Annotated in this window: 202 protein-coding genes, 5 tRNA genes and 2 pseudogenes (2 of these 209 running past the window's edge); 137 read left to right on the forward strand and 72 right to left on the reverse strand. The window is 62.2% G+C overall.

All coding sequences use genetic code 11. The features are described from left to right. The 5 genes from FVW59_RS01825 to FVW59_RS01845 all read right to left on the reverse strand — a co-directional run. On the reverse strand, positions 1 to 36 hold the start of the coding sequence (locus tag FVW59_RS01825) for a magnesium transporter MgtE N-terminal domain-containing protein (protein ID WP_148062517.1). The gene continues 771 nt to the left of window position 1, outside the view; only the first 36 of its 807 coding nucleotides appear in the window; the start codon lies at positions 34 to 36; the stop codon falls past the left edge of the window. Continuing rightward, a complete protein-coding gene (locus FVW59_RS01830; RefSeq protein ID WP_148062518.1) occupies positions 26 to 826 on the reverse strand; it encodes a mechanosensitive ion channel family protein in 801 nt (266 codons plus the stop codon). The genes FVW59_RS01825 and FVW59_RS01830 overlap by 11 nt, the downstream gene beginning before the upstream one ends. A gap of 47 nt (positions 827 to 873) precedes the next feature. Then, positions 874 to 1,449: a mechanosensitive ion channel family protein gene (locus tag FVW59_RS01835; RefSeq protein WP_148062519.1), complete on the reverse strand. Its 576-nt coding sequence runs from the start codon at positions 1,447 to 1,449 to the stop codon at positions 874 to 876. Positions 1,450 to 1,518: 69 nt separating this feature from the next. Beyond that, complete coding sequence (locus tag FVW59_RS01840) at positions 1,519 to 2,400, reverse strand: carbon-nitrogen hydrolase (protein WP_148062520.1); 882 nt, start codon at positions 2,398 to 2,400, stop codon at positions 1,519 to 1,521. Next, the gene (locus tag FVW59_RS01845; protein ID WP_148062521.1) at positions 2,397 to 3,458 is read right to left on the reverse strand and encodes an agmatine deiminase family protein; all 1,062 of its coding nucleotides are present in this window, start codon (positions 3,456 to 3,458) and stop codon (positions 2,397 to 2,399) included. The genes FVW59_RS01840 and FVW59_RS01845 overlap by 4 nt, the downstream gene beginning before the upstream one ends. Before the next feature lie 412 nt (positions 3,459 to 3,870). On the opposite strand from FVW59_RS01845, the gene FVW59_RS01850 reads away from it, so the two are divergent. The 7 genes from FVW59_RS01850 (at position 3,871) to FVW59_RS01880 (ending at position 14,290) form a co-directional block, all read left to right on the forward strand. Beyond that, positions 3,871 to 6,600: a TonB-dependent receptor gene (locus FVW59_RS01850; RefSeq protein WP_148062522.1), complete on the forward strand. Its 2,730-nt coding sequence runs from the start codon at positions 3,871 to 3,873 to the stop codon at positions 6,598 to 6,600. Positions 6,601 to 6,603: 3 nt separating this feature from the next. Continuing rightward, positions 6,604 to 7,110 (forward strand): VOC family protein, encoded by a 507-nt coding sequence (locus FVW59_RS01855; protein WP_148062523.1) that lies wholly within the window; start codon positions 6,604 to 6,606, stop codon positions 7,108 to 7,110. Between the two features lie 2 nt (positions 7,111 to 7,112). Further along, a complete protein-coding gene (locus FVW59_RS01860) occupies positions 7,113 to 9,092 on the forward strand; it encodes a DUF1592 domain-containing protein (protein ID WP_148062524.1) in 1,980 nt (659 codons plus the stop codon). A 14-nt stretch (positions 9,093 to 9,106) separates the two neighbouring features. Beyond that, positions 9,107 to 10,462, forward strand: a complete 1,356-nt coding sequence (locus FVW59_RS01865; protein ID WP_148062525.1) for a DUF1552 domain-containing protein — start codon at positions 9,107 to 9,109, stop codon at positions 10,460 to 10,462. Between the two features lie 13 nt (positions 10,463 to 10,475). Further along, positions 10,476 to 11,732: a hypothetical protein gene (locus FVW59_RS01870; protein WP_148062526.1), complete on the forward strand. Its 1,257-nt coding sequence runs from the start codon at positions 10,476 to 10,478 to the stop codon at positions 11,730 to 11,732. A 55-nt stretch (positions 11,733 to 11,787) separates the two neighbouring features. Then, on the forward strand, positions 11,788 to 13,386 hold the full coding sequence (locus tag FVW59_RS01875; RefSeq protein WP_148062527.1) for a carboxylesterase/lipase family protein: 1,599 nt from the start codon (positions 11,788 to 11,790) through the stop codon (positions 13,384 to 13,386). Between the two features lie 262 nt (positions 13,387 to 13,648). Continuing rightward, positions 13,649 to 14,290, forward strand: a complete 642-nt coding sequence (locus FVW59_RS01880; RefSeq protein ID WP_148062528.1) for a hypothetical protein — start codon at positions 13,649 to 13,651, stop codon at positions 14,288 to 14,290. A gap of 73 nt (positions 14,291 to 14,363) precedes the next feature. On the opposite strand, the gene FVW59_RS01885 is transcribed toward FVW59_RS01880, so the two are convergent. Further along, positions 14,364 to 15,902: an MFS transporter gene (locus FVW59_RS01885; RefSeq protein ID WP_148062529.1), complete on the reverse strand. Its 1,539-nt coding sequence runs from the start codon at positions 15,900 to 15,902 to the stop codon at positions 14,364 to 14,366. A gap of 171 nt (positions 15,903 to 16,073) precedes the next feature. Here FVW59_RS01885 and FVW59_RS01890 point away from each other — a divergent pair, with 171 nt between their 5' ends. Together FVW59_RS01890 and FVW59_RS01895 are read left to right on the forward strand one after the other, a co-directional pair. Next, positions 16,074 to 16,784: a TetR/AcrR family transcriptional regulator gene (locus FVW59_RS01890; RefSeq protein ID WP_148062530.1), complete on the forward strand. Its 711-nt coding sequence runs from the start codon at positions 16,074 to 16,076 to the stop codon at positions 16,782 to 16,784. Positions 16,785 to 16,818: 34 nt separating this feature from the next. Then, positions 16,819 to 17,982: an amidohydrolase family protein gene (locus FVW59_RS01895; protein WP_148062531.1), complete on the forward strand. Its 1,164-nt coding sequence runs from the start codon at positions 16,819 to 16,821 to the stop codon at positions 17,980 to 17,982. Here FVW59_RS01895 and FVW59_RS01900 read toward each other — a convergent pair. After that, positions 17,925 to 18,593 carry an arylesterase gene (locus FVW59_RS01900; protein ID WP_148062532.1) on the reverse strand — a complete coding sequence of 223 codons (669 nt, stop codon included), beginning with the start codon at positions 18,591 to 18,593 and terminating at the stop codon, positions 17,925 to 17,927. The genes FVW59_RS01895 and FVW59_RS01900 overlap by 58 nt on opposite strands. Before the next feature lie 82 nt (positions 18,594 to 18,675). On the opposite strand from FVW59_RS01900, the gene FVW59_RS01905 reads away from it, so the two are divergent. After that, positions 18,676 to 19,353, forward strand: a complete 678-nt coding sequence (locus FVW59_RS01905) for a hypothetical protein (RefSeq protein WP_148062533.1) — start codon at positions 18,676 to 18,678, stop codon at positions 19,351 to 19,353. A 1-nt stretch (position 19,354) separates the two neighbouring features. Here the strand turns inward: FVW59_RS01905 and FVW59_RS01910 are convergent, their stop codons facing one another. Together FVW59_RS01910 and FVW59_RS01915 are read right to left on the reverse strand one after the other, a co-directional pair. Further along, positions 19,355 to 20,812: a pectin acetylesterase-family hydrolase gene (locus tag FVW59_RS01910; protein ID WP_148062534.1), complete on the reverse strand. Its 1,458-nt coding sequence runs from the start codon at positions 20,810 to 20,812 to the stop codon at positions 19,355 to 19,357. Between the two features lie 146 nt (positions 20,813 to 20,958). Beyond that, positions 20,959 to 21,390 carry a YqaA family protein gene (locus FVW59_RS01915; RefSeq protein WP_246139596.1) on the reverse strand — a complete coding sequence of 144 codons (432 nt, stop codon included), beginning with the start codon at positions 21,388 to 21,390 and terminating at the stop codon, positions 20,959 to 20,961. Positions 21,391 to 21,518: 128 nt separating this feature from the next. Here FVW59_RS01915 and FVW59_RS19880 point away from each other — a divergent pair. The 5 genes and pseudogenes from FVW59_RS19880 to FVW59_RS01935 form a co-directional block, all read left to right on the forward strand. Then, positions 21,519 to 21,764, forward strand: a pseudogene (locus FVW59_RS19880) (cytochrome b); the annotation flags it as partial. Further along, a complete protein-coding gene (locus tag FVW59_RS19885; protein ID WP_484217493.1) occupies positions 21,740 to 22,204 on the forward strand; it encodes a YceI family protein in 465 nt (154 codons plus the stop codon). The pseudogene FVW59_RS19880 and the gene FVW59_RS19885, both read left to right, overlap by 25 nt. 132 nt (positions 22,205 to 22,336) lie before the next feature. Then, positions 22,337 to 23,770, forward strand: a complete 1,434-nt coding sequence (locus FVW59_RS01925) for an aldehyde dehydrogenase family protein (protein WP_148062536.1) — start codon at positions 22,337 to 22,339, stop codon at positions 23,768 to 23,770. Positions 23,771 to 23,891: 121 nt separating this feature from the next. Beyond that, a complete protein-coding gene (locus FVW59_RS01930) occupies positions 23,892 to 24,341 on the forward strand; it encodes a 2,4'-dihydroxyacetophenone dioxygenase family protein (RefSeq protein WP_148062537.1) in 450 nt (149 codons plus the stop codon). Between the two features lie 2 nt (positions 24,342 to 24,343). Beyond that, on the forward strand, positions 24,344 to 25,546 hold the full coding sequence (locus FVW59_RS01935) for a cytochrome P450 (protein WP_148062538.1): 1,203 nt from the start codon (positions 24,344 to 24,346) through the stop codon (positions 25,544 to 25,546). A gap of 24 nt (positions 25,547 to 25,570) precedes the next feature. On the opposite strand, the gene cynS is transcribed toward FVW59_RS01935, so the two are convergent. The 4 genes from cynS to FVW59_RS01955 form a co-directional block, all read right to left on the reverse strand. Then, on the reverse strand, positions 25,571 to 26,020 hold the full coding sequence (cynS, locus tag FVW59_RS01940) for a cyanase (RefSeq protein WP_148062539.1): 450 nt from the start codon (positions 26,018 to 26,020) through the stop codon (positions 25,571 to 25,573). A 24-nt stretch (positions 26,021 to 26,044) separates the two neighbouring features. After that, on the reverse strand, positions 26,045 to 27,805 hold the full coding sequence (locus FVW59_RS01945; protein ID WP_148062540.1) for a bifunctional protein-serine/threonine kinase/phosphatase: 1,761 nt from the start codon (positions 27,803 to 27,805) through the stop codon (positions 26,045 to 26,047). A gap of 11 nt (positions 27,806 to 27,816) precedes the next feature. After that, the gene (locus tag FVW59_RS01950) at positions 27,817 to 28,656 is read right to left on the reverse strand and encodes a formate/nitrite transporter family protein (protein WP_148062541.1); all 840 of its coding nucleotides are present in this window, start codon (positions 28,654 to 28,656) and stop codon (positions 27,817 to 27,819) included. Between the two features lie 351 nt (positions 28,657 to 29,007). Beyond that, positions 29,008 to 29,478 carry a type III secretion system chaperone family protein gene (locus tag FVW59_RS01955; protein ID WP_148062542.1) on the reverse strand — a complete coding sequence of 157 codons (471 nt, stop codon included), beginning with the start codon at positions 29,476 to 29,478 and terminating at the stop codon, positions 29,008 to 29,010. A 116-nt stretch (positions 29,479 to 29,594) separates the two neighbouring features. Here FVW59_RS01955 and FVW59_RS01960 point away from each other — a divergent pair, with 116 nt between their 5' ends. The 5 genes from FVW59_RS01960 (at position 29,595) to FVW59_RS01980 (ending at position 35,759) form a co-directional block, all read left to right on the forward strand. Further along, positions 29,595 to 30,572 (forward strand): MarR family winged helix-turn-helix transcriptional regulator, encoded by a 978-nt coding sequence (locus FVW59_RS01960; protein WP_148062543.1) that lies wholly within the window; start codon positions 29,595 to 29,597, stop codon positions 30,570 to 30,572. 180 nt (positions 30,573 to 30,752) lie between these two features. Then, positions 30,753 to 33,140, forward strand: a complete 2,388-nt coding sequence (locus FVW59_RS01965) for a TonB-dependent receptor (protein WP_148062544.1) — start codon at positions 30,753 to 30,755, stop codon at positions 33,138 to 33,140. A 20-nt stretch (positions 33,141 to 33,160) separates the two neighbouring features. Continuing rightward, positions 33,161 to 34,417, forward strand: coding sequence for a hypothetical protein (locus FVW59_RS01970; protein ID WP_148062545.1), 1,257 nt, complete (start codon positions 33,161 to 33,163; stop codon positions 34,415 to 34,417). Then, positions 34,414 to 35,277 carry an oxidoreductase gene (locus FVW59_RS01975; RefSeq protein ID WP_148062546.1) on the forward strand — a complete coding sequence of 288 codons (864 nt, stop codon included), beginning with the start codon at positions 34,414 to 34,416 and terminating at the stop codon, positions 35,275 to 35,277. The genes FVW59_RS01970 and FVW59_RS01975 overlap by 4 nt, the downstream gene beginning before the upstream one ends. Before the next feature lie 20 nt (positions 35,278 to 35,297). Then, on the forward strand, positions 35,298 to 35,759 hold the full coding sequence (locus FVW59_RS01980; protein ID WP_148062547.1) for a nuclear transport factor 2 family protein: 462 nt from the start codon (positions 35,298 to 35,300) through the stop codon (positions 35,757 to 35,759). Positions 35,760 to 35,777: 18 nt separating this feature from the next. On the opposite strand, the gene FVW59_RS01985 is transcribed toward FVW59_RS01980, so the two are convergent. Beyond that, positions 35,778 to 36,275 carry a thermonuclease family protein gene (locus FVW59_RS01985; RefSeq protein WP_222711396.1) on the reverse strand — a complete coding sequence of 166 codons (498 nt, stop codon included), beginning with the start codon at positions 36,273 to 36,275 and terminating at the stop codon, positions 35,778 to 35,780. Positions 36,276 to 36,421: 146 nt separating this feature from the next. Between FVW59_RS01985 and FVW59_RS01990 the strand changes: the two genes are divergently transcribed. The 3 genes from FVW59_RS01990 (at position 36,422) to FVW59_RS02000 (ending at position 37,821) form a co-directional block, all read left to right on the forward strand. Beyond that, a tRNA-Gly gene (locus FVW59_RS01990) sits at positions 36,422 to 36,495 on the forward strand. Between the two features lie 138 nt (positions 36,496 to 36,633). Further along, positions 36,634 to 37,302: a tellurite resistance TerB family protein gene (locus tag FVW59_RS01995; protein ID WP_148062548.1), complete on the forward strand. Its 669-nt coding sequence runs from the start codon at positions 36,634 to 36,636 to the stop codon at positions 37,300 to 37,302. A gap of 87 nt (positions 37,303 to 37,389) precedes the next feature. Then, positions 37,390 to 37,821, forward strand: coding sequence for an SRPBCC family protein (locus FVW59_RS02000; RefSeq protein ID WP_148062549.1), 432 nt, complete (start codon positions 37,390 to 37,392; stop codon positions 37,819 to 37,821). Between the two features lie 46 nt (positions 37,822 to 37,867). Here the strand turns inward: FVW59_RS02000 and pepF are convergent, their stop codons facing one another. From pepF to FVW59_RS02015, 3 genes are read right to left on the reverse strand one after another with little or no spacing between them, the layout of a single operon-like run. Beyond that, a complete protein-coding gene (gene pepF, locus FVW59_RS02005; protein ID WP_187275711.1) occupies positions 37,868 to 39,745 on the reverse strand; it encodes an oligoendopeptidase F in 1,878 nt (625 codons plus the stop codon). A gap of 43 nt (positions 39,746 to 39,788) precedes the next feature. Further along, a complete protein-coding gene (locus FVW59_RS02010) occupies positions 39,789 to 40,649 on the reverse strand; it encodes an SDR family NAD(P)-dependent oxidoreductase (protein ID WP_148062551.1) in 861 nt (286 codons plus the stop codon). Positions 40,650 to 40,672: 23 nt separating this feature from the next. Beyond that, positions 40,673 to 41,002: a type 1 pili tip component gene (locus FVW59_RS02015; protein WP_148062552.1), complete on the reverse strand. Its 330-nt coding sequence runs from the start codon at positions 41,000 to 41,002 to the stop codon at positions 40,673 to 40,675. Positions 41,003 to 41,185: 183 nt separating this feature from the next. Here FVW59_RS02015 and FVW59_RS02020 point away from each other — a divergent pair, with 183 nt between their 5' ends. Next, on the forward strand, positions 41,186 to 42,130 hold the full coding sequence (locus FVW59_RS02020; protein ID WP_148062553.1) for a DUF3014 domain-containing protein: 945 nt from the start codon (positions 41,186 to 41,188) through the stop codon (positions 42,128 to 42,130). A 42-nt stretch (positions 42,131 to 42,172) separates the two neighbouring features. Here the strand turns inward: FVW59_RS02020 and FVW59_RS02025 are convergent, their stop codons facing one another. Further along, a complete protein-coding gene (locus FVW59_RS02025; protein WP_148062554.1) occupies positions 42,173 to 43,084 on the reverse strand; it encodes an NAD-dependent epimerase/dehydratase family protein in 912 nt (303 codons plus the stop codon). 220 nt (positions 43,085 to 43,304) lie between these two features. Between FVW59_RS02025 and FVW59_RS02030 the strand changes: the two genes are divergently transcribed. Beyond that, the gene (locus FVW59_RS02030) at positions 43,305 to 45,107 is read left to right on the forward strand and encodes a cation:proton antiporter (RefSeq protein ID WP_148062555.1); all 1,803 of its coding nucleotides are present in this window, start codon (positions 43,305 to 43,307) and stop codon (positions 45,105 to 45,107) included. Here the strand turns inward: FVW59_RS02030 and FVW59_RS02035 are convergent, their stop codons facing one another. Beyond that, positions 45,108 to 45,710: a YkgJ family cysteine cluster protein gene (locus FVW59_RS02035; RefSeq protein ID WP_148062556.1), complete on the reverse strand. Its 603-nt coding sequence runs from the start codon at positions 45,708 to 45,710 to the stop codon at positions 45,108 to 45,110. Positions 45,711 to 45,811: 101 nt separating this feature from the next. Between FVW59_RS02035 and FVW59_RS02040 the strand changes: the two genes are divergently transcribed. From FVW59_RS02040 to FVW59_RS02060, 5 genes are all read left to right on the forward strand, one after another. Beyond that, positions 45,812 to 46,795, forward strand: coding sequence for a hypothetical protein (locus tag FVW59_RS02040; protein WP_148062557.1), 984 nt, complete (start codon positions 45,812 to 45,814; stop codon positions 46,793 to 46,795). A gap of 207 nt (positions 46,796 to 47,002) precedes the next feature. Next, complete coding sequence (locus tag FVW59_RS02045; RefSeq protein WP_148062558.1) at positions 47,003 to 48,184, forward strand: acyl-CoA dehydrogenase family protein; 1,182 nt, start codon at positions 47,003 to 47,005, stop codon at positions 48,182 to 48,184. A 25-nt stretch (positions 48,185 to 48,209) separates the two neighbouring features. Continuing rightward, entirely contained in the window at positions 48,210 to 49,337 is a 1,128-nt protein-coding gene (locus FVW59_RS02050; RefSeq protein WP_148062559.1) for an acyl-CoA dehydrogenase family protein, read from the forward strand. A gap of 27 nt (positions 49,338 to 49,364) precedes the next feature. Then, positions 49,365 to 51,080, forward strand: a complete 1,716-nt coding sequence (locus tag FVW59_RS02055; RefSeq protein WP_148062560.1) for a class I adenylate-forming enzyme family protein — start codon at positions 49,365 to 49,367, stop codon at positions 51,078 to 51,080. Between the two features lie 56 nt (positions 51,081 to 51,136). Beyond that, complete coding sequence (locus tag FVW59_RS02060; protein ID WP_148062561.1) at positions 51,137 to 52,390, forward strand: acyl-CoA dehydrogenase family protein; 1,254 nt, start codon at positions 51,137 to 51,139, stop codon at positions 52,388 to 52,390. Between the two features lie 58 nt (positions 52,391 to 52,448). On the opposite strand, the gene FVW59_RS02065 is transcribed toward FVW59_RS02060, so the two are convergent. Then, positions 52,449 to 53,618 carry an aromatic ring-hydroxylating oxygenase subunit alpha gene (locus tag FVW59_RS02065; RefSeq protein WP_148062562.1) on the reverse strand — a complete coding sequence of 390 codons (1,170 nt, stop codon included), beginning with the start codon at positions 53,616 to 53,618 and terminating at the stop codon, positions 52,449 to 52,451. Positions 53,619 to 53,832: 214 nt separating this feature from the next. Between FVW59_RS02065 and FVW59_RS02070 the strand changes: the two genes are divergently transcribed. From FVW59_RS02070 to FVW59_RS02095, 6 genes are all read left to right on the forward strand, one after another. After that, the gene (locus FVW59_RS02070; RefSeq protein WP_148062563.1) at positions 53,833 to 54,297 is read left to right on the forward strand and encodes a MaoC family dehydratase; all 465 of its coding nucleotides are present in this window, start codon (positions 53,833 to 53,835) and stop codon (positions 54,295 to 54,297) included. A 131-nt stretch (positions 54,298 to 54,428) separates the two neighbouring features. Continuing rightward, the gene (locus tag FVW59_RS02075) at positions 54,429 to 55,349 is read left to right on the forward strand and encodes an SDR family NAD(P)-dependent oxidoreductase (RefSeq protein WP_148062564.1); all 921 of its coding nucleotides are present in this window, start codon (positions 54,429 to 54,431) and stop codon (positions 55,347 to 55,349) included. A gap of 12 nt (positions 55,350 to 55,361) precedes the next feature. Continuing rightward, complete coding sequence (locus tag FVW59_RS02080; RefSeq protein WP_148062565.1) at positions 55,362 to 56,540, forward strand: acetyl-CoA C-acyltransferase; 1,179 nt, start codon at positions 55,362 to 55,364, stop codon at positions 56,538 to 56,540. A 106-nt stretch (positions 56,541 to 56,646) separates the two neighbouring features. Then, positions 56,647 to 57,630 (forward strand): NADPH:quinone oxidoreductase family protein, encoded by a 984-nt coding sequence (locus tag FVW59_RS02085; RefSeq protein ID WP_148062566.1) that lies wholly within the window; start codon positions 56,647 to 56,649, stop codon positions 57,628 to 57,630. Between the two features lie 37 nt (positions 57,631 to 57,667). Further along, entirely contained in the window at positions 57,668 to 58,834 is a 1,167-nt protein-coding gene (locus FVW59_RS02090; RefSeq protein ID WP_148062567.1) for an iron-containing alcohol dehydrogenase, read from the forward strand. Then, positions 58,831 to 59,265: an acyl-CoA thioesterase gene (locus FVW59_RS02095; protein WP_148062568.1), complete on the forward strand. Its 435-nt coding sequence runs from the start codon at positions 58,831 to 58,833 to the stop codon at positions 59,263 to 59,265. The genes FVW59_RS02090 and FVW59_RS02095 overlap by 4 nt, the downstream gene beginning before the upstream one ends. On the opposite strand, the gene FVW59_RS02100 is transcribed toward FVW59_RS02095, so the two are convergent. Together FVW59_RS02100 and FVW59_RS02105 are read right to left on the reverse strand one after the other, a co-directional pair. Then, the gene (locus FVW59_RS02100; RefSeq protein ID WP_148062569.1) at positions 59,262 to 60,494 is read right to left on the reverse strand and encodes an MFS transporter; all 1,233 of its coding nucleotides are present in this window, start codon (positions 60,492 to 60,494) and stop codon (positions 59,262 to 59,264) included. The two genes, FVW59_RS02095 and FVW59_RS02100, sit on opposite strands and share 4 nt — an antisense overlap. Next, on the reverse strand, positions 60,475 to 61,299 hold the full coding sequence (locus FVW59_RS02105) for an SDR family NAD(P)-dependent oxidoreductase (RefSeq protein WP_148062570.1): 825 nt from the start codon (positions 61,297 to 61,299) through the stop codon (positions 60,475 to 60,477). Before FVW59_RS02105 ends, FVW59_RS02100 begins: the two co-directional genes overlap by 20 nt. 305 nt (positions 61,300 to 61,604) lie before the next feature. Between FVW59_RS02105 and carA the strand changes: the two genes are divergently transcribed. From carA to greA, 3 genes are read left to right on the forward strand one after another with little or no spacing between them, the layout of a single operon-like run. Then, a complete protein-coding gene (gene carA / locus FVW59_RS02110; protein ID WP_148062986.1) occupies positions 61,605 to 62,747 on the forward strand; it encodes a glutamine-hydrolyzing carbamoyl-phosphate synthase small subunit in 1,143 nt (380 codons plus the stop codon). 4 nt (positions 62,748 to 62,751) lie between these two features. After that, on the forward strand, positions 62,752 to 65,982 hold the full coding sequence (gene carB, locus FVW59_RS02115; protein WP_148062571.1) for a carbamoyl-phosphate synthase large subunit: 3,231 nt from the start codon (positions 62,752 to 62,754) through the stop codon (positions 65,980 to 65,982). Beyond that, on the forward strand, positions 65,979 to 66,455 hold the full coding sequence (gene greA, locus FVW59_RS02120) for a transcription elongation factor GreA (protein ID WP_148062572.1): 477 nt from the start codon (positions 65,979 to 65,981) through the stop codon (positions 66,453 to 66,455). The genes carB and greA overlap by 4 nt, the downstream gene beginning before the upstream one ends. A 125-nt stretch (positions 66,456 to 66,580) precedes the next feature. Here greA and FVW59_RS02125 read toward each other — a convergent pair whose 3' ends face one another. The 5 genes from FVW59_RS02125 to FVW59_RS02145 all read right to left on the reverse strand — a co-directional run bounded on the left by FVW59_RS02125 (position 66,581) and on the right by FVW59_RS02145 (position 72,901). Continuing rightward, a complete protein-coding gene (locus FVW59_RS02125; protein WP_148062573.1) occupies positions 66,581 to 69,001 on the reverse strand; it encodes a TonB-dependent receptor in 2,421 nt (806 codons plus the stop codon). An 87-nt stretch (positions 69,002 to 69,088) separates the two neighbouring features. Then, positions 69,089 to 69,922, reverse strand: a complete 834-nt coding sequence (locus tag FVW59_RS02130) for a Coq4 family protein (protein WP_148062574.1) — start codon at positions 69,920 to 69,922, stop codon at positions 69,089 to 69,091. Between the two features lie 137 nt (positions 69,923 to 70,059). Further along, entirely contained in the window at positions 70,060 to 71,202 is a 1,143-nt protein-coding gene (locus tag FVW59_RS02135) for a helix-turn-helix domain-containing protein (RefSeq protein ID WP_148062575.1), read from the reverse strand. Between the two features lie 21 nt (positions 71,203 to 71,223). Next, complete coding sequence (locus tag FVW59_RS02140) at positions 71,224 to 71,733, reverse strand: SRPBCC family protein (RefSeq protein WP_148062576.1); 510 nt, start codon at positions 71,731 to 71,733, stop codon at positions 71,224 to 71,226. A gap of 82 nt (positions 71,734 to 71,815) precedes the next feature. After that, positions 71,816 to 72,901, reverse strand: a complete 1,086-nt coding sequence (locus tag FVW59_RS02145; protein WP_187275712.1) for a GGDEF domain-containing protein — start codon at positions 72,899 to 72,901, stop codon at positions 71,816 to 71,818. Between the two features lie 220 nt (positions 72,902 to 73,121). Between FVW59_RS02145 and FVW59_RS02150 the strand changes: the two genes are divergently transcribed. Genes FVW59_RS02150 through FVW59_RS02160 form a run of 3 tightly spaced genes read left to right on the forward strand, consistent with a single transcriptional unit; the run spans position 73,122 to position 75,281 of the window. Continuing rightward, positions 73,122 to 74,822: an N-acyl-D-amino-acid deacylase family protein gene (locus FVW59_RS02150; protein ID WP_148062578.1), complete on the forward strand. Its 1,701-nt coding sequence runs from the start codon at positions 73,122 to 73,124 to the stop codon at positions 74,820 to 74,822. A 13-nt stretch (positions 74,823 to 74,835) separates the two neighbouring features. Then, complete coding sequence (locus FVW59_RS02155) at positions 74,836 to 75,045, forward strand: hypothetical protein (protein WP_148062579.1); 210 nt, start codon at positions 74,836 to 74,838, stop codon at positions 75,043 to 75,045. Further along, complete coding sequence (locus FVW59_RS02160) at positions 75,042 to 75,281, forward strand: hypothetical protein (RefSeq protein ID WP_148062580.1); 240 nt, start codon at positions 75,042 to 75,044, stop codon at positions 75,279 to 75,281. Before FVW59_RS02155 ends, FVW59_RS02160 begins: the two co-directional genes overlap by 4 nt. A gap of 16 nt (positions 75,282 to 75,297) precedes the next feature. Here FVW59_RS02160 and FVW59_RS02165 read toward each other — a convergent pair whose 3' ends face one another. Both FVW59_RS02165 and yhbY read right to left on the reverse strand, forming a co-directional pair. Beyond that, positions 75,298 to 75,642, reverse strand: a complete 345-nt coding sequence (locus FVW59_RS02165) for a hypothetical protein (protein WP_148062581.1) — start codon at positions 75,640 to 75,642, stop codon at positions 75,298 to 75,300. 86 nt (positions 75,643 to 75,728) lie between these two features. Then, on the reverse strand, positions 75,729 to 76,040 hold the full coding sequence (yhbY, locus tag FVW59_RS02170; RefSeq protein WP_148062582.1) for a ribosome assembly RNA-binding protein YhbY: 312 nt from the start codon (positions 76,038 to 76,040) through the stop codon (positions 75,729 to 75,731). 103 nt (positions 76,041 to 76,143) lie between these two features. Between yhbY and rlmE the strand changes: the two genes are divergently transcribed. The 26 genes from rlmE to brxL all read left to right on the forward strand — a co-directional run bounded on the left by rlmE (position 76,144) and on the right by brxL (position 110,220). After that, entirely contained in the window at positions 76,144 to 76,767 is a 624-nt protein-coding gene (rlmE, locus tag FVW59_RS02175) for a 23S rRNA (uridine(2552)-2'-O)-methyltransferase RlmE (protein ID WP_148062583.1), read from the forward strand. A gap of 271 nt (positions 76,768 to 77,038) precedes the next feature. Continuing rightward, positions 77,039 to 78,955 carry an ATP-dependent zinc metalloprotease FtsH gene (gene ftsH, locus FVW59_RS02180; protein WP_148062584.1) on the forward strand — a complete coding sequence of 639 codons (1,917 nt, stop codon included), beginning with the start codon at positions 77,039 to 77,041 and terminating at the stop codon, positions 78,953 to 78,955. A 15-nt stretch (positions 78,956 to 78,970) separates the two neighbouring features. Continuing rightward, positions 78,971 to 79,837: a dihydropteroate synthase gene (gene folP, locus FVW59_RS02185; protein ID WP_246139597.1), complete on the forward strand. Its 867-nt coding sequence runs from the start codon at positions 78,971 to 78,973 to the stop codon at positions 79,835 to 79,837. A 23-nt stretch (positions 79,838 to 79,860) separates the two neighbouring features. Beyond that, a complete protein-coding gene (gene glmM, locus FVW59_RS02190) occupies positions 79,861 to 81,207 on the forward strand; it encodes a phosphoglucosamine mutase (RefSeq protein WP_148062585.1) in 1,347 nt (448 codons plus the stop codon). A 65-nt stretch (positions 81,208 to 81,272) separates the two neighbouring features. After that, entirely contained in the window at positions 81,273 to 82,013 is a 741-nt protein-coding gene (gene tpiA, locus FVW59_RS02195; RefSeq protein WP_148062586.1) for a triose-phosphate isomerase, read from the forward strand. A gap of 44 nt (positions 82,014 to 82,057) precedes the next feature. After that, complete coding sequence (secG, locus tag FVW59_RS02200; protein ID WP_148062587.1) at positions 82,058 to 82,444, forward strand: preprotein translocase subunit SecG; 387 nt, start codon at positions 82,058 to 82,060, stop codon at positions 82,442 to 82,444. A 20-nt stretch (positions 82,445 to 82,464) separates the two neighbouring features. Next, a tRNA-Leu gene (locus FVW59_RS02205) sits at positions 82,465 to 82,550 on the forward strand. A gap of 163 nt (positions 82,551 to 82,713) precedes the next feature. Then, on the forward strand, positions 82,714 to 83,952 hold the full coding sequence (locus FVW59_RS02210) for a tyrosine-type recombinase/integrase (RefSeq protein WP_148062588.1): 1,239 nt from the start codon (positions 82,714 to 82,716) through the stop codon (positions 83,950 to 83,952). 99 nt (positions 83,953 to 84,051) lie between these two features. Next, positions 84,052 to 84,834, forward strand: coding sequence for a hypothetical protein (locus tag FVW59_RS02215; RefSeq protein ID WP_148062589.1), 783 nt, complete (start codon positions 84,052 to 84,054; stop codon positions 84,832 to 84,834). A 151-nt stretch (positions 84,835 to 84,985) separates the two neighbouring features. Beyond that, complete coding sequence (locus FVW59_RS19815; RefSeq protein WP_246139627.1) at positions 84,986 to 85,162, forward strand: helix-turn-helix transcriptional regulator; 177 nt, start codon at positions 84,986 to 84,988, stop codon at positions 85,160 to 85,162. Beyond that, the gene (locus FVW59_RS02225; protein WP_148062591.1) at positions 85,159 to 86,064 is read left to right on the forward strand and encodes a toprim domain-containing protein; all 906 of its coding nucleotides are present in this window, start codon (positions 85,159 to 85,161) and stop codon (positions 86,062 to 86,064) included. Before FVW59_RS19815 ends, FVW59_RS02225 begins: the two co-directional genes overlap by 4 nt. Next, positions 86,064 to 87,536, forward strand: coding sequence for a YfjI family protein (locus tag FVW59_RS02230; protein WP_148062592.1), 1,473 nt, complete (start codon positions 86,064 to 86,066; stop codon positions 87,534 to 87,536). The genes FVW59_RS02225 and FVW59_RS02230 overlap by 1 nt, the downstream gene beginning before the upstream one ends. Then, positions 87,533 to 88,069 carry a hypothetical protein gene (locus tag FVW59_RS02235; protein WP_148062593.1) on the forward strand — a complete coding sequence of 179 codons (537 nt, stop codon included), beginning with the start codon at positions 87,533 to 87,535 and terminating at the stop codon, positions 88,067 to 88,069. The genes FVW59_RS02230 and FVW59_RS02235 overlap by 4 nt, the downstream gene beginning before the upstream one ends. After that, positions 88,066 to 88,482 (forward strand): terminase small subunit, encoded by a 417-nt coding sequence (locus tag FVW59_RS02240; protein ID WP_148062594.1) that lies wholly within the window; start codon positions 88,066 to 88,068, stop codon positions 88,480 to 88,482. Before FVW59_RS02235 ends, FVW59_RS02240 begins: the two co-directional genes overlap by 4 nt. A 243-nt stretch (positions 88,483 to 88,725) precedes the next feature. After that, positions 88,726 to 88,938 (forward strand): helix-turn-helix domain-containing protein, encoded by a 213-nt coding sequence (locus FVW59_RS02245; protein ID WP_148062595.1) that lies wholly within the window; start codon positions 88,726 to 88,728, stop codon positions 88,936 to 88,938. Continuing rightward, complete coding sequence (locus FVW59_RS02250; protein ID WP_148062596.1) at positions 88,935 to 89,549, forward strand: DUF1819 family protein; 615 nt, start codon at positions 88,935 to 88,937, stop codon at positions 89,547 to 89,549. The genes FVW59_RS02245 and FVW59_RS02250 overlap by 4 nt, the downstream gene beginning before the upstream one ends. Beyond that, entirely contained in the window at positions 89,546 to 90,157 is a 612-nt protein-coding gene (locus tag FVW59_RS02255; RefSeq protein ID WP_246139598.1) for a DUF1788 domain-containing protein, read from the forward strand. Before FVW59_RS02250 ends, FVW59_RS02255 begins: the two co-directional genes overlap by 4 nt. Positions 90,158 to 90,183: 26 nt before the next feature. After that, positions 90,184 to 93,726: a BREX system P-loop protein BrxC gene (gene brxC, locus FVW59_RS02260; RefSeq protein WP_148062597.1), complete on the forward strand. Its 3,543-nt coding sequence runs from the start codon at positions 90,184 to 90,186 to the stop codon at positions 93,724 to 93,726. Then, positions 93,723 to 95,819, forward strand: coding sequence for a RecQ family ATP-dependent DNA helicase (locus FVW59_RS02265; RefSeq protein ID WP_148062598.1), 2,097 nt, complete (start codon positions 93,723 to 93,725; stop codon positions 95,817 to 95,819). Before brxC ends, FVW59_RS02265 begins: the two co-directional genes overlap by 4 nt. Positions 95,820 to 95,822: 3 nt before the next feature. Beyond that, positions 95,823 to 97,226 carry a DNA-processing protein DprA gene (locus FVW59_RS02270; protein ID WP_148062599.1) on the forward strand — a complete coding sequence of 468 codons (1,404 nt, stop codon included), beginning with the start codon at positions 95,823 to 95,825 and terminating at the stop codon, positions 97,224 to 97,226. 13 nt (positions 97,227 to 97,239) lie between these two features. Next, positions 97,240 to 100,794: a BREX-1 system adenine-specific DNA-methyltransferase PglX gene (pglX, locus tag FVW59_RS02275; protein WP_148062600.1), complete on the forward strand. Its 3,555-nt coding sequence runs from the start codon at positions 97,240 to 97,242 to the stop codon at positions 100,792 to 100,794. 58 nt (positions 100,795 to 100,852) lie between these two features. Beyond that, positions 100,853 to 103,876 (forward strand): RNA-directed DNA polymerase, encoded by a 3,024-nt coding sequence (locus FVW59_RS02280; RefSeq protein WP_148062601.1) that lies wholly within the window; start codon positions 100,853 to 100,855, stop codon positions 103,874 to 103,876. Between the two features lie 59 nt (positions 103,877 to 103,935). Next, positions 103,936 to 106,455 carry a BREX-1 system phosphatase PglZ type A gene (gene pglZ, locus FVW59_RS02285; protein ID WP_148062602.1) on the forward strand — a complete coding sequence of 840 codons (2,520 nt, stop codon included), beginning with the start codon at positions 103,936 to 103,938 and terminating at the stop codon, positions 106,453 to 106,455. A gap of 19 nt (positions 106,456 to 106,474) precedes the next feature. Next, a complete protein-coding gene (locus FVW59_RS02290) occupies positions 106,475 to 107,635 on the forward strand; it encodes an ankyrin repeat domain-containing protein (protein WP_148062603.1) in 1,161 nt (386 codons plus the stop codon). Further along, a complete protein-coding gene (locus tag FVW59_RS02295) occupies positions 107,635 to 108,141 on the forward strand; it encodes a hypothetical protein (protein WP_148062604.1) in 507 nt (168 codons plus the stop codon). Before FVW59_RS02290 ends, FVW59_RS02295 begins: the two co-directional genes overlap by 1 nt. Before the next feature lie 24 nt (positions 108,142 to 108,165). Continuing rightward, positions 108,166 to 110,220, forward strand: a complete 2,055-nt coding sequence (gene brxL, locus FVW59_RS02300; protein ID WP_148062605.1) for a BREX system Lon protease-like protein BrxL — start codon at positions 108,166 to 108,168, stop codon at positions 110,218 to 110,220. An 858-nt stretch (positions 110,221 to 111,078) separates the two neighbouring features. On the opposite strand, the gene FVW59_RS02305 is transcribed toward brxL, so the two are convergent. From FVW59_RS02305 to flgA, 6 genes are all read right to left on the reverse strand, one after another. Next, positions 111,079 to 111,750: a PEP-CTERM sorting domain-containing protein gene (locus FVW59_RS02305; RefSeq protein ID WP_148062606.1), complete on the reverse strand. Its 672-nt coding sequence runs from the start codon at positions 111,748 to 111,750 to the stop codon at positions 111,079 to 111,081. A 214-nt stretch (positions 111,751 to 111,964) separates the two neighbouring features. Continuing rightward, positions 111,965 to 115,036 (reverse strand): bifunctional diguanylate cyclase/phosphodiesterase, encoded by a 3,072-nt coding sequence (locus tag FVW59_RS02310; protein WP_148062607.1) that lies wholly within the window; start codon positions 115,034 to 115,036, stop codon positions 111,965 to 111,967. A gap of 67 nt (positions 115,037 to 115,103) precedes the next feature. Further along, positions 115,104 to 116,354, reverse strand: coding sequence for an EAL and HDOD domain-containing protein (locus tag FVW59_RS02315; RefSeq protein ID WP_187275714.1), 1,251 nt, complete (start codon positions 116,352 to 116,354; stop codon positions 115,104 to 115,106). 52 nt (positions 116,355 to 116,406) lie between these two features. Then, entirely contained in the window at positions 116,407 to 116,856 is a 450-nt protein-coding gene (locus FVW59_RS02320) for a flagella synthesis protein FlgN (protein ID WP_148062609.1), read from the reverse strand. Positions 116,857 to 116,871: 15 nt separating this feature from the next. Beyond that, on the reverse strand, positions 116,872 to 117,174 hold the full coding sequence (gene flgM / locus FVW59_RS02325) for a flagellar biosynthesis anti-sigma factor FlgM (RefSeq protein ID WP_222711398.1): 303 nt from the start codon (positions 117,172 to 117,174) through the stop codon (positions 116,872 to 116,874). A 67-nt stretch (positions 117,175 to 117,241) separates the two neighbouring features. After that, positions 117,242 to 117,916, reverse strand: coding sequence for a flagellar basal body P-ring formation chaperone FlgA (gene flgA, locus FVW59_RS02330; protein WP_148062610.1), 675 nt, complete (start codon positions 117,914 to 117,916; stop codon positions 117,242 to 117,244). A 208-nt stretch (positions 117,917 to 118,124) separates the two neighbouring features. Here flgA and flgB point away from each other — a divergent pair, with 208 nt between their 5' ends. The 11 genes from flgB (at position 118,125) to flgL (ending at position 127,485) form a co-directional block, all read left to right on the forward strand. Then, entirely contained in the window at positions 118,125 to 118,529 is a 405-nt protein-coding gene (gene flgB, locus FVW59_RS02335; RefSeq protein WP_148062611.1) for a flagellar basal body rod protein FlgB, read from the forward strand. Between the two features lie 8 nt (positions 118,530 to 118,537). Then, complete coding sequence (flgC, locus tag FVW59_RS02340) at positions 118,538 to 118,933, forward strand: flagellar basal body rod protein FlgC (RefSeq protein WP_281290169.1); 396 nt, start codon at positions 118,538 to 118,540, stop codon at positions 118,931 to 118,933. Beyond that, positions 118,933 to 119,598 carry a flagellar hook assembly protein FlgD gene (locus FVW59_RS02345; protein WP_148062613.1) on the forward strand — a complete coding sequence of 222 codons (666 nt, stop codon included), beginning with the start codon at positions 118,933 to 118,935 and terminating at the stop codon, positions 119,596 to 119,598. The genes flgC and FVW59_RS02345 overlap by 1 nt, the downstream gene beginning before the upstream one ends. An 83-nt stretch (positions 119,599 to 119,681) precedes the next feature. Beyond that, the gene (gene flgE, locus FVW59_RS02350) at positions 119,682 to 120,863 is read left to right on the forward strand and encodes a flagellar hook protein FlgE (RefSeq protein WP_148062614.1); all 1,182 of its coding nucleotides are present in this window, start codon (positions 119,682 to 119,684) and stop codon (positions 120,861 to 120,863) included. An 11-nt stretch (positions 120,864 to 120,874) separates the two neighbouring features. Then, complete coding sequence (locus FVW59_RS02355) at positions 120,875 to 121,633, forward strand: flagellar basal body rod protein FlgF (RefSeq protein WP_148062615.1); 759 nt, start codon at positions 120,875 to 120,877, stop codon at positions 121,631 to 121,633. A 32-nt stretch (positions 121,634 to 121,665) separates the two neighbouring features. Further along, a complete protein-coding gene (gene flgG / locus FVW59_RS02360; protein WP_148062616.1) occupies positions 121,666 to 122,448 on the forward strand; it encodes a flagellar basal-body rod protein FlgG in 783 nt (260 codons plus the stop codon). 14 nt (positions 122,449 to 122,462) lie between these two features. Then, positions 122,463 to 123,128 (forward strand): flagellar basal body L-ring protein FlgH, encoded by a 666-nt coding sequence (locus FVW59_RS02365; protein ID WP_148062617.1) that lies wholly within the window; start codon positions 122,463 to 122,465, stop codon positions 123,126 to 123,128. Positions 123,129 to 123,143: 15 nt separating this feature from the next. Beyond that, on the forward strand, positions 123,144 to 124,241 hold the full coding sequence (locus tag FVW59_RS02370; RefSeq protein ID WP_222711399.1) for a flagellar basal body P-ring protein FlgI: 1,098 nt from the start codon (positions 123,144 to 123,146) through the stop codon (positions 124,239 to 124,241). After that, positions 124,241 to 124,549, forward strand: a complete 309-nt coding sequence (locus FVW59_RS02375; protein ID WP_148062618.1) for a rod-binding protein — start codon at positions 124,241 to 124,243, stop codon at positions 124,547 to 124,549. Before FVW59_RS02370 ends, FVW59_RS02375 begins: the two co-directional genes overlap by 1 nt. 99 nt (positions 124,550 to 124,648) lie before the next feature. Next, entirely contained in the window at positions 124,649 to 126,268 is a 1,620-nt protein-coding gene (gene flgK, locus FVW59_RS02380) for a flagellar hook-associated protein FlgK (protein ID WP_148062619.1), read from the forward strand. A gap of 20 nt (positions 126,269 to 126,288) precedes the next feature. Next, positions 126,289 to 127,485: a flagellar hook-associated protein FlgL gene (gene flgL, locus FVW59_RS02385; protein ID WP_148062620.1), complete on the forward strand. Its 1,197-nt coding sequence runs from the start codon at positions 126,289 to 126,291 to the stop codon at positions 127,483 to 127,485. Positions 127,486 to 127,532: 47 nt separating this feature from the next. Here the strand turns inward: flgL and fliR are convergent, their stop codons facing one another. From fliR to fliF, 13 genes are all read right to left on the reverse strand, one after another. Then, positions 127,533 to 128,324 carry a flagellar biosynthetic protein FliR gene (gene fliR / locus FVW59_RS02390; protein WP_148062621.1) on the reverse strand — a complete coding sequence of 264 codons (792 nt, stop codon included), beginning with the start codon at positions 128,322 to 128,324 and terminating at the stop codon, positions 127,533 to 127,535. A 13-nt stretch (positions 128,325 to 128,337) separates the two neighbouring features. After that, positions 128,338 to 128,607 carry a flagellar biosynthesis protein FliQ gene (gene fliQ, locus FVW59_RS02395; protein ID WP_148062622.1) on the reverse strand — a complete coding sequence of 90 codons (270 nt, stop codon included), beginning with the start codon at positions 128,605 to 128,607 and terminating at the stop codon, positions 128,338 to 128,340. Beyond that, complete coding sequence (fliP, locus tag FVW59_RS02400) at positions 128,604 to 129,332, reverse strand: flagellar type III secretion system pore protein FliP (protein ID WP_148062991.1); 729 nt, start codon at positions 129,330 to 129,332, stop codon at positions 128,604 to 128,606. The genes fliQ and fliP overlap by 4 nt, the downstream gene beginning before the upstream one ends. Before the next feature lie 14 nt (positions 129,333 to 129,346). After that, positions 129,347 to 129,724, reverse strand: coding sequence for a flagellar biosynthetic protein FliO (fliO, locus tag FVW59_RS02405; protein ID WP_148062623.1), 378 nt, complete (start codon positions 129,722 to 129,724; stop codon positions 129,347 to 129,349). After that, positions 129,721 to 130,218 (reverse strand): flagellar motor switch protein FliN, encoded by a 498-nt coding sequence (fliN, locus tag FVW59_RS02410; protein ID WP_148062624.1) that lies wholly within the window; start codon positions 130,216 to 130,218, stop codon positions 129,721 to 129,723. The genes fliO and fliN overlap by 4 nt, the downstream gene beginning before the upstream one ends. Beyond that, positions 130,211 to 131,248: a flagellar motor switch protein FliM gene (gene fliM / locus FVW59_RS02415; RefSeq protein WP_148062625.1), complete on the reverse strand. Its 1,038-nt coding sequence runs from the start codon at positions 131,246 to 131,248 to the stop codon at positions 130,211 to 130,213. The genes fliN and fliM overlap by 8 nt, the downstream gene beginning before the upstream one ends. Before the next feature lie 23 nt (positions 131,249 to 131,271). After that, complete coding sequence (gene fliL, locus FVW59_RS02420; RefSeq protein WP_148062626.1) at positions 131,272 to 131,745, reverse strand: flagellar basal body-associated protein FliL; 474 nt, start codon at positions 131,743 to 131,745, stop codon at positions 131,272 to 131,274. A 131-nt stretch (positions 131,746 to 131,876) separates the two neighbouring features. After that, positions 131,877 to 133,226, reverse strand: coding sequence for a flagellar hook-length control protein FliK (locus FVW59_RS02425; protein ID WP_148062627.1), 1,350 nt, complete (start codon positions 133,224 to 133,226; stop codon positions 131,877 to 131,879). Positions 133,227 to 133,241: 15 nt separating this feature from the next. Next, positions 133,242 to 133,700: a flagellar export protein FliJ gene (gene fliJ / locus FVW59_RS02430; protein WP_148062628.1), complete on the reverse strand. Its 459-nt coding sequence runs from the start codon at positions 133,698 to 133,700 to the stop codon at positions 133,242 to 133,244. After that, positions 133,697 to 135,034 (reverse strand): flagellar protein export ATPase FliI, encoded by a 1,338-nt coding sequence (fliI, locus tag FVW59_RS02435; RefSeq protein WP_222711419.1) that lies wholly within the window; start codon positions 135,032 to 135,034, stop codon positions 133,697 to 133,699. The genes fliJ and fliI overlap by 4 nt, the downstream gene beginning before the upstream one ends. A gap of 47 nt (positions 135,035 to 135,081) precedes the next feature. Then, complete coding sequence (locus tag FVW59_RS02440; protein WP_148062630.1) at positions 135,082 to 135,819, reverse strand: flagellar assembly protein FliH; 738 nt, start codon at positions 135,817 to 135,819, stop codon at positions 135,082 to 135,084. After that, a complete protein-coding gene (gene fliG, locus FVW59_RS02445) occupies positions 135,812 to 136,819 on the reverse strand; it encodes a flagellar motor switch protein FliG (RefSeq protein WP_222711400.1) in 1,008 nt (335 codons plus the stop codon). Before fliG ends, FVW59_RS02440 begins: the two co-directional genes overlap by 8 nt. After that, positions 136,812 to 138,536: a flagellar basal-body MS-ring/collar protein FliF gene (gene fliF, locus FVW59_RS02450; RefSeq protein WP_148062631.1), complete on the reverse strand. Its 1,725-nt coding sequence runs from the start codon at positions 138,534 to 138,536 to the stop codon at positions 136,812 to 136,814. Before fliF ends, fliG begins: the two co-directional genes overlap by 8 nt. A 251-nt stretch (positions 138,537 to 138,787) precedes the next feature. On the opposite strand from fliF, the gene fliE reads away from it, so the two are divergent. After that, positions 138,788 to 139,117, forward strand: a complete 330-nt coding sequence (gene fliE / locus FVW59_RS02455) for a flagellar hook-basal body complex protein FliE (protein ID WP_148062632.1) — start codon at positions 138,788 to 138,790, stop codon at positions 139,115 to 139,117. A gap of 72 nt (positions 139,118 to 139,189) precedes the next feature. Here fliE and FVW59_RS02460 read toward each other — a convergent pair whose 3' ends face one another. Next, complete coding sequence (locus FVW59_RS02460) at positions 139,190 to 142,579, reverse strand: O-linked N-acetylglucosamine transferase family protein (RefSeq protein ID WP_148062633.1); 3,390 nt, start codon at positions 142,577 to 142,579, stop codon at positions 139,190 to 139,192. Between the two features lie 164 nt (positions 142,580 to 142,743). After that, a complete protein-coding gene (locus FVW59_RS02465; RefSeq protein WP_148062634.1) occupies positions 142,744 to 143,937 on the reverse strand; it encodes a FliC/FljB family flagellin in 1,194 nt (397 codons plus the stop codon). Between the two features lie 254 nt (positions 143,938 to 144,191). Here FVW59_RS02465 and FVW59_RS02470 point away from each other — a divergent pair, with 254 nt between their 5' ends. The 23 genes from FVW59_RS02470 to FVW59_RS02580 all read left to right on the forward strand — a co-directional run bounded on the left by FVW59_RS02470 (position 144,192) and on the right by FVW59_RS02580 (position 167,557). After that, positions 144,192 to 145,883 carry a PilZ domain-containing protein gene (locus FVW59_RS02470; RefSeq protein ID WP_148062635.1) on the forward strand — a complete coding sequence of 564 codons (1,692 nt, stop codon included), beginning with the start codon at positions 144,192 to 144,194 and terminating at the stop codon, positions 145,881 to 145,883. Positions 145,884 to 146,022: 139 nt separating this feature from the next. After that, on the forward strand, positions 146,023 to 147,369 hold the full coding sequence (gene fliD, locus FVW59_RS02475) for a flagellar filament capping protein FliD (protein WP_148062636.1): 1,347 nt from the start codon (positions 146,023 to 146,025) through the stop codon (positions 147,367 to 147,369). A 48-nt stretch (positions 147,370 to 147,417) separates the two neighbouring features. Continuing rightward, entirely contained in the window at positions 147,418 to 147,882 is a 465-nt protein-coding gene (fliS, locus tag FVW59_RS02480) for a flagellar export chaperone FliS (protein WP_148062637.1), read from the forward strand. A gap of 28 nt (positions 147,883 to 147,910) precedes the next feature. Then, positions 147,911 to 148,288, forward strand: a complete 378-nt coding sequence (locus FVW59_RS02485) for a flagellar protein FliT (RefSeq protein ID WP_187275715.1) — start codon at positions 147,911 to 147,913, stop codon at positions 148,286 to 148,288. Positions 148,289 to 148,303: 15 nt separating this feature from the next. Further along, positions 148,304 to 149,314, forward strand: a complete 1,011-nt coding sequence (gene fliK, locus FVW59_RS02490) for a flagellar hook-length control protein FliK (RefSeq protein WP_148062639.1) — start codon at positions 148,304 to 148,306, stop codon at positions 149,312 to 149,314. Continuing rightward, entirely contained in the window at positions 149,307 to 149,582 is a 276-nt protein-coding gene (locus tag FVW59_RS02495) for an EscU/YscU/HrcU family type III secretion system export apparatus switch protein (protein ID WP_148062640.1), read from the forward strand. Before fliK ends, FVW59_RS02495 begins: the two co-directional genes overlap by 8 nt. A 322-nt stretch (positions 149,583 to 149,904) precedes the next feature. Continuing rightward, positions 149,905 to 150,243 carry a flagellar transcriptional regulator FlhD gene (locus tag FVW59_RS02500; RefSeq protein ID WP_148062641.1) on the forward strand — a complete coding sequence of 113 codons (339 nt, stop codon included), beginning with the start codon at positions 149,905 to 149,907 and terminating at the stop codon, positions 150,241 to 150,243. A gap of 2 nt (positions 150,244 to 150,245) precedes the next feature. Continuing rightward, positions 150,246 to 150,773, forward strand: coding sequence for a flagellar transcriptional regulator FlhC (flhC, locus tag FVW59_RS02505; protein ID WP_148062642.1), 528 nt, complete (start codon positions 150,246 to 150,248; stop codon positions 150,771 to 150,773). 180 nt (positions 150,774 to 150,953) lie between these two features. After that, a complete protein-coding gene (motA, locus tag FVW59_RS02510; RefSeq protein ID WP_148062643.1) occupies positions 150,954 to 151,829 on the forward strand; it encodes a flagellar motor stator protein MotA in 876 nt (291 codons plus the stop codon). Next, complete coding sequence (motB, locus tag FVW59_RS02515; protein WP_148062644.1) at positions 151,826 to 152,695, forward strand: flagellar motor protein MotB; 870 nt, start codon at positions 151,826 to 151,828, stop codon at positions 152,693 to 152,695. Before motA ends, motB begins: the two co-directional genes overlap by 4 nt. A 2-nt stretch (positions 152,696 to 152,697) precedes the next feature. Further along, the gene (cheA, locus tag FVW59_RS02520) at positions 152,698 to 154,758 is read left to right on the forward strand and encodes a chemotaxis protein CheA (RefSeq protein ID WP_148062645.1); all 2,061 of its coding nucleotides are present in this window, start codon (positions 152,698 to 152,700) and stop codon (positions 154,756 to 154,758) included. Beyond that, on the forward strand, positions 154,755 to 155,252 hold the full coding sequence (locus FVW59_RS02525) for a chemotaxis protein CheW (protein WP_148062646.1): 498 nt from the start codon (positions 154,755 to 154,757) through the stop codon (positions 155,250 to 155,252). The genes cheA and FVW59_RS02525 overlap by 4 nt, the downstream gene beginning before the upstream one ends. 58 nt (positions 155,253 to 155,310) lie before the next feature. Further along, a complete protein-coding gene (locus FVW59_RS02530) occupies positions 155,311 to 156,156 on the forward strand; it encodes a CheR family methyltransferase (RefSeq protein ID WP_246139600.1) in 846 nt (281 codons plus the stop codon). Between the two features lie 118 nt (positions 156,157 to 156,274). Next, positions 156,275 to 157,336: a protein-glutamate methylesterase/protein-glutamine glutaminase gene (locus FVW59_RS02535; RefSeq protein ID WP_148062647.1), complete on the forward strand. Its 1,062-nt coding sequence runs from the start codon at positions 156,275 to 156,277 to the stop codon at positions 157,334 to 157,336. A gap of 49 nt (positions 157,337 to 157,385) precedes the next feature. After that, the gene (locus FVW59_RS19785; RefSeq protein WP_148062648.1) at positions 157,386 to 159,122 is read left to right on the forward strand and encodes a methyl-accepting chemotaxis protein; all 1,737 of its coding nucleotides are present in this window, start codon (positions 157,386 to 157,388) and stop codon (positions 159,120 to 159,122) included. A gap of 58 nt (positions 159,123 to 159,180) precedes the next feature. Further along, positions 159,181 to 159,567 carry a chemotaxis response regulator CheY gene (gene cheY, locus FVW59_RS02545; protein ID WP_281290170.1) on the forward strand — a complete coding sequence of 129 codons (387 nt, stop codon included), beginning with the start codon at positions 159,181 to 159,183 and terminating at the stop codon, positions 159,565 to 159,567. Positions 159,568 to 159,596: 29 nt separating this feature from the next. Beyond that, positions 159,597 to 160,283, forward strand: coding sequence for a protein phosphatase CheZ (gene cheZ, locus FVW59_RS02550; protein WP_222711402.1), 687 nt, complete (start codon positions 159,597 to 159,599; stop codon positions 160,281 to 160,283). A 163-nt stretch (positions 160,284 to 160,446) separates the two neighbouring features. After that, a complete protein-coding gene (flhB, locus tag FVW59_RS02555) occupies positions 160,447 to 161,604 on the forward strand; it encodes a flagellar biosynthesis protein FlhB (protein ID WP_148062650.1) in 1,158 nt (385 codons plus the stop codon). Then, on the forward strand, positions 161,601 to 163,682 hold the full coding sequence (gene flhA / locus FVW59_RS02560; protein ID WP_148062651.1) for a flagellar biosynthesis protein FlhA: 2,082 nt from the start codon (positions 161,601 to 161,603) through the stop codon (positions 163,680 to 163,682). Before flhB ends, flhA begins: the two co-directional genes overlap by 4 nt. Continuing rightward, entirely contained in the window at positions 163,679 to 165,790 is a 2,112-nt protein-coding gene (flhF, locus tag FVW59_RS02565; protein WP_148062652.1) for a flagellar biosynthesis GTPase FlhF, read from the forward strand. Before flhA ends, flhF begins: the two co-directional genes overlap by 4 nt. Further along, positions 165,787 to 166,242, forward strand: a complete 456-nt coding sequence (locus tag FVW59_RS02570) for a hypothetical protein (RefSeq protein ID WP_148062653.1) — start codon at positions 165,787 to 165,789, stop codon at positions 166,240 to 166,242. The genes flhF and FVW59_RS02570 overlap by 4 nt, the downstream gene beginning before the upstream one ends. 131 nt (positions 166,243 to 166,373) lie before the next feature. Beyond that, the gene (locus FVW59_RS02575) at positions 166,374 to 167,081 is read left to right on the forward strand and encodes an RNA polymerase sigma factor FliA (protein ID WP_148062654.1); all 708 of its coding nucleotides are present in this window, start codon (positions 166,374 to 166,376) and stop codon (positions 167,079 to 167,081) included. Positions 167,082 to 167,212: 131 nt separating this feature from the next. Further along, positions 167,213 to 167,557, forward strand: a complete 345-nt coding sequence (locus FVW59_RS02580; protein WP_148062655.1) for a hypothetical protein — start codon at positions 167,213 to 167,215, stop codon at positions 167,555 to 167,557. A gap of 8 nt (positions 167,558 to 167,565) precedes the next feature. On the opposite strand, the gene FVW59_RS02585 is transcribed toward FVW59_RS02580, so the two are convergent. Beyond that, positions 167,566 to 168,207, reverse strand: a complete 642-nt coding sequence (locus FVW59_RS02585; RefSeq protein WP_148062656.1) for a response regulator — start codon at positions 168,205 to 168,207, stop codon at positions 167,566 to 167,568. Beyond that, positions 168,204 to 169,331 carry a sensor histidine kinase gene (locus FVW59_RS02590; protein WP_148062657.1) on the reverse strand — a complete coding sequence of 376 codons (1,128 nt, stop codon included), beginning with the start codon at positions 169,329 to 169,331 and terminating at the stop codon, positions 168,204 to 168,206. Before FVW59_RS02590 ends, FVW59_RS02585 begins: the two co-directional genes overlap by 4 nt. 169 nt (positions 169,332 to 169,500) lie before the next feature. On the opposite strand from FVW59_RS02590, the gene FVW59_RS02595 reads away from it, so the two are divergent. The 13 genes from FVW59_RS02595 (at position 169,501) to FVW59_RS02655 (ending at position 183,380) form a co-directional block, all read left to right on the forward strand. Continuing rightward, positions 169,501 to 170,223 (forward strand): hypothetical protein, encoded by a 723-nt coding sequence (locus FVW59_RS02595; RefSeq protein ID WP_148062658.1) that lies wholly within the window; start codon positions 169,501 to 169,503, stop codon positions 170,221 to 170,223. Between the two features lie 80 nt (positions 170,224 to 170,303). After that, the gene (gene hppD / locus FVW59_RS02600; protein ID WP_148062659.1) at positions 170,304 to 171,401 is read left to right on the forward strand and encodes a 4-hydroxyphenylpyruvate dioxygenase; all 1,098 of its coding nucleotides are present in this window, start codon (positions 170,304 to 170,306) and stop codon (positions 171,399 to 171,401) included. A gap of 16 nt (positions 171,402 to 171,417) precedes the next feature. Next, positions 171,418 to 171,951 (forward strand): VOC family protein, encoded by a 534-nt coding sequence (locus tag FVW59_RS02605; RefSeq protein WP_148062660.1) that lies wholly within the window; start codon positions 171,418 to 171,420, stop codon positions 171,949 to 171,951. Positions 171,952 to 171,976: 25 nt separating this feature from the next. Further along, the gene (locus tag FVW59_RS02610) at positions 171,977 to 172,972 is read left to right on the forward strand and encodes a fumarylacetoacetate hydrolase family protein (protein WP_148062661.1); all 996 of its coding nucleotides are present in this window, start codon (positions 171,977 to 171,979) and stop codon (positions 172,970 to 172,972) included. A 136-nt stretch (positions 172,973 to 173,108) separates the two neighbouring features. After that, positions 173,109 to 173,185: transfer RNA gene (locus FVW59_RS02615), tRNA-Met, on the forward strand. Positions 173,186 to 173,296: 111 nt separating this feature from the next. Further along, positions 173,297 to 173,761, forward strand: coding sequence for a ribosome maturation factor RimP (gene rimP / locus FVW59_RS02620; RefSeq protein WP_148062662.1), 465 nt, complete (start codon positions 173,297 to 173,299; stop codon positions 173,759 to 173,761). Between the two features lie 20 nt (positions 173,762 to 173,781). After that, positions 173,782 to 175,275: a transcription termination factor NusA gene (nusA, locus tag FVW59_RS02625; protein ID WP_148062663.1), complete on the forward strand. Its 1,494-nt coding sequence runs from the start codon at positions 173,782 to 173,784 to the stop codon at positions 175,273 to 175,275. Between the two features lie 63 nt (positions 175,276 to 175,338). Continuing rightward, positions 175,339 to 178,095, forward strand: coding sequence for a translation initiation factor IF-2 (infB, locus tag FVW59_RS02630; protein WP_148062664.1), 2,757 nt, complete (start codon positions 175,339 to 175,341; stop codon positions 178,093 to 178,095). A gap of 22 nt (positions 178,096 to 178,117) precedes the next feature. After that, positions 178,118 to 178,528 carry a 30S ribosome-binding factor RbfA gene (rbfA, locus tag FVW59_RS02635; RefSeq protein ID WP_148062665.1) on the forward strand — a complete coding sequence of 137 codons (411 nt, stop codon included), beginning with the start codon at positions 178,118 to 178,120 and terminating at the stop codon, positions 178,526 to 178,528. Next, positions 178,528 to 179,457: a tRNA pseudouridine(55) synthase TruB gene (gene truB / locus FVW59_RS02640; RefSeq protein ID WP_148062666.1), complete on the forward strand. Its 930-nt coding sequence runs from the start codon at positions 178,528 to 178,530 to the stop codon at positions 179,455 to 179,457. The genes rbfA and truB overlap by 1 nt, the downstream gene beginning before the upstream one ends. 164 nt (positions 179,458 to 179,621) lie before the next feature. Continuing rightward, positions 179,622 to 179,891, forward strand: coding sequence for a 30S ribosomal protein S15 (gene rpsO, locus FVW59_RS02645; protein WP_116366285.1), 270 nt, complete (start codon positions 179,622 to 179,624; stop codon positions 179,889 to 179,891). A 60-nt stretch (positions 179,892 to 179,951) separates the two neighbouring features. Beyond that, the gene (gene pnp / locus FVW59_RS02650) at positions 179,952 to 182,081 is read left to right on the forward strand and encodes a polyribonucleotide nucleotidyltransferase (protein ID WP_148062667.1); all 2,130 of its coding nucleotides are present in this window, start codon (positions 179,952 to 179,954) and stop codon (positions 182,079 to 182,081) included. Positions 182,082 to 182,744: 663 nt separating this feature from the next. Next, the gene (locus FVW59_RS02655) at positions 182,745 to 183,380 is read left to right on the forward strand and encodes a TIGR04219 family outer membrane beta-barrel protein (RefSeq protein WP_187275716.1); all 636 of its coding nucleotides are present in this window, start codon (positions 182,745 to 182,747) and stop codon (positions 183,378 to 183,380) included. Between the two features lie 9 nt (positions 183,381 to 183,389). On the opposite strand, the gene FVW59_RS02660 is transcribed toward FVW59_RS02655, so the two are convergent. The 11 genes from FVW59_RS02660 to dksA form a co-directional block, all read right to left on the reverse strand. Further along, entirely contained in the window at positions 183,390 to 183,803 is a 414-nt protein-coding gene (locus FVW59_RS02660; RefSeq protein ID WP_148062669.1) for a PGPGW domain-containing protein, read from the reverse strand. Between the two features lie 68 nt (positions 183,804 to 183,871). Then, positions 183,872 to 184,756 (reverse strand): pantoate--beta-alanine ligase, encoded by an 885-nt coding sequence (gene panC / locus FVW59_RS02665; protein ID WP_148062670.1) that lies wholly within the window; start codon positions 184,754 to 184,756, stop codon positions 183,872 to 183,874. A gap of 260 nt (positions 184,757 to 185,016) precedes the next feature. Continuing rightward, positions 185,017 to 185,808, reverse strand: coding sequence for a 3-methyl-2-oxobutanoate hydroxymethyltransferase (gene panB / locus FVW59_RS02670; protein WP_148062671.1), 792 nt, complete (start codon positions 185,806 to 185,808; stop codon positions 185,017 to 185,019). Between the two features lie 7 nt (positions 185,809 to 185,815). Beyond that, positions 185,816 to 186,499: a deoxynucleoside kinase gene (locus FVW59_RS02675; RefSeq protein ID WP_148062672.1), complete on the reverse strand. Its 684-nt coding sequence runs from the start codon at positions 186,497 to 186,499 to the stop codon at positions 185,816 to 185,818. Between the two features lie 23 nt (positions 186,500 to 186,522). Then, on the reverse strand, positions 186,523 to 187,020 hold the full coding sequence (folK, locus tag FVW59_RS02680) for a 2-amino-4-hydroxy-6-hydroxymethyldihydropteridine diphosphokinase (protein WP_425468394.1): 498 nt from the start codon (positions 187,018 to 187,020) through the stop codon (positions 186,523 to 186,525). Further along, positions 187,020 to 188,306: a polynucleotide adenylyltransferase PcnB gene (gene pcnB, locus FVW59_RS02685; RefSeq protein WP_148062674.1), complete on the reverse strand. Its 1,287-nt coding sequence runs from the start codon at positions 188,304 to 188,306 to the stop codon at positions 187,020 to 187,022. Before pcnB ends, folK begins: the two co-directional genes overlap by 1 nt. Positions 188,307 to 188,871: 565 nt before the next feature. Then, positions 188,872 to 190,326 (reverse strand): sigma-54-dependent transcriptional regulator, encoded by a 1,455-nt coding sequence (locus tag FVW59_RS02690; RefSeq protein ID WP_148062675.1) that lies wholly within the window; start codon positions 190,324 to 190,326, stop codon positions 188,872 to 188,874. A gap of 194 nt (positions 190,327 to 190,520) precedes the next feature. Next, a complete protein-coding gene (locus FVW59_RS02695; RefSeq protein WP_148062676.1) occupies positions 190,521 to 193,505 on the reverse strand; it encodes an ATP-binding protein in 2,985 nt (994 codons plus the stop codon). After that, positions 193,495 to 193,671, reverse strand: coding sequence for a hypothetical protein (locus FVW59_RS19555; RefSeq protein ID WP_170150196.1), 177 nt, complete (start codon positions 193,669 to 193,671; stop codon positions 193,495 to 193,497). Before FVW59_RS19555 ends, FVW59_RS02695 begins: the two co-directional genes overlap by 11 nt. 64 nt (positions 193,672 to 193,735) lie before the next feature. Then, on the reverse strand, positions 193,736 to 194,614 hold the full coding sequence (gluQRS, locus tag FVW59_RS02700) for a tRNA glutamyl-Q(34) synthetase GluQRS (protein ID WP_148062677.1): 879 nt from the start codon (positions 194,612 to 194,614) through the stop codon (positions 193,736 to 193,738). Positions 194,615 to 194,684: 70 nt separating this feature from the next. Then, the gene (dksA, locus tag FVW59_RS02705) at positions 194,685 to 195,047 is read right to left on the reverse strand and encodes an RNA polymerase-binding protein DksA (RefSeq protein WP_342779679.1); all 363 of its coding nucleotides are present in this window, start codon (positions 195,045 to 195,047) and stop codon (positions 194,685 to 194,687) included. A gap of 308 nt (positions 195,048 to 195,355) precedes the next feature. Here dksA and FVW59_RS02710 point away from each other — a divergent pair, with 308 nt between their 5' ends. Beyond that, entirely contained in the window at positions 195,356 to 196,531 is a 1,176-nt protein-coding gene (locus FVW59_RS02710) for a pyridoxal phosphate-dependent aminotransferase (protein ID WP_148062679.1), read from the forward strand. Further along, the gene (gene sfsA / locus FVW59_RS02715) at positions 196,531 to 197,235 is read left to right on the forward strand and encodes a DNA/RNA nuclease SfsA (protein WP_148062680.1); all 705 of its coding nucleotides are present in this window, start codon (positions 196,531 to 196,533) and stop codon (positions 197,233 to 197,235) included. The genes FVW59_RS02710 and sfsA overlap by 1 nt, the downstream gene beginning before the upstream one ends. A 9-nt stretch (positions 197,236 to 197,244) precedes the next feature. Here sfsA and FVW59_RS02720 read toward each other — a convergent pair whose 3' ends face one another. Continuing rightward, complete coding sequence (locus FVW59_RS02720) at positions 197,245 to 197,559, reverse strand: Rieske (2Fe-2S) protein (RefSeq protein ID WP_148062681.1); 315 nt, start codon at positions 197,557 to 197,559, stop codon at positions 197,245 to 197,247. 73 nt (positions 197,560 to 197,632) lie between these two features. Between FVW59_RS02720 and FVW59_RS02725 the strand changes: the two genes are divergently transcribed. Then, entirely contained in the window at positions 197,633 to 198,352 is a 720-nt protein-coding gene (locus FVW59_RS02725) for a M15 family metallopeptidase (protein ID WP_148062682.1), read from the forward strand. 54 nt (positions 198,353 to 198,406) lie between these two features. On the opposite strand, the gene ppa is transcribed toward FVW59_RS02725, so the two are convergent. Then, positions 198,407 to 198,946: an inorganic diphosphatase gene (gene ppa, locus FVW59_RS02730; RefSeq protein ID WP_148062683.1), complete on the reverse strand. Its 540-nt coding sequence runs from the start codon at positions 198,944 to 198,946 to the stop codon at positions 198,407 to 198,409. Positions 198,947 to 199,010: 64 nt separating this feature from the next. Further along, positions 199,011 to 200,273: a 6-phosphofructokinase gene (locus FVW59_RS02735; protein WP_148062684.1), complete on the reverse strand. Its 1,263-nt coding sequence runs from the start codon at positions 200,271 to 200,273 to the stop codon at positions 199,011 to 199,013. A 237-nt stretch (positions 200,274 to 200,510) separates the two neighbouring features. On the opposite strand from FVW59_RS02735, the gene mpl reads away from it, so the two are divergent. Genes mpl through FVW59_RS02755 form a run of 4 tightly spaced genes read left to right on the forward strand, consistent with a single transcriptional unit; the run spans position 200,511 to position 205,379 of the window. Beyond that, a complete protein-coding gene (mpl, locus tag FVW59_RS02740) occupies positions 200,511 to 201,845 on the forward strand; it encodes a UDP-N-acetylmuramate:L-alanyl-gamma-D-glutamyl-meso-diaminopimelate ligase (protein ID WP_246139628.1) in 1,335 nt (444 codons plus the stop codon). Next, positions 201,842 to 204,499: an efflux RND transporter permease subunit gene (locus tag FVW59_RS02745; protein WP_148062686.1), complete on the forward strand. Its 2,658-nt coding sequence runs from the start codon at positions 201,842 to 201,844 to the stop codon at positions 204,497 to 204,499. The genes mpl and FVW59_RS02745 overlap by 4 nt, the downstream gene beginning before the upstream one ends. A 1-nt stretch (position 204,500) precedes the next feature. Further along, the gene (locus FVW59_RS02750) at positions 204,501 to 204,758 is read left to right on the forward strand and encodes a YkgJ family cysteine cluster protein (protein ID WP_148062687.1); all 258 of its coding nucleotides are present in this window, start codon (positions 204,501 to 204,503) and stop codon (positions 204,756 to 204,758) included. 6 nt (positions 204,759 to 204,764) lie between these two features. Continuing rightward, on the forward strand, positions 204,765 to 205,379 hold the full coding sequence (locus FVW59_RS02755) for an LON peptidase substrate-binding domain-containing protein (protein ID WP_148062688.1): 615 nt from the start codon (positions 204,765 to 204,767) through the stop codon (positions 205,377 to 205,379). Here FVW59_RS02755 and rnt read toward each other — a convergent pair. Together rnt and pyrC are read right to left on the reverse strand one after the other, a co-directional pair. Beyond that, on the reverse strand, positions 205,376 to 205,987 hold the full coding sequence (gene rnt / locus FVW59_RS02760) for a ribonuclease T (protein ID WP_148062689.1): 612 nt from the start codon (positions 205,985 to 205,987) through the stop codon (positions 205,376 to 205,378). The two genes, FVW59_RS02755 and rnt, sit on opposite strands and share 4 nt — an antisense overlap. Before the next feature lie 26 nt (positions 205,988 to 206,013). Beyond that, the gene (gene pyrC / locus FVW59_RS02765) at positions 206,014 to 207,054 is read right to left on the reverse strand and encodes a dihydroorotase (protein WP_246139601.1); all 1,041 of its coding nucleotides are present in this window, start codon (positions 207,052 to 207,054) and stop codon (positions 206,014 to 206,016) included. A 541-nt stretch (positions 207,055 to 207,595) separates the two neighbouring features. Here pyrC and FVW59_RS02770 point away from each other — a divergent pair. Then, positions 207,596 to 208,816, forward strand: a complete 1,221-nt coding sequence (locus FVW59_RS02770; protein WP_148062691.1) for an argininosuccinate synthase — start codon at positions 207,596 to 207,598, stop codon at positions 208,814 to 208,816. A gap of 69 nt (positions 208,817 to 208,885) precedes the next feature. Here the strand turns inward: FVW59_RS02770 and FVW59_RS02775 are convergent, their stop codons facing one another. Continuing rightward, complete coding sequence (locus tag FVW59_RS02775) at positions 208,886 to 209,347, reverse strand: VOC family protein (protein WP_148062692.1); 462 nt, start codon at positions 209,345 to 209,347, stop codon at positions 208,886 to 208,888. 291 nt (positions 209,348 to 209,638) lie between these two features. Here FVW59_RS02775 and FVW59_RS02780 point away from each other — a divergent pair, with 291 nt between their 5' ends. The 3 genes from FVW59_RS02780 to FVW59_RS02790 all read left to right on the forward strand — a co-directional run bounded on the left by FVW59_RS02780 (position 209,639) and on the right by FVW59_RS02790 (position 214,819). Next, positions 209,639 to 211,246, forward strand: coding sequence for a mechanosensitive ion channel family protein (locus FVW59_RS02780; protein WP_187275717.1), 1,608 nt, complete (start codon positions 209,639 to 209,641; stop codon positions 211,244 to 211,246). Between the two features lie 209 nt (positions 211,247 to 211,455). Further along, positions 211,456 to 213,651, forward strand: coding sequence for a TonB-dependent receptor plug domain-containing protein (locus FVW59_RS02785; protein WP_187275718.1), 2,196 nt, complete (start codon positions 211,456 to 211,458; stop codon positions 213,649 to 213,651). A gap of 163 nt (positions 213,652 to 213,814) precedes the next feature. After that, on the forward strand, positions 213,815 to 214,819 hold the full coding sequence (locus FVW59_RS02790) for a CE1 family esterase (protein ID WP_148062695.1): 1,005 nt from the start codon (positions 213,815 to 213,817) through the stop codon (positions 214,817 to 214,819). Positions 214,820 to 214,855: 36 nt separating this feature from the next. On the opposite strand, the gene FVW59_RS02795 is transcribed toward FVW59_RS02790, so the two are convergent. Further along, positions 214,856 to 216,154: a metal-dependent hydrolase family protein gene (locus tag FVW59_RS02795; RefSeq protein ID WP_148062696.1), complete on the reverse strand. Its 1,299-nt coding sequence runs from the start codon at positions 216,152 to 216,154 to the stop codon at positions 214,856 to 214,858. 155 nt (positions 216,155 to 216,309) lie between these two features. On the opposite strand from FVW59_RS02795, the gene aqpZ reads away from it, so the two are divergent. From aqpZ to dps, 3 genes are all read left to right on the forward strand, one after another. Further along, the gene (gene aqpZ, locus FVW59_RS02800) at positions 216,310 to 216,999 is read left to right on the forward strand and encodes an aquaporin Z (protein ID WP_222711403.1); all 690 of its coding nucleotides are present in this window, start codon (positions 216,310 to 216,312) and stop codon (positions 216,997 to 216,999) included. 275 nt (positions 217,000 to 217,274) lie between these two features. Then, complete coding sequence (locus tag FVW59_RS19560; protein ID WP_187275719.1) at positions 217,275 to 217,442, forward strand: hypothetical protein; 168 nt, start codon at positions 217,275 to 217,277, stop codon at positions 217,440 to 217,442. Positions 217,443 to 217,534: 92 nt separating this feature from the next. Then, positions 217,535 to 218,080: a DNA starvation/stationary phase protection protein Dps gene (gene dps, locus FVW59_RS02805; RefSeq protein WP_148062697.1), complete on the forward strand. Its 546-nt coding sequence runs from the start codon at positions 217,535 to 217,537 to the stop codon at positions 218,078 to 218,080. Between the two features lie 42 nt (positions 218,081 to 218,122). Here the strand turns inward: dps and FVW59_RS02810 are convergent, their stop codons facing one another. Both FVW59_RS02810 and FVW59_RS02815 read right to left on the reverse strand, forming a co-directional pair. Then, positions 218,123 to 219,586, reverse strand: a complete 1,464-nt coding sequence (locus tag FVW59_RS02810) for a DUF7477 domain-containing protein (RefSeq protein ID WP_148062698.1) — start codon at positions 219,584 to 219,586, stop codon at positions 218,123 to 218,125. Between the two features lie 46 nt (positions 219,587 to 219,632). Further along, positions 219,633 to 220,925 (reverse strand): DUF885 domain-containing protein, encoded by a 1,293-nt coding sequence (locus tag FVW59_RS02815; protein ID WP_148062699.1) that lies wholly within the window; start codon positions 220,923 to 220,925, stop codon positions 219,633 to 219,635. A 228-nt stretch (positions 220,926 to 221,153) separates the two neighbouring features. Between FVW59_RS02815 and FVW59_RS02820 the strand changes: the two genes are divergently transcribed. From FVW59_RS02820 to FVW59_RS02850, 7 genes and pseudogenes are all read left to right on the forward strand, one after another. Further along, positions 221,154 to 221,230, forward strand: a tRNA-Met gene (locus tag FVW59_RS02820). A gap of 880 nt (positions 221,231 to 222,110) precedes the next feature. Then, entirely contained in the window at positions 222,111 to 223,952 is a 1,842-nt protein-coding gene (locus FVW59_RS02825; protein WP_148062700.1) for a PAS domain S-box protein, read from the forward strand. Then, complete coding sequence (locus tag FVW59_RS19565) at positions 223,949 to 224,752, forward strand: response regulator (protein ID WP_187275720.1); 804 nt, start codon at positions 223,949 to 223,951, stop codon at positions 224,750 to 224,752. Before FVW59_RS02825 ends, FVW59_RS19565 begins: the two co-directional genes overlap by 4 nt. After that, positions 224,745 to 228,113, forward strand: a complete 3,369-nt coding sequence (locus FVW59_RS02835; RefSeq protein ID WP_148062701.1) for an EAL domain-containing protein — start codon at positions 224,745 to 224,747, stop codon at positions 228,111 to 228,113. The genes FVW59_RS19565 and FVW59_RS02835 overlap by 8 nt, the downstream gene beginning before the upstream one ends. A gap of 150 nt (positions 228,114 to 228,263) precedes the next feature. After that, a pseudogene (locus FVW59_RS19735) lies at positions 228,264 to 229,068 on the forward strand (transposase); the annotation flags it as partial. 311 nt (positions 229,069 to 229,379) lie between these two features. Beyond that, a tRNA-OTHER gene (locus FVW59_RS02845) sits at positions 229,380 to 229,448 on the forward strand. 482 nt (positions 229,449 to 229,930) lie between these two features. Further along, positions 229,931 to 230,686, forward strand: the 5' portion of a protein-coding gene (locus FVW59_RS02850) for an RHS repeat domain-containing protein (RefSeq protein ID WP_148062702.1). Its footprint extends 540 nt past the window's final position; only the first 756 of its 1,296 coding nucleotides appear in the window; it begins with the start codon at positions 229,931 to 229,933; its stop codon lies off the right edge, out of view.

The following is a 230,686-nucleotide window of genomic DNA, read 5'->3' on the forward strand; positions in this document are numbered from 1 at the left end:
CGTGGCGAAGGCCAGCACCAGCGGGTCAAGGCTCACGGTTCACTCCCGTCCCGGTCCCGGTGACCGCCTCTGATGCTTCGCGCAGCAGCAGGACCTCCCCCGCGGCAAACTGCGCGGTCGGGATTGTCAGGATGCCCTGCTCCGCTTCCAGTACCACCGCGGTACTCAGCATTTCGATGATGCGGCCCTGGCTGCCGTTGATGCGCACTTCGTCGCCGATGCGGTAGCGGTCCAGGGCGCGCCGGGCCAGCAGGTTTTCCACCAGCTGGCGGCTGCCGAGGGCAAAGGCCAGGGACAGGCCGCCGAAGAAAAACCCCAGCAGGATGACAATCACATTGGACAGGAAGCTGATGTCCACCGCGGTCTGGGCGAGGCCCGTGAGTACTGCCGCCAGCAGTACCAGCAACTGGGCGAAGCGCGGCACCAGGTGGTCCGAGGACAGCCCCATCAGGCCCGCCACGATGCTGCGCACGATCACCCCCAGCAGGTAGCCGGAGAGAATGATGAAGCCGCCGAGGATGAGTTGCGGGATGTACTGCAGCAGGCGGTCGAGCCAGTCGCGCACCAGCGAGATACTCAGTGCCTGCAGGGCCAGCAACAGGAAGATGACCAGTGTGCCGTAGTACACGCCGGCCCGCAGGGAGCGGCGCAGTACCCGTAGATCCACATCTTCCAGGCGGCCGCGGGCCCGGCGCCGCAGGTAGGCTTCGAGGCGGATCAGCCAGCGCTCGGTGAGGCGGGCCAGCAGGCCGGCCAGCACAAAGCCGGCGATGGCGATCAAAATCGCCAGGATTTCCGGGTTCTGGTTAAACAGCTCCGAGATCATGGTTGCACTCGTGTGCGCCGGCTCTTTTCACCGCGTTACTAAGCACTTTAGCCGGGGCGCGGGTCGAGTGCCACCGCGTCGGTTTTGGCTTCGGGGGCGGGCTCTGGCAGGCGCGCCGCTATTTTCTGCGGGAACTCGGTATTGCCGCGATCCAGTTTGATCACCGGCTTCTGCAGGATCAGGCTGTTGGGATAGGTGATGAGGTTGCCGTCCACGGTGCGGATCAGCACATGGAAGAGGCTGATTTCCTCTACTGTTCCGGAGAGATCGAAGTCGGAATCGGTCACTTTGATCTGGTCCCCCACCCGGTAGGGAAAGCCGAAGAAGATCACCATGCTGGCGGTGATATTGGCGAGGATGGACCACTGGGCAAACAGCGCCACGCCAATCACGGCAAACGCCGAGGACAGGAATAGCGACACCTGGCCGTAGCCGAGGCCGAGGATCAGGCAGAGCACGATCACAAAGGCCACAAACAGCAGAATGTTGGAGGTTTTCTCCAGGTACTTCACCCGGACTTCCGCCACCTCCTTGTGGCGCCCCAGGCGGCGGATGGTGGCGCTGACCGCGCGGGCGGCGAGCAGGTAGGTTGCCAGGCAGATCGCCACGGAAAGCCATTTCATGGGTACTTAATCCTTCCTTCGAGTCATTCCTGCGCAGGCAGTGGCCCGCCAGCGCGGAATCCATTTTTCCTAGCGCCGGTAGAGCTTCGTCAGGTCGCCGTAGTGATCCACCCGGCGGTCGCGCAGGTAGGGCCAGATACGGCGCACGGACTCGCTGCGCGCCAGGTCGATATCCACCAGGGCTACGGTCTCCTCGTGTTCCGAGGCCTGCCACAGGATCTCGCCCTGGGGGCCGGCGACAAAGCTGGAGCCCCAGAACCGGGCGCCGGCGCCGCCGGCCGGGTCCGGTTCGTGGCCGGTGCGGTTGACGCTGATCACCGGCAGGCCGTTGGCTACCGCGTGGGAGCGCTGGATAGTAATCCAGGCGTCGCGCTGGCGTTTTTGCTCGGCCTCGTCGTCGTTGGGGTCCCAGCCAATGGCCGTGGGGTAGATCAGCATCTGCGCCCCCGCCATGGCCATCAGGCGGGCGCCCTCCGGGAACCACTGGTCCCAGCACACCAGCACGCCGAGGCAGCCGACCGAGGTCTGGATGGGCTCGAAGCCGAGGTCCCCGGGGGTGAAGTAGAACTTCTCGTAGTAACCCGGGTCGTCGGGGATGTGCATCTTGCGGTACAGGCCCGCGATGCTGCCATCGCTCTCCAGTACCACCGCGGTGTTGTGGTACAGGCCCGGCGCCCGGCGCTCGAACAGGGAGCTGACAATGACCACGCCGAGTTCCTTCGCCACCGCGCCGAGCGCATCGGTAGAGGGGCCGGGAATGGTTTCCGCCAGGTCGAACAGGTCGGTGTCCTCCTGCTGGCAGAAGTAGCGGCTGCGATGCAGTTCCTGCAGTACGACCAGTTTGGCCCCCTCCGCTGCGGCGGCGCGAATGCCGTCGATGCTGCGCTGCAGGTTGGCGTCCGTATCGTCGCTGCAGGTCTGCTGGACGACGCCCACGACCAGTGTATTCATGCTTGCGGCCCTCCATCGGCGGCCTGTTCGTCCTGCAGCACCCCGGCGGGCAGCTGCATGGTTATGCAGTGAAGACTGCCATGCTGACGTATCAGGGTGCGGCAATCCAGCCCCTCCACCCGGTAGCCGGGAAAGGCCTCCGCAACCTGGGCCAGCGCAATGTCGTCGTTGGGGTCGGCGTAGGTCGGTACCAGCACCAGGCCGTTGCAGATCAGGAAGTTGGCGTAGGTCGCCGGCAGGCGATGGCCGTCTTCCGGGTCGTGCTGGGCGCCGGGCCAGGGCAGGGGCAGCAGGCGGTAGGGCGAGCCGGTGGCATCGGTCAGTGCCGCCAGCTCCCGCGCCATCGCCGCCAGGTCGGCAAAGTGCTCATCCTGCGGGTCGTCGCAGGCCTGGTAGAGGAGGGTGTTGTCCGGGCACAGGCGAGCCAGGGTGTCGATATGGCTGTCGGTGTCGTCGCCCGCCAGGGCACCGTGTTGCAGCCAGTTGATTTTGCGCACTCCCAGCAGCTCGCCCAGCGCCCGCTCGATGGCGCCGCGATCCAGGTCTGGGTTGCGGTTGCGGTTGAGGAGACATGCGGCGGTGGTCAGCAGGGTGCCGCGACCGTCGCTCTCGATGGCGCCGCCCTCCAGCACCATGTCCACTGCTTGCAGGGTCGCGTTGGGGAAGGCGCCCAGGCGCTTCAGCTCCGCGGTCAGGGCATTGTCTTGCGCGGCCTCGAACTTGCCGCCCCAGCCGTTGAAGCGGAAGTCCAGCAGGCGCAGGCCTTGCTCCGTGGAAATGGTGATGGGGCCGTGATCGCGGGCCCAGGTGTCGTTGCTGGTGGCGGCGTAGCACCGCACCCGCCCGGGCAGGCTGGCGTCAAATTGCTGTTGCAGCGCAGCGGCCCTGGCGGCCGGGGCGGCGATCAGCACCCTGGCGGCGGTGCTGATGCGCTGCACGAGTTCAGTGTAAAGGGTCTCTACCTCTGGCAAGAGGTAGAGCCAGTCGCTGTCGGCGTGGGGCCAGGTCAACTGGATGGCGTCCTGCGCTTCCCATTCTGCAGGCAGTCGTACCGTCATGGCTGTAAATCCGGTGGTGGCAAATGTGCGCGGAATGTAGCACAGGCGGGGGCCGGTGACCGCGCGAGGCAAGGCTCAATCTGCGGTAAAAATCCGTCAACGGTGGTGATCGTGGCGGCGGCGAGTGGACGGGAAAGCGGCTTGCTCCGGGTATGTTGACATGCAGGTTACACACTGAAACCAAAAAGAGTTGCAATATGTAACTTATTGAGATTACATACTGTAACTACCAGTTTGGTGGTCGCCAAGGGTTCTTCTCCGGCCTTCTCCATGCCGGGGTTGGGCGTTTACTCCAGATTAATTGGGTGTATTAACCCATTTTACTGGAAAGGTACCTTGGTGATCTGCGGGTTGGTGAGCTGCTCAGATACATTCGCAGTATTCGAATAATATTAATAATGGGAGCATTGTCATGACTCTTGCTAGCAAACGTACCCCCCTGGCGCTCGCGCTGCTCGCCAGTCCTCTGCTGGCCCTGTCCCCGGAGCAGGGCGTGGCCGAACAGATTCTGGAAGAGGTGATCGTCACCGCGCAGAAGCGCAGCGAGTCGATTCAGGATGTACCCATCGCGGTCTCCGCTTTCACGGCGCAGAGCCTGGAGGCGATGCAGGTGCGCACCAGTATCGACCTGCAGAATTACGTGCCCAACCTCAGCTACACCGGCAGCGGCGAGTTTTCCATCCGCGGTGTGGGCGGGGCGGTGATCGGTACTACCGGCGATGTCGGTGTGGGGATGCACCAGGACAATGTCCCGCTGATTATCAGCCGCGCCGCCCAGGGCGAAATCTACGACCTGGCGCGAGTGGAAGTCCTGCGCGGTCCGCAGGGCACCCTGTTCGGGCGCAATGCAACCGGCGGTGTGGTGAACTTCATTACCCAGAAGCCCCTGCTGGGCGAGTTCGACGGCTATGTGAAAGGTGAGCTGGCTTCCTACGACTCGAAGAAAATGCAGGGCGCCGTGAACATTCCCCTCGGCGATCTCTTCGCCGCGCGGCTGGCGGGTAGCTGGGTAGAGCGTGACGGCTACTCGAAGAACATTGCCACCGGCAACGACGTGGATGGCCGCGACCAGTGGTCAAGCCGCGTTGGTATCACCTTCTCACCCGGCGAGCGCTTCACTTCGACCCTGAGCTGGGAGCACTTCGAAGAGGATTCGACCCGCAACGGCGGCGCCCGCAGCATGTGCATCGCCGATCCGGGGCCGGACATGATTGGCTCCACCGCCATTACCAACGAAGCGGCCAGTCTCTACCTGTCCCGCGGCTGTGATGTCGGCAGCATCTATCAGGACAGTGCCTACGGCAACGCCAACAGCGTTGCCACCTTCGGCGGTCGCTACGCCTTCCTGCTGGGCCTGGTGCCCGGCGACGTGTTCGCCAACCAGCCGCAATCCACCGATCCGCGGGAGGCGTCCTACTTTATCGACCCCGAATATGTGGTGGAGAACGACGTTGTGACCTGGGACAGCAGCCTCGACCTGAACGAAGGCCTGCAACTCAACCTGCTGCTGGGCTGGTCCGAGGACACTGAATATACCCGCAATGGCGGCGACGAATCGGGTGTCGGCTTTTTCGATACGCCGCTGACCCCCGGCGGTGTGTACACCGACTTCCAGAGCGGGCCCGCGACCGGTATCCGCACCCTGAGTATCGATGATCGCTGGACCGAGCAGCGTTCTGTGGAGCTCCGCCTGCAGTCCGACTATGACGGCCCCCTGAACTTCAATCTCGGCGCCTTCTATTTCGATGTGGAACGCGAAAACGTCACCTTTGTCTCCACCAACTCCACGTCGCTGTTCGCCCAGGCCTCCGGCCTGCCGCTGTACTTCGACGAGAATCCGGACCCGGCTCAGTCGGGCTATGACGGCCATCAGTACCTGGCGGTCAAGGTGCCCTACGAACTGGAATCCCAGGCCCTGTTTGGCGAGCTCTACTGGCAGGCGGCGAACGACATCAAAATTACCCTGGGCCTGCGTTATACCGACGATACGAAGCGTTCCGACGACGTGCCGGCGCTGCTGTTCCAGCCGCTGGGGGCAGACGGTATCGGCACCGCCGGGCATCCGCCCAGCGGCCCGGGGTCGATCACCCGGCGCGAGGTGAGCTTCGACGAGTGGACTGGCCGCCTGGTGCTGGACTGGACGCCGGACCTGAGCTTTACCGAGCAGACACTGGTCTACGCTTCTTACTCGCGGGGCTACAAGGCGGGGGGATTCAATCCGCCCGACGAGCCCAATAACCCGGACAGTTTCGAGCCCTACTTGCCGGAGTACGTCAACGCCTACGAAATCGGCACCAAGAACATGTTCGCCGGCGGCCGCGCTCTGCTCAACGTGACGGCTTATTACTACGACTACAAGAATTACCAGATCGCCTTCCTCGAAGAGTTCTCCGCCCGCAATACCAATGTGAATGCGGAGTCCATGGGCCTGGAGATCGAGTCGCAGTATGCCTTCGACAATGGCTTCAGCGCCGATATGATCCTGGCCTGGCAGGATACTGAAATCAGCGACGGCCAGACCTACGATCCCTTTGACCGCACCCAGGGACGCGAAGACCTGACCTACATCGTCAGCCCGCAAAATGGCTGCGTGGTGCCCACCGCCTCGCTGGAGCCCCTGGTAGCGCTGATCAATGCCGGCGTGCTGCCGGCGGCCATCCTTGCCAACGCCTCCCCCGGAGACGGCAACGATATTTGCGAAGGCGGTTACACGGGCCCGGGCAACCCGCTGGCGGCGCTCGGCATCGACATTCCCGCAAGCCCGGGGGTGATCGCCGATATTGAGGGCAACGAACTGCCCAACTCTCCGAAGTTCTCCTATTCCATCGGGCTCAGCTATACCACTGACATTCTCGGCTGGAACACGGTATTCCGCGCGGACTACAGCTGGAAGGACGAAAGCTACGCCACGCATTTCAACGGCCCCAACTACGAAATCGAGAGCTGGGACAACGCCAACCTCAGTGTCACCGCGAGCAACGACCAGAACGGCCTGACCGTGCAGGCCTTCGTGCGGAACCTGATGGACAGCGACGACACCGTGATCGACTACGGCGTCAACGGCCAGGGTGTCGGCCAGAACCGGGTGGCGACCCTGCTCGACCCGCGTCTGTACGGACTCAGTGTGACCTGGGGGTTCTGAGGCATGGACGGGTTAAAGGCAATTGTTTCCGCGGTGCTGATGCAGGGTGCCCTGGCCCTGTGTCCTGTGGCGCAGGCGCAGGAGACGGTTGAGGCGCAGTCGCCTGGGCCGACCCTGGCAGCGCTGGCACTACCGGTTGAGAGCCTGGCGCAGGCCACGGAATTCTACACCTCGATATTTGGCCTGGTGGTGAAGCACTCCTTCGACAACACGTCCATGACGGAGAACATCCTTGGTACTGAAGGGGGTGAGGGCGCCGCGCTGGTGCTCGTGCAGTACAAGGATAAACAGGCGGACAAGAGTGAGTCGGTGCGCGTGGTCTTCCACGCTACCGATCCCGCGGCCCTGTTGGCAGCAGGGCAGGAGAAGGGTGCCACTGTCGTATTGCCGGCGCGCGACATTCCGGAACTGGGAGCCACCCTCGGCATCATGCGTGATCCCGAGGGCTACCTGGTGGAAGTGATCAAACGGGCCGGCACGCCGCCGGCGGCCCGGCAGCAAAGGAAGTAGCCGTGTTTTCCAGAACGATTCTTACCCTGGTCTGCCTGACAGTTGGCGGTTCCCTGTCGGGGCCGGCGGCACGGGCCGCTGACATTGCCAAGGGCGCCGAAATCTACCAGAGCGCCTGTAAAGGTTGCCACGAAGTATCCATCGGTCCGCCGCTGGCGGGTGTGGTCGGCCGCCCTGTGGCCAGTGAACCGGGCTTTGGTAGTTACAGCGATGCGCTCAAGGAGCGGCGCTCGCTGGTGTGGACGAAGGACGAACTCGATCACTTCCTGGCCGCGCCGCGGGAGTGGATCCCCGGCACCCTGATGATGCAGACGGTACCCGACGCGGAGGAGCGTGCGGCGCTGATCGCCTACCTCGAAACTCTGGGTAGCGGGAGCGATGTGGAAGAGGGCACGGCAGCGTTGAGCATCGACCAGCCGGTGATAGTCGCGGTGCGACGTCTCAATGAATCCCAGTATCGCAACAGCATCCGCGATATTTTCGGTGCCGATATCGAGATCAAAGCCCGCTTCGAGCCGGAGCGGCGGGAAGAGGGCCTGCAGGCCGTCGGCAATTCGGATCTGTCCATGACTTCCGCCGGCTTCGAGCAGTACTTTGGTCTGGCCCGCAGTATCGCCGCCCAGGTACTGGACCCCGCCCGCGACAATGCGCTGGCGGCCTGTTCCCAGGCTGGATCTATGGATGAGCAGCGCGAATGCACCGAGGCTTTTGTCGGGCACTATGGCGAGCGACTGTTCCGACGCCCACTCACGAGTGAAGAGCGGGCGGTGCGCGTTCACACCGCCCTTGAGAGTGCCGCGCGCGACGGCGATGTCAGGCAGGGTCTGCAGCTTGCGCTGACCAGCCTGCTGGCCGCCCCTGAATTCCTGTTCCGTATCGAAATGGCAGAGCCCGACCCGGGCAACCCCGGCGCCCTGCGACTGGATGGATACAGCCGCGCCGCACGCCTTTCCTTCCTGTTCTGGAACAGCGCGCCGGATGAAGAACTGCTGGCCGCAGCGGCGACCGGAAAGCTTTACCAGGCTGACGGACTGCAGGCGCAGGTGGCGCGCCTGGCGGATTCGCCGCACTACGAGGAGGGCGTGCGTGCCTTCTTCAGTGACCTGCTGCAACTCGACGGCTTCGACAACCTGGTCAAGGACCCGGCCATCTATCCCAAGTTCAGCCAGGTGGTGGCCGACAGCTCACGCGAGCAGATGCTGAAGACCCTGGTGGATCTGCTGCTGGTGCAGCAACGGGATTACCGCGACATCTTCACCAGCAATGAAACCTACATCAATCGCGCGCTGGCGGCGGTATACCGTGTTCCCTACCCGGCCGACACCGCGTGGGCGCCCTATACTTTCACGCCCGACTCGGAACGCGCCGGGCTGCTGAGCCAGGTGGGTTTTCTCTCCCTGTTTGCCCATCCGGGCACGTCGTCGCCGACTCGTCGCGGCATCAAGTTGCATGAAATCTTCATGTGCGAGCCGACGCCCGATCCGCCCGCCGATGTGGATTTCTCCAAGGTCAAGGACAGCAAGGCCGGCACTGTGCGCGGCCGTCTGCTGGATCACATGGAGAACACCGGTTGCGTGGCCTGCCACCGGCGCAGCGATCCCCCGGGGCTGGCGCTGGAGCATTTCGACGGCCTCGGCCAGTTGCGCAAATACGAGAACGGCCAGTTGATCGATGTCAGCGCCACCCTCAATGGTGTGGCCTTTGTGGGCGCCGGGGGGCTGGGGCAGTTGTTGCGCACAGACGAGCGCATACCCGCCTGCCTGGTGCGCAATGTCTACGCCTACAGCGCGGGGCAGCTGCCGGCACCCGAACAGGCTGAATTCATCCGGCGCAGCACGCGCGAATTCGCCGGCGACGGCTACCGCCTGCCGGGCCTGATGCAGCGCATGGCCGTGGCGCCGGCCTTCTTCAATGTACTGGTTCCCGAAGGGCTGGCGGCGACAGGCGCCAATGCGCGCGACGCCGGCGCCACCGGCCGATAAGAGGAGAAAGAACCATGAGCAAAAAATTTACCCGGCGCTCCCTGCTGCGCGGCACCCTCGGTGGTACCGCGGTATGCATGGGGTTGCCCCTTCTCGATGTATTTCTCAACAGCAATGCCAGTGCCTACGCCAGCGGCGCCAGGCTGCCGGTACGCTTTGGCACCTATTTCTGGGGGCTCGGGCTCACCGATACCCCCGCCGGCGGCACCCGCTGGGTGCCCGCGACCACCGGCCCGGGCTATGAAATCACGCCCGAGCTGAAAGCCATCGCCGCAGTAAAAGACAAGGTTTCGGTGTTCTCCGGCTTTCGTGCCATTCCCGAAGGCCGTGCAAACCTGGTGCACTGGAGCGGTCACGCCTCGATCCTGTCGGGCGTTGCGCCGACCGCTTCCGGCAGTTTCGACGAGGCGTCCTTCGACACCCGGGTGGCAGACGCCCTCGGCGGTGCGACGCGCTTCAAGAGCGTGGATATCGACGCTTCCATGTCGCGCACGCCGGTCAGTTATTCCACCCGCAGCGGCAAGACCTTCGCTTCGCCCGAGGTCAATCCGCTGGGGCTGTATACGCGCCTGTTTGGCGCGGGCTTCCAGGATCCGAACAGCGACAACTGGCAACCGGACCCCTCCATCATGCTGCGCCAGAGTGTGCTGTCGGCGGTGAAGGAACAGCGCCAGGCGCTGATGTCGACCGTCGGGCAGGCGGATCGCATCAAGCTGGATCAGTTCTTTTCGTCGGTGCGGGATATGGAAAACCAGCTTGCGGTCCAGCTGGAACGGCCGGAGAAACGCGAGGCCTGCAACCCGCCGGTTGAGCCGGGTGAACTGCCGCGCGGGGCCTCGGTTGACGTGGTCAACGAGAACACCCGCCTGATGGCGCGCCTGCTGGCGATGGGCATGGCCTGCGACCAGACCCGCGCCTTCAACTTCGTGCATACCTCCGGTGCCTCGGAGACCTACATGGCGGGCAACAGCAAGATTTACCACCAGATTACCCACGACGAACCCACCGATGCGAAGCTGGGCTACCAGCCGGAAACCAGCCGCCTGGCTGAACAGGTGATGGAGGGCTTTGGTGCCTTCCTGGAGGAGCTGGATGCGGTGCCTGAAGGTGACGGCACGCTGCTGGACAACACGCTGGTGATGGCTTTCAGCGACACCGGCTACGCCAAGATTCACTCCATCGACAACATTCCCATGTTCCTCGCCGGTGGCGCCGGCGGCCGGCACAGGGCAGGCCAGCATATCCATCAACCGGGCGAGCCGGTGACCCGCGTCTCCCTCACGGCGATGCAGCTGGTGGATACACCGGTGGGAGAGTTCGGCAGGGGCACCATGAAAACCGCGCGCCCGGTGTCGGAAGTGATGGCCTAGGGAGGCGGCAACCATGCAACGCAAACAAGCTGTTTTACAGGGCCTGCTGCTTGCCGGCCTGCTACTGCCGGCGCTGGCCCATGCCGGGTGGACGCGCTCCTGGGTGATTGAGTGGAACGAGCCCGCCATGTACTACGGCGCCGACAGCGGCGTGATTGACCCGGGCAGCGACTGCCCCGCCGGTACCAACCCGGAAATCGACTGGGTCGAGGTACTGGTGAGGGCCGGCTACAGCCGGGCGGAGGCCGAGTGGCTGCGCGACCCCGCCAATCCCACCCGCAGCCCCCGCAACGGCCAGAACCAGATGGCCTTTCGCGGCGAGGGTCGGGCCAACGTCTACACCCACCCGGAAACCTACCCCGATCCGGGGTTGACCGGTGTCAGCGGGGATATCGGCGAGGGCTTCGATCTCGACGGCGATCCCGGCAACGGCTTTGTCAGCCCCGAGGGCGAGCGCGGTATCGACAACGCCTTCTATCGCACCCTCGGGTGCTGGAAGACCTACCGCGGCCCGCACCGTCTGTCCGGCGGAGCGCTCACCTTCAACGACGCCATGCGTAACGGCGGCTGGACCATGGTGATTGTCGCCAGCGGCGAGGGCGACGATGAGCGCAACGACGACAATGTGCGTGTTGGTATCTATCTGAGCGAGGACAAGCTGGTCAAAGGCGGCAATGGTGAAATCGTGGCGGACTACACCTTCCGTATCCAGCCTCACCAGGTCTTCGAGGGGATTTTTGCAGCCCGCACGGAAGGCGGCGTCATTCACTCGACTGAGCCGTCGCCGCGGGTGGTATTGCGCGACCCCAGCTTTACCCGCGAACTGGAACTGCTGCAGGCGCGCCTGCGCCTGACCATGCAGGCGGACGGTTCCCTGCAGGGGCTGATTGGCGGCTACCGGCCATGGATGCCGGTCTATCAAGGCTGGGTGGATGCCCGTGGGCCGGTGATCGAATCCCTCACCTGGGTGGAACTGCCCGGGGTTTACTACGCGCTGCAGCGAGGCGCCGACTACAGCCCGCCGGGCAGTGACGGCGAACGCACACACATTTCCTACGCCCTGCGGGTGGATGCCGTACCGGCCTTTGTGATGGAGCCCGACGCATCGCGCGAAGTGGCCCAGGTGCGTTCCTACCGTGATGTGGCTGAAGAGGACAACTACAAGGCCCCCTTTGCCGGCTATGTCGTCAACGGCATCGTGCCGGATCGCAGTGGGAAATACTACGCGGGTCCGGATGCCGTCATCCTCCCGCCCCAGTCGGGAGAGTGAGACCTCTCGCACCATTCACAGCACCGGCAGGTGCCATGCCAAAACGAGGAAAACAATGAAGGCAGCGAAACTGAAAACCATTCTCGGGTCACTGGGTGTCGTCCTGGCCCTGCATTCACAGTCCGGATGGACTGCACAGGGGCCGGTGGCGACCATCGGTGCCGGCAAGGTCGAGGGTGTCGAACAGGGCGGCGTGCTCGCCTTCAAAGGCATTCGCTACGGCGCCGATACCGCCACTACCCGCTTTGCCGCCCCGCGTAAACCGGCGGCTTGGGATGGCATTGCCCCGGCCCGTGAGTACGGCGCCTCCTGCCCGCAAACGCCCATCGGCAGCGGCGGCGGCCTGTTTGCCTCCTGGCGGCCCACCCCGGTGCCACCCTTCAGCGAAGACTGCCTGTTTCTCAATGTCTGGACGCCAGCCCTGGCCGATGGCGCCAAGCGCCCGGTAATGGTCTGGTTCCACGGCGGTGGCTTTTCCCAGGGCGATGGTTCCTCCACCGCGTACGAAGGGACGCGTCTCGCCAGCCGCGGCGACGTGGTGGTGGTGACGGTCAACCATCGCCTGAACGTGTTCGGCTACCTGGCCCTGAATGATTACGGCGACAGCTACCGGGATTCTTCCGTGGCCGGCATCCTCGACCTGATCCAGTCCCTTGAATGGGTGCGCGACAATATCGAGCAATTCGGGGGCGACCCCGACAACGTGATGATCTTCGGGGAATCCGGCGGCGGCGCCAAAGTGTCTACCCTGATGGCCAGCGAAGCGGCGAAGGGACTGTTCCATCGCGCCGTGGTGCAATCGGGGGCCATGCTGCGCTTTCCCGAGCAGGATGCCGCCCGCGCCGCGGCGGACCAGGTGGTCGCCAATCTCGGCCTGGATGAGGACAGCATCGACGATATCCGCTCGCTGCCGGCGGAAGCCATTGTCAGCGCCTACAAGGACACCGGCGCGGCCACGGCGCCCACCTTTGACGGGCGTATCCTGACCCGCCACCCCTTCGAGCCCGACGCGGCGCCGAGTGGGCGCGATGTGCCGATGATGCTCGGTAGCAATCGCACCGAGAGCTCGATCTTTCTCGGTGCGACCAACCCCGCCCTGTTCGACCTGAGCTGGGAGGGACTGGAAAAAGCGCTGACGGCCACCTATCCGGACAAGGATGCGGCCGCGATTATCGCCGGCTATCGCGAACTGGAACCGGAGGCGGAGCCCGCGGATATCTACTTCGAGGCCACCACCGACGCCCGCTGGCTCGCCGGCCATGTGCGCCAGGCGGAGCAGAAGGTGAAGCAGGGCGGCGCGCCGGTCTACCTCTACCTGTTCAACTGGGACACCCCGGTGGACGGCGGCAAGTGGCGTTCACCCCATGCGCTGGAGATCGGCTTTGTGTTCGATAACGTGGCCAACTCCGAAGCCATGTCCGGTGTCGGGGAGGAGCAGCAGGCGGTGGCCGACATAATGGCCGACACCTGGATTGCCTTCGCCCGCAGCGGCAATCCGAACAACCCGCACCTACCGCAGTGGCAGCCCTACAACCTGGAAGAGCGGCCGGTCATGGTCTTCGACACCGAACCCCAAGTGGTTAATGACGCGCGCCGCGCCCAGCGCGACTTGTTGAATGACGGTGAAGGCTACGGCAACCGCTATCAGCGCTAGCACCTGCGGATAAGCTTCTATCACGGCAGGTGCATAGTGCCGTGGTTCTCGTCCTGGGGAGCTTTGCTCCCCTTTTTTGTCGTGGCTGGCGGATCAGGTGGCGTGCTTCGTCACAAAGCGCTGGTCCAGATGCTCAGAGTTCATTCACAGGTTAGTGTGGAGGAATGGTCGAGGCCCGCCATGCCCCTGCGGGAAGTCGGCCAGAACGCCAAATCTGTTCTAGAATCTTTTGATCGGCCACTCCTGCACAATGGACACTTTCATGAGCAAAAGTATCGCCTCAGTTTTCTTCGGTGTTTTCCTGGGTAGCTGTCTCTTCACGAGTATCGCAGCGTTCGCAGAGGACTTCGATGCAGAATACCAGGGTTTGATCGAGGATTTTCGCGGCTCTCTGAATGATTCGACCGCTCTACAGCAGCAGGTCGATAAAGCCGACGCCCTGCACGATCGTATTCAGCAGTATCGTCGGGACAAGCGTTCTGAGCTACCGAAGGCGGACCTGGACCAGCTGCGTGACCTTGCCCGCGAAGTGCGTTACTTCAAGTCGGTGACCAAGGTCGTGGGACAGCTTCGCAACTCGGCCGATGTTGATATCGAAGCGTTTGACACGGTCAACGCCCAACTGCAACTACAGCCGGTCGTGCTTCAGCAATTTGACTCCGGTTTGGAGATCGTACGAATCGATGTGGATGGATACGGCAGTCTGCTCATACGCAATTCGACGCCAATAACCTTTACAGTCACCTATAGTGCGCAAGGTGCCGAGCAGTCGGGTGGTGTCGGCAGCGCCAACTGCGAGAGCTATTCGGTCATGTCCGGGCTCTACAACTCGCGCGATCGCGCGATCGATAATCTTGTGTTCACTGTTGACGCGCACAAGGTCGGGGTAAAGGCCTGTGATTGAGTTGTAATCCCTCCAGAAAATAATCGAGGTTTTGAGTAGAGACTTGTGTTCTACCATTCATCGATCTTCTCCCTTAGCGGTCCCTGCTTGCCAGCGCCGCCTGCACTTCCTGTAGCCGTTCGCGGCTGACATCAATGCGGTTGGCCATCCACCAGGGCACCAGTAGCAGAAGGGTCATTACCGGTCCTACTGTAATGCCGATACCCAGCAGGGCGGCGTCGGAGGCCTCTCCCGGCGCCACCCCGGCATTCAGGCCGACGGCGTCCAGCAGGGGGCCGGCGACCATGTAGCCAAAGCCCATGACGAATTTCAGCGCAAAGGTAGTGGCGGCGAAGAACACGCCCTCCTGGCGGCGGCCGGTGGCCAGCTCGTGCTCGTCGGCGATGTCGGCCATGATCGAGTGCAGGGTGACGGTGCGCATGATGGTGAAGACGGTGGTGATCAGCGCGTTGAGGAACACCAGCGCAAACAGGGCAGTCGTGCCGTTTTCGGGTAGCAGGCCGAACAGCCGGCCGGGAATGAGCCACAGGGTATTCAGGGCCAGCCCGGCCACTGCCAGGCGCAGCAGGGATTGTTTCTGCCAGCGCTGCGACAGCAGGGCCATGCCGGGAAAGGCCACCGCCACCGCCAGCAGGGAGGACAGGGCCAGCAGGGATATCTGCGCGATGCTCAGTTCCCAGAAATAGGTGAAGGTGATCATCTGCAGGGCGCCGAGGATGCCGAGGGTGCCGCCCACTGCGATTTCGAAAATGAAAATGCGGCGGAAATTGGCGTTCTTCAGTGTCGCCAGGGTGTCGGCCAGCATGCCCCGCAGCCCCGGGCTCTCCGTGCTGCGGGCCGCCACTGCCTGCAGTCGCGGGATGAACTTCCAGGTGCCGGCGATGCACAGCAGGCAGGCCGTCAGGGACAACGCCAGACAGGCCCACCCGAAGGCGCGGTAGTTGGCCGCCACAAAGCGGCCGTCTGTATCGCCTTCCGGGACGAACAGTAGCGTCAGCCACACGGCGGGTACCGCTACGCCGGCGATCCAGCTCAGGTTGGTGCGGTAGTTGACGATGCTGGAGCGTTCTTCGTAGTTGGCGGAGATCTCGGCGCCCATGGCGTTCTGGGGGATGTAGAACACGGTGAGGGAGGTCCGCAGCAGAAGCACGGAAGCCAGTAGCCAGGCGAACAGCAGGCCCTGGTCGCCAGCGATGGCGGCGGGCGGGCTGAACAGCATGAGGAAGGACAGGGCCAGGGGCGCCGTGCCCAGCAGCATGACCGGGTGGCGCCGCCCCCAGCGGGTGCGCAGGCGGTCGGACCAAGCGCCCACCAGCGGGTCGGAAACGGCGTCCCAGATCACCGACAGGAAGATGGCCAGCCCGGTGAGCGAGCCGGAGAGGCCCAGTACCTGGGTGTAGAACAGCAGCACGAAGGTGCCGAAGGCGGCTTCCTTGGCGGCGTAGGGCACGCTGCCAATGCCATAGGCCAGTTTGTCGCCGAGCGAAATTGGCGCGGTTGCGGAACCCGCTTGCGCCGCCTCTTCGGCGGCGCTGGAAGTAGCCGGTGCTGCCCGTGCAAATCCGGAAGTTACAGACTGTCCTGCGGTAAAGCCTTCGGCGCTGTTCTGCATGCGAAACCTCAACACTTTGTTTTATACGGATAATTGAGTGGCGTCTGCTATTGTCTGCGGCAGTGCAACATTTATGGTTGCAAAGCGTAACTAGCGGGCTTAGAGTGTGCAAGCATTAGGTTACAAGATGTAACCATATGCCTGCCCCAGCACAGGCAATGGAGTCATGGCATGGTGGAACAGACGAAATCTGCAGCGGTGAATACATCCGACCGGATGTCCGCCGAGGAGCGGCGCGACGACCTGATCAATATCGCGCTCGACCTGCTGCGGGAGTCGGGGATGGAGGCGATCACCATCGGCGCTGTGGCCGAGCTGGCCGGGGTGACCCGCACGCTGGTCTACAAGCACTTCGCCAACCGTCAGGACGTGATCAACGCTGTCTACCAGCGGGAAGCGGCCAAGCTCCATGTCACCATCCGCGACCGGGTGGTGGAGGCGACCGGTTTCGAGGGGCGGCTGCGTGCCTTCGTCGACGCCATTATCGGGGCAGTGGATACCCACGGCTGGCTGTTCAGTCCGGCGGAGTCCCAGACCCACGAGGCCGGCTTTCGCACCGAGCAGGCCGGCCGCGACCGCCGCACGGTCAGGGAGTTCGCCAAACTGGCTGGCGCCGAATTCGGGCTGTCCCTGCGCGAGGCAACGTCCGCCATGGGCATCCTGTTGAGTGGGCTGACTTCGCTGCGCCTGCAGGCCCATGTGCTGACCTCAGAGGCGGATCGCGCCGCCCTGGCCGCCCTTTACGTCGATCTGGTGATGGCGGCGCTGAAGGGCCTGGCCAGCGGCGAGGGCCACTACAAAGGCGATACCGAGACTTCCCCCGGGGGTGCATCCGGCGATGCTGCTCCCGACCAACCCTCGCCCCCACCCGGCGCCCGCTAGGCGCTGCGCGGGCGATCTGTTTGAGGAGAGTTCAATGAGCTACGCACAGGGCCGACTGATTCACGACGCCGATTCCCATGTCATGGAAACCCACGACTGGCTGGACCCCTTTCTCGAAGGCGGCGGCACCGATGGCCTGAAAAATATCTACGACAAAGCGCCCGCCTTCATTCGCGACCAGATTGCCGAGGCGAGATCCCGCAAGGGTGATACAGCGGCGGCTGCCGCCGCCGCAGAGAAGTTGATTGACGGACCCAAGGGCTGGATTGCCTACGGCGCCTTCGACCCGGACGAGCGGGCGCAGGCCCTCGATCGTATCGGTTTCCAGAGCCAGTTGGTGTTTGGCACCTTCGCCCTGGGTATTTTCAGCCAGGTGAAGGATGAAGACCTGCTATACCAGGGCGCGCGCGCCCAGAACGACGCCATGGAGGCCTTCTGCAAGGCCGATGAGCGCCTGATCTACGTCGCCTATGTACCGCTCAACGATACCGACAAGGCGCTGGCAGAACTGGAGCGGGTACTGGCGCGCGGGGCGGGAGCCATCCAGGTGTCCTCCGGTCCCGCGGGTGAGCGCTCGCCCGGGCATGTCGAACTGGACCCGTTCTGGCGGCGCCTGGAGGAGGCCGGCGTGCCCTTTGTCCTGCACATTGGCCCCGGCACCATGACCCAGCCCAAGGCCCTTCAGAACAACGGCCGCGAACGCGCCCCCGACCTGCACGGTGGCGGCGAGAACCTGCGTTTCCCCGATTACGTCATGCTGTCCTACGGGCCGCAGATTTTCCTCACCGCAATGGTCTACGACGGCGTCTTCGAGCGCTTCCCCAACCTGCGTGGCGGGGTGATCGAATGCGGCGCAGGCTGGGTGCCGGAATTCCTGCGGGAGCTGGATATCGCCCACCGCAGCTTTGGTAAAACCGATCCCTACCTGCAGGCCATGCAGCTGTTGCCCTCGGAGCAGATTCGCCGGGCGGTCAAGTTCACGCCCTTCCCCAAGGAAGACCTGCGTCGCATGATCGAGGATGCCGGTCCCGAGCTCTTCGTGTTCTCCAGCGACTATCCCCACCCCGAGGGCACCTCGGACCCGATGGGTTATTTCGAGGAGACCATTGCCGACCTGGACGAGGACATCAAGGATCGCTTCTACCGGCGCAATTTCGAGGAGATGCTGCCCTGGCGCTTCGCCAGCAGCGCTGCGTAGAGTTGCTCCGCCAGTTGCCGGTAGCCGGCCGCGTTGGGGTGAATCGGATCGGCCCGCAGCGATTCGTTGGAGAGAATGCGCGCCAGCACATCCTCAACCAGGTATACCCGCTCTTCTTCTGCCAGTTCCCGGTAGATAGCGGCGTCGTCGAGCGCGCCGACACTGGCGCGTAGAACCGAGAAGCGCGGTACGGCCACCAGAACCAGTGGAATCGACCGGGTCTGCACCTGCCGGATCAGGGTGCGCAAATCCTCCTTCACCGCCGCTTCCGGTTGCCGGCGCAAAAAGTCATTGCCACCCAGTTCCAGAATCACCAGCGCCGGCTGATGCTGTTCCAGCGCCCCCGGCAGGCGTTTGCCTGCCGCCTGGGCGGTATCCCCCGGGATGCCGGCGTTGACCACCTTCCAGCCGCTAAGGCCGGCCAATTGCTCCGGGTATGACTCGCCTGGGGCGGCGCCGGTGCCGAAGGTGATGCTGTCACCGAAAGCCAGCACCGTGGCGCCAGGCGGAACGGGGTCGACGTCTGGTTCCGCACTGCAGGCGGCCAGCAGTACGCATAGCGCTGCGCCGACCGTCTGGAGTGCGGTAATGACAGGGCGGAAGTTTTGCATTGCGGATTCACCGGGGCTGTGAGTATCACGATGCTGGGCTAAGCTGCGGTGTAGATCAAGGGAGCCGTGGGTTGCTGAACCGATGAAAGTCATCCTGCCGTTATTGCTGCTTGCGCTGTTGCTCGCCGTGCTGGTGTGGACGCGCACGGCGAGTGAGTCGGAGTCGCAGGCTGCCGCGGCGGCGGCTGTGCCGTCGTCTGTGCAGCAGCACGGCACCGGCGGGCATGGGGCCGCAACGGCTGTGAGTGAGCAATCCACTGATGTCAGCACTGGCGGCGCTGGAGATATGCCCTCACCGCTCGATCTGGCCGATCCCCGTATCGCCAGCTATCTGTCGCGGGAGCAGGACAAGTCGGCACTGCAGGCCTATTTTGCCAACCCGGATGCCAGCGAGCTGTCCGCCGCGGCGGCCTGGCGGTTGATTGAGCAGGTGGAGGCCGACGGGCGGGTCATGGGCTTTGAGGCCCTGTATCTCAAGCTGGCCTGGCTGGAGCGCAACAGCGGCAGCGAAGCGGAATTCCAGCGGCGTTCGGCGGAATTGCTGGCGCAGTACCGCCAGCGTGCCGAGCAGGCGGCGCGCGACGACTCGCCCGAGCGGGACCCTGCCTTCGCAGATTACAAGCAGCGCGAGCGGCAGATCATGGATGAAGTGGCGGCCATGGATGACATTCCCAACGGCCTGACTCGCCAGGCCTACCTGCGCCAGCGCCTGCTGGAGGCGCGCATGGCGGCCTATGGCGAGTCAGCGTCTGACAACTGAACTACAACAGCCCCCCGACCAGGTCGTAGAACCAGTCGTGATTGTCCGCGTAGTCACTGCTGGAGAGTGACTCCACCGCCCGCAGCGGCGGGCCGCCACGGTAGTTCACCACGTTGTTCATGAAGTCATAGGTATCCAGCCCCAGCTCCTCGATTTCGCCATAGCGGAAGTCCAGCACGGATACGCAGTGGCTCTCGTTGAAGTCGCGGTAGAGGGGGAAGTAGTAACTCCAGTTGCCGGTGGCGTCGAGCAGCGGAACGAGGTTTTCAGCCGTGTCTTTTTGCCAGAGGGTGCGCAACTTGTTCAATTTGGAGTCGGGGTCGGGATCGTTGCCGATGTCGGCATAGAATCGCTCATAGGAGTAGGAACTGAAATTGCCGTCCGCCAGGAAGTGGGTGATGCCCAGGCGGTCACCGGGGAATTTACCGGACAGCCCGCCGTAAAGACTGGCCAGCCGGTTGCTGTCGAAGCCGGGCGTGATGGCGCCGAGCATGTTCAGCGGATGCTCGGCCGCGGGATTGCCGATAACACTGGTATCGGTCCAGGACGACAGCACTTCCTGGTGCAGGGGCACCGAGGGATAGCTCGCGGTATCGCCGGAGGTCAGCGGCGCATTGAACACCGGGCCGGAATCGTCGATCAGGTAGCCGTAGGTGGAGCCGAAGTGGCCCCGCAGCTTGGAGTAGTTCAGCAGGGCGCCGATGCTGCCGGCGCTGCAGCCGGCTACCGTGAGTTGCTTCGGCTCCTGCAGGTTGTTGCGCACCCAGGACACTACCGACTGCACATTGCGCAGGCCGTTGTGGTGCCACACCAGGGTCTCGTTGCTGTTGTCCGGGTTGACGTATTCCGCGGTGCGATCGCCAACATAGATGTCGCCGGTGCAGTAGGGCACGTAGACGATGTTCCACTCGCCGGTCTTGAACTGGTTATAGGGGTGGTGGGTGTAGATCAGCGGCGACGCTGCCGCGGTGCCGAGATTGGCGGCGTTCTGGAAGTCCAGCAGGTTGATGTTCTGGACATAGTTGTCGGGAATGCCGTTGGGATTGCGTGCACCGCGGATACCGGTTTGCCCGGAGCAACTCGCGTAGTCCCAGCAGGCGCCGCCGCCTTCGAAGTACATAATGGTATTGCTGGTGTCCGGCACCCGGTACACGAAGAACTTGTAGGGTGAGCCGTTGCCACACATGGCGCCGCTGCTGACCGGTACATCCACCTGTTGCCAGTTGTCGTAGTCGCCGGGGGAAAAGCCGTCACTGAAGCCGCTCGGGCGCTGCTGCAGGGGGTACATGCCCTGTGTTTCGGCAAAGCTGACCGGTTTGTTCGCCCGCGGCGGGCTGACCAGGTTACCGAGGGTTTTCCAGAAGCCGTAGTCCCCCGGCTCCGCCAGGCTGGTGGCCGCGGGCAGGGCCAGCCCGGCGCCGAGGGCGGCGGCGAGGATGAGAGAGGTGCGCGATGCCATGGTGTTTGCCTCCTGCTGTCGCTGTTATTGTTGACCGGCGCCTTCCTCGCACCGGTTCACGCCTTCAGGTTAGTCAGCGCAGGGCTGGCTTTTAGACTGTTTTGTTATTACATCACCGGTTGTTTATCCCATCCGGGCAAACAGGGTCAGATAAGGCTCAGCAGCCCCGCCAGCAGGGCGTAGCGCACGCTCTTGCCGATGAAGGTCAGGGCCAGGAACAGGTCGAAGCGCACTTTCATCATGCCGGCGATAAAGGTGAGGGCGTCGCCGCCGACGGGGAGCCAGGCGAACAGCAGGCTCCACACGCCGTAGCGCTGGAACCAGCGTTGCGAGGCCCCCAGGCGCTCGGCGCGGAAGGGAAACCAGCGTCGGTCCTGATAGGCCAGCAGGTAGCGACCCAGCGCCCAGTTCACCGCCGAACCGAGGGTATTGCCGATACTGGCCCACAGCCACAGGGCCCAGGCGTTGTAGCCCTCCCGCAACAGGCCGAGGAACAGCAACTCGGAATAGGCTGGCAGGATGGTGGCGGCGAGGAAGGCGGCGCCGAACAGGGTCAGGTAGGCGGTCATGTTGGCCATTCTCACACAGGTTCCGTGGCGGAGCAGCGGGTGCCGCGACACGGAATTGTTTTCAGCTTTGATTTCAGCAGTGGTAGAAGGTAGTGATAATGCCCATGAACCTACCTTCAACAGGACGCTGCAGGACAATGCTCGCCGATCAGGCCCACGGACGAACCACGCGTGCGGCAGCCGGGAGTGTCAAAGTACTGCTGTATTTCGGCCTGCTGGTGATTCTGGTCAGCGGCTACCTCATTACTACCGCCAAAGGGCAGGGCCCGATGCTGTTCAACCGGGTGGAGTTTCCGGTGCTATTGACACTGAGCCCGGAAGGGGGCGACCGCGCTGGCTGGCTGCATCGAGTGGCGTCCTGGGCCGTGGTGATCCTGGCTGCACTGCATGGCCTGGCGGCACTACCTTTGGCGGCAGCGTCAGCTACGATTCCGCCAATGTTGCCGCCAGCAAAGTCAATGTCACGATTGAAACCGGCTCGATCGACACCAATCATGCCGAGCGCGACAAGCACCTGCGCAGCGATGATTTTCTCGATACCGGTAATTTTGGCAAGGCTACCTTTGTCAGCAAGCAAATTACCAACATCGAAGACGATGGCACCTCCTTTGATGTAGTCGGTGACTTCACCCTTCGAGGTGTAACTCGCAGTGTCACCATCGAAGTGGAAAAGGTAGGTGAAGGTGAAGATCCCTGGGGTGGCTACCGGGTCGGCTTTGAAGGCGAAGCCGAGATTCGTCTGAAGGATTTCGGTATCGATTATGACCTTGGTCCTGCTTCCCAGGTTGTCGAGCTTGATCTGCATATCGAAGCCGTGCGCTGACGCGCTAAATCCAGGTCATTGCCTAACAGAAGGGTTCCATACCGTCGATGAAAAAAGTCACTCGCAATCCCTTTTGAATATCTAGAATCAAACAGTGCATTATTTTTTCATCTACCCTGCAGAGGTTCGAGCATGAGTGTGTTGCAATCCAGTTACCCCTATTACCTGGCCAACCGGGCCGAGGCACCCAATACTGACCTGGCGGTTACCGACAAATATTCCGGCGAAGTAGCGACCCGGGTAGCCCTGGCCGACTCCGCCGCCATTAACCGTGGTATCGCAGCGGCGGTGGATGCCGCAGAGCCCATGGCCCGCATGGCAGCCTATGAGCGTCAGGCGGTTCTGGATCACTGTGTGCAGCGCTTCCGCGAGAGGGCCGAGGAGCTGGCCGTGGCCCTGTGTATCGAGGCGGGTAAGCCGATCAAGGACGCCCGGGGGGAAGTTACGCGGCTGATCGATACTTTCCGCATTGCCGCCGAGGAATCCACCCGTATGAAAGGTGAGCTGCAGACCCTGGATATCTCTCCCCGGGCGCGCGGCTATCGCGGCATGTGGAAACGGGTGCCCATCGGTCCCTGTTCCTTTATCTCTCCCTTTAACTTTCCGCTGAACCTGGCGGCCCACAAGATCGCTCCGGCACTGGCGGTGGGTTGCCCCTTCGTGATGAAACCGGCGTCGCGCACTCCCCTGGGGGCGCTGATCATGGGCGAAGTGCTGGCGGAGACAGATTTGCCGATCGGGGCGTTCTCCATCCTGCCCTGTTCCCGTGATGGCGCCGACCTGTTCACCGTGGATGATCGTCTGAAGTTGCTGTCCTTCACCGGCTCCCCTGAGGTGGGCTGGGACCTGAAGGCCCGGTGCGGTCGCAAGAAGGTGGTACTGGAACTGGGCGGCAACGCAGCGGTGATCGTCGACCACGATGCGGACATCGACGATGCAGTGGAACGCATCATATTTGGAGCCTTCTACCAGTCAGGCCAGTCCTGCATCGGCGTACAGCGCATCATCATCCACCAGTCAATTTATGCTGAAGTGAAGGAAAAACTGGTGGCGAAAACGGCATCTCTGATCGCTGGTGACCCGCGCGATGAGAACACCTTCATCGGTCCGATGATCTCCGAGGGCGAAGCCTCGCGCCTGGATCGCTGGATCCAGGAGGCGGTAGCAGGTGGCGCCAGATTGTTGTGTGGCGGCAAGCGTGATGGAGCAATGCTCGAGGCTACCCTGCTGGAAGGGGTGGATCGCAGCGCTAGCGCCTATACGGAGGAGGCCTTTGGTCCGCTGGCAATCCTGTCGTCATTCGAATCCTTCGACGACGCCCTGGCAGAGGTCAACGATTCCAGGTTCGGCCTGCAGGCCGGTGTGTTCACCCGGGATTTCTACAAGATCCAGAAGGCCTGGGATGTGCTGGACGTGGGCGGCGTGGTGGTTGGCGATGTACCTTCCTACCGCGTGGACAATATGCCCTACGGCGGAGTGAAAGACTCCGGTCTTGGTCGCGAAGGGGTGCTTTTTGCCATGGAGGACATGACTGAAATCCGCAATCTGGTGATTCGCATGCGCTGATCTCCCCGTCGGCTCAACAATTTATGCTGTGCGCTTCGCCGACGGGGGCGGGGCGCGCTAGTCTAGGGATGCTCTGTACACCGTAAGCAATAATTACAATCAGCCAATCAGGAGCCCCCGTATGAATTCACCCGAAGCCGTGCACTTCGGCGCGGACGATCTGCCCTTCGTCGATATCGGAGATGGCAGCAAGCTCAAGGTATTGCAGGTCCGCACCGGTGAAGGCCTGTGGATTATCGAGAATATCTTCCAGGCGGGCTATGAAGTGGAAACCCACCGCCATACCGGGCCGGTATACGGCTACACCACGTCCGGCGCCTGGAAGTACAGGGAGTACGACTACGTGAATCGTGCCGGCTCCTTTCTCTACGAGCCGGCCGGATCAGAGCACACCCTGCAGTGCATCGAGGACAATACCCGGGTCTGGTTCCAGATGTACGGCTCCAACATCAATCTCGATGCCGGCGGCAATATCACCTCGGTGGTGGACGGTGCGCTGACCCTGGCGTTTTACTACGCCATGTGTGAAGAACAGGGCCTGCCGCGGCCCAATGTGCTGGTGACGGACTGACGATGGATATCGATATCTACAGCCCGGACAGCTACACCAGCGGCATTCCCCACGAGCAGTTCGCCTGGCTGCGCGCCAACGCGCCGGTCTACTGGCATGCACATCCGGACGGCGGCGGCTACTGGGTGCTGAGCCGCCACGCCGATGTCACCGCCGTGTCGCGTGATTTCAAGACTTTCTCTGCCCAGCGCGGCTTTGTCATGGTGGACGAGATGCCGCCGGATATTCTCACCATGACCCAGTCGCAACTGCTGGGCATGGACCCGCCCCAGCACGGGCCGATCCGGCGCGCGGTGATTTCGCGCTTCACCTCGCGCATGCTGGCAGCGCTGGAACCGCGGGTGCGGGAAATTGCGCGCGGTGTGATGGAGTCAGCCCGCTGCGGCGATCCTGTGAACTTTGTCGACGACCTCGCCGGCGATTTGCCGACCGCTGTGATCTGCTCTCTGCTGGATATCCCCGAGGATATGTGGCCGCAGATTCGCCGCTGGTCCGACCTGCAGACGTCCGGCACCGATCCCGATCTCGGGGGCACGCCGGAGGAAGTGACCCAGGCCTCCATCGACATGGGCACCTACGGCTTCCAGTTGGCCAGCGAGCGCAAGGGGCGTGGCGGCGATGACCTCATTACCCTGCTGATCGACCAGGAGGTAGACGGCCACACCGTGTCGGAGATGGAATTCGCTTCCCTCTTCGTGCAGTTGACGGTGGCGGGCAACGAGACGACGCGCAGCCTTATCAGTGCCGGCATGCATGAACTGCTGAAGCGCCCGGCCCTCTATCAGCAATTGCTGGCCGAACCGGCGGGCCTGCCGCAGGCGGTGGAGGAAATGTTGCGCTGGACTTGCCCGCTGCACTACTTCCGCCGTACCGCCACTTGCGATACCGAGGTGGGGGGCCAGAAGATCGCCGAGGGTGACCGGGTGGTGATGCTCTATAGCTCGGCCAATTTTGACGAAGAAGTGTTTGCCAGCCCCCTGGACTTTAATATCCGGCGCGATCCCAACCCGCACCTGGCCTTCGGTCACGGTATTCACCTCTGCCTCGGCGCCAATCTGGCGCGGATGGAGGCGCGGGTCTTCTTCGAGGAGTTCTTCCGCGCCTTCGGCGATGGTATCGAGGCGGTTGGCGAACCGGTGTTCATCCGCTCCAACAACATCCACGGTTTCAAGCAGATGCCGGTGGTGCTGACGCGGGCGGCCTGAGCCGCCCCGCTTTTCCAGCGGCGCTCAATAGGCCTTGTAGGGCAGGAACTTGCCAGAAAGCACCACATTGACCCGGTCACCGGCCGGGTTTTCCTCGCGTTGAATATCCATGTTGAAGTCGATGGCGCTCATGATGCCGTCGCCGAACTCCTCGTGAATCAGCTCCTTGATAGTGGTGCCGTAGACATTGACTACCTCGTACCAGCGATAGATCAGCGGATCGGTAGGCACGGCAGTCGGCAGGGAACCCTTGTAAGGCACAATCTGCAGCCAGGCGACTGCCTCGTCCGGCAAACCGAACAGTTCGCCCACGGTTTCCGCCTGCTCTTTGTTCAGGGTCATCTGCCCGAGGCAGGCGGCGGTGGTCCACTCCTTGGACTGGCCCACGGCCTTGGCCACCTGGGCCCAGCGGATGCCCCTGCTGACCTTGTTGGCGATGATGAGATGGGTAACGTCTTCACGGTTGCGGATCATGGTTTCACTCCGTTGATGGTGGGTTTACAGCAAGTGGTGGAGCAGGGCGAGGATCAGCAGTAGCTGGACTACTGCCACGCCCTGCCAGAAGGCCACGGGATTGCGCTCGAGTAGCGGCGGTTTGTCCCGGGCCAGGAAGTCCGCGCCGGGGTGGCGCAGTTCGTAGAGAAATTCCGACAGTTCCCCCTGGCGCTTCATGGGGTCCATCTGCACTGCCCGGCGCAGGGCGGCGTCGACCCAGGCAGGAACATCGTTGTCATCAGTCGCCAGGCTGCGGTAGCGCAGGCGACGTTGGGCCTGCAGGCTTCGCGCCCGTGCGACACCGGGGCCGTAGGGAAAGTCGCCGCTCAGCAAATAGTAGGTGAGGATGCCGAGGGAATAGAGGTCAGAGCGTGCGGAGCCCGTCTGGCCGAGGAAGTACTCCGGCGCACAGTACAGGGCGGTGCCGGGAATCTGCAGATCCTCCTCGCGGCCCAGTTCCGCCAGCCCGGCAACGTACACCGCGCCGAAGTCGATCAGCTTTACTGTGCCGTGGCAATCGATCACGACGTTTTCCGGGCGCAGGTCCCGGTGCAGCATCTCCCGGCGGTGGAAGGCCAGCAGACCTCGGGCAACCTGTTCGATAATGCCGCGCACGGTCTCCAGTGAGGGTCGGGGATTGTCGCGCAGCCACTGGGCCAGGGTCTGCCCGTCCAGGTATACAGTGGTGGTGTAGAGAAACTGGCGCTCGCGGTCGACCGGTGCCGCCTGCAGTACGTGCGGACTGCTGATGCGGCGGGCAATCCATTCTTCGAGCAGGAAGCGCTCCAGGTAGGCGGGGTTGTCGCTCTGTTCGGTAGCCGGTGTCTTGATCACCACCTGCTGGCCGCTACTGGCATCCTCCGCCAGCCAGGTGTGGCTGCGGGCGCTGTGGTGCAGGGCGCGCAGGATGTGGTAACCGTCGAAGTGCTGTCCGGCCTGCAGGGGCGGTGGCAGGGGCAGGGCCTCGGCCCGGGCCTGCAGATTGTCAGCGGCGCGTTGGGGCAGGTGATCGATTCGGGCAATCTGCAGGGTGAGGTTGTCCGCGCTGCCGGCGTCGAAGGCGGATTGCAGCAGGGTGCCGGCCACGCTGTCCAGGTCCTCCGTGGGGGACTGCAGGGCATCGAGTATCTGCTGCGGCTGCAGGAATTCGTAGACGCCGTCGGTGGCCAGCAAAAAGACATCGCCGGGGCGCAGGGGCAGGCTGCTGTAATCCACGGCCACCTTATCCTGCATGCCCAGGGCGCGGCTCAGGTAGCTCTCGTCGGCGGCAACCCACTGCCGGTGGTCGTGGGTGAGTTGCTCCAGTGCCCCGTCGCGCAAGCGGTAAATCCGCGAATCGCCGACGTGCAGTAGGTGGGCACTATGACCGCGCAGTACCAGGGCACTGAAGGTACACACATAGCCGCGGTCGCGCTCGTAGCGGTGGGGGCCGCGGCGGGTCTGGGCATAGAGCCAGGAGTTGGTGGCGGCGACCACCCGCGAGGCGGCGGTCTGTACCGTCCAGGCTTCGGAAGTGCAGTAGTAGTCTTCGAGGAAACTTTTGACGGCGGTTTCGCTGGCGATATGACTCACCGGTGAACTGCTGATGCCGTCCGCCAGTGCCAGGGCGATCCCTTTCAGCGTGCGCAGCGGCTCCGCTGGCACCAGGGCTCCGTGACAGTCCTGGTTGGCGGGTTTGCGGCCGCGGTCGCTGGCCTGGCCAATGCTGACCCCGGGTGCCGCAGTGGCCCCGGGGGCCAGGCCGGCCCGGGGCGGGTTTTGCATGGCGCTGGTGATCAGTTGGTCACCGGCTGGCCGATAGCACCGGGCTGTTCACGCTTGGGTGCGGTGCGCACGTGGGTGCTGTAGAGGGTCAGGCCGGTGAAGGCCAGGCCGCCCACCAGGTTGCCGAGCGCGGTGGGGATCTCGTTCCACATGAAGTAGTCGTAGATGGACAGGTCGCCGCCCATGATGATGGCGGACGGGAACAGGAACATGTTCACCACCGAGTGCTCGAAGGTCATGTAGAAGAACAGCATGATCGGCATCCACATGGCGATGACCTTGCCGCTGACATGGGTGGAGATCATGGCGCCGACCACGCCCATGGACACCATCCAGTTGCACAGCATGCCGCGGAAGAAAATGGTCATCCAGCCGGCGAAGCCGTGCTCGGAGTAGCCCACGGTGCGGGCGTGACCGATAGTGGCGATTTTTTCGCCCACCGCCCCGGGTTCGGTGGAGAAGCCGAAGGTGAAGACGAAGGCCATCATAAAGGCCACCGTGAGGGCGCCGGCGAAGTTGCCGGTAAACACCAGCCCCCAATTGCGCAACAGGCCGTTCATGGTCACCCCGGGCCGCTTGTCCAGTAACGCCAGCGGCACCAGCACAAACACCCCGGTGAGCAGGTCAAAGCCCATCAGGTAGAGCATACAGAAGCCGACCGGGAACAGTACGGCCCCCAGCAGCGGGCTGCCGGTCTGGGTGGTGATGGTGATGGCGAAGACCGCGGCCAGCGCCAGGATAGCGCCAGCCATGAAGGCGCGGATCAAGGTGTCGCGGGTGGACATGAAAACTTTTGCCTCACCGGCGTCGACCATCTTGGTCGCGAATTCCGAGGGAAGTAGATAGGCCATGAGTGGTGCCCCGTTGATGTGTGAATGTTGGGGCCAGTGGTGGCGGGCAGTTATCCAGGGATAAAAAAACGGCGCCCCTTCACCGCACTTCAGTGCAGTTGAAGGTAGACGCCGTTGTCCATGGAAAGCCGAATTGTGTGAGCCGCCGCCAACTGGCCTGTGTCGCTCGATCAGTGTTTAGCAATCTCTGTGCCAGTAGCGGCTGAGCGGCAAAAACAGGAGGAGGCCCCGGCCCGGGGGCGGCCAATCAGGGATTCCGGGGGCTGGCGGCAGTGCAATGGCTGGCGGGGTAATAGCCAGGTGCCGCACCGTTGTAAGGCTTTTGCACTGCCGTGGTGCGTTAGCGGGGGTTCAGTGCAGGGCCCGACTGGGGCCGCCGCGCTGCGGGTCGCCCTCGGGGAAGAGGTAGTCCAGGCGCAGGCACTCCTCCGCCAGCTGGCGGGTACCCTCCATCACCATCACCACGAAGGCGGCGAACTGGTCGCGGGTGATGCCGCTGTGGACCGGCAGGAAGCCGGCGATCACCAGCTGCGGCGTGGCGTCGTCGATGATGTCGAGAAACACCTTGAGGTAGGGGTAGTCCATGTTGATGCGGCCGAGGTCTGCCGCCAGTGGCAGCAGGGCCATGGGGCGCACTTCCAGTCCGGTGCTGAACACCAGGCCGTAATGCTCGAGGATGATCCGGCTGTCCACCACGCCATCCAGTGCCTGCAGCGCACGCACATGCAGGCCCTCGCATTCGCCGCAGAGATCGAAGGCGACTTTGGTTTCTTCCATCCAGCGCTCCAGCAGGGCGCGGTCGGGTTTGTACAGTGATGACATAGTGCGGGGGTGGCGCTGAAAATGAGCTGCGATTCTACGTCAGCGGACGGCGGGCTGCCAGCGTGCGGCCGGGCGCGGTAGACTGGCGCCGGTGAGAGAGGTCAGGGGAAGGCCGTTTGGCGGACAGGACGTTAACACAGCAGCGAGTGGACGCGGCGCGGGCGGGCAATCTGGGGCATCGCCTGGTGGCGCTGGCGGGGGATTTCTCCGACCGCATTCTGGCCCGCTATCGCGAGCAGGGCTACGCCAGCATCCGCCCGGTCCACGGCGCCCTGCTGCGCAACCTGGAACTGGAGGGCACCCGCCTGACTACCCTGGCGGCGCGGGCCGGCATGACCCACCGCGCCATGGCCAAGATCGTCGATGACGTCGCCGGCCTTGGCTTCGTCGCGCGGCGCCCCGACCCGGACGACCGCCGCGCCAGCTGCGTGCACTTTACCGCCCGCGGCATACACCTGCTGCGCGATTCCAGCGACATCATCGAGCACATCTACGCCTGCTATTCACAGTTGGTGGGGGCCGAACAGCTGGAGCAGCTGGAAAACCGTCTCTACCAGTTCCTGCAAAGCCTGGATATCGAAGTCATTCACAGCGGCCAGCAGGCCCTGCACCCGGTGCGTCCGGAAAACCTGCGCGACGCCAGCGGGGCCTACCTGTCCCACAATCTCGGGCGCTACCTGCAACTGGCCGGGCAGGACTACCACCGGCGCTGTGCCGAAGCCATGGCGCGGCGGGGGCACCCCGGTATTCGCTTCGATCACCTGGCCGTGCTAACGCACCTGCAGTTGCAGGGCATGAACCTGTCGGAACTGGCCGAGGGCGCGGGTATCTCCCTGCAGGCCATGGGCAAGCAGGTGCGGGCGGTACACCGCATGGGCTATATCAGCCTGCGGGAGGGGGAGGATCGCCGGGTACGGGAGGTGCACTACAGCCCGCGCGGGCTGGCCTTTCTCGACGATCTGCTGGCCGCCTTTGATGAGCTGGATACCTTCTACGCCAGCCAATTGGGGCCGCGGCGCCTGCAGTGGCTGCAGGCCAGCCTGTCCCGCCTGATCATCGCTCTGCAATTGCCGGTACCCGCGCGCTCCTTCTGAGTCAATCCCACCGCTGTGCCCCGGTGAAGGCTGGGGCCAATTTTCCAGCGCCGGCAGGTGATCCGGGTTTTGCCACAGAAACGCCGCTTGCAAAATACGATACCTGGTTTACTATGACCATTGCGGTACCCGGTTTACTAATGTCCGCCATTCCGGCGGCGCTCTGTGAGGAGGGTGGTGATGAATAATAATTACAGACGATCCATCGCGTTGCTGTCATCCCTGGCAGCCTGCCCGGCCCCGGCCCTGGCCCAGGTGGCCGATGAAAGGCGCAGCAATGTGCTGGAGGAAGTCATCGTAACGGCGCAAAAGCGCGAATCGAGCCTGCAGGAAACCCCCATTTCCATCTCCACCTTCGACCCGGCCAACCTGCAGCGACTGCGGGTGGCGGAAGCCGGTGACGTGGCCAAGTACACACCCAACCTGGACATGCGCAAACCGCCGGGCAGCTATGATAATTACGGCTACAGCCTGCGCGGCATGTCCTCGACCGACCCCTCCCTGCTCACTGAGCCGACGGTCGGGCTGTACGCCGACGGCGTCTACATCGCGCGCATTTCCGGTGCCGCCTTTGACACGGTGGAGCTGGAGCGTATCGAAGTGCTGCGCGGCCCACAGGGCACACTGTACGGTCGCAACGCCATCGGCGGCGCTATCAACCTGGTGACCCGCAAGCCGTCTGAGGATTTTGGCTTCAAGCAAAAGCTGTCGGCGGGCAACTACGACTACTTCCGCAGCGAGACAACGGTCGACACCGGCCAGTACGCCGGGCTGTCGGCCACCCTCAGCTATACCCACTGGAACCGCGAAGGCTGGCTGGACAACCTGATCGCCGACAACGAACTGGGAGAGGTTGATAAATCGAACTCCGCCCGGGTGGCGATTCGCTGGGAGCCAACGGATACCTTCACAGCGGATTTTGTTTACGATTACACGGACCGACTGAGCAACGGTTCGCTGCCGCAACTGGTGTGGGTGCGGCCCTATCAGACCAATCTCGGCGGCCCGATCTACGCCCAGGCGGCGGAGTTCGCTTCGCCGGATCGCCTCGACGGCCTGCCGATGGCGGTTTCCACCGAGCCAGATACCTGGTCGGAGATTGACGGTTACGCCCTTACCCTGGCCTGGAACGTGGGCGGCGTGACGCTGAAGTCGATCAGTGCCTACCGCGACTGGTACGCCGGCACCACCGGCAACGAGTACGGCGCCTTTCCATCGGACGGGGTGAACGTGCTGGACGGCATGGGAGGAGTGATTCCGGCCGGGCAGTATGTCTCCATGTTCAGCGCCACCCGTGAGGACGAGCAGGACCAGTTCACCCAGGAATTCCAGCTGCTGGGGGATGCCTTCGAGGATCGCCTGACCTACACACTGGGGCTCTACTACTTCGAGGAAGAGACCTACGAAGACAACCCCCAGACCTTCGTATTCCCCGCCATCATGGCCTACGGTGGCCTTGACCAGGTCACCCAGTCCTTCCTCTGTCGCGACCCTACCTTTGCCGACCCGGCAGCTTGCCTCGGCAAGGATACGGTGTTGTCGACGCCGATCTTCCAGTACGGCTCCGACAACGACTCCTGGGCGGTCTACGGCCAGTTCGGCTACGACCTCAGTGACAAGCTGGGCATGACCCTGGGGTTGCGTTACACACGGGATAACAAAACCGCTTTCCTGCGCAATTCCGGCATCCAGCGCAATGAGGGAATTGAACAGGTCGAAGCCAAAGACTCCTGGAGCAACTTCACACCGGCGCTGACCCTGGATTACGCATTCAGTGACGATCTCAACGGCTATACCACTGTGTCACAGGGCTTCCGTTCCGGCGGTTTCAATGCGCGTGCTTCCACCTCCAGCAGCTTCTCTACACCTTTTGATGAAGAGAACGTCACCAGTTTTGAGGTGGGCCTGAAGGCCGACCTGCTGGACCAGCGCCTGCGAGTCAACAGCGCCGTGTTCTACTACGACTACCAGGACAAGCAGGTCACCCAGTTTGAGGCCGGTTCCAACGGTGCCTCATCCATTATCGCCAACTCCGGCGAGCAGGATGCTGTTGGCGTGGAACTGGAGGTGGCGTTCATTCCGGCAGAAGGCTGGTTGCTGCAGGCCAGCTACGGCTTTGTCGATATCGATATCAAGGAGTTCGAAACCACGCCCTCGGACCCGGTCACCGGGCTGCCGGCGGGCAACCAGAACGTCGACATCTCCGACTTCGCCAAGAACATCCACACACCGGAGCACAACGGCAGTGTGATCCTGGAGTACGCGGCGCCGCCTTTCTCTTTTGGCCAGCTGGTGCTCCAGGTGGACGCTTCCTACAACAGTACCCGCTACTTCCACCCGGTGAACAATCTCTATGACACCGCGGGCCACCAGACCCTGGTCAATGGCAAGGTCAGCCTGAATGGTATCGGGCTCGGCCCCGGGGAACTGGAGGCGGTGGCCTGGGTACGCAACCTGACCGACGAGGAGTATCGCGAGTGGGGCATCGACTTCGGCGCCCTCGGCTTTGCGGTGGACTCCTTTATTGCGCCGCGGATGTACGGCGTGGACCTGGTCTACCAGTTCTGAACGCGCAGCAAGGAGAAAACATGCGCTGTAACAATCCCGTTGATACCGAGGAACAGCGTGAGCATGAAAAGCTCGCGCTCCACTACTTTTCCCATCCGGACATCGTGGCCGAAAAAGAAAAGGTGCGCGCCATGTGGCTGGAGCTGGCCCAACCCAGCGACGTCATGCGCGGCTGCTTTGACTGGGCCTTTGAGGAGGTGATGTTCGGGGCGGTGGTCTGGGCCCTGAACCAGGACCCTCTCTATCCGAAGGTGATCACTATCAGCCGTTTACCCCACCGCCTCGGCGAACAGCGGGTGCCTGGCAGCCGTTGGGGTATCGATAACCCGGATAGCATATACCGGGTGATTCCCATTAGCGGCGACGAGCGCTACGTCATTCATGGGCGGGTAGCCGAACAGCGGCTGGTGGAAAACTACTTCACCCTGTGGAGCCCCACCATGCAAACGGTCGGCCTGCTGGATGGCAAGGAACTGGTGCTGGACGACGATGGTTCTTTCACCATCCACGTGGATTCCGATCCCTGCGGTGATCGCGCCAATCACGTGCAGACCGGGCCGGATGCCCACGAGTTTTATATTCGCGATGTAATTTTCGACTGGGCCAATGACCGCGCCAACGAGCTGCGAATTGAACGGCTCGGCGCTGAACCCCCGCGCCCGCCGCGCAGTGAGGCGGAGAACATTGCCCTTATTAAGGATTACATGCACAAGTGGGCCACCAACACCACGCGCTGGAACGCCCAGGCCATGGATCGCCCGGCCAACGAGTTCAGCTTCACCATCGACCGCGACAGCGACGGTGCCCTGCGCAACCAGATCTACATCATGGGCAACTTTGTACTGCCGGATGCCGATACAGCGCTGGTGCTGGAAGTGCAGATGGGCGGTGCCGACTATTTCATCGCCCCCATCACCAATGTGTGGGGCACCACCAATGAAATTGTGGCGCGAAGTGGCTGCCTCAACCGGCACCAGGCCCTGCCCAACAGCGACGGCAGCTATACATTTGTCCTGTCCCTGCGGGACCCGGGGCTGCACAACTGGCTCGATCCCAGCGCTATGAGTGAAGGCATTCTGACCCTGCGCTGGGCGGAGTTTGCCGGTGGGCGTCCGGGCGAGGATTTCGGCGTGCGCTCGCGCCTGGTGCCGCTGAAGGAACTGGACCAGACCCTGCCGGCGGATACGCCGCGTGTGACACCGGCGGAGCGTGAAGAACAGCTGGCTGCGCGCGCGGCCAGCTACGCCTGGCGCCTTGCCCGGGAGAGCAGCCGATGACAGCGAAAGAAACGGTCTGGCTGATTACCGGTTGCTCCACCGGCTTTGGCCGGGAAATCGCCCTGGCGGCGTTGCAGGGCGGCGCGCGGGTAGCGGTAACGGCGCGGCGACAGGAGGCGATTGCCGATATCGGCCGTGACTGGCCCGATACAGCCCTCTGTCTGCCCCTGGATGTTACTAATGCCTCACAGCGCGAGTCGGCGGTGGCGCAGACCATCGCCCGTTTCGGTCACCTGGATGTGCTGGTCAACAATGCCGGTTACGGCTATGTGGCGGCGGTGGAAGAGGGCGAAGACGCCGCCGTGCGCGCCATGTTCGAGGCCAACTTCTTTGGCGCACTGCACATGGCACTGGCGGTGCTGCCCCACTTCCGTGAGCGCGGTCGCGGGCGAATTATCAACAATTCCTCCCAGGCCGGGTTGATGGCGAATCCCGGCACCGGCTACTACAGTGCCTCCAAGTACGCGCTGGAAGGGCTGATGGAGGCACTGGGCAAGGAAGTGGAACCACTGGGTATCCAGGTGGTGAGCGTGCAGCCCGGGGCCTTTCGCACCGACTGGTCCGGCCGTTCCATGCAGCGCAGCGCCCGTCGCATGCCGGCGTACGAGGAGCATGTGGGCAGCCGCCTCGACATGATTGCCGCCATCGACGGCAAGCAGCCCGGAGACCCGGTGCGGGCGGCCCAACTATTTGTACAGTTGGGGACAATGAACAATCCCCCTCCCACCCTGGTGCTGGGCGCAGGGCTGCTGGCGAGCTACCGTGACAAACTGGCGCAGGCCGCAGCGCGCCTGGAGGCCTGGGAACAGACCTCGGTGTCGGTGGACTTTCCGCCACAGGAGGGCGCTGGCCCGCCATAGAATAATTAACGGAGGTCACAGTGGACGCCTATCGCGAAATCGAAAACCTGATCTACACCTACGCCGAGCGCATCGATGCCGGCGACCTGGAGGGCGTGGCCGAGCTGTTCCGCAACGCCGCCATCGTGGCTCCGGCCCACGACAGCTGCCAGCGCGGCTACGATGAAGTGCTGGCCATGTATCGGGCTTCCTGTCGCGTCTATCCGGAGACGGGTACCCCGCGTACCCGCCACGTCACCACCAACGTGCTGATTGAAGTCAATGTCGACAGCGCCATTGCCCGCAGCACCTTTACCGTGTTTCAGGCCACTGAAAGCCTGCCGTTGCAGCCGATTATCTGCGGACGCTACGCCGACCAGTTCCGCTGCCGCGACGACGGGCGCTGGGAGTTCAGCGAGCGCTCCATGCAGGTGGATTTTGTCGGTGACTGCTCGGCGCACCTGCTCTACGACTACAGGAGCCCCGCAGACAAGGCGGGCTAAGGCGGGCTCTTCCCGCCGCTAGCGGCGGCGGATATTGTCCACCGGAATGCCCCACAGGCCGAGGCCGCGCGCGCGGGCGATCTTTTCCATGGTCAGGTATTCAAAGGAGGCATCCGGCAACGCGACCGCCCAGCCCTGCTGCAGAAGATAGGCTGCCAGGTCCTCGCCCTCCTCGAACGAACTGGCCCCCACGCGACACCAGCCATTGAAACTGCGGTCATTGTTGCGGGACAGCAGCTCACAGCGCACAAAGCCGTCGATCTTGAAACGCAGGGCGACCACCGCGCGGCTGCCGCACACCGGCGGGTTGCGCCAGGTCTGGCAGGTGGTGCCGGTATCCGGCACGTGGATGCCCGCGAGGTGGATAGTGCGGCCGTTGATGCGCAGGCTGGCATCGTCGTTGACCCGGGCGTAGCTGGAGACTTCCCGCGCCTGGGAAGTCGCCGGAGAAAGCAGGCCCGCCGCCAGGCAAACGGCGCCGACAGCCAGGACAAAAGAGCGTGTGCGAGCCACCATGGCAAAACCTCCCATTGATGCCACAAGCCTAGACCATGGCGGCTACCGCGGGTTAATTTCAGTGCGCGTCTTTTGTTTGCCGAAAGGCTGTGCTAGAAAGGCTGCCTGCGGCGCCGGCAATGAGCGGCCCGCGGTTTTCAGCATGTGCGGGTATCGTATAGTGGTATTACCCAAGCTTCCCAAGCTTGAGAGAGGGGTTCGATTCCCCTTACCCGCTCCATTTCAAATGTGGCCTTGTCATTCCCGTCTCAGCAACCGTCCGCGAATGGAAAGCGCGGCTTGCGGATAGCCCCAGCCCGATGAACCATTGACCGCCGGCGGCGTCAAAAACCCGAATGTTATCTGCCAGGAAGCAACCATGGATGTGAAAGGAATACTGAATCAATTGTTGGCGTCGGGTAGTGCTGCGGCGAATCCGGCGCAGGGTGGTAGTGCCGGGCAGGTCAGTGGCATGTCCGACATGACCAAAGGGGCATTGGGTGGTGCCGTGGGCGGCAGTCTGCTGACCATGCTGCTGGGCAGCAAGAAGGGGCGCAAGATGGGCACGAAAGTGGCCAAGGTCGGCGGCACCGCGGCCCTCGGTGTGCTGGCCTACAAGGTCTACAATGACTGGAAATCCTCCCAGCAGCCACAGGCCCAGGCAGCCTCATCCGGCAGTCCCTCGATGGTTGTTGCGCCGCCCGATACGCCACAGCATTCCATGACGGTTCTTCGCGCCATGCTGGCGGCTGCCAAAGCCGATGGTCACGTGGACGAGGGCGAGCAGGCGCGCATTTACAAAGCGGTGCAGTCGATGGGTGCCAGCCGGGAAGTGTCCGCTTTTGTGGATGCCGAGTTGTCGAAGCCGCTGGATCCCGCTGATGTCGCCCGCGGTATCGACTGCCCCGAAGAGGCCGCCGAGGTTTACCTGGCCTCGCTGCTGATGGTCGACGAGCAGAGTTTCATGGAGCGCGCCTATTTGCAGGAACTGGCGCGGGAGCTGAAACTCGCGCCGGAACTGGTGTCCCGCCTGGAGGCGCAGGTCTGACAGGGCGCTGGCGACAGGAATGCTTGAAGTCGTTGCCGCAGCGCCCATACGATACACATCCTGATAACAACAACTGGAGAGCCCCTCATGTATACCTTTTGTGTCGAGAAAACCCTGGATGCCCCGCTGGAGAAAGTCTGGCAAGTGGTGTCCGACTTCAGCAACCTGGACTGGTTCGCCGGCGCCGAGCGGGTGGAACAGGTGGGCGAGGGCGTGGGGCAGGTACGCCGGATCTTCATGCCGGGCAGTGAGCAGCCGGTGGAGGAAAAGCTGCTGGCCCTCGATCCCGAGCGCCACAGCCTTGAATACCAGGTGCTGGAAGGCGGGGTGAACATCATGCAGGACTACCGCGTGGTGGCCAGCCTGGAGCAGGCCGGCGATGGCACCACGGCGCGCTGGGACGCCAGTTTCAGTGGTGTCTCGGTGGAGAGTGTGGAGCCCGAAAGCATGAGCGCGATGATGCAGGATATGTACGGCGGCATGCTCGACGCGATAGCTGCCGAGGCGAAGCGCCGTTAGTTGCGGGCCGGGGCAGGGGCCTCCCCTGCCCAACCGCCACTGCCACCTACATCTGCGCCAGTGTTTCCTCCAGTTCCACCACCATCGTGTTGAAGACCTCCAGCGCCGCGTAGATCGGCTCCGGCGTTGTCATGTCGACGCCGGCCTTTTTCAGCAGCTCGATGGGGTAGTCGTTACTGCCGGCATGCAACATCGCCAGGAAGCGGTCCCGCGCCGGCTCACCCTCGGTGAGAATACCCTGGGCCAGGGCGTTGGCCGCCACGAAGGAGGTGGCGTACTGGTACACATAGAAGTTATCGGTACGCAGAAAGTGTGGAATACGGCTCCACTCGCTGGCGTTCAGCGGATCCACGGCCACCTTGTCGCCGTAGTAGGTCTTGAAGACATCGGCGTAGAGGGTGTTCAGGTTATCCTTGTTGAGCGCCTCGCCGGCTTCCACCATGGCGTGGGCCTGCATTTCAAAATCGGCGAAGGAGGCCTGGCGGAAGAAGCCGCTGCGGAACTGGTCCAGATAGTTCTGTAGCAGGTAGGCTTTTTCCCGCGGGGTCTCGGCATCGGCCAGCATCTTCTGGAACAGGATGGCTTCGTTGGTCATCGAGGCGATCTCGGCAATGAAGGTGCGATAGCTACCGTAGACGTAGGGCTGGGTGTTGCGGGTCATGTAGGAGTGCAGGGAGTGGCCGTACTCGTGGGCCAGTGTGGAGACGTCGTTCAGGGTGCCTGCGTAGTTCATCGACAGGTAGGGCTTGGAGTCGTACATGCCCCAGGAGTAGGCGCCGCCGCGTTTGCCGGCACTTTCGAAGGCGTCTACCCAGCCTTCTTCAAAACCCTTCCAGTACAGGGCGATGTAGTCCTCGCCCATCGGAGCCAGGGCGTCGGCGACGATGCGCTTGGCGTCCTCGTAATCGATGTTGTCGTAGGTGGATTCCACCATCGGCGCGTACAGATCCCATACCTGTAGTTGCTCGTAGCCCAGCGTCTTGCGGCGCAGTTCAAGGTAGCGCTGTAAGGGTTCGGCGCCCTCCCGGGCCACCTTGATCATGTTGTGGTAGACGGTCTCGGGGATGGCGTTGGTGTAGGTGGCGGCGTGCAGGGCGGAGTCAAAACCGCGAGCCTTCGCCTCGAACACCCTGCCTTTGACATGGCCCTCGTAGTTGGCCGCCAGCGTATTGCCGTGCTTTTCATATTCGGCGAACAAACCTTTCCAGGCGCGTTCCCGGTAGTCGCGGTCGCGGTTGCTGAGGGCGGCGTTATAGAGTCCTTTGGTCAGCGCTACCGTTTCACCCGCGTCGTTCTCGATCTCGCCAAAGGTGAGGTCGGCGTTGTCGAGAGCGCCAAATACGCTGTTGAACTTGCCCAGTGGGTCGGAGGCCATGGCCAGCAGCGATTCCTCCTTCTCCGACAGGGTGTAGGGCCGCATGCGCGACTGTTCGTCCAGGAAGTGGCGGTAAATCTCCAGGCCGGGTGTGCTGGTGATCATGGCCTCAAGCCTGTCTTCGGGAATCGCCACCAGTTCAGGCGTGAGGAAGGCGGTGGCTGTCTGTAGTTCGGCATTCAGGCCCTGGGCGCGGGAGAACCTTGCGCTGTCATCGCCCACCCGCATGTCCTCGAAGGACTTCAGCCCGGCGTAGACATAGATGCGGCCCAGCAGACGTGACAGGGCTTCATAATCCTTTATCGCGGACAGTAGCGCTGCGCCGCTGTCCCCCAGGTGGCCCTTGTGCTGCGCCATCTTGGGCAGCGCCTCCTGCAGGCGCTTGACGTCGCCTTCCCAGGCATCGCTGCTGCTGTACATGTCGCTGAGATCCCACTTGTACTGCGCGGGGATATCGGCGCGTTCCGGTGCCTGGGCGAACGCCGGCAGCGCTACCGCAGTGAGGGCCAGGGCCAGCAGGGGTTTTCTGAAAGTGGCTATCAGCGCCATTGGGTTCTCCATCGTCATTGGTTCAGTGCGGCAGGGTGCCTGTCTACTGGTTCAGGTGGGGGGTATTGCCCTTGAACAACTCCGCAGTCCAGCTCTCCAGCAGGCGGAAAGTGGCTGTCGGGTCCTGGCGTTTCATCTCCAGCAACTGCATCTCGGGTCCGGTCCCCACGTTGATTTCCTCGATCCCGCCGGCAAAGCCGTCGGCGATCACCCGGGCGCAGTCGTCTACCGGCATGCCGGCTTCGATGGCGGGATCTGCCACGCCGGTGGGCTTGCCGCTGCCGGTGAGGGCGTTGTGGGCAACAGGCGTGCGGATGGAGCCCGGCACAATAGTAGTCACGTTTAACCCCAGGTGGGCGGTTTCCACCCGCAGCGCATCGAAAAAGCCCATCACACCGTGCTTGGCCGCGCAGTAGGCCGTACGCATCGGGGAACCCACCTTGCCGGCCACGCTGGAAGTGACCGCCAGGGTGCCGCTACCCTGTTCTACCATCAGTGGCAGCACCTGCTTGGTAAGGGCAATCTGGCCGAGGAGGTCGACCTTGATGATCTTGTGGTAGACCGACATGTCGGTGTCCAGGCAGAGCGAGCGCTGGGACATGCCGGCGTTGTTGAGCAGCAGGTCAATGCGCCCAAAGTGATCGCGGACCCTGTCGACGGCGGCCGGCATGGCGGTTTCGTCTTCCAGGTCCAGCGGCAGCACCAGCACGTCTTCGGGGCCTGCGCCGGCGGCAATACAGTCCTTCCGTACCGTTTCAAGCTGCTCCACACCACGCGAGGAGAGCGCCAGCCTGGCCCCCCTGCGCGCCGCTTCGATGGCGAAGGCCGCGCCGATGCCGGAGGAAGCCCCGGTCACCCAGATGACGGCCTGGTCAAAGTTGAACTGTTTGCTGGTGTTGGACATGGAGTTTTCCTTGCAAAAGGGCTTCAGCCCTGGCTTTTCATCTTATCGGCATGCTGCCGGGTCAGTTCCAGGTAGCGGGGTGTCAGGCCGACGTCCTCGTAGATCGGGTCGCCCTCTTCATCGCGGGTGATGATCCTGCTGCCCTGTTCGTAGGGCAGGTGGGATACCACTTCGTCCAGTGCCGCGGACAGCAATTCGGTAATGATTTGCTCCCGGGTGCGGTGTGGGAACATTTCGGCAAGGGCTTCGATGCGCGCGGCGTCGCTGACCGGCAACTGCACACTGTAGCGCTCCTCGGCCAGTACTCCGGGCGCGTCATTGGTCCACTGTGCAACCAGTTCCCTGATGTCCATTGTTACCTCCTGTACCGTCACGGGTGCCCCTCTTCTGGAATCCTAGCACGGTTGCTGCGGACGGTGGGGCGCCCGGCATCGTCTATGCTGTGGTGTATGGAGACGGCCCTGCAATCTGCTACCGTGGGGGAACCCGCGGCGGGTACAGAGGGTCTGAACCCGAGGACACCCAGGAGGATGCCGATGAGCACACAGGAACCGGACGACAATAACTTCGAGGCTGATCAGGACGACGAGAGCAGCATGCGCGCGATGCCCGAGGACAAGCTCGGCGCCGGGGGTGCCACCCGCAGGCAAAGGAAGTCCGGCTTTCCGGTGAAGCCGGTACTGGTGGTGGTTGTGGTGATCGGCGCCCTGGCCTTTATGTTCTATCCCGGTGGTGAGCAGGAGTTGCCGGCACCAGCGCCGGAGTCGGTGCAAGCACCAATGCCGGCAACGCCGCCCCGGCCGGCGGCCGAAGACATTCCGGACAGGCCGGACACGCCCGTCGAAGTCGCCGAAGAAACACCCGGGGAGGTTGCGCCCGAGCCTGTCGAACCGCCCCTGCCGGAGCCCCAGGACAGCGATCCGCTGATGCGGGAAGAACTGCAGAGTGTCGGCGCCGCCGGCGAGTTGCAGGGCTTCAACGAGGGTGAACATTTACTGGAACGGATGGTAGCGTTGGTCGACGGAGGCAGCCGCGGGGTACTGTTGCGCAAGATTCTGCCGATGAGCGCACCCGATGAGCCCTTCCCGGTGGAGAAAGTCGATGGCCGGATCTACATGGACCAGGCGGGCTATGAACGCTATGACAGCTATGTGGATGCCGTGCTGGCACTGGATACAGCGACCATCGTGGACAGCTTCCACCGCCTGCGCCCGCTGTACGAGAAGGCCTATGCCCAGTTGGGTCTGCCCGGGGAGGACCTGGACAATGCCCTGATTGCCAGCCTGGACCGCATTATCGCCACTCCGGAAGTCGCCGGGCCCCTGGAGTTGAAGCGTGACTCGGTGATGTACAGCTACGCCGATCCGCAGCTCGAAGAGATGAGCCCGTTGCAAAAGCAATTGTTGCGCATGGGGCCGGACAATACCCGGCGCCTGAAGGAGAAAGCGCAGCAGATTCGCGCTGCACTGCTCAGCCCGTGAAGACGGGTGGCGCCGTCCGTGTGCACGGACGGCGCTGCTGCCTCAGCTGTAGGCCGCGACAATTTCCCTGATCTTGTCGCTGATCTGCCCGGTGTCGTAGTTGCCCAGGCGCTCGCGTATTTCCGCCGGCGTGTCGTAGCTGACCGTGGCGCCGGCGCCGGCAAACATGATGACGTTCGGTAGCAGGGGGTGGTCGATATCGTCCCGCACCTCCAACTCAACCGGGTTACCCGCCGCGGCGAACCACTGCTCCAGGTAGTCTTTCCAGCTCAGGTTTTCGTCACCGATCAGGTAGGCTTTGCCGCCTTCGCCATTCTCCAGTGCACCGGCCACGGCCTGCGCCACCGACTGTGAGGTGATGTGGTTGGTGCCGCCCTTGGGGGCGAATACCGGCATGTCCGGGATGTGGCCGGCGGCGTAGGCCACCAGTGCGCCGATGTGTGGCACCTCGGTGCCGGGAATGTGGCCGAGCACAAAGGGCAGGTCGAGGGTGCAGACCTGGAAACTGTCACTGTTCAGCGCGCGCACGGCCTTGTCGGTGTTGGCGCGGGAGGTGACATAGGGGCACTCGCCAATGCGATGAGCCGCCACGTGGGGGTAGAAGGTGCCGATGTACACCACCTTGCCGATACCGGCATCCCGCGCGGCTTCCAGCGCCCGTGGTACGGCGATATCGTTGGCTTCCCTGTAGACTTCTTCCGGTGTTTTCGAACCGTCCATGGGCACGTTGCGGATATCCGCAGCGGCGGAAAACACCAGTGCATCGAAACCCTGCAGGCGGCCGTCGCCGAGGTCGTCGTTGATGTAGTCGCCGGCCAGGAAGGGCAGGGCGGCCAGCGCGGGTGCCTGTGGCGGCTTGCGCGACATGATGGTGACGTCGTGGCCCAACCGGGCCAGGTGCAGGGCGGCGTCGCCGCCGATAAGGCCGGAGCCTCCTATAACCAATACTTTCACTGGGTTACTCCTGTATCGCCGCGGGTAAACAGCGCGGCGCGGTGAACAGATCATCTGGGCCTGTTAGCTTAACCAGCGACGCGTGGCGGAGGTAGGCCGCCGCGCCCCGTTTCAGTTCACCTCCTTGTACCTGCGCCTTTCTTGGACCTGCAGCGGTGTCAGTTGACACTGCTCTGCAGCTGCCACACCCTTCCTGCTCAACCCGCGAACGGATGCGCACATGCTCCCGCTTGAATTATCCCTGGCAATAGTTCTGATTATCGGCACCCTGTGCCAATGGCTGGCCTGGCGGGTGCGCCTGCCGGCCATCCTGTTCCTGCTGGTGGCGGGGCTGCTGTCCGGGCCGGTCAGTGGCTGGCTGGACCCGGATGCGGTATTCGGCGACCTGTTGATGCCGATGGTGTCGCTGTCGGTTGCCATCATCCTGTTCGAGGGCAGCCTGACCCTCAACATCAGCGAGATACGTGGCGTCGGCCGGGTGGTACAGCGCATGATCTCGATCGGCGCCCTGGTCACCTGGGTGATTGTGGCCGTGGCGACCCACTACCTGTTCGACTTCTCCTGGCAGATCAGCGCCCTGTTCGGCGCGGTGGTCATTGTCACTGGCCCGACAGTGATCGTACCCATGCTGCGCTCGGTGCGGCCCACCCGGAAAGTGGCGAATATCCTGCGCTGGGAGGGTATTGCCATCGACCCCATCGGCGCCCTGATGGCGGTGATGACCTACGAGTTCATTCTCGCCAGCAGCGAGGGCGAGGCGCTGGGGCATGTCTTCCTGCTGTTCTTCCAGACCGTGTTCGTGGGGCTGGGAGCAGGCCTGGCGAGTGGTTATGTCCTGGGCAAACTGCTGTCGCGGGACTGGTTGCCTGAATACCTCCACAACATGGCCTCCCTGGCGCTGGTGTTGCTGTCTTTCAGTGCCTCCAATGCCATCGCCCACGAATCCGGCCTGCTCACGGTGACGGTGATGGGCATGTGGCTGGCCAACCAGCGCAGTGTGGATATCCACCCGATCCTCAATTTCAAGGAACACCTGAGCCTGCTGTTGATCTCGGTGTTGTTTGTGGTGCTGGCGGCGCGCATCAATCTGGATCAATTGGCGGAGATCGGCTGGAACGCCGTCTGGCTGCTGCTGGCGCTGCAGTTCCTGGCGCGACCCGCCAAGGTGCTGGTGAGCACCCTGGGCCTGGACGTGAGCTGGCGCGAGCGCGGTTTGCTGGCCTGGATCGCCCCGCGCGGGATTGTGGCGGCGGCCATCTCCGCCCTGTTTGCCGACAACCTGGTGGCCATTGGCTACGAGGAAGCGGCACTGCTGGTGCCGCTGACCTTCACCATCATCATCGGTACAGTGGTACTGCAAAGCGCTACTTCACGCTTTATCGCACGCGCGCTCAAGGTGACCGAGCCTTCGCCGCGGGGCTTTCTCATCGTCGGCGCCAACGCCTTCTCCCGGGCGGTAGCGGAAGCGCTGAAAGAGCATGATTTTCGCTGCGTACTGGCGGACTCCAGCCGCGAGGATATCCGCACCGCGCGCATGGCGGGGCTGGAGACCTACTACGGCAACCCGGTGTCCGAGCACGCCGAAATTCACCTCGACCTGGCCGGTGTTGGCGGGCTGCTGGCGATGTCGCGCCAGCGCTATGTGAATGTTATCGCCGCGCTCCACTACCGCCAGGACTTTGGTCCGCGGCGCATCTACCGGCTGGCCTCGGACCTGTCCCGCCGGCAGTCCGAGAAGCACCAGGTGACCCAGGGTTACCGCGGCAGCCAGTTGTTCGGCGAGGAGGTGACCTACGGGGATGTGATCAGACTGGTCAACCGCGGCTGGGAAATCCGCAGTACCCGCCTGACCGAGGAGTTCAGCTGGGAACAGTACCGGGTCAAGCACGGCGAGAACTGCCTGCCGCTGTTTGTCATCGACGGCAAGGGCTGGGTTACCCCCTTTACCGCCGGTGAATCATTGGAGCCCACGGCCGGTTGCACGGTACTGTCCCTGCTGCCGGATGATATCCCCGACGCCTGATTACGCCACCTGGTCTGAGGGCACCTCATTGCTGTAGCAGGCCAGCAGCAATACCTTTTCCAGCGCGGCCCGGAGTGCCTCGTTGATGGGGAAGTCGCGCTGGCCGAGCGAATGGTCCAGCTGCCGGACTTTTTCCTTGCCCTCGGACATGCGTGGCGGTGGATCGTCGTCAAGATTGGTCAGCGCCAGTAGATGTGCGGCGGGCTGTTCCTCCTTGATGCTGCGGCAGACGGATAAGCGTGGTTGTCCAAACTTGCCGCTGACACCGGCGGCGCCGAACATGCGGCACAGCGAGGGACGCTGGCGGTAGATGCCACACTCGCCGCGGCTGCCATCCAGGGAGTGGCGGACAAAGTGAATGCAGGAAAACCCCGAGTAGTTGTCCAGGGATGTCAGGGTGTTCTCCGCCAGGCCCCGATCAAACAGGTCCAGGGCGAGCGGCAGCATTTCCAGCGGCGAGGCTTCGACCTCCGGGTTGTTGCAGCAGGCCCCGCATCCGGAGGTGCAGTTCAGCCCGGTCCGGCGCTGGTAGCCGGCAAAAGTACTTTCAAGTTCTTCAAATACAGCTTCAACAAGACGCGCAAGTTCCCGCAGCCTTTGCATACAGACTCCGCAAAATAAAAACGCCAGATATGGTGTGAAACAGAAAGCTACGCCGGAAGCCGGGGAGCCCCGGCCGGCGGCGAATCATAGGGGGGAGTGTGATGGGATGGCAAGGGGTTGGCGTTGTTTATATGGCGATGGAATTCTCTATCCCTTTCTATGGGGATTACCGCCTCGTCCGCGTCAATATCCTTTACAACTTGCGTGTCCGGCCCTCCATTGGCTTTTGTCTCGACGTTGATTTCATTCAGATTTCCGACTGCGGCACGCGCCTTGCACCATGTCGCCATCGTCCTCCAAAACGCATGCGAGACACTGGTATGAAAGGGCTTAACAGGAACGCACTGGCATTCATTCTGGCCGTTACCCTTGCGAGTATTGCCGGCCAGGCCCGGGCGGTTCTCATGTTGACCGACTCGGCGGTCTTCTCTGCTAACCCGTCTGGTGAGAACTGGAATGGGTGGATCTGGAATACCCAGGGCGGCGAGTCAGACGATCGCTGGAATCTCTACTATTCCAGCTCGCTAGACCCGCAAAACCCGGTCTTCCTGAACTCAAAGGACGGCGCAACCACCAACATTGCCATTGCGTTGACACCCGGGACGCATCTTTTTTCAGTCTACGGAGAATCGGTGATTCCGAACGTGGACCCGCTCCAGCATTTCGTATTGAGTCTGTATTTTGGTGGCAATCAAACCACAGCGGATATCTCCGGCTTGTACGGCTCGTCCTGCAACCCCGTCTGCCCGGCATCGCATCCCAATGGTCTCGACCTGTACGGTTCCTCCGGTTTGTCCACGCCCAATGCGCAGGAAGCAGGCACTCTCAGTTTCGTTTCAGGGGACTATGAGGTCACCCTGAGTGACTTCATCTGGATTCTGAGACCAGACATCGACCAAGTATGGCCATACTGGGACAACAGCCCAGACTATAGCAATGGCAGCAATACGCCTGACTTTTTCGGTCGTATCCAGCTGGATGTTCGTGCGCTTAACAATGCCTCTCCGGTACCACTTTCCAATACCCTGACCTTATTCGGCCTGGGCTTGCTCCTGCTTCGCCTGGTCAATCCTCGTCGCGCCTGATTTGGCGGGGCCCTGGCTGCTCCCAACTACCCGTCGCCAGACCAGATGGCGCAAGATCTCCTCGCTCAGAAGATACTTGAAAGCAATCAAAACATACTGTAGGTTCAAATCCGCATTTTGAACACTGCCGGACTCCTGTGTGCCTACCCTTGATAGGGGGGCAGGCAGGCCGGCACAGTGCCAAACATTCTGAGATGAGGTGCAGCCGTGAGCGAGCTGGAACAATTCCGCGCCGAGACCCGCGCCTGGCTGGAGGCCAACTGCCCCCAGTCCATGCGCACCCCTGCCCGGGGGTTTGAGGACATTTATAACGGTGGGCGCAAGCCCGAGATCGATCACCCGGACCAGAAGGTCTGGTGCGACCGCATGGCCGAGCGCGGCTGGACGGTGCCCACCTGGCCGAAGGAATACGGCGGTGGCGGCCTGAACAAGGAAGAGGCGAAAGTGCTGGCCCAGGAAATGGCGCGCATCAGTGCCCGCCGCCCGCTGGACAGCTTCGGCATCTCCATGCTCGGCCCGGCCCTGCTCCAGTTCGGTAGCGAAGAGCAGAAAAAGGAGCACCTGCCGCCCATCGCACGCGGCGAGATACGCTGGTGCCAGGGCTACTCCGAGCCGAATGCCGGCTCCGACCTCGCCAGCCTGGCGACGCGCGCCGAAGACCAGGGCGACCACTACCTGATCAACGGGCAGAAGGTCTGGACCTCTTACGCCGACAAGGCCGACTGGATCTTCTGCCTGGTACGCACCGACAGTTCCGGCAGCAAGCACGAGGGCATCAGCTTTGTGCTCTTCGATATGGACCAGCCCGGCGTGACGGTAAAGCCGATCAAGCTGATCAGCGGTTCCTCCCCGTTCTGTGAAACGTTCTTCGACGATGCCAAGGCCCTGAAGAAAAACCTGATCGGGGAAGAGGGCAAGGGCTGGACCATCGCCAAGTACCTGCTCACCCACGAGCGGGAAATGATCTCCGGCTTCGGCACCATGTCGCGCGAATCGCTGGGCCAGCGCGCAGCGAAAATTGTCGGCGCTGACGCCAGCGGACGCCTGGCCAATGGCGTACTGCGCCAGAACATCGCCCAGTACCAGCTGGATGCGATGGTGTTTGGCTACACCATGGCCCGCATTGGCGACGAGGCGAAGGCGGGGCAGGGCCTGGGCCCCGCGTCCTCCATCTTCAAGTACTACGGCACCGAGCTGAACAAGCGCCGCAATGAACTCAACCTGGCGGTGCAGGGCGAAGTGGCCCTGGGCTGGGATGGCGACGTCTATGACGGCGGCCAGCTGAGTCGCGACTGGTTGCGTTCCAAGGGGAATTCCATCGAGGGCGGTACCACCGAGGTTCAGCTGAATATTATTGCCAAGCGCGTGCTTGGCCTGCCGGACGCCTGAGCCGGACGCGACAGAGGATTAATTCATGGCACTGGTATTGAATGAAGAGCAGATCATGCTCAAGGATTCCGCCGCGGGTTTTCTGGCGGAGAAGGCGGCGGTACCGCAGCTGCGGGCATTGCGCGACAGCGGCAGCGAGACCACCTTCGACGCCGCCGTATGGCGCGAAATGGTCGAGATGGGCTGGGCCAGCATCGCCATTCCCGAGGCCTTTGGCGGCCTGGGCTACGGCTACACCGGGCTCGGCCTGGTGCTGGAGCAGGTCGGGCGTCACCTCAGCAACTCGCCGCTGGAGTCGGCAGTGCTGGTGTCCGCCACCCTGATTAACGAACTGGGCAGTGAGGCGCAAAAGCAGCAGTGGTTGCCGGCCATTGCCGCCGGTGAGACGCAGTTCAGCCTGGCCCTGCAGGAGGGCGCTCACCACAACCCGCAGCAACTGGCCACCACGGCCCGCCGCGAGGGTGAGGGTTATGTGCTCAACGGCAGCAAGGTGCTGGTGCTGGATGCGCCCAGTGCGCAGCAATTCCTGGTGGTCGCGATGCTCGAGGGCAGTGAAGGCCCGAGCGTGTTCGCAGTGCCCGCCGACGCGGCGGGATTGACGGTGGAGTCGCGCGCCATGGTGGACAGCCGCGCTGCCGGCGCACTGATGCTGGACAATGTCAGCGTTGGCGCCGATGCCCTGGTGGGCGAGGCGGGGGCTGCAGGCCCGGCGCTGGAACGCACGCTGGACATCGCCAACATCGGCCTGGCGGCGGAGCTGCTGGGGCTGTCGGTCGAGGCCTTCGAACGCACGGTTGCCTACCTGCAGGAGCGCAAGCAGTTTGGCCGGATTATCGGCAGCTTCCAGGGGCTTCAGCATCGCGCCGCCGAATTGTTTGCGGAACTGGAGCTGGCTCGCTCCATCGTGCTCAAGGCCCTGCAGGCGATCGATGAAGGTGCGGACAACCTGCCGCTGCTGGCCAGTGCCGCCAAGGCCAAGCTGTGCGAAGTAGCGCAGCGTGCCAGCAATGAAGCGGTGCAGATGCACGGTGGCATCGGCATGACCGACGAGTGCGAAATCGGCTTCTTTATCAAGCGCGCCCGGGTGGCCCAGCACACCTTTGGCGACTATAACTATCACCTTGATCGCTTCGCCCAGCTCGGCGGATTCTGACCATCAACTCCGGGGAATACCGATAACATGCGCCCTGAAGTCCAACAATTTGATGCGCTGGTGGCGGAACTCACCGCTCCCGGCGCACCCTTCGCACTGAATGAAGTGGCAATCGATGGCGTCAGCTATCGCAATTACGCGGAGCTGCCCGCCAACCTCGGCGAGTATTTCCGTCATATGCTCAACCACGGCGACAAGGAATTCGCCGTTTATCTCGACCAGCGCTACACCTTCGCTGAGACCTATGCCCGCAGTGCGGCATTCGCGACGGCGCTGAAAGAAAAGCTCGGTGTCGCCAAAGGCGAGCGGGTCGCCATCCTCAGTCGCAACAATCCCCAGTGGATGATGAGTTTTATCGGCACCCTGGCCAGCGGCGTGGTGGCGGTGCCGATGAACGCCTGGTGGACCACCGAGGAACTGGACTACGGCCTGCGCGATAGTGGCGCCAAGGTGGTGATCGCGGACCGCCAGCGCATTGAACGCCTGGCGCCGCTGGTGGACAGCCTGGGCCTTACCCTCATCGCCATCGACGATTGCAGCGACCTGCCTGTGGCGGCCCTCGCTTTCGATGACCTGCTGGCGGAGTATGCCGGGGCGGCAATGCCCGCGGTGGAGGTGGACTGCGATGATCACGCCACCATCATGTATACCTCGGGTTCCACCGGCCACCCCAAGGGCGCCCTGTCCAGTCACCGCGGCATTCTGTCGGCCCTCTACAGCTGGATGCTGATGGGCGTGGTGAGCAAGCAGGTGGACATCGAGGCGACGGCCGGCGAGCCGCGTCAGCCCTGCGGCCTGCTGACCATCCCCCTGTTTCACTGCACCGGCTCCCATTCCGCCTTCCTGCTGTCGCTGGTTGCGGGGCGCAAACTGGTCATCATGCACAAGTGGGACGTGCAGGAAGCCCTGCGCCTGATCGAGGAGGAAAAGGTGACCTGGTTCAACGGCGTGCCCACGATGTCGGCGGAACTGCAGGAAGCGGCGCGCACCTCCGACCGCGACCTGTCGACCCTGAAGGACATCTTCTCCGGCGGCGCTGCGCGGCCCCCGGACCAGGTGGGCAAGCTGGCCAGCACCTTCAGCAAATCCACCCCCGGCAGCGGCTACGGCCTGACCGAAACCAACGCCCTCGGCGCGGTCAACAGCGGTGCCTTCTACATTGCCAACCCCGGCAGCACTGGCCGTGCGGTACCGGCAGTGACTGAATTTCGCATCACCGGCCCCGGCGGCGAAGCCCTGCCGGTGGGTGAGCGCGGCGAAGTGTGCATGAAGTCGCCGGCCAATGTGCTGGGCTACTGGAACAAGCCCGAGGCGACGGCGGAGGCCTTTCGCGACGGCTGGTTCCACACCGGCGATGTCGGCTACATGGATGAGGAGGGCTTCCTCTACATCGTCGATCGCATCAAGGAAATCATCATTCGCGGCGGCGAGAACATCAGCTGCCTGGAAGTGGAGGCGGCGATTTACAGCCACCCCGCCGTGGCGGAGGCGGCCGTGTTCGGCCTGCCCGACGAGCGCCTCGGCGAGGTCGTCGGTGCAGCCCTGCTGTTACACGAGGGGCACAGCCTCGACGAAGCGGCACTGCGCGAATACCTGGCGGGGCATCTGGCGAGTTTTAAAGTCCCTGCCCACATCTGGTTCCGCGACGAACAGCTGCCGCGCATCGCCACCGGCAAGATCTTCAAGCGCCAGCTCAAGGCAGATTACGCCAGCGCACTGGCGCATCAGGCTGTCAACGCCTGATCCAGGCGGCGCTGCGACGGCATAGCAATGAACATCAGGAACTCGGGAGAGTCATCATGGATTTAGGTATCAGCGAAAAACTGGCCCCACTGCTGCAGCAGGTGCGGGACTTCATCGCCAACGAGATCGAGCCAGTCGAGCACGAGTACATCGCCGAGATCAGTGTCGGTGACCGCTGGCAGTTCACCGCACGCCAGACGGACATCATGGAGAGTCTGAAGGACAAGGCCAGGGCCGCCGGCCTGTGGAATTTCTTTCTTACCGACGGCGAGCAGGGTTCCGGCCTGACCACGGTGGAATACGCTTACCTGGCGGAGGAGATGGGCAAGTCCCATATCGCCGCAGAGGTATTCAACTGCGCCGCGCCGGACACCGGCAACATGGAGGTGCTGCACAAGTACGGTACGGAGGCGCAGAAGAAGCAGTGGCTGGAACCCCTGCTGAGCGGCGAGATTCGCTCTGCCTATGCCATGACCGAACCGGACGTGGCATCTTCCGACGCCACCAATATCTGCACCAGCGCGGTGCTGGACGGCGACGAGTGGGTGATCAACGGCGAGAAGCACTATATCTCCGGCGCCGGCGACCCGCGCTGCAAGATCATGATCGTGATGGTGAAAACCGATCCCGATGCGCCCAAGCACCTGCAGCAGAGCCAGATCCTGGTGCCCATGGACACCCCTGGGGTGGAGAATGTGCGGCCGATGAACGTGTTCTCCATGGACGACGCGCCCCACGGTCACATGCACCAGCGCTATACCAACGTGCGGGTGCCGAAGGAGAACATGATTCTCGGCCCCGGTCGCGGTTTTGAAATTTCCCAGGGCCGCCTCGGCCCGGGCCGTATTCACCATTGCATGCGCGCCATCGGCGCCGCGGAGAAAGCCCTCAAGCTGCTGTGTGAGCGATCGGTGTCACGCACTGCCTTTGGCAAGCCGCTGGCGCGCCTCGGTGGCAATATCGACATTATCGCCAACGCGCGCATGGATATCGAGATGGCGCGTCTGCTGACGCTGAAAACGGCGTGGATGATGGACCAGGTCGATCCGAAGGAAGCGCGGGTGTGGATTTCCATGATCAAGACCGCGGTGCCCAACATCTCCATCCGCATTGTCGACCAGGCGATCCAGATGTTCGGCGCCCTAGGTGTGTCCCAGGATACGCCGCTGGCGACCATGTATATGGCCCAGCGCACCCTGCGCCTGGCCGATGGCCCGGACGAGGTGCACCGCATGGTGGTGGGACGCAACGAGCTGAAGGCTTACACAGAAGGCGGCAAGCCGGTTAACGCCACTTTCCGCGACGGCTGATCTTCGGCCGAGGGTCAGAGCCCTTTTTCGATTTCCCGAAAAAGGGCTCTGACCCCATTTAGAGAGCCTCTTCCACAAACCGGTGGAATTGCACCGCCGGCTCCTCCAGCGCTCCGAACAGCAGGCTGTCGTTGGCGCCGGAGGCAAACCCTTTCTGGGCGCCTACGGACACAAAGATATCCTCCGCCTCGAAAACCCCCCTGTCGATCAGCTCGAAGGAGCGCTCGAAGTGATCGCGTTCCTGCTCTGAAACCGGCTTCCGCGGGGTCAGCATGCTGTGCACGAACAGGGTGCGATCCGCCGCCTGGGGAAACAGGCTGATGACACTGGTGTACTCGGGGTGGAAGATCAGCACCATGTTCGGGAACAGGGTGTAGGAGAAGGTGGCGTGCTGGCGCCGGTCCAGCGCCTGCGGCGCAAGGTCGAGGTCGTCCAGCAGGGTATTGCGCGCCACCGCCGAGCGGATGTGGCGGCCGTGGATGCTGGATTCGGCGAGTGCGTCCGGGAAGAAAGGCCCCACGGTTTTCTTGTGCAGGCGCACCACATGGTAGCCGTCGAGGAAGGCGTCCTGCACCAGCTTCCAGTTGCAGGCGATGTCCTTCACGCTCTGCCGGCAGAAGTGGTAATCCCCCAGGCGGAACTCGTCGAAGTCGCGGCCCAGTCCGGCCAGGTGGGCGTCCAGGTCCATGGTGGCGCCCGGCGTTGCCTGGACCCAGATCAGGCCGTGGCGCACCTCGGTGGGCAGGGCCACCAGGTTGAAGTCGGCGGGGTCGATATCGCAGAAGCTTTCGGCGCGTGGAATATTGCGCAGCGCGCCATCCAGGCCGTAGGTCCACTGGTGGTAGGGGCAGACCAGCGAGCGCAGGCTGCTGACACCTTCGTCCTGCACCAGGCGCATGCCGCGGTGGCGGCAGACGTTCATGAAGGTGCCGATGTCGCCGTTTTTGTCGCGCGTGGTGATCAGCGGCAGGCCGAGCCAGTCGTAGGTCAGGGTATCGCCCGGCTTGGGCAGCTGGGATTCGTGGCCGATAACCTGCGGCAGGCGCAGTATCAGGGCATCCCGCTCGCGGGAAAAGCGGGCGGGTTCGGTGTAGACGCTGGTGGGAACGCGCAGGCTGCAGGGCGGCGGCGCTGCGCACCCTGCCGCCGCGCGCTGCTGCAGGCGGGCCAGCAGCTGGTCAGGGCTCGCGCTGTCGTCGCGGGCGATTACAGTCTCGGGCTGCGGCATGGCTTGTTATCTCTCGTGTGGCCGTTGTGGGGCCAGCTTAGCAGGCCGCGGCAGCGACAAAAATACTTGAACGACAGTTTTTCATACTGTATGTTCAAATGCGTTTTGCAAGGCCGGGCGGGTCCCCTTGCGCGCTGTGCGCGGTAACCCGCAGTGGCGTCTACACTGTTCGAACCCGGTGGTAACTCACTTACACAAACATAAGGAGCACGGTATGGCGGCGACATTGATTCCCAAGGACAAGATGCTGGAGCAGAAGGGCCGGAAGTTTGAGCCGGGTCCCTGGGTGACCCTTGAGCAGGAGCGCATCAACCAGTTCGCCGACTGCACCGAAGACCACCAGTTTATTCACATCGACCAGGAAAAGGCCGCCAAGACCCCCTTCGGCGGTACCATCGCCCACGGCTTCCTGACCCTGTCGATGCTGGTCAAGATGTGTGAAGAGGCCACCGTCGTGCCCGACAATATCGTGATGGGCATCAACTACGGCTTTAACAAGGTGCGCTTCCTGGCGCCGGTGCGGGCGGGCAAGCGCGTGCGCGCTCACTGCGAGATTGCCAATGTCGAGGCAAAGGACGGCAACCGCTTCCTGATCACCCAGAGCGTCAGTGTGGAGATCGAGGGCGAGGAGACCCCGGCCCTGGTCGCCGAGTGGCTGTCCATGATTGTTACTGCCTGATCTGATCCGGAAGGGCTTGCGAGCAAGTTTTCGAGTCATGCCCGCTAAGGCGGGCATCCATTGTCAATATTGTCGGGCAGCGCGCAGTAAACGCACCGCTCGACACCGATTTGAAGAGAGGTGAATCCACCATGTCCATTCGCTATGACGGCAAAGTCGCCATCGTTACCGGCGCCGGCCAGGGCCTCGGCCGCTGCCACGCCATCGAACTCGCCAAGCGCGGTGCCAAAGTCGTGGTCAACGACCTCGGCGGTGCCAAGGACGGCACCGGCGCCTCCAGTGACGCCGCCCTCGCTGTCGTCGCAGAAATCGAAGCCGCCGGTGGCGAAGCCATCGCCAACGGCGCCAATGTGGCGAAGTACGCCGATGTCGAGGCCATGGTGAAGCAGGCCGTGGACACCTGGGGCCGGGTGGACATCCTGGTCAACAACGCCGGCATCCTGCGCGACAAAAGTTTCGCCAAGGGCTCCCTCGAGGATTTTCAGCTGGTGCTGGATGTACACCTGATGGGCACCATCAATTGCACCAAGGCCTGCTGGGACATCATGCGCGAGCAGGAGTACGGACGCATCGTGGTGACCACCTCGTCCAGCGGCCTGTTCGGCAACTTCGGCCAAACCAACTACGGTGCGGCGAAAATGGGCGTGATTGGCGCCATGAACACCCTGGTGCAGGAAGGCGCCAAGTACAACATCCGCGTCAACGCCCTGGCGCCGACCGCCGGCACCCGCATGACCGAAGGGCTGCTGCCGGAGAAGGCCTTTGAGCTGCTGACCCCGGAAACCGTCACCCCCGCCGTACTCTACCTGGTGAGCGAGGACGCGCCGAACCGCACCATCCTTTGCGCCGGTGCCGGCGGCTTCTCGGTGGCCAAGATCGTGGAAACCGACAGTGTCTGGCTGGCGCCGGAGGAGCAGACGCCCGAGGGCATTGCCGCCCACTGGGACGAGATCAACCGGGCGGAGACTGCGCGCGAACTGAAAGGCGGCTTCGAGCAGTCGATCAAAATGCTGACCGTGGCCGCCGCCGGCCTCGGCATCAAACTGGATTAAGGGAGTATCCCCATGAAAGAAGCAGTGATTGTATCCACCGCCCGCACCCCGATTGGCAAAGCCTATCGCGGCGGTTTCAACAACCTCGGCGGCGCCAGTCTCGGTGCCGCCTCGGTGGCGGAAGCCGTACGCCGCGCCGGCATCGACCCGGCGGAAGTGGAAGACGTGATCATGGGCTGCGCCCTGCAGCAGGGCGCCACCGGCACCAATGTCGCGCGCCAGATCGCCCTGCGCGCCGGTCTCGGCGCCGGGGTATCCGGCATGACCATCGACCGCCAGTGCTCCTCCGGCCTGATGGCGGTGGCGACAGCGGCCAAGCAGGTCATCGACGACGGCATGGGCATTGTGGTTGGCGGCGGGCTGGAATCCATCTCCCTGGTGCAGAACGAACACATGAACCTGCATCGCATGGTGGATGAGGAGCTGATGGCCATGCACCCGAATATCCACATGCCCATGCTGCAAACGGCGGAAGTGGTGGCCAAGCGCTACAACATCAGCCGCGATGCCATGGACGAGTACGGCCTGCAATCCCAGCAGCGCACCGCCGCCGCCGTTGATGCCGGCAAGTATGCCGACGAGCTGGTGCCGGTCACCTGCAAACGTATTGTGTGGGACAAGGCAACGGGTGAGCAGTCAGAGGCCGAGATGACCGTCTCTGCCGACGAGGGCCTGCGCGCCACCACCGCGGAGGGCCTGGCCGGCCTGAAAACGGTGATCGAGGGCGGCACCATCACCGCCGGCAACGCCTCCCAGCTGTCCGACGGCTCCTCCGCCCAGGTGGTGATGGACGCCAAACTGGCGGAGCAGCGCGGCCTGGAGCCGCTGGGTATCTATCGCGGAATCGCGGTGGCCGGCTGCGAGCCCGATGAAATGGGTATCGGTCCCGTATTCGCCGTGCCCAAGCTGCTCAAGCAGCACGGCCTGAGCGTGGACGATATCGGCCTGTGGGAACTGAACGAAGCCTTCGCCGTGCAGGTGCTGTACTGCCGCGACAAGCTCGGCATCGACAATGACAAACTCAACGTCAATGGCGGTGCCATCTCGGTCGGTCACCCCTACGGCATGAGCGGGTCGCGCATGATTGGCCACGCCCTGATCGAGGGCAAGCGCCGCGGCGTGAAGTACGTGGTGATCACCATGTGCGTCGGCGGTGGCATGGGTGCCGCCGGCCTGTTCGAAGTGGCATAAGGGACATTGCACAGATACGGCGCCTGCGGGCGCCGTTCTTGCCTCTGTGAATGCGGTATCGCACCGGCGCAGGGGGCGCGCAACAGAACCAATAAAGGAGCGGAACATGAGAGCGGTAGTCTGCAGCGAATACGGCATGGCCGACAAACTGAACCTGGAGAGCGACTGGCCGGCACCGGAAGTGGGCAAGGGCCAGGTGCTGATCGACATCAAGGCGGCGGGCCTGAACTTCCCCGATGTGCTGATGATGCAGGGCAAGTACCAGACCCAGCCGGAATTGCCTCACGTCACCGGGGGTGAATGCGCCGGCGTGGTTGCCGCCGTGGGCGAAGGTGTCACCCGGGTCAAGCCCGGCGACAAAGTGATCGCCATGGTGGGCTGGGGCGCCTTTGCCGAGCAGATAGTGGCCAGCGAGTCGGTGGTGTTTCCCATGCCGGATGGCCTGAGTTTCGAGCAGGCGGCCGGTGTCGGTATTACCTACTTCACCTCCTATCACGCCCTGGTGCAGCGGGCCAATATCCAGCCCGGGGAAACCCTGCTGGTGCTGGGCGCCGCCGGCGGTGTCGGGGTGACGGCAATCGAGCTTGGCAAATTGCTGGGTGCAAAGGTGATTGCCGCTGCCAGCTCCGATGAAAAGCTGGAACTCTGCAAGAAACTGGGCGCCGACGAAGTCATCAACTACTCCGAGGGTTCGTTGAAAGACAAGCTCAAGGAGTTGACCGGCGGCAAGGGCGTGGATGTGGTCTACGACCCGGTGGGTGGCGATTACAGCGAACCGGCCCTGCGCAGTATGGCCTGGAACGGTCGCTACCTGGTGATCGGCTTCGCCAGTGGCCCCATTCCCACGCCGCCGCTGAACCTGACCCTGCTCAAGGGTTGCTCCATCGTCGGCGTGTTCTGGGGGCGCTTCACCATGGAGGAGCCGGAACTGAACCTGGCCAACATCCAGGCCCTGTGGAAGTACTTTGCCGAGGGCAAACTCAACCCGGTGGTGACCGACCTGTTCCCGCTGGAGCAGTATGAGGATGCCTACAACTGCATGATCGAACGCCGTGCCCGCGGCAAGGTGATTCTGACGGTCAACAGCTAGCTGGCTGCGGCAGGAGCCATTACAGGGAGCACACGCCATGCAGGACTTTGTCTTCAACACCACACCGCAAATCCAGTGCGCTCCCGGCAGCGCCCTGTTGCTGGCCCGGAGCTGTCAGCGCCTGGGGGTGAAACGCCCCCTGCTGGTTACCGATCCGCAGCTGGTGGCCATCGGTCTGGTGGCGCCGGTGCTGGCGGCGCTGGAAGCCGCGGGTGTGCCAGCGGTCGTCTTTGACCAGGTCAAGGAGGATCCGCCTGAGGCCACGGTATTTGCCGCACAAAACCTGGCGCAGGAGCAGTCCGTCGACGGCGTTATCGCTGTGGGTGGTGGCAGCTCCATGGACGTGGCCAAGATCGTCGCGGTACTGCTCGGCGGCGCACAGCCGCTGGCGGAACTCTACGGTGTGGATCAGGTACGCAACGCCCGTCTGCCCCTTATTCTGGTGCCCACTACCGCGGGCACCGGCTCGGAAGTAACCCCGGTTGCTATCGTCACCACCGGCGAAACCACCAAGGCCGGCGTTTCCTCCCCGGTGCTGCTGCCGGATGTCGCGGTGCTGGACGCCGATCTCACCCTGGGCCTGCCGCCGGCGGTGACCGCCATGACCGGCGTGGATGCCATGGTGCACGCCATCGAGGCCTATACCACGAAACACCGGAAAAACCCGATTTCCGACAACCTGGCCCGGGAGGCGTTGGTGTTGCTGGGGCGCAATATCCGCACCGCCGCGACCGATGGCGGCAACCGGGAGGCCCGCGGCAAAATGTTGCTGGGCGCCTGTCTGGCGGGTCAGGCCTTCGCCAATGCGCCAGTGGCGGCGGTTCACGCCCTGGCTTACCCATTGGGCGGCCACTATCACATTCCACACGGCCTGAGTAATTCCCTGGTGTTGCCCAGCGTGCTGGATTTCAATACGCCCGCGGCGGCGCCGTTGTATGCGGAGCTGGCGGAGATTGTGACCGGCGGTCCGGTGGCCGGCAGCGACGAGGCAAAAACCGCGGCATTGATCCAGTCCCTGCGCACCCTGATTGACGACCTCAAGCTGCCCGCCACACTGGCGGCTGCGAAGGTGCCGGAGGCCGACCTGCCGATGCTGGCCGCCGACGCCATGCTGCAGCAGCGACTGCTGGTGAACAATCCACGGGAGGTGAGCGAGGCGGACGCCCTGGCCATCTACCGCGCAGCGTACGGAAACGCAGCATGAGTGCTCTACCAACCCGCACCGACTACCGGGTGTTCTACCCCATCACCACCCGCTGGTCGGACAACGACCTCTACGGCCACGTCAACAATGTGGTCTACTACTCCTACTTCGACTCCGCCGCCAATCGCTACCTGATCGAAGAGGGCGGGCTGGATATCCAGTCCGGGGAGATTGTCGGCTTCGTGGTCAACTCCGGCTGCGAGTACCACGCGCCCATTGCCTATCCGGAACGCATCGAGGCTGGCCTGCGCGTGGAGAAGCTGGGCAACAGCTCGGTTCGCTACGGGATTGCAATCTTCAAGGCAGGGCGGGAAGAGGCGGTGGCCCACGGCCATTTCGTACATGTCTTTGTGGAGCGGGCTGCCAATCGCTCGGTGACGATTCCGGGAAGATTACGCGAGGCGTTGCAGGCGATTGTGATCGTCGACTAGCGCCGCTCGTGCAGCGTTAGCAGCACCAGCACCACAAAAAACACAAAGGCGCTGAACAGCGCCGCCAGCGGGCCGTGAATCTGGTACAGGAAGCCCGCCACTATGGGGCCGGCGACAAAGCCCATGGCCGGGCAGGCACTGACCAGTCCTGCCACCGCGCCCTGTTCTTCCGCGTTCACCGCCAGCGAGGCCCCGGCGGCAACCGCTGGCATCGATACCCCCAGCCCCACGCCCAGGAAGGCCATACCCACTGCCAGCACGGCGAAGCGATCGAAGGCGGCAATGATGCCGGCGCCAAACAGCAGGGCCACCAGCCCCAGGCGCAGGAACTGGGTGGCGCTGAGGTTGAGGCGCTGCATCAGGGTCATCTGGGCGGTGAAGGTGAACACCGCGGAAATCATCAGTGCGGCCCCGGTGAGCTGCGCCGTTTCGATACCGTTCAGGTCCAGTTTGTCCTGCAGCAGGAATCCGAGTGTCTGCTGGATGCCGGAGTAACCGACAAACAGTCCGATGGCACTCAACAGATAGTGGCGCACCCTGGGGTCGGTGACGCGCAGGGACAGGCGTCGACTGCGCGCAGTCAGGTCTTCCTTCGGTGTCGGCGGCAGCATTTTCCATACCGCGAAGCCGGCCAGGGCCGACAGGCCGGCGGCAAAGTACAGGGGCGCCAGCAGGCCGAGGGTGGCCAGGGCGCCGGATACAGCCGGGCCGAGGATGGTGCCCAGGCTATTGGCGGTGCCCAGCCGGGCCATGGTGCGGGTGCGGGTGGCGGGAGCGCTGTTGTCCGCGGCGTAGGCGGTGCTGGCGGGGTTGGTGGCGGACATCACAATGGACTGGCTGCAGCGGGCGAGCAGCAGCACGGCGTACAGGGTGAGCCCGGACAGCATCCCGGCGAGGCCGGCATAGAACACGCTGGTGAATATCAGGGTGCCGATGGTATAGCCGGCGAGGCCGGTGATGATGACCGGCTTGCGCCCGACCCGGTCAGAGAAGCGGCCCCAGTAGGGGGAGGCCACAGCGAAAACCAGGGCAGAGATGGCGATGATGGAGGTGATCTGTAATTCCCCCAGGTTCACCTCCCGCCCCAGCGGCGCCAAGATGGCGAACACCAGCGACTGCCCGATACCGGTGGCCATCAGGCCCAGGATCAGCACGGTGGTCTGGCGCAGATCGAGCTGTTTGGCGGCCTCCGTGCTCACGGCATCGACATCATTTTTTGCCCAGCGCATCGCCCACCTTGCCGAGGCCCGGCATCAGGCTCGGGTAGCGCACCGGGAACAGGCGGGTGATCACTGAGATGAATTTGGCGTCGCCACCGATCAGCAGGCGCTTCTGGCGCTTTTCTACCGCGCGAATGATCTGCGCGGCGGCACTCTCGGGGCTGGTGCGGGCGAACTGCTCGAAGGCCTGACCGCGCTGATCGGCGCTTATCTCGGAACTGGCGCTGCGGGCCCGGCGGGCAATGTTGGTGCGGATGCCGCCGGGGTGCACACAGCAGACGTGCACCGAGCTGCCTTCCATCTCCAGGCGCAGGGCCTCGGTGTAGCCGCGCACGGCGAACTTGGCGGCGTTGTAGGCTGACTGGGTGGGCACGCCGATCATGCCGAAGATAGATGAAAGGTTTACCAGGTGCCCCTGGGAACTGCCCTTGAGCAGCGGCAGGAAGGCCATGGTGCCGTGCACTACCCCCCAGAAATTGATGCCCATCAGCCACTGCACGTCCTCGTAGCGGCCCTCGTCCACCCGGTCCGACAGGCCGACACCGGCATTGTTGATCACTATATCGATGTGTCCTTCGCGGGCGCCGATATCGGCCGCCCAGGCGTTCACCGCGGCCCGGTCGGCGACATCCACCGGCCGTGTATCGACGGCGGCGCTGCCGGTGAGGGAAGCGCGGGTCTCCGCCAGGCCGACTTCGTCCACATCGGAAAGGTAGAGGGCGCAGCCTTCGCTGTGCAGTTGCCGGGCGAGCGCCCGACCGATGCCCGAACCGGCGCCAGTGACGGCGGCGATTTTGCCAGAGGTGTACGGCATGGTTGTCCCCTTTGATTGTTATGTCTGAGCTGCGGCGCGCGCTGGCGGACTTGGTAATATCACCAATTGCCGCCCGATGGCGTTATCGGTCGGGACTTCGTCTGGACACTCCCGGCCGCTTCACCTAAAATTGCCTGCCAGATTTCACACGCCCGGTTGTCCCCGGGTTCCGTGTAGTCCCGTGAATAACCAGAGCTGATTGTATGCCAAAAAGCGAGATGCGGTTGCCCCATCTCGCTTTTTTTCGAGCGCCCGCGCGCCGGGGGTTCAGGTAGCAGTCGCTCAGAAGTCTGATGGAGGTGTCCTTGACCAGTCCGGCCCTGTTAGCCCTTGAGGATGGCAGTATTTTCAAAGGTGTGGCCATCGGCGCTGAGGGCAGCGCCGTTGGTGAGGTGGTGTTCAATACCGCCATGAGCGGTTACCAGGAGATCCTCACCGATCCCTCCTATGCCCGCCAGATCATTACCCTCACTTACCCCCATATCGGCAATACCGGTACCAACGCCGAGGACGAGGAGTCCGCCGATATCTGGGCTTCCGGGCTGGTGATCCGCGACCTGCCCCTGATGGCCAGCAGCTACCGCAACGAGGAAGACCTTTCCAGCTACCTCAAGCGCCGCAACGTGGTGGCCATCGCTGATATCGACACCCGTCGCCTCACCCGCATCCTGCGCGAAAAGGGCGCCCAGAACGGCTGCATTATCGCCGGGCACAATATCGACGAGGCGGTGGCCCTGGCCGAGGCGAAGGGTTTCGCCGGGCTCAAGGGCATGGATCTGGCCAAAGTGGTCAGCGCCAGGGAAAGCTACAGCTGGAAAGAAGGCAGCTGGACCCTGGGCGAGGGCCACAGCCAGCCCGACGACAGCGAGTTGCCCTGGCATGTGGTGGCCTACGACTACGGCGTCAAGCGCAACATCCTGCGCATGCTGGTGGATCGCGGTTGCCGCCTCACCGTCGTGCCGGCCCAGACCCCTGCCAGCGACGTGCTGGCCCTCAACCCGGATGGTATCTTCCTGTCCAATGGCCCCGGCGATCCGGAGCCCTGTGACTACGCCATCCAGGCCATTCGCGACATCCTCGAGACCGACGTGCCGGTGTTCGGCATCTGCCTCGGTCACCAGCTGCTGGGCCTTGCCAGTGGTGCCAGCACCATGAAGATGGGCCACGGTCACCACGGTGCCAACCACCCGGTGCAGAACCTGGACAACGGCACCGTGCTGATCACCAGCCAGAACCACGGCTTTGCGGTGGACGAGGCGAGCCTGCCGGATAACCTGCGGGTGACCCACAAGTCGCTGTTCGATGGCACCCTGCAGGGTATCCATCGCACCGACAAGGCGGCCTTCAGCTTCCAGGGCCACCCCGAGGCGAGCCCCGGGCCCCACGATGCAGCGCCCTTGTTTGACCACTTCATTGAACTGATCCAGACCAGAGCAGGAAACGTGTAAGCCCATGCCCAAGAGAACCGACATCCAAAGCATCCTGATCCTGGGCGCCGGTCCCATCGTGATCGGCCAGGCCTGCGAATTCGACTACTCGGGCGCCCAGGCCTGTAAAGCCCTGCGCGAAGAGGGTTACCGGGTCATCCTGGTGAACTCCAACCCGGCCACCATCATGACCGATCCGTCGATGGCGGACGCCACCTACATCGAGCCCATCGAGTGGCAGACGGTGGCCAACATCATCGAGGCCGAGCGCCCCGATGCCCTGTTGCCGACCATGGGCGGCCAGACTGCGCTGAACTGCGCCCTGGACCTGGCCAAGCACGGCGTGCTGGACAAATTCGGCGTGGAGATGATCGGCGCCACCAAAGAAGCCATCGACATGGCGGAAGACCGCCAGCTGTTCGACAAAGCGATGAAGCGCATCGGCCTGGAAACGCCCCGCGCCTCCACCGCACACAGCCTGGAGGAGGCCTTCCAGGTGCTGGACTCCATCGGCTTCCCCTGCATTATCCGGCCCTCCTTTACCATGGGTGGCTCCGGCGGTGGCATCGCCTACAACCGCGACGAGTTCGAGGAAATCTGCCTGCGCGGGCTGGATCTGTCGCCCACCAAGGAACTGCTGATCGACGAGTCCCTGATCGGCTGGAAAGAGTACGAGATGGAGGTGGTCCGCGACAAAAAGGACAACTGCATCATCGTCTGCTCGATCGAGAACTTCGACGCCATGGGCGTGCACACCGGCGATTCCATCACGGTGGCCCCGGCCCAGACCCTCACCGACAAGGAATACCAGATCATGCGCAACGCCTCGCTGGCGGTGCTGCGTGAAATCGGCGTGGAAACCGGCGGTTCCAACGTGCAGTTCGGGCAGTGCCCGGAGACCGGCCGCCTGGTGGTGATCGAGATGAACCCGCGGGTGTCGCGCTCCTCGGCCCTGGCCTCCAAGGCCACCGGTTTCCCGATCGCCAAGGTGGCGGCCAAGCTGGCCATCGGCTACACCCTGGACGAACTGCAGAACGACATCACCGGCGGTACCACCCCGGCCTCCTTCGAGCCGTCCATCGACTACGTGGTCACCAAGATTCCGCGCTTTGCCTTCGAGAAGTTCAACGCTGCCGACCCGCGCCTGACCACCCAGATGAAATCTGTCGGTGAGGTCATGGCCATCGGCCGCACCTTCCAGGAATCGGTGCAGAAGGCCCTGCGCGGCCTGGAAGTGAGTTCGTCCGGTTTCGAGCACAAGATGGACGTGGACAACCCCGACCTGCGCGACGAACTGATCGGCGAACTGGTCAACCCCGGCCCGGATCGCATCTGGTACATCGGCGATGCCTTCCGCGCCGGCATGAGTGTGCAGGAGGTCTACGGCCACTCCGGCGTCGATCCCTGGTTCCTGGTGCAGATCAAGGACATCATCGATACCGAGGACAGCCTGAAAACCGTCAACCTGGCCGACATCGACGCCGACGCCATGTTCCGCCTCAAGCGCAAGGGCTTCGCCGACAGCCGCCTGGCGGTGTTGCTGGCGGTGACCGAGGGCGAGGTGCGCAAACACCGGCACAGCCTGGGCATCCGCCCGGTGTACAAGCGGGTGGACACCTGCGCCGCGGAATTTGCCTCCGCCACGGCCTACATGTACTCCACCTACGAGGAAGAGTGCGAGGCAGCGCCCACCGACCGCAACAAGATCCTGGTGCTCGGCGGCGGCCCCAACCGTATTGGCCAGGGCATCGAGTTCGACTACTGCTGTGTGCACGCGGCCCTGGCCATGCGCGAAGACGGTTACGAGGCCATCATGGTCAACTGTAACCCCGAGACCGTATCCACCGACTACGATACCTCTGACCGCCTCTACTTCGAGCCGGTGACGCTCGAGGACGTGCTGGAAATCGTCGCCCTGGAAAAACCCAAGGGCGTCATCGTGCAGTTCGGCGGCCAGACCCCGCTGAAACTGGCCCGCGCCCTGGAGGCCCAGGGCGTGCCCATCATCGGCACCACCCCGGACGCCATCGACCGCGCCGAGGATCGCGAGCGTTTCCAGCGTATGATCCAGAAGCTGGAACTGCGCCAGCCCGCCAACACCACCGTGCGCAGCGTGGACGAAGCCCTCGCCGCGGCTGGCACCATCGGCTATCCGCTGGTGGTGCGTCCCTCCTATGTGCTGGGCGGCCGCGCCATGGAAATTGTCTACCGCGAGGAAGACCTGCTGCGCTACATGCGCGACGCAGTGAAAGTGTCCGACGATTCGCCGGTGCTGCTGGACAGCTTCCTGTCCGCCGCGGTGGAAGTGGATATCGACGCCGTGTCCGACGGTGAGCAGGTGGTGATCGGCGCCATCATGCAGCACATCGAGCAGGCCGGGGTGCACTCCGGCGACTCCGCCTGTTCCCTGCCGCCCTACAGCCTGCCGGCCGAGGTGCAGGACCAGATGCGGGAGCAGGTGCGCCAGATGGCCCTGGAGCTGGGCGTGTGCGGCCTGATGAACGTGCAGCTGGCCTGGCAGGACGACGAGATCTACGTCATCGAAGTGAACCCGCGGGCCTCCCGCACCGTGCCCTTCGTATCCAAGTGCATCGGCGCCTCGCTGGCCAAGGTCGCGGCGCGCTGCATGGCGGGGCAGAGCCTGGTGTCCCAGGGTTTCACCGAGGAAATTGTGCCGCCCTTCTACTCGGTGAAAGAGGCGGTGATGCCCTTCAACAAATTCCCCGGCGTGGATCCCATCCTCGGCCCGGAAATGCGCTCCACCGGCGAGGTCATGGGTACCGGCGATACTTTTGCCGGCGCTTTCGCCAAGGCGCAACTGGCGGCCGGCGACCCGCCGCCGCGCTCCGGCACGGCCCTGATCAGTGTGCGCGATGTCGACAAGCCCGGTGCCGTGCGGGTGGGCAAGGCGCTGGTGGAGCTGGGCTTCGACCTGGCCGCCACCGGCGGCACCGCCAATGCGCTGGAGGCCGCCGGGCTGACCGTGCGCCGGGTGAACAAGGTACTTGAAGGGCGCCCGCACATCCTTGATATGATCAAGAACGACGAGGCCGACTTCATCGTCAACACCACTGAGGGGCGCCGCGCGATTACCGACTCCGCCCCCATTCGGGCCAGCGCAGAGGCCCACCGGGTGTTCTATACCACCACCCTGGCCGCGGCCGAGGCGGTGTGCATGGCCCTGAAACAGGAAAGCGACAAGAGCGTGCGACGCCTGCAGGATCTGCACGCCAGTATTGGGAGTAACGCTGCATGAGCAATGTGCCGATGACGGTTTCCGGTGAAGCCGCGCTGCGCGCAGAACTGGAACGTTTGAAGAAGGTCGACCGGCCCCGCATCACCGCGGCCATTGCCGAGGCGCGTGCGCACGGCGACCTGAAAGAAAACGCCGAGTATCACGCCGCCCGCGAGCAGCAGAGCTTCGCCGAGGGCCGCATCATGGAGATCGAGGGCAAGCTGGCCAGCGCCCAGGTGATTGACGTGACCAGCATTCCCAAGTCCGGCAAGGTGATCTTCGGTACCACCATTGACCTGATCAACCTGGAGACCGACGCCACTGTGACCTACCGCATCGTCGGCGAGGACGAAGCGGACGTGAAGCAAAACCTGATTTCGGTGGGTTCACCCATTGCCCGCGCCCTGATCGGCAAGGAGGAGGGCGACGTGGTGATCGTGCGTGCGCCGGGTGGCGACGTCGAATACGAGATCGATCAGGTGCACCATATCTGACCGTTCACGGGGCAGCGACAAAAAACGGGCGCCACATCAGGCGCCCGTTTTCGTTGTGCACAGCCTGGCAGGCTTGCCGAGGATGGAGCCCTGCCTCGGCAGGCAGGGCTCTACGGTTTGAGCCACTACAGGGTAAAGTTAATTTCCAGCCCGTAGGTCCGCCCGCGGGCGTACATGCGGGTCATGGAAAAGGCGGTGGTTTCGTTGGGGTAGTACTCCTCGTCCAGCAGGTTGTCGGCATACAGGGAGGCGCTGATCTCGCTGTCCCCGAGGCGGATGCCAGCCAGCCCCAGTCGCGCGCCGACACGCCAGAAGCCGTCGATTTCACGCTCGTCGTTCAGTGGCGACACATTGCCCTCGGGATCGCGCAGGGTATTGGCGGTGAGCACGGTGTCTCCCTGGTAGACGCCGTCCAGGCGGCCGTAGAGCTGCAGGCCATTGCCAAAGGCCGGGGCGTAGTACTGGGCGGAGAGGCGGCCCGTGGTTTTCGGTACAAAGGTCTGCTCCACATCGTCGGTGATATCGACGAAGGAGCCGTCCGCGGTGCGCTGCAGGTACTCCTCGTACTCGTGGTGGATGTAGCCCAGCGAGGCGGATACGATCAGACCCTCCACCGGCAGCCATTCCACCTCGGCTTCGGCGCCCTGGATGGTAGCTTCACCGGCATTGTCGAAGAACTGCCGGCCGTTGAGGAAGGCCTGTAGCTGCAGGTCCTGGTAGTCGCTGTAGAAGGCCGCCAGGTTGAGGCGCAGGCGGTTCTCCAGCAGTTGCGATTTCATGCCCACCTCGTAGGAGATCAGCGTCTCCGGCTCGAAGGGAATGCCGCTCAACAAGCCGCCGGAGACATAGCCTGTCGACACTTTGGCGTAGGTAGTGATATCCGCGCTCGGGTACCAGGTGGCGATGCCGGTGTAGGTCACTTCCTCGTAGTCCACCTTGTAGTTGCCAAGGCCCAGCACCGCGCCGGTGGCGCCGGCCAGTGAATCGATATCGATCTCGCGCTTGTCCGAGGTGTAGCGCAGTCCGCCGGTGAGATCGAAGCTGTCGTTCAGGTGCCAGGTGAGCTGCGCGTACGCGGCCGAGGAGTCATTGTTGGCCGTGGTAATGGTGGTGCCGCTGCCGAACAGCGGGTCGAGCACAGGGTTGGTGGTGAGCACCCCGTCCGCCACTGGCTGGAAGATACCGAGCACACTGTGGGCCGGCGATTCCTCTTCGAAGTAGAACAGTCCCGTCACCAGATCGAACTGATCGCTGGAAACCTGCAGTTGCAGTTCCTGGGTGAACTGCTCCTGGCTGGTGGAACGCGCCGTCAGCAGGGAGAAGAAGCTGTCCTCGGGGCCGGGCTGGACCGCCGGGTCGAGTATGCCGGGGATGTTGCCGGACAGCAGCGCAATAAACTGCGCCTCGGTGAAGCGGATACCGCCGCTTGCGCCCAGGTCGTAGATGTTCGGGTCCTGCTCCAGTTCGCGCCAGCCGGTAATGCTCTTGAGGGTGGTGCTGTCGTTGAGATCCCAGGTCAGGGTCAGGTTGTGGCCCAGGGTTTCCAGGCGTTCCACGCTTGAGGCCGCGGCCACGGCGCTCAACTGCTCGTCAGCGATGTTGGTGATGCCGCCGGTCAGCGGCTGGAAGGCGAGCACGGCGCCCCACAGCTGACCGGTCTGGTCGGGCAGTGGCCCCACTACCTGCTGGGGGTTGCCGACAGTTTCTGAATCGCTGTAGTCGAAGCGATAGTCCACGGTAAGCCGGTCAGTGGCGTCGTACTGCGCCGCGAAATGAAAGGCGTCGACGTCCTTGCCGCCGAGTTCGTCGGCGTAGCGCAGCGCGCCGAAGCCAGGTGCGCGTGCGCTGACGTCGATGGTGCGGCCGCCGATCAGATTGTCGGCGTAGCCGCCGATTTCATCGTGGAGATAGCTCAGCTTGGTGCGCAGGCCCCGCCATTCCGGCAGGTTGAGGGTGATTTTGCCGCGGCGGGCGTCGTCGTTGCCCATCGAGGCGCTGGCGCCGATACCGAACTCGCCGGTGGGCGCTGCCGTCACGATACTCAGGGCGCCGGCGGTGGCGTTGCGCCCGAACAGGGTGCCCTGGGGGCCGCGCAGTACTTCCACCCGCTCGATATCCGCCAGGTCGAAGATGGCGCCGACACTGCGGCCGACGTAGATACCGTCCACGTAGACCCCGACCTTGGGGTCCACCGCGTTGTCGGAGGTTCCGGAAGTGACCCCGCGAATGGCCAGCGCGGGAGTGGTCTGCTGCCCCTGGTTGGTGATATTGAGGTTGGGTGCCAGCGAGCTCAGGTCTTCGATATTGACAACACGCATCTGCTGGATGTCCTCGGACCCCAGGGCGGTGACGGCGATGGGTACCGACTGCAGGTTTTCTTCCCGGCGCTGGGCGGTGACCACGATTTCCTCCAGTGCACCCCCGCGGCCGCGGGCTTCCTGCAGCCCAGTGCTCTCCCCCGGTGACTGGGCGAGAGCGGGGATGGCAGTGCCCAGGGTAAGGGCGGCGAGAGCGAGGTAAAGGGGGCGGTGCGGTAGCGTTTTCATAGTTATTTTCCTGTTTTTGGCGGCGTAGCTGTCCCTGGCGCCGGTTGGCGCCAATGGTCGGGTTGGGTTCAGTGCCCGCAGGCGGGGTCAGGCGGCGTCGAAATACTCGCCGAGGGACCACATGGTGTCTTCGAAGTCGGGGCTGTGGCGGATGCCGAGCTCCTCGCGCACCGCGTCGACTGTCCACTCGAACATTTCTTCATAGCGCGGCATGAAAATGCCGGTGGTCATCTGCGCGCCGATGCGCTGGCCTTCACCGAGGGCCTTGTACAACGGCGGCAGCAGTTGCGGGTAGTGGCAGCCGAAGCGGGCGATGGCGGTGGACAGCAGCAAGTTGGAAACAACCGACATGTGTTCCATTACTTCGGCGCCGAGAAAGCGCGCCATGTTGGTCTGGCGCGCGGCGATCAGGCCGAATTCGCCGAGCGGGTCGTAGCGGTAGCCGACGACCACATGCTCGATGTCGTGAGTCTGGCTCTGGCGGCGCAGCATGTAGTCGTAGTCGGTGGCGGTGCTGCCGAAAGGCAGGAAGTCCGCCTGCAGACCCTGCTCGGTCAGCATTTTCTGGTACTCCCGCCCCAGGGTGCCCTCGGGCAGCTGCGCCAGCGCTTCCATGTCATGGGGGATGAGGTAGCGATCCTCGAACCAGGCGTCCAGTTTGGCGTCTTGGGCGCGAGCCCCGGCTAACAGGCGGTTGATTTCGTCGATATCATCCAGGCCGCGGAAGATGTCGATAATCTCCAGCGGGCCGCCGTAGTGATCCATGTCCGGCCCGTTGCGGCGCAGGGATTCCACCGCCACCCAGTGGCGCAGGCGCGGGTCGTTCAGGTACTTGGAGGTGCTGCTGAGCATGGTGCTGGTGCCCAGCCTGCGTGGGTCCAGCAGCCGCTGGTTGGCTGAATAGCCCGGTACATCGGTCATGGCGAGATCCTGGCGGTAGCGCGGTTTTAATCTTTATGTGCCTGTATTAGAGGCCAGCCGCCGGGGCGGGGGAATGGAGGATTCAGCGGAGGGGTTGCACTATTGCTCGCTGCCGGCACAGCGGTGCCAGTGGTATATCAGCTTTTACCGTCGCGGATCTGGGTGGGCGACCAGCCGGTGAGTTGCTTGAAGCGGCGGGAGAAGAACATCGGGTCGTCGTAGCCCACCTCGGCGGCAATCACCTTGACTGCCTTGTCACTGCCCTGCAGCAGCTCCCTTGCCTTCTGCATACGCAACTGGTCACGCCAGCGCATCAGGTTTTCGCCCATTTGGCTTTTAAACAGGGCATTGAGAGTGGACGGGGCAGCATTGGCAGCGGCGGCTACCTGCTCCACGGTAGTCTTTTCGGCGTAGTGAGCCAGCAGGTAATCGCGGGCGGCCACCACCCTGCGGTCGAGGGATTCACGCTGCTGCTGTGGGCGTTGCTGGTCGCACAGCAGCAGGATCTGCTCCAGCAGGTTGAGGTGCAGGGCCTGGCTGTGGCGGGACTGGGAGTGGGCGATATCGATAATGCGGCCGAATGACTCGCTGATGTAACCGGCAATGTGCGCATCGGCAATCACTTCGCCGCGCAGTTCGCCGTTCACGACGCCACTGCGCAGCAGTGCCTGCCAGTGCTGGGGCGGGAAAAATGCACTGCTGAACAGGCTGCACTCGCTGTCGCGCTGCGCGCATTGCACCAGTAGCTGGCACTCCGGCGGAATCAGCAGCAGGGCGGGGCCATTGTTGCCCAGACGCAGTTTGCTGTCTGCACAGCTCAGCAGGCACTCGCCGGCGGCGGCGTAGAGAAGCAGCCAGGAGCCGGCTGGCGTGTGCAGGGGCCGGGGGAAATCCGGTTCCGGCGCCGGCAGCAATTCGATATGGCTGGTAACAATCTGGTGTGTGAGCAGGAAGCGGTGGTAGAAGTGGGCCCACACCCGGCTCTGGAACTGCATGGCCAGTTCGGGGTAGTCGTGCCAGTTGAGTCCGGCCAGCGGCAGGCCGAGTTCCTCCAGCGTTTCCGCCAGCAGTTCATGCCGCGCTTCCAGATCGAGCTGATCCAGGTTGAGCATGGTGGTTACCGGCAGGGTGAGGGTATCCCCCAGCAGGTCGACAAACTGGCGGGTCTGTTCGAGGAAGGCAGTGTCGGCATCCTCTGACTGCAGGGCCGCCACAAGGGCATTGGCCAGGGAGATCAGGGCGCCGCGGGTATGTAGCGAGGGGTTCGGGCTTGCGCTCACAGAGGTGCTTCCAAAGGGCTTTTACGGTTTGGCGAGACGGCCGATGGCCTCGCGTTTCACCTGGTCGACGGCTGCGCTCATACGGGTCATGTCACTGCCCGGCGGGGCCTGGGCCACTTCCCGGAAACTGACGACGCTGCCGTCACCGCCGGCCCCGACTTCTATGGTCCACACCGTGTAGGCCCCCAGGCCCTGCAGCGGGCCGAAGGGCGCCTCGAGTCGCAACAGACTGCCTTCCTGCACCATCAGCACACGTCCGTGGGCTACCGAGCCGCCGGGCCACTGTTCCAGCCACAGGCCGCCGGCGCGGGCCTCCAGACTGAGTGCGTCGGCGCTGCCGGAATAGCTGTGGGCGGGGTTCCACCAGCGTTCGGGATGGATCAAACGCTGCCACAGGGCCTCGGCGCCGAGTGCCGAACGGGCCTGGTGCTGCAGCACGAAATGGGTATCCGATGCGCTGACGACTTCCGCTCGCAACAGCGGAGCTGACAGTAGCAGGGACAGGCTGAGCAATAGTCTGATCAGGTGCATGGTTTGGCACTCCGCCGCCGTGGAAGATGTTGTCATACTAGCCCGCCGCATACCGCTGCAACAGCGCCTGTACGGCGCGCTGTCAGGCCGCCGCCAACTGGTACCGGTCGCGGCCACTGTCCTTGGCGATGTACAGGGCCTCGTCAGCCCGCTGCACCACGGCTTCGAAGCTGTTCTCGCCGTTGTACACAGCGACGCCGGCGCTGATCGTGACGCAGGTCTGCTCACGTACCCGCGCCAGGATGCGCTGGGCGATGGCTTCGGCATCGTTCAGCTGGGTGCGGGGCAGTACCACCAGGAACTCTTCGCCACCGTAGCGCACGATGAGATCCTGCCCCCGGGAACACTGCCCCAGGGCATCTGCCACTTTTACCAGTAGCTCGTCGCCAGCGCTGTGGCCATGGGTGTCGTTGTACTTCTTGAAATAATCGATATCCAGCAGGATGAGGCAGAAGGGTTCACCGCTGCGTTGGGTGGCGGGGAACAGCATTTCCGTGTGCAGGGCCAGGCGGCGGCGATTGCCGACCCGGGTCAGCGGGTCGACCAGGGCCGATTGCCGGTTCTCGATCTTCAGGGCGATGTTCTCGATCAGTACCTGGGTGTGACGGCGGGTATGTTTGAGTAACTGGAGGTAGCCGAAACTGAGAATGGCGGCGGCGATGTAAAACAGGGGCTGCTGGATCAACAGGAACTTGCCGATGATGGACAGCATCACCAGGCTCAGAAACACCACAACCTGCACGTAGGAGGTGCTGAGTACCAGTACCCCACCGGTGGCCAGTACCATAAAGACCAGGGCGCAGAGCACCGTGCCGATGAGGGCGTTGTCGCCGTAGGGCAGATAGATCACCGCCACAAAACCCGAATAGGCGGCGACGCTGGCCAGGGCCATGTAGCGATCCCATTTCAGGGCATCGGCTTCGGTGATGCGGCCGGCGCGCTTGCTCTGCCCGTAACGCAGGGACAGCCACAGTCGCGGCAGGTTGGCGATCATCACGCCCAGCAGCCAGTACTGGGCCGCGCCCGGGCTGGCGTAGGTGTCGGCGATGAAGTAGAGCAGCATGATGGCCGCAAACACGCCGATATAGCCCGCCCGCACATTGGCGTACAGGATCTGCACCCGCTCCATGTCGAGTTCCGGGCTGAGCGGAAGCCTGCTCTGGTCCATGCCATCCCCTGGGTAGGCCGGATCGGCCAACCCCTGCCGACACCTGCGCTGATTATAGTTCTGCTGAGTGTCGATCATCGCAGCGACCGCCGCCGGGGACAAGCCTGTACTCGCCAGTTGGCGGGCGCGCAGCGTCGATTCTCCATGCCCTTCGCGCGATCTGCCATGTTCGCCGGCGGCAACCGCGCCTACAGTGGCGACAGCACAAGGAGGAACCACCATGTACGACCTGATAATAAGAAATGCCCGCATCTGCGATGGCAGTGGCAGCCCCGCCTATCGCGGCGCGCTGGCCGTCAGCGAGGGCCGGATTGCGGCCATCGGCACCCGTATCGACGGCGATGCGCGGACGGTAGTGGACGCCGGCGGCAGGGTACTGGCGCCCGGCTTTATCGATTCCCACACCCATTTTGACGCCCAGATTACCTGGGACGGCCTGGCTACCCCCTCTCTGGAACACGGCGTGACCACCGTGATCAACGGCAACTGCTCCCTCACCATGGCGCCGGTGCGGGCCGAGCACCGGGGCTTCGTCGGCGCCGTGTTCCGCCAGATCGAGGAAATGCCCGCCGCGGCCTTCGACGCCGGAATGCGCTGGAACTGGGAGACCTTCGAGGAATACCTGGCGGCCTTCCGCGACCAGCTCGGCATCAATGTCGCCACACTGGCCGGACACAGCATGCTGCGCCTGTGGGTGATGGGGGAGGCCGCACGGGAGCGCGCCGCGAGCAGCGGGGAAGTGGCGCAGATGCAGGAACTGCTGCGGGAGTGCCTGCGCGCCGGTGCCCTGGGCCTCTCCACCAGCTGGGTGGATATCGACCACGAACACCGGCCGGTACCCTGCCGCCTGGCGAGTCCGGAGGAACTGGACGCCCTGTGTGCGGTACTCGGCGAGTTCGGCGCCATTATGCAGGTGGTGCCGGAGTTCTGGGATCCGGACCTGCTGTGCGCACGCATCGATATCCTTGGCGACCTGTCCCGGCGCCACGGCATTACTGTCAGCTTCTCGCCCCTCTTCGACTCCAACGCCACTCCGGAACTGGTGCCGCGGGCCCTGGAGCGGGTGCGCCTGCAGACCGCCTACGGTGCCCGTATCGTACCGCAGATGCAGACCCGGCCGATCGATGTCACCTTCGAGTTCGATGTGCCCACCTCGGTATTCAGTACCCGCCCCACCTGGTGGATGACCATCCTCAAGCCCGCCGCACAGACTCTGGCGGATTTCCGCGACCCGGTGATTCGCAAGCAACTGGTGGAAGAGGCCTACAACGCCATGCACCCCATCGCCATGGAAGTGCACTTCCCGGATTTCGTGGTGCGACGCTGTCACCTGCCGCACAACAAAGCGCTGGAAGGCCGCACTCTCAAGGACATAGCCGGCGAGCGCGGCTGCGACCCGGTGGAGCTGATGCTGGACCTGGCGGTGGAGGAAAACCTGAAAACCTGTTTCAGCGCGATGGCCGTGGGACACAACAACCTGGAGCGCATCACCGGCCCGATCAGCGACCCTCTGGTGCAGGTGGGCTCCGGCGACGGTGGCGCCCACGTCACCCGCTTTGCCACCTACGGCGACACCGGTTACCTGTTCAGCTGCTTTGTGCGCGAGGCCGGGGCCATGAGCCTGGAGCAGGCAGTGTACAAGCTCACCGGCCAGATCGCCCACAACTGGGGCCTGGCGGATCGCGGCTTCCTGCGCCCCGGGCTGGCGGCGGACCTGCTGTTGTTTGATCCCGACACCATCGACCGCGGCCCGGAGATTGCGGTGGCGGACTTGCCCGGCGACGGCTATCGCTATGTGCGCCGGGCCCGCGGCGTGGAACAGGTCTACGTCAATGGGCAGCTGGCCTACAGCGCCGAAGGCGGCTACGCAGAGTGTCGCGAAGGCCGCATTGTCTCAGGCGCCCGCCAGTCGGCCGCGTAAACGGAGAAGCAATATGAGTGCATCGATTACCCCCCAGCGCCCCTGGATCTACCCGCGGGAAGGCGACGACTGGCACAGCATTGCCGGGCGGGAATTTCCCGGGCGGCCGGCGGAAGAGGCCGTGGCCGACCTGCAGAGCTGGAACCTCTACCTGGTGTTTCGCCCCGCACCCGCCGGCATGACGCCCTCGGACATTGTCTTTACCGGTCCGCCCGCGGCGTGAGCGAAACCCCTGCGGTATCGGGTGCGGTGATTAGCGCTGTGCGCCTGACCCCTACCCACGACGGGGAGGCCGCCATGGTGGTGGAACTGCACTACCCCAACGGCGGCCGCAGCACAGTGCAGATCGAAGGCGCCGATGCGGTGGCGGTGATGCGGCGCGCCGGAGTCAGTCATGCCAGCGAATTGCTGGGGCTGCCCTGGACGGTGCTGCGGGTGCGGGATGTTGCGGGTCTCTGAGATACCCTGGAGACGGTCAGGGGGTCCTCTCGTGCTGGAACAGCTTCACTTCCGCCAGCACCAGTTGCGCCGCCAGTTTCACCAACATGGCGTGGTTTTCCTGACGCAGCCCCTCCAGGCCGGCATCGATCTGCCGCCGCAGGGCGTCGCCCTGTTCCGGGCTCAATCCCGGGGGCAGGGTGATGCTGAAGCTGTACTGTTCGGAACGGGTGAGTTCGGCGTAGATGGTGGTTAGCTGGGCGGCGGCGAAGTCGATCAGTTCGGCGTCGGCGCCGCGGGTATCGAGCAGGTCCCGCAGTTGGCGGTCCAGGTAGGCGAGGCCCTGGGCCTGCCGCGATGGAAACTCGAGGATATCCCCCATGCCGTGCCAGCTCCCGTGAGGACGATGCCTCGATAATAGCCCCCCGGCGGTGGCGGAGGGAAGCGGCAGGCGCGGGCGGCGCGGGTTTACAGAGGGCGCAGCAGGTTGGACAGGCGCGGGTCCGGCTGTTTGCTGCGGCGCAGTACCAGAACCATGTTGCCGATGGACTGCACCACTTCGGCGCCGGTGCGCTCGCACAGCTCTTCTGCCACGGCGCTGCGCGCCTCGCGGCCGCCCACGGCCAGCTTGATCTTGATCAGCTCGTGGTCGTGCAGGGCGCGGTCCACCTCGCTGATGACATTGTCGGACAGGCCCTTGCCGGCCACGGTGACAATGGGCTTCAGTTTGTGGCCGATGGCGCGCAGCTGCTTGCTGTCGGGGCCGGTTTGCTTGCTCATAGAGGTTCCAGTCTGCTTTTGGCGTTACAATGCCGCCTTTTACGGGGCGCGCATTCTACAACAGCGCCCTCCCTACACGATACGCCAAATACCGGGACTGTCCATGCCCAAGAAACGCTCCTCCAGCCGCGCCTGGCTCAAGGAACACCACAGCGATCCCTATGTGCAGCAGGCCCAGCGCGAGGGCTACCGCTCCCGCGCCTGCTACAAGCTGCTGGAATTGCAGGAAAAGGACCGGCTCATTCGGCCGGGCATGACCGTGGTGGACCTCGGCAGCGCCCCCGGCGGCTGGTCCCAGGTGGCCGCCGGCCTGGTGGGTCACAAGGGCCGGGTAGTGGCCTCCGACATACTGCACATGGACAACCTCGCCGACGTGGAATTCATCCAGGGTGACTTCACCGAGGACGCCGTCTTCGAGCAGATCCTGGCCGCGATTGGCGACAGCCCGGTGGACTTGGTCATGTCCGACATGGCGCCCAACATGAGCGGGGTGAACGCGGTGGACCAGCCGCGGTCTATGTACCTGGTGGAACTGGCGCTGGATATGGCGAGCCGGGTACTGGCTCCGGGCGGGTCTTTTGTGGCCAAAGTGTTCCAGGGCGAGGGCTTTGACGACCTGTTTCGCAGTGCCCGTGAACAGTACGGCAAAGTGCTGACCCGGAAACCCGCCGCTTCGCGGCCCCGCTCCCGGGAAGTCTACGTCGTCGCGAGGGACTTTCGAGGTTAGAACTTTCCCTGTGGCACAGGGATGTGCCACCGCCGGGCGCAGCCCGGAGATGTAGAAAGCCTTGAAACATGGAGCGCCGTCCCCATCTGTAGTACATTGATCGGCCTTTTTTCCACAGAAGAGTGGCGCGGAACCGGGTTCTGTCGCGCTCTCCCGCACCGACACCGGCCAGTGGCCGGTCTCGATTCCGGCTATACTCATCAGGTAGACGCGCCTCGGGCGCTGCAACCGGTGACGGCCTGACGTTGGTGAGGTAACCGCATTGAGTGATATGGCAAAAAATCTACTGCTTTGGTTGGTGATCGCCGCCGTCCTGTTGTCGGTGTTCAACAATTTCAATATGCAAAGTGCCACCGAGCAGGTGGGCTACTCGGAATTCATCCAGGAAATCCAGCAGGAACGGGTGAAGAAAGTCGTGGTCGACGGCCTCAACATCAGCGGTGAACGCTACGATGGCAGCCGTTTCGAAACCATTCGCCCGATGCTGGAAGATCCCAAGCTGATCGACGATCTGCTGGAACACCAGGTCGAGGTGGAGGGCCGCAAGCCCGAGCAGCAGAGCGTCTGGACCCAGTTGCTGGTCGCGTCCTTCCCCATTCTCATCATCATCGCGGTGTTCATGTTCTTCATGCGCCAGATGCAGGGCGGTGGCGGTGGCCGCGGCGGCCCCATGAGCTTTGGCAAGAGCAAGGCCCGCCTGTTGGGCGAAGACCAGATCACCACTACTTTTGCCGATGTGGCGGGCGTGGATGAGGCCAAGGAAGATGTCCAGGAACTGGTGGAGTTCCTGCGCGATCCCAGCCGCTTCCAGAAGCTCGGCGGGCGCATTCCCCGCGGCGTGCTGATGGTGGGCCAGCCCGGTACCGGTAAAACCCTGCTGGCCAAGGCCATTGCCGGTGAGGCCAAGGTACCCTTCTTCTCGATTTCCGGTTCCGACTTCGTGGAAATGTTTGTCGGCGTGGGCGCCTCCCGCGTGCGCGACATGTTCGAGCAGGCCAAGAAGCAGGCTCCCTGTATTATCTTCATCGACGAAATCGACGCCGTCGGCCGCCACCGTGGCGCCGGCCTGGGCGGCGGTCACGACGAGCGCGAGCAGACCCTGAACCAGTTGCTGGTGGAAATGGACGGCTTCGAGGTGAACGACGGCGTGATCGTCATCGCCGCCACCAACCGCCCCGATGTACTGGATCCGGCCCTGTTGCGCCCGGGCCGCTTCGACCGCCAGGTGGTGGTGGGGCTGCCGGATATTCGCGGTCGCGAACAGATCCTGAAAGTGCACATGCGCAAGGTGCCGTTGTCGGAAGACGTGGAACCGTCCAAGATCGCCCGCGGCACGCCCGGTTTCTCGGGTGCCGACCTCGCCAACCTGGTGAACGAAGCCGCCCTGTTTGCCGCTCGCGCCAATGTGCGCACCGTGGGCATGAACCAGTTCGAGTTGGCCAAGGACAAGATCATGATGGGCGCAGAGCGCAAGTCCATGGTCATGTCCGAGGACGAGAAGCGCAATACGGCCTACCATGAGGCCGGCCACGCCATTGTCGGTCGCCTGGTGCCGGAGCACGACCCGGTGTACAAGGTCAGTATCATTCCCCGCGGCCGCGCCCTCGGCGTGACCATGTTCCTGCCCGAGGAAGACCGCTACAGCCACAGCCGCCGCCATATCACCAGCCAGATCTGCTCCCTGTTCGGCGGCCGTATCGCCGAGGAAATGACCCTGGGCAAGGATGGCGTGACCACCGGCGCCTCCAATGACATCAAGCGCGCCACCGAGATCGCCCGCAAGATGGTGACCCAGTGGGGCCTGTCGGAAAAAATGGGTCCGCTGATGTACGACGAGGGCGACGAGGAAGTCTTTCTCGGCCGCAGTGCCACCCAGCACAACAACGGCATTTCCGGTGAGACCGCCAAGCAGATCGATCAGGAGGTGCGGCGCATCATCGACGAGTGCTATGCCACCGCCGAACGCCTGCTGGACGAAAACGTGGACAAGCTGCATGTAATGGCCGATGCCCTCATGCTCTACGAAACCATTGATGCCGATCAGATCGATGACATCATGTCTGGCAAGAAACCGCGCGAACCCCGCGACTGGGGTGGCAACAGCGGTGCCAGTAGCGGCGGTGCCGCGGCCAGCGATGTCAGTGACGAGCCGTCCACTCCCATCGGTGATCCCGCCAGCGAACACTGAGCGTCCGGCTTGATCATGCTCAACCCCTCCGGCCTGCCGCCCCTGCAATGTGGCGGCCGGACCCTCGACCGTTCCACCCCCCAGGTGATGGGCGTCGTCAATACCACCCCGGACTCCTTCTCCGACGGCGGCAGCCTGTACCAGGAGGGGCGCCTCGACCTCGATTCCGCCTTTGCCCGGGCCCGCGGCCTGTATGAACAGGGCGCCACCATTCTCGATATCGGCGGCGAATCAACGCGCCCCGGTGCCGCCCCGGTCAGTGAGGCGGAAGAACTGGAGCGCGTGGTGCCGCTGGTGCAGCGTATCGCCGCCGAACTCGACGTGGTGATTTCCGTCGATACCAGTTCTCCGGCGGTGATCCGTGAAGCCGTGGCGGCCGGGGCGGGCCTGATCAACGATGTGCGTGCGCTGGAGCGCCCCGGCGCCCTCGAGGCGGCCGCCGCCTCCGGCCTGCCGGTGTGCCTGATGCACATGCAGGGCCAGCCAGGCACCATGCAGGACCGCCCTGAGTACAGCGATGTCGTGGCAGAGGTGGCGGACTACCTCGCCGGGCGTCTGGCGGCCTGTGAGACGGCGGGTATCCCCCGCGAGCGGGTGCTGCTGGACCCCGGCTTCGGCTTCGGCAAGTCACTGCAGCACAATCTGCGGCTGCTGCAGCACCTGCCCCGCCTGCAGGCCCTGGGTGTGCCATTGCTGGTAGGGCTGTCGCGCAAATCTTTGATAGGCAAAATTATTGAGCGGGATGTCCATCAGCGCCTGGCGGCCAGCCTGGCGCTGGCGGTACTGGCCGTGGAGCGGGGCGCCTGGATCGTGCGCGCCCACGATGTTCGCGAAACCGCGGATGCCCTCGCCATGTGCCGCGCGCTGGCGACCCACACGTAATAAGTACAGAACTGGGAATGACCATGAGCAGGCAGTATTTCGGAACCGACGGCATTCGCGGCGAGGTGGGCAAGGCGCCCATCACGCCGGATTTCATGCTGAAACTGGGCTGGGCCTGCGGGCGGGTGTTTGCCCGCAATGGCAGCGATGGCCACAAGACGGTGATCATCGGCAAGGACACCCGCGTATCCGGCTACATGTTCGAGTCCGCACTTGAGGCGGGGCTGGTGGCAGCCGGGGTGGATGTGAAGCTGCTCGGCCCCATGCCGACCCCGGCGGTGGCCCTGATGACGCGCACCCAGAATGCGGTGGCCGGGATTGTTATCAGCGCCTCCCACAATCCCTTTTACGATAATGGCATCAAGTTCTTTTCGGCCGACGGAGCCAAGCTGCCGGACGCGGTGGAACTGGCCATCGAGGCGGAACTGGGCGAAGACCTGGTGGTGGTGCATTCCCGCGACATGGGCAAGGTGGTGCGGGTGGCGGATGCCGCCGGTCGCTACATCGAGTACTGCAAGTCCACCGTGCCGGATGACTTCAGTCTGCGCGGCCTGAAAATTGCCGTGGACTGTGCCCACGGCGCCACCTATCACATCGCCCCCAGTGTACTGTCCGAACTCGGCGCCGAGGTAGTGGCTCTCGGTGTGCAACCCGATGGCTTCAATATCAATCAGGGCGTGGGCTCTACAGACCCCGCCGCACTGGCGGCGCTGGTGCTGGAGCAGGGCGCCGATCTCGGCATTGCCTACGACGGCGACGGCGACCGGGTGCTGTTTGTGGACGGCAACGGCGAACTGGTGGACGGTGACGAGTTGCTCTATATCATTGCGCGCCATCGCCTGATGCGCGGCCAGGCCGACGCCGGCGTGGTGGGCACACTGATGTCCAACCTGGGGCTGGAACTGGCCCTGCGCGATCTCGACCTGCAGCTGGTGCGGGCCAAAGTCGGCGACCGCTACGTGAAGGAGCTGATGGAGCAACACGGCTGGAAGCTCGGTGGCGAGTCCTCTGGCCACATAATCTGTGCCGACCACACCACCACCGGCGATGGTATCGTCGCCTCCCTGCAGGTGCTGACAGCGCTGCAGGAGGCCGCTACCGACCTGTCCACCCTGCGCCGGGGCATGACCAAGTGCCCCCAGACCATGATCAATGTGCGGGTTAGCGGCAGGGTGGATCTGGCTGCGTTTCCGGCCGTGGCCGAGGCCGTGGCCGAAGTTGAGCGCACGCTGGCGGGCCGCGGCCGCGTGCTGCTGCGCTCCTCCGGTACCGAGCCACTGGTGCGGGTGATGGTGGAAGGCCAGGACGGCGAGGAAGTCGCTGCGCTTTGCGGCCAGCTGGCCGAGCGTGTTCAGTTGGCATTGAGCTAAGGGTTTACTTGTGTCCGGCGGGTATCTTAGGTAGGATTGCCGCCGTTTTCGCACCGGGGTAAATGATGCGTCGTCCACTCGTTATTGCAAACTGGAAGATGCACGGCTCGCGGTCCAGCGTCGCCACTCTGATGGCCGGGTTGCTGGAGCGGATCGACGAAGCGCGCGCCGACATTGCCCTCTGCCCGGGCTTTGTGCATTTGGCGCAGGTGGTTGACGCCTGCGACGGCAGCGCCATTGCCGTGGGAGCCCAGGATTGCAGTCACATGCACGAGGGCGCCTACACCGGCGAGGTGGCACCGGACATGCTGGTGGATATCGGCTGTGAGTGGGTTTTGCTCGGCCACTCGGAGCGGCGCCAGTACCATGACGAATCGGACAGGCTGATCGCGGCGAAACTGGCCGCGGCGGTGGAAGCGGGGTTGCAACCGGTGCTGTGTATCGGCGAAACCCAGGAGCAGCGCGAAGACGGTGAGGCCTTTACCGTGGTAGCCCGGCAGTTGCAGGGCGCCCTCGCGGAGCAGTCTTCACTGGCGGGGCTGGTTATCGCCTACGAGCCGGTGTGGGCCATCGGTACCGGACTCACTGCGAGCCCGGAACAGGCCCAGGAAATGCACGGTTACATCCGTGAACGGCTGGCTGAGGCAGGCTGGGTAGATGCCGCCGAGGTACGCCTGTTGTACGGCGGCAGCGTCAAGGCGGCCAATGCCGCGTCGCTGTTTGCGCAGCCGGATATCGACGGCGCCCTGGTGGGCGGTGCGTCGCTGGACAGCGCGGAATTCGCGAATATTGTTGCCGCGGCCTGAGGCCGGGGCCGGGAAGAGATACTGCCCGAGAGGGCAAGGAAACTATGGAACAGATTATTCTGATCGTTCACCTGCTGGTTGCTCTGGCCATTATCGGCCTGATCATGCTGCAGCAGGGCAAGGGAGCCGACATGGGCGCGTCGTTTGGCGCCGGTGCCTCCCAGACGCTGCTTGGCAGTGCCGGCAGTGGCAACGTGCTGACCAAGGCCACTGCCTGGCTGGTCGTACTGTTCTTCGCCTCCAGTTTTGGCCTCGCCCTGCTGGCCACGCAGAGAACCGCGTCAGTCGACGACCTCGGCCTTGCGCTGCCACCCGCTGCCGAGCAACAGGCAGCCCCGGCCACCGACGCGCCGGACTCCGACCTGCCGCAGGTGAATGACGAAGTCCCGGAATTCGAAGCCGCCCCGGAGGGGGACGTTCCGGAACTGTAAGCAGTACCCACCCGTTTTATGCCGAAGTGGTGGAATTGGTAGACACGCTATCTTGAGGGGGTAGTGAGCTATGCTCGTGCGGGTTCAAGTCCCGCCTTCGGCACCATATCAAAGGTCACGGTTGTCCGCTGAAGTCCGGTAACCGTTGATTTAAAAAGGATTTATTCGATCCTTAAGTCCAGTGAAGACCGCTGGTCACCATTGCAAACCACGCAAAACCTGAGTAACTTCCTGAGTAACCAAGCTGATGGTTACTCAGGATGCAGGTTATGGCGGAACGGAAACCCCTCACCCACGCCCGGCAGGCGGAAACCGCCAAGCCCGAGTCCAGGCCCTATACCCTGAATGCAGGAGACGGGCTATTCCTCAAGGTGATGCCCAACGGCACCAAAAAGTGGATGTGGCGCTACTTCTTCCTGAAGAAGGCCAAGTCCCTGTCTTTGGGCCTGTATCCCGCTGTGGGCCTTGCTGAGGCCAAGGAGGCCCGGGACGCTGCTCGTAAGCTGTTGGCCCGTGGTGAAGACCCCAGCCAGCGCAGAAAGGAAGAAAAGGCTGCGACGCTCTCCGCACATGAGAATAATTTCAAGGCGGTGGCGGAAATGTGGCTGTCGCGACAGACTGACAAGGCCGAATCCACCCGAAAGAAGTCCGCCTGGCTGCTCAGTTTCCCCATAGCCGATTTTGGCGACCGCCCGATCACGGCGGTCACGCCAAAGATGGTGCTGGATACCTGCAGAAAGTACGAGAGCCAGGACAAGCTCGAGACGGCCAAACGGATAAGAGTTAAGTGCAGCCAGGTGTTTCGCTTCGCAGTTGCCTCAGGAATCGCTGAGAGTGACCCTACGAGGGATATTAACGATGCACTGAAGCCCCCCCAGGTCAAACATCGGGCTGCGATCACTGACCCAGCCAAGGTTGGTCAGTTGCTTTTGGATATAGACGCCTACTCGGGCACACCGCAGGTCATTGCTGCTCTCAAACTGTCACCTTTGATCTTTGTCAGGCCCGGGGAGCTGAGATCTGCTCGTTGGGAAGATGTTGACCTCGACGCAGCGGAATGGCGCTACACCCCGTCAAAGACCCAAAACCAGACCGGTGTAAACCTGATTGTCCCACTATCCCGGCAGGCTGTGGCAATCCTCGAGGCTTTGAAGCCGGTCACCGGAGCGAGGGAGTTTGTCTTCTTTAACTATGGGAAAGAAAGACACCTTTCGGAAGGGGCGGTGCTCAGTGCCCTTCGGCGCATGGGCTATGACGGCGATACGATGTCGGGGCATGGTTTCCGCGCATTGGCCAAAACCATCATGCTGGAAGCGCTGAAACTACCGGACCAGTATATCGAGCTCCAGTTAGGCCACCGTATAAAAGACCCGAATGGCGGCGCGTACCACCGGGCAAAATTTTTGGACGACAGGAAGCAGATGATGCAGACATGGGCTGATTATCTGGACACTCTGAAAGCACAGGCTGACGGTGAGAATGTGGTGGTGGGCCAGTTTCGTCAATAATTGAATCACTGCGTAGAGCGTAGTCGTAACCTCCGAGCAGTCGCGAGGTTGGCTGCTTGGTGCAGCAACTTTTCATTGCGGGCACAGCGGGAGGTGCGTATGGGCGAGAAACGGTTGCCTGATCCATCGTTTTTCACAATCGAGCAATTAGCCGAGTATTGGAGGGTCCCAGGCGCTACGGTCGCGGACTATCTGATGGAGCAACACCTAAGGCCAGCACTCAGACCGGCTGACCCTCCACATGTTCATGCTCTAGATATTTCCCTGACGCTGCAAACGGACGAGGATGATTGGACTAGCGGCCACGAATTGCCAATACGCATGCATACGGCAATCAGCGCCCGAGTTTCGGGTGCTCCAATTGCTCCCTCGGAGTGGGTGTATTTCGACCTGACTAGCGCCACGGCAATGAGTAGAGATGACTCCAAAGAGCTTTATGCGGTGCTATCAACACGTCGGGCCGTCGATGAGGAAGCGACTGAAAGACTGTTGAGCGCGCCCTTCATGCTCTTTGACGGAAGACCGGTAGAGGTTTTGGTGGAGGTTCTTCTGGGCGTCGCTGACCCCACCCCTGACTACCTCGACGAAATTTGGATTGATAGCACTGCAACCTTCATCATTCCGTTAGAGGAGGTGAGACGTTTTGAGACCAACCGGGGCGCCGATATATTCCACACCATTAAACCTGAAACACAACAGGCCTGGCTGGTGAATCGTTTGGAAAGGGCCGGGGTAGATCCTAAGGCAGTGCCTCGACAGCGGGGAGGTAAGCGCGGGCTGAAAGCCGAGATGAAATCCGCTGCGCTTCAGGAGCGCCCTGACCTGTTCACTTCAGACTCATTTGACCATGTATGGAAAAAGCTACCTAAGATAGATCCGTAACGTAGGCAACCACCGTGGGCAAAACTTGCCCAGGTGCCCACGTAGACTGCCCACGGTAGCTGCGCGCAACAATCCGCCGTAAATCCACTGACCACCACGGAGTTACGGCATGAACCACCCCCCTAAACTTGGCCCTGTCGAACTATGGCGCATGAAGCGCTTGGAGGAGACAACTGGCCTGAAACAATCCCGACTGTACGAGCTTGTCTCTGAAGGTGCTTTCCCGCCGCCGGTGAAGCTGGGTCGGGCTAGCGCCTGGGTTTCTACCGAAGTACAGCAATGGATCGCAGATCGCATTGCTGAACGTGATGGAGGGACCCCGGAATGAATCAGATCTCCAGTACCTCCGGGGCAGACCCAGTACGCAGCTTTGCTGACGCGGTATTTAGTGAAATCGGGGCCGTGCTTGATCCGGTCCCGGATGGAAAGATTCACCGTTTCGATTGCCCGCATGGCAAGAAGGGTAACAAAGCCGGCTGGTACGCTCTATTCCTGGATCAGAATCCCGGAGGTGTCTTCGGCAACTGGCGCACGGGTGTAACGCGTACCTGGCGCCATGACCATGGGGATCCGGTCGGGTTTTCGGAATTCTCAACCACCAGCTCGGCGATCGAGGCCGCTAATCGCAAACGCGAACTGGAACGGACCCGCGCACGGGCAGGCGCCGCATGCATGGCGAAAGGTCTCTGGCGGAAGGCTGGCATGGCTACCACCGCTCACCCCTATCTCCAGAAGAAAAACATTCCCGCGTTTTGCCTTCGTCAACTCGGTGACCGTCTGCTGATCCCGCTGCGCACGGTGACGGGTGAGATGGTTAATCTCCAGCAAATATATCCCGATGGCACCAAACGGTTTCTGAAGGGAGGCCAGTTGTCGGGAACCTTTGCACTGTTCGGTCGTGAGCTGCCGATGACTGGCGATCTGTATATCTGCGAGGGCTGGGCGACAGCGGCGACCATAGCTTGCACACTCCGTCTGCCCGTTGTGGCTGCCATGACTGCTGGCAACCTGAATAAGGTTGCGAATGCTATCCGTGCCATCCATCCCGCGCTAACCCTGGTGATTGCCGCCGACGATGACCACGCTACGCACGGTAACCCCGGGATGACCCAGGCCGCGGAGGCGGCTCGTGCGGTAAATGGTGTAATGACCTGGCCTACTACTTGCCGGCAAAAGGGCTGCACCTGCACAGACTTCAATGATGTCGCCAACTGCAGGAGGGTGCCCTGATGGCTCACTCCAATCTGGCGCAGGACCTGCGACCCAAGCCCACGCCCCATGATCTTGAGCTGCCTACCCTGCCCGACGTGATCGACCGGGCAGGTTATCCACTGGAGGCACTGGGGGAGCTATTGGGTAGTACCGCCCGCGCTATCGCCACCACCATGCAGGCGCCGCCCGAGATCGCCGCCCAGGCTGTGCTATCTGTCGCTGCCTTCGCAGCGCAAGACAAGGCCGATGTAGTGATGGACGGGCGCATTTATCCGCTTTCGCTGTTCATGCTGACCGTGGCGGAATCCGGTGACCGTAAAAGTGCGTGTGATCGAGTGGCCAGCCGCCCCCTGGAGCAATGGCAACGGGAACGCGCCCTGGACTACCGCGCCGAGCTCAAGCAATACCACGATGAAAAGGCTGTCTATGACGCTACCCACCGGCAGCTAGTCAACGACAAGAAAAAGACGCCCGGGGAGAAGGCCATAGCGCTAGCCGGGCTGGTACCGCCGGTGGTGCCGCCTGAGCCTATTGTGATTGCCCAGGAACCCACCCTGGAGGGTTTGCAACGTTCATTCCGTCGCGGCAGGCCCAGTCAAGCCCTGTTCAGCGATGAGGGCGGGCAGTTCTTTGGTGGGCATGCGATGAGTCCCGACAACGCCCTGAAAACCATTGCGGGACTGTCAAAGTACTGGGATGGCGCCGCGATATTTCGCACCCGCGCCGCGGATGGTGAAACGTCTGCAATGTTCGGGCGCCGGCTGTCTATTCACCTGCAAGTGCAACCCCGTGTCGCTGCTGGTGTGCTGTCGGATCGAATGCTGTTGGAACAGGGACTGTTGGCCCGCTTCTTGGTCGCCGAGTCTCGCACTCTGGCCGGATCGCGCCTATACAAGCCGGAGGACGCCAACCAGCACCCCGCTGTGGTCCGCTTCCACCAGCGTATTGTCGAGTTGTTGGAGTATGAACCTTGCACCGGTGAGGATGGCGGCCTGGAGTTACCACAACTGCGCCCCGACGATAACGCTACCGCCCTGTGGGTGGACAGCTATAACCGCACGGAGGTGGCCCAGGCACGGGGGGCGCTGTTGGAGATCGTCAAGCCTGATGCCAGCAAGGCCGCTGAACAGGCCTTGCGCCTTGCAGGAGTGTTCGCCGTCCTGGAGGAGACCCAAGCTATTACACAGGAGCAAATGGGTCGCGCATGGAACCTGGCTACTTACTACCTGCAAAACGCCCTGCGGGCCGCACAATTGGCAGAACAGGATCACGCCCACCGGCAGGCCCGTGAGCTGTTGGATTGGCTGAAGGCCGAACCGGGCGCCCGGGCAACGATAGATCACATGCAAAAGCGACTGCCCCTCAAGCTGCGCAAAAAGGTGGCTGACCTGCGGGCATTGTTGGCGCTCCTGGAGGGCGCCGCCGCAGTGCGTGTGATTGGACATAACGCACGTGGCCTTGGGAGCGCCTGGGAGGTAGTGCCGGGATGAATCTGGCGGAGATACTGGGGCTGAAAACGTGGAATCCGCAGCCACCCCCTGCGGAAACTGCGGATTCTGCGGAAACCGCACAACCACGAGACTCGGAGATTCCGCAGACCCCAGCGGAAAACTGCGGAAAAGAGCCCGCGGCACACGGAATCCGCAGAAACCCGCAATCACCTGAGGAAAGCGAAACCCGCACCATTACTGGGGTACAAGCGAAATCCGCAAATCCGCACAATCCGCAGACCCTGCCGGGGGTCACGGAGCAGGCGCTGCCTGTCACCCGGGAGCACTTCAACAGCCAGGGAGTCTACCTGCTGGCCGATGACCTTGCTTACCTGCGCTGGCACCTGCCGACGGGAACTTCTGCCCGCAATGCTGCCGTGCGCGAGTACGTACGCCGCTGGCATGAAGCAATGGAAGGGGAGCCGGTAGAGTACCGGAAGGACAATGCCGGGAGGCGAGCTGCTAACACCTGGTTGCGCTCGCAGTATCACTTAAGGGGTGCAAACAGGGCTGACAGAAAGGTTGAGTTATGACAAGTCCAGCGCTAACGCACAAACAGATGATATTTGTGGAGACCTATATTCAGAACGGAGGGAACGGCACCGCTGCAGCCCGGGCAGCTGGATATAGGGGGACAGCCGCCACCCTTGGGGCCGTTGCGCACGAAAACCTGAAAAAACCTAATATTCAATCCGAGATTTCCCGCCGGCAGAAGGAAATCCGCCATCAACTGGAGATTTCGACTCAGGCAAAGCGAGAGCAGTTATGGGCAATCGCCCAAGAGGCGGCCAGTCTGCACGAGGTGAATCGCCTGGTTGAGGAATCGACGATGCAGGACGGTGTAGTCGTAAGGACCATTACCGTTGTCTTGACGCCATTTGATCCCAAAGTGGCTATCAGAGCCATCCATGAACTAAACCTGATGGATGGCGATTGCCCCGGTTAACCTCAATCGGCCGTGGCTCCATCGACATTCTTCGAACCGTTGTTCAAATAGTGATCAGGTCAGGCAGCTGGAATCTGCCCTTGCTGTCGGCTAATCGGTCCAGATCGGCAGAGATCGGTTTACATCAGCAGAATTGATCGTATAGTTTGTTGTGTTTTCTTGGGTAGAGCGCTACCTGTTCCCGCTGGGCGTGCTGGTGTCAGGCACATGGCTCGTCCCATTTATTTACCCGGAGCTTGATAAATGGCCGAGATGGAAGATCGCTGGTTATCGATCAGCGAGATCTGTACCCACCTTGGGGTCAGCAATGACACTGTGTACAAGTGGATCGACAAGCATGACATGCCGGCTCACCGTATGGGTCGGCTCTGGAAATTCAAGAAAGACGAAGTAGATGAGTGGGTGAAGGCGGGTGGAGCCGCTGAGACCTTGCAACGGAACCCTGATCGCGAATGAGCAATGACAAATACTTGATGTCATTCACCGTTGGTGGGTTGTTCCATCGCGAGTCCCTATTGCTCTCCAGCCAGTTCTTCGAGCTGGGTGATTGGGACATTGTCCGTAAGAGGGTCACCGCTGAAAACCTGTTACAGGCCAGGACGGTGAGTGCTCTCAAGCGCAGTTGCCGCGAGGCTGTCTTTCGCCTCAGGACGTTAACTGAAAAGGAACTTGAATTCCTTGTTGAGGGAAGCCATCAGGAGCAAGGCTATTTACTATGGATCGCTATTTGCCGCCGGTACAAATTTGTCGCTGAATTCGCCGTCGAGGTACTTCGAGAAAGCTTTCTCACCTTAAAAAATGACCTGACTTATGAAGATTTTGATTCCTTTTTTAACCGGAAATCCGAGTGGCATTTGGAGCTGGAAAAGATCACACCGGCTACACGAGGAAAATTGCGGCAGGTCCTGTTCAGGATGCTCCGCGAGGCAGATCTACTAACGGCCGGTAACATGATACAAGCGGCCATGCTTAGCCCGGGGCTATTGGAACTGATCTATCAAGCCAACCGCGGAGAAGTATTGTACTTTCCTGTCTTTGAATCTGAACTCACGGAGGTGAAGCGGTGACGCAAGATATAGCTCGGTTGCCGATGCAAGACCGATTTCAACATCTCCTTGCTGTCATCTCAGGTCAGCGGTTTCTGAACAAGCAAGGCCTTGGAAACGAGGTTCCGTTTTTCATCTGTCCCTTCAAACCTGAAGAGGCTGTTGAAATGGAGCGGCTCCAGCGGCAATTGATTAATCGCCTTGAACAGGTCGGTGTCCGCGTTCTGGAAATCAATCTGTACGACCTTTCGATAGAAATCCTCAAAGAGCGAGACATCTGGGAGCAGATTCTCGAAATGGAGAATTCGGTCACCAAAGAGCAACTTAAGGAGCTTTTGCAGGGGGTGCTGGATCCCGCAGCACACCTTGTGCCAGCTATTGCGGCCAGGTTGGAAAGTACCGGGTTTGAGGTTCTTTTTCTGTCCGGCGTAGGCGAAGTATTCCCTTATATTCGCTCGCACAACGTCTTGAACAACTTGCAGAGAGCTGCCAAAGAAAAGCCGACTGTCATGTTTTTCCCGGGTGACTACGGTCACTCGCTTGAGTCGGGTGCATCGCTCGATCTGTTCGGGAAACTGCACGACGACAAGTACTACCGAGCATTCAATATCTTCCACTGTGAAGCCTGATACCAATTACACGAGCCGAGGGAAGCGTGAAGACTCTTAAGACTATATTCAACAAGCCAGTTGACCGCCCAATTGAAGGGGTTATCAAAGCAGACGATGAAGCCAGCCTTCGACTTGAGATGGAAGAGTACGTACTGACCAATGAGGTCGAGAAGCGTCTTGAGTCATTTCTGGATGCCTACAATAATTATGAAGGCGCTAATGGCGTATGGGTTTCCGGCTTTTTCGGGTCCGGTAAATCCCACCTGCTGAAGATGTTGGCGCTGCTGCTCGAGAACCGTCAAGTCGACGGAACCTCGGCGCTTGATCTGTTCCTGCCAAAGTGTGGTGAGAACGAGATATTGCGTGGCGATCTCAAGCGAGCGGTCTCAATTCCCTCGAGAAGTATTCTCTTCAACATTGACCAGAAAGCCGATGTCATCAGCAAGACTCAGTTTGATGCGCTCCTCTCCGTGTTCATCAAAGTTTTTGATGAGATGTGTGGTTATTACGGCAAGCAAGGGCATATTGCCCAGTTCGAGCGCGACCTCGACAGCCGTGGTCTCTATGAAGAATTCAAGTTGGCCTATGAAGCCATCGCGGGCAGGACATGGCATAAGGGGCGTGAGCAGGCCCTGCTTGAGGCGAAAAATATAGCTAAAGCGTATGCCGAGGTAACGAGTGATGACGAGGCCTCGGTGATGGGGATACTCGATAAGTACCGCAGCCAGTACAGTGTATCCATCGAAGACTTTGCCGATCAGGTTAAAGCCTTCATCGATCAGCAGCCATCGGAATTTCGGTTGAACTTTTTCGTCGATGAGGTTGGCCAGTACATCGCCAAGAACGAAAAACTGATGACTAACTTGCAAACCATCGCTGAAAGTCTGGCTACAAAATGTAGAGGTTCTGCATGGATTGTCGTGACCGCCCAGGAAGATATGGGGACGGTGCTTGGTGAGATGGACAAACAACAAGGCGATGACTTCACCAAGATTCAGGCCCGATTCGCCAATCGCATGAAACTGACCAGTGCTGATGTGGCGGAGGTTATCCAGAAACGTCTGCTCTTGAAGACCGAGGATGGAGTGGGCCTCCTGTCTGACATCTATCACGCCCAGTCCAACAATTTTAAAACCCTGTTCGACTTTGCGGACGGCTCGCAAACCTACCGTAATTTTCAGGACCGAGAACACTTCATTCACAGCTATCCATTTATTCCGTATCAGTTCGCGCTGTTCCAGTCGGCAATTCAGAATCTGTCGCAGCACAATGCCTTCGAGGGGAAGCACAGCTCGGTAGGCGAGCGTTCCATGCTGGGAGTGTTCCAGCAGGTGGCCATCCATATTGGGGAGCATGAAATCGGACAGCTGGCCACTTTCGACCTCATGTTCGAAGGTATCCGCACCGCCCTGAAGTCCAATATTCAGCGAGCCATTATTCAGGCCGAACAACACCTGGATGGACCTTTTGCGATCCGGCTACTGAAATCACTGTTTCTCGTCAAATACGTCAAGGAGTTCAAGCCGACCGTCCGCAATTTGTGTGTGCTGATGCTCGACGGTTTCAATCAGGACTTGCCTGCACTGCGCAAGCGAGTCGAAGAGGCGCTCAGCCTCCTGGAGCAACAGACCTATGTGCAGAGGAATGGCGAACTCTACGAATATCTTACTGACGAAGAGAAGGATGTAGAGCAGGAAATCAAGAACACGGACGTAGAGACTGCAGACGTTGCTGCAGAGCTCGAGAAAATCGTATTTGACCATGTCATAAAGCATCGAAAGATTCGCTACGAGAGTTCCTCTACCGGCGGGCAAGGTCAGGACTACCCTTATTCCAGGAAACTCGACGATCGTCTGTATGGCCGCGAGCAGGAGCTGGCCATTAATGTCATTAGTCCTTTCCATGAGCATGCAGATAATGAGCCGATGCTCAGGACCAACTCCACCTACAAAGCAGATGAGTTGTTTGTCTACATGCCTGCTGACGATCGTCTTGTTCGCGACCTTCTCATGTACAAGCGCACAGAGAAGTATATTCGTCAGAATATGTCGATCACTCAGCAGGAAGCGGTTAAGCGTATTTTGACCGATAAGGGGTTCCAGAACCGAGAACGGTACGCAGAGTTACAGAAACGGGTCCAGGATCTGCTAGTGAAAGCCAAATTGTTAGTGGCGGGCGCAGACATCGAGATCGGTTCGGAAGATGCGCAGTCGCGCGTGGTGCGTGGCTTCCACGAGTTGATTACGCGTGCTTATCCAAATCTCGGCATGCTCCGTGGTGTTGCCTACACCGAGGATATGGTCAGTACGATTTTGCAAGGCAAGAAGGGAACGCTATTTGGTACTGACTCCACGGCATTGGCCGAGTCCGAGCAGGAGATACTTGCCTTCATACAGAGCAACAATCGGGGTGGCGTGCGGACAACGCTGAAGAGCGTGCTGGAGAAATTCGAGCGCAAACCCTACGGATGGTATTACGCGGCCATGCTTTGCACGCTGGCGAACCTCTGTGCCCGCGGCAAGGTGGAGGTGCGCAGTAATGGCAACCTGCTTGAAGAGGGCGAGCTCGAGCGGGCGCTGCGCAACACCCATGGACACGGCAATGTGGTGTTGGAGCCCCAGGTCGAGTTTACCGCGTCGCAGGTACGTGCCCTCAAGGAGTTCTTTGAAGACTTTTTTGATACGCCCCCCGCTGCGAGTGAAGCTAAGGCTCTGGGCAAGGAAGTCGGCATCGCGCTTCAGGAACTCACCCATCAGCTCGCCCCGCTGGCAGCACAGGCATCCCAGTACCCCTTTCTTAATACGTTGGTACCAGTGCTCGAGAAGCTCGAGGAGCTGAATGGCAAGCCCTACGCCTGGTATCTAACTGAACTCCTCCGCCAGGAAGACGCGCTACTCGATATGAAGGAGGGCGTTATTGACCCCGTCCGCAAATTCATGAGTGGCACGCAAAAGGATATATACAATCAGTCGAAGTCCTTCATAGAGGCTCAAGAACCAAATTTCTCATACATCGACCTGGAGGAAATCGACCGAATTCGTTCGGCTCTGAGTGATCCCGCTTGCTTCAAAGGTAACCAGATTCAGTTGCTGAAAAGCGACCTCGACGCGGCAAAGGCGCGCCTCGATGACGCGATACAGAAGGCGCGTTCCGATGCACTCCAGGTGCTGCAAAGCATGCAGTCCCGTATGCAGAGCATGGATGAGTATAAGGCCCTGCCTGAAGTCAGGAGGGAAGAGGTCGATAAGCCCTACCGCGATCTTGCCGAAGATATAGCCCGGCAACACCTGATAGCCGTTGTGAACGACAGGTTGCGGTACTTCGAGGATACGGGGTATCAGAAGGTCCTGGCAAAAATGGTTGAGTTGGCTAGCCCAAAGCCAAAAGAGACTCCAGGGTCGCAGCCATCGGATGACCGTCCTCCTGAAGTTGATGAGCCGATCCTTGAATATGTCCAGGCCCGCAAAATTCGTGTCCCCTACGACAAGGCCTGGCTGGCGAGTGAAGAAGATCTCGACAATTACCTTAAAGTACTAAGACAACAATTGTTAAACGAACTGGCCCAGGGAAAGCGCATACAAGTATGAGCAAACAGGATGCTGAACGTCTTTTACAGCAGGCGCTGAGAAGCCCGGCGGCTCAATTCAGAGATGGTCAATGGGAAGCCATTGATGCCCTGGTAAATCAGCGGAAGAAGCTCCTGGTAGTCCAGCGGACCGGTTGGGGGAAAAGTTCTGTCTATTTTATAGCCACCCGGCTGCTGCGTGATAAGGGTTTTGGCCCCACGATCATCATTTCCCCCCTGCTGGCATTAATGCGGAACCAGATTGAGGCGGCAGAGCGATTGGGTATCCGCGCCATTACCATGAATTCCACCAACAGCAAACAGAATGCTGAACTTACCCGGAAAGTGCTGAGCGATCAGATCGATTGCCTGTTGATCTCGCCAGAGCGACTGGCTAACGAGCGTTTCGCAGAGGAGGTATTAGAACCTATTGCGGAGCGAATCGGCTTGTTGGTCGTGGATGAAGCCCACTGTATTTCTGATTGGGGCCACGATTTCCGGCCGGACTATCGCCGATTACTCAATATTCTGCGCCAGATGCCGCCGAACATGCCAGTACTGGGTACGACGGCGACTGCAAACGACCGGGTAATCCAGGACGTAGTTGATCAACTGGGTGATATTGAGGTGATGCGTGGTCCCCTGGTGCGAGAAAGCCTGGCCCTGCAAACCACCACATTGCCCGATCAGGCAAGCCGTCTGGCGTGGCTAGCCCAGACCATTCCGACGCTGAACGGTGCTGGCATCGTTTATGTTCTCACCAAGCGCGATGCAGAACAGGTGAAGGAGTGGCTCGTCAGTCAGGGTATTGACGCCCAGGCCTATTACAGCGGTATTGAGGATGAGAATTTTAACGATACCAACGAATACCGTGAGCACCTCGAAGACTTGTTGCTTAATAACCGACTGAAGGTGCTGGTGGCGACCCCTGCGCTTGGAATGGGTTACGACAAACCCGATCTTACCTATGTATTTCACTACCAGGCGCCGGGCTCTATCGTCGCTTATTACCAGCAGGTGGGGCGGGCAGGCAGGGGCATCGACCAGTCTTTTGGGGTTCTGCTCTCTGGTACTGAAGACGAGCAAATTCATGACTTCTTCCGTCGCTCGGCGTTCCCGAGTGAGAAGCAGGTCAATCTGCTGTTGGCAACGCTGGAGGATTCTGATGGTTTTTCTGTACCAAAACTCCAGGAGTTGCTCAACTTGCGTCAGGGCCAGATCGAAAAAGTGCTCAAGTTCCTGAGTGTCGAGAGTCCGGCGCCCATCTACAAGGATGGCTCGAATTGGGTGAGGACCGCTGTGCCCTATCAGCTGGATCACGACAAAATCGCCCGTCTTACGGCCCAGCGGGAAGTCGAATGGCGCGAGATTGGGGAGTACATCGACACAGAGGGTTGCCTCATGGAGTATCTCCGTAATGCGCTTGATGACCCCCACTCCCAACCATGCGGTAAATGTGCCAATTGTCTTGATGAACCAATCTTCCCCGAGAGCGTTGATCGCACCCGGGTGATCACTGCAGCGCAGTTTATCAAGCAGTCCGAGCTGATTTTTAAACCCAGGATTCAAGTGGCTGCCGGCGCTTTCCCCCAGTACGGCTTCAGGGGCAACCTCCCCCCTGAGCTTCGGGCATCCGAAGGCAGAATTCTTAGCCGTTGGGCTGACGCTGGCTGGGGGGGGATGGTGGAGGAGGACAAGCACAATGGCTTCTTCCGGGATGAACTCGTAGAGGCCACGGCGGAGATGATCAGCCTTCGCTGGCGGCCCACCCCCGAGCCGCTGTGGGTCACCTGTGTACCGTCGCTGAATCATCCAGACCTGGTGCCACACTTTGCTCAAAGACTTGCGGAGAAACTGGGCCTGCCGTTTTGTCCGGTTATCACCAAGGTACTGGACAATCGGCCGCAAAAGTTCCAGAACAACCGTTTTCACCAGTGCCGAAATCTGGATGGGGTATTCTCGATTGAGGAAGGCATACCAGAGGGGCCGGTATTGTTGGTTGATGATGTGATAGATTCCGGTTGGACAGTCACGGTACTGGCTGCCTTGCTCCGGCAGCAATCTGGCGGGGAGGTCTATCCTGTCGCACTGGCCTCGTCGGCGACAGGGGATTAGCAGATGCTTACCGCTCACACACAGGCTGTTCTGCTGCTAACAGCGTATTTCTCCAAAGCCTCGTCTACGGGCGTGAAACCACTGTCCAACAAGGAGTGGGGTCGCTTTGCGCTATGGCTGAACAGCAAGAAGCTGAAACCGGAAGATCTGCTTAGCGGTAGCCTGGTTCAAAGTCTGGATGGTTGGTCAGATGACAAGATCACACTGGAGCGTATTGAGGCGCTGCTGAACCGTGGTTCGGCGCTAGCGCTCGCCGTAGAAAAATGGAGCAGAGCCGGTCTCTGGATAGTCACAAGGGCTGATGCCGACTACCCCAGAAAGCTGAAAACCCGTCTGGGTAATATGGCTCCGCCTCTGTTTTTCGGTTGTGGGAATCGTAAGCTGCTCAACCAGGGTGGAATAGCGGCAGTTGGTTCGCGCAAGACATCCGAGGCCGAGTTGCTCTACAGCAAACAGTTGGGGTCCAAGGCCGCTGGAGAAGGCTTGTCCATTGTATCTGGAGGAGCCAAGGGGGTGGATGAGGCGGCCATGCTGGGCGCCCTTGATGCTGAAGGGACAGCCGTTGGTATTCTTGCCAATGAACTGCTTCGAGCGTCTACCTCTGGGAAATACCGTAAGCACCTGCTGGCTAACAATCTTGTTTTGATTTCACCCTTTCATCCGGAGGCGGGCTTCAACGCTGGCAACGCCATGCAGCGGAACAAGTACATTTACTGCCTTTCCGATGCCGCCATTGCCGTGCACTCCGGAACCAAAGGAGGTACCTGGGAGGGCGTGCTGGAGAATATCCGACAACAGTGGGTGCCGGTGTGGGTTAAACAGACAGACGACCCAGGCGCAGGCAACGCTGCATTGGTTGAAAAAGGAGCCAAGCTACTGTCTGCCGATATTGAAGCAGTCGATTTTAAAGCCCTCGCCGGCGATGCTTCCCTTGTCTCCAATGGCGTCGGCAGTGACATGTTCAGTCAGTCGCACGTAATGGAACCGACACCGGAGGTGGGGAAAGCAGAAGAAAACCTGCCTGCACCAGCACTGGGGGTGGAGTCGGTTACAGGCCAGTCAAAAACAGGACCGTCGCTGGACTCCCAGAGTGTTGAACAGGAGAGAGGGAATATTACAGATGATACAGATGCATCCGGCCTTGATAGAAGTACAGGGGACAGGGTTGATTCTGTGGCGACTGCGGATGTATCGCAAATATCGCTTTACGAGCATTTTCTGTTGATTCTGGCGAGTGAGGCCACCCAGTCTCCAAAAACTGTGGATGAGTTACTGGAGCTGACCCAATTGTACAAAACCCAGCTCAATGCCTGGCTTAAGCAGGCAGAAGAGCAAAGCAAAATAGAGAAGCTGAAAAGGCCCGTCCGCTACCAGTGGATCACGACCACACAAGAAGAATTGCTGTAGGAACCGTCCAGCTATGGAAACAGCCAAGCTCAAAAAATTTGCCCAGTTCGCTCGCCGCACGCTGATCGATCAGGTCTCTGCCAAGCTGGAACTGGTGCTAGTTGAAAGCAGTGCAGCACGGCGTGAACATCCCCAGGCCATCGCTAAACTTGAGAAAGCAATACAGGACTCCGGTAGAGAGCAGGTCATCGAGCGAGTGGCCTATATCTGGTTCAATCGTTTCTGTGCTCTGCGCTTTATGGATGTAAACCGCTATACACGCATCGGCGTGGTGTCGCCCGCCGAGGGCCAGTCCCAGCCCGAGATGCTGGCCGAGGCCAAGATGGGGCATATCGACGAAGAGATGGCCCATGACACGGTTCGGCAACAGATATTCGCCCTGCTAGACGGCAAGGCCCCTAGCCGTGACCCGCAGGGCGAGGCCTACCGCCTGCTGGTGGTGGCCGCCTGTAACTTCTTTCACCGCGCCATGCCGTTCCTGTTCCAGCGGATCGATGACTACACCGAACTGCTGATGCCAGACGACCTGCTCTCGGGCAACTCCATCCTCGCCTATACCCGCGAGGCGATGACGCCGGATGCCTGCGAGGACGTCGAGGTGATCGGCTGGCTCTACCAGTTCTACATCTCCGAGAAGAAGGACGAGGTGTTTGACGGCCTGAAGAAGAACAAGAAGATCACGCCCGAGAACATTCCTGCCGCCACCCAACTCTTTACCCCGCACTGGATCGTCCGCTATCTGGTGGAAAACTCCCTCGGCCGCCTGTGGCTGCTCAATCGTCCCGGCTCGAAGCTGGTCGAGAAGATGGACTACTACATCAAGCCCGAACAAGCCGAGACGGACTTCCTACATATCAGCAAGCCGGAAGAGATCAAGATTTGCGATCCGGCCTGCGGCTCCGGTCACATGCTCACCTATGCCTTTGACCTGCTCTACGCCATCTACGAGGAGGAAGGCGTTGATCCCGCCGAGATTCCGGAGAAGATCCTCACGAACAACCTCTACGGCATCGAGATCGACGAACGCGCTGGGGAGCTCGCCGCCTTTGCCCTGACCATGAAGGCTCGCGCCAAACAGCGGCGGTTTTTCAACAAGGGCATTAAGCCGAACATCTGCGTGCTGGAGAATGTCCACTTTGACGGCAATGAGTTGAAGGACTACATGGACTTTGTCGGGCGCGACCTGCTCACCGCACCGCTGCAAACCACCCTGCGCCAGTTCGAAGAGGCCGACAATTTCGGCTCCCTGATCCGCCCCGACGTCACCGATGTGGACGGTATGCTCAGGATTCTGGAGACAAAGAATGTCTCCGGGCAGCTGTTTATCAGCATGACCCACCAAAAGGTTTTACAAGCCCTACAGCAGGCCGATTACCTGAGTCCCAAATACCATGTGGTGATTGCTAATCCTCCTTATATGGGCGGCAAAGGAATGAATGGGAGGTTGAGCGCTTGGGCAAAGAATAATTGCCCGAACAGCAAATCTGATCTTTTTGCGATGTTCATAGAACGCAACATGGAGCTTGCTCTGCGGCATGGCGCTATTGCAATGATCACTATGCAAAACTGGATGTTCTTGGCTTCATTTGAGTCTCTTAGAAAGCAAGTTCTAGGACAAAGCACTTTACTTTCGATGGCTCATCTTGGTGCCCGGGCATTCGATAGTATAGGGGGTGAAGTTGTCTCAACAGCGGCCTTTGTATTAGAGAATACAAGCAACCCGGCTCATCGGGGTGTTTTCTTGCGTTTGATTGATGGGGCCTCCGAATGCGAGAAGAGACATTTGTTACTCAAGGCTATCAAGAATCCCCATTGTGGTTGGTTCTACCGCGCTTCGATCTCTGATTTTAAGAAGATTCCGGGTGAGCCAATTGCGTATTGGTTGGGCAGTAAGACCCTTAGCATGTTTGAATCTCACCCTCCACTTGGCGAAGTAACGAACGCTAGGGTTGGTCTCCTAACCTCAGATAACGATAGATTCCTACGCTATTTTTGGGAGGTGAGCACTTGCAGATATTGTCTCGATGCACGCACAGACGAGGAAGCTGCAGAATCCAGAAAGCGCTGGTTCCCTCATAATAAAGGTGGAGGATTTAGAAAGTGGGCTGGAAATTACGAGCTCCTTGTAGACTGGGAAAGCCGAGGAGCGCGGATCAAAGAAACGGTCATTAGAAAATATCCATATCTAAAAGGAAATCCAAATTTTGTTGTCCATGACGAAGGCTATTATTTCAGGCCCTTCGTTTCATGGTCCGAAATTGGGACAGGGCCACTGTCCTTTAGAATGTTTCCCAATGGATTTACTTCAAACATCAAAGGAATGTGTTCGTATGAGGTGCCCGGAGCAAAACTTCATCAGATTTTGATGCTCTGCAACGGGAAATTCGTTACACACATCGCTAATGCCCTTAATCCATCAGTAGGGTTTGGAATTAAGAATTTCAACTCGATACCTGCAGCTTTGCCGTCATTTCAGAACGCGGATAAATATGCGCACGTACTGGTGGATCTCGCAACGTCTGACTGGGACTCCTTTGAAACCTCCTGGGACTTCACCGGCCTGCCGCTGCTGAATGCCGACTACCGCCAGCCATCCCTAAAGGCCGCCTTCCAAAAGCTCCGCGCCCACTGGCGGGAGATGACGCTGGAAATGCAACGATTGGAAGAAGAGAGCAATCGCATCTTCATCGACGCCTACGGTCTGCAGGATGAACTGACGCCCGAGGTTCCGCTCAACCAAATCACCCTGACCTGCAACCCGCACTACCGCTACGGAAGCGACAAAAGCGAGGACGAGCTCGAGGCGCTGCTGCTGGCCGACACCATGCGCGAGCTTGTCTCCTACGCTGTGGGCTGCATGTTTGGCCGCTACGCACTGGACAAACCAGGGCTGATCCTCGCTAACCAGGGCGAGACCATCGAGGACTACCTGAAGCGGGTTCCGGAGCCCAGCCTGCCGGCCGATGACGACAACGTCATCCCCATGCTCGACGGAGATTGGTTCACCGACGACATCGCGGAGCGCTTCCGCAAGTTCCTACGTGTAGCTTTTGGCGATGAGCACTACGAGGAAAATCTCCAGTTCGTCGAAAAGGCTCTGAACACCAAGGGCAAGCGCAACTACGGCATCCGCGACTATTTCCTCGGCGAGTTCTACACCGACCATGTGAAGCGCTACAAGAAGCGCCCCATCTACTGGCTGTTCTCCAGCCCGAAGGGAAGCTTCAACGCGCTGATCTACATGCACCGCTATCGTCCGGATACGGTCAGCGTGGTGCTCAACGACTACCTGCGCGAGTTCCGCACCAAGCTCACCTCCCACAAGAACCATTTGGAAGCAGTCAGCATCAGCGCCAGTAGTAGTCAGGGCGAGAGGACCAAGGCCCTGAAGGAGATCGAGAAGATCACCAGTATGATCGCCGAGATGGAAGAGTACGAGCGCGAGGTGCTTTACCCGCTGGCCACCGAGCAGGTGGAGATCGACCTCGACGATGGCGTAAAGGTTAACTACCCGAAATTGGGAGCTGCGCTGAAAACTATCCCGGGTCTGAAGAGGAAGGATGACTGACGACATCCGGCCTGGAAGCGGATGACGGCGGCACGTTACGGAATAAGTAAGGGACGTTATGGATACTGTGGCTGGACGATTCAATCTCAAAGATCTTGGTATGGCATATCGGAAAGCCAAAGTGGATCTGTTTTATACCACGCATCCCTCGTTGTCCGAGCTGGTCGTCTATGAGGAGAACCTCGAGGAAAATCTGTCTTCTCTGCTCGATCGAATCAATGGCGAGAGTGAAGATTGGATCGACGATGAACAGTTTCTAGGCGGTTGGATTCCGGCTCCCGCGAAGCTGGATTGGCAAGCGGAAGCTAGCCGTGCAGGTGACGCTGTATTTTCTTCCCCTCACCAACAGTGGGGGAATTATCTGAAGCAAAAGTCAGTTTCACCGGGCGCAGTCGCTACATTCCGGGTCATGGCCCGGAACTCAGTCGATTTTCATGTCCTTTCGGCGCTTTGGATTATTCATGTTGGGGAAAAGTTTGATGTGCAGCTGTCCGACGTCGCCTACGGTAACCGGGTACGCCGGCAAACGGATAAAACATACAACAAGCTGTCTCTAGGGTCGTTCCAGCCTTACCTGAAGCCTTACCGCGACTGGCGTGATAATGGGCTCAAAGCTATGCGATCCGCTTTGGAGAGCAAAAAGCGCATTGTAGCGGTAAGTGCTGACATTGCGTCCTTCTACCACTGTCTGAATCCGACTTTCATGCTGGGCGAACAATTCATCAAGTTGGCCGGTGTTAAATTAACTCCTCTGGAAACCCGGCTGCATCGGTTATTCATAGAATCCCTAACGAAATGGACAGAGCACACCCCCCTGGACACAGGACTCCCAGTCGGCCTCCCCGCATCTGCGATTGTGGCAAACATTGCACTGATTGCGCTGGACCAGATCATGGAAAAGGAGGTTGTGCCGCTATACTACGGTCGCTACGTGGATGACATCTTGTTGGTCATTGAAAACCATAAGGGTTTTGCTACCACGGCGGAAGTCTGGAAGTGGTTGATAGACAGGTCAAACAACCAACTGAAGTCCGAAGAACCTGATCTGGGTGGGGCTGTCCGATTTGCTCCGCACTATCTCAATGGTAGTTCGATCACTTTTTCTGGTGAGAAGACACGACTGTTTATCGTGGAAGGGCGAACTGGCTTGAGCATGCTTCAATCCATCGAGCGCCAGATTGGGGAGCGGGCGAGTGAGTGGCGGAGTCTGCCGAATTTGCCCGATTCAGCCGAGAAGGTGACGACAGAAATTGTAGAAGCGTTAACCCAGGATGGAGAGCGGGCCAATAGTCTGCAGAACACTGACTCGGTAACGACAAGAAAGGCCGCATTCGCTATTAAACTCAGAGATTTTGAGGCGTACGAGCGTGATTTGCCTGCGAATGTATGGGCAGAGCAGAGGCACGCCCTATTTGATGCATTTCTTGACCAGGTCATGGTTCCTCATCGCTTTTTTGACATGGCCGGCTACTATCCCCGCATTATTCGACTGGCTACTGCATGCGCTGATTTCGAGCACCTCGATAAGCTGATTCGTGCGCTAAATAAGCTAGTGGAAGACGTGAGTCAATATTGTGGCATTGGCCTGAAGGCGACCAGTCCACCGATGAATATGAAGCGGGAGGTACTGGACAAGTGGGCTGATTACCTGGAATCAATGCTTCAAGAGTGCATTTTTTCAGCATTCCCAGCGCAGCTCTCCAGGCAGCAGCTGCGAGTTTGGAATCAACACTTTGCAAAAAAGAATGTTAACTCGGGAGATCGTCGGTTGTTGTCATCAATCGCGAGGCTTTCGATTAGTAAGATTCGCATGGAAAATGAAAGATACTTTGTCCATGACCTGGCCTACAAGCCCTTCCGATACCTTGGTCTTCCCGCGGAGCTTATAAAGCACATAAAGACAGTAGCCAAAAAGGCTGTTACCTACGTCTCTAAACCTTTGACGCTCGTTGACGAAAGTATACATGAAGGGTTGGAGGTGCTCGCACAGTGGTCAGGTTGGGCAGGGAATTCGGGGATTCCTTACGGACTGGTGTTTGCGACCAGGCCGTTTACGCTTATCGAGTTGTATCTCATTGCCGACGCACCGTTTTCAAAGGCCAATCAGCAGGTATTAAGTAGTGCCATACTCGCGCAGCGTGGATTTTCCGTAACGGATAAGTTGGCAGTAGTGAACAATAAAGGTGTATTGGAAATAGAGGATGGCGGAGACAAGGAAAAAGTCAGAATCGCGCTCGCAAACTTTCTGACTGAGGAGGGCAGCTGGATAGCTTCGATAACACGGCGTCCGGATCCCGACACAGGTCGATACCAGCGACTCATGACATTGGTTGAAAACGTCATTGAGGAGCATAAGTCCATCGATTACCTGTTGATGCCTGAGGTGTCTCTCCCTCCTGTCTGGTTTATGCGTCTTGCCCATAAACTGTCCAGCCGGAGAATATCGCTGATAGCAGGGATAGAGTATATCCATGCCCGGAGGAAAACCGTCCGCAACCAGGTCTGGTCCGCTTTGACTCACAATGGCTTTGGGTTCCCTTCTCATCTGGTTTATATGCAGGATAAACAGACGCCGGCGTTTCATGAAGAAACCGAGCTCAAGCGTATAGGCGGCGTGACCATGCGACCAGCTGTCCCTTGGCCAGGGGGCAATCCGCCCATTATCCAGCATGGCGGATTTTTCTTTTCCATTCTGGTTTGTAGTGAGCTGACGAATATCAGCTATCGATCAGCTATCCGCGGGAAGGTAGATGCGCTATTTGTGCCGGAATGGAATCCAGACACAGACTCCTTTAATGCCCTTGTGGAGTCGGCTGCGCTGGATGTACATGCCTACATTCTGCAGTGTAACCACCGCCAGTACGGTGACAGCCGTATACGGGCACCCTATAAGAAATCGTGGATGAGGGACCTTGTGCGTATTAAAGGGGGTATTCTCGACTACTTTGTCGTTGGGGAGATCGACATTAAGCAACTTAGACGATTTCAATCGCCACACAGGTCGCCAAGTGGCCCGTTTAAGCCTGTTCCTGATGGCTTTATTTCTTGTATGAGCTATGAGCGTAAAACCTTGCCTCTGTGAAATTGTAAGAGCCGACATCCCCAGACATCGGAGCACGTGACAATTGAGATCTCCAGGTAATGAGTGAAGAAAATAGAATTTCCCGGGCGTTAAGTAACCTCTTTGCCCGTCACCGTATCGTTTTTTGGTATGACGCCAAGCGGGAATTGCGGGATGAGTTCGAGAGACTGGCATTGCCTGACGTTGCGAAGCTGGAGCTTGCGAATAACGAATACGGCATTAAATACAAGCTTCTGCGTGAAGAGCCTGAGAAGAAGTTCTTGCTCTACCGCGAAGGGCCTCAGCCTGCGGATCTGGATAACTGGTTGCTGGACGTACAGCTGGCCCAGGGCGAGTTCCGCACCGATCAGGTAGCCATCTGGTTATCGGAACTGGAGCTCGGCCTGGAGTTCACCGATGTCGTGCAAGGCCATACGGAATTCTTTCAGGCGAACAAACGCAAGGATGCCCTCAAGAAACTGCTGAGGGCGGATGACACCGCCGGACAGATTCGCCTGAAAATGCTGGCAGTATGCACCGGAAGTGAGCCGCGCATGGATGCGGTAGTGGAAAGTCTACTGCAGGACCTAGCAGATGATCGAGATGAGAAAATCAGGCTGGCCGGGCGGTGCAGTCTGGACGGTTTCCTCTGGGAGCAGATGACCCGCTGCTATGGCTACAGGTCCACCGAGCCTGGCATCCGTGATTTCGCCGTTGAGCTCTTCAAGTCCTGCTATGCAATGACCGTAGGCGGAGCGGGTGGCGACAGTCAGGTGAATTTGACCGGTGACGCCCTGGTATTTCTCAAGCGTTGGAAGGACAGTCGTCAGTTCGAAAGTAGTTTCGAGACCCTCTCGGCGGAATGTGCCGAGGTGCTCGGAATAGAGCAGGATCTGGCCAAGCGGGATTTCCGTGAGTTGATCGAACTCGATTATTTCCTCCTGATCGACCAGAAGATCATCAGCGACCTGGTGCGAGCGGTGGCGGCCCGTACGGCCTCTAGCGGTGATGTGGCAATCTGGGTCCGCCAGCGGCGGCAAGGCCACTGGTATCGCGAATTCCAGCATTTGTACGAGGCGCTCGATTACGCCGCCCAGTTCACGCTCGTCCTGGGAGAAGCCAAGCTCAGCATGGACAGCCTAGCTGAAGGTATTCAGCGCTATAGCCGCTTTTGGTATAAGCTCGATCAGCTCTACCGCAAGTTCACCTACCATGTGCGCATGTCGGGCCAGGCGTCTTTGATGGGCAGCCTGACCGACCAGATCGAAAATCTCTACACCAACAACTTCCTGCTGAAACTGGGCGATTGCTTCCAGACTTTCGTGGATTCGGCATCAGAATGGGAAGCCTTCCCCGTACGAAAGCAAAGTGAATTCTTCGAGCACTGGGTAAGGCCTTTCCTGCGCAAAGACAACAAGGTATGCGTAATCATTTCCGATGCCATGCGCTATGAGATTGGTGAAGAGTTGTTAGGCCTGATCCGCCAGGAGGATCGTTACAGCGCGGAACTGGAGCCGGTGCTTTCGATGTTGCCGAGTTATACCCAGATTGGCATGGCGGCACTGTTACCCGGCGTGGAGTTGGTGATTGCTGACAATGAAACCGGCACTGTGCTGGTAGATGGGCAAAGCTCCCAGGGTACCGCTAACCGTACGAAGATCCTGCAGTCCGCACTTCAGGGAAGGGGGGCAGCAGTTACCGCGGAAACCTTCATGCAACTTGATCGCGACGGGAGTCGCGACTTGTTGAAAAGCAACGATGTTATCTATATCTACCATAATCGCATCGATCATACCGGTGACAAGATGCACTCGGAAGGACAGGCCTTCGAAGCCGCGGAGAGCACCCTGGACGATATAGTCAGATTGGTAAAGAAACTCACAGCAGCGAACGCAAGCAATATTCTGGTCACTGCTGATCATGGATTTATTTATCAGGACCGCACACTGGAAGAGAGCGATTTTGCTGATGTAGAGGCCAGGGGTGACGTTGTTTTCTACCGGGATCGTCGATTCGTACTGGGTAAGGAACTCGTAGAGACATCCAGCCTGCGCAAATTCACCTCCGATCAGCTTGGCCTTGGAGGGGAGGTGGAGGTGCAGATCCCCAAGTCAATCAATCGCTTGCGCCTGAAGGGCTCTGGTAGTCGTTTTGTACATGGAGGGGCGACATTACAGGAAGTCGTTGTGCCGGTCCTCAAGATCAACAAGAAGCGCCAGAGCGATGTTGCCGCCGTCGAAGTAGACATCCTGCGTGGATCCAGTTCGGTGATAACTTCCGGGCAGTTGGCGGTGACCCTGTACCAGGCTGCCCCGGTGACGGACAAAATCCAGGCTCGCGTGCTGAGGGCTGGTATTTACACCACAGCCGGCGAACTGATCTCAGACAGCCATGACCTTAGCTTCGACTTGAGTTCAGACAATCCCCGGGAGCGGGAGCTGCAGATCCGGTTCGTGCTGACCCGAAAAGCCGATGAGGCTAACGGTCAAGAGGTCATCCTTCGGTTGGACGAAAAGCATGCCGGAACCTCTCATTATAAGGAGTACAAGTCGCTGCGCTATGTGATGCGGCGTTCATTCACCAGTGACTTTGATTTCTGAAGGAATAGGGAGACATCTGGTGAAAGCATTGAACGCCGCGGTTCAAACTGGAGATCTCTCAGCAGTCACCACGATATTGAGTGGTGAGGCAGAGACCTGTGTTGATCCCGCCGAGCTTAGCGGTCCCCTGTTTAGATTGGCCTTGGAATCCGGTTTTAAGGCCATCGCTTGTACTTTGATGATGGATGGATATTTCGACCCAAACGCAGAGACCGGCGAATCTTTGCGTCAGGCAATCAAGTTAGGCTATCTGGATATTGCCGCTGAGCTCATTGAGAAGGGAGCAAATCCCAACCTTCGTAGCGAGGAGGGCAGCAGCGCGCTATTTGTCGCCCTGGAGAGCGAGTGCTTCGACCTGGCTCACCGGATGATTTGTAGCGGAGCTGAGGTAAATATTCGCAATGCGCGCGGCTGGACACCTTTGATATGGGCATCGGTCAAGGGTTATCAGAAAATAGTCGCTTTCCTCATTGATCATGGGGCTGATATTCACATCTGCAATAATGATGGCTGGAATGCCATGGTCGGTGCTTACTTCAAAAGTCGTACCGAGATTGTGAACCTGCTGATTGAGAAGGGGGCGCGCTTTGGTGAGAAGTATAGAGAAGCGGCGCTGGTATCGGCCTACGAGCGGGGTCACTACGATGTTGTGCAGACGTTGGTGGAAGAGGGTGTCAGCGTCAATATCATTGCTACTGACGGCGATCCGCTGCTGCTGTCTGTCATTCGACGGGGTGATCTCGCAATCGTTAATCTTTTGCTGGAGCATGGCGGGGATGCAAATGCCCGGTCTGCCAAGGGAAGCCCCGCCCTGTCGGTAGCACTGAGCAGCAAGCACTATAGTATCGCTGAGCTTTTGCTGGCGAAGGGGGCGGAAGTCAATATCAGCGACGAGAATGGGTTAACACCGTTCATACAAGCCGCCAGTTTTGGGCACTCTGAGCTCTGTAAGTCTCTTCTCGATAAGGGAGCGGCGATCAACCACCATGTAAAAAATCATTACACGGCCCTCTTGGGTGCTGCAGGTAACGGGCATTTAGAAGCCGTACAAGTGCTGGTTGCTGCCGGTGCGGATTTGAACCTGAAAAATTCAAAGGGTATTAGTCCTCGCCGGTTAGCACGGATGTTCGACTACAGCGAGATCGAAGACCTGTTAGCAACACACGGAGCAATTGACTAGTGATTGCTGAGGCGGAGGTCTTTGACGCCGTGCGTCGGGGCTACGAGGAGTTTGAAACTGCATCGCCTGTAGAAATTATTGATTACTTTTCCGCAATAGATGATGTGTCTGTAATGGGGCATGTCAATCATATAAAGGGTATTTTATTCGAGCAGGAGTATCTGGATGATTTGGCAATGCAGGGGGTCGAGGCTGAAATATTTGAACCGACCAACCACCCAGTCTCAGATATAGCCATATTTGAGGATGGCGAAGTGATCGGGGAGTTGCAGCTCAAGGCAACAGAGAGTGCCAGTTATGTAGCTGCCGCCATCGAGGAAAATCCGGACGTTGGCTTTGTGGTGACCTCAGAGGTAAGTGCTAGCATGAACAATGATGCGGTGATTGATTCAGGGATAGAGGAAGCTGCACTCGAGGAAGCCGTGGGGAATACGCTTTTTGAAGAATCGCTTAATCCAGTTAACCCAATATCGGTTATTGGCTGGCTCCTGGGTCTGCCTTTCTGAGCTCAATTTCGTAGAGGACACGTTGTGACTCCGTTAGATACAAAGATTAATGAGAATTTTCCAGGGCTGGTAGTTCGGAAGGATCTCGTCAAAACGGTGAAGGGCAATGCCATTGTCCCCTCCTACGTGCTCGAGTACCTCTTGGGTCAGTACTGCGCGACCAGTGATGAGTCGACCATCCAGACTGGCATCGAGACGGTTAAAGAGATCCTTGCCAAACATTACGTTCACCGCAACGAAGCTGCGCTGGTTCGTTCCAACATCAAGGAAAAGGGCCGGTACAAGGTTATCGACAAAATCGCTGTCGATCTGAATGACAAGATCGATGCTTACGAGGCCAGCTTTGAGAATCTTGGCATCAAAAAGGTGCTGGTTGATTCAGGTACGGTCAAGAAGCACCCGAAGCTTCTTGTGGGTGGCGTCTGGTGTATTTGTGACCTGGAGTATTCCTTTAGCGAGGAGGCTGACTCAATTCCCTGGATACTGTCTTCGCTAAAGCCCATCCAGCTCTCTCATTTCGACTACGACAGCTACGTCGAGGCTAGAAGGCAGTTCACCACCGAGGAATGGATAGATGTACTGCTCCAAAGCATCGGCCTGAATCCTGAAATTTTCGGCCGCCGTAGCAAATTGATCCAGCTCGTTCGTTTAATTCCCTTCTGCGAGAGGAACTATAACCTGATCGAGCTCGGTCCGAAGGGCACGGGCAAATCCCATATATTCTCTGAGTTCTCTCCCCATGCGACGCTCGTTTCGGGGGGGGAGGCCACTTTGGCCAAGCTGTTCATCAATAACACCACGGGAAAGATTGGCCTTGTGGGGTATTGGGATGTAGTAGCCATGGACGAATTTGCCGGCAGTAATAAAAAGCCGGACATAAAACTGATCGACACACTCAAGAACTACATGGCCAATAAATCCTTTAACCGCGGGACCGGCCCCCAGGGTGCTGAAGCCTCGATGGTCTATATCGGCAATACATCCCACAACGTGCCCTATATGCTCAAGCACGATGGCTTGTTCATGGATCTGCCCGAAACCTATCGAAATACCGATGGCCAGGCGATACTCGATCGTCTCCACTGGTTTGTGCCTGGCTGGGAGATGGAGAACCTCCGCAGCGAGATGTTCTCCGAGGGGTTCGGCTTCGTTGTCGACTACCTCGCCGAGGTACTTCGGTCCCTGCGGAACCAGGATTTTTCTGACCGTTACGGCGAACTGTTTGCGCTTTCCAGTGATATATCAACTCGCGACCGTGATGGCATCAACAAGACCTTTAGCGGGCTGATGAAAATTCTATTCCCGCACGGTGAAGCTACTCCCGAAGAGATCGAAGAGGTCCTGCGGTTCTCCATTGAGGGCAGGAAGCGTGTAAAGGACCAACTGATGCGGATCGATCAGACCTATGGGAAAGTCCGCTTTGCTTACCAGGCAGAAGACGGTGAAATGCGGGATGTCACTACCCTCGAAGAAGAGGAGTATCCGAGCTACTACCACCGAACACTCGCTGAAGGTGGGGTAGATGACACAAGTGAAGCGGTGAAATCAGGCCAAACCCCCGATCAGTCCGAGCCGACCCCGAAAACAGCCGTACTAGGGGAAAAGCATCTTACCTTCCAAGAGAACCAGAAAGGCCCGTCCTTCGATACGTTGTTCGGCCGCTATCTTGCTGGGGCGAGCACGATCACCGTCACCGATCCGTACATCCGTCTGTTCTATCAAGTGCGCAACTTCATGGAATTGCTGGAAACAATTGTCAAGCACAAAGCCCCGGATGAGGAGGTATCCGTTCACCTGGTGACGACTGAAGACGACTTCAAGGGCGAGCAGCAGCGGGATAACTTTGAGAGGATCAAGGTGTCCGCAGGCCCGGTGGGAGTGAATTTCACCTGGGAGTTTGACGATACCGGAACGATTCATGCTCGCCACATCATGACTGACCACGGCTGGAAAATCGCCCTGGATCGCGGCCTCGACATTTTTCAGCGATATGAGATGAATGATGCCTTTACCTTTGCCAACCGGCTGCAGCAATGCCGGCCTTGTAAGGCATTTGAGGTGACGTACATCAAAATATGACAGGATGGACGATTGAAGGCGGCTGTCGTGAGTGAGAGAAGATGCTTGGGGGTATGTTTCCAAACCTGAGTAACATCCTGAGTAACATTAATTTTAGAATTACTAAAAAATACTAAAATCAAATAGATAGGGCTCATTATAAAGTCCCGCCTTCGGCACCATCTTTACTCTGAAAGTCCCGCATAGCGCGATTCTCGCGCTTTCAGGGCCATTGCTGGCCCTGGTGGAGCTGTACGTCCACCGGGATCGCCCGTGTCTACATCTCCCGTCATCTTCAAGCACACTCCAATGGCAAGCGTGAACTGCGGAAGTCCACCTGGCATAGCAGCAAGCACTTGGCCCGCCGTTTCGCGCTCAGGTTTTGGCTACAATGTCAGGCTTTGTTCGAGCAAATTGTATACAGCATGGCGACGATGACGAACCAATAGAATTGCTCAGCGATCTTGTCACCATCACAGATGCCCTTGGGAGGCCTCACAGCTTTGATTTCGGTGGCGACAGTAGCCCCGCGCCCCAAGGGGCAAGACAATCAATTTGCGATGGGGGAGAAAGCGCCGCTGGACCTCCGAAGCGATCTGTTTAGCGGGAAGTACCCAATGAGCGTAATACAGCGATAGATTCTTTATGTTTGCTAGCGTACAGATAATTTTGCCGCGCTGAAATACGATTGTTCGTAATGGATATTGTTTCGCAAGGACGCGCAATCAGGGAGATTTATTCGCAAGGACGCGCTAACAATGAACACCCTCGCCGTATCTCGCTTGCGGTGGACTGCCGGGAGATTCTGCGGGATTTGCCGGGAGGGCGGGGGAGGGGAAAATAGTGGGGCGGCAGTCGCCGCCCCGGCAGTGGCTGCAATCAGTGTTGCTTGCGGCGGCGGGCGAAGTACAGGCCCACCAGGCCGAGGCCGAGCAGGGCGGAGCTGCCCGGCGTGGGGACGGGCCTGTCGGTCAGTGATACTGTGTCAATGAAACCGCCCAGAGTGTTGTCGAGACCGGTAGCGGCAAAGCCCAGGTACATAGTGGCGTTGGTGGCTTCCAGGATGGCCGTGTACTCAACCCAGTCGTTGTAGTCGGACGATACCTGGTTGGCGATGCTCAGTGGCGACAGGAAGTTACTGGTATCGCCGGTCCAGAGGACGTCGATGCCATTGTCGTTGCTGCCGTTGTTGGTGCGCGGGCGGTACCAGAAGCTCAAATCGTAGAAGTTGCCAATGATCAGGTCGGTGAGGGTCTGGTACATGACGCTGTTGGTAGAGCCACCACCATTGCTGTGAGAGTCCAGCTCGACGTAGTTGCTGCCGCTGTGGGCGGTGACGACGGCATTGGTTTGCAATTCAATACCCGCGCCGGAGTAGGTTTCCCACTCGCCCGGCAGCGTCTGGTATACGCCCCAGTTGGGGCCTGAGGGGCTGGGGCTGCCTGTCGGCGCGGCTTCAAAATCACCATTCTCGATAAGGTTGGCATTGGCCATTGAGGCCAGGCCCATCAGGGCGGCGGCGCTCAGTGCTTTGAGAGTCTTTATGGGCATGCTGTCAGTGTCCGTATGCGGGGTTCATTTTGCCTGGCTACGTGTGCGCAGGGTCCTACGGCGTTTTCAGCAAAAGTCAGGCCAATTCTATAAAACCCTTATAAAACAGAGCGATAACTGAGATCCTTTGTTCTTCAATGGCCTTTTTGTAAAAGTTTTCGACATTAAAACCATCTCTCTTTATAACTGGATGGTTGGTTTTGTGATGCAGGTCTCAGTGTGTGGCCGGATGGGCCAGAAAGCGTCGCGTTTGCTCCGCATTCATCGGCCGGCCGAGATAGAAGCCCTGCACGCGGTCACACCCCAGTTCGCACAGGTAATCCAGTTGTTCCCGGGTTTCCACACCCTCGGCAACACAGCGCAGGTCGAGGCTGCGGGCCAGGTTGAGGATGGTGCCGACCACCGCCTGGTCGTCGCTGCTGCTGACCAGGTCGTTGACGAAGCTGCGGTCAATTTTGAGGGTGGAAATACGGAAGTGCTTGAGCTGGCTCATGGAGGAGTAGCCGGTGCCAAAATCGTCGATGGCCACGCCGATGCCCGCCTGGTGCAGGCGCTGGATGGTTTGGGCGGCCAGATCGGGGTTTTCCATCGCCATGCTTTCGGTCAGCTCCAGCTCCAGGTAGTGCGCGGGGATGGCGAATTCCTCCAGCACACTCAGCACCAGCTCAGGCAGGTCCGGCTGGCGGAACTGGGCGGCGGACAGGTTGACCGCTATACGCGGCACGTCCAGCCCCTCGTCCAGCCACGCACGCAGTTGCCGGGAGACTTCCCGCAGCACCCAGTTTGACAGGGGCAGAATGAGGCCGCTGCTCTCTGCAACGGGAATGAACTCGCCGGGAGGCACCTGGCCCAGTTCCGGATGCCGCCAGCGCAGCAGGGCTTCCAGTCCGATCAACTGCCGGTCCTGTGCCTGCAGCTGCACCTGGTAGTTGAGCGACAGCTGCTGTTTTTCCATGGCGCGGCGCAGTGCGTTTTCCACCGTGAGCTGGCGCAGGCAGCGCGCCTGCATTTCCGGTGTGTAGAAGCAGTAGGTGTTGCGCCCCTGCTGCTTGGCGCGGTACATGGCGGTGTCGGCATTGGTGTGCAGCTGGCTCAGGGTGTCGCCGTCGTTGGGGAACATGGCGATGCCGATGGAGCAGCTTACCGCCAGCTCCCGGTCCAGCAGGCGGAAGCTGCTGCCGAGCCGTTCCAGCAGGCGGCGCGCGGTGTGGGCGGCGGTGTCGGCGTCGGTGTTGGGCAACAACAGGGCGAATTCGTCGCCGCCCAGGCGGCACAAAGCGTCCTGGTCGCGCAGCGATTCGGTCAGGCGGCTGGCACATTGCTGCAGAACGCGGTCGCCGGTGTCCTGGCCCAGTGAATCGTTGATGTTCTTGAAGTTGTCCAGGTCCAGTACCAACACGGCCAGTGGTCGTTTTCCCTGCCGCGCCAGCTTCAGGGCGTACTCGGAGCGGTCCTGCAACATGGCGCGGTTGGGCAGACCCGTAAGGGCGTCGAAGTAGGCGAGGCGCTGCACCTCGGCCTGACTCTGCTTGAGCAGGGTGATGTCGCTCACCACGCCGATGTAGTGCGACAGGGTGCCGTGTTCATCGCGCACAGCGGTAATGCTGATCCACAGGGGCGCAGTTTCACCGTTCTTGCGGCGGCCCCAGATCTCCCCCTGCCAGAAGCCGTCCTCGGACACCCGCTGCATGATGGTGTGGAGGAAGTCCGGTGTGTGCATGCCCTCGCTCAGCATGGTCGCGGGCTGGCCGATACACTCGTCTTCGCTGTAACCGGATATCTCCAGGAAGGCGCGGTTGGTGGCCACCAGTCGGTATTCCGGGTCGGTGATGAGCAGCCCTTCCCGGGTGCTGTCCATCACATGCAGGGCCAGCTTCAGTTGCGACGTGGTATTGACCAGGTGGCTGATGTCGATGTGGGTGCCGGCGACAACCGTGACGCCGCCGCTGCCCGCCGCGCTGCGCAGGGCGCTGCCGCGACTGAGAATGGAGACCCAGTGCCCCTGGCGATGGCGCATGCGGAACTGCACTTCCAGTTGCCCCTGGCAGCCGCCCTGCAGATAGCTGTTCACCTCTCTGTCGGTACGCTGGATGTCATCGGGGTGGATGAGGTGACGGCAGAACTCCAGCCAGTTGCCCTGGCTGTCCTCGGGCAGGTCGCTGCACTGGTAGCCGAGCATATCGAGGTAACCCGCCTGGCACACCAGTTTGCCCTCGTTGATGTTGTATTCCCAGAGTCCGGTTTGCGAGGCGGTAATCAGGGAGTGGTAGCGCTCCAGGGTGCCGTCCAGCTCCCGTGTGCGCTGCTCCACCTTGCGGCTGAGCTGACTGCGGTAGCTGCGCAGTTCGACAAAGGTGCGGCCCAGGCAGCCGGCGAGCAGGCTGAACAGCACACCCAGCGCAATCGCGCCGGCCAGCCAGGGTGGATTGGGCCATCCATCCCGGGGCATGACCGCCAGTTGCCAGCGCGCATTGGGTACGTAGAGCGATTGCTCCACCGGGGCTCCGTTCAGCGTCTCCCGGCTGGCGGCAATGATTTCGCGCTCGCCGCTCACCGGGTTATCACGCCACAGCTGGTAGTCCAGCCCTGCATCGGACAGGCTGTCCAGCCGCAGCAGGCCGAGCAGTGCCGGCAGGCGCAGGGTGACACTGGAGAAGCCCCAGAACTGCTCCCCGCCCTGCTGCGCAGGGCGAAACACGGGAATGCGGCCGACGATGCCGCGACCGCCCTGGATCAGGTCCAGCGGGCCCGCAACCGTAGTGCCTGTATTGGCCTTGGCCAGCTGGCCTTCGGCGCTTTGTTCGCTGTCGGTCAGGGGGTTGAAACCCAGCGATACCTCGTTGTCGCCGTGCGGTGCGATCATCCGGATCACGCCGCCGGGCGCAAGTGACAGCTGCTCAATATAGGGGTTACTGCGCAGCAGGTCGTTGCTGACGACATTAAAATGGCGTTCCAACTGATTGCTGTTGCGGGCGATCACCGCAAGCGTTTCCGCCGGGGCGAGAGTGGCGTTGAGGCGACTTTCGATCAGCCGTGCCGCCTGGGTGGTGATGGACAGCACACGAGTGCGCTGCTCCTGGTGGAACAGGTCGCAACTGATGCTGATCCACAGATAACTGGCGAATGCCCCGCCCAGGGCGGTGGCCAGGCCGACCAGTTGCGGCAGGCGCAGCCGGACGCCGCTTTTCCGAGTGGTGCCGGCCCGGCGATCTCCGGTCGCAGCCAGGCCAGCTTTGCTCAGTGCTCTGGCAAAAGCAGAGGGCCGTGGTTTTACCTGGGCGTGCATGTTCAATTTTCAGGTACTGGCTGCGCGACCCGGGCTCTGCTACATCTGGGCTCGAACCGCGCTGCACTCACACCGAATCGCCAAGTTCCGCCTGTGTCTGGCGAGCCCAGGCACAGGCGTGGCGGTAGGCAACTTCGTAGAAGGCGGGGTCGAAACGCTGCGACAACTGATCAAAATGGCCCTGCTCGTAGTGTTCGACGTCGGCCAGCGTGTCGCCGAGCGGACCCTGGCGCGATAGCAGAGCGCGTTTGGTTTCCTGGCGCAGCGGTAGTTGCTCCAGCAGTTCGCCCATCTCGATATCCATTAGCACATCGAGTTGTGACAGCAGGCCGACGATAAAGTGGTGAACCGGCATCGGCTGGCTGTCCAGTTCCGCCAGGATTTCGCACATGCGGGCGCGCACCAGCATATTGCGGGTGAGCGCTTCGGGTTTGCCGGGTTCAGACTCTACCAGGAACAGGTGTACCCAGCGCTTGATTTCCTCAGTGCCCAGGATGGTGATCGCCTGCGACAGGGTGTCGACTTCGCGCCGGATGCCCTGGGCCGCGGAGTTGACAATGCGGAGGATGCGGAAGGTCAGATTGGCGTCGCGGATGGCCAGCGCTTCCAGGCTGGCCGCGGTGGCCTCCGGGTCCTGCAGCTTGGCCAGCATTTCCAGTAACAGGAGCTTGTTGCCGCTGACTTTCTTGCCTTTCACCGGCGTGGCGGCGCTCAGGAAGCTGCCCTGGAACCAGGTAAACCCGAGTTCCACACAGCGATCGAATTGCTGTGCATTGGCTACGCCGTCGGCCAGAAGGTCGACCCCGCGCTGGCGTAACTGCTCAGCGGTCCGGGCCAGTTCACCGTCATCCAGTTCTGCGCTATTCACCCGCACGATATGGACAGCTGCAAGCAGTGCATCGAGATCCGGCCGCCCGGGCCGGTAGTTCCCCAGGGCGATGTGGTGTCCTTCGGCGGCGAGGCGCGCCAGGCGCTGGGCCAGCTCCGGGCCGGCGGGTTCACTGCCGGTTACCAGTTCCAGGATCAACTGCTTGCGCGGCAGTGCCGGAAGTTGTTCATCAAACAGCATGGCGGGGCTGAGCTTCACGAAGCTGGGCACCGACAGGAAACGCCCCTGCTGGAAAATGCGGGCATAGGACTCCAGCACCAGCGGCACCGCGGACTGGATGTCCTGGACGTTGACAGACGATCCCGGCGTGGTGTGATCGAGCAGCAGGTCGAAAGCCACCACATCCTGGTTGCGCGACAGCACGGGCTGGCAGGCCAGCAGCGCTTCCAGCGGGCTCTCCCCGGAGAGTATCGATTGCGCGTTGAGCATGATTATCCTTGTCTGGCGAGCGCCAGAAATCTCGGTTCGGGGTCGTTGTTTCTCATGCGCGTGAGTCCACCCTGGGGCGCTTGCGGTGGGACTGCCCGTCGGGCCCGTAGAGGCTGTTGCCCGCAGACTCCCGCAGCGCATTCAGCAGGCGCTGGTTGTTTTCCAGCCGCAGTTGAATCAGGTCGCCATTGGTCTGGTTCAGTTGTTTCGCTGCGCTGGCCAGCTGGTCGATGTTCTGCCACAGCGGCAGGCAGCCGGCGTCGTTCGCCGCCGCCATGGCGCCCTCGCGCCCCGCCGGATAGCCCAGGCGTGTCTGTGCCCCCCTGCGTCTCGCCTCGAAACTGTCGAGAGAGACCAGGTGTTGCTGTTTGTCGACGGCCACCCGGTCCAGGGCCGCGCCGTCCACCTGGCTTTGGGTCAGCAGGCTCTGCTCGGTGTGCAGTAGTGCAACCAGCTGTTCCAGTTGCAGGCGCTGGGCCTGCAGGTGTGGCTCAAGACTCATGCTTGCCTCGTAACACTAGGGTGTTTCGCCGTCCAGGATTTCGCGCACACTGTCGATCAGGCCGTCGGCAATCCGGCTGGTATCGATGGCCAGCTTGCCGTCGGCAATCGCCTGGCGAATCTCGGCTACCCGGGCCAGGTCAATGTCCTGGCCGCTGGCTTCCACCGCGCTGCTGAAGCGGCTGACGCTGGCCTTAGTGGGTTCTTCACCGCTGACCGCGGCGCTGGTTTCGACGCGCCCGCCGGTCCGGTTGACACTGTTCTGGTTGGCCTGCTGCGGCGCTGTATAGCCGTTGATTTTCAAGATTCCATGCTCCAAGGGTTCTCCTTTGCTTGGTTATCGGCGGCCACTGGGCGAACTTTAGGGCGCCGGCAGAAAAAAAGTCTCAGGGCGCCAGCCGCGCGGCGCCGGGTCCGGTGACCTCTACATTCAGTATCTCCCGGCTGTCCAGGCGCACCCGGATGCTGTCGCCACGTCCCCCGGCATCCAGGGCGCGGCCGCGGCGCGCAATTTCGAATCCGGTGCCCGCTGCGGCGACGGTAATCAGCTGCTGGCGCTCCACGAGGGCAGGGCGGGTGAGCAGTGACTGCTGCAGCACGCTGCCGGCGCGCAGCGGTCGGCGGGTCACGCTTTGTTCCAGCTCGGCGAGATCGCGCACCGTGTCGCGGGGCAGCCTGCCCAGGTCGCCCTGGCGCGCCTCCAGGTCGGCCCGGGTGACCGGCGCGCCGCGCGGCAGGTCGCGCCTGCTCTGCCAGTAGCGAACCTGCACACTGACCCGGGCCTGCAGGTAGCGCACACCACCGCCGGCACAGCGGATACCAACGCTGACCTTGCCCCAGCGGCGCGCGCCATTGCCTGGCATGAAGGGCCGGGGTTGCCGACAGTCGGCGAACTGCGCTCTGGGTTCATCGACTTCTACAGACACTCTATCGCCCAGGTCCTGCGTTTTCTGAAGCAGGAAGCGTTGTACCACGGCGCCGAGGTCGTCGGCACTGGCTGCTGGCCAGCTGGCCAGCATGAACAACAGGCCGCTCGCCAGGTATTTGCAGGGTCTGTTCACGTGTTTGCCTCCGCTGCTGCCACTTCCTGCGAGTTGGTTTGTCGCATCGCTATATAAAGTCGGTACTTCTACTTAAGACAGTGTAAGGCAGTGGAGCCACAAACAATTTTGGAAATAGCCCTGAAAAAGTAGCCTGTTTACGACTTTGCCTGCGGGCTGCCTGCGTATTCTTGATGTTGAGCGACACTGCCAACGCGGAGCCGAATACATGATCGACAAACTGTCCGCCTCGCTGGACTTCTATCAGCAGGCCCTGGGTTTGCGCCACCAGCGCCAGCAGGTGCTGGCGGCGAACATTGCCAACGCCGACACGCCGCACTACAAAGCGCGCGATTTTGATTTTGCTGCGGAGTTGTCGCGGGCTAGCGATGGCAGTGGCGACCTGCGCCTGGCGACGACAGACAAGGGCCATATTGCCGCCGGCGGCAGTGCCGGCAGCGCAAGTAACCTGCTCTACCGTGTCCCCGACCAGCCCAGCCTCGACGGCAACACGGTCGATATGAACCGTGAGCGAACCCACTTCGCCGACAACAGCGTGCGCTACCAGAGCGCCCTTACCCTGGCCAATGCCCGAATCCAGGGGCTGAAGTCGGCCATGCAGAGTGAATCCTGATCATGTCGATGTTCAACATTTTTGAAATCTCTGGATCGGCCCTCGCTGCACAGAGTCAGCGCATGAACGTTTCCGCCAGCAATCTCGCCAATGCCGACAGTGTGGCAGGACCCGACGGCGAGCCCTACCGCGCCAAGCAGGTCATGTTCGAAAGCGAGGGTCCCCAGGGCGCCGCCGGTGTGCGCGTGTCGGCGGTGGTCGATGACGACTCTCCCCTGCGCATGGAATACCGGCCGGGTCACCCGCTGGCGGATGCCGAGGGCTACGTGGCCATGCCCAACGTGGACCCCACCCATGAAATGGTCAACATGATCTCGGCCTCGCGTTCCTACCAGGCGAATGTGGAAGTCATGAATACCAGCAAGCAGCTCCTGCTGAAAACCCTCACCCTCGGAGAAAGCTGATGACGACGATCGACAGCAGCACACTGACCGCGCTGAACGGTAATCAGGCGGTGAAAACCAGTACCGGGGCGGATCTGCAGGACAGTTTCATGACCCTGCTGGTCACCCAGCTGCAGAACCAGGACCCGACCAATCCGATGGAAAATGCGGAGATGACGTCGCAGCTGGCCCAGATCAATACCGTGAGCGGTATTTCCGAACTCAACGACACCCTCGCCACCATCAACCAGCAGATCGATGCCGGGCAAACCCTGCAGGCTGCCAGCCTGATCGGCAAGGGTGTGCTGGTGCCGGGCGACAGGATTCTGGTGGGCGAAGAGGGCGTGTCGACACCGATTGGCGTGGAGCTCGCCAGCCCCGCCGACCAGGTTGCCATCAGCATTGTCAGCGCCAGCGGCGAGGTGATCCGCCAGTACCAGCCGGTTGCCATGTCGGCTGGCATGGAAACCCTGCAATGGGACGGGCGCCTGAACGATGGCACCCTCGCGCCAGCCGGTAGCTACCGGGTGGTAGTCAGCGCCAGCAACGAGGGCAGCGCGGTTTCCGCCAATGTACTCAACTACGCGCTGGTGTCGGGTATCAGCCCGGGTGACGACGGCCCCTTGCTGGACCTGGGCGGGGTCTCGGACCCGGTGACCCTCGACCAGATACGCCAGATTCTGTAGGGCGCTCGCAGCGGGCGCCGGATTTTTATCAACCGCTTTATCGATTCTTCAATCGGCTTCATTTACTAGCAAGGAGATGGACCATGGGCTTTTCCCAGGCACTTAGCGGCCTCAACGCCGCCGCCACCAACCTCGATGTGGTGGGCAACAATATCGCCAACTCCCAGACTGTTGGCTTCAAAGGTGGCAATGTACAGTTTGCCGACGTTTTTGCCGGCGCTGGCGCCGGTCTCGGCACCCGGGTGGCGGGTATCCTGCAGGATTTCAGTAACGGCAATATCGAAACCACCAATCGCAATCTCGATCTGGCGATCAGCGGCAACGGCTTTTTCCGCTTCTCCCAGAACGACGAGACAGTCTACTCCCGCAATGGCCAGCTGACGCTGACCAAAGACGGCTTCCTCGAGAACGCCACCGGCGCCCGGCTGATGGGCTACCCGGCAGGCGAGGGCACCGGCGGCCAGCCGGTGGAGTTGAATATTCCTGCCAGCGGCCTGGCGGCGGTGGCCACCCAGGCGGTGGACAGCTCGCTGAACCTGGATGCCACGGCAGATGGGCTCGATCCCGCACTGTTTGATTACCAGGACGGGGATACCTATTCCTACGCCAACACCGGCACCGTTTACGATTCCCTCGGTGTGCAGCATTCCATGACCATGTACTTCGTCAAGGACGGTGCCAACCCCAACCAGTGGCAGGTCTTTGTCGGCCTGGACGGCCAGGCCCCCACCGGCCCCCAGACCCTGGAGTTCGACGGCAACGGCACGTTGACTAACGGCATCACCGCCAACTACAACTTCCCCCAGACCAACGGCGCTGCTGATCTGAACTTCGATCTCGACTTTGGCGGCACCACCCAGTTCGGCGGCGATTTCGCGCTCAATACCCTCAATCAGGACGGCTTTGCGGCCGGCAACCTGGTGGGTATTGCCATCGATGAGGGCGGCAACCTGGTGGGTACCTATTCCAACGAACAGACCCAGGTGCTCGGCACCATCGCCCTGGCCAATTTTCGCAACCCGGAAGGCCTGAAGGCGGTGGGCGACAACGCCTGGGCGATGACCGGAGCCTCCGGCCAGGAGCTGCTGGGACTGGCAGGCACAGGTGTTTTCGGTGACATCGAGGCCGGCGCGCTGGAGTCCTCCAACGTCGACCTGACCCAGGAACTGGTGGATCTGATCATCGCCCAGCGCAATTACCAGGCGAATACCCAGACCATCAAGGTGCAGGACGAAGTGCTGCAGAACGCAGTCAACCTGCGCTAGGGCCCGGGCTGATGGATCGTATTCTCTACACGGCCATGGGCGGCGCCAAGCAGAGCATCGACGCCCAGGCCGTGGTCAGCAACAACCTGGCCAACACCAGCACTGCTGGCTTTCGGGCGCAGCTGCAGGCCATGCGCGCAGTGCCGGTACAGGGCGACGCCCTGCAGGCCACACGCACCGCGGTGGTGGCCACCACGCCTGGCACGGATTTCAGTGCCGGTCCGGTCAATGCCACCGGACGGGATATGGACGTGGCCCTGAAGGGCGACGCCTGGCTGGCAGTGCAGGACGCAGCGGGCGGCGAAGCCTACACCCGTCGCGGTGATCTCCAGGTCAGCGCCAACGGCGTTCTGACCAGTGGCGGACTGCCGGTGATCGGCGAGGGCGGGCCCATGGTGGTACCGCTGGATTCGCGCCTGTCGATGGGTGCTGACGGTACCGTCAGTGCCATTGGCCCCGGCGAAACGCCGGATGCCATCGTCGAGGTGGGTCGCCTGAAACTGGCCACCGCTGCGCCGGGACAACTGCTGCGCGGCGACGACGGCCTGTTCCGGCCCCTGCCGGCGGAGGATGGAACCGCTACCAACCTGCCGCGTGACGAAGAGGCGCGACTGGTATCCGGCGCCCTGGAGGGCAGCAATGTCAGTGCCGTGGAGGCGATGGTGTCCATGCTCGACAACGCCCGCCGCTTTGAACTGCAGATGAAAGTGATCGACGACGCCAACAACAATGCCCAGCGGGCCAACAGCCTGCTGTCCCTGCAGGGCTGATGGCCGTCGCATAGCAACCGGAGGAAAACCCCGTGATCAAGTCCCTGTGGACATCCAAGACCGGCCTGGAATCACAGCAGGTGAAACTGGATGTGATAGCCAACAACCTGGCCAACGTCAGCACCAATGGCTTCAAGAAGTCCCGCGCCGTGTTCGAGGACCTGCTGTACCAGAATCTGCGCCAGCCGGGCGCCCAGAACGATGTGCAGAACACCCTGCCGTCCGGTATGCAGGTGGGCACCGGGGTGCGTCCGGTCGCCACCGAGCGCCTGCACACCCAGGGCAACCTGGAAAACACCGGCAACTCGCGGGACCTGGCCATCAACGGCCGGGGTTTCTTCCAGGTGATGATGCCCGACGGCACTACCGCCTACACCCGCGACGGCAGCTTCCAGCTGGACCAGAACGGGCAGATGGTCACTTCCAGTGGCTATCCGCTGGAGCCGGTCATCATCATTCCCGAGAACGCCCTGTCCATCACCATCGGGCGCGACGGTATCGTATCGGTGACTGAACCCGGTTCCAGCCTCAACAACCAGGTGGGCCAGCTCACCATTTCCACTTTTGTCAATCCAACCGGACTGGAAAGCGTGGGTGAGAATCTCTATCTGGAAACGCAATCCTCCGGACTGCGCACCGAGAGCCTGCCGGGCCTGAACGGGGCGGGGGTGTTGTACCAGTCCTATGCGGAGACCTCCAATGTGAACGTGGTGGAGGAGATGGTCAACATGATCCAGACCCAGCGCGCCTACGAACTCAACAGCAAGGCCGTACAGACCTCCGACGAGATGCTGGCGCGCCTGGCCCAGCTCTGAGGCGGAGAGTGGTGATGAGCCCGATTCGATATCTGGTAGTTGTACTGGCACTGCTGGCGGGCGGTTGCGCCCAGTTGCCGCGTTCCAGCGTGGTGCCGGAGGTGGAACCCCTGCAGATGCCGGAACCGCCCCGGACCCGTGGCGACGGCGCCATCTTCCAGGCTCACGCCGGTTACCGCCCGCTGTTCGAGGATCGCCGCCCGCGCATGACCGGGGATGTCATCACCATTGTGCTGGACGAGGAAGTCAGCGCCAGCAAGAACTCACAGAGCAACGCCAATCGCAACGGCGTCACCAGTTTTGCACCCGAGGGCGTGCCCAAGGGGCTGGAAGACCTGATTGAATACGGCTTCGACCTGTCCGGCGACAATGAATTCAACGGCGGTGGCGGCTCCCGCGCCAACAATACCTTCACCGGCACCCTCACGGTGATGGTGGTGGATGTGATGTCCAACGGCAACCTGCTGGTGCGTGGCGAGAAGCAGATCGCTATCAACCAGGGCACCGAGTTCATCCGCTTTTCCGGCATCGTCGATCCCTACACCGTGACCAGCGCCAATACTGTGTCCTCCACCCAGGTGGCGGAGGCGCGCATCGAGTACTACGGCGACGGTTATATCAACGAGGCGCAGAGCATGGGTTGGCTGCAGCGCTTCTTCCTCAATATCTCGCCGCTCTAGGCCCGGAGGTTTAGCGTGAAACTGTTGGCCAGACTGGGCCTTTGCCTGTTACTGCTGTGTCTGCCTGTGAAGGCGGAGCAATTGAGGGAGCTGGCGGATTTTGCCGGGGTGCGCGAGAACGCGCTGGTCGGTTACGGCCTGGTGGTCGGCCTCGACGGCAGCGGCGACCAGACCATGCAGACGCCGTTCACCACCCAGAGCCTGGCCAATATGCTGTCGCAGTTGGGTATTAATGTACCGGCCGGCACCAACATGCAGCTGCGCAATATCGCCGCGGTGATGGTGACCGCCCGCCTGCCGGCCTTCGCCCGCCCGGGCCAGCAACTGGATGTGGTGGTGTCCTCCATCGGCAACGCCCGCAGCCTGCGCGGAGGCACCCTGTTGATGACGCCCCTGAAGGGAGCGGATGGCGCCACCTATGCCATGGCCCAGGGCAACCTGCTGGTGGGCGGCGCCGGCGCGGAAGCGGGCGGCAGCAGCGTGCAGATCAACCAGCAGGCCTCGGGGCGGATCAGTGCCGGCGCCACAGTCGAGCGCGAAGTGGCCTCGGTCTTCAGCGGCGAGGGCGGCAGCCTCGAACTGCGCCTGCGTGATGCCGACTTCGGTACCGCCCAGCGTGTGGTGCAGGCCATCAATATGAGTTTCGGCCCCGGCACGGCCACCGCGCTGGACTCGCGGGCGATCAAGCTGCGCGGGCCGGTCGATCCGACCCAGCGGGTCGGCTTTATGGCGAGCATCGAGCACCTGGAAGTCAATCCGGTGCAGGGCGCAGCAAAAGTCGTCCTCAACTCCCGCAGTGGCGCGGTGGTGCTGAACGGCCGCGTAACCCTGCGCCCGGCGGCTGTCGCCCACGGCAACCTGTCGGTGGTGATCGACACCAATTACGGCGTCAGCCAGCCGGCGCCCTTTGGCGGTGGCGAAACAGTGGTGGTGCCCGATAGCGATATTCGTCTCGAACAGCAATCCGGCACCCTGCGCACGGTGGAAGGGGCCAACCTGCTGGAAGTGGTGGACGCCCTCAACGCGCTGGGTGCCACGCCGGCGGACCTCATGTCCATCCTCGAAGCCCTGAAAGCGGCCGGCTCTCTGCGCGCCGAACTGGAGATTATCTGATGCCCCCGACTGCCATTTCCGACCAGCAGTTTGCCCTGGATGTCGCCGGCCTGGAAAAACTCAAGCAGGCTGGCCGACGCGATCACGACGCCGGCCTGCAGGGTGCGGCGCAGCAGTTTGAAGCCCTGTTCCTGCACCAGATGCTGCAGGGCATGCGCGACGCCACCCCCCGCTCGGAACTCCTCGACAGTTCCCAAACCCGCTTTGTTGAAGGCCTGTTCGACCAGCAGCTGTCGCAGCATCTGGCGGGCAAGGGCCTGGGCCTGGCGGAGCAGCTGGTGGCCCAGTTGCAGCGCGGCGGCAAGTAGCTGTCGGGGCTAAAGTTTGGGCCGCCGCGGCCGATAATTTCTTTGCACACAGAATCAACCTTCCGGCAGCGCCGACGAGCGTCAGGGGATTGACCGTATATGAGTATTTTTTCTATTGGTCTGAGTGGTCTGAACGCTGCGCAGAACGCCCTCAATACCACCAGTAACAATATTTCCAATGTCTACACGCCAGGCTATAACCGGGAAATCACCATACTGGGTGAAAGCAAGGCCGGCGACGGTGTCAGGGTCAACGACATCCAGCGCCAGTTCAATGCCTACGTCACCGAGCAGCTGAACGCCGCGTCCAGCCGCGCCAGTGCCCTGCAGACCTACGAGACCCAGGTCAGCCAGATCGATAACCTGCTGGCCGACAGCGAGTCCGGCCTGTCGCTGCTGCTGCAGAATTTCTTTTCCTCGATCGGCGACCTGGTCAATGCGCCTTCCGATCCGGCGGCGCGCCAGGGGGTGCTGGGTTCGGCGGAGGCGCTGAGCGCCCAGTTCCGCTCCTTCGACAGCTACCTCGACGACATGCGCTCGGGCGTTGACGGCCAGATCCGCGACGAAGTAAAGGTCATCAATAATACCGCCAGCCAGGTGGCCTGGCTGAACCGCGAGATTGCCCTGGCCAAAGCGCGCACCGGTGAGGCGCCCAACAGCCTGCTCAACCAGCGCGACCAGCTGGTGGCGGAACTCGGCGAGCGAGTCGACGTGCGACTCGATGTGTCCGAGACCGGTTCCTACAACCTGTCCGTCGCCAACGGTCGCCCCCTGGTCGCCGGGGTGCAAAGCTATGAACTGACCACCATGACCGCCAGCGCCGACCCCACACGCACGGTGGTGGGCTATATCGATGCTGCGGGCAACCCGGTGGAACTGGCCGAGGACGCACTGGCCGGCGGCAGCCTGGGCGGGCTGATGGAATTTCGCAGCGAGACGCTGGATTCCGTGCAGAACCGCATCGGGCAACTGGCAGTGTCGCTGGCGGCCGGTTTTAACGCCCAGCACAGCGCGGGGCTTGATCTCAACGGTAATCCGGGCGCCGAATTCTTCGCCATCGGCGAGCCGCAACTCTTTTCCAATACGCGCAATACCGGTACTGCGACGCTCGACGTGGCCTATGACGACTTCAGCCAGCTCACCGCCAGTGACTACGAGCTGACCGTGAGCGATGCCGCTGCCGGCACATTCAGCATCAAGCGGCTGGACAGCGGCGAAACCGTCAGCGCGACCCTCGACGCCTCCAACCAGCTCACCATCGGCGGCGTGGTAGTCACGGTGGATGACCCGGCCCTGCTCGCCGACGGCGACCGTTTCAGCCTGCAGCCAACCCGCGGCGCGGCCGGTGACTTCGACTCCCTTATCAGCGACAGCAGCGCCATTGCGGCGGGCCTCGGCGCCGGCAGCGGCGACAACGAAAACGCCCTGGCCCTGCAGCAACTGCAGAGCGAGGCGCTGGTCGGCGGCAGCGCCACCCTCAACCAGGCCTATGCGGCGCTGGTGGGTGACGTGGGCAACCGCACCAATATCGTCCAGGTCAACCTCAGCGCGCAGGAAGGGCTCACCGAGCAGTTGCGCGCCGTGCAGCAGTCGGAGTCGGGGGTGAACCTCGACGAGGAGGCCGCCAACCTGATCCGTTACCAGCAGTATTACCAGGCCAACGCCAAGGTCATCCAAACCGCCACTGTGGTGATCGATGCCCTGCTCGGCCTGCGCTAACTCTCAAGGAATTACTCACCATGCGCATCAGTACTGTCACCATGTTCGAGCAAAGCGTCAGCTCGATGAACCGCCAGCAGAGCGAATTCATGCGGGTCGGGCAGCAGATCGCTTCCGGCAAGCGGGTCGTGAACCCCTCGGACGATCCCCAGGCTGCCTCGCGGGCAGTGCGGGTGTCCCAGTCCATCGCCGTTACCCAGCAGTACGGCGACGCCCGGGTTGGCGCGCGCAACTCCCTGTCCCAGCAGGAGAGCATCCTCAACAGCGTCAGCGACACCCTGGCCAGCGCCAAGACCAAGCTGGTGCAGGCGGCCAACGGCACCCTCACCGATGCCGACCGGGACTCGGTGGCCAGTGAGCTGCGCGGCATGTACGAGGCGATGATCGGCCAGGCCAATGCCACCGACGGTAACGGCCGCTACCTGTTTGGCGGCTACCAGGACGGCAGCGAGCCCTTCGTGCGCGCCGCTGACGGCAGTGTGAACTATGTAGGTGACACCAATGTACGCGCCCAGCAGGTGGACTCTTCGCGCCTGATGCCGGTTGCGGACAACGGCATCACCATTTTCCAGAGTGTGCACAGCGGTGCGGGGTATGTTGCCGAGGCCGACCCCGGCAACACCGGTAGCGCCACCTTCAATGGTCCCAAGGTCGTCGACGTGACCGATCCCGCCTACGGCGACCCGTTTACCATCGACTTCCAGGTGACTGCCGGTGTTACCACCTACACCGTCAACGGCGGTCCGGCCCAGGCCTGGGCCGAGGGTGTACCGGTGCTGGCGGGGGGCTTGTCCATGACTTTCGAAGGACAGCCCGCAGATGGCGACAGCTTCCAGATGGATGTGGCCACCAATATGAACACCGATGTCTTCCGCAGTTTCGAGAAGGCCCTGGCAGTGCTGGAAAACCCGGCCCAGACCCCGGCGGAACAGGCGGCCCTGGAGAATACCCTGAACACCGTGATGCGCGAGTTCGACAACAGCCTGGACAATGTCCTGACCAACCGCGCGTCAGTGGGCGCGCGGCTCAACGAACTCGATGTACTGGATTCCGTGGCCGGCAATCGCACCCTGAACTACGAACAGAATCTGTCGGACCTGGTGGACCTGGACTATGTGGAAGCCATCTCCGAGTACACCCTGCGCCAGGTCGGCCTGCAGGCAGCCCAGAAGGCCTTCGTCGACGTGAAGGGTATGTCCCTGTTCGAGTTTCTCTGAGCCTGAACACCGCTGCTTGCGCCGGCCATCTGGCCGGCGCAAGCAGATCAGGGCAGTCCCGCCAGCGCCGCGGGTAGTTGCTGCAGAAATCCCAGACCGGTGCCGAACAGGCCCTGCAAAAACCGCCCGAAGTCCGTCATCAATACACTCAGCAAAAAGATACCCAGCGTCAGCGACATGGGAAAGCCCACCGAAAACACGGTGAGCTGCGGTGCCGAGCGATTCAGAATGCCCAGCGACAGGTTGACCACCAGCAGGGCGCCCACCAGCGGTAGCGCCAGTTGCAGGCCGGACATGAACACCGTGCCGCCGAAGCGGGCCAGCAGTTCCATGGCGCCGGCATCCAGCCCCAGCAGGCCCACCGGCAGCGTGTGGAAACTCCCCGCCAGCGCCTCGATGGCGATCAGGTGGCCGTCCACCGCCAGGTACATCAACAGGGTAATCATGTAGAACAGCCGCGACAGCACCATGGTATTGGTGCCGGTTTCCGGCGACACAAACGTGGCAAAGCCCAGTCCCATCTGCAGGCCGATAAACTCGCCGGCGGCCTGCACCACTGCAAACATGATGCGCAGGGTCAGGCCCATGGCGACACCGATCACCAGCTGTTCCACCAGTACGCCGATGCCGGCCCAGGAATACAGCGGGATGGGCGGCGCCGGCGGCAGTACCGGTACCAGCGCCATGCAAAGCAGCAGGGCCAGCCCGAGTTTGACCTGGCGCGGGACGCTGGAATGCCCCCACAGCGGGGAGGCCATGGCGAAGGCGGTAATGCGCACGAAGGGCCAGAAGAAGGCGGCGATCCAGGCCTGCCACTGGGCGAAGGTGAACTCGATCACGGGCGCGGGCTAATCAGAACAGCATCTGCGGCAGGTTCTGGATCAGGTCGCGGGTGAAATCGGTGATCAGCTGCAGCAGCCAGGGGCCCATCAACACCAGGGTGGCGAAGACCCCGAGGATCTTGGGAATGAAGGACAGGGTCATCTCGTTGATCTGGGTGGCGGCCTGGAACAGGCTCACCAGCAGGCCGATGGCGAGGGCGGTCAGCAGCAGCGGCGCCGCCAGCAACAGTGTAATCACCATGCCCTGGTAGGCCAGGCTCATGACGGTTTCGGGGGTCACAGGAAGAAACTCTCCGCCAGCGAGCCCACCAGCAGCTGCCAGCCGTCGACCAGTACAAACAGCATCAGCTTGAAGGGCAGGGAAATGGTCGCCGGCGGTACCATCATCATGCCCAGTGCCATCAACACGCTGGCCACCACCAGATCGATGATCAGGAAGGGAATGAAAATGGTGAAGCCGATCTGGAAGGCCGTTTTCAGTTCACTGGTCACAAAGGAGGGCAGCAGCACTCGCAGCGGTACGTCATCCGGGCCCTGCAGGGGGCCGACTTCTGCCAGCCGGGCGAACAGGGCGAGGTCCGCCTCCCGGGTCTGGGCCAGCATGAATTCACGCAGCGGCACACTGCCGAGCTGAAAAAACTGTTCCAGGTTGATCTCTTCGCGGGTCAGCGGTTGCCAGGCCTGTTCGTAGATCTGGGTCAGCACTGGCGACATGATGAAAAAGCTGAGGAACAGCGCCAGCCCCAGCAGCACCTGGTTGGGCGGAGCCGACTGGGTGCCGAGGGCGGTGCGCAGCAGTCCCAGCACGATGATGATGCGGGTAAAGCAGGTGGTCATCAGCAGAGCGGCGGGCAGGAAGGCCAGGCTGGTCAGCAGTACCAGCGTCTGCAGTTTGATCGACCACTGCTGGCCGCCGTCCGCGGTAGGGCTGGTAACAATACCGGGCAGGGCGGCCTGGGCGGCGACATCACCCGCTGCCAGCAACAGCAGCGGCGCCCAGCGCAGAAGGGAGCGCGATGTCACTGGGCGTCTCTCCTGTCCTGTCCGCGCAGGGCACCTGCCAGGCGGCTTGCGAAGCTGCTGTTGCCCGCTGTCGCCGGAACGGAGTCGGATGCCGGTGCCGGCATGCTGTGCAGGGTATTTACCTGGCCGCTGGCCACGCCGAGCACCAGCCGGGTGTCGCCCACGTCGACCAGTACCACCCGCTCGCGCTGTCCCACCGCGACGCTGCTGACAACCTGCAGGTTGCCGTTAGCCGCGGTGCGCACGCCGCCGATGCGGCGCAGCAGGGCGCTGGCGCCGTAGATCAGCGCCAGTACCACTGCCAGTGCAACGGCGGTCTTGCCCAGGGCGGCGAGGCCCAGGGCGGTGTCGACAGCGGGAGCCGGGGCGCTCATCGGTTAAGTTTCTGCACCCGCTCGGAGGGGGTGATGATCTCGGTGATGCGGATGCCGTAGCGGTCCTCCACCACGACCACTTCACCCTGGGCGATCAGGTAGCCGTTGATCAGGATATCCATGGGCTCGCCGGCCAGGCCGTCCAGCTCCACCACCGAACCCTGGGTCAGCTCCAACAGCTGCTTGATGGTGATGCGGGTGCGTCCCAGCTCCACAGTGAATTTCACCGGGATGTCCATCACCATTTCCAGATCGCGCGGGGGGCGCTTGTCGGCCGCCGCATCGAGGGGGCGAAACACCTGTTCGCCGGCGGATTGTACGCTATCGCCGGCGGTCGTTTCGGCACCGGCCTGCTGCGCCAGCGCCTCGGCCCAGGGGTCGTCGGCACTGCTGTCGTCGGTGGTGCCCGCAGCGTCGGCGTCCGCCTGCGCTGCCAGGGCCTCGCTCCAGTCGTCGCCGGAGAGTTCCTGGTCGGGCTTGTTGGGGTCAGTCATTGTCGGATTCCTTCGAAGTCGGCGTAGATCCTTTGACAAAGGGGCTCTCCGGCCCGGGAAGGGTCGGAGTGTGGTCGATCATGCGGCGCACCCGCAGGGCGCGCAGTTCTTTGCGGCTGCCGTACTCGCACTCCATAACGGGTACACCGTCGACACGCGCCATCACGGTGGATGGCAGATCTAGGGGCAGCACGTCACCCACCTTCAGCGTCATCACGTCACCGACGGTGCTGGGCAGGTCGGCGAAGTCGGCAATCAGCTCCACTTCCGATTGCCGCAGTTCGCCCGCCATGCGCTGGCTCCAGGTGGCATCGCCGACGCTGTCCACCACCGGGTTGGTCAGCAGGTCCTTCAGCGGCTCGATCATCGAGTAGGGCATGCAGATCTGGAAATCACTGGCCAGGTTGCCCACTTCCAGGTGGAAGGTGGTGTTGACCACGATCTCGTTGGGCGAGTTGGTGATGTTGGCGAACTTGGCCTGGATCTCCGAGCGCAGGTAGTGAACGCTAAGCTTGTAGATGGAGCTCCAGGATTCCTGGTAGGCGTCGACGGCCAGGTCCAGCAGGCGCCGGATAATGCGCTGCTCGGTGTTGGTGAACTCGCGGCCTTCACTTTTGGTGACAAAGCGGCCGTCGCCACCGAACAGGTTGTCCACCACCATGAATACCAGGCTGGGCGGAAATACCAGCAGGGCGCTGCCGCGCAGTGGCTTCATGGCGATCAGGTTGATGTTGGTGGGTACCGGGACGTTGCGGGCAAAGTCCTTGTAGCTCTGGTAGCGGACGGCCTCCACGGTGATGTCCGCGGTACGTCGCAGCAGGTTGAACAAACTCATCCGGAAGTGCCGTGCAAAGCGCTCGTTGATAATGTCGAGCGTGTGCAGGCGCTCCCGGATGATGCGCTGCTGCGATGCCGGGTCGTAGGGCTTGATGCGCGGCTCGCTGCTCTTGTCGCTGGCGCTGGCGTCATCGCCGTCGCCGCTGAGCAGGGCGTCAATTTCTTCCTGTGATAACAGGTCATCCTGTGCCATAGCAGTGGCTTCCGGTGCTGCGCTTACTGGACGATAAATTCGGTGAACAGAACATTGCGCACAGCCAGTTCCGGCTGTGGCTGCGCCATTGGTTCGCTCAGTAGATCCATCACGCCGGCCACCAGCTCCTGCTTGCCGTTGATGGAGATCAGCGCCGCGGCCTCCTGCCCGGAGAACAGGGTCAGCAGGCGGCTGCGCAGTTGCGGCATGTGCTGCATCAGGAAGTCGCGGGTGGCTTCGTCGCCCACTTGCAGGGACACGCCGGCGTAGAGCAGGCGATTGCCGTAGCCGTCGGTCTGCAGGTTGACGGTAAAGGGTGCGATGTCGACAAAGATCGGCGGGCCAGACTCGCTGACCTCTGCCACCTCTTCGGTTTCACCGCTGTCGCCCTGCCGTGTCAGCAGGAAGATGTTGGTGGCCGCCAGGCCCGTTGTGATGAACAGCAGGGCTATGACCAGCCACCACATTTTGCGCGAATCGCCTTGTGTATTTGCCATGGTTTGCGTTGTTACACCGGTTTCTGGGTTGAGGGATCAGCGGCGTCAGTATGATGGCCCGGCCTTCGCGCTAATGGCGCGAATAGGCGAAGGATTCATGCTTATTCCGCTGGATTGTGTCGCTCGGGCGATCAGGCGTAGAGATCCACGCCGTTGCGCATGAGTGCGGCCGCGGCCGCCGGTGAGGGCGTCACCTCGGTCTCGCCGGTTTCGGCCACCTCGGGCCGGCCGCTACCCGGGCCGCGCCCGGATTGTGAGCCGGCCTGGTCGCGCCCCTGGCCGGGCTGGTCGCCCACCGAGGTTTCCGCCAGCACGATACCCTGCTGTGCCAGGGCTTCTCGCAGTTGCGGGATGGCCTGTTCAACGGCACTGCGCACCCCGGCGTGGGCCGACAGGAATTGCGCCTGAGCACCCTGCTCGTCGACTTTCAACGACACGGCCAGGGGGCCGAGTTCGGTCGGGTGCAGCTGTAGCTCCACCTGGGTGAGCCCGCGCTGGTGCAGGGCGCTGACCTGTTGTTCCAGTTGCTGGCGCCAGGCTGGCGTGGCCAGCGGGGCGGTGAGTTCCTGGGCCGAGCTGGTGGCCGCGCCACTGGAAACTGGCGTGGCGGCGCCGCTTGTGTTGCGCTGCTCCACTGCTGAAGTGCCAGTGGCCAAAGCCTGGGCCGTGGACGTGTCGGCGGCGGGAGAGGGGCGTGCCACATTGTCGACGGCCGGGCTTTCCGCGCTGCGGTAGCGCAGCAGGTCGGTGGCCGGTTGTTCGGTGTCACTGGTGTTACTGCTGGTCGGCAGCTCGATCTGCCGCGCCGCGTTGCCGGCAGTGTCGGTGGCGAGGTCGGCAGGTACCGCAGCGGGCGTAATGCCCTGCCGCTGTGAACTCGCGGTGTTGTTGGCCAACAGGTCGCCTGTGTCTTCGCTAGTACCTGTCGTGGGTAACGGCTGTGCCGCGGCGGTGCGTTGCGCGGCGGGCATCTGCGCTACCGGCGCTGCGCCGGCGACAGTGCTGGCGGGGGTCATCGTGTCGCGGTTTGCAGCGGTGTCCAGCCAGGGCTGGGGGGCGCTGCCGGTTTGCAGCACCGGCGCTGGCGGTTCAGCCCATGAGGGCGCTGCCACCGGGGCCGGCACAGGCGCGGCCCTGTCCACGGTAGCCGGGGTTGCGACCGATTCGGCAGTCACCGGCGTTGCCGGAAGTGGTGCCGCAAAGGCCTGCGGCGCGAGGGCCAACTCCGCGCTGTTGTCGTCTTCACTCTGTTGCTGCTGGTCACCGGCGGCGCCGGCGACTGCCTGCGCAGTGGCGGCCGGCAAGGTCTGCCCGTTACCAGTGCTGGTGTCGGGCACGCTGGCGCCCTGCTGGGGCAGCAGGGCCGCCATCATGGCCGCAAAATCGCTGCTGGCGGTTTTGCCCTCTCTGCTGGCGGTGGCCCCGACGGGTAGCAGGCTGGCAGCACCTGTCGCTGAACCGGGAATCTGGCTGGAATGCATGGTTTTCTCCTGGGTCTACAACTCGGCCTGCTCGGCCTGCAGTCGCAGGCGGGCGCTGTGGTTGCTGGTGAATTCGTCGTTCTGTAGCAGCTCCCGGCGACGGTCCTGCTGCTGTTCACGCTGGTTCTGGCGGTTGGCGAGAGTGTCAAAGCTGGATAGCCGCTGACGCTCCTGGCGCCACTGTTGGCGGCTGCCTTCGACCCGCTTCTCCTGTTGCTCCGCTCCGGTGCGCGCCCGTTCAATGGCCTGGTCCAGCGACTGCAGGAAGGCGCGGAAGTTGGCCAGGGTGGCGGCGTCGGTGCCGCTGCGCAGGGCCGCCTGCATGCGCTCGGCGTATTCGCTCCGGTATTGCCGCAGGGCCGCCAGCTGGTCGCTGGCCTGCACGCTGCGCTGGTGTTCCTCGGCCAGGTTGCGGCCGGCGCTGTCGCAGGTTTTCTGCGCCAGTTCTATCAGGGTGTTAAGCGGTCCGTTCATTTCACTTGCCCCAGGATGCGGCCGAGCAGTGAACGGCTATCGTCCACCGTGGCCTGTTCGTGAATGCCTTGCTGCAGATAACGCTCCAGTGTCGGGTACAGGGCGACGGCGCGATCCAGCCCCGGGTCACTGCCCGGGCTGTAGGCGCCGACGCTGATCAGGTCGCGGTTGCGCTGGTAGCGGGAATACTGCTGCTTGAAGTGCTGTGCGCTCTGTTGCTGTGCGCTGTCGGTGATCGAGGTCATGGCGCGGCTGATGGAGGCCTCAATGTCGATGGCCGGGTAGTGCCCGGCTTCCGCCAGCTGCCGCGACAGCACTACGTGGCCGTCGAGAATGGCGCGGGCGGCATCGGCGATCGGGTCCTGCTGGTCGTCGCCTTCGGTGAGCACCGTATAGAAAGCGGTAATGGAGCCGCCACCGGGGCGGCCGTTGCCGGCCCGCTCGACCAGTGCCGGCAGTTTGGCGAACACCGACGGTGGATAGCCCTTGGTGGCCGGCGGTTCGCCGATGGCCAGGGCGATTTCCCGCTGGGCCATGGCGTAGCGGGTCAGCGAATCCATGATCAGCAGCACGTTGCGGCCGCTGTCGCGGAAATGTTCCGCCAGGCGTGTCGCGTAGGCCGCACCCTGCAGGCGCAGCAGCGGTGAGTTGTCGGCTGGCGCCGCCACCACCACGGCGCGGCGGCGGCCCTCTTCGCCGAGGATGTTGTCAATGAAGTCCTTGACCTCGCGTCCGCGCTCGCCGATCAGTCCGACCACGATCACGTCGGCACTGGTGTAGCGGGCCATCATGCCCAGCAGCACCGACTTGCCCACGCCGGAGCCGGCAAACAGGCCCATGCGCTGGCCGCGGCCGACAGCCAGCAGGCCGTTGATAGCGCGGATACCCACGTCGATCTGGGTATCGATGGGGCTGCGGGCCAGGGGGTTCAGCGGCGGCGAGTTGAGAGCGCCGAGGGCGGTATCGGCCAGGTGGCCACCGTCGTCCAGGGGGTTGCCGTTGCCATCCACCACCCGCCCCAGCAGGGCGTCTCCCACCGGAAAGTGGCGCTCGCCACCGCGGTCGTTGTTGGACAGGGGGATGACCCGCGCGCCCGGCGTCAGGCCGCTGATTTCCTGCAGCGGCATGAGGAAGACTTTGTCGCCGGCGAACCCGACCACTTCCGCCTCGGCGAAGCGGACGGCGCCGCTGGCGCCGGACAGTTCCACCCGACAGCCGGCGCCCAGGGGTACTTTGAGGCCGACCGCCTCGAGCACCAGGCCGGTGGCGCGCACCAGGCGCCCGCTGCCGATGTAGTTGCGGCTGCCGGCGACGCGCAGGCGTACTTTTTCCAGGGTGCGACACCACTGGGCCGGATGGGGATTGCTCGCGACTGACGCGTTCACAGGGTGCCGGCGGGGCCGCCGCCGTCGCGGGTGCCGGGTTGGCGCACGCGGGTCATGATCTGCTGCCAGCGGCTTTCGCGGCTGGCGTCCAGCTCGCCGCTTTCGCACAGCACCCGGCAACCGCCGCGCTGCAGGCTCTCGTCTGCCTGCAGTGTCCAGCCGGCGGCGCTGAACTCTTCCTCCAGCCCGGACTGCACCAGCTGCAGATCCTCAGGGTGCAGGCGCAGGCGCGGCTGGCCCTTGAGCAGGGGCTCCTCGTGGAGCAGCTGTCGCACCAGTTCCAGAATGTACTCCGGGCTGGCGGTGAGGGCTTCGCCAGCCAGTTGGCGACCAGTCACCAGGGCCAGGTCCACCAGTTCGCCGGCGACGCGATCGTCCAGTTCCTGCAGGGCATCCTGGAAGGTTTGCAGCAGCTCGGCCAGGGGTTCGAGGGCGATCCGTGAAGCTTCCCGCGCTTCGTCCAGTCCCTCCCGGCGCCCCTGTTCCAGCCCCTCGGCGTGGCCGGCTTCGCGCCCCGAGGCCAGCCCCTGGCGATAGCCTTCGTCCCGGGCGCGCTCGATTTCCTGGTGGCGCAGGCTTTCAAATTCGGCGCGCTGGGCCAGGGCGCGCTGCTTGACGCTGAGCTTTTGCTGCTCCAGGTCCGGCTCGTCAGGTGCAATGCGGGCCAGTTCACCCATCCGCCAGGTGCGCCATTCGCCGCGCAGTGCAGGGGTGGATGTATTGAAATCAGACATAGGTATCGTCGCCTCCGGCCAGTACGATTTCGCCAGTGTCCGCCAGGCGTCTCACCACCTGCAGCACTGCCTTCTGTTCGTTTTCCACATGCGACATCCGGATCGGGCCGGAGGCCAGCATGTCTTCGCGCAGCAGGTCGGCGGCGCGCTGGGACATGTTGCCGAGGAACTTGTCGACCACCTCCTGCGGCGCACCTTTCAGTGCCACCATCAGGTTGCTGGTGTTGATTTCCTTGAGCACCAGCTGAATGGCGCGATCGTCCAGGTCGACCATGTTCTCGAACAGGAACATCTCGTCGATGATCTTCTGGGCCAGGTCTTCGCTGTGGGCACGCACTGTGTCGATCACCGACTCTTCGTGGCTGGAGTTCATCAGGTTGAGGATCTCCGCGGCGGTGCGTACACCACCCATTTTGCTGCGCTTGAGGTTCTGGCCGTTGAGCATGGTGCCGAGCACCTCGGTGAGTTCCTGCAGCGCCGCCGGCTGTACACCGCTGAAGGTGGCGATGCGCAGTACCACGTCGTTGCGCAGTTTGTCGTCGAACAGCTCGAGAATGTCGGCCGACTGGCGCCGCTCGAGGTGGACCAGAATGGTGGCGATGATCTGCGGGTGCTCCTCGCGGATCATCTCCGCCACCAGGCTCGGGTCCATGATGTTCAGCGCGTCGATACCGGAATTGGTGCCGCTCTGTTCGAGAATGTCTTCGATCAGGCTGGACGCACGCTCGCTGCCCAGTGCCTTGGTGAGGATGGCGCGGATGTGGTCGCTGGTGTGCAGGTTCAGTGCTGCGTACTCCTGGGCCTCCTGGTGGAAGGCCTCCAGTACCACCTTCATCTCGGCGTGGGACACCTGGCCGAGGCTCGCCATCTCCTGCCCCAGCTCCTGGACTTCCCGCGCCGACAGGTGCTTGAACACTTCGGCGGCGCTGTCTTCATCGAGGGCCAGCAACAGGATGGAGGCGCGGCGGGCGCCGCTCATCTTGACCTTTTCACTATTCATACTTGGCGATCCAGTTGCGCACGATCATGGCGACAATGGCGGGTTCTTCAGCGGCCATCTCCTTGAGATCGGCGAGATTCTGCTCGTAGCCCGAGGGCTTGCGGCGACGGCCGCCCGGTTCGTCGTAGACAGCCTGGCCAGTGTCCTGGTCACTGCCGCTGTCATCGAAATCCCCAACGGTGGCGCTGAAGCCCGGTGTTGCGGCCGGTGCTGGTGCTTCAACGGCGGGCTGACGGCTTTCGCTGTAGCGTTTCACCAGTGGCCGCAGCAGGCTGAAGTAGAGGATCAGCGCAGCCAGGAAAGCCAGCAGGTAGCGACCGAGTTGCAGGATCAGTTGCTGGATATCGCTCGACTCCCACCACTCCTGCTCAACCACGGTCTCGCGGGTCTCGGTGAAGGGACTGTTGACGACTTCGATGGCATCGCCGCGGGCTTCCGAGTAGCCCACAGCCTGGCGCACCAGCCGGTTGATGTGCTGCAGCTGCTCGTCGTCGAGGGGTAGCTGTACGCTGTTGCCCTCTTCGTCCACGGATTCGCGGTAATTGACCACCACCGCCACTGACAGCCGCTCAACGCGGCCCCGCTGGTGCTGGGTGTGAATGACATTGCGGTCGAGTTCGTAGTTGATCACGTCGTCGCGCTGCAGGCTGTCTGGGCGTTCATCGCCGGTACCCGCTTCGTCATCGCCTTCCCCTTCCGGGTAATTGATGGGCGAGGGTGCCGCGCCCGGGGGCGTATTGCTCAGCGCGCCGGGAACGCCGCGCGCGGCCTGTTCGCTGCCGGCGAAGGACGTGCTGGTCTGGGCGCTGCGCACGGCGGCTTCGTTGTCGCCCTGGTTGGGCGCGTAGCGCTCTGCGGTTTCCTCGCGACTGGCGAAATCGATCTGTGCCGCCACCTGGGCGCGCAGGTTGGTGGCGCCCAGCAGGGGGGTGAGAATGTGTTCGATACGCTGCCGGTAGGAGCGCTCCACTTCCTGGATATAGTCGAGCTGGGTACCGTCGAGGTTGCTGCCATCCGCGGCTGTGCGCGACAGCAACTGGCCGCGCTGGTCGACCACCGTCACGTCTTCCGCGGCCAGTTCCGGCACGCTGCTGGACACCAGGTGGACAATGGCGTCCACGGCGCCTTCACCCAGGGCCCGGCCGCTCTGCAGGGTCAGCACCACGGAGGCCTTGGCGGGTTGGTGGTCGCGCACGAACACCGACGGCCGCGCCAGCGCCAGATGTACGCGGGCCTGGGATACCGGGCCCAGCGCCTCGATGGAGGCGGCCAGCTGGCTTTCCAGCCCGCGCTGGAAATTGACCTGCTCCTTGAACTGACTGACGCCGAAGGCCTGGTTGTCCAGTACTTCAAAGCCGACGTTACCACCCCGGGGCAGACCCTGTTCCGCGAGGCGCAGCCGCAGGCTGTGAACCTGATCCTCCGGCACCAGCAGGGCCTGACCGCCAGCGGCAAAGCGATAGGGAACGCCACGCTGCTCCAGCTCGGTGATGATGCGACCGCCATCGGCCTCGCCCAGGTTGCTGAACAGGACGCGATAGGTGGGCGCACTGGCCCACAGCAGCAGTGCGGTAACAATGGCGATTGCCGCCGCGCCACCCAGTAACAGCGGAATCAGTGGCCTCTTGCGCAATTGCTCCAGTAAACCAGGCTGCGTTTCGACGGCGGCGCTGGTTTGCTCTTGCTTGCTCTGGGCAGTTGACGGGCCCTTGCTCATGCGTTTCCTCTGGGCAACAGCATCTGTTGAAAGTTTCGCGGGGGTCTGCCGATACAGAACTTGCGACAACAGAGTGGTCGGTGAGCGTTACACCCGATCGGCGGGTGCTTTCCATTACGGCGGCCATTATCCGTTGCCCGTGTTCAGGCAAAGGCGAGAAAAACACGCTGTTTTGCTGTTATTTGCCGTGATGGCCTTTCCGCTTGCGCTGCTAGCATGCTCTTCACTGCTATTACTGGAACAGGAAGATCATGAGTAGTGAGGCAATACAGTCTGCCCTGGCGCAAATGAACAGCCTGGCCAGCCAGGCCGCGGGCAATACCGTAAAAGGCAGCCAGGTGAACATGGCGGTGGGCGGCGGCAGCTTCGGCGAGGCCCTCTATGGCGCCGCGCGCCGGATCAACGAGCTCAGTGACAACGCCACCCGCAAAGCCGAGGCTTTTCAGCGCGGCGAACCGGGCATTGAGCTACACGATGTGATGATGGACGGGCAGAAGGCGAGCATCGCCTTTGAACTGGGTGTGCAGGTGCGCAACCGTCTGGTGAGCGCCTACAAGGACGTCATGAATATGCAGGTGTGATGCCTGCATCGATTCCAGATTCCCGATTCCCCTGATTGCGCGGTGCAAGTCGTCGACTTGCACCGCTTTTTCCTATTGCGGGTTATAGGCATATTCCTGCCAGCGCTGGGCCAGTACATCCCTGCTGATATTCTCGCGGATCCTGAATACACCGGCGGTATCGCAGCGCTCAACGGTTTCCAGGAAATCCAGTACGCAGTGATAGACGGGGCGGTCCCAGAAGTCGTGGATGAACAGTCGCGCCTCTTTGCTGACCTGGTGATCCAGGCAGTGCGCAATCGTTGCGAGGGTGCAGGCGACGCGGAAGCGCCCGTCGATGAGAATCATGTCAAAGCCGGTATCGTGTGCTGCGATAGCGCGGCTGTAGTCCGGAAAGCGCTCGCGACTTCCGGCTGAAACAGGGAAGCCCCACTCCCGTGTCGGACCGATATCGACAGACTTCACCCGGCACTGTTCGCCAATGCGCTGCCTGAGTGCCGCCACCCACTTGGCATCGCTCTCCACACCCTCTACCTGCAGGCCTTTTGCGGCTGCCCAAACGGTGGATCCGCCGCTACCGAACTCAAAGTAGCGCCCGGCAGATTCAAGGCTGCGTTTGAACATCTCCGCTTCAGCCGCGCTCATGTGCGGCGCATCGGGAATCTTCGGCATGCCGGCCGCGGGGTGGCTGGCTTCATTCGCCGTGCTGCGGGTGAGGGGGGCGGTAAGACTGTCCAGATAGCGCTGCGCCAGGTCGCGGTCAATGCCGTGCAGCAGTTCCCAGGACAGGTCGTGGATGCTGAACACTGTGTGCAGCAGGTAGGCCAGCTTGCTGCGCCGCTCTGCGGGCATTGCGGCAAGGCGATGGTCATCGGGAATCAGCAGGGCATCGCCGCTCAGCAGCTCGCTGTGCTGGCTGCTGCCCTGCGCTGCCGGCCGGGGCAGGCGGCTACCGTGTGCAAGGTCATTGAGGCGATACAGGCGGAATCCGTTCTCGAGCGCCCACGCCAGCACCGCCCCGAGCTCTGTCTGGCGCTGGTGTGTGGGCTTGAATACCACTCTCACCTGCAGCAGCAGGGCATTTGCCAGCGCTTCCTGTCCGTGCGTGAGAATGGTGGCGCTGTCGCTGTACTGATCCAGTATCAGCCAGTCGATCTGCTGCAGTCCTTCAATCTGGTCCAGTTGCAGCGAGGCAATGGGCATCTCCGCGAGAATTCGCCTGCCATTGGCAGGGTCTGCTCCGGCGGCGTCTTGCGGCAGCGGAGCTAGCGTCGCACTGAAGCCGGGGTCGAGGGTGGCGTAAAGGGTGCCCTGGGAGCCGTCACCCAGGGTGGCATGCCGGAACAGCTGCACATCGCTGTCAGTGGCGTCCTGATAGCGGGTGTCTTCGACACTGCCGGCGGGATCAAAACCCACAGCGACAAAAGTCCCCTGCTTGCGCATTTCGTCAAAACCCGCATCGCGGAACAGACGGGCGCCGTTGTCTACCACCACGACCGGCCCGGGCAGTGACCAGGAAAACGCAGCGGCCCCATCGCCTGCGGCCTGCGGCAGGTCGATCGGACCATCGTCATCGGCAAAACAGGGGCGGCCCTGCTGGTCGAAGGCCAGCGCGGCGGGCGTATGGCCGCGGCAGTGGCGCACCCAGATTGCGCGCAGGGCCCTGGTAAAGTGAGTGGCGAAACGAGAGGCGTCTGTCACTGGTGATTCCAGCAGAACGCTGCGCAGGTAGCGCCGGATTCGAGCCAGACTGTCGGGGTCGCCGGCCAGCTCCAGAACGCGTTGGCGATACTCCTCCCAGCTGTTGACCACCAGCTCGGGCATGCCGGCATTGACCAGGTGGGACGCAGAATGACGGCCGGCAAAGGTTGGGCCGGGAAGGCTGACCACCGGTACACCCATGAGGAAAGCCTCGCAGGTCGTCAGGCCGCCGGAGTAGGGCCAGGGATCGAGTGCGATGTCCACCCGGTTGTAGGCATCCAGCAGCTCCTCGTGGGGGGAGGGGCCCTCGATGATCAGGCGCTGTTCTTCAATGCCGAGGGCCGCCATGCGATCGACGACGATGCGAACCCGCTGGGCGCTCTTGTACTGCATGCTTTTCAGGTAGAGCCGCGAGTCGGGCAGGTCGTGCATGATGGCCGCCCACTGCTCCAGTACCATGTCATTGATCTTTATCGCATTGTTGAAGCAGCCCAGGGTGATGTAGCCATTTTCCAGTGCCGGCAGCGGGCCTACGTCCGGCTCGTAGCCATTCGGCGGCACATAGCAGATGTAGTCATCGGGCATGCGGATCAGCTTCTCGACATAGGCATCGTCCACCCCGGCAGGGGTCTCGACGCTGTCGCTGAGAAGGTAGTCCATGGCCCTGATACCGGTGGTGTTGATCAGTCCGCCAACCCACTTGAGCTGCAGGGGAGCAAGGCGGCTCGACACCGCCATTGCCCGGTTGCCGGCATTGTGGCCGGCGAGGTCGATGAGAATGTCGATGCCGTCCCCGCGCACCTGTTCGACAACCTGCTCGTCGCGCATGGCCTGCATGCTCATCCACTGTGTCGCGACGCGTTTCAGGCGTTGGGTAATACCGTCGCTGGCGTTGTTGGTGCTGTAGAAATAGAGGGCCATCTCGTTGGCTGACACCTGTTCCAGTACCGAGGTGATCATCCGGCCGACCGGATGCCCGCGAAAACCATCAGAGATCAGGCCGATGCGCAGGCGCTTGTTTTCCGGCTGTTGACGGTCGAAGACAGGGGGCGGCAGGGTCGGTGGAAAGCGATCGTGCCAGCTCTTGCAGAGCGCGGAAATTTCCTCTGCGCTGCGTTGCGGGTGGTAGTGGTAGCTGGTGATCAGGTTGGAGAACGGCCCCGGAGCCGTGGGTGAGGCTTCGTGGGCGCGTCGGTAGCTCTCCAGCCCGGCGTCCAGGTCGCCGAGTGCGTTGTGGATATTGCCCAGATTGTTCCAGGACAGGTATTTCTCGGGGGCCAGCGCAGCGGCCTTTTCCAGCACCTCCCGCGCCCGCTCGTAGTCGTGACGGTACAGCAGGATATTGCCCAGGGTATTGAGCATGTCGACGTCACCGGGGATGAGTTCGCAGGCGCGCTCGGCAAAGGGCAGCGCCTGGTCGTAGCGCGCCTGCGTGTAATAGATGTAGCCGATGTAGTGCTGGGCCTTGGCGTAGTCCGGGGCGATGGCGATGGCCTGGTGCAGCAACTCCAGCGCCGCCTCGGGCCGTCCCAGCAGGTGCGAAACCTTGCCCTGCAGGGCCGCGGCTTCGGCGTCGTCCGGTGCCAGGGCGCGAGCCTGGTCGGCAGCGGCGAGGGCATTTTCCAGATCGCCCTGCGCGGAGAGTTGCGAGCAGCGCTGCTTCCACTCGCGCAGCTTGCGCGGTTGCCTGAGCGTGGCCGATTCACCCTGGCGGGGGCTTGTCGTGCGGTTGGCCTGGTTGCGTTTGCGTTGCTGGGCGCGGGATGAACTGGCTCGGGTCATGGGGTTTCCTGCGGGAGTTGGGAATTTCCAGCCCACTAGGCTAACGCCGCGGCGCGCCAGCCTAAGGCTCGATTAAGGCCGCGCTGATGGCCTATTTTCCCGGATAAAAAAAAGGCTCCCCGAAGGGAGCCTGAAAACATCGTGTCCGTTTTCCGGGCGGGGGATTAGCCCAGCAGGGACAGGACGTTCTGGGGTACCTGGTTGGCCTGGGCCAGAACCGAAGTGCCAGCCTGTTGCAGGATCTGCGCGCGGGTCATGTTGCTGACTTCAGCGGCGTAGTCTGCGTCCTCAATGCGCGAGCGCGCGGCGGAGAGGTTGGTTTCGTTGGTCTGCAGGTTGGTGATGGCAGACTCGAAGCGGTTCTGGATGGCACCGAGGTCGGAGCGCAGCTCGTCGACCTGTTTCAGGGCGCTGTCCAGCTGCTCCAGCGGGTTGGCGGTGGAGGCGCTCAGCAGGTCGCCGGCGTCAAGCTTGGTGCCGTCTACGCTGAAGTTCGCAGTGGTGGCCGCAGTGGTGATGTCCGCTTCTGACGGATCCAGTGCAACCTGGAAGGTTACTGCGGTGCCGGATGCGGCTTCAATCCCTTGCAGGCTAAGCGCCTTGGCCTCGGATTCAGATTGCGCGGTGATGGTGACATTTACGTACCAGTTGCCGTTGTCGTCAACTTGTGCAGTAGCAGCGGTTGCGACGGCGGTGGTGGATACACCCAGGTTGGTAGCCAGTTCGTCACTGAAGCCGGTGGCGGCAACAGCGTTGTTGGCGATACCCGTGGCAACGCCGTAGGCGTCTTCGTAATCGGCAGTTGCAGCCGCAGCGAGACCTGCGCCCGGGCCGTTGACGTTGAAGCTGTCCAGGCTCAGGGTGCTGGCAGTGATTTCTTTCAGGTTGACGCTGATGGACTCGCCATCGTTGGCACCGACCTGGATGTTCAGGCTGGTGTCTTTTGCCAGCACTTTCACGCCGTTGAAGTCGGTCTGCTCGGAGATACGGTCGATCTCGGTCAGACGCTGGTCGATTTCAGCCTGGATGGAAGCCTGGTCATCGGCAGAGTTGGTGCCGTTCTGGGATTGAACGGTCAGCTCGCGGATGCGCTGCAGGTTGTCGTTGACCTGGTTCAGGGCGCCTTCTGCAGTTTGCGCGACGGAGATACCGTCGTTGGCGTTGCGCTGGGCCTGGGACAGGCCGGTGATTTGCGCGCTCATGCGGTTGGCGATGGCCTGGCCGGCGGCGTCGTCTTTGGCGCTGTTGATACGCAGGCCGGAAGACAGGCGCTCCATGGCGGTTGACAGGGCACTCTGGGATTTGCCCAGGTTCTGCTGGCCGATCATTGCGGTAATGTTGGTGTTGATCACTGACATAAGTATGTCCTTCTGTTTTCGACTGATTCGTTAAAAGTCCGGCGGTGTCGTTTCAGTCGAGCTGATCGCGGTTCCGCCGCAACGGCGCCAAATGCCGTTACCCCATATCTCGGCGGATTTGTCCCAAGCTTTAGCCCTGCAATTTTCAAAAAGTCGTCGGCACCGGATAGCTAAAGAATCCCGGTGCAGCGCCGATAGACGGGAGGAGTGCCGTCACTGGCACAGAATGCGGGGTAGAGGCGGAGCGCAGCAGTATGAATGAGGACAGGGCGCCGGGCCGGGTGCATGGCCCGGCCGCGGTAGAGGAACTGATGGCAACGCTGACCCTGCCCGGGGTCGCCGCGCTGGAACTGGGTGAGGGCAGCGACAAGCCGCTGCCCGTGGTGGTGGAGCGCGCCGTACCCGGGGAGAGTGTGGTGGTTGATATCACCGCCACCGGCCATCACGCGCCGGCCATTATGCGCCAGCGCGAGCTGCGTTTGGTCGGCCGTCACGCAGACGGCTTGCTGCGCACGCCGCCCCTTCCTTTATTACGCGTTGAGGTCGAGGGTGGGCGGCAGCGCTGTTATTGCGAATATCCTGCTTATATAGAGCAGCACCAGCGGCGTGACAGTTACCGGGCCGCCCTGCGGCTCGGCATGCACGCGGGCGTCCTGTTGCGACTGCCTGACACCTCGGGTGCCATTCAGGGCGATCTGCGGGACTTGTCCATGGGTGGTTGCCAGGTGCGGCTGCCGGGCTCCGCTGCCGAAGGGCTGGAGGGCACCGCGGAGCTGGAGCTGTGCTTTGTCAACGGTACCCGCTTTGTGGTGAATGCCAGGGCGAGGCGACATTCAGTGGAGGCGGGGGGAGCCGTTGTCGAAGTTGGCTTTGAGTTTCTCCCGCTTGGCAATGAGCAGGATCGCCAGCTTTGGTACCTGGTGCGCGAAATCGAGCGCGAGGCCGCCCGCAGCGCCAGCGACGAGGATTCCGCCCTGCAGCCTTCTCCGCTCTTTGCTGTCGCGCGCGAAGGCGAGGCGGAAGTCGGGCTGGGCAATGGTTACAACTACGCCACGCCGATGGCGCGGCGGCTGGCGCGGGTGGCGGACTACCTGAGCGGGCAGTTGCTGGAATTGCGCGAGGGCGCTCCGGTCGACCCGGCCCTGCTATCGCGTGCCGCTGACCGCGTGCTGGTGCTACAGGATGAGGACAGGGAGGCACTGTTGCTGTCCCTGCCCCTGCTGCCCGTTCAGCGCCCTGTCATCCAGCAGGCACTGGCGCTTGCTGTGCGCCTGGTGGATATCGGTGCCGCCCTGCGCATGCCGCGGGAATTGCTGAAGGCGCTGGCCGCCTGTGCGCTGATCCACGATCTCGGCCGCTTTCTGGGCGAGCCGGGGACAGCGCAGGGGGGGCGAGTGGAGGGTGGCAGCCAGAGGCGCGCCGAGGGGCTGGACCAGTTGCGGCCGCGACTGCGGCGCTGCCAGTGGTTGTCGGATGCCGTGCGGGAGGCCGTGCTGGAAGGTGCCTACGAGCGCCTGGACGGCAGCGGCGAACCGCATGGGTGGCGCGGCGATGAATTGCATGAACTGACCCGCCTGACCAGTGTGGCGGTAGAGATCGAGCAGCTTGCCTGGCCCGCCGCCGGGCGCGAGGCGCTGGATATCGTCGCTATCCGCCAGCACTTGTTGCAGCGTGAAGCCGCCTTCGACCCGCGCTGGGTGCAGCGCTATTTCAGTCACTTCGGCCAGTTGCCAGTCGGCGCGCCGGTGGCGCTGGAAGACGGTCGCTGTGGCTGGGTGGCGGCGCTGGACGAGCAGCGGCGCCCCGGCGCGGTGCAGCTCTGCGCGCGGGAGCAGGCCTGGCCCTCAGCCCCCCTCGACACACAGTCACTCGGCGAGCGTTTGCAGGGCGCCGGGCTGGCGGCGGCGGGGCCGCTGCGTGCCGTGGCGCGCTCGCGGTCGCCCTGATACCGGCCCGGATTGGCCTAAAGAATTTGTGGCGCAGGCCGAAAGCAGTAAATAGCGTGCCGGTGAGGCTCTGTTTCACCCTTGGGTTATGGCGAACTGGCGCACAATACGCCACTGATGGACGAGGTAAGTGAAAACTATGGCGAGTATTTCTTCTCTGGGCATTGGCTCCGGGCTGGATCTCAGCGGCCTGCTGGATCAGCTGGAATCCGCCGAACGGCAGAAGCTGACACCCATCGTCGCCCAGCAAAACAAACAGCAGGCGAAGATTTCTTCCTTCGGCCTGCTGGACAGCGCTCTCGACCAGCTCAATAGCGCCGTGGCCAAGCTGGCTTCGCCGGACCTGTTCTCGACAGTGAAGGCGAGCAGCAGCGGCGATGCGGCTACTGTCACCGCCGATGCCGAGGCGCTGCCCGGCACCTTCCAGGTGGAGGTACAGCAACTGGCGCGCGGCTACAGCATCGCGACTGCCGGTGTGGCCGACCGCGAGGCCGACCTGGGGGCGGGGGTAATCACCCTGACCCTGGCCAGCGGGGATACCGCCGACATCGACATCGACGCTGACAACAGCTCGCTGGAAGATATTCGCGATGCCATTAACGCCGCCGATGCCGGCGTGTCGGCCTCCCTGGTCAACGACGGCAGCGGTAGCCCCTGGCGACTGGTGCTGGCGTCCAGCGAGACAGGGTCGGAAGCGGCTATCGCGGCGGTGGATTTTGGCGCGCTGGCGGGGAGCCTGAGCCTCGATGCCGGCACCGAGGTGGCGGCCCGGAATGCCGAGTTGAGTGTCAATGGCATCGCCATCCAGAGCCAGTCCAACAGCGTCGCCGACGCCATTCAGGGGGTGACCCTGAACCTCGCGGAGACCGGCAGCCTGGAGCTGGAGCTGGAGCGGGACAGCGAAAAGGCAAGCAATGCCGTGCAGGGCTTCGTCAACAGTTACAACGCACTGCAGAAGACCATCGGTAGCCTGAGCAGTTACAACAGCGATACCGGTTCTGCCGGCATGCTGCTGGGCAACAATACGCTGCGCTCCATCGAAACCCGCCTGCGCGATGGCATGAGTACCGTCGAGAACAGCGGCGCGCTGGGTATGCTCAGCGATATCGGTGTCTCGCTGCAGCTCGACGGCACCCTGTCCCTGGACAGTGACCGCCTCGACGAAGTCGTCGCCGCACAGCCCGGAGACCTGGCCGCCTTCTTTACCGGCGATGGGGAGAACGGCTTTGCCAACCGCCTGGCCGACCTCATCGACCCGATGGTGCAGGACGGCGGCCTGATAGACAGTGCCACCGACGCCCTGGACGACAGTATCGACGCCCTGGGCCTGCGCTACGAGCGTATGGAGCAGAGCATCGCGGCAACGGTGAGTCGCTACCGCAGCCAGTTCAGCCAGCTGGACAGCCTGATAGCCACCATGAACTCCACCAGTAGCTACCTGACCCAGCAATTCGACATGATGAATGCACAGCTGGGCCGTAAGTGAAGCCAACAAGGGCGGTGAAATGAAAGTACAGCAAAGGAGCGTCCGGCCATGATGAACCGGCGAGGAGCTGCCGCGGCCTGGCGCCAGGGCCCCGGCAGCTATGCCAGAGTGGGGGTGGAGAGCGACGTGCTGTCCGCCAGCCCGCACCGTTTGATAGAGATGCTGTTCGACGGTGCGCTGAGCGCCATTCGAACCGCGCGGTTGCAGCTCGAGAACGGTGACAGGGGCGCCAAGGGTCTGGCCATTTCCAAAGCCCTGGATATCGTCAACAACGGCCTCCTGGCGGCCCTCGATGAGGAGCAGGGCGGTGACATCGCCGCACAGCTGGCCGCCATCTACTACTATGTGGGGCGCCTGTTGCTTAAAGCCAACCTGCACGACGACGACGACAGCCTGGCCGAGGCGGGGCGCCTGTTAGAGGATATCGCCTCCGCCTGGCGCCAAATCGGTGCCGGCCGGCAGGCCGCTGGCGCCACCGAGATCAGGGAGGCGATCCCGGATGCCGGCATCTGAGCCAGGTAGCAGTGGACGCCCGGCGTCCGTGACCATCAAAACAGGAGAAGAGTTGCTGGCCGTTTACGAATCGCTGGTGCTGATGACCCGGGCCATGCTGGAACTGGCGCGCAACCAGCGCTGGGAAGAGCTGATCCGGCAGCAGGCACGCTACGTGGTAGAGGTGGAAACCCTGCGGCGGCACGAGGCCGGATTGTCGCTGGACAATGATCAGCGCGAGCACAAGGCACTGATGCTGGAGGCCATTCTCGCCAATGACCTGGCCATTCGTGACCTGTTGCTGCAGCGCAGGGACGAGATTGGCGAGCGCCTCGGTACCGCGCAGCGCCGCCGCAGTCTCAACCGGGTCTACCGCCAGGGTACTGCCCTGACGTCCGATGAGACGCGGCTGACCGACGAGTACTGAGGGCGGATAGGCGACGTGGCTGGCCTGACTCCCCTGCTGGACACGCTGCTGCACCAGGTGCTGGGCAAGCGCGTGGACCTGCAGCCAGCGCGCGCCCTCAATGAGCCGGTCAAGCCCCTGCAGGCGGCCATTGCCCCCCAGGCCGTGCACAGTGATTCGCGCCTGGATCCCCGGGCGCTGCTGCCACAGAGCCTCCTTGCCGGCGATGCCGGACACCCGGTGGCGCGCCCCGCGGCGGACACCGCCGGCGGCGGTAGCGCCGCCACACTGCAACTGAGTCCCGCCGCCCGGGAAATCGCCAGCCTGCTGGCGCGCTATCCCGCGCCGCCATCGGTACTGCGCGGATCACCGCTGCAAAGCGAGCCGGGCGCGCCGCCGGAACCGGCGGTGCTGGCCCGGGCGGTGCAGGGCCAGATTGCCCGCAGCGGCCTGTTCTACGAATCCCACCTGGCGCTCTGGTATCGCGGTCGCCTGCCGCTCGCGCAGCTGGCTCTGGAACCGCAGATGACCGACAGCGCCCGACCGGCGGCGCCGCCCCCGGGCGCCAGCGCTGCATTGCCGCCAGCCGAATCCGATGCCCCCCGCAGACAGTCCCGGGAAGAGGGCACTGTGGCGCGCTTGCCCGACACGCTGGCCAGCGTCCTGCGCCACCAGCTGGAACTGCTTGCCACCCCGGTGGTGCGCTGGGAGGGTGAGGTCTGGGAGGGCCTGTTTCTGGCGCTGGCGATATTTGCGCCGGAAGTCGCCTGGGGCGATGCCCGCCGCCGGGGCGATGAAGCGGCAGAGGGCGACGCCGCCGATGCCGAAGAACAGGCCTGGAGTACCGAACTGGTGCTGGACCTGGCGCAGCGCGGCCGCCTCCAGGTCAGGATGACGCTGGTGGCGCAGGCGCTGAGCCTCGAACTGACCGCCGCCACCGAGCTCACCGACAGCCTGGCGCAGCGCGGGGAGGGACTGCGCACCCGTCTGGTCGACTGCGGCTTCCAGCCGGTCAACCTGCAATTCCGGATACTGGCCGATGAGTGACGAGCCGACCTCGCGCCGTCCGCCGTCCCGCGCCGCGGTGCTTGCCTATGGCGATCCCCATACCGCGCCGCGCCTGGTGGCCAGCGGCTATGGAGAGCTGGCGGAGCGTCTGATCAGCGAGGCCCGCCGCCACGGACTCTACGTTCACAGCGAGCCGGCGCTGGTGCAGCTGTTAATGCAACTGGATCTCGATCAGCGCATTCCCGACCCTTTGTATCGCGCCATTGCCGAGGTGCTCGGCTGGCTGGCGGAAGAGGACGAAGCGTGATTCGCAGGTGTCTCTGCGCCGGGTAAAAAGCCCCATCCGGCGGACTTTCTGATGGAAGTGAAACGTGGGTCACATTTTGATAGGGCATGTCACATTTAAACAATCATTCTCAAAAGTTATTATTGTGCGCAATCAGAAAGACACCGATCCGGTCAGGTTTGCTAAGGGATTTTGTTTCCGAACCGGTTCACAGAAGTGTCGATTGTCTTGCAGGGAAGCAAAACGGCCTGGAGGAATCCGCAGCCAAAAAATGCGGGTCCGCCAATACTTGGTAGGGATCGGGGTGAAGCGCCCCGGCCGTCGGTAAACAATGGGCAAGACCATGACCACACACACTGAAGACCTGGTGGAAATCCAGGATCTCAACCTGACTTATCTGCTGATCGCACAGCGCCTCCTTAAATCGGATTTCACCACCGCTCTGATGCGGCTGAAGATCGATGACGATCTCGGGCGCCATCTCCTGTCGCTGAGCGCGCGTCAGGTCGGGCGCCTGGCGCGCAACAACCAGATGCTGTTCCGTCCCTGTCTGGACGGCGCTGCACAACTGGCGCAACTGACCCACAACGTCCGCGACCAGGGCATGGACCTGCTGCACGGCTCCCTGCTGATGGCCTCGGCGCCGCTGTCGGGCATGCCGGCGACCGCAGAGGGCGTCTGAGGGTGGCAGACAAGAGCCTTGTCACTGAAATGCAGCAAGTGCAGCTCGCCATCGAGTTAATCGAACTCGGGGCGCGGCTGCAGGTGCTGGAGTCAGAGACCGAACTGAGCCGGGGACGCCTGATACGGCTGTACAAGGAAGTGCGCGGAATGTCGCCACCGAAGGGCATGCTGCCCTTCTCGACGGACTGGTTCATGACCTGGCAGCCGAACATTCACTCGTCCCTGTTCTACAGCTACTACCAGCGCCTGACGCGGACCCTGGGCTGCACCCGGATGGAAGCCTTCACCAAGGCCTACCGGATGTACCTGGAGCAGCTCTCCCTGGACGATGCAGAACCGGTGCTCGGTCTCACCCGCGCCTGGACCCTGATCCGCTACTTTGAAAGCGGCATGTTCGAGGTGAACCCCTGTACCCGCTGCTCGGGGCAATTCGTCATGCACGCCCATACCCCGGCCAGCGAGTACGTATGCGGGATCTGTCTGCCTCCTTCAAGGGCCGGTAAAACCGCGCGCAGCGTCAGCGCCTGACGCGGGGCCTACCCGGCCCCGCCTGATCCATATTCCTGCTTCTACCACCGGGGGTGTGAGCTTTCGCGCTACCCCGTTTCCACCTTTTGCTGTCGACTGACGAGTCTGCCTCAAGAACTCGCCGGGCCTGCCGATAGTCAGGTCAGAAGCTATCCACGTCGGCAGGAGAAGGTCTCGGTTGTGCTAATACCCCTCGGATTTATTATCGTCGCCGCATCGGTTTTTGGTGGCTTTGTGCTGGCTGGCGGCCACCTGGGCCCACTGGTGCAACCCACGGAGATTCTGATTATCTGTGGTGCGGCCATCGGTGCGTTCATTGCCGCCAACAACGGCAAGGCCATTCGCGCCACCCTGAACGCGACATCCCGGCTCAAGCGCACCAAGCGCTACGACAAGGCCACCTACATGGAGCTCATGGCGCTGCAGTACAAGTTGCTGTCGAAGATGCGTCGCGGCGGCATGCTGGCTATTGAGCAGGACGTGGAAAAGCCGGAGGAGAGCGACATTTTTTCCGAGTATCCACGCATCCAGTCCGATCCGATGATCATGGGCTTCATCACCGACTACCTGCGCCTGATGGTCAGCGGCGGCATGGAGCCGATGGAAATCGACGAGCTGATGCTGCACGAGATCGAGGCCTTTGAGCACGAGGCCCACATCCCCGTCGATGCGCTGAGTAAAGTGGGCGATGCGCTGCCCGCCTTTGGCATCGTGGCCGCTGTACTGGGGGTGGTGAACGCCCTCAGCCAGGCGGATGCCGGCGTGGAGAAAATGGGCCTGATGATCGCTCACGCCCTGGTCGGCACCTTTCTCGGCATTCTGCTCGCCTACGGTTTTGTCAATCCGCTGGCGAGCCGCATCGACCGCCAGGTCCACGAGGCTGTGAAAATGCTGCAGTGCATTCGCGTCACGCTGCTGGCAACCCTTAACGGCTATGCGCCACAACTGGCGGTGGAGTTCGGGCGCAAGGCGCTGCATACCGCTGAACGCCCCAGCTTCAGTGAGCTGGAGAACCACGTGCGCAATCCCGGCGGGCTGGAGACGGAAACGGCATGAGCGATGGCGCACGCCCCGTCGTTATCCGGCGGCCGAAGAAAATCACCGTCGCCCACCACGGCGGCAGCTGGAAAATAGCCTACGCCGATTTCATGACGGCACTGATGGCCCTGTTTCTGGTGCTGTGGATTTTGTCCAGCGCCACACCGCAGCAGTTGCGCAATGTGGCGGAATACTTTCGGACACCCCTGTCCGTGGCGCTGGCCGGCGGTGACCGGCAGACCTCCAGCACCAGCGTCATTCCCGGTGGCGGTGCCGATCCAACCCATGTGGACGGTGAACGGCAGAGGACTGAGTTGCGCCTGGAAACGCGCGCCACAGATATTCAGCGACAGTTCGTTGCCCTGCAGAAGCGCATAGAGTCGGTGGTAAAAGCCGACGAAGGGCTGCGCGAACTGCTGCACCAGATTCGCTTCGACATGACGCCCTACGGACTGCGCATCCAGCTTGTCGACACTGACCAGCGCCCCATGTTCGAGAATGGCAGCGACCGCGTCGAGCCCTATATGCGCGACCTGTTGCATGTGCTGGCGCCACTGCTCAATGAGATGCCCAACAAGTTGAGCATCAGTGGTCACACCGACAGTGCGCCCTACGCGGCCGGGGTGGTTGGCTACAGCAACTGGGAGCTGTCGGCGGATCGAGCCAATGCCTCGCGACGTGAACTGGTGTCCGGCGGTTTTGAAGACAGCAAGCTGCTTCAGGTGATGGGCATGGGCGATCAACTCCCCCTCCCGGGCAGTGAGCCCCGCGATGCGGCCAATCGCCGTATCACTCTGGTCGTACTGAACCGGGAGGCGGCGACGCTGATCCTGGATCGGGTACAGGAAGCGATGTTGGCCAGTTCCGCACTGGCGATGGAATAGCGATGGATATCAGCGAATTTTTTGACACTTTCTACGAGGAAGCTCTGGAACTGCTGCAGGAGATGGAGCAGATCCTGTTGACGCTGGACGTTGAGGCGCCCGACAGCGAAGAGCTCAACGCCATATTTCGCGCCGCCCACTCGATCAAGGGCGGGGCCGGCACCTTCGGTTTGACCGAGCTGCAGCAGACAACCCATCTACTGGAAAACCTGCTGGACGCGACCCGCCACGGCGAACTGTGCCTGCGGCGCGACATCGTAGACACCTTTCTGGAAACCAAGGACATGCTACAGGAACAACTGGAAGCCTACCGCGCCGGTGAACAACCCGATGCCGAAACCTTTGAGCGTATCTGTGCTGTGCTGCAGCAGATGGCCGAAGCGGAAATCGGGCGCGCGGTGTCCTCCGCCGACGCAGCACCGGCGCCTGCGGTGGCGCCACCCGCGGCGAAGAGCGCCGTAAGCGGCGGCGCTGCCGAAGACGACAGCGACCTGCTGGAGGTGAGCCTGCTGGGTGTCGGCGACAAGGATCGTGAGTTGCTGATTGATGAACTGTCCCAGCTCGGTGAGATTGTGGCGCGCGAGGGAGACGCCCAGCAGTACCGGGTTACCCTGCGTTGCGGGGTCAGCCCCGACGATGTCGAGGCGGTCATGTGCTTCATCGTGGAGCCGGAGCAACTCTCTATCCGGCCGGTGTCCAGCCAGCAGGCCGGCAGTGAGTCGGTGCCGGCCCCCGCAGAGCCGGTCGCGCAAGTGGCCGCGGCGGCGACGGCCGACGACGCAGACGCACCTGCGGAACGAAGGAAGCCCGCAGCCGATGCCGGTAAAGGCGGGGAGAGCAACTCGATCCGGGTGCCGGTGAGCAAGGTGGACCAGATCATCAACCTGGTGGGCGAGCTGATCATCACCCAGTCCATGATCAATCAGGTGGCCGAAGGCGCCGCCGGCACCGCCGCGCTGAACAACGGGCTGAACCTGTTGCAGCGCAACTCACGCGACCTGCAGGAAGCGGTGATGTCCATTCGCATGGTGCCGATGGACTATGTATTCAGCCGCTTCCCGCGCCTGGTCCGGGATCTGGCCGCAAAGCTCGGCAAAGAGGTCGAGCTGGTGACCGAGGGCAAGTCGACCGAACTGGACAAGGGGCTGACCGAGCGCATCATCGACCCGCTGACCCACCTGGTGCGCAACAGCCTGGATCACGGCATTGAGGACCCGGCTACCCGCCGCGCCGCCGGCAAGCCCGACGCCGGGCAACTGCTGCTGTCGGCGACTCACCAGGGCGGCAATATCCTGATCGAAGTGCGCGACGACGGCGCCGGCCTCAATCGCGACCGGATTCTGGCCAAGGCCCGCAGCAGCGGTATCGCCGTGTCGGACAGTATGAGTGACGAAGAAGTTTGGCAGCTGATCTTTGCGCCGGGCTTCTCCACTGCGGTGGAAGTCAGCGATGTGTCCGGCCGCGGCGTGGGCATGGATGTGGTGAAGCGCAATATCCAGTCCATGGGCGGCCATGTGGAAATTCTCTCGCAGCCAGGTCAGGGCACCCGCACCCGAATTGTGCTGCCACTCACCCTGGCCATCCTCGACGGCATGCTGATCCGGGTCGGTAGCGAAACCTTCATCCTGCCGGTCAACGCCATTATCGAATCCCTGCAACCGCGGGAAGACGATCTCTACAGCATGGGTGGCGGCGACCTGCTGCTCAAGGTGCGCGAGGACTATCTGCCGGTGGTGCCGGTGGGTCAGGCCATGTCGGTGGCCAACGCCGTAGAGGATGTCACCAAAAGCATCACCTGCGTAGTGCAGGGCGAGGGGCGTCGCTATGCCCTGCAGGTCGACGAACTGATCGGCCAGCAACAGGTTGTGGTCAAGAACCTGGAGACCAACTACCGCAAAGTGCCGGGCGTATCGGCTGCCACCATCCTCGGTGATGGCAGCGTGGCCCTGATTCTCGATATCGGCGATTTGCAGGAGTTGAGCCAGGGCCGGCGCCGCACCGCAGCGCCCCCGGCGGGGGAAAAATCTTCAATACAGAAGCAGCCAGAAGAGGCACTGATATGAGTCAAAGCACGGCATTGCGCGACGCGACTGAAAAAAGCGGCGAGCGCGTGGAGTTCCTGGTGTTTTCCCTCGGCGACGAGGAGTACGCCGTCGATATCCTGAAAGTGCAGGAAATTCGCGGTTACGACAACGTCACCCGCATCGCCAATACACCGGACTTTATCAAAGGTGTCGCCAACCTGCGCGGCGTGATCGTTCCGGTGGTCGACCTGCGCATCAAGTTCCGGCTCGACAAGGTCGAGTACACCGAGCAGACCGTGGTCATCGTGGTGAGCATCGAAGACCGTATTGTCGGCATTGTGGTCGACGGCGTGTCCGATGTGATGAGCCTCGGTGCCGAACAGATCAAGCCCGCTCCGGAGTTCGGGGTCAGCATGCCGGTGGACTACCTGAGTGGTCTGGGCAGCATCGACGACCGCATGCTGGTGCTGGTGGATATCGAGAGGCTGCTCACCAGCGAGGAAATGGCGCTGATGGAACGTGCCGCCAGTTGATTGTGATTGACCATTTCGACCGGCGGGACTGACCCGCATCTGCTACAGGTAAGCTCGATTGAACGCCATAACTGAAGCCCCATCACAGGCAATGCCTGCCCTGCGCGAGTTGATCCTGGCACAGCGGGATTTTCATCGTATCCGCGATCTGATCTATCGCCACGCCGGCATTGTCCTTGCCGATCACAAGCGAGAGATGGTGTACGGCCGCCTGGCGCGCCGGGTGCGAGCCCTGCAGGTGGACAGCTTTTGCGACTATGTCGACCGGCTGGAGGAGCGTCCGGGTGACCCGGAGTGGGAGCATTTTATCAATGCGTTGACCACCAATCTCACCTCCTTCTTTCGCGAGCCCCATCATTTCCCTTTGCTGGCCCAACACTTTGCCGGTCGTCGCGACCGGGTCAGGGTGTGGTGTGCAGCGGCATCCACCGGTGAGGAACCCTATTCCATCGCCATTACCCTGCGGGAAGCGCTCGGTGGGCAGGTGCCCTTCGAAGTGGTTGCCACCGACATCGATACCGATGCCCTGGCGCGGGCGCGACAGGGTGTGTACCGACTGGATCAGCTCGGCAAGCTGGAGCAGGAGCGCCTGCACCGCAACTTCCTGCGCGGCAGCGGCAGTATGGCCGGCTATGCGCGGGTGCGACCGGAAGTCGCACAGCACGTATCTTTCAGTCCGCTCAACCTGGTGTCCACTCGCTGGCCGGTCGAGGGGCAGTTCGACGCGATTTTTACCCGCAACGTCATGATCTATTTCGATCAGTCTACCCAGTCGCGGATTCTCGAGCGTATTGCCCCGTTGATGAAGCCGGACGGACTGCTGTTTGCCGGCCACTCCGAGAGTTTTTCCTATGTCAGTGAGCGGTTTCGCCTCCGCGGGCAGACGGTTTACACCCTGGCATGACTGATGCGGCGGGTGATCAGCTGCCGCGCCGTTTTTGCCTAAAGGGCGTGAACGTGCGGCCGATAGAGTTAAAGAACCCACGGCTATCAGGCCGTGGGAGCCATCGAGGAGAAGGCAAGTGAAAGGGGCCAAGTTGCGAGTGCTCTGCGTTGATGACTCGGCTCTGATACGCGACCTGCTGCGACAGATCATCGACAGCCATGCTGATATGGAGGTCGTGGCGGTGGCGCCGGACCCGCTGGTGGCCAGGGACCTGATCAAGCAGCACAGTCCCGACGTCATCACCCTGGATGTGGAAATGCCGCGTATGGACGGCCTCGATTTCCTCGAGCGGCTGATGCGCCTGCGCCCGATGCCGGTGCTGATGGTGTCCTCCCTGACCCAGGCCGGCTCCGAAGTGGCACTGCGTGCGCTGGAACTGGGCGCCGTCGATTTCGTCGAGAAGCCGTCTATCGGTATTCGCAACGGCATGCTGGATTACAGCGACCTGATCGCCAGCAAGCTCAGGGCCGCGGCGAGCGCCCGGGTGCGCCGCCACGAAGCCGCCCCGAGGGAGCGTGCGACGGTGCTGCGGGCGCCGCTGGTATCGAGTGAGAAGCTGTTCATCCTCGGCGCTTCTACCGGCGGCACCGAGGCCTTGCGCAGCATACTTGAGCGCCTGCCGGCCAATGCGCCGGCCACCCTGATCGCGCAGCACATGCCGGGTGGCTTTACCCGCTCCTTCGCCCAGCGCCTGAACCGCTTGTGCCAGATCGAGGTGAAGGAAGCTGAAGACGGCGAGCGCATCCTGCCGGGACACGCCTACATCGCCCCGGGGGACTCCCACCTGCGCCTGGCGCGCAGTGGTGCGAACTACATAGCCCGGCTCGATGGTGGGCCGCCGGTCAACCGTCATCGGCCCTCGGTGGATGTGCTGTTCAAATCCGCGGCCGAGCAGGCAGGGCGCAACGCCATTGGCGTGTTGCTGACCGGCATGGGCAAGGACGGCGCGCAGGGCCTTTTGACCATGCGCGAGGCCGGAGCGCAGACCGTGGCACAGGACGAGGCCAGTTCACTGGTGTTTGGCATGCCCCGCGAAGCGATTGCCCTGGGCGGAGCCGGCGAGGTGCTGGCGCTGGATGACATCGCGCCCTCGCTGCTGGCCAAGGCTGCGGCGTCGGGCCGGGCACAGCGCGTCTAGGGCGCAAACACTTTTTTACCAATCTCAATCAAGCAAAGGAATCGACAGAATGATAAAGCTGCTGCGGAACCTGAGAATCAACGTGGCGATGGCCACCGTGCTCTTCTGCTTTGCTGCACTGATCGGTGTAGTGGCGGCGCTGGGCTATATGGCCAGCCGTACTGCGAGCGACTCGCTGGAGCTCATTGAGCAGGAGAGCGTGGTGCAGGTCGACCACATCAACATTGCAACCAGCCTGCTTAACAGCGCCCGGGTAAAACTGGAGATGGCGGTCAACTACCTGGCCCAGGATCGCAGCCTTAACGCCGAGCGCCAGATGAATACTGCGCTGGTGGAGCTGGATGCATCGCAGGCGCGCCTCGATGCCTTCCTCGCCGAGCCGAAAAGCGAGGAGGGGATGGAGCATGTGCTGGCGATCGAGAGCAACTTCAGCGAAGTGATGGAGCTGGTGCGGGAACAGTACGGCGCACTGGAGAAAGGCGATATTGCCGATTTTGATTCCCTGCGGCAGATGCTGGTACCGCCCAGTGACGGCCTCACCGAAGGTGTCAACGACTTTGTGGCCTACGCGGAAAACAACCGCGTGACCATGATGGAACGCTATGGCGAGCAGGTCGAGCAGTTCAGCCTGATTGGCCTCGGCCTGCTGGGACTCACTGTGGTGATGGTTGTTGTTATCTATCTCGGCCTGCGCTTCCTGGTGATCCTGCCGCTGTACCGCGCGGTGGAAAGCCTGCAGCACATCGCCGACGCGGACCTTTCGCATCCCATCGATGTGCCGGGCAACAACGAGATCGGCAAACTGTTCGCCGCCATGAATGACATGCAGCAGAGCCTGACCCGCATCGTGACCGATGTGCGCGATAGCAGTAATTCGATCTTTACCGGTACCACGGAAATTGCCAGCGGTAACAACGACCTGTCCTCGCGCACCGAACAACAGGCGGCGTCGCTGGAGGAAACCGCGACCAGCATGGAAGAGCTGACCGCAACGGTGAAGCAGAATGCCGACAACGCGCGCCAGGCCAGTGGGCTGGCCAGCGACGCGTCCCATACCGCAGAGCGCGGTGGCCAGGTGGTCGACCGGGTAGTGGATACCATGCAACGCATCTCGGAGAGCTCGCGCAAGATTGCCGATATCACCGGGATGATCGATTCCATCGCGTTCCAGACCAATATTCTCGCGCTGAACGCCTCGGTGGAGGCCGCTCGTGCCGGTGAGCAGGGACGCGGCTTTGCCGTGGTGGCGGGGGAAGTTCGCAATCTCGCTGGCAGCAGCGCCGATGCCGCCCACGAAATCAAGCAGCTGATCGAGAACTCTGCCGCCCAGGTGGACGAGGGCTCGCGCCTGGTGGCCGAGGCGGGTGAAACCATGAAGGAAGTGGTGAGCGCGGTGAAACGCGTGACCGACATCATGGATGAAATCTCCGCGGCATCGCAGGAGCAGAGCAGCGGTATCGACCAGGTCAGCAGCGCTGTGAGCCAGATGGATGAGGTGACCCAGCAGAACGCGACGCTGGTGCAGCAGGCCGCAGCCGCCGCGGCGTCGCTGGAGGAGCAGGCGCGACGCCTGGAGCAGGCGATGGCAACCTTCCGGCTGATGGAAGCCGGGCGCGAAGTGCAACTGGCGGAAAGGGTGGACCGGATAGCGGAAGAGCGCCGCCAGGCGGCCAACGACCAGGAACCGGTTGCCGCGAAAGCGCGGCCCCTGGCTGTGGCGGCGAGCGGCGGCCACGCGCTGCCGCTGCGGGACGGCGCAGCCCAGGGCGACTGGGAAGAATTCTGAACAGCGGCTGGCACCGGGTAGCGGCGCGCAGCAAGCAATATTGACGAGGCAAGTAATGATGGACAAGAACATGAGTATCCTGGTGGTGGATGACTTCCCCACCATGCGCAGGATCATTCGCAGTCTGCTCAAGGAGCTGGGCTACAACAACGTCGACGAGGCAGAGGACGGGCAGGAGGCGCTGGCCAAGCTGCGCGGCGGCAGCTTCGAGTTCGTGGTATCGGACTGGAACATGCCCAACCTGGACGGACTGGAGATGCTCAAGCAGATCCGCGAGGACAGTGCACTGCAGTCGCTGCCGGTGTTGATGGTGACGGCGGAGGCGAAGAAGGAAAACATCATTGCCGCGGCCCAGGCCGGCGCCAATGGCTATGTCGTCAAACCCTTCACCGCGGCAACGCTGGAGGAGAAACTCAACAAAATCTTCGAGAAGCTCGGTAACTGACGGTGCCGGCAATGGCAGGAGACTTGAGTATGACGATGAATGTGACGCCGCTGCCCGCTGCCGAGGGACAGACCAGCGATGAACTGGTACAACGGGTCGGTCAGCTGACCCGCATGCTGCGCGACAGCATGCGCGAACTCGGCCTGGACAAGGAAGTGGAAAAGGCCGCCCAGGCGATTCCCGACGCCCGCGAAAGACTGACCTACGTAGCCTCGATGACGGAGCAGGCCGCCGAGCGCGCCCTCAATGCCATCGATCGCGCCCAGCCCCTGCAGACCGAGCTGGAAGAGAAGGCGCGGGAACTGGACGAGAGCTGGAAGGGCTGGTTCGAGGCGCCCCTGGAACTGGACTCGGCGCGCGATCTGGTGACGGAAACCCGGGGATTCCTGTCGGCCATACCGGAGCTGACCCGCGCCACCAACCAGGAACTGCTGGAAATCATGATGGCCCAGGATTTCCAGGACCTGACCGGCCAGGTCATCAAGAAAATGATGGACGTGATTCGCGAGGTGGAGCGCCAGTTGCTGCAGGTGCTGCTGGACAGCGTGCCGGAAGGGCGCGAGCGGGAGGACATGCAGCGCCGCTTGAATGAACCCACCGAGCAGCGGCAGCAGGCGGATTCCCTGCTCAATGGTCCCCAGGTGGGCGAGGGGGGAGAAGACGTGGTCAGCAGCCAGGACCAGGTGGACTCCCTGCTGGACGAGCTGGGCTTCTGATGTCCCCGCGGGCCCGGGCCTTTTGAATCCCGGGCTGCATCCTCTCTACGGTGCGCTGCGCTAGCCGAGAATAGCGCGCTTTTGCATGCGTTAATTGCCGCTTCGGCGGCGGGCCTCAGTGACGACAATGGGCGGCGTTCATTAATACTGCCCACTGTCCCCTATGGCTGACGATTCCAGCGACCAGGAAAAAACCGAAGCCGCCACCCCCCGGCGCCTGGAAAAGGCCCGCGAAGAGGGGCAGGTGCCGCGATCCCGCGAACTGGCCACCTTTATGTTGCTGCTGGGCGGCGTGGCGGGCCTGTGGTCGATGGCCTCGGTACTGGGGCCCCAGCTCGGGCTGGTGATGGAGCAGTCGCTGCTGTTCGAACGCCGCCAGGCCTTCGAGCCCGGCCCTATGGTCATGTCGGCCGCCACCCTGGTCGAGCACACCCTGATGGCGCTGATTCCGCTTTTTCTGGTGCTGGCCCTCCTGGCGCTGGCGGCGCCGATGTTGCTCGGCGGCTGGTCGATGAGCGCCAAATCCCTGAAGCCGCAGTTTTCCCGCCTGAACCCGATCAAAGGCCTGAAGCGCCAGTTTTCCAGCCAGGCCCTGGCCGAGCTGGGCAAGGCGATCGCCAAATCCGTGCTGGTGGGCTGCGTTGCGGTCTGGTTCCTGCACAGTCGGCGCGGTGAGTTCATGGCGCTGATGGACTTCCCGGTGGCCGAGGCGGTGGCCTCTGCCCTGCGTCTGGCGGTGACCGCCTGCGCCCTGATGGTGCTGGCGCTGGTGCTGGTGATCGGGCTGGATGTGCCCTACCAGCTCTGGAGTCACGCCAAAAAGCTGCGCATGAGCAAGGAAGAGATTCGTCGCGAGCACAAGGAAACCGAAGGTGATCCGCAGCTCAAGGCGCGCATACGGGCCCAGCAGCAGACCGTGGCGCGCTCGCGCATGATGAGCAAGGTGCCGGAGGCCGATGTGGTGATCACCAACCCTACGCACTATGCCGTGGCCCTGCGCTACGACGAGGCGCGGATGTCCGCGCCGCGGGTGGTTGCAAAGGGCGCAGATGCGGTCGCGGCGCGGATTCGCGAACTGGCGGCAGAGCACGGTGTGCCCCTGCTGGAGGCGCCGCCGCTGGCGCGGGCGCTGCACCGCCACGTGGACCTGGATCGAGAGGTACCCACGGGCCTCTATACCGCCGTGGCGGAAGTACTGGCCTGGGCCTTCCGCCTGCGACGCGTGCGCGAGGAGGGCGGGCTGGAACCGGATGCGCCGCTCGAATTGCCGGTGCCGCTGGAGCTCGAAGTGCCGGCCGCGCAAGAGGACAGTGAATCATGAACGGACTCGGCCGTTATACCAGCGCAGTGCGCTGGCCGGAGCGGGAGCAGATGCAGGTATTGGCGGGGCCGCTGCTGATTTTGCTGGTCATGGCCATGCTGATCCTGCCGCTGCCGCCCTTTGTTCTGGATCTCTTCTTTACTTTCAATATTGCGCTGGCGGTCATGGTACTGCTGGTCAGCATGTTCACCCTGAGTGCGCTGGAATTCGCTGCCTTCCCCGCGGTACTGCTGTTTACCACCCTGCTGCGACTGTCACTGAACGTCGCCTCTACCCGCGTGGTATTGATGGAGGGGCACCAGGGCGGCGCCGCCGCGGGCCGGGTCATCGAGGCCTTCGGCCAGTTCCTGGTGGGGGGCAATTTCGCCGTGGGCTTGGTGGTGTTCCTGATTCTGGTGGTGATCAACTTCATGGTAATCACCAAGGGCGCCGGGCGCATCGCCGAGGTGGGCGCGCGCTTCATGCTCGATGCCATGCCCGGCAAGCAGATGGCGATCGATGCCGACCTGAACGCGGGCCTGATTGGTGAAGAGGAGGCCCGGGCGCGCCGCACCGAGGTGGCTCTGGAAGCGGACTTCTACGGTTCGATGGACGGCGCCAGCAAGTTCGTGCGCGGCGACGCGGTCGCCGGCTTGATCATTATGTTCGTCAATATCATCGGCGGCCTGTTGATTGGCATCGTGCAGCACGACATGTCCTTTGCCGATGCCGGCAAGACCTACACCCTGCTGACCATCGGCGATGGCCTGGTGGCGCAGATCCCCGCCCTGGTGATCTCCACCGCGGCGGGCGTCACCGTATCCCGTGTCAACACCGATCAGGACGTGGGGCAGCAGATGATCAGCCAGTTGCTGATCAACCCCAAGGTACTGGCGCTGTCGGCGGCCGTGATGGGCTTGCTGGGCATGGTGCCCGGCATGCCCAACCTGGTGTTCCTGCTGTTCACCGGCACCCTGGGCGGCCTGGCCTGGTGGCTGTCGCGCCAGCGCGACGACCGCATTGCAGAGGAACAGATCAACGACGGCCCGCTGCCCACGGCCGAAGTGCCGGAGGCGAGCTGGGACGACGTCGAGCTGGTGGACATGCTGGGCATGGAAGTGGGGCATCGCCTGATTCCGCTGGTGGATCACCGCCAGCAGGGGGAACTGCTCGGCCGCATAAAGAGCGTGCGCAAGAAGTTCGCCCAGGAGATTGGCTTCCTGCCGCCGGTGGTGCACATCCGCGACAACCTGGAGCTGGAAGCCAACCGCTATGTCATTACCCTCAAGGGCGCCGAGGTCGGCCGTGGCGAAGCCTTCCCCGGCCAGTGGCTGGCGATCGATCCCGGCCAGCTCACCGGGGAAGTGGCGGGTACCGTCACCCGCGACCCTGCCTTTGGCCTGCCGGCGGTGTGGATCGAGGCCGGGCAGCGCGAGCTTGCCCAGGTCTACGGCTACACCGTGGTGGATGCCAGCACCGTGGTCGCCACCCATCTCAATCACCTGCTGCTGCAACACGCCGCCGAAATGCTCGGACGGCAGGAAGTGCAGCACCTGCTGGACAAGCTCGGCAGCGGCAACAAGGCGCTGGTGGAAGATGTGGTGCCCAAGCGGGTGTCCATGACCACCCTGCAGCGCCTGCTGCAGCAGCTATTGCAGGAAGAGGTGTCCATTCGCGACCTGCGCACCATTCTCGACACCCTGGCGGAGCAGGGCGGCGATGGCGAGCCCGACGAGTTGCTGGCCCAGGTGCGGATCGCCCTGGGGCGCGCCATTACCTACCAGTGGTTCCCCGGAGACGAGACCCTGCACGTGATCGGTCTGGACAGCGCCCTGGAACAGGTGCTGTTGCAGGGGGTTGCCAGTGGCGATGCGCTGGAACCGGGCCTGGCGGAAACCCTGATGAATGAAGCACAGGCGACGCTGGAAGCCCAGGAGCAGGCCGGCGATCCGCCGGTGCTGGTGGTGCCTCCGTCACTGCGCCTGCCGCTGGCGAAATTCCTGCGCCGTCGCCTGCCGCAGATGGCGGTGATGTCGCAATCCGAAATACCCCATGAACGCAGTGTGAGGATGACCAGAATGATAGGGGCTCAAGCATGACCGTGAAGCGTTTTGTCGGTACCAGTAGTCGTGAAGCCATGCGCCAGGTAAGGGCGGTACTGGGTGAAGACGCGCTGATCATCGCCAACCGGCCCACCGATGCCGGCATTGAGATCCTCGCCATGGCCGACGGCGAGGCGGGCGGCGCAGAGACAGTCAGCCTGGCGCCCAAGCCGCGCTTGCAGGCCGTAGAAACCAGCACCGCGGGCGCTGTCGATACGGCGAGCCTGCTGGCATCTCACGAGCGCCTGTTGAATGAAGTACAGGCCATGCGGGAAATGCTCGACGCGGCCCGGCCTCCGCAACCGGTCGAGGTGGATACCCCGGACGAAGCCGGAGAGCAGCAGTACAAGGACCTGCGCAGCCGTCTGCTCGGTGCCGGCTTCGGCGCCGGCCTGGCAGAGGATATCGCCGCCACCGCCGGCCCCGGCCTGACGCCCGGGGCAGCCACCGATACCTGGCTGGTGCGACAGCTACAGAACCGCCTGCGCACACCGGCCGATGCGGTTGCCGAACTGGAAGAGGGCGGGCTGCTGGCCCTGGTCGGCCCCACCGGTGTCGGTAAAACCACAACCGCGGCCAAGCTCGCCGCGCGCTATGCCATGCGTTACGGCTCCGGCGATATCGCCCTGGTCAGCGCCGACCACTACCGGGTGGGTGCACGCGACCAGCTCAAGGTGTACGCCGACCTGCTGGGTGTGGCCATGCATGTGCTGGCACCCGGCGAATCGCTGGCGGACCTGCCGCAGGACATCGCCAGCAAACCCCTGTTGATCGTCGATACCGCCGGCATGGGCCAGCGCGACCAACGGCTGCGGGAACAGATGCAGCAGCTCGCTGGCGGTACGCGCCCGGTGCGCGCGGTGCTGATGGTGAATGCCTCGTCCCAGGCGGAGACCCTCGACGACACGGTGGTGGCTTATCGCGAGGCGGCGCGCAGCGCAGGCGTGGAGATCGTCAACGCCATTGTCAGCAAGCTCGACGAGGCGCCCCGTCTGGGGCCAGCTCTGGCCACGATCATGCGCCACAACCTGTGTCTGCACTTCGTGGCTTATGGCCAGCGTGTGCCCGAGGACCTGGCGCCTGCCGCCGCCGGCGAGCTGATGAGTGAGGCACTGATGGCCAGCGCGTCGCCAGAGGATGAAGTGGCCGGCGCTCGCGATCCGCTGGATCGCGGGCTGGCGCTGCAAAGCGTGTGGCAACAGCTGAGCCGGGAGTTGGGGGAGCTGGATTCCCTGCAGCGGGTCTGGGGCGGCGAAGCGGCGGCGGCACTTGCCGAGGCACCGGCCGCAACGCGCTTTCTGGTACAGGGGCGCGATGCCACAGAAGACTTTCTGGCCCTGGATCGCGGTGGTCTGGCCCTGCTGTCACCGGTCGCTGCCGGGCCTGCACGGCAACTGCCGCAGCGGGCGGAGGGCTGTGGCCTGATGCTGTCGAAATTACCCGATAGCCACTCTGCACTGATGCTGCTGGAACGACAGATTCCCTGGCTGGTAGCGGCATCGCACCAGAGTCGGGTGTACTGCGAAGGTCAGCGGATGCCCCTGTCCCAGCTCTGGTCCCGCGCCGAGAGCGCCGGAGCCATGGCGGTGAACTTCCGCGCTCGCGAAGTACAACTGCGCCTGCACACGGTAACCGTGTACGCCGCTCCCGGTGGCCGTCGCCGCCGTTGCAGCGTGCGTCTGCGGGCTTGTCTGGGCGAGTTGCGCAACCTGGATACGGGCGCTGTGGTCGGAAGACGCTACTGGCTGGCCCCGGCGGAACTGCACGCCGATGACTGTCGCGCCCTGTTGGCGCAGCAGATGTTTGCAGAGACCTTCTTTGCGCTCCGGCGCAAGGCGTCTGATCTGCTCGGTGAACGCCTGCCGACCTGGCGCGGGCAGGCCGCGCGCCTGCACTGTGTGGCCCACGGCCTTGCCGCTTTGGCATGCAGACTGGATGGCGACCACTCCGAGTGGGCGCTGGATGTGCGGGCACAGTTGCTGGCGCTGGATGGCCGTACCCGCCGCCGCTCACCTCAGCTGTTGTTACAGGCCCTGCTGCAGTTATTCGGTCAGCGCGAGGCCCTGCGCAGGCTGGCACTGTCACTGCCCGCCGGCAACGCATGATCGACGGCGACCAGGCGGAGGGCCTGCGCCGCTGGGCCAAAACACTGTCTGTCGAGCCGCCATCCCACGCAGCCCCGCGCACCCTGATGGTGTTGGGGCTGGACTGTGACAGCGGCAGCCAGCGGGTTACCCGGGTGCTGCAGCACTGGCAGGCACAGGGCTACGACTGGGTCGGTGATCCCGCGCGCTGGCGGGTGCGCCCGGTGCGGGCCGACGACGCCCGTCTGCCGGCGCTGGCGGCACTGCACCAGCGCTGGGGCCTGTGGGTGGACGAAGGGCCGGAAGGTATCTGCCGGGCTTTCGCGCAGTTGCGCGGGCTCAGCGGGAAAGCCGGCCCCAGGCACCTGCTGGCTCTGCATCACCCGCACATGCCGCGCCGCGGCAGGCTGGAGAACCTGCGCCGCGCGGCGCTGGAGCGCTGCGGCGTAAAACTGCTGCTGATCAAGGCCTGAGGACAGGTTTTGTAAGGCTGGAATAGAGCCTTGCAGATTGCCCTAATCGCCGCATGGCCGGCCGGCAACAGGGGGAATAATAGACTCTGGCGGCACTGTCGCTAACGGTCAAAAAGGCAAGCACTCGGGCTATGACATACACTGCACAGGGTAAAATTTCACAGGAAGCACTGCTGGAGGAGTACCTTCCGGCGGTGCGCCGCCAGGCACTTTCACTGCAGGTGCGTCTGCCGGCGGGCGTCGATATCGACGACCTCATCCAGGCGGGCATGCTGGGCTTGCTGGACGCGCTGGGGCGCTTCGATCCCAACGCCGGCACCGCCTTCCTTCCCTTCGCCAACGCCCGTATACGCGGCGCCATGATCGACGAGCTCCGCTCCCGCGACTGGCTGCCCCGCAGCGTGCGGCGCCGGGCGCGGGAACTCGACAGTGTGATGCACCAGCTCGCCCAGGAACTGGGCCGTCCGCCGCAGGAACGGGAAGTGGCGCAGGCGCTGGGTATCTCGCTGCAGGACTATCAGCAGCTGCTGGGCGACATCAATAACGGTTTTCTGCTGCCCTATGAAGAGCTGGTGGTAGAGGATGGCGAGCCGGAGGACAGCGCGCCCAGTAGTCGTTCCCCCTTTGGCGCCCTGCTGGAAGGCGAGCGGCGGGAGCAACTGACCGCTGCGATCGACGCGCTGCCGGAGCGGGAGAAGCTGCTGATGGGCCTCTACTATCAGGAAGAACTCAACCTCAAGGAGATTGGCGCGGTGCTCGGGGTCAGCGAATCCCGTGTGTGCCAGCTCCACAGCCAGGCTATCAGTCGCCTGCGTTCGCGGCTGCTCGACGCCGACTAGTTCCAGCCTCAAGGTTTTCTTCCCGCCGCCGATAGAACTGTCGACGGCGCGGTACGGCTGCGGGAGTGCATTAATCCCGTGGCGCCGGGATCCTCGCTGTCTCCCGAAGCCCCAGATTCCCAGGAGAAGACATGAAAATGCAAATTCGCCAATCCCGCATCGCCGGCACCGGCTGCGCCGCGCTGGCGCTGGCTGTTTCCCTGATGACTCCCAAGGCACTGGCCTGCAGTGAGCCAGTGTTCAGTGCCAGCATCCCCGACGGCAAAGCCGCATCGGAATCGGAAATGGCCGCAGTGCAAAAAGCCGTCAAGGACTACGTCAGCAGCGGTGAAGCCTACATCGCCTGCCTCGAGGACTCCGGTTCCAGCGGCTCGCCCACCTACATCAAGAAGCGCAATGAGACCATTGATGGCATGGAGCGGGTGGCAGCCCAGTTCAACCGCGAGCTGCGCCAGTTCCGCAAGAACAGCGGCTGATCGCCGGGTCAGAGCAAGTCGCGCTCGATGGCCAACAACACGGCGCGGGTGCGATCGCGAACCCCCAGCTTGGCCAGCAGGGTGGACACCTGGTTTTTGATGGTGCCTTCTGACTTGTGCAGGGCCAGGGCGATTTCGCGGTTGCTGTAGCCGCCAGCCATCAGGCGTAGCACGGCCTGTTCCCTGGGACTGAGCGGCTCCGGTTCCGCTGGCGCCTCAAAGGTCGGCGTCACTCCCCGCAGGCCGCTCATGATGCGCTCGGTAACTGCCGGCTGAATCAGGGTGTCTCCCCTGTTTACCGTGGCGATGGCCTCGACCAGGGTTTCCAGGGAAACGTCCTTGAGCAGGTAGCCCTGGGCGCCGGCGGCCAGAGCGTCCAGCACCAGCTGGTGATCGTCGAAGGTGGTCAGGATAATCACCGGCAGGTGACAGCCACTGGCGCGCAGAGCGCGCAGCGCTTCGATACCCGACTGACGCGGCATACGGATATCCAGCAGGATGACGTGCGGATGGCAATCCGCCACGGCGGCAGCGAGCTCGTCGCCGTCGGCGGCTTCGCCTGCCACATGCACCTGATCCGACAGTGCCAGCAGACTGGTGATGCCCTGGCGCACCAGGGTCTGATCGTCCACCAGCAATACGCGGATCACGCCTGATCTCCCGGTAATTGCACGCGGGTCTCAAAGCCCGCGGGCGAAGCCCTGAACGCGATATGTCCATCCAGCGCGGCGACCCGCTCGCGGAGTCCGCGCAGGCCGTTCCCGGGTTGGACCGGCGGAGTACAGGCGCCGTTGTCGCCAAGGCGCAGGTCGAGGCCGCCGTTTGTCTCCATCAGCTCAATGCTGAACAGGGTGGCGCCGGAGTGGCGCAGGCTGTTGGTGAGACTCTCCTGGACACAGGCCAGGATGGTTTCCGCTACCGCCAGGTCGGTGGGATTGGCGGTCACTTTCAGATCTACCTGCAGGCGCGGGATGTTGCGCGTCAGCGCCACCAGCGCCTGGTGCAGGTCGAGCCCGCTGTGCTCGCGCAGCTCCGACACGGCTTCGCGTACGTCGCTTAGCAGCAGACCGGCGATGGCGTGGCAGCGTTCGATGGTGTCGCGCACCTCGCCCTCACTCCTGCGAGCGGCGACCTGCAGGTGCAGGGACAGGGCGGTAAGGTGGTGGCCGAGCAGGTCGTGGATGTTGCGGGCAATGCGGGTGCGCTCCGACTGGCGACTGGCCTCGTTAAGCAGGGTGCGGGTCGCCTGCAGTCTGCGATTCAGTTCGTCGGCGGCCTCCCTCGCGCGCCGCTCCTGCAGGGCGTTGTTCATGGTGATCATGGCAAACAGGTTGAGCGCCCAGAACAGCAGGGCGTTCAGCAGGCTGTCCTCCTGCTGCCAGTAGTCGCGGTAGACCAGCCACAGGGGTAGCGACAGCAGCGGTGACAGGCACAGGGCCAGCCGCAGTGGCAGGAAGTAGGGCAGCAGGGCGCACCACACCGCCATCAACACGCCGGTGAAACCGAAGGGCACCGTGAAGTACAGGGCAACGACCAGCGCGTACAGACCGCTCATACCCGCCGCCCGGTAGTGGCGACTGCCCTGTATTTCGCTGTGGGACAGGGCCAGGAACAGCGCGAGAAAAGCCAGGTACAGGAAGCCGGCCAGCAGTACCCGCCAGTGCCAGGGCTGCAATTGCAGCAGCAGGAAGTAGAGGCTGGTGCTTGCCACCAGGCCCCAGGTCAGCACTGCGCTGGCGCGATCCAGGCCAAATTCCCGCAACCATTTCGGCACCTGACTCTCCCTTCTGGTCTCTGACTGTGGCTCTCGCTTCCAGCTTAGGGCGTAGGCAGGCACCACGACAATAGGCCGGAAGTCACGATTGGATGGGTGACTTCCGGCACTGATGCTCGCACGGGGCTTGATCTATCGTGGCCCCGACTGACTGACAGGAGCGGCAAACATGTCGACCTTACATTCCTCTTTACTCTTTGTGCACGTGGCCCTCGGCGCTGCCGCGGTAGTGCTGTTCTGGGGGCCGCTGGTGACAGCCAGGGGCGGATACTGGCACCAGCGCACCGGGCGCTGGTACGTCTCCTGTATGGTGGGGGTGAGTCTGAGTGGCGCTGTGATGAGCGCCCTCGCGCTGGCCTGGCCACAGCAGTGGCTGGGAGGAGCGCCCGACGTGGCACAACTGGCCCAGGCGCGTGACACCTACCTGTTCCTCGGCTACCTCAGCCTCCTGACTTTTACGACTGTCAGCCACGGAGTGGTGGTGCTGCGGGCCAGGGAGCAACGCCAGCAGTTGCGGCGCTGGCGGGTGCTCTGCTGGCCCACACTGCTGGTGCTCGCTGGCGTCGCCCAGCTTGTGCGCTTTCTGGCCGCCGGCGGGCTGTTGCCGGGCATCTTCGGGGCCCTGGGTATATTCCTGGGGCTGCCGATGCTGCTCTACTGCCTGCGCGCCAGCGTGCCGCTGGGCGAGTGGCGACTGGAACACCTTGGGGCGATGCTCGGTTCCGGGATCGCCGCCTATACCGCCTTTCTCGTCTTTGGTGCGCAGGCACTGTTCGAAGTCCGTGGCGGGCTGGCGATGTCGGTGTGGTTTGCGCCGGGCCTGGTTGGCGGCCTGGCTATTGCGCTGCTCCGTCGCCGCCATCGTCGACGGCGCGGGGCAACCCAAATATAGTTGCAGTTGTAACTAAATGTTGCGACAACTATACTCCCGGCACGACCAACAACTCAGTGCCGCAGTGCGGGAGGCAAGCAATGGCAGATCTTTTCGACAACCCCATGGGCCTGGATGGCTTTGAATTCGTGGAATTCGCGGCGCCCGAGAAAGGCATACTGGAACCCGTGTTTGAAATGATGGGCTTTTCCCGGGTGGCGGAGCACCGCACCAAGGATGTCAGCCTGTGGCGCCAGGGCGATATCAACTTCATTACCAACTACGAACCCAAAAGCCACGCCTGGTACTACGCCCGCGAGCACGGTGCCGGCGCCTGCGGCATGGCCTTCCGGGTCAAGGACGCCACCCTGGCCTACCGTCGCGCGCTGGAAAACGGCGCCCAGCCCGTGCATGTGGAAACCGGGCCGATGGAACTGCGCCTGCCGGCGATCAAGGGGATTGGCGGGGCCACCCTCTACCTGATCGACCGCTACGAGGAAGGGCAGAGCATCTACGATATCGACTTCCACTGGCTGCAAGGCGTGGAGCGCAAGCCCGTCGGTCACGGCTTTCACACCCTCGACCATCTCACCCACAATGTCTATCGCGGGCGCATGGATTACTGGGCTTCCTATTACGAGGACCTGTTCAACTTCCGCGAAATCCGCTACTTCGACATCAAGGGTGAATACACCGGCCTGCTGTCCAAGGCGATGACAGCGCCGGACGGAAAAATCCGCATCCCCCTCAACGAGGAGGCCAAGGGCGGCGGCCAGATCGAGGAATACCTGATGGCCTATAACGGCGAGGGTATCCAGCACATCGCCTTTGCCTGTGACGACCTGCTGGCCTGCTACGACAAACTCAAGGCCGCCGGCCTCGAGTTCATGCCGGCACCGCCGGACACTTACTATGAGATGCTGGACGAGCGCCTGCCCGGACACGGCGAACCCGCCGCAGAGCTGCAGCGGCGCGGTATCCTGCTGGATGGCACCACCGAGGGTGGCCAACCGCGTCTGCTGTTGCAGATTTTCTCCGCCAACCTGCTGGGGCCGGTGTTCTTCGAGTTCATCCAGCGCAAGGAGGACGAGGGCTTTGGCGAGGGCAACTTCAAGGCCCTGTTTGAAAGCATTGAACGCGACCAGCTCGCCCGCGGCGTGATCGGCGGGGATGCCAACGAAGAGAAACAGGCCGGTTGAGCCGGGAGGCGCTGCCATGAACATTCGCAAAATTCATCACGTGGCCTATCGCTGTCGCGATGCGAAGGAGACGGTGGACTTCTACAAACGAGTGATGGACATGGACCTGGTGCTGGCCATCGCCGAGAATGAAGTGCCCTCCACCGGCGCGCCGGACCCCTACATGCACATCTTTCTCGATGCCGGCATGGGCAATGTGCTGGCCTTCTTCGAGTTGCCCAACTCGCCCTCCATGGGGCGCGACGAGGCGACACCGGAGTGGGTGCAGCACATCGCTTTTGAGCTCGGCTCGGTGGAGGAACTGCTGGCGGCCAAGGAGAAGATCGAGGCCGAGGGCCTGGCGGTGGTGGGGCCGACGCACCACGGCATCTTCAAATCCATTTATTTCTTTGATCCCAATGGCCATCGCCTGGAACTGGCGGCGAATATCGACCGACCCGGGGATCTGGAGAAGTTGCGGGAAGTGGCGCCGGCGATGATCGATGAGTGGTCGCGCACCAAAAGGGCGCCGCGCCACGCCGCCTGGCTGCATCAGCGCCAGGATGACTAATGCATAGAGAAGAGGGAGATTCACAGTGAAACTCGCATCAGTGAAAGCGGGGCGCGATGGCGCCCTGGTAGTGGTATCGCAGGACCTGGGGCGCCAGCTGCCGACGGGCATGACGCTGCAGGACGCGCTGGATAACTGGGCCGATACACGGCCCGTCCTGCAAGACCTCTGCGGGCGCGTCAATGCGGGGGAGGGTGAACCCTTCGACGAGTCGGCCTGTGCCTCGCCGCTGCCGCGGGCCTACCAGTGGGCTGACGGTTCCGCCTACGTCAATCACGTGGAGTTGGTGCGCAGGGCTCGCGGTGCCGAGATGCCCGAGAGTTTCTGGAACGATCCGCTGATGTACCAGGGCGGGTCCGACACCTTTCTCGGGCCGCGTGAACCCATTGTCATGGCCAGCGAGGACTGGGGTATCGATTTCGAGGGCGAGATCGCCGTGGTGACCGGCGATGTCCCGATGGGCGCCACGGCCGCGCAGGCGGCGGAGGCCATCCGTCTGGTAATGCTGGTGAACGATGTGTCCCTGCGCAACCTGATTCCCGCCGAGCTGGGCAAGGGCTTCGGCTTTTTCCAGTCCAAGCCCTCCAGCGCCTTCAGTCCGGTGTGTGTGACGCCCGACGAACTGGGGGATGCATGGAATGGCGGTCGCCTGCACCTGCCGCTGCTGGTGTCCTACAACGGCGCACTCTTTGGCAAGGCCAATGCCGGCGTGGACATGACCTTCGATTTCCCCACCCTGGTTGCACACGCGGCGAAAACCCGGCCACTGGGGGCGGGAACTATCATCGGTTCCGGCACGGTGTCCAACAAGGACGCCGACGGCAGCCCGGGGCGTCCCGTCGCGGCGGGCGGCCTTGGCTACAGCTGCATTGCCGAGATTCGCATGATCGAAACTATTGAGGGCGGCGCGCCGCAAACACCGTTCATGCGGTACGGTGACAGGGTGCGCATTGAGATGTGCGACGAGTCCGGGCACTCGATTTTCGGTGCGATTGAACAACAAGTGAGCGCCCCGCAATAAAACCTGAAATTAGTTGGGAAAGCCGGTTGACCACCATGGGGGCCGTACCTATAATGCACACCCTCGAATTCAGGCAGCAGCAGTAACGCGGCCTGAGGTGAAGTGCCAAGGGGCCTTCACGGCGAGGAAGTATTGATGCGGGGTGGAGCAGCCTGGTAGCTCGTCGGGCTCATAACCCGAAGGTCGTCGGTTCAAATCCGGCCCCCGCTACCAATTACGTATCACCCGCTCCTAAATCTAGGTGATACGTTCGAGAAGCCCCTTTTTAGGGGCTTTTTCGTATCTGCGAAAAAGTACCGGCCCTGCCGGTGGGAGCACTTGCCAATGGCGACAAAGGAACAGGAACTCCAGCAGCTGCTGGCGCCCTCTGTGGAGGCGCTGGGCTACGAGCTGTGGGGTATCGAGTACCTGTCACAGGGCCGTCATACAGTATTGCGTGTCTATATTGAGAGCGAGCAGGGCATTGGCGTGGAAGATTGTGCCGATGTCAGTCACCACGTCAGCGGTGTGCTGGACGTGGAAGACCCGATCGCCGGTGAGTACACCCTGGAAGTGTCCTCCCCGGGAGTGGATCGCCTGCTGTTCCATCTCGAGCAGTACCCGGCCTACGTCGGCGAGTGGATAGAGTTGCGTTTGCGTCGGCCCTTCGATGGGCGCCGCAAATTCAAGGGAACCCTGAAGGGAATCGAGGGCGAGGACGTGGTGGTCCAGGTGGATGACCACGAATACCTGTTGCCCCACGGCGCAATCGAGAAAGCGCGTATTCAACCCCGCCTGGGCGGGCAGTGATCGAACAAGCGAGGCTTGAGATGACGAAAGAAATCCTGATGGTGGCGGAAGCCGTCTCGAACGAGAAAGGTGTCTCGGAAGACATCATTTTCGAGGCGATTGAGCTGGCACTGGCAACAGCGACCAAGAAGCGCTACGACGAGGAAGCGGACATTCAAGTCACTATCGATCGCAAAACCGGCGACTACGAGACTATTCGTCGCTGGCTGGTGGTGCCCGACGACGAGATGGCCCTGCTGGGTACCCAGTTCACCACTGAGGAAGCTGCCGAGAAAGACCCGAATCTCAAGCCCGGTGATATTTTTGAAGAGCAGGTGGAGAACGTCGGCTTTGGCCGTATCGCCGCCCAGACCGCCAAGCAGGTTATCGTGCAGCGTGTGCGCGACGCCGAGCGCGCCCAGGTTGTCGAGCAGTACATGGATCGCGTTGGTGAACTCGTGGCGGGTACCGTCAAGAAAGTGACTCGTGACAACGTGATTGTGGACCTCGGTAACAACGCCGAGGGGCTGCTGCCCCGCGATCAACTGGTGGGCCGTGAGACCTTCCGCGTCAACGACCGCGTGCGCGCCGTGCTGAAGGAAATCAGCACTGAGACCCGCGGTCCGCAGCTTATTCTGAGCCGGGCCTGTCCGGAGATGCTGATCGAGCTGTTCAAGATCGAGGTGCCGGAAATTTCCGAGGAAGTCATCCAGATCCGCGCTGCGGCCCGCGATCCGGGTTCCCGCGCCAAAATTGCGGTAAAAACCAATGACCAGCGCATCGACCCGGTGGGCGCCTGCGTTGGTATGCGCGGTTCCCGCGTGCAGGCGGTGTCCAACGAACTGGACAACGAGCGCGTGGACATTGTGCTGTGGGATGACAACCCCGCCCAGCTGGTGATCAACGCCATGGCCCCGGCCGAAGTCGAATCCATTGTCATGGACGAGGACAGCGGCACCATGGATGTAGCGGTGTCCGAGGACAACCTGGCCCAGGCCATCGGCCGCTCCGGCCAGAACGTGCGCCTGGCCAGTGAGCTGACCGGCTGGACCATCAACGTGATGAGCACCGAGGAAGCGGCCGAGAAACACGAGGCCGAATCGGGCGAAGTCATCCAGGCGTTTATGGATCAACTGGATATCGACGAGGAAGTCGCCGAAATCCTGGTGGAAGAGGGCTTTACCACCCTTGAGGAAGTGGCCTACGTACCGCTGGAAGAAATGGTTGCGGTAGAAGGCTTTGACGAGGACATTGCCGAGGAATTGCGCGCTCGCGCCAAGGATGCACTGCTGACACAGGCTATCGCATCCGAGGAAGAGCTGGGTGCCAATGAACCTGCCGAAGATCTGCTGAACATGGATGGCATGGATCGCCACCTGGCCTACATCCTGGCCAGCCGCGAAGTGATCACCATGGAAGATCTGGCGGAGCTCGGTGTGGAAGACCTGATGGATATCCCGGAAATGACGGAAGAGCGCGCCGGTGAATTGATTATGACCGCCCGCGCACCCTGGTTTGCGGAAGAGGCCGAGTAAGACCACAGAGAAAGTGGCACGGCATTGGGCAAACTGGGAAACGGGATTTAAGGAGATTATTGAATGGCGCAGGTGACAGTACAGCAACTCGCAGAAACTGTGAATGCCTCCGTGGAGCGTCTGCTTACGCAGATGAAGGACGCAGGTCTGCCGCACAAGGCGGCGGACGAGGCGGTTTCCGAAGAGGACAAACAGACACTGCTGACCTTCCTGAAGCGCAGCCACGGTGAAGCCACCGATGCACCCAAGCGCATCACGCTGAAACGCAAGACCATCAGCACCCTGCGTTCCAGCAGTTCCCAGGGCAAGAAGACGGTCAACGTGGAAGTGCGCAAGAAGCGCACCTACGTCAAGCGCGATCCGGAAGAACTCAGGGCAGAGGCGGAAGCCGCTGCGGCGAAGGAAGCCGAGGAGCTGGCAGCGCGTGAAGCTGCTGCCGCGAAAGAGGCCGCCGAGGCAGAGGCCGAGGCCGCTCCGGCGGAACCGGAACCCGAAGTCGTAGCAGCCGCCGAGCCGGAAGTGGAAGAAGAGGCAGCTGTCGTCGAAGAAGTTGCACCGGAAGCCGAAGCTGAGCCTGAGCCGCAGCCGTCCGCAGCGGAGCCGGCCGCACCGAAGCCGGCCGCACCAAAGAAAGAAGACCCGCTGGAACTGGATCCGGAGATCCTGCGCCAGCGTGCGGCCGAGCGGCGCAAGAAGAAAGAAGCAGAAGAAGCCGAGGCCCGTCGCCGCAACATCGAGGCCAAGAAAGCCGAGGAAGAGCGTCAGAAGACGGAAGCTGCCGCCGCCGCCGAGCGTGAGAAAGAGAAAGAGGCCAAGCGTCCCAAGCGATTGCACGAGGCGCCCCAGCCCGGTGCTGCCGCTGCGCCAAAGGAAGATCAGCGCCGCAAGTCGGCCGGCAAGGGGCGTCTCGAGCGCCCGCCGGGTCGTGGCAAGCAGCGTGGACACATGTCGCTGAACAACCTGGATGGCGACGGGTTCGGTCGTCGTCGCGGCGGTCGTCGCAAGCTCAAGGCCTCGCATGCCGAACACGGCAAGCACGGCTTTGAGCTGCCCACCGAGCGCCAGGTGCGGGAAGTGGAACTGGCCGACATGATCACTGTGCAGGGGCTGGCCCAGCAGATGAAGGTCAAGGCCGGTGAAGTGATCAAGGAGTTGATGAAGCTCGGCGTCATGGCGACCATCAACCAGATGATTGACCAGGACACCGCGTCGCTGGTGGTCGAGGAAATGGGCCACTCTGTGAAGCTGATCAGTGCCGATGCGCTGGAGGAAAAACTGGAAGAAACCCTGTCGCTTCACGAGGGTACGCCGGAGCCGCGCGCGCCGGTAGTCACCGTAATGGGCCACGTCGACCACGGCAAGACCTCGTTGCTGGATTATATCCGCAAGAGTCACGTCGCCTCCGGCGAGGCGGGTGGCATTACCCAGCACATCGGTGCCTATCATGTGGAGACCGGCCACGGCATGATCTCCTTCCTGGATACCCCGGGGCACGCGGCCTTTACCGCGATGCGCGCCCGCGGTGCCAAGAGCACTGACATCGTGATCCTGGTGGTGGCCGCCGACGATGGCGTCATGCCCCAGACCGAGGAGGCGGTGCAACACGCCAAGGCGGCCGGTGTGCCGCTGATCGTGGCGGTGAACAAGATGGACAAGGAAGGGGCCGATCCCGACCGGGTCAAAAACGAATTGTCCGCCAAGGATGTGATTTCCGAAGAGTGGGGCGGTGATACCCAGTTCATCAACGTTTCCGCCCATACCGGTGAGGGCATCGATGCGCTGCTGGATGCCGTACTGCTGCAGGCGGAACTGCTGGAATTGCAGGCGCCCCGCGATGTACCGGCACAGGGGATCGTGATCGAATCCCGCCTGGACAAGGGCCGTGGCTCCGTCGCTTCTCTGCTGGTTCAGAGCGGCACCCTGCGCCAGGGTGATATTGTGCTGGCCGGCCTGCAGTACGGCCGCGTGCGCGCCATGCTGGACGAGAATGGCAAGCCTGTGAGCGAAGCCGGCCCCAGTATCCCGGTGGAAATCCTGGGCCTGGATGGCACCCCCGATGCCGGCGACCAGTTCGCCGTGGTGGAAAGCGAGAAGCGCGCCCGGGAAGTGGCGGACTTCCGCCAGGAGAAGCAGCGCGACAACAAACTGCAGCGCCAGCAGGCGGCGAAACTCGACAACATGTTCGAGAGCATGACCGCCGGCGAGAAGAAGACCCTCAATGTGGTGGTCAAGGCCGACGTGCGCGGCTCCCTGGAAGCCATCCAGACTTCACTGCTGGATCTGGGCAACGAGGAAGTACAGGTCAACATCGTCGCCGGCGGCGTCGGTGGTATCGCCGAGACCGACGTCACCCTGGCCATGACCTCCAACGCGGTGATCTTCGGCTTCAACGTGCGCGCGGATGTTTCCGCTCGCCGCCTGGTTGAAAGCGAGGGTGTGGATCTGCGTTACTACAACGTGATTTACGACCTGATCGATGATGTCAAGCAGGCCCTGTCCGGCATGCTGGCACCGGAAATGCGCGAAGAGATTCTCGGCATTGCCGAAGTGCGCGATGTGTTCCGCTCGCCCAAGTTCGGCCTTATCGCCGGCTGTATGGTGATCGAGGGTACCGTGTACCGCTCGCGCCCGATCCGTGTGCTGCGCGACAACGTGGTGATCTATGAAGGTGAGCTGGAATCCCTGCGTCGCTTCAAGGACGATGCCGCGGAAGTTCGCAACGGTATGGAGTGTGGTATCGGCGTGAAGAACTACAATGACGTGAAGGTCGGTGACCAGATCGAAGTCTTCGAGGTGAAGGAGATCGCCCGCTCCCTGTAGGGCGCGGCGACCTCTGCCGGACATGGCCAAGGAATACAGTCGAACCCAGCGCGTTGCGGATTATCTGCAGCGCGAACTCGCCGCCCTGATACAGCGGGAGCTGCGCGATCCGCGGGTGGGCATGGTGAGCATCACCGGTGTCGATGTCAGCCGCGACCTCGGCCACGCCAAGGTGTTTTTTACCCTGCTGGGTGCTGACTCCAGTGACGACGCAGCCGAAACGGCTGGCGTGCTGAACAAGGCGGCGGGTTTTCTGCGTTCCCAGCTGTCCCGCGACAGCAACATGCGCATGGTGCCGCAGCTGCGGTTCGTCTTTGACAGCAGCGTCGGCTACGGCCGCAATATGGAAGACCTGATCCGTCGCGCTGCGGATGCCGACCGCGATCTCGGGCTGCGTGACGACGAGGGCGACGACACCGGAGAGCGGGAGTAGTGGCACGGCGCCGCCGCGGCCGTCCGGTGGACGGCATACTGGTGCTCGACAAACCGGGCGGGGCGAGCTCCAACCACGCCCTGCAACAGGCCAAACGCCTGTATTTTGCTGCCAAGGCCGGACACACCGGCAGCCTCGATCCGCTGGCCACCGGGGTGCTGCCTCTCTGCTTTGGCGAGGCCACCAAGTTTTCCCAGTACCTGCTGGATGCGGACAAGGCCTACGAGAGCACCTTTGTATTGGGTGTTGCCACCGCCACCAGCGACGCCGAGGGCGAGGTACTGAAGGAGTCCGACGCATCAGGCATTGACGAGGCGACGGTGCGCGCCGCGCTGGAGGCATTTCGCGGCGACATCGAGCAGGTACCGTCGATGTTTTCAGCCATCAAGCAGGATGGCCAGCCGCTGTACAAACTCGCCCGTCAAGGGCTTGAGGTGGAGCGCAAGGCGCGGCAGGTGACCGTTCACCGGCTGGAACTGCTGGCCTTCCGCCCGGGTTTGCGGGCGGAGGTGGATATCGCAATGGAGTGCAGCAAGGGCACCTATGTGCGCTCCATCGCCGAGGATCTTGGCGCCGCGCTGGGCTGTGGTGCTCACGTGAGCGCGCTGCGGCGCACGAAGGCCGGGCCTTTCACGCTGGCGGACGCGGTTACCCTGTCGACCCTCGAGGCGCTGAAGCAGAACGACAGGCTGGCCGACATGGACCAGCTGCTGTTGCCGGAAGACACCGCCGTGCGCGGTATGCCGCTGGTGCGGCTGACCGAATCCGGCGGCTTCTACATGCGCCAGGGGCAGCCGGTCCAGGTGCCAAATGCGCCCTGTAATGGTATGGTGCGCGTCGCTCTGGAGACCGGTGAGTTTCTGGGCGTAGGCGAAATATTGGACGACGGGCGCGTGGCGCCCCGTCGACTGGTAGTCGACCGGCATTAGCCGGCCGGCCGTCACCGGGAGGTGACACAGGCATATCACCGCCGCCCTGAGTCGGCAGTGATGCAAACCGGAGATGTCTGTAAATCTGCACGGACAGTCTCTTTTCATGAACGCGCAGCGGTGTGAATGTCGCTGCCACGGCAGATTCAAATGAGGAAATAGCAATGGCTTTAAACGCTGAAAAGAAAGCAGAAATCGTCAAAGAGTACCAGGTAGCTGAAGGCGACACCGGTTCCCCCGAAGTACAGATCGCGCTGCTGACTGCAAATATCGAGCAGCTCCGGGACCACTTCGCCGAGCACAAGCAGGATCACCATTCCCGTCGCGGCCTGATCCGCATGGTGAACCAGCGCCGCAAACTGCTGGACTACCTGAAGCGGAAAGATGTGAACCGCTACGCCGACCTGATCAAACGTCTGGGTCTGCGTCGATAAGCTGCACCATAGACCGGGGCTGAATGCCCCGGTTGTCATGTTAAGAATTGGAGAATTAATGTGAATCCAGTAACTAAAACCTTCCAGTACGGTGGTCAGACCGTCACCCTGGAAACCGGCCGTATCGCCCGTCAGGCGACTGGTGCGGTTCTGGTGACCGTCGAGAACACCACCGTGCTGGTCACCGTGGTGGCAGAGAAAACCGCCAAGGAAAACCAGCCCTTCTTCCCGCTGTCCGTACACTACCAGGAGAAAACCTACTCCGTCGGCAAGATCCCCGGCGGCTTCTTCAAGCGTGAAGCCCGGCCCAGCGAGAAAGAAACCCTGACGTCGCGCCTTATCGATCGCCCGATCCGCCCGCTGTTCGCCGACGGTTTCATGAACGAAGTGCAGGTCGTCTGCACCGTGATGTCCGCCGACAAGCACATCGACCCGGACATTCCCGCCATGATCGGCACCTCTGCCGCTCTGGCCATTTCCGGCTGCCCCTTCAATGGTCCTATCGGCGCCGCGCGCGTCGGCTTTAATGAAGCCCAGGGCTACATGCTGAACCCCACCTATGACCAGCTGAAAGAGAGCAAGCTGGACATGGTCGTTGCCGGCACCACTGACGCGGTACTGATGGTTGAGTCCCAGGCTGACCAGCTGTCCGAAGACCAGATGCTGGGCGCGGTACTGTACGCTCACCAGGAAATGCAGGCTGTTATCCAGGCAGTGAAAGAACTGGCCGCCGAAGCCGGCAAGCCGCGCTGGGACTGGCAGGCACCCGCTGTCGACCAGGATCTGCTGGCTGCCGTTGAAGGCCAGGTCAAGGCCGACCTCGGTGAAGCCTACCGCATCACTGAAAAAGCCCAGCGCTATGACCGCGTGGGTGAAATCCGCGAAGCCTGCGTTGCCGCGCTGGCGGTGGAAGGTGGCCCCTCAGCCGATGCCGTCAAGGACATGTTCAAGAAGGTCGAGAAAGACCTGGTGCGCAAGCGCATCATCGCCGGTGAGCCGCGTATCGACGGTCGCGATAACCGCACCGTTCGCGCCATCGCGTGTGAAGTTGACCTGCTGGCCAAGGTTCACGGCTCTGCCCTGTTCACCCGTGGTGAAACCCAGGCCATCGGTGCCGTGACGCTGGGCTCCACCCGCGACGCACAGATCATCGATGCCCTGGAAGGCGAGCGCCGCGATCCCTTCATGCTGCACTACAACTTCCCTCCCTACTCTGTGGGCGAAGCGGGCCGTATCGGTTTCACCGGTCGCCGCGAAGTCGGCCACGGCCGCCTGGCCCGCCGCGGCCTGGCCGCGGTGCTGCCCCGTGAGGACGAGTTCCCCTACACCGTGCGTGTGGTATCCGAGATCACCGAGTCCAACGGCTCCAGCTCCATGGCATCCGTCTGTGTCGGCTCCCTGGCCCTGATGGCCGCTGGTGTACCCCTGAAGGCGCCGGTTGCCGGTATCGCCATGGGCCTGGTCAAGGAAGGCAACAACTTTGCCGTGCTGACCGATATCCTGGGTGATGAAGATCACCTCGGCGACATGGACTTCAAAGTCGCCGGTACCGCCGAAGGCGTGACCGCCCTGCAGATGGACATCAAGATCGAGGGCATCAACGAGCAGATCATGGAGATCGCCCTGCAACAGGCACTGCAGGCCCGCCTGCACATCCTGGGCCAGATGAATGCCGTACTGCCCGCCGCCCGCGAAGTCACCTCCGACAACGCGCCGAGCATGATCACGCTGAAGGTCGATTCCGACAAGATCCGCGACATCATCGGCAAGGGTGGCGCGACCATTCGCTCCATCACTGAAGCGTCCGGCGCGACGGTCGACATTGATGACGACGGCACTGTGCGTGTGTTCGGCCAGGACAAGACTGCCCGCGACAAGGCGGTTGAGCTGATCGAAGAGATCACCGCGGAAGCGGAAGTGGGTGCGGTCTATGTGGGCAAGGTTGCCCGCATTGTTGATTTCGGTGCATTCGTAAACATTCTGCCCGGCAAAGATGGCCTGGTGCACATTTCCCAGATCGCCAATGAGCGAGTTGAGAACGTGACCGACCACCTGAGCGAAGGCCAGGAAGTTCGCGTGAAGGTTCTGGATGTGGATCAGCGCGGTCGTATCAAGCTGTCCATCAAGGAACTGCTGGAAGATGAGGCTCCGGCCGAGGAAGCACAGGAACAGGAATCTGCTGATTCCTGATCCGGTCACCCCGGTCGTTTATTCAGGGGCGCTCCCGCAAGGGTGCGCCCCTTTTTTTCGCCTGCGTAGCAGGGTGGTTCTGGTGCATGTCCCTGAATCGCCTTTTTGGCGCGAAGTTTTTCGGAGCTTCGTAGCTCGGCGTCACAGGAATGGGACGGGCCTCGGGACACGCCGTAAATACGTCCATGTAGGCTCGACGGCAGCATCCATGCTGCCGACGGTCCCTCACCCCGCCCCATACCTGAGACACCTAGTGTTGCCGCGCCAAACTGCCGGAGCTACTGGCAGCGTTCCAATGGTCAATGTGAAAGTAGGTAGGCCGGAGGGGCAGGCTCTCCATGCCTCATAGGGTCGCTGTATGCCCCTGGGGCTCAGACGCTTTCTGCACCTTGGAACAACGTTCACGGCGCAACGGCTTCGATAGGGTCGGTATTGTGCCCATGTTGTAGCTCTCGGCGATGTAGGTGTCGTGGAGCCGGAGTGGGGTGAGGGACCCTCGGCAGCATGGATGCTGACGAGGAGCCTACATGGATGTATTTACGGCGAGTCCCGCACCCCACTCCGGCTGTGCGGCACCGGCCTACGAAGTCGAATAAGTTGACCGCAACTAACACGCCCCGTACTGTACCGCCAACTTTCCAAGCCACCCGGAGTGCCAACGCCATGAAAAAAATCGCCGCCACCTTGTGCCTGCTCGCCGCCCCCGCGATCGCCACCGCCGACGTTCTCGCCTTCAAAGCCGGCGCTGCCGCCTGGATGGCCGACGGCAGCGCTCCCGGCTTCGATGCCGGTGAAGAGCAGCAACTGTCCCTGACCGCCGCCTTCGAGCACCCCATCCCCATCATCCCCAACATCAAAGTCCGCTACTGGGATTACGCTGAGAAAGACGGCGCCGCGCCACTCGAGTTGAGTACGCTGGACGCCATCCTCTACTACGAAATTCTCGACAACCCCGCCATCGATCTCGATCTCGGGGTCAGCGCCACCAATTTCCAGGACGGGCGTGCGCCGGGGCGGCGCTCATTTGAGGGCTGGGTACCGCAGCTCTATGGCACTGTGCGCGTGCCGCTGGTGGGTACCGGCTTCGGGGTTTACGGTGAAGCCACTGCAACCAACTGGGATGACACCAGTGCCTACGATGTCGAAGCCGGCCTCGACTACACCCTGGATATGCCGGTGCTGGATCTGTCTTTCCGCCTGGGCTATCGCCAAGTGGAAAACGATTTCGATGATTTTGACGATTACGACGGTAAACTGGAGTTCAGCGGCTGGAGTCTCGGCGTACTGATCGATCTGTAAAGTCTGCTATCAGCGCGGGGCTTCCATCGGTGCGGAGCCCGCGCGTTGGCGCAGCCAGTTGATGGCGCGGAGGATGCCGGGGGTGAGCGCCAGTTTGCGCTCGAGGCGGTATTTGCCGGGAAAGTTCATCAGCATCAGCCCCACCAGAATGGTAACGACGCCCTGGCCGGGGGTGAACAGCAACAGAATGCCCAGCGCCAGGAGCATCAACCCAACGACGTTCTTCAGGATAACCAGCAGCAGGCTGAGGGGCGGGTAGGGCGTCATGTCGCGCCAGGAGCGGCGGGATTCGGCGTTGAAGTAGTCGACCGGCAGTCGCGACAGCGCCAGTGGCATGACGACCACAGTGCCTATCAGCATCAGCAGTGAGATTCCGGCGACCCAGGCCAGCAGCGTCTCGGCGTGTTGCGTTACAAAATCCATGTGTACTTGCGACCGCCAGTTGTAGCGCAGGTTCCGCTGCCGGGCTTATCGCCCGCATTGATTGCCTCTTACTGTGTAGCCAGCATGCCCCAGTCGGAGGCAGGGTTAACGGCGAGGCGCACGTTGTCTATCAAACGGGTACTGCCCAGCCGGGCCGCTGCCAGGATGGCGATCTCTTCAGTGCTCTCATCCACTGCACGCAGGGTACGGGCGTCGCGAATGGCGAAGTAGTCCGGTTCGAAGCCGGCCTGCAGCAATTGCATGCGCGCGTGGGATTCCAGTTGCAGGAAGTTGTCGAAGCCGCAGGCAATGGCTTCGCGGCAGCCCGTCAGCACCTCGTGGATAGTGGGGGCAATGCGGCGCTGCTCGCTGTTCAGGTAACCGTTGCGGGAGCTCTTGGCCAGGCCGTCGGCATCGCGCGCCGTCGCCACACCTTCGATCTGGATGGGCATGCAGAGATCGCTGACCATCTTGCGGATGATGGACAGTTGCTGGAAGTCCTTCTCGCCAAACACCGCCACATCGGGCTGTACCATATTGAACAGCTTGTTGACGATGGTGGATACGCCGTTGAAATGGCCGGGGCGGCTGCTGCCACAGAGGGTTTCGGAGAGGTCGGGAACCTGTACCTGGGTGTGCTTGTGCATGCCCTCGGGGTAGATTTCCTCGACGGTGGGGGCATACAGCACCTGAACGCCCTCACTGAACAGTTTTTCCTTGTCCGCGGCCAGGGTGCGGGGGTAGGCGTCCAGGTCCTCGTTGGCCCCGAACTGCAGGGGATTGACGAAGATACTGACCACTACGATATCGCAGAGCGATCGGGCCCGGCGCACCAGGTCCAGATGACCTTCGTGCAGATTGCCCATGGTGGGTACGAAAGCGATGGATTGGCCCTGGCAGCGGAATTCGCCGAGGGCGGAACGCAGGCTTGCGGCCGTTGTGTAAGTTCGCATATCTGCCATATCCCTCTATGTGGAATGGGCGACGCTAAACCGATCGTCGGAGTGGTTACAGACCTGCCCTTGCGGCGGCAGGGGGTGAGGCAGTATGCACAAAGATAATGTTACGGGCAACGGAATTTCATGAAAAATTCACGCTCCGGTGTTACCAAAAGAAGCAGTATTTGCCGCTTCTTGATGTGAGCGCTTACTTACTGTGAAGGCCTCAGCTTCTGGCAGTGCCTGTAGAGCGGAAGGACGGTAACCGGGCTGATTCAGCTGTAGGTGTGTTCTTCGCGGGGGTATTCGCCCGCCTTGACGGCCTGCACAAAGGCGCCGAGGGCGTCCTGCACGCTGTTCTTGCCGGCCATGAAGTTCTGCACGAATTTGGGGCTGTGGCCCGACAGGCCGAGCAGGTCGTGCAGCACCAGTACCTGGGCATCGGTGCCGGCGCCGGCGCCGATACCGATGACCGGGATGTCCAGCTTTTCGCTGATATCGGTGGCCAGGTGGGCCGGCACACACTCCAGTACCAGCAGGCTGGCGCCGGCGTCCTGGATCTCCACGGCATCGGCGAGGATGGATTTGGCGCTCTTGGGCGTGCGCCCCTGCACCCGGTAGCCGCCGAAGACGTTCACGGATTGCGGGGTGAGGCCGAGGTGGGCACAGACCGGGATGCCGCGCTCCACCAGCATGCTGATGGTATCGCTGAGCCAGACGCCGCCTTCCATCTTTACCATCTGCGCGCCGGCCTGCATCAGCATGGCGCTGTTGCTCAGTGCATCCTCGGCACTGCTGTAGGTCATGAAGGGCAGGTCGGCTATGACCATGGCATCGGTGTTGGCGCGGCATACGCAGGCCGTGTGGTAGACCATGTCTTCCATGCGTACCGGGATGGTGCTGCCGTGACCCTGCACGACATTGCCCAGGGAGTCGCCGACCAGGATGGTCTCGGCGCCGGCTTCGCTCACCAGGCGGGCAAAGGTGGCATCGTAGGCGGTGATGCAGACAAACTTCTCGCCGGCGGCCTTCATTTTGTCCAGGGTGCTGACAGTAATCTTGCCCATGGCGGTGCTATCCAAAGAAGGTGGGATTGAAGTAGTGGCGGCCGCTGCGGATGTCCAGCAGGTAGTCGACCAGGTGGCGGTAGTCGCTGTCGCCGTTGGCGAGATCGATCTCACTGGCGTTGACGATCAGTAGTGGGGCGCCATCGTAATACAGAAAAAACTCGCTGTACACTTCGTTCAGGCGCTCCAGATAGTCGCGTTCCACCGCCTGTTCAAAGGGTATTCCACGCTGTTCTATGCGCGACAACAGTACGTCGGTGGAGGCCTGGAGATAGATCACCAGGTCCGGTCGTGGGGCGTCGATAGTGAGTTGCTTGTAGACCCGCTCGTAGAGCTGGAACTCGTCCGCTTCGAGGTTGATGCGGGCGAACAGCGGGTCTTTGTCGATCAGGAAGTCGGCCACCCGTACCGGCTCAAAGATATCGGTTTGGCGGAGCTGCTCGATTTTTTCGGCCCGCTGGAACAGGAAAAACAGCTGGGTGGCCAGCGCGGCCTGCTTGCGGTTGCGGTAGAACTTCTCGAGGAAGGGATTGGCCTCGGCCTCCTCCAGCAGTGTCTGGTAGTTGAAGGTGGCGGCCAGGCGCTTGGCCAGCGTGGTTTTGCCCACTCCGATGGGCCCCTCTACCGCGATATACAGGGGCGGCTGGCGCCCTTTGAGGTCGTGGCCGATGGTCGTGCTGTCACCGCTCAAGCTGTGGCTCCTGGTTCTATTGCCTAGTGTGTTTTCAGGCGTATCCGGGTGCGCTCCAGCCGGCCTCCGGAACAGCGGTCCGCCAATGTAGCAAGATCGCTGCCGCCCGGCACTACCAGACGCGGGTCGCAGATATCTGTCAGGGGCACGAGTACGAAGTTGCGCTCGGCCATGGCCGGGTGCGGCACCTGCAGGCGAGGTTCGTCGATGCGCTGTTCGCCGAACAGCAGAATGTCCAGGTCGATAGTGCGCGGCCCCCAGCGTTCGTCGCGCACCCGCCCCTGGTTGTTCTCGATCGCCTGCAGGGCGTCCAGTAATTCCAGCGGCTGCAGCTCGGTGATGAGGGCGACCACAGCGTTGAGGTAATCGTCTTGTCCGTCCGGGCCCACAGGTTCGCTGCGATAGACCGGGGAGGCCGCGGCCAGGCGGGAGCGCGGCAGTTTTGCCAGCGCTGCCAGGGCGTCCTGCAACTGGCGCTCCGGGTCGTCCAGGTTGCTACCGAGGCCCAGATAGCAGGTGATCACGCGGCGTTACCCGGGCGCCGTCGCCGCGGTCGCCGGCGGCGGCTGCGAGTGGGTTGGTCCTGGGCTACCTGCTGTAACTGCTGGTTCTCCGGCAGGGTCTGGAATTCGGTCCACCAGGCGCCGAGGCCATCGGTGGCTTCGCCGGCTTCCTCGCGCAGCAGCAGGAAGTCGTAGGCAGCGCGGAAGCGCTTGTGTTGTACCAGTTCCACCGCCTTGCGCCCGCGGCGCTCCAGGCGCAGCTGGAACTCCCAGATATCGCGCATGGGCAGGCTGAAACGGCGCGGGATGGAGAGGTGCTGGGCGGCTTCGGCAATGACCTGCTGGGCGGCACTGTTCAGCGCCTGAGCCGGCGCTTCGCCGCGGGCCTGCAGATCGTCCCCCCGCGCCCTCACCACAGGCCACAGCAGGGCCGCCAGCAAAAAGGCCGGGGTGACCGGTTTGTCCTCGGCGATGCGCGCGTCGGTACTGCGCATGGCGGCCTCCACCAGGGCCTGGCCGCTGGGGTCGCGCTGTAACTGGTGAGCACTGTCAGGGAACAGGTAGCGCAGTAACTGGTGGCGCTGCAGCAGCGCCAGGGTGGGCTCGGCATAGCCGGCCAGGAACAGCTTCAGAAACTCGTCAAACAGGCGCGCGGCCGGTATTTCCCCCAGCAGTCCGGCGCATTCGGGAATGGCCGCGGCGGTCTTCTGATCGATGGAGAAATCGAGTTTGGCGGCAAAGCGCAGTACCCGCAGCATGCGTACCGGATCCTCGGTGAAGCGCTGCACCGGGTCGCCGATAATGCGGATGTGGCGGCGCTGCAGATCTTCAAGCCCCCCAACGTGGTCGAAGACTTCGAAATTCTTGCTGTCGTAGTACAGGGCGTTGACGGTGAGGTCGCGACGCACTGCGTCCTCTTCCAGCGTGCCAAAGACATTGTCCCGCAGGAGCAGGCCACTGGACGATTGCCGTGAGTGGCTGGAGCGGGAGCGATCGTCGTCGCTGTCGTGGTGGCCGCGGAAGGTGGTGACCTCGATTATTTCGCGGCCAAAGCGCACATGTACGATACGGAAGCGACGGCCGATGATGCGTGAATTGCGGAATAGTTCGTGGACTTGCTCGGGCGTGGCGTCGGTGGCGATGTCGAAGTCTTTGGGGTGGCCGCCGAGTAACAGGTCGCGTACGGCGCCGCCGACAAGGTAGGCCTGGTAGTCGCTGCCGCGCAGGCGCGCCATTACCTTGAGGGCGTTGTCACTGATGTTCTGCCGGGAAATGCAGTGCTGATCCCTGGGAATGACCTTCAAGCGCAGTGCCTTGTGCAGTGAGTTAACGCAGCGCAGTCTATCACAGAAGGTTGCGCGAGGTGTGCTGGCAGCGGTTAATGGGAGGGGGCGGAAAGCAATAATAAGACGGGGAAAACAGCTGTTTTCCCCATCCAGGTCTCTTCGGAGTTATTCTTATGCGCTAGCCGTATTTATTCTTATTGGCAGGCGATAGAACTATTTCGCAAAAGCACTGCCATAGTCTGTAGTTCTGGCGTCCTGTGGTCCGGACTGCCGGGGGCATATCCCTTAAGGGTTCAGCCAAACTGGCTGCCGATCGAAGGGTATTCCCGAAAGCTGCTTGGAACGAAGGGGAAGAAGTCTTCCCCCACCAGGTCCATAGTGAAAATATCTTATTGTTATTACGGCAGATTCTTATTTTTATTGTTGTAGCCGACCTAGTAATTGCAGGGCGTGTGCCAGTTTTTAAAAAATCTTTTAAAAACAAGTAGTTAACTTTTTGGCTGCGGTTCGCTGGCAGGCTGCAAGGTAGCTGTTGTTACCATTTTACTCCGCGTTTTGTTACACATTTGTGACCGGGTAACGCTCAGCTCCCGGTCTTCTTGCGCCGGGCGGTGCCGCTGCCGCCGGATTTTTTGCGCGGAATTTCAAAGCGCTGGCGCCGCTCCCAGAGGCATTTGCGGCTGATACCCAGTTTCTGTGCCAGTTCGGTCTCGCTCATGGAGTCCTGGTGTTCCAGTACGAAACGCTGGAAGTAGTCCTCCAGCGACAGGTCCTCCGAGGGGTCGGAGTTGATGCTGCGGGGATGCGGGGTGGACGCCTGGGCACCGCTGACGCCGTTGCTCTGCTGCCCCCGTATGCGGTTGATGTTGACCAGCTCGAGGTCGATGCCGAGCGCCTCGTTGTCAATTTCGTCGCCCTCGGACAGGATGACTGCCCGCTCGATGGCGTGCTCCAGTTCGCGCACGTTGCCCGGCCACTGGTAGGTGGTGATGGCCTGAATGGCTTTGGGCGACAGTACCATCGGGCCCTTGCCCAGCCGCTCCAGTTGCACCTGCAGCAGTTGCTCGGCCAGGTGCAGGATGTCCTTGCCGCGCTCGCGCAGGGGGGGCAGGTGCAGGCGCAGCACGTTGATGCGGTAAAAAAGATCCTGGCGGAACTCGCCTTCGGCGGCCAGCGCCTGCAGGTTGCGATGGGTAGCGCAGATCAGGCGCACATTTACCTTGCGCGAGCTCACTGAGCCGATACGGCGGATTTCCCCTTCCTGGATAAAGCGCAGCAGGCGCGCCTGGGCTTCCATCGGCAGTTCACCGATCTCGTCGAGGAACAGGGTGCCGCCATCGGCGGCCTCGATAAGCCCCATGCGGCTGGCATTGGCGCCGGTGAAGGCGCCCTTCTCGTAGCCGAACAGTTCGGATTCGATCAGGGTGTCCGGGATGGCGGCGCAGTTGACCGATATCAGGGTCTTGCCGGCCCGCCGGCTGGCCCGGTGTATGCTGCGCGCCACCAGTTCCTTACCGGTCCCGGTCTCGCCGAGCACCAGCACGGTGGAATCGGTGGGCGCCATTTTCTGGATATTGCTGAACAGGGTCTGCATGGCCTGGCATTTGCCGATGAAGCCAGTGACCCGGTTTTCCGCGTCTCCCGGGGCGGGGTGGTCGGTGTCGCGGGTCTTCTCCGCGCGGGAGGTGGGGTGGTCGGCGATGATGCGCTCTACCGCGCTCAACATGTCGCTGTGATCGAAGGGCTTGGCGATGTAATCCACTGCGCCCATGCGCATCGAGTCCACCGCCGAGCGCAGGCTGGCGTAGCTGGTCATGATCAGCACCGGCACGTCACCGGCCTTCTTGATCAGGTCAGTGCCGGGGGCGCCCGGCAGGCGCAGGTCGCTGATGATCAGGTCGAATTCGGTCAGGGTGTGCCGCGATTCTGCCTCCTGCACGGAGGCCGCCTCGGAAACGCTGTAGTCATTGCGTTCAAGCAGGCGCCGCAGGGCGGTGCGGATCACGGATTCATCTTCGACGACGAGAATCTTTTGCATAAAGGCACCTCTGACTGGGTCCATGGTACTTCAGGCCTGCAGGAAAGCGCGTGATCAGGGTGGCGCCTTGGGGCATGCCGGTGGCACGTTGAAAAGCGTTGCCTGAAGTGTTACCGGTGGGTGTGCAGGTGACACAACATACCCTTACCCCCGGCAATTTTCCAGTCGCCGGGTGGCCGGGATGTCACCGCTGGTTACATTTCCAGGCCGAAATCGCTGTCGTAGCGCCCCAGCGGCAGTTGCAGGGTGATGCGGGTGCCGGGTTGTGCGCCCTCGAACACCGGGCTTTGCAACTGCACGCTGCCGCCCATGTCCTCCATGATGCTGTACACCAGCGCCAGCCCCAGTCCGGTGCCCTCGCCGGGATCCTTGGTGGTGTAGAAGGGCTCGAACACCTGGCTCTGGATGCTGGCCGGTATGCCGCTGCCGTTGTCCTCAATCTCGATGCTGGCGCTGCCTTCGATGACGGCTGCGCGCACGTGCACCTGGCCATCGTCGGCGCAGGCGTCACGGGCATTGCCCAGCAGGTTGATGAATACCTGCAGCAGCTTCTGGGTGTCGGCCAGCACCACGGTTTCGCGATCGCAGTCATTGCTGAACTGCACCGGCTTGGCCTGGTGGTCCAGTTCCAGCAGGTGCACCGCCTCGTCCACGCAGTCGGCCAGGTTGCAGGCGACCAGGCGGGTGTTGCCGGAGCCGGAACCGGTGTGCGAGAAGTTCACCAGCGATTCCACAATACGGCTCACGCGGTCGGTCTGCTTGAGAATGTCGCGCGCGGTGGCGCGGACTTCCTCGGGCTCCAGATCGTAATCCAGGTTCTGGGCCAGGCAGGCGATGCCGGTAATGGGGTTGCCGATTTCATGCGCCACGCCGGCCGCCAGCCGGCCGATGGAGGCCAGGCGTTCGCTGTGCAGCAATTCGGTTTCCAGTCGCTCCAGATCGGAAATGTCCTCCACCAGCACCACCCGGTCGCCGCTGCTGCGGCGGCCTCCGGTGGAGGCCTTGTGCAGGCTGATCCAGCGGCTGCTGCCATCCGCCAGCACCACCTCCTGTTTCAGCAGGGTTTCGCTGGGGTCGAGCAGGAAGTCGCAGAAGATGCGCCGCCAGGGCTGGGGGATAAAGGTCTGCAGGGAGCCCAGGGTGCGGCGGGCGGGGATATCGGTAATTTCCTCCATACTGCGGTTCCACAGCAGAATCTCTCCGTCCGGCGCAGTGGAGAACACGCCGATGGGCAGGTTGTCGAGGATCTGGCGGTAGTGGCGTCGCAGGTGGTCGAGTTCGGCGGCAAAGCCGGTGAACTGTCCTTCCGCCTTGTCCAGCTGGCGCTCGATCAGGTACAGGTCATCGGTGCTGCCGTTGAGGTCCGGCTGGAAGGGGACGCAGCGGTTGAGGATGCTGTGAGCCACGGTGGGGCCCAGCAGGCCGGACAGATTGGCCTCGATGCGGGTGCGCAGGCGCCGCAGGGCATAGGGTCGCGACTCGGTCTCCTCGAATTGCAGTTCCACCAGCGCGCGGCGCACTTCGGCGCGGGCGGTGCGCTCGCCCAGCGCCGGCGCCAGGGATTCGATGAACTGGCCGGCGCTGTGCAGCCCCAGGCTGCGCCGCACCGGGCGGTTGAGGTCGTCCATGGAGCAGATTTCCGCCGCCACGCGTTCTTCGTCGCTGGTGCCGGTGAGCACCGAAACCGCCAGGAACAGCACGACATTGAGACTGATGGACAGCACGCAGCTCACCGCCCAGGCTTCCCGCGGGTCGCCGAACCAGTTCATGGCCAGTACCGGCAGCCAGCTCGGCTGGGCGGCGCCCAGGGTGGGCAATAGCAGGGTGACTGCCCACAGGCCGAGGCCGCCGGCAAGGCCCGCCAGCAAACCGCGGCGGTTGCCGCCGTGCCAGTAGGGTGTGGCGATAATGCCGGGCAGGAACTGCAGCGTACCGGTAAAGGCCACCAGTCCCAGTTCCGCCAGGCTCTGGCGGCTGCCGACGGCGAGGAAGCAGCCGTAGCCGGCCAGGATCAGCAGGGCGATCAGGCTGCGGCGCAGGAGTTTTAGGTGGGAGTAGAGGCTCTGCTCGCGCCCGATCTGGATGACGTTGCGCGGCAGGATAAGGTGGTTGAGGATCATGTTTGCCAGCGCCAGGGTGGCGACGATGATGGTGGCGCTGGCCGCCGATAGCCCGGCCACGAACGCGGTGGCGGCCACACCTTCCGATTTCAGGCCCAGCCCCAGCGCCAGCCCGGTGTACTCCCGGGGCAGGTCGTGGGCCAGGCTCATCCCGGCCCAGGTCACCGGCAGTACCGGCAGGCTGATCAGCAGCAGATACAGGGGCAGGCCCCAGCTCGCTGCGCGCAGATCCAGGCTCTCCTTGTTTTCGGCGAAGGCCATATGAAAGATGTGCGGCATGCACACCGCGCCGGCGAAAAACAGTAGCAGCAACAGGCGGGTGGCGTTGCCCTGCAGGGGGCGCTGCATGATCTGCGCGGCCTCGGGTGACTGCGCCAGCCACTCGGCCATCGGGCCGAAGCCGCCGAACACCTGGTAGACCGCGGCGGCCATTAATCCCAGCAGGGCCAGCAGCTTGACCAGGGACTCGAAGGCGATAGCGGTGACCAACCCGGTATTGCGTCGCTGGGAGGCGATATTGCGCGTGCCGAAGAGAATGGCGAATACCACCATAATCAGGCAGAACAGCAGGGCCAGGCCATCCTGGCGGTCAGAGGCCGGTAACAGGCTGCCGGTGGCGCCGGCGAGGATCTGGATGGAATCCGCCACCGCCTGAATCTGCAGGGCCAGCAGCGGCAGCAGGGTTATGCACATGGCGAGGCTGACTGCGGCGCCGACCCACTGGCTGCGGTAGCGGAAGGTCAGCACGTCCGCCAGCGACGATAGTTGGTACACCCGGCACAGGCGCAGCAGTGGCAGCAGCAGCAGGGTGGCGATCAGGAACATCAGTACCCCGCCGAGGTAGTAGAGCAGGTAGCCGTAGCCGTAGCGCCAGGCCAGTTCGAATATGGCATTGCTGGCCATGGCGCCGGCAAATACCCCCAGCGACAGCACGTAGGTGGCCGGGTGGTGGGTCAGCCAGCGCGGTAGCAGTCCGCGGTCGGCGAGGTGGGCGACGAGGAACAGGATGCTCAGGTAGGCGACAATCGCCAGGACAATCTGCGGCAGGCTAAAGCTCATCCGGGTACCTTGAGCGCTGGTTCCACCAGCCGGCGACGATGGCCGCCAGCCACAGCAGGTAGGGGCGGTACCATTCGGTGGGCGTCTGCCACAGCCAGCGCTCGATGGCGGGCAGGAAGATCAGGGCCAGGCCCAGTAACAACAGCAATGCCCGGTTGATGTACATGGGGCGCGTTCCTTGTCGGCGTGGCGCTGAGTCTACAGAGGCCCCGCAGGGCGGTAAAGCGGCCTCAGCGCGGCGCCAGGGTAGGCCCCGGTGGCACCGCCTGCGGGTCCCAGCGGGCGAGGGCGAAGTCCAGCAGGTTGCGCACGCCGCTGCAGTCGGGCGGGGGTGAGGGCTGGCCGAGATAGCCCAGCGCGGCGCGCAGGTTCGCTTCCGCCTTGCCGTCTTGCAGGGGCGGGGCGTGCGTCTGCTTGCTCAGTTTCTGGCCCTCGCGGTTAGTCAGTACCGGCAGATGGCCGTAGTCCGGCTGCGGGGCATTGAGCAGGGACTGCAGCCACAGCTGCCGCGGCGTGGAATCCAGCAGGTCGGAACCGCGCACGATATGGGTGATGCCCTGTGCCGCGTCATCCACCACCACCGCCAGCTGGTAGGCGAACAGCTGGTCCTTGCGCCGTACCACAAAGTCGCGCAGTTGCTGCCCGATGGGCCAGCGCTGGTCGCCCTGCCAGCGATCCTGCCAGTGGGCGACGAACTGCGACGCGACCGGCACACGCAGCGCGACCGGCGGCGGTGGTGTGTGTTGCCGGCATTCGCCACAGCAGTTGCCGGCGCTGTCGGTGGAGGCGCGGCTGCAGTGACAGGCGAAGAGGTCGCCGCTGCGCTGTAGCTGTTCCAGGGCGGAGAGATAGACTTCGCTGCGCTGACTCTGCCACAGCACTGTCTCGTCCCAGTGCAGGCCGTGGGCTTCCAGGCTGTGCAGAATGGCATCGGCGGCGCCGGGTTGCTCCCGCGGCGGGTCGAGGTCTTCCATGCGCACCAGCCAGGTGCCGCCGGCGCGCCGGGCCTCCAGGTAGCTCGCCAGGGCGGCGATCAATGAACCCAGGTGCAGCGGGCCGGTGGGTGAGGGGGCGAATCGACCCCGATAGGAGGCATCAGGTGCAGGCATGTGGGGGCAGCGCCGGGCGCAACGTTACCCGGGCAGGGGCCGCCCGGGTCGGGCGGCCGCAGGGTGGGCGTCAGCCCATCTCCTGCTTCTCCTTGATTTCGGCGAGGGTTTTGCAGTCGATGCAGAGCGTGGCGGTGGGGCGCGCTTCCAGGCGCTTGATGCCGATTTCCACGCCGCAGGCGTCGCAGAATCCGTAGTCGTCCTGGTCGATGCGCTCGATGGTGCCATCGATCTTCTTGATCAGTTTGCGCTCGCGGTCGCGGGTGCGCAGCTCCAGGCTGAACTCCTCTTCCTGAGTGGCGCGGTCCGCCGGATCCGGGAAGTTGGCCGCTTCGTCCTTCATGTGGGTCACGGTGCGATCCACTTCCTGCATCAGGTTGGCTTTCCAGTTCAGCAGAATGGCGCGGAAGTGGTCACGCTGTTTCTCGTTCATGTACTCCTCGCCGCGCTTTGGCTTGTACGGCACGAAGCTTTTGAACTCGGAGGGTTCCGCTTTTTTGGCGGCGGGTTTTGCGGTCGTTTTTTGCGCTGCTTTTGGCATGGTCAATATCCCACACTGCAAGATGGTTCAGGTGCTGCTGGACAGCAGTCCCAGGCGACGGGAGGCCGCCGCTCTCAAGCGCGCAGAAACTACCAGATATCACAGGGTGGTGCCACAAAAAATTTGGGCCGCTATGGGCCTTGTCAGCCCTTCGCGTGGCGCTGGTAGAATGGCCGGCCCAAACCTTCAAGGACGCCCCGATGCCCAGTGTTTTCGAGCGCCGAGGCAGCGCCGCCCGGGTACGCGATATCGAGCCCTTTCGCGTGGTGGAAATCCTGACCCGCGCTACCGAGCTGGCTGCCAGTGGCCGCGATGTCGTCCACATGGCCGCCGGCGAACCGGATTTCGCTACCGCCGCGCCCATCGTCGAAGCGGGGCGCGCGGCCCTCGCCGCCGGCGCCACCCACTACTCCCAGCCCGCCGGCCTGCCGGCCCTGCGGGAGGCGCTGGCGCGCTACTATCAGGATGAGTACGGGCTGGATATCCCGCCCTCCCGCATTGTGGTGACCCCCGGCGCCTCCGGGGCCCTGTTGCTGCTGTCGGCCCTGTTGATGAACCCCGGCGAATCCCTGCTGATGAGCGACCCGGGTTATCCCTGCAACCGCCACTTCCTGCGCCTGGTGGAGGCCCGCGGCCAGCTGGTGCCCACCGGCCCGGAGACCCGCTACCAGCTCACGCCGGAACTGCTGGCCCGGCACTGGCAGCCGCACACTGCCGGCGCCTTGCTGGCCTCGCCGGCCAATCCCACCGGCAGCGTGCTGTCGCGGGAGGAACTGGCGGCCCTGGCGGCCGCCACCCGCGAGCGCGGTGGTTACCTGCTGGTGGACGAGCTCTATCACGGTCTCGGCTACGATGTGGCCACTCCCTCGGTGCTGGAGGTGGACCCGGACGCGTTTGTCATCAACAGTTTTTCCAAGTACTTCGGCATGACTGGTTGGCGCCTCGGCTGGCTGGTCGCCCCGGAGGCGGCGGTGCCGGAACTGGAAAAACTGGCCCAGAACCTGTTCATCTCCATGTCTACCATGGGCCAGTATGCGGCGCTGGCCTGTTTTGAGCCGGCTACCCGCATGATGCTGGACGAGCGCCGCGAACTGTTTCGCCAGCGCCGCGATTTCCTGCTGCCGGCGCTGCAGGAGATCGGCTTCGAAGTGCCCTGTACTCCCCAGGGCGCATTTTACATCTACGCCAACGCGGCCCGCTTCACCGACGACAGTCAGGCCTTCTGCCTGCAACTGCTGGAGGAGCACGGCCTCGCACTCACCCCGGGGCTGGACTTCGGCCACCACCGGGCCAGCGAGCACCTGCGCTTTTCCTACACCACCGGCCTCGAGCGGCTGGAGGTGGCGGTGGAGCGCCTGTCGAAGGTGCTGGCCTGATGGAGTTTGGCAAACTGGTGCAGGGCCGCCTGCTGCGGCGTTACAAGCGTTTTCTGGCGGATGTGGAGCTGCCGGGCGGCGCAGTGATCACCGCCCACTGTCCCAACACCGGCGCCATGACCGGCTGTATGCCCGAGGGGGCGCCGGTGTGGCTGTCGGTGAGCGACGCGAAAACCCGCAAGTACCCCCACACCTGGGAATTGGTGGACACCCCTGCAGGCCTCGCCTGCATCCACTCGGCGCTGGCCAACAAGGTGGTGCGCGAGGGGTTTGAGAACGGCAAGGTCAAAGGCTTCGAGCAGTACCCGGCGTTGCGCAGCGAGGTGAAGTACGGCGCAGGCAGCCGCGCCGACCTGTTGCTGGAGGGCGATGCTGGCAGGGTCTTTGTGGAAGTGAAGTGCGTCACCCTGTATCGGCGGGACGACTGGGGCGCCTTTCCCGATGCCGTCAGCGATCGCGGTCGCAGGCATATTCGCGAACTGCAGGGGGTGATTGATGATGAGACCCGGGCACTGCTGCTGTTCTGCGTCTTCCACAGTGGCATTCACAGGGTCTGTGCCGCCGGGGATATCGACCCGAAGTATCGCGACGCCCTGGCAGAGGCGATGGCTGCCGGGCTGGAAGTGCAGGCCTACGCCGCCGAGGTAACCACCCGCGGGCTCAGTCTGGCTCGCCGCCTGCCTTTCAGTCTCGACCCGGCCTGAGCTGAGGCCTCAGTCGAGGTAGATGTCGCCATTGCTCAGGGTAAAGGCCACGGCGCGCAAACTCTCGCCCAGGCAGGGGCCGGCCACGCACTCGCCGCTGTGGCTGAGGAACTCGGCTCCGTGGTGCTGGCACACCAGCAGCATGCCCTGGGACGCGGCTACTGAGCCGCCCATGGGGTCGAGTTCTGTGTTGGCGTGGGGGCAGCGGTTCTCGTAGAGAAAGAGCTCGCCGTCTTTCTTAACCGCCAGCAATGCCAGGTGATCCACCTGCAGGCTGGCGCTGCTGTTGTCGTCAATGTCGTCGATGTGGCCGATCCGGCTCATGGGCTGCCCCGTTGTCGCTGATTTTCCGCTGCGCTATTGTGCCGGCTGTTACCGCATTCGCAAGTTGTGTTCTATGCCTTTCGCTATCGACCAGTTGACCGGTGTCGACGACAGCCATCTCGCTACTCTCCCCGAAGGCCATCGCCTGCACCCGGAGGTGGCGGCTGCCTGGCGGCGGCTGGCGCGGGACGCCCGCGATGCCGGATTCGCCCTCGCCATTGCCAGCAGCCACCGCAGCTTCGATCGGCAGAGTGCCATCTGGAATGCGAAAGCCGCGGGCCGGCGCGGCGTTCACGACGACGCCGGCAATCCGGTGGCCATGGCGGCGCTGGCGCCAGCGCAGCAGATGCATGCCATTTTGCGCTTCTCCGCTCTGCCCGGCACCTCGCGGCACCACTGGGGCACGGATCTCGACGTGTTCGACGCCGCCGCCGTAGCTGCCGACTACCAGGTTCAGCTGACGCCGGACGAGGTGGCGCCCGGCGGGCCATTCGATGCCCTGCACAGCTGGCTCGACAGCCGCATGGCGGCGGGGGAGTCGCACGGCTTCTTCCGTCCCTACGCGCGGGATCGGGGCGGTGTGGCGCCGGAGCGCTGGCACCTGAGTTACGCGCCGCTGGCACTGGACTGTGATGGCAAGATCGGGGCGGCCCAATTGTTGGCCTGCTGGGATCGGCACCTGCCGGACGGTCTGCTGCTGCGCCGCGCCATAGAAGCGGAGTTGGAAGAGCTGCTGGCGCGCTATGTGGCAGTGGCGGAGGGCTGGTGCCCGGGAGATATCCGCCGGCATTGAGCGCGGCGGGAGGAGGGTAGGGCCGGCAGTGGAGCCGGCCCCGGTGATGCTCGCTTAGTGGCCTTCCGCCTTGGCGTAGGCGGCAACCGCTGCCTCGATGGCGGCGCGCGCATCGGCTGCGGTGCCCCAGCCGTCGACCTTCACCCATTTGCCGGGCTCAAGATCCTTGTAGTGCTCGAAGAAGTGGGTGATCTGCTGGATCAGCAGGGCCGGCAGATCCTCTGCTTCATGGACATCGTTGTACAGCGGGCTCAGCTTCTTGGTGGGCACGGCGATCAGCTTGGCGTCTTCGCCGGCTTCGTCGCTCATTTGCAGGATGCCTACCGGGCGGCAGGGAATGACGCAGCCGGATACCACGGTGTGGGGAGTGTGCACCAGCACGTCCAGGGGGTCGCCGTCATCCGCCAGGGTGTTGGGGATGTAGCCGTAGTTGCAGGGGTAGAACATGGCGGCGGACATGAAACGGTCCACCATGATGGCGCCGCTCTCGTGATCCACTTCGTACTTGACCGGATCAGAGTGGGCCGGCACTTCGATGATGACGTTGATTTCGTCGGGGATGTTCTTCCCCGGGGGTACCAGATTCAGGCTCATGAGCTTACCTATCGTTCGCAAACACTATGGGGTTGGGTTTTCGGGGCGCGGAGTATAGCAGGGCCTAGACCTTGAATGTACCGCGCAGCTTTTTCTCCACCGGCACCAGCTTGAGACGGGTATAGCTGGGCAGCCCGTTCCGGTACTCCGGGTAGGCCTCGCCGGCGATCAGCGGCGCCAGGTAGGTACGCGCAGCCTCGGTGATGGCAAAGCCGTCGCGGCTGATATAGCTGCGGGGCATTTTTTTCTCCACGTTGGCGACGTCTTTCAGGGGCGCCTCGCCGATGCTCCAGCTATAGCGCTTGCCCTTGCCGCGCACGATGGCGGGCATCACGGCGTTCTTGCCGGCGACGGCAAACTCCACCGCGGCCCTGCCCAGGGCGTAGGCCTGGTCGAGGTCGGTCTGGGAGGCGATGTGGCGGGCCGAGCGCTGCAGGTAATCGGCCACCGCCCAGTGGTACTTGTAGCCCAGCTCGGACTTGATCATCTGCGCGAGGGAGGGGGCCAGGCCGCCGAGCTGCTTGTGGCCGAAGGCGTCCACCACGCCGGAATCGGCCAGGAAAGTGCCGTCTTTATACTGGGCGCCCTCGCTGGCCACGATCACGCAGTAACCGTGCTTCTTCACCGTGCGCTTGACCCGGGCCAGGAATTTTTCGCGGTTAAAGGCGATTTCCGGGAACAGGATGATGTGGGGGGCGTCGCCCTCTTCCTCGGCGGCCAGGCCCGCCGCCGCGGCAATCCAGCCGGCGTGGCGACCCATCACTTCCAGAATGAAGACCTTGGTGGAGGTCTCGCACATGGAGGCTACGTCCAGGGCGGCCTCACGGGTGGAGATGGCCACGTACTTCGCGACGGAGCCGAAGCCCGGGCAGTTATCGGTCAGTGGCAGGTCGTTGTCGATCGTCTTCGGGACGTGGATGGCCTGGATCGGGTAGCCCATGGACTCGCTGAGCTGGGAGACCTTCAGGCAGGTGTCCGCGGAGTCGCCACCACCGTTGTAGAAGAAGTAGCCGATGTCGTGGGCCTTGAACACCTCGATCAGCCGCTCGTACTCGGCGCGGTTTTCCGCCAGACTTTTCAGCTTGTGACGGCAGGAGCCGAAGGCGCCGGCGGGGGTGGAGAGCAGGCCGCGAATGGCTGCCTTGCTCTCTTTGCTGGTGTCGATGAGGTCTTCGCGCAGGGCGCCGATAATACCGTTGCGGCCGGCGTAGACCTTGCCGATATGCTTGCGGTGTTCGCGGGCGGTCTCGATCACGCCGCAGGCGGAGGCGTTGATGACGGCGGTGACGCCGCCTGATTGAGCGTAAAAAGCGTTCTTCCTGGCCATGGCGGGGGGGTCCGTGGTCGGTGGGTGGGCGGGTATCTTCCCGCCTCGGAAAAAGCGCGCATCATACGCGAAAGGCGCGCCGGTGTGGACTGCCAGGGGAAGTATTACCGCATCTTGCCGGCGCGCAAGGCGCGGCGCTGCAAGGCACAGGGGGCCGCGTGCTACACTCGACGCCGTCCGAATAAGGAGTGCCTGTTGAAAGCACATATACACATTCTCGGTATTTGCGGCACCTTCATGGGCGGCATTGCCCTGCTGGCACGGGAACTGGGCTATCGCGTCACCGGCTCCGATGCCAGCGTCTATCCCCCGATGAGTACCCAGCTCGAAGCCGCCGGCATTGAGCTGATGCAGGGCTACCTGCCGGAACACCTGCAGCCTGCGCCGGACTGCGTGGTGGTGGGCAATGCCATGACCCGCGGCAACCCGGCGGTGGAGTACATGCTCAACCGCGGCCTCAATTACAGCTCCGGCCCCCAGTGGCTGGCGGAGCATCTGTTGCACGGCAAGTGGGTGCTGGCGGTGTCCGGCACCCACGGCAAAACCACCACCAGCAGCCTGCTGGCCTGGATTCTGGAATACGCCGGCATGTCGCCGGGCTTCCTGATCGGCGGAGTACCCGCCAATTTCGGCCAGTCGGCCCGCCGCGGCGACAGCGACTTCTTTGTGGTGGAAGCGGACGAGTACGACACGGCCTTCTTCGACAAGCGCTCCAAGTTCGTGCACTACCGCCCGCGCACCCTGGTCATCAATAACCTGGAATTCGACCACGCCGATATCTTCCCCGACCTCGCCGCCATCCAGCGCCAGTTCCACCACCTGGTACGCACGGTGCCGGGGGAGGGGCAGGTCATCCATCCCGCCGGCGCCGCCGCCGTGGACGCGGTGCTGGAACAGGGTTGCTGGACCCCCACCGCCAGTTTCGCCCTGGACACTAGTGCCGACTGGCGGGCAGAGCCGCTGCAGGCTGACGGCTCCAGCTTTCTGCTGCGGGTGCCGGGGGCAGAGCCGGTGACGGTGGAGTGGGGCTTTCTCGGCCGCCACAATATTGAAAATGCGTTGGCTGCGGTGGCCGCCGCGCGCCACGTGGGCGTGCCGCCGGCGGTGGCCGGCGAGGCGCTGGCCGGGTTTCGCGGCGTCAAGCGCCGGCTGGAATTGCTCGGCAGCCCGAACGATGTCTATGTGTATGACGATTTCGCCCACCACCCCACGGCCATTGCCACGACCCTGGAGGGACTGCGCGCCCATGTCGGGCAGGGGCGGGTCATCGCCCTGGTGGAACCGCGCTCCAACACCATGCGCATGGGTTCCCACCGGGAAGCGCTGGCAGCCAGTACCGCCAGCGCCGACGCCGTGTACTGGTACCAGCCCCCGGGCATGGACTGGTCCCTGGAGAGTGTGGCGGCGGCCAGTCCGGTGCCGGCGCAGCTGTTCGACGATGTGGAGCAACTGGCAGCCGCGGTCGCGGCCCAGTCGAAAGCCGGCGATCGCGTGGTGATTATGAGTAATGGCAGCTTCGGCGGTGTGCATCAGCGCCTGCTACAGGCACTGGAGAGCGGGCGGACCCCATGAGTCGACTAATGTCTATCTACGAGCGCAGCGTGCTGCGCCACCCCTGGCTGTGGCTGGCTTTTGTGCTGGCCCTGCTGCTGGCCTGCGCCACGCAACTCGGCAAACTCAAGCTGGACGCCTCCGCCGACTCCCTGATGCTGCAGGGTGACCCGGCGCTGGATTTCTACCGGGAAATCAGCAGCGAATACAGTGCCGAGGACTTCCTCATCATCACCTGGCAGCCGCAGGCGGCGCTGTTGAGCGATGCCTCGCTGGAGCCCCTGTCGCGGATGGCGGATGAGTTGCGACAGCTGCCGGGGGTGTCCTCGGTGGTGACGGTACTGGACGTACCGCTGCTGGAGAGCCCGCCGGTAGGGCTTTCGGACATCACCGGCAGCGATCCACTGCCGAGCCTGCGCGATCCCGGTATCGACCGCGAACTCGCGCTACAGGAGTTCACCACCAGCCCCATTTATTCGCAGTTGCTGGTGAGTCGCGACGGCGATGTCACCGCAGTGCAGATCAACCTGCAGCGTGACCAGCGTTATTTCGAACTGCTGGGCGAGCGCGAAGCCCTGCGTCGCGCCCGTCAGGAAGGCGAGCTGGATGCCAGCGATGCGGCGGAGCTGGAGCAGGTGGAGGCGGCGTTCAAGGCACACAGCGCCAAAGCCCTGGAAGCCCAGAGCGCGCTGGTGCAGTCGGTGCGCGACATCGCCGACAGCTACCGCGAGCACGCCCGCCTCTTCGTCGGCGGCGTGCCGATGATCACTGCCGATATGATCACTTTCGTGCGCTCCGACCTGGTGCTGTTTGGCAGCGCCATCCTCGGCGTCATGCTGCTGGTGCTGGCGGTGATCTTCCGCCGGGTGCGCTGGGTGGTGATTCCGCTGGTCACCTGCAGCGCCTCGGTGCTGGTGATGCTCGGCATCCTGGCAGTATTCGACTGGCGCATGACGGTGATCTCGTCCAACTTCGTGGCGGTGCTGCTGATCATCAGCCTGGCCATATCCATTCACCTGATCGTGCGCTACCGCGAGTTGCACGCGGCGGACCCGGATGGCGACCTGTTTCAGCGGGTCAGCGACACTGTGCGGCTGATGGTGGTGCCCTGTACCTACACCGGCATCACCACCATTGTCGCCTTTGTCTCGCTGGTGGTGTCCGGCATCCAGCCGGTGATCGACTTCGGCTGGATGATGACCACCGGCATCGTGGTGTCGCTGCTGCTGGCCTTTATCCTGGTGCCCTGCCTGATCCTGGTATGGCCCCACGGCCGCCCCCACCGCTATGCCGCGGAGGGCACGCCGCTCACCATCTATTTCGCCCGCGCAACGGATCATTTCCACCGCAGCATCATCGCGGTCACCGTGTTGCTGTGCCTGCTGGTGGTGGTCGGGGTGTCGCAACTGAAGGTGGAAAACCGCTTTATCGACTACTTCAAGGACACCACTGAAATCTATCGCGGCATGGAGTTGCTGGATGCCAGGCTGGGCGGGACGATTCCCCTCGATATCCTGTTGAGCGCCCCGGCCAACGACGAACCGCTGCCCGGCCTGGAGCCGGCCGGTACCGCAGATGCGTCGCCACCGGCGGCGGACGATCCCTTCCTGGCGGAGTTGGAAGAGGGCGAGGACGCCGGCGCGGACTTTGCTGATTTCGGCACCTCCGCGGCCGGCGACGACAGCTTCGCCGATTCCGGCGAGGGTGACGACTGGGCCGACGACGGCTTCGGCGATGAGAGCTTCGATTTCGCCGGTCCCGCGGGCAGCTTCAAGCCGAGTTACTGGTTCAGCCTCGACGGCATGCGTCGCATCGATGCCGCCCACGCCCTGGTGGACCAGCAGCCGGAAACCGGCAAGGTGCTGTCCCTGTCCACCGTGTTCCAGGTGGTGCGCAACCTGCTGGGCGACGATATCGGCAGTGTCGAGCTGGCCCTGGTGCAGAAGAGCCTGCCGGATGATATTGCGGCGATGATGGTCGATCCCTACTTCTCCGCCGACAACGAGCAGGCCCGCATCACCGTGCGCGTCATGGAAACCAGCAAGGAATTGCGCCGGGACGCCTTCCTGGAGCGCCTGCATGGCGACCTGGCGGACACCCTCGACATGGCGCCGGAAGACATCCAGTTCACCGGCATGCTGGTGCTTTACAACAACGTGCTACAGAGCCTGTTCAAGTCCCAGATTCTGACGCTGGGCGCGGTGTTCGCCGCCATCCTGCTGATGTTTGTGCTGCTGTTCCGCTCCTTCAGCCTGGCCCTGGTCGCGCTGGCGCCGAACATACTGGCCGCGGGTATCGTGCTGGGCACCATGGGCCTGCTGGGTATCCCGCTGGACATCATGACCATCACTATCGCCGCCATCGTGGTGGGGATCGGGGTGGACGACTGCATTCACTACGTGCACCGTTACCTGCGGGAATTCCGCGTGGACCGGGACTACCTGGCGGCCATGTACCGCTGTCACGGCAGTATCGGGCGCGCGATGTACTACACCACCATTACCGTAGTGATCGGTTTCGCCATGCTCACCCTGTCCAACTTCAATCCCAGCATCTACTTCGGCCTGCTCACCGTGATGGCGATGGTGGCGGCGGTGCTCGGCGCGTTGCTGTTGCTGCCGCTGCTGATTGTGCTGTTCAAGCCGCTGGGGCCAGAAGGCGTGGAGGCGCAGTGATATGGACTGTCGCAGCGGCTGCGGTGCCTGCTGCATCGCGCCCTCGATTACCCGGCCCTACTACGGCATGCCCCAGGGCAAGCCGGCGGGGGTGCGCTGTATACACCTGGATGAGGCGATGGCCTGTCGCCTGTTCAACGACCCGCGCCGGCCCGCCGTGTGCGCCGCCTTCAGGGCGGAACCCGAGGTTTGCGGCGAGAGCCGGGAACAGGCCCTGCAGATTCTCGACGCGCTGGAAATCCTGAGCCGACCCGGTTGATTCGCTATGGCTGAAACCACCGAAATCCCCCTGTTTCCCCTGTCTGGTGTGCTCCTGCCCCACGGCCGCATGCCCCTGCGTATCTTCGAGCGCCGCTATCTCGACCTGGTGCGCGACTGCATGCGCAACAACGTGGGCTTCGGAGTCGCCTGGATTCGCCGCGGCGAGGAGGTCGCCCAGCGCGGCCGTGCCCGCCCCGAGCTCGGCGATTGGGGCACCTACGCCCGCATTGTCGACTGGGACCAGCTCAAGGACGGCCTGCTGGGCATCACCATTGAAGGCGAGCGCCGCTTTTCCCTTCTGCGCAGCAGCGTTGCCGGCTCGCAACTGGTGATGGGAGAGGTGCAACTGGACGCCCCCCCGCCCCGCCTGCCGGTGGCTGCCGAGTGGGAGAGCCTGGTGGAGGTGCTGCAGAGTCTGGAGGCCCACCCCCACGTGGAGCGCATGGGCCTGGCGATCGACTACCAGAACGCCTGGCAGGTGGCCTACACCCTGATCCAGTTGCTGCCGCTGGAGGAATCCCTGAAGTACTCCCTGCTCGGGCTGGATGACCTCGAGCAGGTCGTCGAAGCGCTGAACGACATCCTCAACCGGATCAGCGGCGAGGACTACGACGCCTAGTCGAAGTTCGGCATCCAGCCGCCGCTTTCCTTCCAGCGATTGACGATCTCACAGAACAGTTCTGCGGTGCGCTCGGCATCGTAGGCGGCGGAGTGCGCCTCGTTGTTGTCAAAGGTGATGCCCGCCTCGCTGCAGGCGCGCGCCAGTACTGTCTGGCCATAGGCCAGGCCCGCCAGGGTTGCGGTATCGAAGTGGGAAAAGGGGTGGAAGGGGTTGCGCTTGATGCCGCAGCGCGCCACCGCGGCGTTCACGAAGCCCGCGTCAAAATGTGCGTTATGGCCTACCAGGATGGCGCGATTGCAGCCCTGGTCCTTGATCTCCTTGCGCACCACCTGGAACATCTCGGTCAGTGCCTGCTCCTCGGGGATGGCTTCGCGGAAGGGATGCCATGGATCAATGCCGGTGAAATCCAGCGCCGCCTGTTCGATGTTGGCGCCTTCGAAGGGATGCACGTTGAAGTTCACGGTGCGATGTACCGACAGCATGCCGTCGCTGTCCATGCGCACGATAGATGCGGCGATTTCCAGAATGGCGTCGGTGGCCGAGTTAAAGCCGCCGGTTTCCAGGTCGACCACCACCGGCAGAAAGCCCCGGAAGCGGTCGCACATATGGTGTGGTCCCGAGTCCAGCAAAATCAGTCCTCGCGCACCTGCCAGCCCACCGTTTCAGCGGCGCGCATGGGGGTGAGGGGCGCATCGCCCAGCGGCAGGGAAGCGGGCACCTGCCAGTCCTGTTTCACCAGGGTAATCCGGTCGCTGTTGCGCGGCAGGCCGTAGAAATCCGTGCCGAAGTGGCTGGCGAAGCCCTCCAGCCGGTCCAGTGCGCCCTGGCTGTCAAAGGCCTCGGCGTAGAGTTCTATCGCCGCGTGGGCGGTGTACACCCCGGCGCAGCCGCAGGGGCTTTCCTTGGCATTGGTGGCGTGGGGGGCCGAATCCGTGCCGAGGAAGAACTTCGGGCTGCCGGAGGTCGCCGCCTGCAGCAGGGCCTGCTGGTGGGTATCGCGCTTGAGGATGGGCAGACAGTAATAGTGGGGGCGAATGCCGCCCACCAGCATGTCGTTGCGGTTCAGCAGCAGGTGGTGGGCGGTGATCGTCGCCGCCACATTGGCCGGTGCCTGGCCGACAAAGGCCGCCGCATCGGCGGTGGTGATGTGCTCCAGTACCACCCGCAGGCCGGGGAAGCGCTGCACGATCGGCGCCAGGTGGCGCTCGATAAATACCGCCTCGCGGTCAAAAATATCGATGCCCCTGTCCGTCACCTCGCCGTGTACCAGTAGCGGCAGGTCGTGCTTCTCCATCGCTTCCAGCGTCGGATACAGGCCCGCCAGGTCAGCCACGCCGGCGGCGGAATTGGTGGTGGCCCCGGCCGGGTACAGTTTGATGGCGTGGACGAATTCGCTATCGGCGGCGCGCTGGACTTCCTCTGCCGTGGTGCGGTCGGTGAGATAGAGGGTCATCAGCGGTTCGAACTGCCGCCCGAGGCCGGCCATGGCCGCCTGGATGCGTTCCCGATAGGCCGTCGCGTCCGCCACGGTGGTCACTGGCGGGGTGAGGTTGGGCATGACGATGGCGCGGCCAAAGTAGCGCGCCATGTCGCGGCAGGTGTCGGGCAGGGCGGCGCCGTCACGCAGGTGGACGTGCCAGTCGTCGGGGCGGGTGATGGTTAGTTCGGTCACGGGGCGGTGTCGGGCAGCTTGGGAAAGGGCGCATGCTATCACACCTTGGGGGCCCGGATCCGGTCTCGGTACCGCCAGTCGAATTTCGTAGTACTGGCCAGTGGCACTGCGAAACCCGTCACCCGCAGCGGGAAGGGCTGTGCTGAGACACGCCGTTAATACGTCCATGTAGGCTCGGCAGCGCCCGTCCAGGGCGCTGACGGTCCCAGCACAGCCCTTCCCGCCACGTGCGACTCCACCGATGCCGAATTCAACCACTGTGTAATCTGGTGTCTCGCAACAATGCAGGTGTCGATCTGTCGTATGGGATTCCGGGACCGTCAGCGGCCTGGATGGCCGCTGAAGAGACTACATGGATGTATTCACGGCGTGTCCCGGAATCCCATACGACAGGGCGGCACCGGGCTACGGAGTCGCCGCAGGACCATCGACCCAAGATGGACTCTGCTTTCGCAGGAGTGACTCTCGTCTGGAATAGAAGCACTGCGCCCAGTAGAATATGCCCCCTTTTCAACCCAAGTAATCGCGCGGGAAGCCCATCATGTCCGACATCAACAAGGTAGTACTCGCCTACTCCGGCGGCCTCGACACCTCCGTTATCGTGCGCTGGCTGCAGGAAACCTATAACTGCGAAGTCGTCACCTTTACCGCCGACATCGGCCAGGGTGAAGAAGTCGAGCCGGCGCGGGCCAAGGCCGAGGCGCTGGGGGTCAAGGAAATCTACATCGACGACCTGCGCGAAGAATATGTGCGCGACTTCGTCTTCCCCATGATGCGCGCCAACGCCCTGTACGAGGGCGAGTACCGCCTGGGCACCTCCATCGCGCGCCCGCTGATCGCCAAACGCCTGATCGAGATCGCCAACGAAACCGGCGCCGACGCCATCTCCCACGGCGCCACCGGCAAGGGCAACGACCAGGTACGCTTCGAACTGGGCGCCTACGCCCTGAAGCCGGGCATCAAGGTGATTGCCCCCTGGCGGGAGTGGGAGCTGAACTCCCGCGAATCGCTGATGAATTACTGCGAAAAGCACAACATTCCGGTGGACTTCTCCAACAAAAAGAAAAAATCCCCCTACTCGATGGACGCCAACCTGTTGCACATCTCCTACGAGGGCGGGGTGCTGGAAGATCCCTGGCAGGGCCCGGAAGAGGATATGTGGCGCTGGAGTGTGAGCCCGGAGGCGGCGCCGGATACCGCGACCTTTATCGAGCTGGACTTCGAGCGCGGTGACATTGTCGCCATCGACGGCGAGAAGCTGAGCCCCGCCACAGTGCTGGAGCGCCTGAACCAGGTTGGCGGCGCCAACGGTATCGGCCGCGACGACCTGGTGGAGAACCGCTACGTGGGCATGAAGTCCCGCGGCTGCTACGAAACCCCCGGCGGCACTATCATACTCAAGGCCCACCGCGCCATGGAGTCACTGACCCTGGACCGTGAAGTGGCGCACCTGAAGGATGCGCTGATGCCGCGCTATGCCGAGATGATCTACAACGGTTACTGGTGGTCGCCCGAGCGCAAGATGCTGCAGACGGCTATCGACGAGAGCCAGGTACACGTGAACGGCAAGGTGCGCCTGAAGCTGTACAAGGGCAACGTAATCGTGGAGGGCCGCCAGTCTGCCGACAGCCTGTTCGACGAGAGCATCGCCACCTTCGAGGAGGATGCCGGCGCCTACAACCAGGCCGACGCCGAGGGCTTTATCAAGCTTAACGCCCTGCGCATGCGCATCGCCGCCAACAAGGGCCGCAAGCTGCTCTGACTCCCTGCCAGGCAGGCTACCCACCCTGCTAACCGATAGTGCGCCCCTGCCTGGACAGGGGCGACCTGTTCAGCCTTTGGCAAACTCCGCCATTCGCTGTTTCAGTTCTTCTTGCGGAACATCTTCTACATGGGTGGCCAGCGTCCACACATGGCCGAAGGGGTCGCGGAAGGTGCCGGACCGATCGCCGTAGAACTGGTTAGTCACTGGCCGCAACTCGGTGCCCCCGGCTGCGACGGCGGTACTGAATCCGGAATCGACATTCTCCAGGTAGATCATCAGGCCCACCGCGCTGCCGTTGAGGGTCTCCGGACCGACGTTGCCCATCTCCGGGAACTCGTCTGCCAGCATGATGATGGAGCTGCCGATTCTCAGCTCGGCGTGGCCAATGCGACCATCGTCCATCTCCAGGCGAAACAGCTCCTCTGCGTCGAGGGCGCGGCAATAGAAATCGATGGCCTCGGTGGCGTTGCGCACCGACAGGTAGGGGGTGACGGAGTGGTAGCCGTCGGGGATTGGTTTGACGCTCATGGCAGGGTCTCCTTGGACATGGCCGGACAGGGTGCGTGCCCCTGACAGGCGCTCCGGGCCGGCACCCAGCTACAGCATAGACACCCTGGAGGATTCTGCCTGGCAGTGAATGAGCGGGTGCAAAATGATCCCGATTGGGTTAAATATCACCTTCGGGCCGCAGGGGGTGGCCTCTGGAGAACTGGCATGCCCAAGCTACCGTCCGCGCTGCTGCGGCTCATTCTGCTATCGATATTGTCGGCGCCGACTTTTTCCTCCGTAGCTCAGGAGGAACAAAGTCCTAAGGATACTGTGCCCGCGACTGACACGGTGCCAGCGACGCCACACAGTTTGAGCGATTTCAGCCACAGCGACGGGGTGCGCGTTGCCGATGTGGAACTGGATGGCGCCACCCTGTTCCGGGTGCGCGGTATCTCGGCGTTTCCCGCTGCCGAGCGAGCAAAGCGCATCCGCCAGCAAATCGTCGCCGTTGCCAGGAACCCTGAAATAGATCCCGAAGTTCGCCGCGCTGTGCTGCAGGGCGATCGCCTGCGGCTGGAAATTGACGGCGAACTGCTGGGCTACCTGCTCCCGGTAGATGCCGAGATCGAGGAGGTGCCACTGGAAGTGCTGGCGGAGGCGATCCTGCCACGTGTCAGCGAGGCCATTTTCAAATACCGGGAAACGCGCAGTTCCCGCAGCCTGCTGCGTAGCACCGGCATACTGTTGGGCATCACGGCAGTGGCAGGGCTGTTGTTATGGGGCATGAGCGCCCTGTTTCGCTGGCTCAACCGCCTGATCGAGCGGGCCGTCAAACTGCGCATCGAGCGCATTGAGAAGGCCTCGCACAAGGTCATCGACGCCGCCCAGTTGTGGAGCTGGTTCGGTGGCCTGCTGAGGGGCCTGCGCACCCTGACACTTGCAGCCATAGTCCTCACCTGGCTGAACAGCGCGCTCGGTCTCTATCCCTGGACGCGGCCCTTTGCCACCGACATTTTCCGCCTGCTGCTCAACCCTCTGCAGAAGATGGGGGTGGGCCTGATTGAGTCACTCCCGGACCTGGTGTTCCTGGTGGTGCTGTACTTTGTCGTGCGATTCTTGTTGTCTGCCACCCACAACTTTTTCCAGCGTGTCGATCGCGGCTGGATTCGACTGGATAACTTCGACCGTGACTGGGCAATGCCCACCTATCGAATTGCGCGCATCCTGGTCATTGCCTTTGCATTGGTGGTGGCCTACCCCTACATACCCGGTTCGGATTCGGAGGCCTTCAAGGGAGTCAGTATCTTTCTCGGGGTGGTGTTCTCTATCGGCTCATCTTCCTTTATCGCCAATATGATCGCCGGGTACAGCCTGACCTATCGCGGCGCCTTCCGCGAGGGCGACCGGGTGAGAATCGGTGAGCACGTGGGCGATGTGGTGGATGTGCGGGCCCTGTCGACCCGCATGCGCTCGCTGAAGAACGAGGAGATCAACATTCCCAACTCCGAGGTGCTGGCGAGCGCGGTGGTGAATTACAGCACCTTCGGCCGCGAGCAAGGCATCATCCTGCACACTGATGTCGGTATCGGCTACGACACGCCATGGCGCCAGGTGGAGGCCATGCTGCTGCAAGCCGCGGCGCGCACCGAGGGGCTGGAGCCCGAGCCGCCTCCGTTTGTATTGCAGACTTCGATGGGCGACTTCACCGTGGTCTACCAGTTAAACGCCTTTTGCCGCGATGCCGCGGCGATGATGAAGCTCTACAGCGCCCTGCACGCCAACATCCAGGACGTGTTCAACGAGTACGGGGTGCAGATCATGTCGCCCAATTACGAACAGGACCCGGCCGAGCTGAAAATAGTACCGAAAGAACAGTGGTTTGCCGCGCCGGCAAAGCCACCTTCTCCCGCGAGCGGGAAACCGCTGCAGTCGCCATAGTTCAATCATTATGCAGGCCGGATGGCCTGCATAAACCCCTTGTTTGAATCGCCCCTGCCGGGGTGTTGGCTGTCACAAAACTGCCATACTGCGTCACAAAGCTGTCACGCCCCTGTCACTCAACGGGACTAATCTGCCGCCTTTTCCGGAGGTGCGCGGGGGCGTACTTCCGCACAAAAGACCAAAGTGGGAGTACATGTGACATGGGGATGAGTCAACACAAGCGATTGGTTGAGGTATTGCGCGGGGTGCTGCCGCAAGCAGGGGGAGCCCGCGGCGGTTTCACCGTCGCCAGTGTCGCTTTTCTACTGCTGTCTCCGGAGGTACTCGCCCAGGGTAGCAGCGGAAGCGAGAGCAGCCTGCCCATCGAGGAGATTGTCGTTACCGGCAACAATGTTTATCGCGATCGCACGGAAGACATCAATCCCACGCTGGCCTATGGCCTGGATTTCTTCCAGCGCTTTGAGCCGTCGACGGTGGGCGAGATGCTCAAGCGGACCCCGGGCGTGGTGTTTACCTCCGACGTACTGGAGTACGACGCCGTCCAGCTGCGGGGCCTGGACGCCGCCTATACCGAAGTGCTGATCAACGGCCGCCCGGTGCCGGGGCAGGGTGCCGACCGCACCTTTTTTGTCGACCGTATTCCGTCGGAACTGGTCGAGCGCGTGGAAATTATCCGCTCACCCTCGGCCGACATGAGCTCCCAGGGCGTGGCGGGGTCGTTGAACATCATCCTCAAGGACGGCGCCCAGCTGGAGGGTTTGACCACCCGCATCGGCACCACCTACTACGAGCAGGATGACCGCTTCCGCAATACCGGCTCTGTTGCCTATGCCGATGCCGGCGATACCTACGACTTCTGGCTAGGCGCCAATGTGCAGGAGCGTCGCAATCCCAAGCAGAAGCTGGAAGAGTATTTCGACGACGGGTCCCTGGAAGGCTTTGCCTACGAGGACGATACCCGCGACGGTACCGACACATCGCTGAATGGCTCGCTTGGCCTGCAACTGCCGGCCGGCAACCTGCGTTTCAACGGCTACTACGTCTATACCGATCGCAGTGAAGAGGAGTTCGTGCGCGAGTACGAGGGTGAAACGGTCGACGTCAATGCCGCTGACCTTGTCGCCATCGCCCGCCAGAAGGAATCCATCGACCAGACCAGCTGGGGCCTGGACGGCATCTACACCCTGCCGCTAGGTGAGGGCGAAATGGCCCTGTCGGGCGCGGTATCCCACTTCGATGAGGACACGCAGAACTTCGAAACCGAAGAGGAATTCGAAGACGGTATGTCGCAGGGCGTTGAGGAAGGCGAAGAAACCCTCGATATCGAGGACAGCAGTTACGCTGCAGAGGCCAGCTACACCTACCCGGTGTGGGAAGGTGGGGAGCTCAAGGCGGGCCTGTCCTACAGCCTCAACGAGCGCGAGGGTTTGCAGGCCGGGTTCTTTGACGTGGAGGCCGACATCGAGGAAACCCGCTGGGCGCCCTACGCCAAGCTGACCCAGGACCTTGGCGATGCCCTGACCGTGGAAGGCGGCCTGCGTTACGACATGTACGAGCGCGATGTGGACAACGAGGATGGCTCCGCCAGCCAGGACGGCAACGAGTTGCTGCCCTCGCTCAGCCTGCGCTGGGACATGACCCAGGCCACCCGGATCACGGCGTCCGTGGCCCGCACTCTGCGCCGCCCGGAGTTTGACCTGGTCGCTCCCTTCGAGGAGGACGAGACTCCCGACGATGAGGACGCCACCTTCGGCAATCCGGAGCTGGATTCGGAACTGGCCTGGGGCTACGACCTGGGGCTGGAGCACCGCATCGCCAATCGCGGCATCATCGGTATTAACCTGTTCTACCGCGATATCGAGGATGTAATCGAAATCACCGATACTGGCCTGCCCTATGATGACGGCGACGGCACTATCTTCACTCCGCAGAATATCGGTGACGGTACCGCCAGCGGCGTCGAGCTGGATATCTCAACCCCACTGGACTTTATCGGCCTGGATAACACCGGCTTCTACGCCAACTACGCCTGGCTGGACTCGGAGATTGAAGATCCCTTCACCGGGGAAGATCGCGCCTTCCGCAACCAGCCAGACTATGTCTACAACATCAGCCTGACCCAGGATTTTCCGGGCTTCGGCGGGGCTGGCATTTCCTACCAGCAGCGGGGCGACTCCCTTGAAACAGAGTTCCAGGAATACGTGGTCACCGGATACGACGGTAACCTGGAGCTGTTTGTGGAGTGGAACATCACCGAGAATTCGGTACTGCGCCTGACCGGCACCAATCTGCTGGACCAGGAGAAGGTCGAGCACATCCGTGACTACGGCGACCCGATCAGCGAAATCCAGTACGAGGAGTCCACGCCGACCTATAGCCTGGTCTGGCGCGCGGCCTTCTAGCTCGCCGACCGGTAGCCGGCGCGCATGGGTTCCGGTCTGAATGCGCCTACCGCTTGCATGCTACCCGCTCTCCGCCAGCCCGCATTCCCCCCTGTTGCGGGTTGGCGGGGTGCGGGCCCTCCCGCATAATGAAACCCAAATGATTACAACAACGGGGTAGGGAATGCGCACTTTACTCGTGTGGCTCGGGGGCGGCCTGGCCCTTGTGATGTTCAGCGTCATGGTGCTGGGCTGGTGGTTTCTGTCGGCGGATGCGATCGACCCCCCGGACCTGCCCGGCAAGCGTTTTTCAGGCCAGATGGAATGGGCTGGCCTGCAGCGCAGTTACCAGCTCTACGTGCCCGATAACTTGCCGGTGGAAGCACCGCTGCTGATCCTGCTGCACGGCTCGCGCGGCAGCGGTGCCGATATGGCGGCACTCAGCTTTTACAGCTTCGATGTGCTGGCCGAGCGGGAAGGGTTGCTGGTCGCCTACCCCGATGGGGTGGAGCGGCACTGGAATGACTGCCGTGCCAGCGCCAGTTACAGCGCCAACTTGCGCAATATCGACGATGTCGGCTTCCTGACCGCGCTGAAAGGTAACCTGGCCAGCGAGTACGGTATTGATCCGCAGCGGGTGTACGTGGCGGGTATGTCAAACGGCGGCCATATGGCCTATCGCATGGGGCTGGAGGCGCCGCAGGTGGTGGCCGGCATCGCCGCCTACGTGGCCAACCTGCCGGTTGCCGCCAACCTGGACTGCGAGGCCGCGGACCAGCCGCTGCCGGTGTTGATCGTCAATGGCACTGAAGATCCGGTAAATCCCTACGAGGGTGGCCTGGTGGAATTGTTTGGTGATGACAGTCGCGGTGCGGTGCTGTCTGCCAGGGATAGTGCTGCCTACTGGTCTGCGCTCGCCGGTTACAGCAGCGACGGTCAGCACAGCGACTGGCCAGACCAGGTGGCGGACGACGAGACTACGGTAACGACGCTGCAGTGGCAGGGCCCTGGCCGACCCGCTGTCGCGCTGGTTAGCATGGTGGGTGGTGGCCATACCATGGCCAACCCGGTGTTTCGCCTGCCGCGGTTCCTGGGGCCGACCAGTCACGAGTTCGACACAGCGGAACTCACCTGGCAATTTTTCCGCGACGGCGAAGTGCGCCGGCCCGCCGAAACAACGATCGAATGAGTCGGCCCCGGCAAGCGTTGCCGGGGCGCAGTTGCACTACTTCTGCTTGAAGATCTTGCCGCTCTTCATCACGAAGTCCACGTCCAGCAGTTCCTCGATGCTGTCCAGCGGAGATCCACTGTAGGCGACGATATCGGCCTGCTTGCCGGGCTCCAGGGTGCCCAGGCTGTCGCTCATGCTGATCAGATCGGCGGCGCTGACGGTGGCCGCGACCAGGATGTCCATGTTGTCCATACCGGCCTGCTTCATCAGCACCGCTTCTTTGGCGTTGTCGCCGTGGGCGGAAACGCCGCTGTCGGTGCCGTAGGCCACTTTGACGCCCGCCTTGTAGGCCCTGCCGAAATTGTCTTTCATGTCGTTGCCAACCCGGATGGCCTTTTCACTGATGGCGGGGCTCAGGAAGTCGGAGGTTTCCGCCATGGTCTTGACCGTGTCCCCCGCCAGCAGGGTGGGCACCAGGTAGGCGCCGCTGGACTTGAACAGCTTGATGGCTTCCGGGCCGGCATAGGTGCCGTGTTCGATGCTGTCCACCCCGGCCTTCAGGGCGGCGATGATGCCGTCTTCCTGGTGGGCGTGACTGGCCACTTTGCGACCCATGCGGTGGGCGGCACGGACCACCTCTTCCAGTTCGTCCATCTCCATCTGCTGGCCGGTGCCGGTGTCGCGATCGGTCAGTACGCCGCCGGTGGAGGTGATCTTGATCAGGTCGGCGCCGTACTTGATGGCATCGCGAGTGGCGCGGCGGCAGTCATAGGGACCGTCGCAGATGGATTTGTCAGTATAGAGCTCGAGCAATTCGTGTTTCATTCCAGAGACATCGTTGTGGCCCCCGGTAATGCCCACACCGCCGGCTGCGACAATGCGCGGGCCGTCGATCCAGCCGCGAGCGATAGCATCGCGCAGGGCGTACATTTCCTGACTTTTGGAGCCGGCATCGCGCACCGTGGTAAAGCCTGCGTCGAGAGTGCGCAGGGCGAACATCAGCGAGCGCATCTGGACCAGCTCGTCGGAGAATTTGAGATCCTCGCTATCGCCGTCGGGACCCAACTCGCCCTGCAGGTGGACGTGCATGTCCATCAGGCCGGGCATTACGAAACGGTTCTTGAGGTCGATGATCTGAGCATCTGCTGCGTTGCCGGGCGTCTGGTAACCAGCCAGTACCTGGCTGACACGGCCGTCTTCAATCACCAGCGTCTGTTCCCTTTTGGGCTTTTCGCCGGGAATGGCCAGCAGTTGCCCGGCGTGGATGATGACAGTGCCCGCCAGCGCGGACTGGGCACCAGCCAGCAGGGTGGCGCCAGCGGCCAGGCGCGCGAGTGATCGGGGTAGCTTCATGGTGTTCTCCTGTGGGAATGCGGGCAGCCTATAAAGGCCTATCCTGCTTGTCAAAAAGAAGATGGCCCCTGGCGATATTGGTCTACGCTTGAATGGGTTGCACTCCCGACGTAGAGACGCGGCCCCGACCCTTCAAGGACACAAGAGGCATAACAATGATCAAACAACTTGGTGCGGAGTTTGTGGGGACTTTCTGGCTGGTGTTGGGAGGATGCGGCAGCGCAGTGCTGGCGGCGGCGTTTCCCGAGGTCGGTATCGGCCTGCTCGGTGTGTCATTGGCCTTCGGCCTGACCGTGCTGACCATGGCCTTCGCGATCGGCCATATCTCCGGCTGCCATCTGAATCCGGCGGTATCGGTGGGGCTTTGCGTGGGTGGTCGTTTTCCCGCCAGCCAGCTGCTGCCCTACATCGTTGCTCAGGTATTGGGTGGGCTGGTGGCGGGCGGGGTGCTCTACCTGATCGCCTCCGGCCAGGCGGGCTTTGACGTTACGGCGGGCTTTGCCACCAACGGCTATGGTGAACACTCGCCCGGGGGCTATTCACTCACCGCTGCCCTGGTGTGTGAGATTGTGATGACTGCCATGTTCCTGGTGGTGATCATGGGCGCCACCGATAGCCGCGCCCCGGCCGGCCTGGCCCCCATCGCCATCGGCCTGTGCCTGACTCTGATCCACCTGATCAGCATTCCTGTCACCAACACCTCGGTGAACCCGGCGCGCAGTACCGGTGTGGCCTTCTACGAGGGTGGCCTGGCGGTATCCCAGCTGTGGCTGTTCTGGGTGGCGCCGATCATCGGCGCCGCGCTGGGCGCGCTGGTCTACCGCGTTATCGGCAGCGAGGACTGACCTGCGGCAGTTCGCGCTCGGACGCTCCCGGTGATGTAACTTTTGCAAAGCCCATGTACTGCTTACAAAAAAGGGCAGTGGGAATTTGCCAGGCCGGGCAGCGGACCGATTGCAGACGATAGCTGAAACCCCTGCAATGACTGCGTTTGCAGGGTTTCTCCCGAGGCTTCAGGTGAGTTGGTATAGCGATTGCATTCACCCTTGTGACGCTACATGACAATCGATCTGTAACCGGGTCGTTGATTAATGCAATCCCACTTGCAAGGAGCAAGCCTATGAAATCCCTCTATGCCACGCTGTTCAGTCTTCTTCTCGTTGCCGGCGTTGCCGGCTGTGAGGACAACAACATGGAAGATGCCGCAGACAACCTCGGTGATGCGGTGGAAGATGTCGGTGATGCCGCGGAAGACGCCTGCGAAGACGCCACCGACGAGAACTGCTGATACCCCAGCTTTAGCTTTACTGTTGCAAACCCTGCGGGCGCCCGCCAGCCGGGCGCTCGTGGAACATTGTTGAAGTAAAAGGAGTAAGGACTATGACTGCGACCAATTTTACTGTGCCGGGTATGGATAAAACCACGGCGGACAAAGTCATTGCAGTACTTGATCAGCGCATGGTTGCGCTCATCGATCTTGGCCTGACCCTCAAACATGTACATTGGAATGTCGTCGGCCCCAATTTCATTGCTGTTCACGAAATGCTCGACCCGCAGGTGACGGCAGTACAGGAAATGGTCGATGCCGTTGCCGAACGCATTGCCACTCTGGGTGGCATTCCCGTCGGTACGCCTGGCGCTATAGTCGGGCGCCGCGGCTGGGATGACTACTCATTGCAGCGTGCGCTTGCCAATGAGCATCTCGCGGCCCTGGATGTCGTTTACACCGGGCTGATTGAGGATCAGCGAAGCGCGGTAAAAAAACTGTCCGAGTTGGACGCTGTTTCGGAAGATCTGCTGACCGGCCACGCGGGCGACCTGGAACTGTTCCAGTGGTTTATTCGCGCGCACCTGGAATCATCCGGTGGCGAACTTCCCACCGAAGGCGTCAGCACCGAGAAAGGTGCCGCCGGGAAGGTGTCCTGACACGTGACTGGCCCCTGGTCGCCCGGCCGGGGGTCTTTCATTTCAGCACCCTGGATTTACGTTGAATTCGGTGGTCTGGCAGGTGACGCAGCAGTCCTCGCAACCCCGGTCGCCATCCAGGCCCACTCCCCAGTACCAGTTGTCGGTCTCGGCGCCGTAGCATATTTGGGCTCCGGTCCGACAGCTCAGTGTGTGGCTGTCGGTGCTGTAATAGCCCGAGGTGTAGTAGTACTGGGAACTGTTTGGCCAGACCAGGTTGTTGGTTTTGTCGAAGAAACGGTAGTCCAATGGACGTCCATCGTTGCAGGCATCGGTAATGTTGATGGTCAGTGCCGACGTGCCATCGCCGCCTCCACCGTTTCCACCACCGCCGTTGCCCCCACCATTGGTATTGCCGGTGCCACCGAAGTTGGCGGCCAGACTGGAACTGGCGACCAGCACGAACTGGCCATTGCCGGGCACCAGTGCAGTCACATCCCGGTAGGCGTTCCACTGCCGCTGAATTTCGGCTTCCGGGAAGCCGGTGTCGATCTGCCAGTATTCGCCGGTTGCCCCGTTCAGGTCGGTCATCACCACCAGCCACTGACCTCCGCCATAGGCCACTTCGGTCACCCGGTAGCCGCGGTTACCATAATTGTTCATGAAGTCAGCGGGAAACGCATTGGACAGTTTGTAAGCCTGGCCACCGAAGCGCTCCACCCGGGACATCACCAGGGCCCAGGTGCCGTTCTTGTAGGCCATGTCCGTGATGGAATAGCCGCTGTTCCAGCGCTCTTCGATGCTGCTTTCGGGAAAGGTGGCTGAAGTCTTCCAGAACTGGGCGCCGAGTCCGGTACCGCCGGTGGCGGTGACGACCCAGATACCGTTGTGCGCGGCGACTTCTGTGATGCTCTGGTCCTGGTTCCAGGCAACTTGTATGTTATCCCCGGGAAAGGTGGAGCCGGAAAAGTAGCGCTGGGACGTGAATCCACTTACCTGGGACATGAACACGTTCCAGCCGCCATCACCTCCGCTCATGGAGGTGATAAAGAGGTCGCGATCATAGTTGTCGCGGATAAAGGCGGAAGGAAAGTCAGCGGACAACTGATAGGACTGCCGGACGGGCCCCTGGGAAACGCGGCGAAAAACGGGCTGCAAGCGGAAGACTGTGTCCGATTCCAGGACGGCCATCAAGTTGTTGTTACCGGGAAAGCCCCGGGTGGTCAGCGGGCAGCTTGTGCGGTTGCCGCCGCAGAAATAGCCGTTGCCCTTCTTCCAACCGGTGAATTCGTAACCGGAGTCGGGAACAGCGATAAAATTCTCGTCGAAATAGGTGTCGTAGATATTCAGTGTGCAGGTTTGACCAGCGGCGCAGTCGTAAGCTCCGGACGCGGTAATCACCTTGCCACCCGGCGGGACCAGAACCTCGACTTTACAGCCGGCCAGCAACGCCAGCAGTAGCAACGAACCCCAAAACCTGCCCTGGCGCGCGGGTGTTTCGCGCACCGCCCCGGTGATTTTTAACATTCCCCATGTCCTGTAATAATTAGTATCGGTGGGGATTATGCCAGAATCACTCCAGATCGGAAGGCAGGCGCGGCGAGGAAAGCAGGGCGCTGAATTTCTGCCAGCGCTCTTGATTGGTCTGTGTATCGCGCTCGATGTAATCCTTTACCAGCGCCTTGCCCCAGTTGTAGTTGATGACATAGGCGCCGTAGGTATCGATAAAGCGCACCGACTGTTCGGCGCGGCTGCGACTGGTGGGGCCGTAGGTCTGGGACAGTTCGATGGCCTGTTCGCGGTCGATGTCGCCGTTCAGGTACTGGCGGGCAATCTCGTTGCGGGCGTAACTCAGTTCCGCAGTGAGATCCTGAACGTTGTCGTAGCGCTCGGCCGTTTGCGGGTCGAGCCCGGCCAGCGGGTAGAGCACTTGCTGCTCAAAACGCAGTTTTTCCTCGCCGGGGAAGGCAAGCTCAATGCCGTAGTTGGCGCTGCCCTCTGCGATAAGTGATTGCGGACTGAACAGCGGGTAAACGCTGAATTCCACCCAGCCGCGCTGGCGCACGAATTCAGTTTCCAGCAGGGCATTGTAGGTGTGATGCCCCGGGTAGCCCTCGTGGCAGCCCAGGTCGATGGCGCGGTCAATGCGCACTGGCAGGTCGGTGTTGACCTGGATCAGGCTGTGGGCATCGCCCCGATACCAGTTGTAGCCGCTCCAGGGTTGGTCGGTGACATATTCCAGCTGGAAGCTTTCACCTGCCGGCAGTGTGATGTGCGCCAGCGTGCGTTTGCGACAGGCCTCGATGGCGGCATCGAACACGGCGGACAGCTTGTCTGCGGGGATATCGAACTGGCGCTGGAACTCGTCAACCCGCTGGTGCAGCGGCGCGTCGCCCGGCAGCAGTGCCGCCAGTTGTTGCAGCGTGCTGTCAAAGCTGGATAGTTCGCGCCGGGGTGGTGTGGTGTCGTAGAGCGCCCGGGCTTCGGCGTCAAAATCGCGAGGCGTATCCTTGCCGTAGGTGCCGGCATAGGCGGCCAGGGCACCGAGCTGGGTACTCAGGTAGTTGTTGCGCAGCCTTTCCAGGGCCGAAGCTGCCCGGGTGTCTGCAGCGGAAGGCAGTTGCTCGCGCAGCTGGTGGGCCGAGGAGGCGATGGCTTCCGGGGAAGGCGGCGCTTCCGCTACCTGCTGGCGCCACTCGGCCGGCCCGTAGTAAGCGTCGACATAGCCCTTGTCGTGCTCGCCCATGGCCAGTACCAGCCGCACGTATTGTTCAGCGATTGCATCTACGGGTGTAGCGTGACCGGGGGTGCTGGTGAGCACGCTGAGGGCGAGGGCGGGCAACAGGCTGTGCAGGGGACGGGGCATGGGCGAATACCTAGGTGGCAAAGTCCGGATTATGCCGCCGTTGGAGCATCCAGAGCCAGCGGCGGTGTCGCGCTATGTTGCCGTTATTGAGCGCGAGAAGCGGAGATTCCCGAGCCGGGCAGGCAGGCGTCATCGGCACGTAGAAGTAGAGGAAAAGGGGTTGACTTGCCCCCGCGATTTCCTCAAAATGCGCGCCTCTTTGGGACTGGTCAGTCCCGTTGCTGATGTGGCTACGTAGCTCAGCTGGTTAGAGCACAGCATTCATAATGCTGGGGTCGGTGGTTCAAGTCCACCCGTAGCTACCACCTCTTCTTCGTTTTTCTTCAATTTTTTCAATAGCTTAGCGCACTCTGTAAAATACGCCAAAGTGTTCGATTTTTGATCAATCTGTGATTGAGACCAAATTGAGACCATCCTGAGACCAGTGCTCTACCGGCTCTGGGCTCTACCCCATACACGGGGGACGGGCATTCATCCTTACCCGATTGATAATGCCAGCGGAGCGCCGCACCGCCCACCCTCAGTGGGTCAGCACCCTTACCCGGTAATTCTCAAAGTTCCAGCGGCTCGACGGCACTGGGATTCTGAAGCCAAGTCGCACCATGAGGCATTCAGCAACCCCGAGTTGCATACGAAGGGTCTAACGGTCCAAGGTCCCTTTCCGGGGACGCTGAATCATGGGCTTCAAACTGCGTTAATACACCACAGGCATAACGCGGCTTTACTTTTACCAGAGGCTACCGGGACACTATTGCTGCCAACAAAACATACTACTTTAAATGTTTAAAGAGGAGGCCACTGCGGCTCAGTAAATTGATATAGCCGGCCGAGGCCGCCGGCGACAAGACACCTGCTGACCTGGACCGACATTCGCCAGCAGTGGCGGCGGGCTCTGCAGGTCCAGTCGACAGAACCAGCGAACGTGTCTACCCTCAATAGGTAGTTAGTATGCCCTATACTCGCCGATAGACATCGCTGGAAGACACCGAGGCAATGCTGCCGCCGATTCCCGTAATAACGGGCGTCCGGAGGCGTTTTTGCATGTCTCCAGCATGGTAGGGTTGGCAGGGTAAATTCTCTAAGGGAGTGGCCGCGGATAGAGGGCGCGCCCGATCACGGCTGCTCGCGGGCGTTTCAAGAAGCAGCCAGCCAGATTGTGATGGCATGGATTGCAGGAGCACGGCGATGGAGTTGGGCGAGCGCTTGCTGGAAGAGTCCCCCGATGCGGTGATTGCCACCGACACGGCGGGGAATATCGTTTTCTGGTCGCCAGGCGCCTGCGCTATTTTTGGCTATCGGCGCGATGAGGCTCTCGGCAGGTCCTACCGCGACCTGCTCGTGCCGGACGACCCCAGCCACGTTGGGGGAAATTCTGACGGGCCCACGTCCGAACAGGGCGCCGCGACCTATGAAGCGATCCGTCGACACAAGGATGGTTCGGTGGTATTCGTGGATGTCTCCAGGAAAGCGGTGCGCGACAACGGCATCGACCTCGTACTGTCTATCGAAAAGGATATCACCCAGCTCAAGTCCCTGCGCGATGCGGAAACCATGGAGGCCAACTACGGTCAACTGCTCGAATCCACACCTGATGCCATCCTGCTGGTCAACACCGCCGGCCGCATCGTGCTCGCCAACTCGCAGGCGAAACAATTGTTTGGCTATCCACAGGACACCTTGCTCGGCCAGCCCATCGAGATGCTATTGCCCGAGGAGCTGCGCAACAAGCACATCGGTTTTCGTGCCCGGTATACGCAGCAACCGCGCGTGCGCACCATGGGGGAAGGTCTGGCCCTGAACGGGCTGCGCAAAGACGGCACCGAGTTCCCAGTTGAAATCAGCCTCAGTCCACTGAGAACCGGGGCGGGCACGCTCACCATGAGCGCCATCCGCGATGTCAGCAAGCGGGTCAAGGCGGAGGAAAAATTCAGGGAGCTACTGGAATCCGCACCCGATGCCATTGTCATCCTCGACCAATCGGGGCGCATCGTACTGGTCAACTCGCAAGCAGAGGTGCTATTCCACTATCCGCGCGAGGAGTTGCTGGGGGAAACCATCGAGGTGTTGATCCCGGAGCGGTTCCGCGGCAAACACCCAGGCTATCGCCGGCAGTTCTTCGCCGACCCGAAGCCACGGCCGATGGGCATGGGGCTTGAGCTCTACGGCTTGTGCAAGGATGGCAGTGAATTTCCGGTGGAGATCAGCCTGAGTCCGCTGGAAACCGAGGAGGGAATACTGGTGTCCAGCGCTATTCGTGACATTACCGAGCGCAAGCGCTTCGAGCAGGCCCTGCGAGAGAAAAACGACCAGTTGGCAAAGGCCAACCAGGCAAAGGATCATTTCCTGGCCAGTATGAGCCACGAACTGCGTACGCCGCTCAATGCAATTATCGGCTTTACTGGAACATTGCTGATGGAGTTGCCGGGGGAGATCAACTCAGAGCAGCGCAAGCAACTCGATATCGTCAAGCGCAGCAGCAAGCACCTGCTGTCGCTAATCAATGACCTGCTGGATCTTGCCAAGATCGATTCCGGCAAAATAGAGCTGTTGCTAGAGCCTGTCGAGTGCCAGCGGGTTATCGAGGATGTGCTCGCCAGCCTGCGCCCGCAGGCCCAGGACAAGGGGATAGGGCTCAATGCCGAGTTTTCGGACAGCACCCTGGTAGCCCATGCGGACCAGCGTGCATTGCAGCAAATTCTTATTAACCTGGTCAACAATGCGATCAAGTTCACAAGTGCGGGAGAGATTCTGCTCCACGCACGGCGCCAGAACTGCAAGGATAGTTGGGATACCGTCGAAATCTCCGTGGAAGATACCGGCACCGGTATTGCCACGGCGGACGTCGAGGAGCTGTTTGCTCCATTCGTCCAGGGCGCCAAACGGACGGGGGGGGATCAGGAAGGCACTGGTCTCGGGCTCTCCCTCAGTCGAAAGCTTGCGCGGCTGATGCACGGTGACATCCACTTTCGCAACAGGGACGGAGGCGGAAGTATCTTTACTTTAACTCTGCGGAGCCACAGCCGATGACTGGCCGCGTGCTGGTCATAGAGGATAGCGAGGTCAACCTCGAACTGGTGCGCTACCTGTTGGAAGCGCACGGCTATCGTGTGCATGCCGCGGGCGATGGCCGAGCTGGTATCGAGGCGGCCCGCAGGGAACTGCCGGACCTGATTCTCTGCGATATACAAATGCCGCATATGGACGGTTATGCCGTCGCCCGTCAGCTGAAGCAGATAGAGGAACTAAAGGATATACCACTGATCGCGGTCACCGCGCTGGCGATGGTGGGCGACCGGGAGAAAATCCTCGCGGCCGGCTTCGACGACTATTGTGCCAAGCCGATTGATCCCGAGGGTCTCCTTGCGCAGTTGGAACCGTTCCTGGGGGCGGCAAAGCAGTCGTCTTCCAAACGCGAGGGGCGAACGGCGCCAGAACCTGGAGATGACGCTCCGCTGGTACTGGTTGTGGACAACTTGCAAATGAACCTGGAACTGGCGACCAGTTTGCTGTCTGGCTCCGGCTATCGCACCGCAACCGCGAGTTGCGTCACAGAGGCCTTGACCCAGTTGGTTAACAACCCGCCCGACCTGATCCTGTCCGACGTCAATATGCATCAGGGTACTGGCTTCGATTTGCTGGCAACGGTGCGCAACGACAGTCGCTGGCGCGAGCTGCCCTTTGTATTCATCACCTCCTCAAGCCTGTCCCGGCGTTTTCGTCAGGAAGGCCTGGATCGAGGAGCGGACGAAGTTCTGTTCCGGCCGCTCGAAAACCACGACCTACTTGCTGCCCTGGAGAGCTGCCTGCGAAGAGGCCGCGATGCCTGACAAGCGCACCGTACTGATAGCAGATGACACCGCCGCCAATCGCGAATACCTCAAAGCCGTGCTGGTACCACATGGCTACAGCGTGACGGAGGCGGCAGATGGGGAAACCGCACTGGCAAGAGTGCGTGATGAGGGGCCCGATTTGGTAATTTGCGATGTGCTCATGCCGCGCGTGGACGGTTTCGAGTTCCTGCGGCGCGTACGGGGCGATCCCGCCATCGCGAGCCTCCCGGTTATTTTCTTCACCGCGTACTACCTCGAGGGGCAGGCCAACGATCTGGCCACGGCGGGCGGCGTGTCGAGTGTGCTGCAAAAGCCCTGTGAACCGGCCGCGCTGCTCGCCGCCGTGGAGGAGGCGTTCGCTTCCGGTGCGACTACCTCGCCCCCCTTGGAGGACGAGGCTTATCGCGAGCAACACTTACGTTTGCTGAGCGACAAACTTGCCAGCACGGCGATTGACAACGAGTTCGTCAATCAGCGCCTCGCCGGTCTGGTTGAACTCAACTTGCAGCTGGCCTCCCAGCAGGATCCGGTGCAATTGTTGTCGATGGTGTGCCGCGGTGCCCGGGAGCTGGTCAACGCGGACCACGGCCTGCTCGCGGTGACCGATGACAGTGGTGAGCAGTTTGAACATATTGGGCGCAGCGCCGTCCCCCCGGACCTCACACCCATTGAACCCGGCAGGGGGTTGCTCGGGCGGGTATGGTCCGACAAGGCTCCCGAGCGGCTTTCGGGGGAGGAACTCGACCCCATCGCGTTGGGATTGCCCCCGGGGTACCCGACATTTCGCGCCATGCTGGCGGTGCCGATTACCTCTTTCACGCGCAGCTATGGGTGGTTGTGCCTTACCACCGCCGGCGATGCGGGGTTTACCGAAGAAGACGAACTGCTATTAACAATTCTCGGTGCCCAGACCGGCCGTGTCTACGAGAACGGCAGCCTTTATCGCAAGGTGCGTTTGCACGCCAGTCAACTGGAGCAGCAGATTGCACGCAACCAACGCTCGCGTCGACACTTGAAGGCCCAGTTCGCCGTCGCCCAGGCTCTGGCAACCGCCTCTCCTTTTCATCAGGTGATTCCCGACTTGCTACGAGCCATCGGGGACAATCTCGCTTTCTCGGCGGCAATTCTCTGGGGCGCCGAACAGAGCGGTCCGCGTTTCCTTTTGCTCGATGCGTGGACCGCCGAACCCGAGCTGGCCGAGGAAATTCGCCAGATCGCCCGTGGTCAGGAAGTGAGCGGCGAAGACAGTATGTTGGCCCGTGTCAGCTTCAGCGGAGAGCCGCAGTGGATTGCAAACTTTCGCGACGATGCGCGCTTTGATCAAACCCTGGAGGCAATTCGGGAACAGTTTGTCCGCCACGACTGGAACACAATCATCTTGCTGCCCCTGCTACAGCGCGGCCAGGTCATGGGTATACTCAGTCTGGTGAATAGCGAGCAGTTGCCCTACAGCGACTCGCTCATGTCCGTGTTGACTACCCTGAGCAACCAGGTCAGCCAGTTTCTCGACAACAGCCATCACCAGCAACATATCATACGGTTGAACCGCCTCTATGCACTGTTGAGCGGCATCAACACCGCGGTGGTGCGAGTGCGCAGCCGCCAGCGCCTGTTCCGCGCCGCTTGCCGGATCGCGGTGGACGAGGGCCATTTCCGCATCGCCTGGGTGGCACAGTTCGACGAAAGGGGAGGCCTGGTTACGCCATTGATTGCCAGCTCCCGGGACGGCATTGACCTAGATCAATGGGCCGAATCACTGGCGGAGCCCGCACAGTGCATCGCCATAAGACAAGTGATCGAAAGCGGTCACCCGCTGGTAGCCAACCAGCTGGACGAAATACCCATGCCGGAGCAGCCTTTCCCCATGTGTCGCGAGGCCCTCGACCATGGCTGCCTGTCGGCGGCGGCTTTCCCCCTGCGAGGCAAGGGCATAAGTGACGGGCTCGTGGTGCTCTATGCCGACGAGACGGGGTTCTTTGATGAAGAGGAAATCCAATTGCTGGGGGAGATGGCCACCAATGTGGCCTTTGCGGTGCAGTACCTGCAGAACGAGGAACAGTTGCACATTCAGGCTTTCCGCGACGCCCTGACCGGGTTGATGAATCGTTCGGCGCTATATGCTCAGCTTGAGCAATTGGTGGCGGCTAATCAAGATAGCCCGGCGCGATTTGCCGTGGTCCTGGTCGACATTGACAACTTCCACACCATCAACGACACACTCGGCCACAGCAATGGCGATGCCCTGCTGATCGAGATCGCACAGCAACTGGAGTCCTGTGTCTGGGAATCCGATATGCTGGCCTGCCTCGGAGGTGATCATTTTGCACTGGTGCTGCGGGACGTAAGCAGACGCGAGCAGGTCGAAAAGGTGGTGAGCAAAGTCCTGGAGCTGGCGCAGGCCAGCTATACGGTGTCGGGCATTCCGGTCAATGTGGAGATCAGCGCCGGCACCGCGCTTTACCCCGATGATGGTGAATCCGCGGAAACACTCTGGCGGCGTGCGGATATCGCGTTGCGCCAGGCCCGCAAGCGGTTTGTGAAGCATTTGTTCTATTCTCCGGATATCGACCGCACCGATCCGGCACAGTTGACCATCATCGGTGGCCTGCGGGACGCCATCAACCAGGGTGAGCTGGTGTTACATTACCAGCCCAAGATCAGCCTGGTGACCGGCGCCGTCACCGGGCTGGAGGCCTTGATTCGCTGGCAGCAGCCGACGGGTGAGCTCATCTTTCCCGACCAGTTCCTGCCCAGCGCCGAGCAAACCGGGCTGATTAACCCGCTTACCGACTGGGTGCTGCGAAAGGCAGTTGGCCGGGCCATGGAGTGGCGAAGAAAGGGAGTCGACCTGGAGCTATCGATCAACATCTCTGTGCGTAATTTGCTAAACCCGCATCTTGGCGAGGACATCATGCGGGTCGTGAGGGAGGCGCGCTTTCCCCTGCACCGCCTGATGCTGGAAGTGACCGAGAGCGCGGTGATGACCGACCCGGTCAACGCCAGGCGAACACTACAGAAGCTCAGCGATGCCGGCATCCAGATCTCGCTGGACGACTTTGGCGTCGGCCATTCCTCGCTGGCCTACCTGAAAGACCTGCCCCTGCAGCGCCTGAAGATCGATAAGTCCTTCGTGTTTGATATTCTTCAGGACCGCAACCGCGCGATTGTGAGCGGCGTGATCGACATTGCGCACCGACTCGGCCTCAGTGTCACCGCTGAGGGCGTGGAGGATCGCGAGGCTTTTGACATCCTGCAGTCCCTTGGTTGCGACTACGCCCAGGGCTACTTCATCAGCAGGCCCCTGGAAGAATCCGCTTTTCTTGATTGGCTGGAGAACTATCAGCCGATCCAGACCTAGAAAGGCCCATTGCCGGCCTGTCAGCCCGGATTGAATCACAACGCCTTTTGGGCGTTGTGACCCTTCAGGCTTCGCCGCTGCGCGGCTCGTTACAAATCGCTCTCGCGTTTTGTGAACCTGGTTACGCTCGCGGCGCTGCCGCTCGCAAAAGAACAAAGCCAGCACTCCGCCGGTCCAACAAAAAAGGCCACCCGATGGGTGGCCTTTTTCGTCCGGGCACCGGACAAGGGCGAGTTGGAGGAACTGGTTCAACTGATAAGCCAGCGCGTCGGCCGCAGCCTCGAGCGCCAAGGCTCGCTGGAACAGGACACCGAGAGTGCCTGGCTGGACCTCGACCCCGCCGAGGATACCGATGCCATGCCACAGATCCTGGGCAGCTCCATCTCCTACCGCATAGCCGTTGGCTCACAGCAAGGCCAGAAAGCGTTCATGATCCGCACTATCCGCCCGCTGGAGCGACCTGATCCTGGTTTGGAGCGGGTCGCCAAGGCCAACGGATTTTCCCTGCATGCCGGTGTGAGTTGCGAAGGGCATCGCCAGGTTGGCCGCCCTGGTACCCAAACCAAGAGTCAACCTCACCCGCTTCCATGGCGCCCTGGCACCGAACCATCGCTGGCGAGGGCTCGTCACGCCAGCGAGACGCGGGAAAGGCGTCAAGTCCAACTCCAACACAGAAGTCCGCACACCCGCCGAGCGCCATGCCGCAATGACCTGGGCTCAACGGCTAAAGCGTGTTTTCAACATCGACATCGAGGTCTGCAGTCTTTGTGGCGGATCTGTCAGGGTCATCGCATGTATCGAGGACCAGGACGTCATCGATCGGATACTGGATCACCTGCGCCAGAAAGAACGGGAAACACCGACTAGACCATTGCTGGTGCCACCGACCAGAGCGCCACCTGGAACGTTGTCACTTTTCGCTGGGAAGGATTCCAGACCAACAGCAACCCACTAGCAAGGACGCCAGTGAACACCGCATGGCATGAACTGTTGCGTGCTCGCGTCCAGGTTTGAACGGATATGAATGGCATACCAAACGCCGCGAACAGGATTTTCGGGTCAATAGATAGAAACTTCGACAGGTCTGCAGGTCCAGTCGACACAATCAGCGAGGATGTCTACTCTCGATAGGCAGTTAATATGTCCTATACTTGCACCGCAATGTGATTTACCGCGACGGCAAGTAGCGGGCGGATAGCTTGCTGCCCTTTACGGCATTCAACAGTGAAGGCCCGGAGCAGCTCTGGGACTAGATGGATCGCTAAGAGCAGCTGAACGGTGGCAAGGTCCTCGAGCTAAAGGGGGTCGGTGGTTCAAGTCCACCCGTAGCTACCACTTTATTTTCTGTTTTTACCCTTTTAATTCAACGAGTTAGCCTGAACTTTTCTGAACCTGACAGGAATGTAATCTTGTCGGGCGTAGTGCGTTATACAATCCAGTGTGTCGTTCAATAACATGCATTACATGGATAGGGTGCACGATGCCGACAATAAGAAAAGCGCTGTCTGACGAACACACAACGCCGCACTGGGCGAAATTGACGCCCTCCCTCCTTGTCTTTGTGCTGACGGCCGCAATGACCGCCTGCAGTGATGGCGGGAGTAGCGCCGGAGGGGCTACGGCGAATCCGGACGTTGAGGAGAATGTGAGCGTCAACGGTCAACTGTCTCCGCCCGTGATTGAGGGATTGGAGTTTCGGATTCCAACCACCCGCGGGACAACAGATGTCTCGGGGACATTTCTCTTTCAGCCCGGGGAGACGGTCGAATTCCGCTTGGGAGACTCGGTGCTGGGCTCGGGCGGCGCAGTTTGGTGGCGTGAGTCTCAATTTCCAGCAGCTACCGCGAGTTTTTGCCTACGGGGGTGGCTTGCGCTCGGTGATGGAGCAACTGGAACGCCCCTTGATGAAACTCGAGGTGGCACTTGCCGCGCAGTGGCAACTGGAAGGGACGGCGCCTCAGGATAGGGGCATTCGCCTGAGTCGGCAGGCACGCGTTGAATACATCGCTGAGAGCGACCAGTCGATCCTTGCGACGACGCGTACGGAGCGGCTCCATGACTCGCAGGGCAACCTGATATCCACGGCGACCTATAGCGGGAACGGTCACCTGCAGCGCCGCACTGACTACACCTACGACGCCGGTGGCTACAGAGTTTCCAGTGAGGGGGACTCCAACGGTGATGGTCTGCTGGATTTTCGTTCCAGTACTACACGGGATTTTTCCGGTAATGCGACCTCATCGCTCAATCACTATGGAGAAGCGCTCCAGAGTGTGGATCGTACGGATACGATGTTCAATCATCGGGGCTTGCAGGTGCGCAGTGAAATGGATCGAGGGAATGATGGTTCGATCGACGCTTTTTATTTGACGCAGTATGGGAGCAATGACCTCTCTGTGCGCAGTGAGGCCGATACCGACGGCGACGGTGTGGTCGACGAAGTGATCACCCGGGCATACGATGCCGAGGATCGATTGATTCGCAGCACCTACCAGGGCGCGGGCTTCGATCTGCATCGAGCCACCGCAGGACGCCCACCGACACTGGGGTACAGCGCAATGGATGCTTTCGAT

The organism is Parahaliea aestuarii (assembly GCF_008064635.1).
GTDB lineage: Bacteria > Pseudomonadota > Gammaproteobacteria > Pseudomonadales > Halieaceae > Parahaliea > Parahaliea aestuarii.

Bases quoted from the DNA above. Each gene is read 5' to 3' on its own strand.
- FVW59_RS01830 (WP_148062518.1), bottom strand. From the start codon at position 826: ATGATCTCGGAGCTGTTTAACCAGAACCCGGAAATCCTGGCGATTTTG.
- FVW59_RS01835 (WP_148062519.1), bottom strand. From the start codon at position 1,449: ATGAAATGGCTTTCCGTGGCGATCTGCCTGGCAACCTACCTGCTCGCC.
- FVW59_RS01840 (WP_148062520.1), bottom strand. From the start codon at position 2,400: ATGAATACACTGGTCGTGGGCGTCGTCCAGCAGACCTGCAGCGACGAT.
- FVW59_RS01845 (WP_148062521.1), bottom strand. From the start codon at position 3,458: ATGACGGTACGACTGCCTGCAGAATGGGAAGCGCAGGACGCCATCCAG.
- FVW59_RS01850 (WP_148062522.1), top strand. From the start codon at position 3,871: ATGACTCTTGCTAGCAAACGTACCCCCCTGGCGCTCGCGCTGCTCGCC.
- FVW59_RS01855 (WP_148062523.1), top strand. From the start codon at position 6,604: ATGGACGGGTTAAAGGCAATTGTTTCCGCGGTGCTGATGCAGGGTGCC.
- FVW59_RS01865 (WP_148062525.1), top strand. From the start codon at position 9,107: ATGAGCAAAAAATTTACCCGGCGCTCCCTGCTGCGCGGCACCCTCGGT.
- FVW59_RS01870 (WP_148062526.1), top strand. From the start codon at position 10,476: ATGCAACGCAAACAAGCTGTTTTACAGGGCCTGCTGCTTGCCGGCCTG.
- FVW59_RS01875 (WP_148062527.1), top strand. From the start codon at position 11,788: ATGAAGGCAGCGAAACTGAAAACCATTCTCGGGTCACTGGGTGTCGTC.
- FVW59_RS01880 (WP_148062528.1), top strand. From the start codon at position 13,649: ATGAGCAAAAGTATCGCCTCAGTTTTCTTCGGTGTTTTCCTGGGTAGC.
- FVW59_RS01885 (WP_148062529.1), bottom strand. From the start codon at position 15,902: ATGCAGAACAGCGCCGAAGGCTTTACCGCAGGACAGTCTGTAACTTCC.
- FVW59_RS01890 (WP_148062530.1), top strand. From the start codon at position 16,074: ATGGTGGAACAGACGAAATCTGCAGCGGTGAATACATCCGACCGGATG.
- FVW59_RS01895 (WP_148062531.1), top strand. From the start codon at position 16,819: ATGAGCTACGCACAGGGCCGACTGATTCACGACGCCGATTCCCATGTC.
- FVW59_RS01900 (WP_148062532.1), bottom strand. From the start codon at position 18,593: ATGCAAAACTTCCGCCCTGTCATTACCGCACTCCAGACGGTCGGCGCA.
- FVW59_RS01905 (WP_148062533.1), top strand. From the start codon at position 18,676: ATGAAAGTCATCCTGCCGTTATTGCTGCTTGCGCTGTTGCTCGCCGTG.
- FVW59_RS01910 (WP_148062534.1), bottom strand. From the start codon at position 20,812: ATGGCATCGCGCACCTCTCTCATCCTCGCCGCCGCCCTCGGCGCCGGG.
- FVW59_RS01915 (WP_246139596.1), bottom strand. From the start codon at position 21,390: ATGGCCAACATGACCGCCTACCTGACCCTGTTCGGCGCCGCCTTCCTC.
- FVW59_RS01925 (WP_148062536.1), top strand. From the start codon at position 22,337: ATGAGTGTGTTGCAATCCAGTTACCCCTATTACCTGGCCAACCGGGCC.
- FVW59_RS01930 (WP_148062537.1), top strand. From the start codon at position 23,892: ATGAATTCACCCGAAGCCGTGCACTTCGGCGCGGACGATCTGCCCTTC.
- FVW59_RS01935 (WP_148062538.1), top strand. From the start codon at position 24,344: ATGGATATCGATATCTACAGCCCGGACAGCTACACCAGCGGCATTCCC.
- cynS (WP_148062539.1), bottom strand. From the start codon at position 26,020: ATGATCCGCAACCGTGAAGACGTTACCCATCTCATCATCGCCAACAAG.
- FVW59_RS01945 (WP_148062540.1), bottom strand. From the start codon at position 27,805: ATGCAAAACCCGCCCCGGGCCGGCCTGGCCCCCGGGGCCACTGCGGCA.
- FVW59_RS01950 (WP_148062541.1), bottom strand. From the start codon at position 28,656: ATGGCCTATCTACTTCCCTCGGAATTCGCGACCAAGATGGTCGACGCC.
- FVW59_RS01955 (WP_148062542.1), bottom strand. From the start codon at position 29,478: ATGTCATCACTGTACAAACCCGACCGCGCCCTGCTGGAGCGCTGGATG.
- FVW59_RS01965 (WP_148062544.1), top strand. From the start codon at position 30,753: ATGAATAATAATTACAGACGATCCATCGCGTTGCTGTCATCCCTGGCA.
- FVW59_RS01970 (WP_148062545.1), top strand. From the start codon at position 33,161: ATGCGCTGTAACAATCCCGTTGATACCGAGGAACAGCGTGAGCATGAA.
- FVW59_RS01975 (WP_148062546.1), top strand. From the start codon at position 34,414: ATGACAGCGAAAGAAACGGTCTGGCTGATTACCGGTTGCTCCACCGGC.
- FVW59_RS01985 (WP_222711396.1), bottom strand. From the start codon at position 36,275: ATGGTGGCTCGCACACGCTCTTTTGTCCTGGCTGTCGGCGCCGTTTGC.
- FVW59_RS01995 (WP_148062548.1), top strand. From the start codon at position 36,634: ATGGATGTGAAAGGAATACTGAATCAATTGTTGGCGTCGGGTAGTGCT.
- FVW59_RS02000 (WP_148062549.1), top strand. From the start codon at position 37,390: ATGTATACCTTTTGTGTCGAGAAAACCCTGGATGCCCCGCTGGAGAAA.
- pepF (WP_187275711.1), bottom strand. From the start codon at position 39,745: ATGGCGCTGATAGCCACTTTCAGAAAACCCCTGCTGGCCCTGGCCCTC.
- FVW59_RS02010 (WP_148062551.1), bottom strand. From the start codon at position 40,649: ATGTCCAACACCAGCAAACAGTTCAACTTTGACCAGGCCGTCATCTGG.
- FVW59_RS02015 (WP_148062552.1), bottom strand. From the start codon at position 41,002: ATGGACATCAGGGAACTGGTTGCACAGTGGACCAATGACGCGCCCGGA.
- FVW59_RS02020 (WP_148062553.1), top strand. From the start codon at position 41,186: ATGAGCACACAGGAACCGGACGACAATAACTTCGAGGCTGATCAGGAC.
- FVW59_RS02030 (WP_148062555.1), top strand. From the start codon at position 43,305: ATGCTCCCGCTTGAATTATCCCTGGCAATAGTTCTGATTATCGGCACC.
- FVW59_RS02035 (WP_148062556.1), bottom strand. From the start codon at position 45,710: ATGCAAAGGCTGCGGGAACTTGCGCGTCTTGTTGAAGCTGTATTTGAA.
- FVW59_RS02040 (WP_148062557.1), top strand. From the start codon at position 45,812: ATGGGATGGCAAGGGGTTGGCGTTGTTTATATGGCGATGGAATTCTCT.
- FVW59_RS02050 (WP_148062559.1), top strand. From the start codon at position 48,210: ATGGCACTGGTATTGAATGAAGAGCAGATCATGCTCAAGGATTCCGCC.
- FVW59_RS02055 (WP_148062560.1), top strand. From the start codon at position 49,365: ATGCGCCCTGAAGTCCAACAATTTGATGCGCTGGTGGCGGAACTCACC.
- FVW59_RS02060 (WP_148062561.1), top strand. From the start codon at position 51,137: ATGGATTTAGGTATCAGCGAAAAACTGGCCCCACTGCTGCAGCAGGTG.
- FVW59_RS02065 (WP_148062562.1), bottom strand. From the start codon at position 53,618: ATGCCGCAGCCCGAGACTGTAATCGCCCGCGACGACAGCGCGAGCCCT.
- FVW59_RS02070 (WP_148062563.1), top strand. From the start codon at position 53,833: ATGGCGGCGACATTGATTCCCAAGGACAAGATGCTGGAGCAGAAGGGC.
- FVW59_RS02075 (WP_148062564.1), top strand. From the start codon at position 54,429: ATGTCCATTCGCTATGACGGCAAAGTCGCCATCGTTACCGGCGCCGGC.
- FVW59_RS02080 (WP_148062565.1), top strand. From the start codon at position 55,362: ATGAAAGAAGCAGTGATTGTATCCACCGCCCGCACCCCGATTGGCAAA.
- FVW59_RS02085 (WP_148062566.1), top strand. From the start codon at position 56,647: ATGAGAGCGGTAGTCTGCAGCGAATACGGCATGGCCGACAAACTGAAC.
- FVW59_RS02090 (WP_148062567.1), top strand. From the start codon at position 57,668: ATGCAGGACTTTGTCTTCAACACCACACCGCAAATCCAGTGCGCTCCC.
- FVW59_RS02095 (WP_148062568.1), top strand. From the start codon at position 58,831: ATGAGTGCTCTACCAACCCGCACCGACTACCGGGTGTTCTACCCCATC.
- FVW59_RS02100 (WP_148062569.1), bottom strand. From the start codon at position 60,494: ATGCGCTGGGCAAAAAATGATGTCGATGCCGTGAGCACGGAGGCCGCC.
- FVW59_RS02105 (WP_148062570.1), bottom strand. From the start codon at position 61,299: ATGCCGTACACCTCTGGCAAAATCGCCGCCGTCACTGGCGCCGGTTCG.
- carB (WP_148062571.1), top strand. From the start codon at position 62,752: ATGCCCAAGAGAACCGACATCCAAAGCATCCTGATCCTGGGCGCCGGT.
- greA (WP_148062572.1), top strand. From the start codon at position 65,979: ATGAGCAATGTGCCGATGACGGTTTCCGGTGAAGCCGCGCTGCGCGCA.
- FVW59_RS02125 (WP_148062573.1), bottom strand. From the start codon at position 69,001: ATGAAAACGCTACCGCACCGCCCCCTTTACCTCGCTCTCGCCGCCCTT.
- FVW59_RS02130 (WP_148062574.1), bottom strand. From the start codon at position 69,922: ATGACCGATGTACCGGGCTATTCAGCCAACCAGCGGCTGCTGGACCCA.
- FVW59_RS02140 (WP_148062576.1), bottom strand. From the start codon at position 71,733: ATGCACCTGATCAGACTATTGCTCAGCCTGTCCCTGCTACTGTCAGCT.
- FVW59_RS02145 (WP_187275712.1), bottom strand. From the start codon at position 72,901: ATGGACCAGAGCAGGCTTCCGCTCAGCCCGGAACTCGACATGGAGCGG.
- FVW59_RS02150 (WP_148062578.1), top strand. From the start codon at position 73,122: ATGTACGACCTGATAATAAGAAATGCCCGCATCTGCGATGGCAGTGGC.
- FVW59_RS02155 (WP_148062579.1), top strand. From the start codon at position 74,836: ATGAGTGCATCGATTACCCCCCAGCGCCCCTGGATCTACCCGCGGGAA.
- FVW59_RS02165 (WP_148062581.1), bottom strand. From the start codon at position 75,642: ATGGGGGATATCCTCGAGTTTCCATCGCGGCAGGCCCAGGGCCTCGCC.
- yhbY (WP_148062582.1), bottom strand. From the start codon at position 76,040: ATGAGCAAGCAAACCGGCCCCGACAGCAAGCAGCTGCGCGCCATCGGC.
- rlmE (WP_148062583.1), top strand. From the start codon at position 76,144: ATGCCCAAGAAACGCTCCTCCAGCCGCGCCTGGCTCAAGGAACACCAC.
- ftsH (WP_148062584.1), top strand. From the start codon at position 77,039: ATGGCAAAAAATCTACTGCTTTGGTTGGTGATCGCCGCCGTCCTGTTG.
- folP (WP_246139597.1), top strand. From the start codon at position 78,971: ATGCTCAACCCCTCCGGCCTGCCGCCCCTGCAATGTGGCGGCCGGACC.
- glmM (WP_148062585.1), top strand. From the start codon at position 79,861: ATGAGCAGGCAGTATTTCGGAACCGACGGCATTCGCGGCGAGGTGGGC.
- tpiA (WP_148062586.1), top strand. From the start codon at position 81,273: ATGCGTCGTCCACTCGTTATTGCAAACTGGAAGATGCACGGCTCGCGG.
- secG (WP_148062587.1), top strand. From the start codon at position 82,058: ATGGAACAGATTATTCTGATCGTTCACCTGCTGGTTGCTCTGGCCATT.
- FVW59_RS02210 (WP_148062588.1), top strand. From the start codon at position 82,714: ATGGCGGAACGGAAACCCCTCACCCACGCCCGGCAGGCGGAAACCGCC.
- FVW59_RS02215 (WP_148062589.1), top strand. From the start codon at position 84,052: ATGGGCGAGAAACGGTTGCCTGATCCATCGTTTTTCACAATCGAGCAA.
- FVW59_RS19815 (WP_246139627.1), top strand. From the start codon at position 84,986: ATGAAGCGCTTGGAGGAGACAACTGGCCTGAAACAATCCCGACTGTAC.
- FVW59_RS02225 (WP_148062591.1), top strand. From the start codon at position 85,159: ATGAATCAGATCTCCAGTACCTCCGGGGCAGACCCAGTACGCAGCTTT.
- FVW59_RS02230 (WP_148062592.1), top strand. From the start codon at position 86,064: ATGGCTCACTCCAATCTGGCGCAGGACCTGCGACCCAAGCCCACGCCC.
- FVW59_RS02235 (WP_148062593.1), top strand. From the start codon at position 87,533: ATGAATCTGGCGGAGATACTGGGGCTGAAAACGTGGAATCCGCAGCCA.
- FVW59_RS02240 (WP_148062594.1), top strand. From the start codon at position 88,066: ATGACAAGTCCAGCGCTAACGCACAAACAGATGATATTTGTGGAGACC.
- FVW59_RS02245 (WP_148062595.1), top strand. From the start codon at position 88,726: ATGGCCGAGATGGAAGATCGCTGGTTATCGATCAGCGAGATCTGTACC.
- FVW59_RS02250 (WP_148062596.1), top strand. From the start codon at position 88,935: ATGAGCAATGACAAATACTTGATGTCATTCACCGTTGGTGGGTTGTTC.
- FVW59_RS02265 (WP_148062598.1), top strand. From the start codon at position 93,723: ATGAGCAAACAGGATGCTGAACGTCTTTTACAGCAGGCGCTGAGAAGC.
- FVW59_RS02270 (WP_148062599.1), top strand. From the start codon at position 95,823: ATGCTTACCGCTCACACACAGGCTGTTCTGCTGCTAACAGCGTATTTC.
- pglX (WP_148062600.1), top strand. From the start codon at position 97,240: ATGGAAACAGCCAAGCTCAAAAAATTTGCCCAGTTCGCTCGCCGCACG.
- FVW59_RS02280 (WP_148062601.1), top strand. From the start codon at position 100,853: ATGGATACTGTGGCTGGACGATTCAATCTCAAAGATCTTGGTATGGCA.
- pglZ (WP_148062602.1), top strand. From the start codon at position 103,936: ATGAGTGAAGAAAATAGAATTTCCCGGGCGTTAAGTAACCTCTTTGCC.
- FVW59_RS02305 (WP_148062606.1), bottom strand. From the start codon at position 111,750: ATGCCCATAAAGACTCTCAAAGCACTGAGCGCCGCCGCCCTGATGGGC.
- FVW59_RS02310 (WP_148062607.1), bottom strand. From the start codon at position 115,036: ATGCACGCCCAGGTAAAACCACGGCCCTCTGCTTTTGCCAGAGCACTG.
- FVW59_RS02315 (WP_187275714.1), bottom strand. From the start codon at position 116,354: ATGCTCAACGCGCAATCGATACTCTCCGGGGAGAGCCCGCTGGAAGCG.
- FVW59_RS02320 (WP_148062609.1), bottom strand. From the start codon at position 116,856: ATGAGTCTTGAGCCACACCTGCAGGCCCAGCGCCTGCAACTGGAACAG.
- flgB (WP_148062611.1), top strand. From the start codon at position 118,125: ATGATCGACAAACTGTCCGCCTCGCTGGACTTCTATCAGCAGGCCCTG.
- flgC (WP_281290169.1), top strand. From the start codon at position 118,538: ATGTTCAACATTTTTGAAATCTCTGGATCGGCCCTCGCTGCACAGAGT.
- FVW59_RS02345 (WP_148062613.1), top strand. From the start codon at position 118,933: ATGACGACGATCGACAGCAGCACACTGACCGCGCTGAACGGTAATCAG.
- flgE (WP_148062614.1), top strand. From the start codon at position 119,682: ATGGGCTTTTCCCAGGCACTTAGCGGCCTCAACGCCGCCGCCACCAAC.
- FVW59_RS02355 (WP_148062615.1), top strand. From the start codon at position 120,875: ATGGATCGTATTCTCTACACGGCCATGGGCGGCGCCAAGCAGAGCATC.
- FVW59_RS02365 (WP_148062617.1), top strand. From the start codon at position 122,463: ATGAGCCCGATTCGATATCTGGTAGTTGTACTGGCACTGCTGGCGGGC.
- FVW59_RS02375 (WP_148062618.1), top strand. From the start codon at position 124,241: ATGCCCCCGACTGCCATTTCCGACCAGCAGTTTGCCCTGGATGTCGCC.
- flgK (WP_148062619.1), top strand. From the start codon at position 124,649: ATGAGTATTTTTTCTATTGGTCTGAGTGGTCTGAACGCTGCGCAGAAC.
- flgL (WP_148062620.1), top strand. From the start codon at position 126,289: ATGCGCATCAGTACTGTCACCATGTTCGAGCAAAGCGTCAGCTCGATG.
- fliO (WP_148062623.1), bottom strand. From the start codon at position 129,724: ATGAGCGCCCCGGCTCCCGCTGTCGACACCGCCCTGGGCCTCGCCGCC.
- fliN (WP_148062624.1), bottom strand. From the start codon at position 130,218: ATGACTGACCCCAACAAGCCCGACCAGGAACTCTCCGGCGACGACTGG.
- fliM (WP_148062625.1), bottom strand. From the start codon at position 131,248: ATGGCACAGGATGACCTGTTATCACAGGAAGAAATTGACGCCCTGCTC.
- fliL (WP_148062626.1), bottom strand. From the start codon at position 131,745: ATGGCAAATACACAAGGCGATTCGCGCAAAATGTGGTGGCTGGTCATA.
- FVW59_RS02425 (WP_148062627.1), bottom strand. From the start codon at position 133,226: ATGCATTCCAGCCAGATTCCCGGTTCAGCGACAGGTGCTGCCAGCCTG.
- fliJ (WP_148062628.1), bottom strand. From the start codon at position 133,700: ATGAACGGACCGCTTAACACCCTGATAGAACTGGCGCAGAAAACCTGC.
- FVW59_RS02440 (WP_148062630.1), bottom strand. From the start codon at position 135,819: ATGTCTGATTTCAATACATCCACCCCTGCACTGCGCGGCGAATGGCGC.
- fliG (WP_222711400.1), bottom strand. From the start codon at position 136,819: ATGAATAGTGAAAAGGTCAAGATGAGCGGCGCCCGCCGCGCCTCCATC.
- fliF (WP_148062631.1), bottom strand. From the start codon at position 138,536: ATGAGCAAGGGCCCGTCAACTGCCCAGAGCAAGCAAGAGCAAACCAGC.
- fliE (WP_148062632.1), top strand. From the start codon at position 138,788: ATGAGTAGTGAGGCAATACAGTCTGCCCTGGCGCAAATGAACAGCCTG.
- FVW59_RS02460 (WP_148062633.1), bottom strand. From the start codon at position 142,579: ATGACCCGAGCCAGTTCATCCCGCGCCCAGCAACGCAAACGCAACCAG.
- FVW59_RS02465 (WP_148062634.1), bottom strand. From the start codon at position 143,937: ATGTCAGTGATCAACACCAACATTACCGCAATGATCGGCCAGCAGAAC.
- FVW59_RS02470 (WP_148062635.1), top strand. From the start codon at position 144,192: ATGAATGAGGACAGGGCGCCGGGCCGGGTGCATGGCCCGGCCGCGGTA.
- fliD (WP_148062636.1), top strand. From the start codon at position 146,023: ATGGCGAGTATTTCTTCTCTGGGCATTGGCTCCGGGCTGGATCTCAGC.
- fliS (WP_148062637.1), top strand. From the start codon at position 147,418: ATGATGAACCGGCGAGGAGCTGCCGCGGCCTGGCGCCAGGGCCCCGGC.
- FVW59_RS02495 (WP_148062640.1), top strand. From the start codon at position 149,307: ATGAGTGACGAGCCGACCTCGCGCCGTCCGCCGTCCCGCGCCGCGGTG.
- FVW59_RS02500 (WP_148062641.1), top strand. From the start codon at position 149,905: ATGACCACACACACTGAAGACCTGGTGGAAATCCAGGATCTCAACCTG.
- motB (WP_148062644.1), top strand. From the start codon at position 151,826: ATGAGCGATGGCGCACGCCCCGTCGTTATCCGGCGGCCGAAGAAAATC.
- cheA (WP_148062645.1), top strand. From the start codon at position 152,698: ATGGATATCAGCGAATTTTTTGACACTTTCTACGAGGAAGCTCTGGAA.
- FVW59_RS02525 (WP_148062646.1), top strand. From the start codon at position 154,755: ATGAGTCAAAGCACGGCATTGCGCGACGCGACTGAAAAAAGCGGCGAG.
- FVW59_RS19785 (WP_148062648.1), top strand. From the start codon at position 157,386: ATGATAAAGCTGCTGCGGAACCTGAGAATCAACGTGGCGATGGCCACC.
- cheY (WP_281290170.1), top strand. From the start codon at position 159,181: ATGGACAAGAACATGAGTATCCTGGTGGTGGATGACTTCCCCACCATG.
- cheZ (WP_222711402.1), top strand. From the start codon at position 159,597: ATGACGATGAATGTGACGCCGCTGCCCGCTGCCGAGGGACAGACCAGC.
- flhB (WP_148062650.1), top strand. From the start codon at position 160,447: ATGGCTGACGATTCCAGCGACCAGGAAAAAACCGAAGCCGCCACCCCC.
- flhA (WP_148062651.1), top strand. From the start codon at position 161,601: ATGAACGGACTCGGCCGTTATACCAGCGCAGTGCGCTGGCCGGAGCGG.
- flhF (WP_148062652.1), top strand. From the start codon at position 163,679: ATGACCGTGAAGCGTTTTGTCGGTACCAGTAGTCGTGAAGCCATGCGC.
- FVW59_RS02570 (WP_148062653.1), top strand. From the start codon at position 165,787: ATGATCGACGGCGACCAGGCGGAGGGCCTGCGCCGCTGGGCCAAAACA.
- FVW59_RS02575 (WP_148062654.1), top strand. From the start codon at position 166,374: ATGACATACACTGCACAGGGTAAAATTTCACAGGAAGCACTGCTGGAG.
- FVW59_RS02580 (WP_148062655.1), top strand. From the start codon at position 167,213: ATGAAAATGCAAATTCGCCAATCCCGCATCGCCGGCACCGGCTGCGCC.
- FVW59_RS02595 (WP_148062658.1), top strand. From the start codon at position 169,501: ATGTCGACCTTACATTCCTCTTTACTCTTTGTGCACGTGGCCCTCGGC.
- hppD (WP_148062659.1), top strand. From the start codon at position 170,304: ATGGCAGATCTTTTCGACAACCCCATGGGCCTGGATGGCTTTGAATTC.
- FVW59_RS02605 (WP_148062660.1), top strand. From the start codon at position 171,418: ATGAACATTCGCAAAATTCATCACGTGGCCTATCGCTGTCGCGATGCG.
- rimP (WP_148062662.1), top strand. From the start codon at position 173,297: ATGGCGACAAAGGAACAGGAACTCCAGCAGCTGCTGGCGCCCTCTGTG.
- nusA (WP_148062663.1), top strand. From the start codon at position 173,782: ATGACGAAAGAAATCCTGATGGTGGCGGAAGCCGTCTCGAACGAGAAA.
- infB (WP_148062664.1), top strand. From the start codon at position 175,339: ATGGCGCAGGTGACAGTACAGCAACTCGCAGAAACTGTGAATGCCTCC.
- rbfA (WP_148062665.1), top strand. From the start codon at position 178,118: ATGGCCAAGGAATACAGTCGAACCCAGCGCGTTGCGGATTATCTGCAG.
- rpsO (WP_116366285.1), top strand. From the start codon at position 179,622: ATGGCTTTAAACGCTGAAAAGAAAGCAGAAATCGTCAAAGAGTACCAG.
- FVW59_RS02655 (WP_187275716.1), top strand. From the start codon at position 182,745: ATGAAAAAAATCGCCGCCACCTTGTGCCTGCTCGCCGCCCCCGCGATC.
- FVW59_RS02660 (WP_148062669.1), bottom strand. From the start codon at position 183,803: ATGGATTTTGTAACGCAACACGCCGAGACGCTGCTGGCCTGGGTCGCC.
- panC (WP_148062670.1), bottom strand. From the start codon at position 184,756: ATGCGAACTTACACAACGGCCGCAAGCCTGCGTTCCGCCCTCGGCGAA.
- panB (WP_148062671.1), bottom strand. From the start codon at position 185,808: ATGGGCAAGATTACTGTCAGCACCCTGGACAAAATGAAGGCCGCCGGC.
- FVW59_RS02690 (WP_148062675.1), bottom strand. From the start codon at position 190,326: ATGCAAAAGATTCTCGTCGTCGAAGATGAATCCGTGATCCGCACCGCC.
- FVW59_RS02695 (WP_148062676.1), bottom strand. From the start codon at position 193,505: ATGAGCTTTAGCCTGCCGCAGATTGTCCTGGCGATTGTCGCCTACCTG.
- FVW59_RS19555 (WP_170150196.1), bottom strand. From the start codon at position 193,671: ATGTACATCAACCGGGCATTGCTGTTGTTACTGGGCCTGGCCCTGATC.
- gluQRS (WP_148062677.1), bottom strand. From the start codon at position 194,614: ATGCCTGCACCTGATGCCTCCTATCGGGGTCGATTCGCCCCCTCACCC.
- dksA (WP_342779679.1), bottom strand. From the start codon at position 195,047: ATGAACGAGAAACAGCGTGACCACTTCCGCGCCATTCTGCTGAACTGG.
- FVW59_RS02710 (WP_148062679.1), top strand. From the start codon at position 195,356: ATGCCCAGTGTTTTCGAGCGCCGAGGCAGCGCCGCCCGGGTACGCGAT.
- sfsA (WP_148062680.1), top strand. From the start codon at position 196,531: ATGGAGTTTGGCAAACTGGTGCAGGGCCGCCTGCTGCGGCGTTACAAG.
- FVW59_RS02720 (WP_148062681.1), bottom strand. From the start codon at position 197,559: ATGAGCCGGATCGGCCACATCGACGACATTGACGACAACAGCAGCGCC.
- FVW59_RS02725 (WP_148062682.1), top strand. From the start codon at position 197,633: ATGCCTTTCGCTATCGACCAGTTGACCGGTGTCGACGACAGCCATCTC.
- ppa (WP_148062683.1), bottom strand. From the start codon at position 198,946: ATGAGCCTGAATCTGGTACCCCCGGGGAAGAACATCCCCGACGAAATC.
- FVW59_RS02735 (WP_148062684.1), bottom strand. From the start codon at position 200,273: ATGGCCAGGAAGAACGCTTTTTACGCTCAATCAGGCGGCGTCACCGCC.
- mpl (WP_246139628.1), top strand. From the start codon at position 200,511: ATGGGCGGCATTGCCCTGCTGGCACGGGAACTGGGCTATCGCGTCACC.
- FVW59_RS02745 (WP_148062686.1), top strand. From the start codon at position 201,842: ATGAGTCGACTAATGTCTATCTACGAGCGCAGCGTGCTGCGCCACCCC.
- FVW59_RS02750 (WP_148062687.1), top strand. From the start codon at position 204,501: ATGGACTGTCGCAGCGGCTGCGGTGCCTGCTGCATCGCGCCCTCGATT.
- FVW59_RS02755 (WP_148062688.1), top strand. From the start codon at position 204,765: ATGGCTGAAACCACCGAAATCCCCCTGTTTCCCCTGTCTGGTGTGCTC.
- rnt (WP_148062689.1), bottom strand. From the start codon at position 205,987: ATGTGCGACCGCTTCCGGGGCTTTCTGCCGGTGGTGGTCGACCTGGAA.
- FVW59_RS02770 (WP_148062691.1), top strand. From the start codon at position 207,596: ATGTCCGACATCAACAAGGTAGTACTCGCCTACTCCGGCGGCCTCGAC.
- FVW59_RS02775 (WP_148062692.1), bottom strand. From the start codon at position 209,347: ATGAGCGTCAAACCAATCCCCGACGGCTACCACTCCGTCACCCCCTAC.
- FVW59_RS02785 (WP_187275718.1), top strand. From the start codon at position 211,456: ATGAGTCAACACAAGCGATTGGTTGAGGTATTGCGCGGGGTGCTGCCG.
- FVW59_RS02790 (WP_148062695.1), top strand. From the start codon at position 213,815: ATGCGCACTTTACTCGTGTGGCTCGGGGGCGGCCTGGCCCTTGTGATG.
- FVW59_RS02795 (WP_148062696.1), bottom strand. From the start codon at position 216,154: ATGAAGCTACCCCGATCACTCGCGCGCCTGGCCGCTGGCGCCACCCTG.
- aqpZ (WP_222711403.1), top strand. From the start codon at position 216,310: ATGATCAAACAACTTGGTGCGGAGTTTGTGGGGACTTTCTGGCTGGTG.
- FVW59_RS19560 (WP_187275719.1), top strand. From the start codon at position 217,275: ATGAAATCCCTCTATGCCACGCTGTTCAGTCTTCTTCTCGTTGCCGGC.
- dps (WP_148062697.1), top strand. From the start codon at position 217,535: ATGACTGCGACCAATTTTACTGTGCCGGGTATGGATAAAACCACGGCG.
- FVW59_RS02810 (WP_148062698.1), bottom strand. From the start codon at position 219,586: ATGTTAAAAATCACCGGGGCGGTGCGCGAAACACCCGCGCGCCAGGGC.
- FVW59_RS02815 (WP_148062699.1), bottom strand. From the start codon at position 220,925: ATGCCCCGTCCCCTGCACAGCCTGTTGCCCGCCCTCGCCCTCAGCGTG.
- FVW59_RS02825 (WP_148062700.1), top strand. From the start codon at position 222,111: ATGGAGTTGGGCGAGCGCTTGCTGGAAGAGTCCCCCGATGCGGTGATT.
- FVW59_RS19565 (WP_187275720.1), top strand. From the start codon at position 223,949: ATGACTGGCCGCGTGCTGGTCATAGAGGATAGCGAGGTCAACCTCGAA.
- FVW59_RS02835 (WP_148062701.1), top strand. From the start codon at position 224,745: ATGCCTGACAAGCGCACCGTACTGATAGCAGATGACACCGCCGCCAAT.